The sequence below is a fragment of the Acidovorax sp. GBBC 1281 genome (assembly GCF_028473645.1).
Taxonomy (GTDB): domain Bacteria; phylum Pseudomonadota; class Gammaproteobacteria; order Burkholderiales; family Burkholderiaceae_C; genus Paracidovorax.
In genome coordinates this window covers 57,672-285,399 of record NZ_CP097269.1, presented here as the reverse complement: position 1 = coordinate 285,399, position 227,728 = coordinate 57,672, and the positions used below count along the sequence as shown (strand labels likewise).

Genomic DNA, 227,728 nt, shown 5'->3' with positions numbered 1-227,728 from the left:
GCGGGCAGGTCGGCGATGTGGGGCGTGTCGATCATGGGCTCAGCGGGCGCGGGGGCCGTCGTGGTCAATCGGAGGGGCGATGGCACGCGCCCGGCATCGGGGCGGTCCGGTCAGGCGGCGGGCGTGCACACCACCATCCACGGCACCCCGAACCGGTCGGCCACCATGCCGAACGCGGGCGAGAAGAAGGTGGGCGACAGCGGCACCTGCACCTGGCCGCCCTCGGACAGCGCGGCGAACAGGCGCCGGGCCTCGGCCTCGTCGGCCGGGCCGAGCGACAACGACATGCCCTGGAACACGGGCTGCCCACCGTTCATGCCGTCGGAAGCCATGAGCGTGGTCTCGCCGATGCGGAACGCGGCGTGCATGACCTTGTCGCCCGGCGGCGGGGCCGATCCCGCGCAACCGGACGCATCGGTCGGGGCGGGGCTGTCCGAAAAGCGCATCAGCGCGGTGACCTCCGCGCCCAGGGCCGTGCGATAGAACGCCAGCGCCTCTTCGCACCGGCCGTCGAAAAACAGGTAGGGTTCCACTTTCATGCGTCGTCTCCTGGCGGCCCGCGCCGGGGCCGGGTGCGGCGCCCATCACGATTGTGAACACCGTTCACAAACCATAGCCGGCCTGCCGGGCAGCGTCCACCGGGAATTCCCGGACGCGGGGCGGGAGCGGTCCCCAGGGCCAACGGTCAGGTCAGATATCGGCGGCGATGGCCGGCTCGCCATGGCCGAGCGCGTCCAGGCTGATCTGGATCTGCGGCACGTCGCTCAGGTCCGGGCTGCGGCCATCGGACAGGTCTTCGAGCGCGGTGAACTGCCCGTCCAGGTACAGGAAGGTGACGGTGCCGGCGATGTCCGCCAGCGCGTCCTCGGGGCTGGGAAACCCGTCGCGCGCCACCTGGTCGCCGCCGTCCAGCGCGTAGCCGTAGCGGCCCTGGGCCTCGGTCAGCCCGCCCAGGTCGATGAGCTTGTCGCGCACGTTGCTGGCGTACACGCGGCCACCGGCCGCATAGAGCGTGAAGGTCTGCGCGGCGCGCGCGGCCTGGGAGAGCGAGGAAGCGGTCATGGACTCATCCTTTCAGTTCCAACGAAACGGGAGCCACCCGGGGGCTTGCGCACAGGCCCCTGCGGTGCATGGCGCGTCAGGTCAAGGCTGCCGGCCGGTGCCGTCGCTGGCGGTCTCGCGCGTGGCCAGCCACCAGCCGCAGACCAGGCCCGCCACGCCGAGCGCGGCCACTGCGGCCAGCCGGCTGTCGCGATGATCGCGGTGGCCGCCGTCGATGGCGGTGCCGCGCGACGGCTCGAACAGGTTGCCTTCGGACACGGGCACTTCGCGCGCGCGCCGCAGCGCCGCATCGGTGAGCCAGCGCATCGCGCGGCCCACGCTGGCCGGCGCCAGCGCATGGGCCAGGCGGCCGGGCAGCGCGGGCGCGCCGAGCCAGGTCACGTCGCGCGGGCGGGTGGACAGGCCCACGATGGCCTCGGCCACGCGGCGCGGGTCCACCATGGGCAGCGGCGGCCGGATGCTGCGGCCCGTGTAGTTGGCGCCGTGCGAGAGGCCCGGCGAATCGACGAAGGTGGGGGCCACGTCGCACACGTGCACGTGGGGCAGGTCGGACACCTCGGCGCGCAGGCTTTCCGACAGCCCGCGCAGGCCGAACTTGCTCGCGGTGTAGGCGGCCGCATAGGGGGCGGGCACCCAGCCGCCCATCGAGATGAGGTTGACCAGCGTGCCGCGGCCGCGTTCGCGAAAGTGCGGCAGCACGACGTGCGCGCCGTGCAGGTGGCCCAGCAGGTTGGCCTCCAGCACGCGGCGGTGCGCGGCCACGGGCACGTCTTCGAAACGGCCCACGGCGCCCACGCCGACGCTGTTCACCCACACGTCGATGTGGCCGAAATGGCGCAGCGCCTTGGCCCGCAGGGCCTGCACGGCCTGGGGATCGGTCACGTCGGTGGGCACGCCGATGGCGGTGCCGCCTTCGGCCCGGCAGGCCAGCGCCACCGCCGACAGGGTGCCCGCATCGCGCGAGGCCAGCACGATGCACGCGCCGCGCCGGGCGAAGGCCAGCGCCGTGGCGTGCCCGATGCCGCTGGACGCGCCCGTGATGACGACGACGGTGCGCTCGGGCAGGGGCGCGGCCGGGGCCTGGTCGGCAGACGTTTCGGGATCGGGGGTCGGGGAGCGGGCAAAGAGCATGGGGCCGGAATTCCTTGGGGTCGTCGTTGCTGCGAACGGCGCGGGCGCCTGAATGCAGTGACCCACCCAGACGCGAAGGCGCCGCCTTCCAGTGGCCGTTGTAGCCCCCGATCGCGGGCCCGGGCGTAGGACGGTGCCGGAAAGGCGGCCGCACGGGCCACCTCACGGGGCAAGGCATGGCGACTCCCGGAGGCCGCCAGCACAATATCCACTAGGGCATATTGCTATTCATTTAATAGCATCCGACTGCCGCGCCGTGGCAGGCTTTCAGCGCCCCACCACGGACCAGCCGGCGCGCTGGTCGGTTTTGTCGTTCTCGTACTCCCACGCCGTGCCGCAGCGGTCGCACTGGTAGCGGGTGATGGTGACGAGGCCGTGGTCGCGCTCTTCCTTGCGGTTGCCGCGCTGCACCAGCTCGGCATGGCCGGGGGCGCGGCGCCAGTTGCGCTGGATGCCGGCGCAGCCATCGCACAGCTCCATCTTCTTCAATTCGCTCTGTCGAGCCGGGTCCTGGGTCATGGGGTTTTCTGCCGCGTTGGGGATCGAGGGCGCCCTGGGGGCGAGGGCCGCTACTTTAACCAACGGGGCGGCCAAGGGCCACGGCGCCCGGCCGCGCCGGCTCGCACCAACCGCGCCGGGCTCAGGCCGTCGCCGGCTGCTGCACGCGCAGAAAGCCCCCGGGCGGCGGCCCGCCCGCCGGCGCGGCCAGCTGCACCGTGCGCGCCGGCACGGCGAAGTCCACGCCCAGCGTGGCGAGTTCGCGCATCAGCGACAGGTTGATGCGCTGCTGCAGGTCCATGTACACGTTGTAGGCCGGGTCCAGCACGATGTAGACCACCTCGTACTGCAGCCCGTTCTCGACGAAGCCCTGAAGGTGCGCGCGGTCGAAGCGCGCCTGGCCTTCGGCCTCGATGATGCGGCGCACGGCCTGCGGCACCGCCTCGGCCTGCTCGGCCGTGGTGCCGTAGGGCACGCGGAACTGGAACACGATGCGCCGCTCCTGCAGGTAGCGGTAGTTGTTGATGGTCTGCTTGAGCAGGTCGGTGTTGCTCATCACCACCTGCTCGCCGCCCAGGCTGCGGATGCGCGTGGTCTTGAGGCCGATGCGCTGCACCGTGCCCGCGACGCCGCCCACCACGATGAAATCGCCCGCATCGAACGGCTTGTCCACCGCGATCGCCAGCGAGGCGAACAGATCGCCCAGGATGCTCTGCACCGCCAGCGCCACCGCGATGCCGCCCACCCCGAGGCTGGCCACGAACGCCGTGATGTTCACCCCCAGGTTGGACAGCATGGCCAGCAGCACCGTGGCCCACAGCAGCGTGCGCAGCCCCCAGGACAGCAGCGTGGCCGACGCGCTGAACGGCGCCGCGTCGCCCGCGGCGGCCAGGCCGTGGTGCATGCGGTAGCGCGCGATCCCCAGGGCCACCGCGCGTGTGCCCCACAGCCCCACCTGCAGCGCCAGCGCCAGGAACCACAGCTGCCCCACGCGCGTGGCCCAGCGGCCCGGCAGATCGAGCATGCCCACGCCCACCAGCACGGCCGCCACGAACACCAGCAGCCGGCTGGTGCCGGCCAGCAACTCGTACACCACGCCCGCCGTGCGGTGGCTGCCGCCCTGTGCTTCGGCCAGGCGCCGCGCACGCCGCACGGCCACGCCCAGCAGCAGCGACATGGCCAGGTACGCGCCCAGCGCGGCGGCCAGCGCCAGCGCCAGGCTGACCAGGGACAGGCCCCAGAGCGTTTCGGTCTGGAACCACGAGGTGAAGGATGGCGTGTTCATGGAGCTCCTTGAAAAGAAGGACCGGGCCGCGCGCGAGGCGCCGCCGGTGGCATGAAAGGAATGGGGCGGAAGGGGCCGGTGGCCCCTGGCGAGCGCGGCGGTGCCGTGCGCAACGGCGCTGCGTGGCCGCGCCGGAAAAAGCCCATCGTAAAAAACGCCGGGCCGGACCGGGGTAGGACCATGCCGCACCTGCCCTGCGGCACGCCGGGCCCGACGCTCAGAACCTCTCCAACGTGGGATGCAAGGCGCGGTGCGCCGCCAATGGCAGGGGGCTTGCGTGCAAACACGGTAACGCGCCAAACCGCCCGGAAAGGCACTGGCCTCGCGGATAGAAGAGCCATCCCCGAAAAATCGGTGAACACGTTCCTTTCTAAGGTGCGGCCTTGGGCTCGAAGCGCACGACCAGCCCCTTGTCCGTCACCGTGATGCTGCTCGGCTGCATGCCCAGGCCATCCGGCACGGCCAGGTCCTGCGGCCGCAGCTGGTGCAGCACCACCTCGCTCAGCGTCTGCTGGGCCAGCTGCGGGCCATAGATGTCGAGCATTTCCGCGGCCTGGGGCTGCAGCCCCTCCAGGCGCAGCGCGTTCACATGCAACTGGTGCGCGCGGATCGTGCGGTCCGACGGCTCGTAGCGCAGCGCGAAGTCCACATCGAAAGCGCCGGCGTAGCGGCGCTGCAGCAGCGGGCCCGAGGCGGTCACGTCCATGTCGGCGTTCAGCCGGTTCTGCTGCGGCAGCAGCCGCAGCCGGGGCGCCTGCACATCCAGGTTCATCAGGCCGCCCAGCGCATAGCGGCGCGGAAACTTCTCGGCCACGGCGCCCTGCATCTGCTCGGCGGAGATCGTGTAGCTCTGCGCCCAGGCCTGGGGCGCCACGGCGCAGGCCGCCAGGGCGAGCGCGGCGCAGACGGCCCGGAAAACGCTACGGAGTGCTGCGGAGTGCTTGGAGTGCGCGGGGTGCGGAATCGAACGGAAAGCAACCATCGTGGCGGACACCCTCATGTGCGGAAAAGAAAAGACCGGCAACGGCAGTGACTGACCCCGGGCAGGCCGATCAGTTCCCGGGCGGCGGCGCAGGCGGGCACCGGCCGGCCCCATGGCCCCGGCCCGCACGTCAGCCCCACCAGCGTTGCCACCAGGGCGACTGCGGGGCGAGGTCAGCCTCCGCAGCCCCGGCCAGCGGCGCCGGGGCGGACAGGGCCTGCGGCGCGCTTGCAGCCTGCGCGCCGGCATGCAGGCGAAGGGCCTGCACCGCATCGTGGCAACGCCATGCGGCGCGCTCACGGGCCAGGGCCAGGTGCTCCGCACAAAAATAGGCCAGACCGGGCGCCCGGCTTCCAGGCTCGGGCAGTGTGTGGTTGTCGTGGTCGGCAAAGGCGACCCAGTCGCCGTAGGCGCCCTCGGCCGCATCGTCCAGGGGCTGGCCGCAGATCGCGCAGGTGGCTGGGTTCATGGGTGCGGCTCCGGTGGTGTCATCGCCAAGGCACGGCAGGGCCGTGCGCGGGCTCGGCGGCGGCCCCCACGGCGGCGCGCGCCTGGGAGGTCCGGCCATTTCGCCCGGTCGACGATTTTGCAGGGCAACCCCCGTGCGCGTGCGCCTGTTTTGTGAAGGTTTGTGAGCCCCGCCCCGCGCGCGCCCTTGCCGCTACCCGCCCGCCATGCGCAGCCGGCGCGCCGCATCCTCGGCCCGCGCATCGTCGATCTCGCGCATCACCGCCTGCAGGTCCACATCCGCATGGCGGCGCTCGTAGCGGCCGGTGAGCGGGGTCTCGTTCGTGAGTTGGCCGCTCTGGTACAGGGTCCAGATCTCGGGGCCGTATTCGGTGGCCCGCAACTCGGGCGCGAACTGGCCGAAGAAATCGCGCAGGTTGGCCACGTCGCGCAGCAGCATGCGTGGCGCATGGTTGTTGCCCGCCGCATCCACGGCCTGGGGCAGGTCGATGATGACCGGGCCCTCGGCACCTTCGTCCGCACCGGCGCCAGGCAGGTGGGCGAGCAGGATGTTGAACTCGGACAAGTCCCCGTGCACCACGCCCGCGCACAGCATGCGCACCACCTCGGCGATCAGCGTGGCATGGTGCGCCCGGGCCTGCTCGGGCGTGAACGCCACGTCGTTCAGTCGCGGCGCCGCATCGCCGTGCGCGTCGGTCACCAGCTCCATGAGCAGCACGCCCTCGTGGAAGTTGAACGGCTGCGGCACCCGCACGCCGGCGGCCGCCAGGCGGTAGAGCGCATCGACCTCGGCGCTCTGCCACGCGGCCTCCTGCGCTTGCCGGCCGAACTTGCTGCCCTTGGCCATCGCACGGGCCGAGCGGGAGTTCTTGACCCGGCGGTTCTCGGTGTAGTCCACCGCCTGCCGGAAGCTGCGGTGCGTGGCCTCCTTGTAGATCTTGGCGCAGCGCGTTTCGTCGCCGCAGCGCACCACGTACACCATGGCTTCCTTGCCGCTCATGAGCTGGCGCACCACGGTGTCGATGAGGCCTTCCTCGATGAGGGACTGGAGTCTGGGGGGAGCTTTCATCGGGGCATTTTGCGCGCATGGGATGAATAGCTGCGAGCAAGCCTGAGCAGCTCACAGCATGCGTGCAGTGATGGCATCAGCACCACATACCTCCACATCTAGCGCAATACAGCCGCGTTAACGATTTTTCACGAAAACCATTTCACTTGCGCAGTACATTCCCTCCCCGATACGGGAGGATAAATGCTGAATGTGAATAACGAGGGAATTGTCATTGGCGATGGCTTTGTTGCACAAACCGAATCGAGCGCGTTATGACCCCAGCCCCAGGCGCACTCATGCCACAGCCGCCACCGCGACGGTTTCAGGCCGTCCAAGCTGGCTGAACCGGTTCAGCAGCGCAACTCGGACATGCAGCTCAACCACCTGACGCTCAAACGTTCGTGCCATGACCCGCTCGCCCAAGCGCTTGAAGCAGTGCATCTTGGTCTCCACCAGGCTGCGCCGGTGGTAGCCGCTCCAGCTCTTCCAGATACGCCAGCCCAGGCGCCTGCAGGCCCGTACGGCTTCGTTACGGCTGGCTGACCCGGGACTGGCCCGTTTCCAGAAACTGGCGTTCTTGCGTGGCGGGATCACGGCCTGTGCACCTCGTCTGGCAATGGTGTCCAGACAGGCCCGCGTGTCATAAGCTCCGTCAGCACTGACACTGACACTGGCGATGGGCTCATCGACCTCAATTTGCGCCAGCAACTGCGGCAGCATGGGCGCATCTCCAATGGCGTTGCTGGTGACCTCGATGGCCCGGATCTCCAGTGTCTGAGCATCGATGCCCAAATGAACCTTACGCCATTCGCGCCGGTATTCGGCCCCGTGCCTTTTGCGCTTGCATTCACCTTCTCCCAGGAACTTAATGCCTGTGCTGTCCACCAGCAGGTGCAGCGGTGAGCTCCTCGGCTGGTAGTTCAGTTGGACTTGCAGATCCTTTTGGCGCCGACAGACCGTGCTGAAGTCAGGGACCGGCCAGTTCACCCCAGCCAGCTTGAGCAGGCTTTGGACCATGCCAAGCGCTTGGCGAAGGGGCTGACCAAACAGGCACTTGATGCTCAGACAGAACTGGATCGCGGCATCCGAGAACGTTTGGTTGCGACCGCGTTTGCCTTTGGGCTCAGCCAGCCACTGCATCCCCCTATCCAGCCACATCGTCAGCGATCCACGGGCCTTCAATGCCGCGTTGTACTGTGCCCAGTTTGTCGTGCGGTAGCGGGTCCGCATCTTCTTGCCTTCACTCATCTGGTCAGACTACCAGCGAGCTGCATCGCTTTGTGCAACAAAGCCATTGGCGATGCAAAGATCATTGCCCACAGGGCCATCGGCATCGAGCGTGGCCGAATGGACAAGGTGAACGGCATCATTGTTCATCAGACCAACACCGATAACGAACGCGCTGTGTTCAATAGTTATCGGCAACCCAAAGCAAATGGAGCCCACTTTCTGATCGCTAAAACAGGTGTGATCTACCAGACTGCCTCGCTGCTGTTTGCCACCAACCACGTCGGTCGTTTGAAAGCACGGTGCATCGTGGAAAAAAATTGCGCACCCTCTGAAGTAAAGTTACTCAGCAGTCAGAACTACGAGGGTATCCACAAGACAGAGAAATCAAAGGCAGTACCTGCACGATTCCCTTCGAATACAGACAGCATTGGAATCGAAATTGTGGGCCGCGCTGTGCTGCCGGCAAACAAACCGCTTCCTCTCGGGTTGCCGCAGGAAAAGAGAGAGCGGTTCATTAACGATCACTCCATCTACGAAACGCTGACCGGTGCACAGCAGATCGCACTGCAATACCTCGTCGATGAATTGACCCAGACGCTCGTGATCCCTAAAACAGAAATTCATCGACATCCGGATGTGAGCTACAAAAACACCACGGAAGCTTCGACAGCGGTATGGCGATGACCAAAATCACCTTGACGCTGTTACTGGGTTTGAGCGGAGCAACTGTGTCGTGGGCCACCACGCCTGTCCCCGCCTCTGCCTATGCGTCCCAAGCCATTGGCCGCATTGCCAACATTCACATCACCAACGGCTCGGCCAAAAGCGTGCAAGGCGGGGATACGAACTGCGAAAACCTTTCCATCGACACCCGCCGGGTGGCCTATTTTTGGCAGCATGCCGTCCGAAGCGCCCGGTACAACTACCTCCAGAGTCTGGACCAGGGCGACTGCCAGGCCGAAGCGCAACTGCAACTGCCGAACCGGAAAAAAGGCCGGCTGTCGCTGGACAACGCGACGGGCTGGGGCGTGCTGCAGATCCACCAGACCACGTACTACCTCTACTGCGAGGCCTGTGAAGGGCTCATGGGCGCAGACTTCACCTTTCCTTCCGTCAAGTGAACAGGCCTCCAGCCTCTGTGCATTAGCTGCACCGCAAGGCGGGCCGTGTCAGCCCCCGGCGCCGGCCCACACCGGATTGAGCAAACGCTCCAGCCGCTGGTGCGAAGCCTCCACGCGCTGCAATGCCGCATCCACCAGAGCGGGCGTCATCACGATGCGCTTGCCATCGGCCTCGAACGGCTTGCCGCGCGAGATCGGCACCAGCGAGGCGCGAAACGCCTTGTCCTTGGCCAGCACGTCGTCGGGCGCCAGGTTGCGCGCCTTCAGCATGGCCAGCCGGTCCTTCAGGGCCGCCTCGTAGCGCGGATTCACCACGGGCTTGCGCTGCTTCATGCTGGCCTGGTAGCTCAGTGCCGTCGCGCGCTCGTACTCGATCGAATTGCGCATGGCCGCGGCCAGGCGGTCCTGCGCGGCCTCGTTGGCGGCAGCGTCGGAGACATCCACGCCCGCCCAGAAGTCGCGGTGCACCTGCTCGGTGAGCACGGCGTCTTCCTTGAACATGGACATCAGCAGCGCCTGCCGCTTGGCGCTCAGTTCGGCCGCCCAGGGGGAGCTGGCCAGCAGGCAGGCGAGGACCAGCGCGAAGCCGGCGCGGAGCCATCGGTGGGACGGAAAATTCATGGGCATGCCTTCGTGGTCGGGTTCGTTGGTTGAAGAAACAAGGGGAGACACTGGACCCGGCAGAACGCCGGCCTGGCGGGTGCGGTCGGCCCGCCAGTATCGCCGTGGCGTCCCGCACCCATGCCGCAGGGCCCGGCCGTGGCCGGCCGCTGCGGGTCTTAGCATCACGCCCATGCCCCACGACCTGCCCCTGACCCTTGCCGACATCGACTTCACCGCCCCAGCGCACGAGGTGGCACGCTGGCTCATCGGCGTGACGCTGCTGGTCGACGGCGTGGGCGGCCGCATCGTGGAAACCGAGGCCTACGACCAGACCGACCCGGCCTCGCACACCTTCGGTGGCCCCACGGCCCGCAACGCGGCCATGTTCGGCCCGCCGGGCTGCGCCTACGTGTACCGCTCCTACGGCCTGCACTGGTGCGTCAATACCGTGTGCCGCGAAGCGGGCCATGGCGCCGGCGTGCTGCTGCGGGCCATCGAGCCCACCCACGGACTGGACACCATGCGCGAACGGCGCGGCCTGCAGGACGCCCGGCTGCTGTGCGCCGGCCCCGGACGGCTGGCGCAGGCGCTGGGCATCGACGCACGCCTGGACGGCGAGTCCCTGCACCTGCCGCCGTTCGCGCTGCTGCAGCCTTCGCCGCGCGGCCCGGCGCCCGACGTGATCGCCGGGCCGCGCATTGGCATCTCCAAGGCGGTGGACGTGCCCTGGCGGTTCGGGGAGAAGGGTTCGCGGTTCTTGAGCCGGCCGTTCACGGCGGGGGTGAGAAACCAGGGCTGATGCGCCGGACAGCCCCAACCAGCCATCGCCAGGGCAAAAGCCCGATTCGAAACAGGAACGACCGATGACCATGAAAAACGCCCTGCGAACCATCCCCCTGCCATGGCTGGCGTGGGTTGCCCTGGCCCATTCGGGGCCAATGGACCCATCGCCACCACAGGGCTCGGCATCGAAGGCCGCAGCAGCAACTGAACAGGAGGAAGACCGCCGCCGAATGGAAGCCCGCGCCTACGCCATCGGCCCGGTGCGCCGCATCACGTTGTCCGGTGCGCGATTCTTCGATGCGGAAGGCAAGCCATGCACGGCCGATCCGCCGCCGGCCCGCGTCACTGAGCGGTATGTGCGCAACTTCCTGCGGCAGGCCATCCCCATCTCGCAGGTGGCGGTGATGAACTATTACGGATCCTTCGGGGAATGCACCAGCGATCCCGTGGACGTGCAATTCAAGGACGGCCGGCAGGTGCGCCTTTCGCTCGCGGCCGACAGCGGCGTGGGCTATCTGTCGCCGGTGGTCAAGGGCCGGGAGGAAGACGTTTACTTCTACTACTGCGAGGTTTGCAAGCGGTGAAGTGAAGGAGATGAAGCAGAGGGCCGTCTGGCTTTCAGAGTGCCAGAGCGCGCCGCCCAGCCCACCGCGTCCTATCCATCCAGCCGCGCAGCTCCTGGTGCCTCAGCGCCCGGCGCCGGCGTCCGAACGGCCCGCAACCGGCGGTGCGCCTCGCCGTCCATCTCCACCGGCAATTGGTGCTTGGCCTGCAGGTAGTGGTGGGTGAACACGTCGAGATAGGCCTCCAGTGTCTGCGCCGCATGCGACTCGCCCGCCAGTTCAAGGCAGATCGCCGCCACCTCGGAGGTGCAGAAATGCTCGTCGCGTTGGGACCGGCGCAGCCGGTAGCGCGACAGCTGCTCGGGCTGCAGGCTGAGCACCGGCAGGTGGTTCAGGTAAGGGCTCTTCCTGAACATCTTGCGCGCCTCGGTCCAGGTGGCGTCCAGCAGCACGAACAGCGGGCGTCGGGGCTGCGGCGGCGGCATGCCCTGCGCAGGAACCTCTGTTGGCTCCACCCGGGTCACCACCCGCGAAGGCTCCGCGAACTCGCCAGGAAACACCACATACGGCTGCCACTGCGGGTCGCGCAGCAGCGCCAGCAGGGCCGGGTCCACCACCGTGCGCGCCCAGCCGAAGGCGAAGGTGTCCGGCACGACGTCGGCGATCAGCCAGCCCGTGTTGCTGGGCTTGAGCGGCTCGATGTCGGCCATCAGCAGGCACATGCCGGCCTGGGTGGCGACCTGGGGCCGCACGGCGCACAGGCAGTGGCTGGGCACCAGCCGGCAGCCGGGGCAGCGCTCGCCGCGCGGGCCGCCCCGGGCGAGGAACGGCTTGGAGCTGCGCGCCAGGCGCTCGGTGCGCAGGCGGGAGACGGCGTGGGGAGCAAGGGAGTGGCCGGCCAAGCGGTCCACGGGATCGGTCAAGCCAGCTCTTCCAGCAAAGTGGCAACCGTGGCGATGAGGGCTGGCAACGAGTCCTGTGCCACGGTCCAGACCGTGTGCACCCGGATGGTGGCGTAGCCATGGATCAGCTGGTTGCGAAACGCCACGATCTGCGCCAGATCCGGTATGCGCGCAGCCAGTGCGGCGTCTGCCCTGGCCAATTGGCCGAGCGCCTCGCCGATGATCTCGAACTTGCGTTCCACGGCCGCCTGCGCCATTTCATTGGCGGCGTAAGCCTCGGCGTCCATGCCCTGAAGAAAATTCTGAATGGCCTTTGCCGCCGCCTGCACATCCCACAGAAAAGCGCGCGGATCACGCGGCAACATACACAGGCTCCCGATGGCGGTTGATGCTGGCCAGTACGTAGGGATTGCGCACCGCGCCCGGCTCGATCAAGTCCACCGGACGGCCGAGCAATTGCTCCAGCGCGGCTTTGGTGCCGAAAAACGAGTGCAGGCCGACCGGCGCGTTATCGGCGAACTCCACCAGAAAATCCACATCGCTGGTGCTCGGATCGAAATCGTGCGCACGGGCTGCGGAGCCGAATACCTCCAGCCGGCGCACGCCGAAGCGTTGGCAGATGGCCGCGATGCGCGGCAGGTGTTGGGCGATGGCGGAATGCATGCGGGAGATTCTAGGGGGGCACCTACTGCCCATCGGCCGGCCCTGCACCGCGCGCATGGCCCTGCCCATGACGAGGGCCCCAATCAACCGCCCACGTGCTCCAGCTCGAACAGCGGCACCTCGGCCTGGCGGCTCAGCCACAGGCCGCCGCCCAGCTCCAGCGCGCCCTCGCGCAGCCCGCGCCGGTACAGCGTGGCGGAGTGCCGGAAGATGCGCGCATCGGTCAGGTCTTCGTCGATGATGTCGCGCTCGTAGTCCTCGCGGGAAACGGCCTCGACATACAGCGCACCACGGCTCAACTGGCCCAGGTTGCGCAGGGCGGCCTTCAGATCGGGCGGGCTCAGGTAGGGCAGCACGCCCTGGCAGATGACCAGGTCGAACGGCTCGCTGGCCTGGTAGTCCACCACCGAGCCCTGCTGCCAGCCGTAGCGCTCGCACAGGTAGGGGCTGAACTCCACGCCCTGGTAGCTGGCCGCGGGAAAGTGCTGCGCCACGATGCCCTTCCACAGCCCGATGCCGCAGCCCACGTCCAGCACGCGCTGCACCGGCACCCGCAGGTACTTGAGGTAGCTGCACACGAAAGTGCCCAGGCGCTCCATGTGCTGCGGGTCCACCACGCTGGTCTTCTTGTCGTAGTAGAAGCGCTGGTAGTACGCCTCGTCGAAGGTGCTTGCGCTGGCTGATTTCAAAGAGGCGGTCCTTGCAGGGAAGTGGAAAAGAAGGAGGGACTGGGGGACGACGCGAAAACGGTGGCAGCGAGTATCCCGTATCGCCTCGGCCACGCGCACGCGCCCTCTGCATGCCTACCGCTGTGTGCGCCGCAGGGCAGGCCGGCGCCGTCCGGCGTCGGCGATACGGCACGGCATGGCACCGCTCCACCCGATTCGAATGGACGCGACACAATGGTCCGGCATGAGCGCAGCCCCCTCCTCCACGCCCCTTTCCGCACCACTTGGTCCCGCCCCGTCCGACCACTGGATCGCCACCGCGCACGGCCGCCTGTTCGCGCGGCGCTGGGCCGCCGGGCCCGCGCCCTGCCCCGACCCATCCGCGCCGCCGCCCATCGTCCTCTTCCACGACTCGCTGGGCTGCGTGGACCTGTGGCGCGAGTTTCCCGCCGTGCTGCGCCGCGCGACGGGCCGCGGGGTGATCGCGTACGACCGCCTGGGCTTCGGCCGCTCCGACGCGCGCACGGGCCTGCTGCCACGGGACTTCGTGGAAGACGAGGCGCGCACCAGCCTGCCGGCCCTGCGCGCGCACTTCAACGTGCAACGCTTCGTGGCGCTGGGGCACAGCGTGGGCGGCGGCATGGCCGCCCATTGCGCGGCAACGCGGGGCACGCCGGGTGACGGCCCCGGCGGCGCGGCGGGCAGCGACTGCGACGCGCTCATCACCATCGCCGCCCAGGCCTGCGTGGAAGAGCGCACGCTGCAGGGCATCCGCGAGGCGCGCGACCAGTTCACCCAACCCGGCGCCCTGGAGCGCCTGGCCCGCTACCACGGCGCCGACCAGGCGCGCTGGGTGCTGAGCGCGTGGGTAGACACCTGGCTGCACCCGGGTTTTGCCGATTGGTCGCTGGCCGAGGCCATGGCGCGCGTCACCTGCCCTGTGCTGGCCCTGCATGGGGACCGCGACGAATACGGCTCCACGGAGCAGCCCGAGCGCATCGCCCGCTGGGCCGCCGGGCCGGCACGTGTGGACATCCTGCCCGGCGTGGCGCACGTGCCCCACCGCGAACAGCCCGACGCGGTGGCCCAGCGGATCGCGGGGTTCCTGGCCGGCCTGCCCGCGGGCCCGGCGGACGGCACCGGCCATCCACCGCAGCAACCGCCCTCAACGCCGGGCTGACGCCTGCCGCGCTGAAAGCCGTCCCGCCCGAAGCGAGCGCCTCACGCCTTGGGCGGCCGATGCAGTGCGCAGAGCTTGTTGCCGTCCGGATCGCGCAGATACGCCAGGTACAGCGCGCCGCTCGGGCCCTCGCGAAAGCCCGGCGGGTCTTCGCAGGTGGTGCCACCGTGGGCGACGCCCGCGTCGTGGAACGCCTGCGCCTGTTCCGGCGACTGCACGGTGAACCCGATGGTGCTGCCGTTGCCGTGGCAGGCCGGCTCGCCGTTGATCGGCGTGGAGATCGCGAACGTGCCCGTGGGGCTGCGGTAGAAATAGCGGTTCTTGTGGGCGGACCCGGGGGCGATGCCCAACGTGCCGAGCACCGCGTCGTAGAACCGCTTGGACACTTCCAGATCGCTCACACCCAACATCACATGACTGAACATGGCTTTTGTCTCCGTGGCGCCCGTCGCCGGGCAAAAAAGGGATCGGACGATGGTAGCGGCCGCCTGCCCGCGCGCGGGTCGCCCGCGGGCGCTGCGCGCCGCCTTGGCGACATCCCGGAGGGGTTCGGGCCGGTGGGGGAAAACCCTCCGGGTCCGCGCTGATAAACCAAGCATCAAAATGGCCACCAGCGCAATTGACACTAGGGCATATTGCTATCAAAAACAGAGCGCCACGCATTGACCCAACGCCGACCGCTGTCTGCAACCCATTCCCATCTCATTCCGTCCCATCCCATCCACCCTACTGCCCCTCCTGCCATGCCACCCATTCACTTCACCCCCGTCCCGCTCGACAAGGCCTACCGCCTGCTCAACCACGGCCCGACCGTGCTCGTCTCCGCCCACCACGCCGGCACCGACAACGTGATGGCCGCCGCCTGGGCCTGCGCGCTGGACTTCAGCCCGCCGAAGGTCACCGTGGTGATCGACAAGGCCACGCGCACGCGCGAGTTGGTGGAAGCCAGCGGCCAGTTCGCGCTGCAGTTGCCGACCCAGGCCATGGCCGCACTCACCGTGGGTGTGGGCACCGACAGCGCCAAGGCGCGGCCCGACAAGCTGCAGCACCACGGCGTGGAGTTGTTCCAGGCGCCCGGCCACGCCACGCCCCTGGTGCAGGGCTGTGCGGCCTGGCTGATGTGCCGCGTGGTGCCCGAGCCGCACAACCAGCAGGCGTACGACCTGTTCATCGCCGAGGTGGTCGCCGCGTGGGCGGACGAGCGGGTGTTTCGGGAAGGGCACTGGCACTTCGGGGAAGCGCCGGGGGCGCTGCGCACGCTGCATTACGTGGCGGGTGGGCAGTTTTATGCGACGGGGGCGTCGGTGCGGGTGTAAGCGCAGAGGCGGGAAGGCTGCTCTTTTGGCTTGGCAAAGGCCCGAAGATGCTGTGGTTCTGCGATAAATTTCCGAGCCCATCTATAGCCATGCGACTCTGGAGGCGAGCAATTGCGTTCAGCCAGCATCCCAAGCTTTGCGGCGATTAGCCCCTTGATTCACCGCACAATGTGCGGCGAATAAGACGCACCCGTCGCGCGTCGGAAAATTTCATTTCAGCCAAACTGATCTCCAGGAAGCGTCCCTCAACTGGAGATCGCGCACCGCCCTTCATAAGCGGCCATGATGAACGGCTTGGCCGCCTCCAAATCGGCTTGCGTGCTCAGCGTAAGCTCCAAATTGCCAGTTCCCCAATGTCCGATGTTCGTCACATCCCAAGCGTTCGCCAACGCCGGCACGGCTGTGCCAGGGTCCAAATGCAAGTACAGCAAAAGGCAACTTTTCCGGTGCGGAACCACGGTGGCAAAGTTTTTCAGCCGTTTGAAGGCCACATACAAGCGCAGCTCTTTGCGCTGTACATCGTCACCCAACGAAAGCATGTAGCCGTCCAACGAGGCAAGCAGTAACTGCACAGGCGCAGCCATCTTGGCCAACACTTCGGCAACCGATTTATCTGGGCCGGTGCCCTTGACACCAAGGGAATCAGACACCAACGGCACGAAAACTGCGTCCGCTCCCGGCTTGCTCACGGGCGCTTTTGGCAACTTGACTGCTGTCGCTTTGCTGCCCGCATCACTGCCTGCATTCACCGACTCCAACAAGAGCAGGTCACCCCCGAACTGCCGGTAGCGAATCAGCTCGATGTTGCGGCCAATCTGCTGCACCGCGTGGCCGTCGTACTTGGTGAAGTCCGCCGCAATGCACACCACGCGGGGGGCGCTCCAGTCAATGGCGTCGGCAGCAGCGGCGCCCAGCTTGTCCAGCACCAGAAGCTTGAACTCTGCCTTTTGGTCCAGCAACCAGTCCAGGTAGAACAAACCCTGGTTGATGACGTTCTCGCCCACCGACCGCTTGTATTCCAGGATGACGGGGCAATTGTTTTCATCCAGGCCCAGCGAATCGATGCGCCCGCCGTGCGTCTTGCCTGTGGAATGCTCGCTGGCGATGAAGCGGATGTTGAGCAAAGGTTGCAGATTGGCTTCGATCAGCGTTTGCAGAGGCTTTTCCAGATCGGAGGCGCTGCCTTGCAGCTCGGTGGCGGTGCCGCTGGTAAGGCGGAAGAGTTTGATGTCGCTCATGGCAGATCACAACGCAACAAGCGTTCGGTGGATGGCGAGCCACGCAGCTCAAGGCGCAGCCAGGGCTGCTTCTGGAACTGTGCCGGTGGCTGCGTCGTGGTCGTGACGATGTATTGAAAAACGGAGTTTTCTTGGGCTTCCAACGTTGCGACCGTGCTGAAAAGGCGGTGGTACACGCTGAGCCCCAAATCAGCCTCACGGGGGCTGTCATGCACGAGGAATGCGGGCAGGTGGGTAGTGCCTTCCATGCTCATGCCCATCACGGCAATGTCGAACGCAATCACTTTGAGCGACTCAATGGCAGCGGTTGACCGCTCGCCCCCCAGTTGAACGGCTAGCTTCACGCCATTGCCGTCCAGCGAAACGCGCCCTGACGCCATGGGCCCCACCACAGTCCGAATCACCGCATCGAAGTAGTTCGACAAGCGATCAAAAACCAGCCCCTTCTGCTCACGGAACGCACCCATGCGGTCCCGGTTGTCCTCCATCTGTGCCACCAGCTTTGCAGCGGCAGAGATGGCTTGGTCCCAGTCGTCCCAATCACGCGCCAGGCGCTTGATGTCGTCCAGGCTTCGGGTCACCTTGAACCAACTGGTGGAACGGCCTTCGTTGAGCTTTTCAGCTTTGTTCAGTGCTTGCCGCAAGGAATCGCGTGCGGAGCGTGCCGGTGGTAGCTGCTGCTTGAGCAACGTGATCTCGACACGGACATCCCCGATGGCTTTCTTCGCCTCATCCATCTGCTTCACCAATGCGTCGTGACGCGCACGCAGGCCATCAAAGTCGGGCAGTTTGTGGGAGAGCTTGCACCCTTGGGCCAACACGCGGTCAATAGGCACTTCGCAGATTTGGCAGGCAGAGACTTCCGCACCCCGCACCCTGGCCGAGCTGGCGGGTAGCTCTGACTGGTATTGCCTGAGCAGCGCTTCGCGAATGGGCAAGCTGGCTTCCAGCACGGCCAACTGTTTCTCCAGCTCGCTCACACGCTGCTCGCTGTCGCGCCAGCGTTGCCTCAAGTCACCCAGGTTAGAGACATCCACCCCCGGGCTCACCCTGGATGCCTGCGCCAGCTTCTGGCTGGCGGCCTGGCGAAGCACGCCAATACACAACCGCCCCTCGGGCACATCGGTGGGTACCAAGTCCAGATTGCGGATGATCTCCAGGCGCAGCCGCTCGCAAGCCCACTGCCTGCGCCCCGCCTCCAAGGTCTTGGCCTTGTGGGCTTCGGTCTTGGAGGCAATCGCCTGCTGCAACTCGATCTCTTCGGGGGATATGGCTGCAATCAAGCCGCGCAAAGCCTCTTGCAAACGGCTGCGCGACATGGATCGGGTGGGCGATTCCGACGCAGATTCAGCCGCACGCCAATCCAGCACATGGTCGAACCGGAATTCCTGGTCACGCGTGAGCCATGCCAGGGCCACCCGCCAGGCATCGTGCGGATGATCCACCGGCATCAAGGCGGCCACTTGCGGCGTGAGGATTTGGGTCTCAATGGCGTTCAGCAGGGATTTCATCCCGGTCGGCTCGTTCTGCCGGTCAAACAGTTGTTCCGGCAAAACATTCGCCACCGCAAAATGCCCGCGCCCCACGCCCAGAGGTCGCAACACGCCCCAAGGGGTGCCGTTCAGCACCACCTCTGCCGAAACCCAACCGTTTAAAAACTCGGCGCTGATGCTCAGCCGTTGGTCCTCAGGCGCAAACTGGTCTTCGCCCAGGCAATAACGCAGCAGGCGGCAAAACAGCGTCTTTCCCGCTCCGTGCCCCAACGCGCCCGCATCGTTGCGGCCACCAAAATCCGCCGGGTCGGGCGACCACACAAAGTTCAGCCCTGGCCGAAGCTCCACCGTCCGCACCGGCACGTGCGGCTCTTTCCAGATGGTGAGCCGCCGCACCCACAGCGCAGGCTGCTTGGCACCCGCTGGCGGCGTTACCCACAAGGCAGGGCGTTCAAACAGTTCAGGCTGCTCTTGCATGCACAAACTCCACAGTCGATGTCTCCAGCAACGGCAAGATGGCCTCGGCACCATGGGCCCGCAGGTACGCCACCACCCAGCCCGCACGGCCCTCTGGCCAACCTGCCGTTTTAATCTGGCCCGCGCCAATCCCTAAAGCCCAGGTGGCCTGCGGCCCAGAGCCTTCTTCCACCAAGTCCCCACGCGCCCGCATGCCCAGCAGGGCTTTGCGCCAAGCACTGTCGGTAGCGGGCTGCAGGCGTGCCACCTGCGTGGGCAGCGGGTCCGCCGCCGGGCCCACCAGCCGTTGCCATTGCGCGGCTTGCTTTGCAGGCAGCGCCGCCGCCATCTGGCGGGGTTGCAGGCACAGCACGGCGGCAAGACGGGCCTGCATCTGCAGCATGGGGCCGCCCCAGGCCTTGAGCACAGCCACCAGCAGGGCCGTTACCGCATGCTCATCCACCACGTCAGGCGCTGCCCACATACCATCGGACAAACCAGTCGCATCGGGCTTCACCACTTCGGGCGTGGCAAAAAGCTCTTGCGTCTTGGTGCGTGGCCGCCCACGCGATGCCTTCGCTTTGGCGGGCTTGGTCGCGGCAAGGCGCTGCAGCAACACGCTAGCGGGCTCGTCTTGCGGGTCTTGCTGCACCAGCTCGCCTCGAAAGGCTTTGGCCAAGACCAAGGGGCTCAGGCATTGGGCTTGGTTTCGGGCTGCATTGGCGCGGGCTTCGATGCGGTCGGCCAGGGCGAATAGGGCTTCTACACGGCGGACGATTTTGGTCTGCACATCCAAAGGGGGCAGAGGAATCTCAAACTCCTTGACCTTGGACAGATTGAGGTTTGGCTGGTTGCCTCCCTCAGCAAGCTCGCGCATATTGAGGTAGTTCGCCTGCAGAGCCAACTTCACAAAAGCTGTCAGCGCTTTTGCGTTGTCAACACGGATTGCAGTGCAGGCTTGGTTGATGGTTGCATCTATTCCTAGTTCGGCAACTTGACCGCGTGTTTTTCCTTCCCCGTACATCGCTACCAGAAGAGTACCTTTTGGATAGATCTTGAGGCGGTGCGCAGAAATAGCGGCTGCCGTAACGAACTCACTGGCTCGTTGAATGATGGCCTCGGACGTCGCAGAACTGGTTATCCACGGAGTGCCGGTACTTGCAAAAAACTGGGCGTTAGAACGCAGGGGTGTTGACCCGGTCCCGACCGATGCAATCGACGATATACAGGCTCTTGGCGCTCCGCCCTCCACTGCGTTTTCACTGAAGGCACCATTCAAGGCCGCCTCCAACACCGCCTGCCGAAAACGCTTGAGCAAGGCAGGGATGGCGTCGAAGCGGTCGTTGCAGGACTGGATGCGGGTAAGCAGGGTGTCGAGTTGGTTGGCGATGCGAGTTTGCTCAGCGCGTGGCGGCAAAGCTACCAAAGTGCGTTCAAACACCCCCTTGGTCACATGACGCAATCCCACTCCACCATGGCTTTGTTGCACAAATCGCGATGCTGATGCCCGTAGACTGACTGCGTGACAGAGACGAAGAACAGGCAGCGGAGCAAGTACCGCACGACGAACTGGAAGGCGTACAACGCGGCGCTGAAAGCGCGAGGCTCGTTGACGATGTGGCTAGATGAGGGCATGCAGTGGTTTGGCACGCCGACCGGCAGGCGTGGACGCAGCCGAACCTTCTCGGACGCAGCAATCCAGTTCTGCCTGAGCATCAAGTGCCTGTTCGGCCAGCCCTTGCGACAGGCGCTGGGCATGGTGCAGAGCCTGCTGCGGCTGGCAAAGCTGGACTGGCCGGTACCTGACTTCAGCACTGTTTGCCGGCGCCAAAAGACCTTGCAGGTCGAACTGAGCTACCAGCGAACCAACTCGCCGCTGCAGTTGCTGGTGGACAGCACCGGCATCAAGTTCCTGGGCGAAGGAGAGTGGAAACGCAAGAAGCATGGTGCTGAATACCGGCGCGAATGGCGCAAGGTCCATCTGGGCATCGACGCGCAGACGCTGGAAATACGCGCCATCGAGGTGACCAGCAACGCCATTGGGGATGCGCCGATGTTGCCCGGGTTGCTGGCTCAGATTCCCACTGACGAATCCATCGAAAGCGTCAGTGCCGATGGCGCCTACGACACGCGCGCCTGCCTGGACGCCATTGCCGAGCGGCACGCGATGGCGGTGATCCCGCCCCGCAAGAACGCCAGCCATTGGAAGAAGTCGAGTCCGGGCTCGGCGCATCGTAATGAGGCCATTCGGGCGTGCCAGCGCCTGGGTCGCGGCATTTGGAAGAAGTGGAGCGGCTACCACCGGCGCAGCCTTGTGGAGACGAAGATGCACTGCTTCAAGCGACTGGGCGAACGGGTGATCGCGCGCACGTTCGACCGCCAGGTTGTGGAGCTGCATGTCCGCGTGGCCTTGCTCAATCGGTTCAGTCAGATCGGCCGTCCTCACACCGTGTCGGTGACTGCTGTGGCATAGGTCCGTCTGGGGTTGGGGTCATGCCGTCTGCAATTCGATTTGTGCAACAGCGCCCTCCACCATAGGCAACATCAATTAACTCGCCCAGCTTTTGGTTGATGGCCGAGCGAAAAAAACGCTTGTCCAATAACGTCTCATCAAAATCAACACGAAAAATGTGTTGATTTAGTACAGCGTCTCCATCGCGCCAAACGTGGGCACCGAAGGAAGTGCCAGGCGTTCCGGACCAAGCAAAGAGTAGCTCCCCACCGCGCAAGCGATTGCGCTCGTCCACTTCGCCCTGAAAGTAGTTGTAGGTGGAGGTAGGATTGTTGAGGTTTTGAATGCGGACAATTGGCAATCCACTGGATTGCCATTCGCTGGGTTTGAACGCTCTTCCATTCTTCAGCGAGCAGAGATTGCCAATTTCTGTCTCGATCCAGTTATTCGGCAACTCACTCATCCTCGCCCCCATCCAGCAAAACCCCCCGCCGCGCCAGCCGCTCACGCGCTTCCAGCAGGGCCTGGTGCAGGTGTTGTTCCAGCTCGGCCTTGGGTGGCAGCTCGGTCCAGTATTCGGCCACGGTGATGCCGTCTTTGTGCATTTGCAGCAACTCCACCTGTTCGCGGCTGGATTCGGCACACAGGATGAGGCCGATGGGCGCTTCCTCTCCCTGCTGGCGTTCATGCTGGTCCAGCCATTTCAAATACAGCTCCATCTGGCCTTTGTGCGCGGCCTTGAAGCGGCCCAGCTTCAGCTCGATGGCCACCAGGCGGCGCAGGCGACGGTGGTAGAAAAGCAGGTCCAGGTAAAAGTCCTCCCCGTCGATAACCATGCGCTTTTGCCGCTCTACAAACGCAAAACCCCGGCCTAGCTCCAGGATGAAGGCTTCTAGCTGGCGCAAGATGGCGGCTTCCAGGTCGGCCTCATCATGGCCCTGGCGCAGGCCCAAAAAGTCCAAAAAGTACGGGTCTTTGAAAACAGTGCCCACCGTCTGCCCCTGTGCTGGCACCAGCGCATCAACGGCAGGGATAACGGGGGCGCCAGCGTTGGCATGGGCAATGGCACTGCGCTCGAATGCTTTGCGGTCTATCTGCTGGGCCAGCTCGCGCACGCTCCAGCCGTCTTGTGCGGCTTGGCGAGCGTAGAACTGCTGCGCCTCGGGCGCTTTAAGGGCCACGATAGCCACCATGTGGCTCCAACTCAATTTTGTCGACAGTGTCGACACAATCTCTGCACTGGGGAAAGCCTGCGCAAACTTGACCATGCGGCGCAGGTTGCGGGCTTCAAAACCCCGGCCAAACTCTTGCGAGAGCTGTTGGCCCAGGTGCCCCAGCAGCTGGCTACCGTATTGGGCACGCTCGCTGCCCAGCACTTCGGTGGCCAAGCGTAGGCCCACCGCCCAGTACAGGCGGGTGAGTTCGGCATTCACTGCACCGGCCAGGCGCTGGCGGCTGCTGGCGATCAGTGTGCGCAGTTCGGTGTGCAGGGTCGTCGGCAGGTTGGTCGGCAGTCCGTCTGCCGCTGCGGAAACCTGCTGGCTCATGGCTGGGCCTCGTCTGCCGTAGTGCCGTCGTCAACCAGCAGGTCTTCCAGCGCAGCGTCCGGGTCTTCGCCCAGCGCTTCCAGCAGGCTGCGCAGGTCAGCCATGGCGCCGTTCAGCTCGCGCATCACTAAGCGGGCCACCAGTGCGGGTTCGTCGCGTTGGGCCTCTGCCCTTTCGGCGCTGTCGTCTTTGAGCCAGCTGATGTCCAGGTTGTCGCCACGGGCCTTGATTTGTTCGCGCGTGAACTTGCGCCAGCGCCCTGCCTCACCCGTGTCCACGCGCTGGGCCAGGGCTGTGGGGCCGCCGCAGGGGTCAGCGCCAAACACGTCTTCAAACTTGTCGCGGGGTACGCTGACGGGGGCATCAGGCTTGGTGCGGAAGTAGTCGCGGGTGAAGGGGGTGCGCTTGCCGAACTGGGGCATGTTGGCGCGCATGTCGTACACCCACACTTCTTTGGTGTTGCCCGTGTCTTTCTTGCCGCGCGTGAAAAACAGCACGTTGGTTTTGACGCCCTGGGCGTAGAAGATGCCAGTGGGCAGCCTTAGAACAGTGTGCAGGTTGCACTTGTCCATCAGGTCGCGGCGTATGTCCGCGCCCACATTGCTTTCGAACAGCACGTTGTCGGGCAGCACCACGGCAGCGCGGCCACCGGGGGCCAGGTTGCGGTAGATGTGCTGCAAGAAGCAAAACTGCTTGTTGGTGGTCGGGTAGGTGAAATCGGTGCGGGTGGGCAGGCCGCCGCCTTTTTTGGTGCCAAAGGGCGGGTTGCTTAAGGAGAGCGTGGCCTGCGGCAGACGGGTGCCCTCTTCGCCCAGGGTGTCGCCAAACTGTATGCCGCCTTCGATGCCGTGCAGCAGCATGTTCATGAGTGCCAGGCGATGGGTGTCTTGCACCAGCTCCATGCCGTAAAAGGTGCTGTGGCGGTATTTGCGCTGTTGCACTTCAGTGCGTTCGTCTGGCGGATACTTGGTGCGCAGGTAGTTGTTGGCGGCAATCAGGAAGCCACCGGTGCCCGAGGCGGGATCCTGGATCACATCGTCCAGCGTGGGCTGCATCACGGCAACGATGCTGTCGATCAAATCGCGGGGGGCGAAGTACTGGCCTGCGCCGCTTTTCTTTTCGCTGGCGTTGCGCTCCAGCAGGCCTTCGTACAGGTCGCCCAGGTCGTCGCGCTGCACGCTGTACCAGTCGAGCTTGTCGATCTCTACCACCAGCTTGGACAAGGTGGCGGGCTTGGTGATGAAGGTGCTGGCGTTGGCGTAAATCTGCTGCACGCTGCCACTGCCGTGCAGGCCGTAATCCAACAACAGTTCTTTATATGCGTCCAGCCGGTCGGGGGCCGACGCGGCCATGAGGTCGGCCCAACGGGTGCCGTCCATTCTTACTTTTGACTCGCCCTTCCTGGGCGCTTTGTCGATGACCAAGGTGCCTTCTCGGCCAGTCTCTTGCATCATGCGCAAGAAGAGCAGGTAGGTGAGCTCGCTCACATACTGGTGGTAGGTCACTCCGTCGTCGCGCAGCAGGTTGCATAGGTTCCAGAGCTTGGCGACGATGTCTGACGCCGCAGGGTTGATTGCAGTCATGTAGGGGGATGCGGGAAACGCGGTCAAGCGGACTTTTGGTCGCCCGCCCACAGTGCGTCGTTAAAGGCTTCCAGCACGGGCTGGAGCTGGCCGTTGAAGAGTTTGTCCAGGCGGGCAAAGCCCCCGCCGTCGCGCTTGAATATAAGGTCTGGGTCGTCCAGCGCTTCGCGGTCTACCAGCATATTGGCTTTGGTTTGCGCAGCAATGCGTTTGAGCCAGTCGCGCTGGGGTTGCGTCCAGGGTTTGCCTACCAAGGGCTTGGCCAGCAGGTCTTGCAGGGCATGGTCTACGCGCTCGGCATAGGGCAGCAGGGCGTCGCCCATAGCGGCCTGTCGGATGAAGCCAATGATGCGGGCGGCAATGTCCTGGTTGCTGAGCTCGCGCCAGGCGGTGGCCAGGCGGGTTTCGGTAAAGCCAGCCTGGTCCAGCGCCAGCACGAGCTCCTTAAGCTGCTTGCGCGTGAGGTCGCGCGGGCGGGTGAGCACGGTGATGAGTGCAGGCAACTCGTTGCCGTGGCTGGTGATGAAGTCTTTGAACGCTTTCAAATATCTTCAGGCTTGCTGGCGGCGCCGTAGCCACGCTCGATGCCTGCCAACGCGTCAGGGTGGTCGGAGATAAACAGGGGCTGTCCGCCACCATCGCGCTTGCGGTCGAGTATTTCGCCCAATCGAGGGTTTTGAATAAACCAGTTGGCGATTTCGTCCACCGACAGGGTGCGCAGCTTTTGGATGAAGGCTTCGGGCGTCATGCCGGCCTTGGTTTCAAAGTCTTGCGTAGCTTGGGCGTCGAGATGGCGTTTCTTGACTTGCAGCTTGGCCAGGAACTGCTGGCGCACTAGCTCCCGTGCGGCGGGGTCTTGCACGGCCACCATTTCTTGCTCCAGCTGCGCAAAGCAGATGCTGGGGTTGACCACAACGGGGCGCATGGCGGTCATGTTGCCAATGACTTCAAAAATGCGCACGGCGTCAAACACGCGAAAGCTGTCTTTGGGGTCGCCGTCAAAGTCGCACAGGCGAGTCGCCCGGCCCAGCATCTGATCGAACAAGATGCGGCTGTTGACCTGGCGCAGGAAGACGAGGTTGCAGATTTCTGGCACGTCCACACCGGTGGTGAGCAAGTCCACGGTCACGGCCACATTGGGCAGGCGCTCGTTTTTGAAGCGGCGAATCAGCTCCAGCGGCTTGTCGGCATTGCCGGTGATTTTGATGACGGCATCGTCCTCCACGCTGCCGTACCGGGCTTCAAAAGCGGATTTCAGCACGTCCACCACCAAATCGGCGTGATCGGTGTTGACGCAGAAGATGAGGGTTTTGTGCTTGCCCGTGGGGTCGATCTCTTGGGCCAGGTAATTGCACACCACTTCATTGAAGGAGCGGGTGATGACCTTGCGGTTGAAGTCTTCGACGTTGAGGGCTATGGCATCGGGTGCCTTGAAAAGATCGATCTGATTGCGCCGCGCGTCGTAGATCTTGACCTCCTCCCCCACCTTCCAGTGCATGCCCCCTTTCGACAGCTCGGTGTGGATCTGTATGGGCGGCTCGTAGTCCACCAGGTAGCCATCCACCACAGCTTCGCGGTAGCTGTAGGTGAATACCGGGGCACCAAATATCTCGGTCGTGTGCAGGGCCGGAGTGGCGGTCAGGCCGATCTTGACGGCATCGAAGTAGTCGAGCACCCGGCGGTACTTGGAGATGTAGTCGTCAAAGCCCCGGAAGCTGAGTTCGGTGTCTGACAGTTCGCGGTCCAGCGTGTAGCCGCGGTGGCATTCGTCGATCACCACGCAATCGTATTGGTCCACCGTGGGTGGGGCTAGGCCATCGGCAGAAAACAGCACGCGCCGCATCATGCCCTGCACGGTGGCAATGTGAACAGCGGTGTCGTCGTCTGGCGTCTGTGCGTCCAGCTCTTTGATGCCGAAGGCTTCGGCGAAGGTCTGCAGCCGCTCCATGCGGGTGTCCTTGAAGGAGTTGGCCGCTTGTTCGCCCAACGCCGACCGATCCACCAGAAACAAGATGCGTTTGAAGCGCTGCGCTTTGAGCAGGCGGTAGATCAAGGCAATACAGGTTTTGGTTTTGCCAGTGCCTGTTGCCATGGCCAACAAGATGTCGCGCTGGCCCTGGCCTATTCGTGCCTCGGTGGCACGGATGGCCTTTTGTTGATAGGGGCGCAGTGGAAAGCCGAAGTTGAACTCGGTGTTGTCCAGTTGCTGGTGTGCTTTGACCTCATCCGCAGCGAGCAGATGTTTGAGTCCATCAGGGCTGTACCAGCCATCCAGCGCCTGACTGCGGTTTTCGGGGTGGCGTAAGTCGCAGAACCAGATGCCGCTCTTGGTAGACAACTGCCGCAAGTAAGGGCGCCCATTGGCAGAGAAGACGAACGGGATGCGGTATTGAGACTGCGCGCCCCAGTTGCAATCATGCAGTTGAACCTCTGCGCCAGCGGTGAATGTGCGGCTGTAGCGTTTGGCTTGTTGCAGGGCGCCTGATACGTCAATGTTCTTTCGCTTGGCCTCGACCACGGCCATCGGCGTGAGCCCTTGAAAAATCACATAGTCGGCGGAACAGCCATCACAGGGCCATTCGGCGATGGCAATGTTGCGGCCGCGCACTGGGCGTGCCCCTTTGCTGTAACGCAAGCTTTCACTGTCGGCCTCCCAGCCGGCCTGCCGCAACTGGGCGTCGATGATGCGGCGGGTTTCCGCCTCGTCCAGCTGGACTTTCGTGGCGGCTGCGTTGGCGGACTGCAGCAAGGAAGCGTATTGCGTCGCAGGGGCTGCAACAGCCGCAGCTTGCAAGGCAGAAAGTTGGTCTGCCAAGCGCGCTTTGGCCGCATCGGCCTCTGTGGCCAACTGCTCCCAAACGGCACGCTCTTCACTTAATGACGAAAGCTGGGTTCTCGTGTGCGCAAGTTCTGCACCGGCTTGCTCATTTTGAGCTTGGTAGCTTGCTACCGCCTGCTGCAGCCGTGCCAGCTCGGCTTGCAGGTCCGCTGTTTCGTTGCTGGGTGGTTGAGGTGGAACAAAGGGGCCAGATCGATGGTTGGCATCTTTGAAGGTGCGATGGAACCACAGCGCCAGTTGCCAGCAAAGCTTGAGTGTGGACAACGCTCCCGCATGGTTCCCGGCCAGGGCGTGGTTTGCGGCATTGCCATTGATGCGGATTTGATCGAAGACCTGCTTTACCTCTCTCGGCAAGGCGCCCTCGTTCTGCAAGCGCCGTATGAGTTCGTATTGGGTTTCGGCGGGGTTCGTCAAAAAACCGACTCTGGCCGCCAGAGACTGCGCCAGAGTTTCTGAGAATTGCCTGAGCTTCAGCAGGCTAGTGTTCGGGTCCTCCGCGAAGTACCGCTCCGCCAATGCGCCCAACCGCCAAAGCTGCTCTTCGTAAGAGCGCAGCATGTCAAAGTTAGATTGAATCCCTTGAAGCATAGGTTTTTTGAGTGAGCGGCAGATTCACAACTGGCAGGCACCGTCTGATTCTGCCCGCGATATTCAGTGCTTATTTCTACCCAGCCCCGATGACCAATCGATGGGTCGCTCTTGTGCTCGCAACGTAAACCAAACGTGCGTCCAACTCCGGGGAGGCTTTCGCTGTGTTGGCTTTCCGACGTTCGTCCTCAGCAACCACCGCCACCACCGCCCACTCCAACCCCTTGCTCGCATGCATGGTCATGACCTTGATAGCATCCTCCTCCGGCCGGTAATCCCCTGACCTCTTGCGCATCCGGTGCGGCAGCCCTTTTCGCACCAACGCCGCCGAGCATTCCTCCATCTCGCTGTAATGCCGGCACAACACCGCCATATCGCCCCACGCATGCCCCTGCGCATGCTGGTCCGCCAGCAGCTCCGCCACCCGTGCCGCGCGCTCCGGCAGCGTGGGCAGGTCGATCACGATGGGCTCCGGTCCCTCTCGCCCGCAACTCATGGGTTGCAGCAGCGGGATGCCGTCTTCCCCGCCCACCGCGTCTTCGGGCTGGAGCAGCCTACCGGCCATGCGGTGGGCCAGTTGCAGGATCTGCCGCGTGTTGCGGTAGTTGATCTTCAGGATGGTGGTGCGGCCCTGGGCCTGGATGCCGACGCTTTTCAGGCTGAAGCTCTTCTTGTCGGCCCGGTCGTAGATGCTCTGCGCGTCGTCGTACAGCAGCAGCAGGCTGTTGGTGGCCGGGTCCACCATCTGGGTGACGAGCTTGAGCCATTCGGGCGCGAAGTCGTGGCCCTCGTCGATGAGGATGGCGTGGTACTGGCCGGCGGGAATGTGGCCCGCGTCCACGCCGTGGATCACGCGCTGCACGTACTCGGCCATCAGCTTGTCCACGGGCCAGCGCTGCGTGCCCTCGGGCAGCAGGTGGTAGGCCACCAGCTGGTCGCGGCACCACTTGTGGAAGTGGCGCACGTGCACGCGGTCTTGCAATCCCTTGGCCTGGAAGGTGGCCGCCAGCTTCACGCCCAGCGGCTCGTTGTAGCAGAGGATGAGGATGGGCTTGGCGCCCGCCGTTTGCGTCTGCGCCAGGTGTTCGGCGCGGTAGCCGAGGATCATGGTCTTGCCCGATCCCGCCACGCCGTGGATCACGCGGTGGCCGTCGCCCAGGCTGCGGGCGAGCTGCTCCTGCTGCAGGTCCATCACCCGCATGATGCCGGGCAGGCGGGCGTCTTCATCGTCGTCGCTGTCGCCCCCCTCTCTGCCCGTGCCCTGCCCGAACAGGCTTTGCTGCTGGGGCACACGCACCTCGGGGAACAGGATCCACCGCACGCGGTCGAGCTGCGGCAGGGTGATGGCGCTCTTGCGGCCGAAGGTGTGCGGGTACATGGCCCACAGGCGCTGCTGGAAGGCCTCGGCGTCCACGTCTTCGAACATCTCGTCCTTGCAGATGGCCAAGTGGGACGGAATCGCCTCGCCCAGGCCCGCGCCCTCGAATTGCTTGCGGGTGATATGGGTGAAGACCACGCCGTGGCCCCAGGGGAAGGCGAGCTTGCCTTGGTAGGGGCCTTCGCCCTGCACCAGCTGCGGGTCGCGCTCCAACGCATTGACGACCTGGATCGCGCAGTGGCGCGCCTGCTGCAGCGGGCTCATGACGACCTTGAGCTGGCCCTCGGGCGCGATCTCGAAGCGTTCGCGCGTGGCGTTGCGGATGGTGTCCAGGCGCCAGTCCTTGACTTCCAGGATGAGCGCGCCGCGGCGAGGGTGCAGCACCACGAAGTCGGGCCGCGTCTGCTTGGGGCCGATGGGCACGTCCCACCAGAGCAGGTAGTCGTCCTCCAGCTTCTGCTCCAGCCGCTCGGCCAGGCGGCGCTCACCCGAGGTCATGCGGCCCGCGCAGGCGCCCAGCGCCGGTATCAAGGTTGCCATTCCATCCCCCCAGCCCTCCCGATTTATGTATCTGTCTGTTGCAGCTTATAGCGGGAATGGCTGATTTCTAACTGACGGAAACCCCGGGATGGCGTTCGGGTAAAGCGTCATCGCGCAGATGGAGCCATGAGAAAAAATGGCCTCCAGCGCATATATTTCTAGGGCGTATAGCTATTGATTTAATAGCAATCCAAATACGACGCCAAGTGGGAAGAATTGGGCCAAAAACGCGATGGATCAGGCGTGTCGCGCTGATCTCGCAGGTCACGCTCAGCAAGTACTTGCAGGAGGGCTGGCGCCCGTGCGGAGTCCGCCGCACACGGGCGAGCCGGTCTTCGGCACCCAGGGCGGGTGCCATGCGGCCGGGCAAGCCACCGGCCGGCGCGCTGTCGGGCGGTCGCCTGCCAGAAGGCGACCAGCCGGCTGGCTTACTTGTTCACGAACGCATTGCGCGCCGCCACCGCCAGGTCCGGGTAGTTGGCGAACATGCCGTCCATGCCCATGTCCAGGTAGCTGCGGAACTCGGTGGCGGCCGTGGCGGCGTTGGCCTGGGCGAAGGTCCAGCCATGCACCTTGAGGCCGGCGGCGTGGGCCTGGTCGATGTAGTCCTTGGTAATGGGGTACGCGGCGGTGTTGATGACCACGCCGATGCCTTCGGTGAAGCCGGCCACTTCCTTGAACGTGAGCTGCGTGACGGTGCTGCCGGAGATGACGCCCATGCGCGGCGTGCCGTCGGCGGCCTTGGCGGCCACGCCCAGCAGGATGAGGGGCATCTTGCTGTTCTGCGCGGTCTGCTTGGTGCGCAGGCTGCGCAGCGTGGCGTCGCTGAACGACTGGATGTAGACCTTGCTGTCGGCGTTGTAGCCGTTGTCCTTCAGGGTTTTGAGGATGCCGTCTTCCATCACCGGGTCGGCCTGCTTGGCCTCTGGGTACAAGCCCACTTCGCGGCCCGCGGCGGTGGATTGCTTCTTGGCGAAGTCCACCACTTCCTGGAAGGTGGGCACCTGGAAGGGGTTGGCGGCGCTGGGCGCAAAGCCCGGGTAGCTGGTCTTGCCGGTGCCGGTGGGCACCACGGTCAGGGTGCGGATTTCCGCGAGGGTGAAGTCGGCCACCTTGTAGCCACCGTTGCGCTGCGCGAACAGCGTGGAAATGTTGGTGGTGCGGTTGAGCGTGTCGTCGTGGATGGCGACGAGGGCGCCGTCCTTGGTGATCTGCAGGTCGGGCTCGATGAAGTCGGCACCCATGCGGATGGCCAGCTCATAGCCGGCCAGGGTGTGCTCGGGCAAGTAGCCGCTGGCGCCGCGGTGGGCGATGACCTGGGGCTGGGCGGGCGGCGCGTCGTCGTTGCCGCCGCAAGCGGTGAGGGACAGGGCCGACAGGCACAGGGCCGAGGCCAGCAGGGAGAGTCGTTTCATGGGAGCGTCTTCTTTCTGGTGTCGACAACAGCGTCGATGAGCGAAGGCCGCACTCTAGAAGTGACACATGGCAAACCCGTGGCAAGTGCGTGACAGGCGGGCGACACGGCGCGCCGCGAGCCTGCGCTTACCCCCGGAGCGGGCCGCGGCGCCTTGCCCGGCGCGGGTTACCCGCGCTGCGGAATCTCCAGTCCGCGCGCCACGGCAGGCCGCGCCACGAAGGCGTCCAGCACGCGCTGCACCTGCGGGAAGTCGCCAAAGCCCACCAGTTCGCGCGCCTCGTAGAAGCCGATCAGATTGCGCACCCAGGGGAAGACGGCGATGTCGGCGATGGAGTAGTCGTCCCCCAGGATCCACGCGCGCCCGGCCAGGCGCTGCTCCAGCACGCCCAGCAGCCGCCTGGATTCGGCCACGTAGCGGTCGCGCGGGCGCTTGTCTTCGTAGTCCTTGCCGGCGAACTTGTGGAAGAACCCGAGCTGGCCGAACATGGGGCCGAGGCCGCCCATCTGCCACATGACCCACTGCAGGGCCTCGTAGCGCGCGGCGGGGTCCTGCGGCAGGAAGCGGCCGGTCTTCTCGGCCAGGTAGAACAGGATGGCGCCGGATTCGAACAGCGCCAGCGGGCGGCCGCCCGGGCCGTCGGGGTCGAGGATGGCGGGGATCTTGTTGTTGGGGTTGAGCGAGAGAAACTCGGGCGAGAGCTGGTCGTTGGTGTCGAAGCGCACCAGGTGCGGCTCGTACGGCAGGCCCAGTTCTTCCAGCAGGATGGAGACCTTCACGCCGTTGGGCGTGGGCAGTGAATACAACTGAAGGCGCTCGGGGTGGCGGGCGGGCCACTTGGCGGCGATGGGGTGGGTGATGGCAGGGGCGGGATTTTGCGCTGGGTTTTGCGTTGTCATGGTTTTTTGAAGGCCGCAGGGCGCACGGCCGGGGGAAGCGAAAGGGGTTTTGATTAAAACCCTGCGCACCGCGGGACGCAGACCGGCGGGCAGTAACCCCTGCGCAATTCGGCCCTTACCGCGCCGTGCGTTCATGCCGCGGCGTGTGCGGTTATGGCGCCGTCCGCAGCGCCATCTGTGCGCCGCCTATGCGTCGCCTATGCGCCGTTTTACGCCCTCAGCCCTTCACCAGGCCGCTGTCCACGATCAGGTTCTGCCCGGTCACCGCGCGCGACCAGGGCGACAGGAAGAACAGCACCGCGTCGGCGAACTCGGCCGGCGTGGTCACGCGGCGCAGCGGGGTCATGCCGGCGATGAGGTCGAACACGGCCTCGGGCGTGGCGCGGCTGGCGTCGGTGGTGCGCAGCAGGCCGCCCGACACCATGTTCACGGTGATGCCGTGCGGCCCCAGGTCGTTGGCCGCCGTGCGGGTGAGCGACAGCAGCGCGGCCTTGGCGGCGGTGTAGTCGTGGTAGGGCACCACGGGGTTCTGGAACAGGTTGGTGCCCACGTTCACGATGCGCCCGAAACCCTGCGCGCGCATCGCGGGCAGCGCGGCCTGCAGGGTGTTCAGCGCACCCTTCACGGCGCCGTCGATCTGCTGCTGAAAGCGCTCCCAGGCGATGTCGCCGATCTGCGGCCGGGCGTCGCCGTCGAAGCGGAACTGCGCGAGCGCGTTGTTGACCACCGCGCTGATGGGCCGGCCGGTGCGCTCTTGCGCCTGGGCGAAGAGGCGCTGCACGGCGGCGGCGTCGGTCACGTCGGCCTGCAGGGCGATGGCGCGCGGGCCCAACTCCTGGGCGAGTGCCTGCGCTGCGGTGTCGCTGGTGAGGTAGTTGATGACCACGCCGGCGCCTTCGCGCGCCAGCGCCCGGGTGATCGATTCGCCCAGGCCCCGGGCACCGCCGGTGACCAGGACCCATTGTTCGGACAGTTGCATGGTGGTGTCGCTCGCGTGGTGTGAAAAAAAGACCGGGGCCGGGGCGCGGTCAGGCCGACGCGGCATACCCCAGCGGTTGCAGAAAGGCGCCGGGCTGCGCGCGGTGACACAGCAGCGTGAGCTGCTGGCGCGCCCGGGTCATGCCGACGTAGAGGGTGTTCTTCTCCTGCGCATAGGGCGCCTGCGGCACGGGGAACACGCCTTGCTCCAGGAACGGGATCACCACGTGGTCGAACTCCAGGCCCTTGACGTCCTCGATGTTGGCCAGGACCAGGCTGGCGGTGCTGCGCAGCTCGCGCTGGCGCTGCTCGGCGCGGTTCAGGTGCAGGAAATAATCGCGCGCGCTGGCAAAGCCCTTCGCCGCCTCGCACAGGCCGGCCAGGTTGGCGAGCGCGTCCTCGCGCCGCTGGCGCGAGACGAACACCTCGCGGATCACGGTGTCGATCTGCAGGGCCTGCAGCAGGCGCGGCAGGGTGTCCTGGCCGCCCGCCTCGCGCGCCACCTCCAGGGCCTTGCGCAGGCGCCGCTGCATGGCGGGCTCGACGTTGGCCACGATCTGGTGGGTGAAGAAGCTCTGCAGGAACAGCGGGTTGTCGGTCACGCTGCGGATGGCGTCCTCCAGCAGGGCCTGCTGCGACTCGTGCTCGCGCCCGGCCACGACGATGCGCGCGCCACAGAAGAACACCAGCGCCCGCATGAGCTTGTCGCGCGTGCGCGGCTCGGAGACGCTGTCGAAGTTGTCGGTGGCCACGGCCAGCAGGCCGCGCACCAGCAGCACCTCGGGCCGCAGCAGGTAGCTGTCGAAGCCGCTCACGGTGTAGGGCACGTTGTCGGCCAGCAGCCGGTTCTCGATGCCCACCGACTGGTTGGAGTGGCGCAGCAGCACGGCAAAGCCCGCCATCCGGGCGCGGGGCCGGGCGCGCCACTGCTGGGCCGCCTGCGCAATCAGGTCCACGCACTGCGCGGCATCGTCGTAGGGCCGCAGTTCCACCGCGGTGTCGTGCCCGGCGAGCGAGTCGTAGGGCTTGGCCGCCAGCCGCCCGGCCTTGGCCGCGAGCTTCTTGCCGAAGCGGTGGCTGGGCGTGAGCCGCAGGCGCGCCACCGGGCGGCCGGTGTGCGCGGTGATGGCATCGCCCATGAAAGCGGCATCGGCCCCGTGGGCGCCGTAGATGACCTGGTCGCGGTCGCCCACGCCGCAGAAGGTGCACTGCGTGGTGTCCAGCAGCTCGCGCAGCACGCGGAACGCGGCCTCGTTCATGTCGTGCATCTCGTCGACCAGCACGGCCTGCACGCCGCGCGGCCAGCGCGGCAGGCTGGCCGCTGTGTCGCCGCCGTGCAGGCGCCGGGCCAGGTCGTAGGTGGCATCGAAGGGGCCGCGAAACAGCGGCTCGTCGGCCAGCTCGCGCCGGCGGATGCGCTCGTAGGCCAGGAACACCTTGAGCTGCGTGTAGCCCACGCCGATGGCGGCCGCGTGCTCGGGCGAGGCCGGGCCGCCCTCGCGCTCCAGCTCGTCCTTCATCGTGCCCTTGAGCCACACGCTGGTCGCCAGGAACTCCTCCACGAAGCCGGTGTCGCCCAGCGTGGGCAGCAGCAGCTCCTCGCGCCAGCGTTCGTGCTCGTTGTCTTCCACGCGCTGCACCGCCTGCCAGACGAAGGGGCGCAGTTCCTCCAGGTGCCGGTGGTGCGGCACGGGGGCCTCGTACTGGTCGGCCAGCATTTCGGCGCAGAAGGCATCGAACGTGGCGATGCGAAAGCGCTGCGCCACGGGCGCGGGCACGCCGACCTTGCGCAGCGCGGCCTGCAGCGCCTGGCAGGCGGTGGCGGTGTGCGTGAGGGCCAGGCAGCGCTCGGGCGCCACGCCGCGCGCCCAGGCCTGCCCCATGCGCAGGGCGAGCGTGGTGGTCTTGGCCGCGCCGGCGTTGGCCTCGATGACCAGCGTGCGCTCGGCGGACTGCTGGATCGCCAGCTGCTCGGCCGTGGGGTCGATCTGCTTGGCCTGGAAAAGGGGAACGGTGGGGGGGGTGGTCGCCAAGGGATTCTTTTCAGGCAGGGCCCCGGCGCGGGCGCAGGGCGCGAAGCGGCAAGGGCGCCAGGGGGGGCGAAGGCCTCAGCGCCGGCGCTCGGCGCTCACGTCGATTTCGCCGAAGACGGTGACACCGTTCGAGCCCTGCCCGCCGATGCCGTGCGTGCCGCGAGACGGCGCCTCGGACGGCGCACCGCCCGCGCAGCCGGCCAGCAGGCCCACGAAGGCCAGGGCCGCAAGGCAGCGAGCGAGCGCGTTCATGCCTCGCCCCCCAGGTGCTTTCCCAGGATGCCGGCCAGCTCGAACATGGTGACCTGGTCCTTGCCGAACACGGGGCGCAGCTTGGTGTCGGCGTTGATGGCGCGCTTGTTGGTGGCGTCCTGCAGGCCGTTGGCCTTGATGTAGTCCCACATCTTCTTCACGGCCTCGGGCCGGGCAACCGGTTCCGGCCCGATCACCGCCGCCAATGCGGCGCTCGGGGCCTTGCCGGCCGCGGGCTTGCGCGGCGCCTTGGGTGCGGCCGGGGCCTTCTTGGCGGCGGCTTTGGCAGCGGTCTTGGCGGCAGGCTTTGCAGCCTTCTTGGCCGCGGCCGACGTCTTGGCGGCCGCGCCTGCACCGGCCTTTGCAGCGAACGTCTTGCGCGGCGGGAATTTGCTCTCGCGCTGCTCGAACTCGAAGTTCACCTTGCCCGCCTCCTTGTCCCAGGCGAGGAACGCCTTGAACGCCCGGCGCGTGCGCATGCTCACGAACTTGTCGAGCAGGTCGGTCTTGCCGGTGGCCAGCAGCTTGCTCATCTGCGCGCGCTCCACGGGCTGCTGCAGGATGATCTTGCCGCTCTTGAAGGTGCAGCTGGGCGTGGGCTGCGCCGCCGTGGGCACGGCCTTGCTGCACACGTAGTTGCTGCCGTGCTCGTACACGGGCGCGCCGCACACGGGGCAGGCGCCCAGGCTTTCCTGCTCCGAGAAATCGACCAGCTCGCCCGATTCCTCGGCGTTCTTGTCGTCGCCGAAGTCGAACTCCAGCTTGTAGTTGTGCGCCTCGTCGTCATAGACGATGCCCACCTCGGCCGTGAAGGGCCAGCCGGCCTTGGAGCGAAAGCCCTCCAGCGGGCCGATCTTCTTGTCGCGCAGCAGCTGGTCGGCCTCGGCGGTCTCGAAGGTGCGGCCGGCCGGCGACTTGCCGAACGAGAAGCCGCAGGCGTCCGAGCCGTCGCCGGCCTTGCCCACGCAGGCGTAGCGGCGGTAGTTCTCCTTCACCACGCCACCGCAGTTGGGGCACGGCGCCGAGAGCGTGGCGTAGTCGCCGGGAATGGTGTCGCGGTCGTATTCCTTGGCCTTCTTGACCATGCGTTCGGTCATCCGGGCGATGTCGGCCATGAAGGCCTCGCGGCTGAGCAGGCCCTTTTCCATCTGCGAGAGCTTGAACTCCCAGTCGCCCGTGAGGTCGGCGCGGCACAGTTCCTCGACCTCCAGCCCGCGCAGCAAGGTCATGAGCTGGAAGGCCTTGGCCGTGGGAATCAGCTCGCGGCCCTCGCGCAGCATGTACTTTTCGGTCAGCAGCCCTTCGATGATGGCCGCGCGCGTGGCCGGGGTGCCCAGGCCTTTTTCCTGCATGGCCGAGCGCAGTTCCTCGTCGTCGATCTGCTTGCCTGCGCTTTCCATGGCGCCCAGCAGCGTGGCTTCGGAGTAGCGCGCGGGCGGCTTGGTCTTGAGGCCCTTGGGCTCCACGAAGTCGGTGCGCACCATCTCGCCGGGCTGCACGGGCACGAGGTTCTGGCCCTTGTCGCCTTCCTTGGCGCCCTCCACCTCGTCGGCGGCTTCCTTGCCGTAGATGGCCAGCCAGCCGGGCCGCACCAGCACCTTGCCCTCGGTCTTGAAATGGTGGTTGACCACTTGACTGATCCGCGTGGTGACCATGTATTCAGCACTCGGGAAGAACACCGCCATGAAGCGGCGCACCACCAGGTCGTACAGCTTCTGCTCGGCCTCGGACAGCCCGCTCGGGGCCTGCAGCGTGGGGATGATGGCGAAGTGATCGCTGACCTTGCTGTTGTCGAAGATGCGCTTGTTGGGCTTCACATAGTTGCCGTCCAGCGCCTGCTGGGCAAAGGGCGCCAGGTGGCGCATGCCGCTCGTGGCCAGCATGCCGAAGGTGTCGCGCGCCACGGGCAGGTAGTCCTCGGGCAGGGCGCGCGAGTCGGTCCGCGGGTAGGTCAGGGCCTTGTGGCGCTCGTACAGGCTTTGCGCCAGGGCCAGCGTGGTCTTGGCGCTGAAGCCGAACTTGCCGTTGGCCTCGCGCTGCAGGCTGGTCAGGTCGAACAGCAGGGGCGAGGACTGCGAGGTGGGCTTGGATTCCTCGGTGACGCTGGCCGCCTTGCCGCGCACCGCATCGGCGATGGCCACGGCGTCGGCATGGTTCCAGATCCGGTCGGCCTTCGCCTCGGGGTCTTCGCTCTTCTTCCACTGGGGGTTGAACCACTTGCCCAGGTACTCGCCCGCCTCGGCATGGAAGCCCGCGTGCACTTCCCAATAGTCGCGGCTCACGAACTTGCGGATCTTTTCCTCGCGCTCGACCACCAGCGACAGCGTGGGCGTCTGCACCCGGCCCACGGTGGTGAGGAAGAACCCGCCGTCGCGCGAGTTGAAGGCCGTCATGGCCCGCGTGCCGTTGATGCCCACCAGCCAGTCGGCCTCGGAGCGGCTGCGCGCGGCGTGGGCCAGGCCCTGCATCTGCTGCTCGGAGCGCAGTGCCTCGAAGCCGTCGCGGATGGCCTGCGGCGTCATCGACTGCAGCCACAGCCGCTTGACCGGCTTGCCCAGTCCCTTGCCGTCGGGCTTGGAGCCGCCGGCGTACTGCTCGATCAGCCGGAAGATCAGCTCGCCCTCGCGGCCCGCGTCGCAGGCGTTGATGAGCTGGGTGACGTCCTTGCGCTTGGCCTGCCGCACCACGGCCGACAGGCGGCTCTTGGTCTTGTCCACGGGCTTCAGGTCGAAATACGGCGGGATCACGGGCAGGTGGGCGAAGCTCCACTTGCCGCGCTTGACGTCGAATTCCTCGGGCGCCTGGATCTCCACCAGGTGGCCCACCGCGCTGGTGACCACGTAGCGGTCGTTCTCGAAATGGTCCTCGTGCTTGTCGAACTTGCCCGCCACGGGGGTGAGCGCGCGCACGATGTCCTGGGCCACCGAGGGTTTTTCTGCAATTACCAGTGTCTTGGTCATGTTGTGGGTTTCGCCGTTGAAAGGCGCTTCTACAATCCGCTTCTCACACGCGTACACGCGCACGCGCCTGTGTGCCTATTCAAACTAACAGAGTTTTGCCATGCCCCGCACCGCATCGCCCGCAGCCCCCCCGTCCGCACCGGGGCGCCGCCTCCAGACCCGGCGCTCGGGCGTGCATGGCAAGGGCGTCTTCGCCGTGCAGGATATCGCCGAAGGCGAAGTGCTCATCGAGTACACGGGCGAGGTCATCAGCTGGCAGGAGGCCCAGGACCGGCACCCGCACGATCCCGCGCAGCCCAACCATACCTTTTACTTCCACGTGGATGAAGACCACGTGATCGACGCAAAGTTCGGCGGCAATTCATCGCGCTGGATCAACCACAGCTGCGACCCCAACTGCTTCGCCGACGAACGGGACGGCCGGATCTTCATCACCGCCCTGCGCAACATCGCCGCGGGCGACGAGCTGAACTACGACTACGGCCTCATCATCGAAGAGCGCTACACCCCCAAGCTCAAGGCCGAATACCCCTGCTGGTGCGGCAGCGCCAACTGCCGGGGCACGCTGCTGGCGCCCAAGCGCGGCTGGGCGCCGCCAGGCATGGCGCCTGAAAAGCCGGCCAAGGCGAACAAGGCCGGCAAAGAAGCGAAGCGAGGCCAGGGCGCCCGCAAGGCCAAGGCACCGCCCGCCACAGAAACTGCCGCGCCGCCCCGACCGGGCCGCAAGGCGCGGAGCCCCCGCCGGTGACCGGCCGCGCCCCCGACGCCCCCATCCGCTGGCCCGCCGAGGCCATCTGGGAAGCCGTGGCCCCCGTGCTGCCGGGCTTCACCGTGGAGGTGCTGCCGAGCATCGACTCCACCAACACCCAACTCATGCGCCGCGCCCGCGCGGGCCTGGCCGAGCCCACGCTGCTCGTGGCCGAACTGCAGACCGCCGGCCGCGGGCGGCTGGGCCGGCCCTGGCGTGGCGCGGTGGGCGATGCGCTCATGTTCTCGCTGGGCATGCCGCTGGCGCCGGCCGACTGGTCGGGCCTGTCGCTCGCCGTGGGGGTGAGCGTGGCCGAGAGCCTGCAGCCTACGCCGCTGTCGGGTGCCGCGCGCATCGGCCTCAAATGGCCCAACGACCTGTGGCTGGACGGCGATCGCAAGCTGGCTGGCATCCTGGTGGAGACGGCGAGCCTCGTCGCGCCCGGCTGGGAAGCGCATGCTGCCCCCGCCACGCGCTACGTGGTGGCCGGCATCGGAATCAACGTGCAGCCGCCGCAGGCGGACGGCATGAACACCCCACCCGGCAGCCTGCAGGACGTGGAGCCCGGCCTGGATGCGCCCACGGCGCTGCAGCGCATCGCCGCGCCGCTGGTCGCCATGCTGCAATCCTTCGAGGCCTATGGCTTCGCGCCGGTGCAGGCCCGGTTCCACCACCGCGACGTGCTGAGCGGCCGCGCGGTGACGCTGAGCGATGGCACCACGGGCACGGCCCATGGCGTGGGCGAGGATGGCGCGCTGCTGGTGCACACCGCGCAGGGCATGCAGGCCGTGACCAGCTCCGAGATCAGCGTGCGGCCCGCCGGCCCGTCGGCGCCCCGCTGACCGACAAAGGCCCACCCATGCTGCGCGCCGCTGTCCTGGTTCTGCTGCTGGCCAATGCCGGCTACTACGCGTGGGCGCAGGGGCTGCTGCGCTCGTGGGGCTGGGCGCCGCCCGAGCAGTCCGAGCCCCAGCGCCTGGAGCAGCAGATCCAGCCCGAGAACCTGCGCCTGGGCCGCGCCAACGGAGCGGGCACCACCCCCAACGGAAACTCAAACGCGAACGGGGGCGAAACGCCTGCAGCCCCCGCCACCCCGCCCGCTCCCGCCTCCACTCCCGCACCCAGCACCAGCGAGGCCGCGCCCGCATCGGCCCCACCCGTGGCCGCCGCCGAGCCCGCGCCCTGCCTGCAGGCGGGCACGTTCGAGAAGGGGCAGCTCGATGCGCTGCGCACCGCAACGGCCGGCCTGCCGGCGGGCAGCTGGACGCTGGAGCCGATCTCGCTCACCGGCCGCTGGATGGTCTACATGGGCCGCTTCGCCGACGAGGACACGCTGGAGAAGAAACGCGCCGAGCTGCGCGCCCGCAAGGTGCCGTACGACCGGCCGGGCGCGGCGCTGGAGCCGGGCCTGTCGCTGGGTCGCTTTTCCACGGAAGAGGCCGCCGAGCGGGCCCTGGCCACGCTGGGCACGCAGGGCGTGCGCACCGCCCGCGTGGTGCAGGAACGCACCGATGCCACGGGCTACGTGCTGCGCCTGCCGGCCGCCACCGCGGCCCTGCGCACCCAGGCGGAGGGGCAGTTGCGCGGCCTGTTGGCCAGCCGGCCGTTCCGCGCCTGCGGCTGACTGGACGGCCACGCCGGCCTGGGCTCCCGGCTCAGGCCAGCAACCGCAGGCTGCCGGGGCACAGCGTCTGCACCAGCTCTTCCATGCCTTCGACCAGGGCGCTCACCAGGGCATTCGGGCCTTCGGAGGGCAGGTCTTCGGCGAACACGATGGCCTGGCTCAGCACCGACTCCTCCAGCACCACGGGCGGCAGGCCGTGCTGCTGCAGCGCCCAATCCATGGCCATGAGGGCGGCGGGGCCGTTGCCCTCGTCGAAGGGGCGCAGGCTGACCAGGGCCTGGTACAGGCGCGCGGCCCGCTCCACGGCCTCCAGGCGGGTCAGCGCGGGATAGACCGCATCGGCCGGCGAGATCCAGGCCGACAGCGTTTCCAGGTGACGCGTGAGCGAGGCCGCCATGGGATAGGCGCGCTGCTCGCCCGCACCCGGCGTGAGGAAGCGGGGGGCGAGCACGCCCGGGTCGCCGAAGACGGTGGAGCCCGACGTGCCGGCGGCCAGCCGCTGGAATTCGCGCGTGCGTGCCCGGGGTCCGCCGGCCGGGCAGCCGTTCAGGCGCCAACCGATCTCCAGCAGCCGCTCGGGCGTGATGGACTGGCCCGCATGCAGCCAGGTGCCCACGGCCTGGGCAGCGTCGGCCCAGGCGTCTTCCGTGCCCACGCCATCGGTGCGCAGCACCAGCGACAGGCCGCTGCGCCAGGCGTTCACCTCGGCGCGCAGCCCCGCGTTCTTGCGCAGCACGCCCAGGCATTCCTGCCAGCCGACGGCCACGCCGTCCAGCCGCGCGGCCAGGCGCGCCTGCTGCGGCGGGTTCCAGCGGGGGGCCTGCAGCAGGTTGGACAGCAGCGCCACGGGCGTGCCCGTCAGATCGACGGCGGGATGGTCCCGCACGGCGGCCGGCACGTTGTGCAGCTGCAGGTTGTGCGACAGGTCCAGCAACTGCAGCACGGGCATGCGGGCCATGGCCTCGGGCACGTTCTGCAGGCCGCAGTGCGTGAGGATCACGGTCGCCAGCCGCGGGGCCTGCGCCAGCGATTCGGGCAGCTCGCGCAGGCTGAAGTTGGCCGACAGGTCCAGCATTTCGAGGTGCTGCAGCCAGGCCAGGGCCTGCGGCACTTCGGTGACCACGCAGTTGCGCGCCGTAAGGGTGCGCAGACCCCGGCACAGCGCCAGGGTCTCGGGCAGGCGGTGAAAGCCCGTGTTGTCCGACACGTCCAGGTGCTTGAGATGACGCAGGCGGTCCAGCCCAGGCGGCAGGGAGGACAGGCGCAGCACGCGCAGGTCCAGTTGCCACCCTTCCTCGCCCAGGGCGTGGCAGGCCAGCACGCGCTTGACGGCCTCCTTGCGGCGTTCGGCGAACGTGGCGGCGGTTTCGCCGTCGTCGTCCAGGTCCGCTTCGGGGGTGCGCAGGCGGCCGAGCATGCGGGCCCACAGGCCCTGCTGGCGGGGCGGCGGCCGGTTGGGATCGGCATCGCACCACTCCTGCAGTTCGCGCATCCAGCGCTCCATTTCGGGGGTTTCGGTGCCAGCGCGGCCGGCGGCCCGGGCAGCGCCGTGCCCCTGGCCTGCATGGTGGCGGCGCAGGAAGCGGAAGGCCGATGCGCCCTCGCTGGTCGCGGCGCTGCCCTCGGCACCGGGGCTGTGGGGTACGCGGGCAAGGACGTCGGTGGTCGCGTTCATGGCATGGGCACGCGGGCAAACGCGTGGTGAAAGGTTGGTGATGGAACAAAACCCGTCCAATTGCGACGGGATGTATCCAATCTACGGATCCCGCCCCCCGCGCCATGGTGCGGATGCGATGCCTTGGCCGCGCATGCGAAATTTCAGCGCGGCAGCAGGGCGCGAAGGGCGTCCTCCATGCCCTGCATCACGGCGTCGAAAAGCGCATGAGGCACGCCGCCGGCTGGGGCCGAGGCGAAAACCGCCGCATCGGTCAACGCGCCGTCGGCCACCGTCACGTCCTTCGCCACCTGCCCGGTCATGGCTTCGGCGTCCAGCGCGACGGGCGGCAACCCATGCTGCTGCAGGGCCCAGTCCATCGCCATCAGCGCGGCCGGGCCATTGCCCGCCTCGAAGGGGCGCAGGCTCTCCACCGCCCGGTACAGCAGCGCGGCCCGCTCCGTGGCCGCCAGCGGAGAAGCCGGCGCGTCGTCCTGGGCCAGCCAGGTGTCCAGCGCCGCGAGATGGCCGGGCAGTGCGCGGACCGGGGGATAGTCGAGGTGGCTGGCGGTGAGGCCCTGCGCATCGGCCGGGATGCGCTGGAACTCCATCGCCCGCAGCTGCGCCCCGCCGGCGGGGCGGCCGTTCAGGCGCCAACCGATCTCCTGGAGGCGCTCGGTCGTGATCGGCAGGCCCTGGCTCAGCCAGCGCTGCACAGCCGCGTCCGCATCGGCCCAGGCGGCCTCGGTGCCCGCGCCGTCGATGCGCAACGACTGAGAGAGCGCATTGCGCGCCTTATCCATCGCCGCACGCGATGCGCTGCCGTCCTGCAGCAAGGGCTCACAAGCCCGCCAGGCGCTCGACAGTGGTCCCACGCGGGTTTCCAGCGCGGCGCGCTGCCCGGGGGACCACGGCACGGGCTGCAGCAAGCGGTCCGTGAGCGCCACCGGCGTGCCCTGCAGTGCGAGCGCAATGTGGCTCTCGCGCAGGCCGGGCGGCAGCGTGTGCAGGCCGCGGTTGTGCGACACATCCACGGTCTGCAGCGCAGGCATGTCCGCCATGCCCGGCGGCAGGTGGCTCACGTCGCAATGCGGCACGCGCAACTCCCGCAGGCGGGGGGCTTGCGCCATGGCCTGCGGCAATGCCTTGAGAAAAGGGTTGGCCGACAGATCGAGCGTTTCGAGGTTCGGCAACTGGAACAGGGAGGGCGGCACGTGGCTGACAAAGCCGTTGCAGGCCGTGAGGCTGCGCAGGTTGCGGCACCCGGCCAGCCCTTCGGGCAGGGATTGCAGGCCGGTGTTGTTCGACAGGTCCAGCGCCTCCAGGTGCGACAGCCGTTCCAGGCCCGGCGGCAGGCTGGAGAGTCCCAGCCCGCTCAGGTCGAGCGTGCGGCCATCGGCGCCTTGCGCATGGCAGGCGAGCAAGCGCTGCATCGCCACCTCCCGGCGCTCCGCGAGCAGGGGAAGGCCATCGTCCGCCTTCTCCGCCCTGGCCTTGCGCCCCAGCGCCCGCAGGCGCCCGAACAGCCCGTGGTGGCCCGAGACGGCCCGGTGCGGATCGGCGTCGCACCAGCGTTGCAGTTCCTGCTTCCACCGAACCGCGTCGAAGGACGCTGCGCGGGGCGGTATCGCCCCCGGTGCAGCGGCCACCGCGCGCGATCGCAGCGCCTGGGCGTGGGTGTCGGCAGAAGCCGGCGTGGAGCGCGAGGGGGGCGACGGCACCGCAGCGGGGGGCGGGGCTTCGGAGCGGTGCGTGAACGGCTCCTGTTTGAACAGGGTGGAAAGCGATGTCATGGCAGGGCGGACACGCGGCAAGCGCGTCGCGGGCAGGGGGTGGGCAGGCCCGCGGGACGGGCCAGTGGACCCGCAATCTACGAAGTCGGCCGGCTCCGCTCCGCCCGGAATGCGAATGCAATGCCCGCCATGCGAAGCGACCCGCGCGCAAGCCGCGCCACTTCCCCTTTTGCAAAAAAAGCGCAGCGCGCCCCTGCCGCTTTCAATGCCGCGTCAATGCCGCCTTACTGCCGCGGATCGGTCGCCAGCAGCCACTCCACCAGCGCGCGCAGATCGGACTGCAGCCGCGCGAAACCGGCCGGCTCGATGGCCAGCGTGCGCTCGTCCATGTAGAGCTTGCGGTTGATCTCCACCTGGATGCTGTGGCGGTGGGTCGCCGGGTGGCCGTAGCGGCGCACCAGCTCCACGCCCTTGTAGGGGTGGTTGTAGTCCACGCTGTAGCCGCGCTCGCGCAGAAAGGCGCAGATCGCCTGCGACAGCGCCGGGCTGGCGGTGGTGCCGTCGCGATCGCCGATCACGAAATCCGCATGGTGCAGCCCCGGGTGCAGCGTGGCATGGCTGGCGGCCACGGCGGGCATGGAGTGGCAGTTGATATGGATGCTGTAGCCGTGGCGGGCATGGGCCTCGTCGATCGCCCGGGCCACGGCCGCGTGGTAGGGGCGCCAGCAGCGGTCGATGCGTGCGCGCGCTTCTGCCACGGAGAGCAGCCGGTCGTAGATGGGCACGCCCTCGTCGGTGAACTTCCAGATCAGCCCCTTGCCCAGCCGCACCTTCTGCAGCACGACCGGATCGGTGGTGACGGGATCGGTCCACGCGGTGTCGAACCCGGCCTCGAACATGCTGGCATCGACCTCGGTGGTGTCGCGGTTGGCGTCCAGGTAGATGCGGGGAAAGTGCGCCTCCACCCAGGCCGCGCCCAGCGCGGGGGCGAAGGCGTAGAGTTTTTCGACGTGCGTGTCCTCGGCGCGGCGCAGCGTGGGCAGGTCGATGGCGGCGCGGAAGTCGTCGGGGTAGGTGGTGCCGCTGTGCGGCGAATCGAGCACCAGGGCCGTGCGGCCGGGCACGGCGGAGAACATGGCCGCTGGCGCTGCAGCCGCAGCGACGGCGGGCGCGCCCGCCGCCCCCGGCTCGGCGGCCTGCAGCCGGTGCCGGCGTTGGATCAGTTGCAGCGCTGCATGCATCGGCGCACTCCTGCGAGGTCAGTCGAGCTGGATCTTGGCATAGGCGGCCACTTTCTTCATCTTGTCGATCTCCCGCACGATCTGCTGCGAAAAGTCCGCGGGCGAGGTGCCCGAAGCATAGAGCCCCTGCCCGGCCAGGCGCTCGCGCACCGCCGGTTCCCGCAGGGCCGCGGCCACGGCCTGCTGCACGCGCAGCACGGCGGCGGCGGGGGTGGACGCCGGCGCTACCAAGCCGAACCACGAGGGCTCGTTGGCCTGGGGAAAGCCCAGCTGCGCATAGGTGGGCACCTCGGGCAGCACGTCCAGCCGCTCGGGCCAGGACACGGCCAGGGCCTTGAGCTTGCCGGACTTGACGTGCGGCAGCGACGAGGCCACCTGGTCGAAATACACCGGCACCTGCCCGCCCACCACGTCGTTGATCGCCGGACCGGCACCGCGGTAGGGAATGTGCGCCATCGAAGTGCCCGTGCTGCTCTTGAACAGCTCGCCCCACATGTGGCCGATGGTGCCGTTGCCCGGCGTGGCGTAGGACACCTTGCCAGGGTTGGCCTTGAGGTACTTCACCAGCTCGGCGAAGTCCTTGACCGGCAGGACCTTGGGGTTGACCACGATCACCCCGGGGGCCTTGACGATCTCGGTCACGCCGGCGAAGTCCTTGACGGGGTCGTAGGGCAGCTTGGAGAACACGGCCGGGTTCACGCCGTGGGTGGACAGCGTGGCCACGCCCAGCGTGAGCCCGTCGCCCGCGGCGCGCCCCACCTCGGCCATGCCGATGGAGCCGCCCGCGCCGGCGCGGTTCTCGATCACCACGGGCTGGCCCAGCAGGCGCTGCAGCGGCTCCTGCAGGGCGCGGCCGGCGATGTCGGTGGCGCCGCCGGGCGGGAACGGTACGATGATGCGCAGGGGCTTGTCCTGCGCGAAAGACATTCCAGGAAGGACAGTTGTGGCAGCCATAGCTGCGATCCATTGACGGCGTTGCATGGAGATTTTCCTCGGAAGATGGCAGAGATTACCGAACTCGGCGCCCATTGAAAAGCAATTGATGTGCCTGTTAATATTCCATTTGAGAATGTTTTAAGAACCTGAACGCCATGTCCTTGCGCCGCCTCAATCCCCCGCTGCACCTGCTGCGGGCCTTTTGCACGGTAGCGCGTTTCGGCGGCGTCTCCCGCGCGGCCGAGGCCCTGCACCTGACGCAGAGCGCGGTCAGCAAGCAGGTGCAGGAACTGGAGCGTTGGGTGGGCATCGCCCTGTTCGAGCGCAGCCGCAAGCGCCTGACCCTCACCCCCGCCGGCGAACGCTACGAAAAGGCGGTGCGCTCGCTGCTCGCCCGGCTGGAGGCGGCCACGCTGGAGCTCATCACCAGCAGCGACGGCGGCGGCGCACTGCACCTGTCCGCCCTGCCCACCTTCGCCGCCAAGTGGCTGATTCCGCGGCTGCCGCAGTTCCAGCAGCAGCACCCACAGATCACGCTGCATTTCGTGCCCTTCGTGCACGGCTACGACTTCGCCAACCCCGACCTGGACTGCTCCATCCTCTTCGGCGACGGCCACTGGCCCGGGGCGCGCGCGCACTACCTGGCCGGCAACGATGTCGCGCTGATCGCCCCCCCCGCCGGCGCGGGCGACGCCGCGCCCCTGCAGGCCCCGCGCGACGTGGTGCGCAGCGCCCTGCTGCGCCACGTGTCGGTGCCCGACGCGTGGGAGCGCTGGAGCGAGGTCCATGGCGTGCCCGGGCTCGATGCGCTGGCCGGCCCGCAATTCGACCAGTTCGAAAGCATGATCCGCGCCGTCTCGGTGGGCATGGGCGTCGCCCTGGTGCCGCGCTGCCTGGTGCACGACGAGATCGCCGCGGGCGTGGTGGCCGAGCCCCTGGCCCAGGGCGGCTACACCAGCGCGCTGGGCTACTGGTTCTGCTACCCCGAGGCCCGCGCGCAGCTGGCCACGCTGGACCGGTTCCGCCAATGGCTGCTGGATTCGGCGGCCGGCCCGCACGCCGCGCAGGCGGACTGAAACCGCCCACGCCTGGCATTCGAGCAAAAACGGCGGTATGCCCTAGTATTCATTGCCCTTGATGCTACATAAAACATAGCAAAATAACAGACCATCGCCACGGCACGGCGTTCGGCAGGCCGGCGCCGGGGCGACCGTGCACGGGCCGCACGGGCCCGTTTCGCACTTCACCCCCCGCGCACCTCGGCCACCATGCGTTCCAGCCGCGCGGCATCGACGACCACCAGCGCGCGGCCGTCCTTTTGCAGCACGCCGGCTTTGACCAGCACGCCCAGTTCGCGCGTGACCTGCTCGCGGTTGGTGCTGATCTGGCTGGCCAGTTCGGCGTGGGCAGGCGCGGGCTCGATGCGGGCCTGGTTGCCCTGCACGCCGGCCGCACGCGCCAGGCGCAGCAGCTCGGCATGCAGCCGGTTGTGCACGCCCAGGGTGCTCAGGTCGATCACGCGGTCGGACAACTGGCGCACCAGCGAGGCCAGGTAGTGCATCACCCGCTGCGCGACCAGGGGCTCGTCGCGCAGCAGGGCCAGGAACCCTTCGCGCGAGAGGCTGGCCACCAGGGTGGCGTCCAGCGTCACGACGTCGGCCGAGCGCGGGCCGCCGTCGATGGCCGCGATCACGCCGATGTGCTCGCCCGGTTCGCAGTCGCGGAAGGTGACCTGCCGGCCGCTGGCCGAATAGGTGGTGATGCGCAGGCGCCCCGCCACCAGGAAGAACACGTCGCCGCCCTCGGCCGCACGCGACAGCAGCGGCTTGCGCGCCGGCAGCTGGTGCCAGTCACACTGCTGCGCCAGCCGGTCCAGGCACGCATCGCCCAAACCCTCGAACAAGGGAATGCGGCGCAGGGCGAGGCTGGATCGGGCTGGGGGAGCGTTCATGCGGGCAAGGCCGTGGCCGGGAAAAAACAAGGAGGGCCTGGGCGGCGCCAGGGCATGCGGGAAGGCCGGCGGGCCCCACTGGGTGCCGCATTATGCTCAGCGCCGCCCCACTGATCGGCCGGGGCGGATTCCATCGACCCACCACACGCCTTCTTCCGTGCCCGCGCCCCTGCCCCACCTGACCCTGCCCTCCCCGCGCAACCTGCGCTGGGCCAGCGGCGTGGTCCTGTGGCTCTATGTGGCGCTGCACCTGGCCACGCACGCCACCTGGCTAGTGTCGCTGGCCGCGGCCGAAGCCACGCGGCGTGCCGTGCATGGCGCCTGGGCCACGCTGCCGGGCACCGTGCTGCTCTATGGCGCGGTGGCCGTCCACTTGGCCATGGCGGGCGCCGCCGTGTGGCAGCGCCGCAGCCTGCGCATGCCGGCCGTGGAGGCGCTGCGCCTGCTGCTCGGGCTGCTGCTGCCGCTGCTGCTGGCGGCGCATTTCTCGGGCACGCGCTACCTGGGCGAAATCGACGGGCTGGAGCCTTCCTACGTGCGCATCGTGCGGGCCATCTGGAGCCCGGAGGGGCTGTGGCTGCAGCTGGCGCTGCTGCTGGCGGCCTGGACGCACGGCTGCCTGGGCCTGCACCTGGCGCTGCGCATCCGCCCCCGGTGGCAGCGCCTGCAGCCGGTGCTGCTGGCCGCCGCCGTGCTGCTGCCCGTGCTGGCGGCGCTCGGCGTGGTGTCCATGGGCCGCGAGATCGCCTGGGCGGCGCTGGGCGCCCCCTCGCCGTCCGCGCCGGCCGCCCAGGCATCGCGCGCACTGACCGAGGGCCTGCGCACCGGCTGGATCGCGCTGGTGGCGGCGCTGCTGCTGGCGCGCTGGGCCTTCGGCGTACTGCGCGAGCGCGGGGGCCGGGGGCGCATCAGCCTGCGCTACCCCGACCGCACGGTGCAGGTGCCGCGCGGCTTCAGTGTGCTGGAGGCCAGCCGGGAGCACGGCATCGGCCACCTCTCGGTGTGCGGCGGCCGGGTGGGCGCCGCGGTGCGCGACAGCGGCGGCCTGGCCAACCAGTTCATCGGCGACAGCGTGATGGCGATCTTCGGGCTGGACACCGATCTGCCCACCGCCTGCGCCCAGGCGGTGCGCGCGGCCGCTCTCATCGAGCAGCGCATGGACGCCTGGGGCGGCTCGTTCACCGACCAGTTCGGGCAGCCGCTGGACTTCGGCATGGGTTTGCACGCCGGAACGGTGGCGGTGGGCGAGGTGGGCTTTCAGGACACGACCACGTTCACGGCCGTGGGCGAGGTCGTCAACACCGCCAGCCGCCTGCAGGACCATTCGAAGGTGGTGGCCGCCCGGCTCGTGCTGTCGCTGGAGGCCGCGCGCCTGGCGGGCGTGGCCGATGCGCTGGGCCCGCCCGAGCCCGTCACCGTGCGCGGCCGGTCCGCGCCGCTGCAGGTGCTGTACGTGGCCCATCCCGCTCGGCAATGGGGAGAGCCGCGCTTCGGCGGCGGTGCGCCATCACCTGCATCGGCGGGCCTGCGGCCCGATCCGCAGTGAACGTGAACGCTATGGGATTGGCGATTATTCGAAACAAGGCACGCAATCGGGAACCTCTCAAAACCCATCCGGTCCCTTGTTGATCGAGAATGCGTGCTCCATCCTTTGCCATGATCACTCCCCGTAGCGCCCTGAAGTTCGACCTGTTCGCTGAGGCCTCGCGCCAACACAAGAGAGATGAGGTGGGCGATCCGCTGCAGGTGATCGCGCGGCACAGGCGCTGTTGCACAAATCGAATTGCAGACGGCATGACCCCAACCCCAGACGGACCTATGCCACAGCAGTCACCGACACGGTGTGAGGACGGCCGATCTGACTGAACCGATTGAGCAAGGCCACGCGGACATGCAGCTCCACAACCTGGCGGTCGAACGTGCGCGCGATCACCCGTTCGCCCAGTCGCTTGAAGCAGTGCATCTTCGTCTCCACAAGGCTGCGCCGGTGGTAGCCGCTCCACTTCTTCCAAATGCCGCGACCCAGGCGCTGGCACGCCCGAATGGCCTCATTACGATGCGCCGAGCCCGGACTCGACTTCTTCCAATGGCTGGCGTTCTTGCGGGGCGGGATCACCGCCATCGCGTGCCGCTCGGCAATGGCGTCCAGGCAGGCGCGCGTGTCGTAGGCGCCATCGGCACTGACGCTTTCGATGGATTCGTCAGTGGGAATCTGAGCCAGCAACCCGGGCAACATCGGCGCATCCCCAATGGGAGCCTCTCACAACCCCATGTTTGACGAATCCGAATAGGGAGGAGTGGGCGCCAGTAGCCGTTTGAGCGTGATGAGGCCCAGCAACGGTCTGCGCCTGGGTGCATGAGGGGCCTTGCAGGCCCGGTGGCTCAGGCTTTCACCGTTTGCAGGCGCACTTGTGCCTTGCCAGTGGCGGGCTTGAAGAAAGCATCCACGCCCCGATGCAGGAACCAGGCCAGTCGCTTCATGTTGTAGCAGGCGGCCATCATCGTCATCCCCACCGTGGCGCGCGCCTGTCCGATGGTGCGCACGAACTTGCCCCCCAGGTGGCGGATACCGGCGAACACGTGCTCCACCTTGGCTCGTTTCTTTGCGATGCGCTGGTTGCGCCCCTTCTGGCATTCGCTCTGTGGTCGGCCCGCCTGCGCACGGCGCTGCATCGCATCCACGAATCCCAGCACTTTCAGCATCTGGCACCTTTGGCGGCTCGGGTAGGCTTTGTCCGCATGCACTGCCCGCCCGGTGTTGTGCATGTCCAGCACCTCATCGAAGTGGTGCCCGTCGTGCTCGCTGGCCGTGCCCGTGGCGAGGCGGCGGATGAAGCCGTGCTTGAGGTCCACGCTCACGCTGAGCTTGTAGCCGAAGTGGCTTTTGCCGTGCTTCTTCGTGTGCGTGGCCTCCACATCCTTTTGCCTGCGTCGCGCTTGGCTCCAGTCCGGCTGCCCGCCTTGTGCCAGCGTTCGCCGCTCCTGCTGGCCGATGTGCTGTCGGGGCGCGGGCACCAGCGTGGCATCAATGGCCTGCCCGCCCCGGGCGATGTAGCCGTGGCGCTGCAGTTGGGCATCCACCCCCTGGAACAAGGCCGTTGCCCCGCCCACGCCAAGGCGCTCGCCAAAGCGCCAGATCGTGTTGCGGTCCGGCACGTTCATCGCATCCTGCAACAGGCAAAACCGCTGGTAGCTCCCCCGGTCCAGCAACTGATACTCCATCTGCTCATCGGACAGGTTGTACAGCCGCTTCAACACCAGGATGCGCACCATCACCTCGGTGGGGTAGGCGGGCCGACCGCCCCGGCGGCCACCCCCGCGTTCGATCAAGGCATCCACCAGCCGGGCCAGTTCTGCGAAGTCGATGTGCCGCGCGATCACCTGCAGCGGATCGCCCACCTCATCTCTCTTGTGTTGGCGCGAGGCCTCAGCGAACAGGTCGAACTTCAGGGCGCTACGGGGAGTGATCATGGCAAAGGATGGAGCACGCATTCTCGATCAACAAGGGACCGGATGGGTTTTGAGAGGTTCCCTGAACACAATGAAGACGATAGGGAACCGGCTTTGTTGCACAAATCGCGATGCTGATGCCCGTAGACTGACTGCGTGACAGAGACGAAGAACAGGCAGCGGAGCAAGTACCGCACGACGAACTGGAAGGCGTACAACGCGGCGCTGAAAGCGCGAGGCTCGTTGACGATGTGGCTAGTGTCCTGTCCCGTTAATTCGCAGGCACGATAGCTGCATGGTTTCGGGCCATCCTTGAGGTGCCGCCATGCCCAATGCAACGACCCGAACAGAAATTGCGCTTAGTGAAGTGGAGCGCGCGGAACTGACGTCCATGGCGCGATCACGTTCGCTGCCAGCGGCGTTGTCGCTCAGGGCGCGCATCGTGCTGACTTGCGAAGGCACAGATAAAGCCAGCACCGCGGTTGCGCAGGCTCTGGGGATCAGTCGTAGCACTGTCACCAAGTGGCGCGGGCGCTATGCGCGCCATCGCATTGCAGGGCTTTACGACGAGTTGCGCCCGGGTCGCCCCCGCACGGTAGATGACGAGCGTGTTGCTGAGTTGATTACCAAGACGTTGCACACCAAGCCTGCTGATGGGGGTACCCACTGGAGCACCCGCACGCTGGCCGCCGATACGGGCATCAGCAAGAGCACGGTGGCGCGCTATCTGCAGACCTTCAACCTCAAGCCGCACCGGGCCGACAGCTTCAAGCTGTCGACCGATCCGCTGTTCATCGAGAAGCTGCGCGACGTTGTGGGGCTGTACCTGAACCCACCTGACAACGCGCTGGTGCTGTGCGTGGACGAGAAGAGCCAATGCCAAGCTTTGGAGCGTACGCAGCCGATGCTGCCAATGGGGTTTGGCTATGTCGAAGGTGTCACGCACGACTACGTGCGCCACGGCACCACCACCTTGTTCGCGGCCCTGAACGTGATGAATGGCCAAGTGATCGCGCAGTGCCGGCCCCGGCATCGTCATCAAGAGTTCCTTGCCTTCCTGCGCGCCATCGACAAGGCAGTGCCCGACGAACTGGATGTGCACTGCATAGCTGATAACTACGCCAGCCACAAGCATCCAAAGGTGCGCGCTTGGTTGGCCGAGCGGCCTCGCTGGCACATGCACTTCGTTCCGACCTATTCAAGCTGGCTCAATCAGGTCGAGCGCTTCTTCTCGATCATCACCACGCGGGCAATCCGCCGTGGCTCGTTCACCAGCGTGAAGGATCTGATCAACAAGATCGACACATTCATCGCGAATTACAACCAGTCCTGCCAGCCGTTTACTTGGACAGCTACAGCAGACTCCATCCTCGAAAAACTCGCCAGACTATGCGGGCGAATTAACGGGACAGGACACTAGATGAGGGCATGCAGTGGTTTGGCACGCCGACCGGCAGGCGTGGACGCAGCCGAACCTTCTCGGACGCAGCAATCCAGTTCTGCCTGAGCATCAAGTGCCTGTTCGGCCAGCCCTTGCGACAGGCGCTGGGCATGGTGCAGAGCCTGCTGCGGCTGGCAAAGCTGGACTGGCCGGTACCTGACTTCAGCACTGTTTGCCGGCGCCAAAAGACCTTGCAGGTCGAACTGAGCTACCAGCGAACCAACTCGCCGCTGCAGTTGCTGGTGGACAGCACCGGCATCAAGTTCCTGGGCGAAGGAGAGTGGAAACGCAAGAAGCATGGTGCTGAATACCGGCGCGAATGGCGCAAGGTCCATCTGGGCATCGACGCGCAGACGCTGGAAATACGCGCCATCGAGGTGACCAGCAACGCCATTGGGGATGCGCCGATGTTGCCCGGGTTGCTGGCTCAGATTCCCACTGACGAATCCATCGAAAGCGTCAGTGCCGATGGCGCCTACGACACGCGCGCCTGCCTGGACGCCATTGCCGAGCGGCACGCGATGGCGGTGATCCCGCCCCGCAAGAACGCCAGCCATTGGAAGAAGTCGAGTCCGGGCTCGGCGCATCGTAATGAGGCCATTCGGGCGTGCCAGCGCCTGGGTCGCGGCATTTGGAAGAAGTGGAGCGGCTACCACCGGCGCAGCCTTGTGGAGACGAAGATGCACTGCTTCAAGCGACTGGGCGAACGGGTGATCGCGCGCACGTTCGACCGCCAGGTTGTGGAGCTGCATGTCCGCGTGGCCTTGCTCAATCGGTTCAGTCAGATCGGCCGTCCTCACACCGTGTCGGTGACTGCTGTGGCATAGGTCCGTCTGGGGTTGGGGTCATGCCGTCTGCAATTCGATTTGTGCAACAGCGCCATCGCAAACCAGTGGTATATAGCACTGGACATTTTGTCTCACGGATAAGGGGCGGGCGTGCTGAATGGATGCGCGCTTGGGCACGCCGCGCCTCTTTGCGAGCCACCTTCCTACCCTCTCTCCCCTAGTGCCGCCTCGTCGCGCTCCCAGGCGTTTCAAGACGTTTTTCGGCGCATGGCGCCCGATCCAGCCACCCCCGTAACGCGATGTTGCAGTGCGGCATTTTTCCCTCGGAAGCGTGGCCCTGTCGGACGCGGCGGCGGCCCTGGGCGCACGGGCTGGTAGGCGACAGACCTACACAAAACTGTGCGTTTTCGCACAGACCTGGCGGGTCCGGCGGAGCAAACTGGCTTCCATGCAGACGCAATCCGGCGCTGCAGTCCAGTTGAATCGATCCCAAGGAAGGAATCACTACCATGAACCGCAAACACCTCATCGCCATCGCCGCCATCGCCTTTGCCGGTGCCGCATCCGCCGCCCCCGTGTCGCAGGAAGACCAGTTCGGCGCCCAGCCCGTCGAGCAAGGCCAGCCACTGACCCGCGCTGAAGTCGTGGCCGACCTGAACCTGTGGAACCGCGCCGGCCTGAACCAGTTCGAAGCCGCCGACCGCACGCCCGATGCCGATCCCGCCTACCAGATGCGTCTGGCCCAGTACCAGCGCGAACGCAGCGGCCCCGAGTACCTGGCCGAAGTCCAGCGCGTCGGCGGCGGCCACAACGTCGCCGGCATGGCCTCCAGCACCACGATGAACTGATGCCCCGCGCATCCCGGCGCGCCCACGGCGCGCCACACCCCCGAGCCCCCGTGCGCGAAGCACCGGGGCTTTTTTCATGGACGGCGCTTTTCATCCCGCGCTGGACCAATGCGTTCCCGCTGTGCGTTTACGCACATACCCGACCCGGCGAAACACCGAAACTGGCAGTCAGGCAGGCACCCCGCACTGCCCTTTGTCAACCCTGTTTTCAAGCCCAAGGAACGCATACCATGAACACCCAGCACCTGATCGCCATTGCCACCATCGCCTTCGCCGGCGCCACCGTGTCCGCCGCCCACGCCGCGCCATCGCAGGAAGACCGTTTCGGCGACGAGCCCGTGGCCACGCGGAGCACGCTCACCCGTGCCGCCGTGGGGGCCGACACCCGCCTGTGGCAGCGCGCCGGACTGGGCCAGGCCAATGAGGGCGACCGCTCCGAAGCGGTGGACGAAGCCAGCCCGCAGCGCCTGGCCGAATACCAGCGCCTGCGCAGCGGCAGCGCCTTCCAGGCCGAACTGCGCCGCGCCCAGGGCGCCCAGCCGGTGGCCGGCGCCGCGGCCAGCGAGACCAGCCACTGAACGGGCATTGCGCCACCGGCACGCCGCGGCGCGCGGCCGGTCAGGCCGCCGGTAGCGGCGGATGGGCCGGAAACTGCACGCTGAACCGGGCGCCCGGCGGCACCTGGCCGGGGTGCGCGTCTTCCAGCTGCACGGTGGCGCTGTGCTGGCGCGCGATCTCCAGCACGATCGGCAGGCCCAGGCCCGAGCCGTCCGCGTCGTTGCCCAGCACGCGGTAGAACGGGCGGAACACCAGCTCGCGCTCGGCCAGCGGCACGCCGGGGCCGGAATCTTCGACCTGCAGCAGCAGCACGTGGCCGAAAGTGTCGGCCAGCACCCGCGCGGTGATGACGCCCGGCGCCCCGGGCCCCGAGGGCGTGTAGTTGATCGCGTTGTCCAGCAGGTTGCGCGCCAGCTCCTTGAGCAGCGTGGGATTGCCCTCCATCCACACGCCGGGCGCACCGGGCTCGGCGCCCTCATACCCCAGGTCGATGTGCTTGTCCAGGGCGCGCGGCACACAGTCGCGCACCACCTCGATCACCAGCCGCGCCAGGTCCACCGGCTGGCGCGCCAGGGCCGTTCCGCTGCCTTCCGCGCGGGCCAGGGCCAGCAGCTGGTTCACCGTGTGCGTGGCGCGGATGCTGGAGCGGCCGATCTGCTGCAGCGATCGCTTCAATTCCTCGGTGCTGGTGCCTTCGCGCTGCGCCAAGTCGGCTTGCATGCGCAGCCCGGCCAGCGGCGTCTTGAGCTGGTGGGCCGCATCGGCCAGAAAGCGCTTTTGCGTAGCCAGCGAGTCGCTGAGCCGGCCCAGCAGGTCGTTCACCGAATCCACCAGCGGCGCCACCTCCAGCGGCACCGCCTTGTGGTCGAGCGGCGAAAGGTCGTCAGGCTTGCGGGCGCGGATACGCTCCTCCAGCAGGCTCAAGGGCTGGATGCCGCGCGCCAGGGCCAGCCACACCAGCAGCACGGCCAGCGGCAGAATCACGAACTGCGGCAGCATCACGCCCTTGATGATTTCCGTGGCCAGCACGCTGCGCTTTTCGCGCGTTTCGGCCACCTGCACCAGCGCGGCCGGCGCGCCGGGCAACGGCACCCGCACCCAGATGGACGCCACGCGGATCTCGATGCCGCGCAGCTCGGCATCGCGCAGGCGCACCTCGCCCGAGAGCGGGCGCTCGTCCTCGGGTGCGGGCGGGCGCGGCAGGTCGCGTTCGCCGGAAAGGAACTCGCCCGTGGGCGAGACCACCTGGTAGTAAACGATGTCGGATTCGTCGGCACGCAGGATTTCGCTGGCCGGCTGCGGCAGGTTGAACTGCGCCTTGTCGCCCTGCACCGTGACCAGTTGCGCCAGGGCGTGGGCGTTGTACTCCAGCGCGCGGTCGAAGGGCTTGTTGGCCAGGCCCTGCGCCACCAGCCAGGTAAGCGCCAGGCTCACGGGCCACAGCAGCAGGAGCGGCGTGAGCATCCAGTCCAGGATCTCGCCGAAGAGGGAGCGCTGCTCGCGCTGGAAGATTTTCAAGACGGGGCGCCGGTGGGGGAATTCAAGCCAAAAGGGCCGTCAGCGCAATCATCACTAGGGCATACCGCTATTAAATCAATAGCATTCAGGTGGCGATCTTCTCAAGGCAGTAGCCCAGGCCACGCACCGTGGCGATGCGGATCGGGCCGCGCTCGATCTTCTTGCGCAGGCGGTGGATGTACACCTCGATGGCGTTGTTGCTCACCTCTTCGCCCCACTCGCACAGGCGCTCGACCAGTTGCTCCTTGGACACCAGCCGGCCGGCGCGCTGCAGCAGCACCTCCAGCAGACCCAGTTCGCGCGCCGACAGCTCCACCAGCTTGCCGTCGATGGTGGCCATGCGGCCGGCCTGGTCGTACACCAGCGGGCCGTGGCGGATGGCGCTGGTGGTGCCGCCCATGCCGCGCCGCGTGAGGGCGCGCACGCGCGCTTCGAGTTCCTGCAGGCTGAAGGGCTTGGCCATGTAGTCGTCAGCCCCGAAATCCAGGCCCTTCACGCGCTCTTCCACGCTGTCCGCGGCAGTGAGGATCAGCACCGGCAGGGCCGAGCCCCGTCCGCGCAGGCGCTTGAGCACCTCCAGCCCGTGCACGCGCGGCAGGCCCAGGTCCAGGATCAGCAGGTCGAACGCGTGGTTGGTCATCAGGGCCGCATCGGCTTCGCTGCCGCTGGACACGTGATCGACCGCTGCGCCGGAGCCGCGCAGGGTGCGCAGCAGCCCGTCGGCCAGCACCTGGTCGTCTTCGGCAATGAGGATGCGCATGGGGGTTGTCTCCTGGGAGCGCGGCCGGTGGCGTGGCCGCTGCGTTGGAGACCGATTCTAGAGGCCCATTCCGCCAGGCGGCGGGGGGAGCGCGTGGGGGAAATCCCGCGCCGCGCCCTCCCCGCGCAGGTGGTTCTATGCCGGCAGGGGCAGCGTGCGGCCGTGGGCGGCGAGGCGCCCAGCCGGCTGCGGCACCGACCGCGCGCGGGCCGCTACCGAAGACGCGGCCGCCGTATGCGCCCCGTCGATCTTGAAGACCGACACCGCATCGACCAGTTGCTCGGCCTGCGACTTCAGGCTCGATGCCGCCGCCGCGCTTTCCTCGACCAGCGCGGCGTTCTGCTGCGTGACCTGGTCCATCTGCGCCACGGCCTCGCCCACCTGGCCGATGCCTTCGCTCTGCTCGCGCGTGGCGATGCTCATCTCCGCCACGATGGTGGCGACGCGCTGGATGGACTGCACCACTTCCTTCATCGTGTCGCCCGCGCGGTTGGCCTGCGCCGAGCCCTCGCCGACGCGCTCCACGCTCGTGGCGATCAGGCCCTTGATCTCCTTGGCCGCATCGGCGCTGCGCTGGGCCAGCGTGCGCACCTCGGAGGCCACCACCGCGAAGCCGCGGCCCTGTTCGCCGGCGCGGGCGGCTTCCACCGCTGCGTTGAGCGCCAGGATGTTGGTCTGGAACGCGATGCCGTCCACCACGCCGATGATGTCGGCGATGCGCTGGGAGGCGGCGTCGATGCTCTTCATCGTCTCCACCATCACCTCCACCGCGTCGCCGCTGCGCTGCGCCACCGTGGACGCGTCCGCCGCCAGCTGGCTGGCCTTTTGGGCGCCGTCGGCGTTCTGGCGCACGGTGGAGCTCAGCTCCTCCATGGACGCGGCGGTCTCTTCCAGGGCCGAGGCCTGTTGTTCGGTGCGGGCCGACAGGTCCTGGTTGCCCTGCTCGATCTGCGAGCTGGCCGTGGCCACGCCCTCGGCGCTGCCGTGGACGGCACCGACCACGCTAGCCAGGCTGGCGCGCATGTCGCTCAGGGCCTGCATCAGCTGCGCGGATTCGTCCTTGCCGTGCACGGGGATGTCCATCGTCAGGTCGCCAGCGGCCACGCCCCGCGCCACTCCGACGGCCGAGGCCAGCGGCCGCGTGATGTGCCGCGTGATCCACCAGGCCAGCACCGAGGCGATCGCCACCGCAGCGATCAGCAGGGCCAGCAGCGTGGCCTGCGCACGGTGGAACGTGGCCACCGCATCGTCGTGCGCAGAGTCACCGCCGCGGCGATTCACGCGGGCCAGTTCGCCCAGCGTGGCGGCCAGGGCATCGAAGCTCTTTTCCGAATCGGTGAAGAAGATCCGCAGGGTCTCGTCATGCGCCTGCAGTGGCTGGTCCAGCATGCGGCGCTGCACCGCGAGGTACTGGTCGCGCTGGGCCTGGTAGGCCTCGTAGCCCTTGCGCTCTTCGCCCGGATTGACCAGCGGTGCATACACGGCCTCGGCCTCCACCAGCTGCTGGCGCCGCACCTTGAGTTCTTCCTTGAGCTTGTTCAGGTTGCCCTGGTCCGTCGGCAGGAAGGCCTCGCTCTCTGTGCGCCGCAGCCGGTTGGCGGCGATGCGCACATTGGCGATGGCCTCGATGCTGGGAAGCCAGTTGGTGGCCAGGTCTTCGGCACTGGCGTTGATGCGAAGCATCTGGCCCCAGGCCATCCAGGCAAGGGCGACGGTGATCAGCGTGGTGATGCTGAAGGCGAGCGCCAGCTTGGCGCCGATGCGGAGGTTGTGCAAGTTCATGATAAGGACCACCTATTGCGTTTGGTATCTCGATTAACATTTAGACACCTTAGAACAGGCTTAAAAACCAGCTCCGCGACGCAAAAAATGACAAAAATGAGATGCCGCACGTATCATTTTTGCAGCTTTCAAGCCGACAGCCCGTCACCCCCCGCGTACGCTTCCAGCCCGATCGCAACCACCGTGGCGACCTCGTCACCCACCGCCATGCGGAACTCCGCCTCCGCCTGGGCCACCGCATCGCGGAACGCCTGCAGCCACGCCAGTCCCGCAGCGGTGAAGCACACGCGGCGCGCCCGGGCATCGCGTGGGTCCGGTTCCCGAACCACCAGGCCCCAGGCAGCGCACTGGTCCACCAGATCGGCCATGGACTGCTTCGTCATGCCGGCCCGCTGCGCCAGATCGGTCAGCCGGTCGCCATCCAGCGAAAGGTGGCGCGTGATGTGGACGTGCGCCGCGCTCACCTGATCGCGCGCGGCGAGGTTGGAAAGCGCCAGCGGCACTTCCACGTTGTGGGCCATGAGTTCGAGCACCCGGGCATCGAACCGGCGCATGGCATGCCCGAGCAGGCGGCCCAGGTGGGTCTGGCGCCAGCCGTCGTCGAGGGGTGGAAAGGGTGGGGTTTCGGCCATGGCACATTGTCAGGGAAACTGACTTAAAACACCGTTTACGCGCCGAGACAGCTCGCATAAACTACTGTTCAAGCATCCAGCCTGTGACTACCCACAGCCGGACAGAGACACCCCAACCCATTGTTTTTCAAGGACTTTCCATGGACTTCGCCGTCAAGGGGACCCACCCCGCCCAGCCCGTCAACACCGAAAAGGCCAAGGCCCTCCAGGCCGCGCTGGCCCAGATCGAGAAGCAGTTCGGCAAGGGCACGATCATGCGCCTGGGCGAAGGCGAGGTGATCGAGGACATCCAGGTCGTCTCCACCGGCTCGCTGGGCCTGGACATCGCGCTGGGCGTGGGCGGCCTGCCCCGCGGCCGCGTGGTCGAGATCTACGGCCCGGAATCGTCCGGCAAGACCACGCTCACGCTGCAGGTGATCGCCGAGATGCAAAAGCAGGGCGGCCAGTGCGCCTTCGTCGATGCCGAGCACGCGCTCGACGTGCAATACGCCCAAAAGCTCGGCGTGCAGCTGTCCGATCTGCTGATCAGCCAGCCCGACACCGGCGAGCAGGCCCTGGAGATCGTGGACAGCCTCGTGCGCTCGGGCGCCGTGGACCTGATCGTGATCGACTCGGTCGCCGCGCTCACCCCCAAGGCCGAAATCGAGGGCGAAATGGGCGATGCGCTGCCCGGCCTGCAGGCCCGCCTGATGAGCCAGGCGCTGCGCAAGCTCACCGCCACCATCAAGAAGACCAACTGCATGGTCATCTTCATCAACCAGATCCGCATGAAGATCGGCGTGATGTTCGGCAGCCCCGAAACCACCACGGGCGGCAACGCGCTCAAGTTCTACGCCTCGGTGCGCCTGGACATCCGCCGCACCGGCACGATCAAGAAGGGCGACGAGGCCGTGGGCAACGAGACCAAGGTCAAGGTCGTGAAGAACAAGGTCAGCCCGCCGTTCAAGACGGCCGAGTTCGACATCCTGTTCGGCGAAGGCATCAGCCGCGAGGGCGAGATCATCGACATGGGCGTGAACGCGAAGATCATCGAAAAGAGCGGCGCCTGGTACGCCTACAACGGCGAAAAGATCGGCCAGGGCCGCGACAACTCGCGGGAGTTCCTGCGCGAGAACGCCGACCTCGCCCGCGAGATCGAGAACAAGGTGCGCGAGAGCCTGGGCATCGCCCTGCTGCCCGCCAGCCTGGAAGCCCCCGCCGCAGCCCCCGCCAAGGAAGCGGCCGACAAGTAAGCCTTGGCCGATTGCAGGCCATGCCCGGCTCCAACGCTTGATTGACAGGCGCTGGATGCTTCCACTTTCATAGCACCATGGGATTTGCGACGCTTTCGCTCAAGGGCCGGGCGCTGCGCCTGCTGGCACAGCGCGAGCATTCCCGCGCCGAACTGGCCACCAAGCTCGCCCGCCACGTGCAGGAGGGCGACGACCTGAACGCCGTGCTCGACGACCTGCAGGCCAAGGATTTCATCAGCGCGCAGCGCGTGGCCGATTCGGTGGTGAACCGCCGCGCCGCCCGCCTGGGCACGCAGCGCCTGGTGCAGGAGCTGCGCGGCAAGGGGCTGGACGACGCCCTGGTGCGCGCCACCGCGGAGCGCCTTCGCGCCACCGAGCTGGAGCGCGCACAGGCCGTGTGGCGCCAGCGCTTCGGCGCCCCAGGCGAGACACCGCAGGAGCGCGCGCGCCAGATGCGCTTCATGGCCGCGCGGGGCTTTGCCGGCGACATCGTGCGCCGCGTGGTGCGGGGCGGCGGGGACGACGAAGGCGATTGACGGCTGTGATTCCGGCGGGCCCGCGAGGCCGGCCGGCTCAGTCCAGCAGCCGTTCCGGGTTGGCGTCGATCTTGGCCAGCGCGTCGCGCGTGGCCCGCATCGTGAGCGCTTCCTCTTCCTGCGCCACCAGCAGGCCGGACTGCAGGTAGGCGCCCAGGCGCTTGAGCTGCAGCAGGTAGCTGCTGCCATCGGGCGCGGCGAACAGGTGCAGCTGCTTGCGCTGGCTTTGCCACACGTACTGCACCTGGGCCGAGGCACCGTTGTGGTCCAGCGTGAACCAGGCGCCGGGCTGCAGCTCTTGCGCCCAGGCCACCATGCCCGGCTCCACGGGCGCGCCGTTGTCGGCGATCACGTGGATGGACGAGGCATCGATGCCCAGCATCAGTTCGATGTTGTCGGCGTTGAGCGGCATTTCGCCCAGCGTCGCATCGCTGATGTAGTCCTCCAGGTTGGCCAGGCGGCGCGCCATCGCATCGATGTGCGCCTGCGGGATGGAGGCCGTCTTGGACAGGAAGGCGTCGGCCAGCGTGTCGGTCAGCACCTTCACCTGCGCATCCTGCTCCGGCCCGTTCACGCCGAGCAGCGCCAGGCCCTGGCGCAGGTGCTGCAGCAGCGGCGGCAGGCTCTGGATGACCTTGGCGCGGTCCGCCCGGTGGGGCTTGGCGCTGGCGGCCCAGACCAGGTCGGCCGCGGTGCGCTTGAGCGCGACGGTGTCCGGGTGCTGCGCGCCGTCGCGCACCGCCGACATGGCCAGCACCTCGGCCCAGGTCTTGAAGAGGAAATCGCGGATCTCCTCGCGCACCGGCATGTCCCGCAGCATGGTGCGCAGCTCGATCGTGTACTGGATGGCCAGCGTTTCGCGCTGCTCGACCTGCTGCGCCACGCTGACGAGCTTGGAGGTGGCCTGCTTGGCCGTGAGGAACTTGGCCAGGAATTTCTCGAACTCGTCATAGACGAGCTGGAACACGCGCTGCCCGGTTTCGGGGTACTGCTCGATCACCTGCACCACGCGGCGGATCTCGCCCTCCAGCGCGCTGCCGTTGATGGCGGTGGCGTCGAACCCCATCACCACGCCGCCCAGGCGGTCGATCAGGCGGCGCGCCGGGTGGGCGACGTCGCTGAAGAATTCGGGCTCGGCCAGCGCCACGCGCAGCACCGGCACCTGCAGTCGCGCGAACCACACGCGCACGGCCGGCGGAATGCGGTCTTCGCTCAGGATGCTCTGGAACATCAGCGCCACCACCTCGATGATGGCCTTTTCGCCGGGGGTGGAGGCCTTGGCCTTGAGTTCGGTGGAGCGCTCGCGCACCGCGCCCACCAGCTGCACCACGGCGGCCGGGCTGTAGTCCTCGACCAGCGTGGCCACGCCGCTGTAGTACGTCTGCGCCTGCGCCCGGTGGGCCGACAGGGCCTGCGCCAGCGCGGCGGAGGCCGGCGGCGCGTTCACCATGTCGAAGCCCGTGGCGGGCTGCACCAGCAGGCGGCGCAACTGGCCCATCACGCCCTGGGCCCGCTGGCGAGCGCGCGCCAGCGGCGTCATGAACGCCTGCATGCCGGCACCGAAGGCCGTTCCCTGCGCGCCCATGCGCCCGGGCGCCGGCATGCCTCCCTGGGACGGCATGCCGTGCATGCTCGCCTGGGCGGACTCCCGGGCGAAGGCCTGGGCCGATTGCTGCAGGGCCTGCGACGCCAGGCCCGCGGGGGAGGACGAGCCTCCCGCCGTGCGGCGCACCTTGGAGCGCAGGTCGTTGTCGGGCTTCACGCCCTGCTCGGTGCAGAACGCGTTGACGGCCTGGTACTCGCGCAAGACCAGTTCGCCCAACTGGCGCTGCAGGGGGTCGATGGCGGTCTGCAGGTCGCCCCGCTCCATGCCGGCCTCCACCCACTGGTCGACGAACAGCAGACAGACCGTTTCGGGGCGCAGGATGTCGCGGCCGTCCAGCTCCTGGCCTTCCAGGTGCTGAATGAACTGCCGCAGGGTGTCGAAGGCGTTGCCCGTGTGCTCCATCACCGTGAGAGCCATGCGCGAGGCGATGATCTGGTTCTCGACGACGTCGTCGCTGAGCAGTTCGAACCCGCCCCCGGCAGGCAACGCCCCCCGGGTGGTGCTGACCAGGGGCAGCATGGCCTCGGACAGGGCGCGGGTGCAGCCGGCGATCCAGGCCTGGTGGCGCTGCTGGTAGCGCATCCACAGGTCGCGGCGCGTCTGCATCTCGCGCTGCGTGGCCGTCAGGCCCATGAGCTGGGTCAGGAAATCCTGCAGTTCGTTGTCGAGGCCGGGCAGCCCCGCCACCAGGCCCTCCACGAACCGCTGCCGGGCCAGGCGGGCCAGGCGCCGGGGCGCGGTGGGGGGGCGGAGTTCTTCCATACGCCGTCGATTATGGGGCGCCCCGGGGCGTCGCGGTCAGACCGCTGCGCCGGCGTTCGGATCGTTCGGGTCGCCGTCCTTCTTGGGCGGCGCCTTCACCAGGTCTTCGCGCTTGACGCCCAGCCACATGGCGATGGCGGCGGCCACGAACACCGACGAATAGATGCCGAACAGAATCCCGATGGTCAGCGCCAGCGCGAAGTAGTGCAGGCTGGGGCCGCCGAAGAAGAACATCGACAGCACCACGGCCTCCGTGGAGGCATGGGTGATGATCGTGCGGCTCATGGTGCTGGTGATCGCGTGGTCGATGACCTCGTGCGTGCTCATCTTGCGGTACTTGCGGAAGGCCTCGCGGATCCGGTCGAAGATCACGACCGACTCGTTCACCGAGTAGCCCAGCACGGCCAGCACCCCCGCCAGCACCGCCAGCGAGAACTCCCACTGGAAGAACGCGAAGAAGCCCAGGATGATCACCACGTCGTGCAGGTTGGCGATCACCGCCGCCACGCCGAACTTCCACTCGAAGCGGAACGCCAGGTAGATCACGATGCCGATCACCACCATGCCCAGCGCCATGAGGCCGCCGTGCACCAGTTCCTCGCCCACCTGCGGGCCCACGAACTCGGTGCGGCGCAGCGTGACGTCGGGGTCGGCCGCCTTGAGGGCGCCCAGGACCTGCTCGCTTTGCTGCGCGGAGGTCACGCCCTTTTGCACCGGCAGGCGGATCATCACGTCGCGCGCGGTGCCGAAGTTCTGCACGGTCACGTCGGAATAGCCCAGCCCGGACACGGTGCTGCGCACCTTGCCGATGTCGGCGCTCTGGGTGTAGGCCACTTCCATGACCGTGCCGCCGGTGAACTCCACCGACAGGTGCAGGCCCCGCGTGATGAGGAAGAACACGGCCAGCGCGAAGGTGATGAAAGAGATCGCGTTGAGAACCAACGCGTACTTCATGAACGGGATGTCTTTTCGGATGCGGAAGAATTCCATGGTCCCTCTCCTTCAGTTGGACTTGACCACGGCGGACGTGGTGCTGTCGGGTTCGGGCTTCCACACCTGTCCGATGGACACGCTCTTGAGCTTTTTCTTGCGGCCATACCAGAGGTTGACCAGGCCGCGCGAGAAGAACACGGCCGAGAACATGCTGGTCAGGATGCCGATGCAGTGCACCACGGCGAAGCCGCGCACCGGGCCGGAGCCGAAGGCCAGCAGCGCGAGACCTGCGATCAGCGTGGTCACGTTCGAGTCAAGGATCGTCGCCCAGGCGCGCTCGTAGCCCGCGTGGATGGCAGCCTGCGGCGACACGCCGGCGCGCAGTTCCTCGCGGATGCGCTCGTTGATCAGCACGTTGGAGTCGATGGCCACGCCCAGCGCCAGCGCCATGGCGGCGATGCCGGGCAGGGTCAGTGTGGCCTGCAGCATCGACAGAATGGCCAGCAGCATCAGCACGTTCACCGACAGCGCGATGGACGAGATCACGCCGAACAGCGCGTAGTAGATGCACATGAAGACCGAGATCGCCACGAAGCCCCACACCACGCTGTGGATGCCGCGCTCGATGTTGTCGGCGCCCAGGCTCGGGCCGATGGTGTATTCCTCGATGATGTCCATGGGCGCGGCCAGCGAGCCGGCGCGCAGCAGCAGCGAGGTGTCGTTGGCCTCGGCCGTGGTCATGCGTCCGGAGATCTGTACCCGGCCGCCGCTGATCTCGCTGCGGATCACGGGGGCCGTGACCACTTCGCCCTTGCCCTTTTCGAACAGGACGATGGCCATGCGCTTGCCCACGTTCTCGCGGGTGATGTCCTTGAAGATGCGGGCGCCCTTGGCGTCGAGCGTGAGGTTGACCGTAGGCTCCTGCGTCTGGCCGTCGAAGCCGGGCTGCGCGTCGGTGAGGTTCTCGCCCGTGAGGATGACCTGCTTCTTGACGATGATGGACTGGCCGTTGCGGTCCAGGTACTTTTCGTCGCCGAAGGGCACGGGGCCGGAGCCCAGTTCGGCCGAACGCGCCTCGGCGCTTTCGTCGACCATGCGCACTTCCAGCGTGGCCGTGCGGCCCAGGATGTCCTTGGCCTTGGCGGTGTCCTGCACGCCGGGCAGCTGCACCACGATGCGGTCCAGGCCCTGCTGCTGGATCACGGGCTCGGCCACGCCGAGTTCGTTGATCCGGTTGTGCAGCGTGGTCATGTTCTGCTTGAGCGCCTGGTCCTGCACCTTGCGCAGCGCCTCGGGCTTGATGGTGGCGCGCACGCGCACGCCCTGGCCGTCGGGGCTGCTGGTGGCCACCAGGTCGGGGAACTGGTCGGTGATCACGTTGCGCGTGGCCGTGGCGGTCGCCTCGTCGCGCAGGCGGATGTCCACCGCCTGGCCGTCGCGGCTGATGCCGCCGTGGCGGATGTTCTTGTCGCGCAGCGTGGTGCGCAGGTCGCCGGCGAGCGATTCGGCCTTCTTGGTGAGGGCCGCCTGCATGTCCACCTGCAGCATGAAGTGCACGCCGCCGCGCAGGTCCAGCCCCAGGTACATGGGGCGCGCATGCAGCGCGCTGAGCCAGTCGGGGGAGCGCGAGACGAGGTTCAGCGCGACGATGTACGGCGGGTCGGCCGGATCGGGCACCAGGGCCTTCTGGATCGCGTCCTTGGCCTTGAGCTGGCTGTCGGGCGAGTCGAAGCGCGCGCGCACCGAATTGCCATCGAAGCTCACGGCATCGGGCACGACGCCCGCGGCCTTCAGGGCCTCTTCGACGCGGCGCTGCACGGCGGCATCGACCTTCAGCGTCGCCTTGGCCGACGACACCTGCACGGCAGGGGCCTCGCCAAAGAAATTGGGCAGGGTGTACAGGGCCCCCACCAGCAGCGCGATCACGAGGATCGCGTACTTCCAGACCGGGTAACGGTTCATGATCGCGCTCTTAACTCTCAGGTCGCGGCGCAGGCCCGCAGGGCCGGCCGCCAGATCGGAACGGCTCGCGCCATCGCTTGGACTTACTTGACCGTGCCCTTGGGCAGGACCTGCGCCACGGCGCTGCGCTGGATCTGCACTTCCACGCCGGAGGCGATCTCGATGTGCAGGAAGCCTTCGGACAGGCGCGTGACCTTGCCGACGATGCCGCCGGCGGTGGCCACCTCATCGCCCTTGGCTATGGCCTCGATCATGTTGCGATGCTCTTTCTGGCGCTTCATCTGGGGGCGGATCATGACGAAGTACAGGACCACGAACATCAGCACCAGCGGGAGCATGCCCGTCAGGGAGGACATGATGTCGCTGCCACCGGCGGCGGCGGCAGGGGCGGTCTGGGCGAAAGCGGAAGAGATAAACACGGCAACAGGCTCCATTCAAATGGATGGTCGTTTCAGACACCCGCCCACGGCGCGACGCAGCGCCAGCCGGGAGGGCAACAGGCGATTGTATGCGGCGCCCCCTGGCAAAGCCCATGCCAAAACCCGCGTCCGCGGGGGTCTTGGCGTGGCAAGGCCGGCCCAAGGGCCGGCCTTCGATGGGGCATGAAAACGCCGCCCAGCACAATAACCACTATGGCATATTGCTATATTTTCAATAGCACCTTATTTCCCCCTCACATGCCGGGGAAAGGGGCTTTCGCCCCCTCAGGCCGTCTGGCGCAGCACCTCCTGCGGGTGGCGCCACTGGTTCATCAGCACCGCCCACTTGGCGCGGGCAGCCTTCAGGTGGCGCTCCTTCACGTGGCCGTAGCCCCGGATGTCCTCGGGAATGCGGGCGATGTCGGCGGCCAGCGGCAGGTTGTCGGCGGTCAGGCCAGCCAGCAGCTCGTCGATGCAGGCGCGGTACTCGGCGATCAGGGCGCGCTCGGTGCGGCGCTCCTCGGTGCGGCCGAACGGATCGAGTGCCGTGCCGCGCAGGCCCTTGAGCCTGGCGAGCACGCCGAAGGCCTTGCGCATCCACGGGCCGAAGGGCTGCTTGAGCAGTTCGCCCTTGTCGTTTTTCTTCGCGGTCAGCGGGGGCGCCAAGTGGTGCACCAGCTTGTAGTCGCCTTCGAACATGCCCTCGATCTTCGCGGTGAATGCGGCGTCGGTGTGCAGGCGCGCGACCTCGTACTCGTCCTTGTACGCCATGAGCTTGAACAGGTAGCGGGCCACGGCCTCGGACAAGCGCGTGCCCTTGCCGCCGGTGCGCGCCTCGGCGGCCTGCACCTTCTCCACGAAGGCCTTGTACTCGGCCGCATAGGCCGCGTTCTGGTAGCCCGTGAGGAACTGCTCGCGCTTGGCCACCACTTCCGCCAGGCCCGGCTTCTTGACGAACTGGATCACCTGCGCGGCCTTGAACAGGGCCTGCACGGCGGCCAGGTCATGGGCGCAGCGGCGGCCCCATTCGAAGGCGGCCTTGTTGTTGTCCACCTGCACGCCGTTCAGCTCCATGGCGCGCATGAGCGCGGCATGCGACAGCGGCACGCGGCCCTTTTGCCAGGTGTAGCCCAGCATCAGGGGGTTGGTGTAGATGCTGTCGCCCAGCATCTGCATGGCGACTTCCTCGGCATCGAAGCTGGCCAGCAGTTCCTCGCCCACGGCGGAGGCGATAGCCGTGTCGCAGTGGGTGCCCGGAAACTGCCAGTCGGGGTTGTGCACGAACGACGCGGTGGGCGAGCCGTGGGTGTTGAGCGCCACGAAGGTGCGCCCCAGCTGCATCGCGGCCATGGTGGTCTTGTGCGAAGCGACGATGGAGTCGCAGCCGATGATGAGGTCGGCCTTGGCCGTGTCCACCTTGGTGGTGTAGATGGCGTCCGGCCGGTTGGCGATCTGGATGTGGCTCCAGGTCGCACCGCCCTTTTGCGCCAGGCCCGCCGCGTCCTGCGTGATGACGCCCTTGCCTTCCAGGTGCGCCGCCATGCCCAGCAGCGAGCCGATGGTGATCACGCCCGTGCCGCCCACGCCGGCCACGACGATGCCCCAGGCGCTCTCGGCCACGGGCAGCACCGGCTCGGGAATGGGGGGCAGCGCGGAGAGGTCGCCCTTCTTTTCCTTCCTGGGTTTTTTCAGCGTGCCGCCCTCGACGGTGACGAAGCTCGGGCAAAAGCCCTTCACGCACGAGTAATCCTTGTTGCAGGTGCTCTGGTTGATGCGGCGCTTGCGGCCGAACTCGGTCTCCAGCGGTTCGACCGACAGGCAGTTCGATTGCACCGAGCAGTCGCCGCAACCCTCGCACACCAGCTCGTTGATGACCACGGTCTTGTTGGGCGTGGCCATCGTGCCGCGCTTTCGGCGGCGGCGCTTTTCGGTCGCGCAGGTCTGGTCGTAGATGATGGCTGTGCAGCCTGCGATCTCGCGGAACTCGCGCTGGATGCGGTCCAGCTCGTCGCGGTGGTGCACCGTCACGCCCTCGGCCAGCGCCACCCCGTCGTACTTGGCGGGCTCGTCGGTCACGATCACCAGCTTGGCGATGCCCTCGGCCTTCAGGCTGGCCATGATCTGCAGCACCGAGTGGCCTTCCGGCCGCTCGCCCACCTGCTGGCCGCCGGTCATGGCGACGGCGTCGTTGTACAGCACCTTGTAGGTGATGTTGGTGCCCGCCGCGATGCTCTGGCGGATGGCCAGCAGCCCGCTGTGGAAGTAGGTGCCGTCGCCCAGGTTGGCGAAGACGTGCTTTTCCGTGGTGAAGGGCTGCTGGCCCACCCAGGTCACGCCCTCGCCGCCCATCTGCGTGAAGGTGGAGGTGTTGCGGTCGGGCATCCAGTTGACCATGTAGTGGCAGCCGATGCCGGCCACCGCGCGCGAGCCTTCGGGCACGCGGGTGCTGGTGTTGTGCGGGCAGCCGCTGCAGAACCACGGCGTGCGGTCGCCCGTGTCCACCTTGGATTCGGCCAGGCCGCGCTCGCGCGTATCGATCACCGACAGACGCGCGTCCATGCGGGCCACGATGTCGGCCGGCACGCCCAGCTTCTTCAGGCGCTTGGCGATGGCGCGCGCGATGATGGCGGGCGTCAAGTCCGCCTTGGGGCGCAGCAGCCAGTTCTGGCTCGGGTTGGGCATGCTCCACTCGCCGCCCCCACCGCCGAAGGGCCCCTGCGGGTCCGTGTCGCCCGCCCCCTCGTCGAACTTGCCCAGCACGTTGGGGCGCACATCGGCGCGCCAGTTGTAGAGTTCTTCCTTGATCTGGTATTCGATGACCTGGCGCTTTTCCTCCACCACCAGGATCTCCTGCAGACCTTGCGCGAAGTCGCGGGTGATGGTGGCCTCCAGCGGCCACACCACGTTCACCTTGTGCAGGCGGATGCCCAGCTGGCGGCAGACGTCGTCCTCCAGCCCCAGGTCGATGAGCGCCTGGCGCGTGTCGTTGTACGCCTTGCCGCTCGCGATGATGCCGAAGCGGTCCCCCGCTCCCCCGTGCGGGCCCTGGATCACGTTGTAGTTCAGCCGGTTGGCGCGGATGTACGCCAGCGCCGCATACCACTTGTAGTCCATGAGGCGCGCCTCCTGGGCCAAAGGCGCGTCGGGCCAGCGGATGTGCAGGCCGCCGGGCGGCATGGCGAAGTCCTCGGGCATGACGATCTTCACCCGGTCCGGGTCCACCGAGATGCTGCTGGAGGACTCCACCACCTCCTGGATGGTCTTCATGCCCGACCACACGCCCGAAAAGCGGCTCATGGCGAAGGCGTGCAGGCCCATGTCCAGGATGTCCTGCACGCTGCTCGGGAAGAACACCGGCAGGCCGCAGGCCTTGAAGATGTGGTCGCTCTGGTGGGGCGCCGTGCTGCTCTTGCTGATGTGGTCGTCGCCCGCGATGGCGATCACGCCGCCGTGCCTGGAGGTGCCGGCCATGTTGGCGTGCTTGAACACGTCCGAGCACCGGTCCACGCCCGGGCCCTTGCCGTACCAGATGCCGAACACGCCGTCGTATTTCTTCGTCGTGGGGTACAGGTCGAGCTGCTGCGTGCCCCACACGGCGGTGGCGCCCAGCTCTTCGTTCACGCCGGGCTGGAACACGATGTGGTTCTTGGCCAGATGCTTCTTGGCCGACCACAGCGCCTGGTCGTAGGTGCCCAACGGGCTGCCGCGGTAGCCGCTGATGAAGCCCGCGGTGTTCAGGCCCGCGATCGCATCGCGCTGGCGCTGCAGCATGGGCAGGCGCACCAGGGCCTGTACGCCGCTCATGAAGGCACGGCCGTGGTCGAGGGCGTATTTGTCTTCGAGCGTGACCGTTTCAATGGCGCGGCGGATGTGCTCGGGCAGGGGGGCGTTCATCGGGGGAATCTCCAGTGGGGTCGTTGGCCGTCGCCTCGTGAGCGCGGTTTTCAGCGGGGCGCCCTGGGCTCGGACGCACCGCCTTGTCAGGGCAGTGTAGGCAGGACGGCCGGATATGTCCTTTCGTTTTCATGCCGTGTTTACCCTCGTTTTAGAAAGGATCTTTCGCAAAATAATCCAGGGATGAACACTCTGGACAAATTCGACCTGGCGATCCTCGGCGAGCTGCAGGCCGATGCCCGGCTGACCAATGCCGAGCTGGCCCAGCGGGTGGGCCTGTCGGCCGCACCCTGCTGGCGCCGCGTGCGCGCGCTGGAGGAGGCGGGCTTCATCAAGGGCTACCACGCCGAGATCGACCGCCACAAGATAGGCCTGGGCGTGCTGGCCTTCGTGCGGCTGGATGCCGACCGCAGCACCGGGGGCCTCACGCGCGAGATGGAGGCCGCCATCGCCCAGATCCCCGAGGTGGTGGCCTGCCACTACATTAGCGGCACCGGCACCTTCGAGCTGCAGGTGGTGGCGCGCGACCTGGACAGCTTCTCGCACTTCGCCCGCAACGTGCTGCTGAACCTGCCGAACGTGAAGGACATGCACACCAGCTTCTCGTTGGGCGAGGTCAAGGCCAGCGGCGCCCTGCCGCTGGCGCACCTCGCGCCTGCGGGCAGTAAGCTACAAAAACAATAGCAATATGCCTTAGTACCGATTGTGCTGGGGGCCTTTTTGGCTTCCAGCCCGTCTGCTCGCTTTTCCGCGCCGCCATCCGGGACGTCGGCGCCCCGCCCGGCACGCACCGCCCGCACTGCGCACAATCGACACCATCTATGCCCCCTTTGCCGTCCCACGAGAGCCCGTCCCGTCCCACCCCGTCAGCGCCCCTGGACGACAGTCCCCCGGCCACCGCCGCCGCGGGCCAGGCGCACGCCGCCGAAGCCGCTGCGGCGGCCCGGCTGGACCAGGACGCCGCCCGGCGCGCCAGCCTCTCGCCATTCGCGCCGCTTCAGGTGCCCGTGTTCCGCATGCTCTGGCTCACCTGGCTGGCCGCCAACACCTGCATGTGGATGAACGACGTGGCGGCCGCATGGCTCATGACCACGCTCACCACCTCGCCCGTGCTGGTGGCGCTGGTGCAGACGGCCTCCACCCTGCCCGTGTTCCTGCTGGGGCTGCCCAGCGGCGCGCTGGCCGACATCCTGGACCGGCGGCGCTACTTCATCGCCACGCAGTTCTGGGTGGCCGTGGTGGCGCTGGTGCTGTGCGTGGCCATCCTGATGGGCGGCATGACGGCGCCGCTGCTGCTCGCGCTGACCTTCGCCAACGGCATCGGCCTGTCCATGCGCTGGCCGGTGTTCGCGGCCATCGTGCCGGAACTGGTCAGCCGCCAGCAGCTGCCGGCGGCCCTGGCGCTCAACGGCGTGGCCATGAACGCCTCGCGCATCATCGGGCCGCTGCTGGCCGGCGCCATCATCGCGGGCGCGGGCAGCGCCTGGGTGTTCGTGCTCAACGCGCTGCTGTCGGTGGTGGCGGGCTTCACCATCATGCGTTGGCGCCGCACGCACGTGCCCAGCCCGCTGGGGCGCGAGCGGCTCACCAGCGCCATGCGGGTCGGCGTGCAGTTCGTGCGCGAGTCGCCCCGCATGCGCGCCGTGCTGTGGCGCATCTCGGTCTTCTTCCTGCACGCCACCGCGCTGCTGGCGCTGCTGCCCCTGGCCCGCGACCTGGAGGGCGGCGGCGCCGGCACCTTCACCCTGCTGCTGGCCTCCATGGGCGCCGGGGCCATCGCGGCGGCGCTGTTCCTGCCCCGCCTGCGCCAGGCCATGTCGCGCGACACGCTGGTCTCGCGCGGGGCGCTGCTGCAGGCTGCCTCCACGGCCGTGATCGCCATCGCGCCCAACGTATCCGTGGCGGTGCCGGCAATGGTGCTGGGCGGCATGGCGTGGATCACCACGGCCAACTCGCTCAGCGTGTCGGCCCAGCTCGCGCTGCCCAATTGGGTGCGCGCGCGCGGCATGTCGATCTACCAGATGGCCATCATGGGCGCCACTGCGGCGGGCGCGGCCCTGTGGGGCCAGGTGGCCTCGCTCACCACCGTCCACATGAGCCTGGCGCTGGCCGCGCTCACCGGCACCGCCGCCATGGCCCTGGTGCAGCGCTGGGTGGTGGACCGCACCATGGAGGAAGACCTGAGCCCCTCGACCGCCTTCAAGCTGCCGGTGGCACCCACCACGCCCGAACGCGGCCACGTAGTGGTCACCATCGAATACCACATCGACCCCGCGCGGGCGGCGGAATTCCGGGCGCTGATGCAGGAAAGCCGCCGCAGCCGCCTGCGCCAGGGCGCGCTCGACTGGCAGCTGCAGCACGACATCGCCGACCCGTCTCGCTATGTGGAGCGCATCGTGGACGAATCGTGGACCGAGCATTTGCGCCGCTTCGACCGCGTGACGGCCTCCGACGTGGCGCTGCGCGACCGCAAGCTGGCCTTCCACACTGCCGAGGCGCCGCCGGTGGTGTCGCGCTACCTGGTCGAGCTGGAGCGCTGAAGCGGATCGGTTCGCGACCCCTTGAAAGGCTTCGGCTGGCACAGCTCCGCTTCCTGAGGCTCTCTTTATCCTGGCTTCACATCCAAATTGCCGCTCCACTGTGGATGGCGGTTCGCCACGGGAAGAATCCATGAAGTTAAGCCATCTGCTCCCTACCAAGAGTCCCCGAGGGGCGACCACTCCGGAAGAACCCACCCCCAACGCGTCGCAGCGCGGCTCGTCGTCCATAGGGAATACATCCCACGCCCTGGCAGGCGGGAGCCCGCGCCATCCGAACTCCGGTAGCGGCATCCGCCCCCGCAGCGATACCCTGCCGTCCAAGCCCTCTTCGGCATCGCACTCCTCCGCGCTCAGGACCATGCGGGGATTCATGGGTTGGGGTTCGTCAAGCAAAGCGCATGCGTCGGTCCCAGAGCCTGAGCCCAGGGCCTGGATCGACGGCAACATCTCCGAGGCCAAAGCCGCCAGGAGACGCTTGCTCGACGGCGCGACCCCATTGCTCAAGCAAATAGATAGCGCGTCCCCCCTTTCAGCAAAACCTCACCAGCTCGATACCTACATCACGTTCGATAATGTCCAGAACACCGTCTTGGTTCCAGCAAAGGAACTGCTCCCGGGGCTGTTGCGCTCCGACCAATTCATCGAGCTTTCATCTGACCGGTTGCACCAAGTCAACGCACTCTCCACAACACATCCTGGCGTCAAAACACAGATGCCGGACACAGCATCCCGCTTACGCGTGATCTCGCCCGCCGTGGCCGCCAACCTGGCATCGGCACGGGAAGTGATCGATTTGGTGAAGGCGCTTCTCCCGGGGGGTGCCGGCAACCAAATGAAGGACGTTGCAGCGACGGGAGGGGACAGCTTTCTTCGTTCCTCGCTGTCGTTTACCTACGGCGGCAGCCCAGCGGCCCGTGCGTCAGTCGCAATCCAATGGCAGGGCGGCTACTGCGATGCCCACGCGAGCCTGACTTATCAACTTCTTTCCCAGAACCCGACGCTCAAGGATTCCAGGATCGATTTGATCGGCGGCGGCCCAGAAAGTCACGTGTTCGTCGTTATCCGAGGCCATACCCCCGAGCAAGACATCGTGGTGGACCCATGGGCCCCTTTCGCCTCGCCGACTCTTGTTCAAGACGCACTTCCCATGCACCGGGAATTACTTGGCGCCGCAGGCGGCAGTGTCAAGCACACCAAACCCGCTGGCACAGTTTCGGAAGCACTGGATATCCAAGACGCGCTGAGGCGGCAGGCGCTTACCCAAGAGGAATCCATCCAAAAGCGGTTCATTGAGCAAAAATTTCGCTACCCCGAAGATGACATCGCGAGCCAACTGAAGGACCCTAGAGACCGCTGGGATGTGCCGTTCAGCGGCAACCCCAACGTCCGCTACGAGGTCCAGGATGAATCCGGCCAAAAGCTGACTGATTTTCCGCTGCGATTCGACATGCAGCGCACGGGACTGGGCCAACAGTTGGGGCGCTGAGGGCGGGCCGGCTCAGCGCCCCTTCAAGGCGCTCACCGGCGCGAGAGCCGCAGGCCGAACCATCCGCCCTCGGCGTCGTAGAGCAGGTCGAACTGCCGCAACAGGTGGCGCCCGGTGTTCACGAAGGCGGGGCGGCCCGGCGCGTTCACGAGCACGGACTGGGGCGCGTCCGCATCCCCCACGCGGAAGTCGTACTGCGCCACGGGCGCCTGCGCGTCGGGGAACATCACCTGCACCCGCGTGCCGTCCTTCAGGCCCGTCACCGGCTGGCCCCGACGGCTGGGATTGGGGATCTGCGCCGTGGGCAGGGCCGACGGATCGGCGGCCGTGAGGTACATCTGCGCGATGCCGGTGTCCACCAGCACGGGACCGGTTTGGGGCGCGCCGCCATCCACCGACACAGCCATGGTGGTCTGCTGCCAGTCGCGGGGATCGTTGGAGGCCGGCTGGCCATTCGCGAGTCGGCTGCCGGGTTGCAGCTTCACTGACTGAAAGCCCCTGACATTGTCGGGCGCGAGGCCCACATAGATGCCGTACTTCGTCACGATGTAGCCTCCGTGCACCGCGCCCCGGGCGACCGGGTTTCCGCCAATCTCGGCGATGTTGAGGAGTGGATTCTTGTCGGGCATGCCCTGCGGCTGGCCATCGTGCTCGCGCCCGAAGCCCACGCCCATGTAGGCGATGCCGCCCGGGCTTTCCGTGGTGTACGTGGGATTTTCGCACTCGGGCCGGTTGGCCTTCTGGTCCCAGCGCGGGCAGATGATTTCCTTTTCGACCGCGAGCACGGGCACCCGGGCAATCACTTCGTTCCAGCCGCTGTTGAGCACCACGTCGCGCACCACCCAGTGGCCGATCAACAGTTGCCGGCTGCTGGAGCGGTATTCCCAGCCTTCGTTGGCCTGGCGCGCTTCCTCGTTGCGCGAATAACCGGGTAGATCGACCGCGGAAATCACCACGCCGGTGGAGCCCGTGTCCAGGGTGACGATGAAGGGCCGGGGGGACGCGAGCACGCCGGTGTCCGTCGGCATGCGGACTTCGAACCGCAGCCGCGGCGCGTCCGTCATGGGGGAGGACCAGCCCTCTCCCGGCGGGGAATGGAGGCGGATGAAGCGCGATTCGGTGCCCAGGCGCAGCGAGGGGCCGGCGGTGGCCGCGGCGGCGGTGGGCAACGGCGCCTGCGCGGGCACGGCACCGCAGGCGAGCAGCGCGGCGGCACAGGCGATCGCTGCGCGAAGCGGAATGGGCATGGGGTCTCCTTGCCTGGCGAGTGTTTGATGGGAAATGCAGGCTACACGATCCTTCGGGCCGTGCCGCACCCCGCAGGCCACTGCAGCCTGGGCGAATCGGTTCGCACGCCCTTGCAATGCTTCGGTGGGCACGGCTTCGTGTTCTGGCGCCCGCTTTATCCTGGCCTCACCTGCAAACTGCCGCCTGACGGTGGGTGGCAGGATCGCCAAAGCAAGAGATCCATGAAGCTCAACCAGCTGTCCCACACACAAAGCCCCCGAGGCGCCACGGCGGAGGAAGAGGCCCCACCCAACACGTCGCAGCGCGGCGCGTCGTCCAGCGGGAATGCACCCCACGCCCTGGCAGGCGGGAGCCCGCGCCATCCCAGTTCCGGTGAAGTACGCTGACGACCGCTGGGATGTGCCATTCAGCGGCAATCCCAACGTCCGCTACGAGGTCCGGGATGCATCAGGCCACCAACTGAACTACTTTCCGCTGCGATTCGACATGCAGCGTGTCGCCACTGGCACCGGTCCGCGCCAGGCTTGAACCCGGCATCGCGGAGTCACTCGCTGCGGCGAAGCCCGAACCAGCCGCCATCGGCATCGAACAGCACGTCATGCTGGCGCAGCAGGTGCCGGCCGGTGTTGACGAACGCCTGCTCCGAGGGACGAGTGACGATCACCGCCGTGGGGGCCTGGAGCGTTCCCACCTGGAAGGTGTACTGCGCCACGGGCGCGGCATCGTCGGGGAACGACACCTGCACCGACGTGCCGGCCACCAGCCCCGTGGCCATGGCGCCCTTGCGGCTCGGGTTGGGAATGGCCGTGGTCGGCAGTGCCGACGGGTTGGCCACCGTGAGGTACATCTGCGCGATGCCGGTATCGACCAGCACCGCGCCCGTCTGCGAGGCCGCGCCGTTCACCGACACGGCCATGCTCGCCTGGGGCCAGTCGCGCGGGTCGCTGGAGGCCGGCTGGCCCGCGGCGTTCAGGCTGCGGCCCTGGAGCTTCACGTAAGAAAAGCCCGCGCTGTTGGCGCGCGTGAGGCCCACGTGCACGCCCTTGGCCGTCACGATGAAACCGCTGCGCATGCTGCCGGGCGCCACGGGCTGGCCGTCGATGGAAACGATGTTCAGCAGCGGGTTCTTGTCCGGCGTGCCTTGCGGCTGGCCGTCGTGCTCGCGCCCGAAGCCCACGCCCATGTAGGCGATGCCGCGCGGCTGGGCGGTGGTCTTCTCGGGCTTTTCGCAGGTGGGCACGTTGGCCTTTTCGCTCCAGCCGGGGCAGATGATCTCTTCCTGCACCGCCAGCACGGGCACGCGTGCCACCACCTCGCCCCCAGCGGGATCGCGAAAGACCAGTTCCCGCGGCACCCAGCGGCCGATCCACAGCCGCTTGCTGCTGGACAGGAACTCCCATCCCTTCACGCCCGACTCGGCCTCCTGCGCGGAGAAACCGGGCAGGTCGGTGGCCGAGACGACGACGCCGGTCGAGCCGGTGTCCATCGTCATGGTGAACGGCGCCGCGGCGGACGTGCCGGGCACCCGCACGCCGAAGGCCAGCGCGGGGGCGTCGGTCATCGCGGGTTCCGGGTTCCTGGCCGGGGCGAAGGCAAGGAAGCGGGCGGCGGTGTCGGCGCGCAGGTCCGGCCCCGCGGGGGCCTGCGCGTGCGTCGTGCCCAGGGGCGCACAGGCGCCCAGCAGAGCGGCCAGCAAAGGAAGGGTGCCATGCGCGGCAGTGCGCAGCCATCGGTCAGCGGTCATGCGGTTCTCCTTGGGAGTTGGGTAAGGTGAGGCCACCATCCTGGCCAGGCCACGAAGGGCCTGTCACGCCCCATTGTGGAGGGCCTTCCCGGCCGGCCGCGGGGGGGCCGGCTGAAACGTGCTGAAACGTCGTGAACGCGCGGGTGTCAGCGCGGCCACAGCGCCCAGAGCCGCAGGCCCTGCTTGAGCCGCCCCGCCAGTTCGCCCGCCTCCGGGCCCCAGCCCGCGAAATAATCGGCCCGCACCGCGCCCACGATGGCCGAGCCCGTGTCCTGCGCCATCACCAGGCGCTGCAACTGCACCTGCGGGCCGGTGGAGGTTAGCCACACCGGCGTGCCGTAGGGAATGCTCTGGCGGTCCACCGCGATCGAGCGGCCGGGCGTGAGGGCCACGCCCTGCGCGCCCTTCGGCCCGAAGCCGGCATCCATGGCGTTGAGCGGCTCCTCGCGGAAGAACACGTAGCGCGGATTGGCCCACAGCATCTCCTGCACGCGCTGCGGGTTCTGCAGCGTCCAGGCGCGGATGCCGGGCCAGGTCGCATCGCGCACCAGGCCCTGGTCCAGCAGCCACCGGCCCACGCTCTGGTAGGGCTGGTCGTTGGTGCCGGCGAACGCCACGCGCAGCAGCGTCACCGTGCCATCGGCCTCCTGCACCCGCAGCCGGCCCGAGCCCTGGATGTGCACCACCAGCGCCTCGACCGGATCGCGCACCCACGCGATGACCCGGCCGGCCAGCGCCGCCTGCGCTTCGGGCAGCGTGTCGATCTGCTGGCGCGTGTACCAGGGCTTGCGCGCGCCGTACCCCGCGGGCAGCCGGTACAGCGGCACGTTGAAGCCGTTGCCGGGCTGGCGCGCCGCATCCAGATAGGGCTCGTAGTAGCCGGTGAGCATGCCGTCCACCGCGCCGTCGGCGGCCTCGATGCGGTAGGGCTGCAGCCGCGCCACCATCCAGGCGCGCTGCTCGTCGGCGCTGGTGATGGACAGGCGGCGCACCTCGCCGCACAGCGGCGCGAAGGCCGGCGCGGGACGCTCGCAGTTCTTGATCCAGGCGTTCCAGGCTTCGTGCAGGGAATCTTCGGCAAAACCGGGCAACTCCGCCCAATGCACCGGTATCCAGCGGCTTTTCGGCTGCGCCATGGGGGGCGGTAGCGGCCCGGGCGGTTCGGGCGGCAGGGGGGCGCCCGGCACGCCGGGCAGCGAGGCACCGGGAGGCAAAGGCGTGGAAGGCGGCAGGGGCGTGGTGGAGCAGGCCACCAGGGTTCCTACAATCAGCGCCGTTGTCACAAGGCGCAGGAGACGGAATTTCATGGGGCTGATTTTGCTTGAAGCATTGCTGGCGCTGGTCGTTCTCGTCGCCATTGTGTGGTGGACGATGTTCTCGGGGCGCAAGGGGGGGGAGCCGCCGCCCGCGCCGCCACCGCCGGCTTCGGAACCAGAAGACGCGGACACCAAAAAATAGCATCCACCCGCCTCGGCGCGCGGCAGGAATGCAAAACAAGAATATTCAAAAAGGGAGTCAGAAAATGAGTGAACCAGCGGTTCTCCGATCCACCGTGGGACCTGGCCAGAAAAACCACCCGCAAGACATGCGGCTGCTGCGCCGGCATCTGAATGCGTTCATCCGGAAGGGGTACCTGCCCCAGAAGGCCGAATTACCCGAAGAAGGCGGATGGGACCAGCCCTTCGCCACCGCCTTGCAGAGCATCGAAAACACCTTCTTCTACGGCGAAGCGGACCCGGACAACCAACTGAACAATGCAGATACCCTGTTCCAGTTCCTGGTTCAGGCCCAGTTGGAAGAAAAGAAACTGGTCGCGTCGCTGTCGAACGAGGTGTACGTGCTGGCGTCCACCATGGTGCCGGGAGGGGTCGACCGGATCAAGCGCACCACCCTCAAGACCCGGGAAATGGTCAATGGCAAGCCCGTCGTCAAAAAGACCATCCAGGAAACAAAAATCACCGGGAACATCCGGAACTACCTGCCCGAGATTCTCGGCGCGATGACGAAGCGTTCGCTGAACGACACGGAAATGCTCATGATGGCGCTGGCCACCATCCGCGCCGAGAGCGCGAGCTTTCAGCCGGTCGACGAAGGAATATCCCGATACAACACCAGCCCCGTGGGCACCAAGGGCCGACACCCTTTCGATCGATACGATTTCCGGCCGGACAGCCTGGGAAACAACCAGTTGGGCGATGGCGCGCTGTACAAGGGCCGTGGATTTGTCCAGCTGACCGGCCGAGCCAACTACGAGCAGATGGGCAAGCAATTGGGATTGAACTTGCTGGACAACCCGGACCAGGCCAACGAAGGCCCCGCCGCCGCAGCCATCCTGGCCCAATTCATCAAGAACAAGGAAGGCGGCATTCGGGCCGCGCTGAAGACCAACAACCTGGTCCATGCCCGCAAACTGGTGAACGGCGGCACCCATGGCCTCAAGGAATTCACGGACGCGTTCGCCGCTGGCCGGAAATACCTGGGAATGGCCATTCCGAAGAAGGCCAAAACGGCCGCCAAAGCGAAGCCATAAGGAATCGCCATGCAATCGCGTCCTCCTGGCGCTTCAAGGTGGCTGCCCCTGCTGGGCCTGCTGCTGTGCACCGGCTCGATGTCCCAGGTGCCCGCACCGGCACCGTCCAAAGACCGGGGCCTGTGCCTGCCGGAAGAAGACGTCATCTTCGCCTGCAGACTTCAATCCAGGCGCGTGGTTTCCGCCTGCGCCTCCCCATCGCTGGATACCAGCCAGGGCCATCTGCAATACCGCTTCGGAAAGCCAGGAAAAGTGGAAATGGCGCTCCCACGCGCCAAGGACGATCCCGCATGGCGGCAGACCGTCGTGGCCAAAAGGCTTTGGTACTCCGCAGGCGGGGGCAATTACCTGCGGTTCAATCAACCGCCTTTTTCCTATGTGGTGTACCGCGCCTTCGGTGCGCGCTGGGGGGAAAAAGCCGGGGTCATGGTGTGGAAGAACGGCGAGATGGTCGGCCAGCACCCCTGCACCGGAGCGCCTTTCTCCCAGATGGGGCCTGCGTTTCAAAGCCGGGCAGGCCTGGCCGAAGACCCTGACGAATTGGTCCTACCCTGATCCTGCGCCATCCGTGCCAAGAATAGGGGCCTCTCAATTTCGTTCGGAGCCGCCGGCCGGGCCTGAACCCAAAGGGACCTCCCCTTCAAGCACGACTGGCTGGCAGTCCATCACCTGGAAAAGGAAGATCCCATGCGCAACAAGATTCTCATCGGCGCCACTGCCGCCGTTCTGCTCGTGAGCGGCTGTGCCAACATGGACGATACCCAGCGGCGCACCGCGACGGGCGCCGGCGTCGGCGCGGTGGCCGGCGCGGTCATCGGCTCCGCCACCGGCGGCCGGGCGGGCACCGGGGCCGTCGTCGGGGCGGGTGTTGGGGCCCTGGGCACCTACATCTGGTCGCAGCACATGGAGCGGCAAAAGCGCGAGATGCAGCAGGTCACCCAGGGCACGGGCGTGGTGGTGACGCAGACCGCCGACAACCAGCTCAAGCTCGACATTCCGAGCGACATCTCGTTCGCCACGAACCGCTCGGACATCCAGTCCAACTTCGCCCCCGTGCTGGAGCGCTTCGCCGAGGGACTTCGCAACAACCCCAACACCGAAGTGCGCATCGTGGGCCACACGGACTCCACCGGCACCGATGCCATCAACAACCCGCTGTCGATGGACCGCGCGGCCAGCACCCGCAACTTCCTGACGACGCGGGGCGTGAACGGCGGGCGCATCCAGGTCGAGGGCCGCGGCTCGCACCAGCCGATCGCCACCAACGACACGAACGACGGCCGCGCGCGCAATCGCCGGGTGGAAATCTTCGTGGGCGAACGCCAGCCGGGCTGACCGCCGGCCGGCCCACTGCCGCCCCGCCCGCGCACCGCGGCGGGAGTGGCTTTCACAGGGCGCTTCGGCGCCCTGTGGCGTTCATTCAGTGCGCGGCGCGCAGCAGGTTGGCCAGTTCCACGGCCGACTTGACCTGCATCTTGTCGAACACGCGCGCGCGGTGCACTTCCACCGTGCGCACGCTGATGTCCAGCTGGTCGGCGATGAGCTTGTTGGGCAGCCCCTCGACCACCAGCCGCATCACGTCGCGCTCGCGCTCCGTCAACTCCGACAGCCGCACCTGCAGATCGCTGTGCTGGCGCACCTGCTCCATGTGCTGCGCGGACTGGGCCAGGGCCTGCTCGATGCGGTCCACCAGCAGGTTGTCGGAAAACGGCTTCTCGCAGAAGTCGAAGGCCCCGCGCTTGACGGTGGCCACGGCGGTGGGCACGTCCGCGTGGCCGGTGAGGAAGATCACCGGCATCGCATCGATCAGGCGGCGCTCGGCCAGCCGGTCGAACAACGCCAGGCCGCTCATGCCCGGCATGCGCACGTCCAGCAGCAGGCAGCACGGCTGGCGCGCGGGCGGGCGCTCGTCGAGCATGGCTTCGAAGGCTTCGGCGCTGTCGAAGGACTCGCTGGGCAGGCGGCGCGATCGCAGCAGCCAGGCGAGCGCTTCGCGCACGCCCGAGTCGTCGTCGACGATGTAAACGGTGGCGTTGGAGACGGGTTCCATCAGGGGTGGCTGCTGTCCGCGCTGGCAGCAGGCAGGGTGAAAGTGAATACCGTACCACGCGGCTCGTTGGGCGCGTGGCCCAGGAAGCCGCCGTGCTGCTCGACCACGGTGCGGCACAGGCTCAGGCCGAGGCCCATGCCCTCGGGCCGTGTGGTGAAGAAGGGAGTGAAGAGTTTCTCGCCCACGTCCTGCGCGATGCCGCAGCCCCGGTCGATGACCATGAACTCCAGCCAGGCATTGCGCGCATTCGATGCGGCGCGGCGCACGCGCAGCTCCAGGATGCGCTGGGGCGTGGCGGGGTCGTCCATGGCCTGCATGGAGTTGCGCGCCAGGTTGAGCAGCACCTGCTCGACCATGGTGCGGTCGCACAGCACCGGGGGCAGGTCGGCGTCCACCGAGATCTTCACGAAGACTTCGAGCTTGCGCGCCTGCAGGCGGATCAGCGGCATCACGGCCTCCAGCAGGTCGTGCACCGAGACCACCTCGCGCGACTGGTCGCGCCGCCGTACGAAGTCGTGCACGCTGCGGATCACGCGGCCCGCGCGTTCGGCCTGCTGCGCGATGCGCTGCAGCGCCACGTGCACGTCGTGCAGCGGCTCCTTCGGTGGCCCGCCGCCCGGCGGCAGCAGGTTGAGCGAGCCCGAGGCGTAGCTGGAGATGGCGGCCAGCGGCTGGTTCAGCTCATGGCTCAGCAGCGATGCCATCTCGCCCACGGTGGCCAGCCGCGCGGTGGCCTGCAGGCGCTCCTGCGAGGCGCGGGACATTTCCTCTACGCGGCGCTGCTCGCTCACGTCCAGGAACGCGCTCATCCAGCCGGTGTGCAGGCCCTGCGCGTTGATGAGCGGCGCCTCGAAGATGAGCACCGGAAACCGCACGCCGTCCTTGCGCATGAAGGTCGATTCGTAGCCTTCGCGCGGCGGCGGGTGCAGGCTGGACAGGCGGATCGCCTGGCGCTGGCGGTATTCGTCGGCGAACTCGGGCGGCCAGTAGGGCACCGGGGCGCTCTGGCCCAGCAGCTCCTGCGCGGTGAACCCCACCATCTCGCAGAAGGCCGGGTTCACATAGGTGATGCGCCCCTGCAAGTCGCGCGCGCGCAGCCCGGTCACCAGCGAGTCCTCCATGGCCTTGCGGAACGCCAGCGCATCGCCCAGGTCGCGCTCGGCGCGCAGCCGGCGCCGGTTGTCGCGCACCAGCACGACCAGCACGGTGACGAGGGCGATCGACATGGCGGTCACCAGCGCGGTGAGCACATTGGGGAACACGCTGGGCGCGCTGTGCCAGCTGTCCATGCGCAGGACCAGCGTGGCGCCCGGCAGGTCGAACAGCTGCTGCGAGCTGAACAGGCGCGTGCCGCGCCGGCTGGCGCCCACCATGGCCAGGCGGGTGCCATCGGCTTCGGTGAACGACACCTCCTGCCCGCGCTTGAGGCTGGGCACCACCAGGTCGATCAGCACGTTGTGCAGCGAGTAGGTGGCCACCACGAAGCCTTCGTTGCGGCCATCCTGCATGAGGGGCAGGCACAGCTCCATCATCTCGGAGCCGCGGCCGTCGCCCTGGGGCTGGAAGTAGCTGCCGGAGTACGACGGCCCCGACACGCGGCGCGCGTTGGCGCACGCCAGCGCGATGTTGGAATGCATGCCGCTGCGCATCTCGGCGTCCCACTGCACCGGGCGGTAGGGGGTCTCGACATGGGCCCGCACTTCCAGCGTGGGGCTGCGCCATTCCAGCCGCACGAGTTCGCGGCGCACGCTCAGCAAGGCCGCCGCGCGCGACTCCCAGCTCGCCAGGTCCGGCGTGCCCACGTGCAGCGCCTGCAGGTTCTGCAGGTTGTGGGCGAAGCCCTGGCGGATGTCGGCCACGGCATCGGCGGCGTCGCGGTCCAGGCGGTTCTGCACCTCGCTCGCCTCGTAGCGGCCGGCCAGCCACACCTGGGTGACCAGCATGCCGGCCACCAGCAACACGAGCAGGGCCCACAGCGACCAGCGCTTCCATGCGCTGCGCCAGCGGTGCCAGGGCCACAGGAACGGCTCGCCGTCGGTCACAGGATGCAGTGGTCCAGCGCCGGCAGCTGCTGGCGCACCTGCTGCAGCCGCGCCGCATCGAGCACACCCAGGGCCACGCCCGGGCCTTCGGCCACCTGCGCCTGCACGGCGCCCCACGGATCGACCACCATGCTGTGGCCCCAGGTGCGGCGGCCGTTCTCGTGCAGGCCGCCCTGCGCCGGCGCCAGCACATAGGCGAGGTTCTCCACCGCGCGGGCGCGCAGCAGCAACTCCCAATGGGCCTCGCCCGTGGTGTGGGTGAAGGCGCTGGGCACCAGCAGCAGGTCGGCCCCGGCCCGTGCATGCTGGCGGTACAGCTCGGGAAAGCGCAGGTCGTAGCAGACGGACAGGCCCACGCGCCAAAGGGTGCCGTCGCGCGCGGTCAGCTCGAAGCGCACGGGTGTGTTGCCCGCCTCGATCACCGCGGCCTCGTCGAAGCGCTCGCGCCCGTTGTCGAAGCGAAACAGGTGGATCTTGTCGTAGCGGGCCACGCACTCGCCCTGCGGCGAGAACACCAGCGAGGTGTTGCGCACCTGGTGCGCGCTCTCGCACTGCAGCGGCAGCGTACCGCCCACCACCCACAGGCCCAGCTCCCGGGCCGCCTGGGCCAGAAAGCGCTGAATGGGGCCTTCGCCGTAGGGCTCGCGCAGCGCGAGTTTGTCGGTGTCGCGCGCGCCCATGGCGCAAAAATACTCGGGCAGCACGGCCAGCTCGGCGCCTTCGGCGGCGGCCTGCTCCAGCAGGTGGCGGGCCTGTTCGAGATTGCCGGGCACGTGCAGGCCCGACACCATTTGCAATGCGGCGGCTTTCATCATGATTTGTCTCCGGTGGGTGACTCGGCCGTGGGCGGCCGGGCGGCGGGGTCGGCGCTGCCCAGCTTTCGCCGGGGCACGCGCTCGATGCGCGGATCGGTCCAGGTGCCGTCGATGCGGAACTCCTGCGTGGCCGCCTGGATGAGCGGCCCGCGCAGAAAGACCTGCGCGAGGAAGCTGCCCAGGCCGACCACCGGGTTGATGGCCGTGGCCACGAGGGAGGCCGTCATGGCATTGATCTCGGGCACCACGACCACGTGCAGGTCCTGCGTTTCGCGGTCCAGGTCGGCGCTGCCCTCCATCAGCACGGCGGCGTTCACGCCCTTCATCTGCAGGTTGTTGGTGGTGGCCACGCCCTGCTCCATGCGCACGTCGCCGCGCACGAAGTCGAACGCGAAGCCTTCGCTGAACACGTCGCGGAAATCGAGCGTGAGCCGGCGCGGCAGCGACTGCAGGCTGAGCACGCCCAGCAGCTTGGCCAGCCCCGGATCGGCCTTGAGGAACTGGCCCGATTCGACGTTGACGTTCATCTGGCCCGACATGGTGCGGTAGTCCGGCGTGAGCGGCGAGCCCATCCAGGCGACCTGCCCCTCCATGCGGCCCTTGCCGCGGCGCACCACGTCGGCCATGCCGAAGCGCGCGAGCAGATCGCCCGAGTCGCGGATGTCGAGCTTGAAGTTCATCACCGTGCGGCGGCGCGCATCGGCGGCGCCGTCGCTGCCCAGCAGCGCCCAGTTGCCGTTGGCCGTGAGCGTGGCCTCGGGCGCGACGATGTTGAACTTGGACAGCCGCCATTCGCGCGGGGCGCCGTCGCCGCCGCGGTTCTGCGCCTCGATCTCGATGCGGCCCAGGCGGCGCCCGCGCAGCACGAAATCGTCCACCACGATGTCCAGCGACGGCAGCGTGCCGGCGCCGGCGGCCGGTTCTTCGGCCAGCAGTTCATCCACCTCCTTGGCATCGCTCTGCGGGACGGCCAGGCGCGACAGGCGGGCGAACACCCGGCCGGAGCCCGCATCGGGCCCGCTGCCCGCGCCCTGGCGAAACTCCACGTAGCCGTTCAGCTCCTGGGCGTCCACGTTGGTGCGCCAGGTGCTGCCCTCGCGCGAGCCGCCCATGACCACGCCGTGCAGCGTGCGGCCCTGGAAGTCCACCTGACGGGCCCGCACGGCCAGCTGCGTGGGCAGGTAGTCCTGCATGGGAGAGACGGAAGGCACGGGAGCGGTGCCCGTCCCGTTGCCCGCCACGGCAGCGGGCGCGGCACTCGCCGGCGTGCTGGCCGCCGATGCGGCCTCGGCAGCCGGTGGCGCCACCAGCAGGGGCGAGCGCGCGGGGTCGTTGCCCATCAGCGCCGCCTGCCAGGCATCGACGTCCAGCTCGCCGATCTGCACATTGGCCACCACGCCGCGTTCGGGCAGGGGCGCCGCCTCGCCGGGCGCCAGGCCCAGCGCGATGGCGCCGCGCAGCACCCGGGGCTGGGCGGCGTTGGCAATGTCGCGCACATAGGTCACCGATCCGAGCGCGCCCAGGTCCAGCGCCATGTGTTCGTGCAGGGGCGCCGCACCGGTGCCATTGCCACCGCCGCTGCCGTTGCCGCTCCCTGCCGCGGCCGCCAGCGATTCGCGCGTGAGCTGCGTCTCGAACCGCACGGGCATCAGGGCCTCGGCGGTCTTGCCCAGCGGCGCCGGCAGGTCCAGCGCCATGCCCTGCAAGGTGGTGGTCACTTGCACCTCCGGCGTGCCCCGGCGCACGCCCAGCACCAGGGTGTAGGGCGTGCTGCCGCTCGCGCGCTGGGCCAGTTGCGCCAGACCCGGCCATTGCGACGCCTGGCGCAGCCCCTCGGCCGTGGCCACGCCCTGGCCGCGCACCTGCACGGAGGACTCCACCGGCAACGCCCCCGCGGGCAGGGATCGCATGCCACCCTCCAGCCGCAGGTCGCCCCCCAGCGCGCGGCCCTGCACGCCCGCCAGGGTGAAGCCGGTGTCGGTGAACTGCACGGTGCCGCGCGCGCGGCCGATGGGCGGCGCCTCCGGTGCGATGCGCACGTCGTTGCCCGCCAGGGTCACGCTGCCCTGTACCTTGGACTGGTCGATGTGGCTGACGGGCAGCGACAGGGCCAGCTGCAGGTCGGCCGTGCCGTTGGCCGTGGTCTTGTCCAGCGCATTGCCGGTCAGGCGCGCCAGCGGCGAGGTGGTGACGAACGACAGCATGTCCGCCAGCGGGCCGCGCGCATCGGCGTTCACCGCGACCACCGTGTGGGCCAGGTCCGGAATGCGCGCCTCCACCTTGTTCACGCGCAGCTTCGGCGTGCCGGCGAAGCTGCCGCTGGCGCCCTTCACGGCCATGGTGGATCGGTCGAAGATCAGGTCGCCGGTGAGTTCGGTGAGGGCGGGCCAGGGCGCCTCGTTGGCATGCTGCAGGCGCGGCGGCACATAGGCATAGGTCACGTCCTTCACGCGCGCGGCGATGTGGAAGTCGCCCTGCCCGGGCGTGTTGAAGGGAATGTCGTGCAGGTCGCCCTTGACGCGGAACTGCACGTTGCTGGCCGTGCCCGTGGTGACCGCGTCGCGCACGTAGTGGCGCGTCTCCTGCGGGATGGACAGCGGCAGGTAGCGGTGCACGCGGGTGCCGTCCGCGCGGCTCAGGCTGCCGGACAGGTCCAGCACGCCGGGAAACCGCGGCCGGGCACCGCCACGATCGGCATCGCCGGTGTGCCAGTTCAGCCGGGCCTCGCCCTGCGCATCGGCGTTGGAAAACTGCAGTTCGCTGGCCTGCACCGCGATGCGCTCGCCCTCGATCTGCCAGCGCACGTTCGCCGACAGCTGGTCCACCGGCACCGTGCCTTCCTCGAATACGTGGGGCAGCACCAGGGCGCCGTCCGCCAGGGCCAGCGTGGCCTTGCCGCCGGCCTGCGACACGTCGAACTCCACGCTCGCGCCGCGCAGGCCGGGCACGTGCGATGCCGAGCCTTCGGCGCGCGGCTGGTCGGCCACCGCCAGCCCGGTCACCTTGCCGCGCGCCTGGTATTGCTGCAACTGCTGCAGGGGGCCGCGCCAGGTGGCCTTGACCTCCTCCACCAGCCCGCGCGGCGTGTAGTCGGCCAGGGCGGAATGCACGGCGGCATCCAGCGGCAGCCGGCTGGCGATCTGCGCCAGCGCGGCCAGGTCGAGGCGGTCGGCGCGCAGTTCGCCCTGCTCGCGGCCGCTTTGCACGCCAGTGTGCCGCACCGTGAGGTTGCCGCCCGGCCAGCGCAATGCGTCCTGCGTGGTGAACTGCAGGCCCTCGGTGGAGAACTCGAACCCGTCGGACAGGCGCCGCCCGCCCACCCGGCCGGCGACGGACTGCAGCGCGAGCGGCTCCAGCCCCTCGCCCAGGCGGGCGTTCACCCCGGCCAGGGCGAGGTCGGCCGTGCCGCCGACGAACTGCCCGCGCTGGAAATCGACCCACGCGCGCAGCGCGCCGCGGCCCTCGGCCACCTGCACGCCGTCGATGTGGACATGGTGGCGCAGCCGGGACACGTCCACGCGCGAGAAATCGGCGAACAGCTGCCCCGTCCACTGCTGCCACGCCCCGCCGTGCGTCGTCAGGAACGGCTGGCGGAACTGCCCGGTGAGCTTGAACCGGTCGCCCCACTCCGGCGGCGGCGTGGCCTCGATCCGCATGCCGTGGCGCCAGCCCCGGTTGCGCAGCAGCAGGTCCACCTGCCCCAGGGCCAGGGGCGGCTCCCGGCTTTGCTCGTCGGTCAGCCGCACGGTGCCGCCGCGCAGCACGACCTCGCTCTGCGAGAACAGCCAGTCGGCCCCGGCGCTGTCGCCGCCCGCGCTCTGGCGAAACGCCAGCCCCGCGATGAAGATGCGGCCGTCCGCCATGCGGCGCACGTCGAGTTCAGGGCGTTCGATGTACAGCTGCTCGAACCCCATGCGCAGCACCGAGCGCGGCGACAGCGACCCCACCACGCGCGGCAGCTTCAGGGCCTCGCGGCCCTGGGGGTCCAGCAGGGCGACGTCGTTAAGCTCGATGGTGGGCACCAGCCCTTCGGAGCGGGCCGACAGCGCACCGATTCGCACCGGTACCCCCAGCGCCCGTGTGGCATGGGCTTCCAGCTGCGGACGGAAGTCGCCGATACGCGGCACAATCCAGCCGTGAAGCACCCCCCAGGCGGCGGCCACCAGCAGCCAGAAGGCGATGAGCAGGCCCAGGGACCACCGCGCAAGACCTGCCAGGCATCGGAGCAGGCGTGAGGGGTTCGGTGGCTGTTCAATCATTGGTGGGTAAGGATGCGAAGGGAATTATGACCCGCGCCCGCTGTGCGGGTTCAGCATCAAACGGTGTCGTTATGTACGGTTTTCAGGCCCCGGGCCCTTGCTATGCCGCTGTCTTGCACTGACGTTCCAGAGATCCCCAGCGCCGCCGGCGACGGCCCGCTGGCGAGCCACTCCCGCTTCCACCAGCGGCTGCACCGGCGCTATGCCGACGCGTTCGCCGTGCTGCCGCCCGGCGCCCCCACGCGGGCCACCATGGCCGAGGCGCTGGCCGCCCTGCGGGCCCGCGGGCACGACACCGGCACGGCCCTGCGCATCCTGCGGCAGGTGGTGATGGAGCGGCTGGTGCGCCTCGATTGCGAACAGGGCGCGCCGCTGGCCGACATCACGCGGGCCACCACCGAGCTGGCCGAACTGGCCCTGGACCAGGCCTGCGTGCAGGCCCGCGAAGCGCTCGATGCCCGCCACGGCGCCCCGCGCGGCCCCGAGGGCCAGCCGGTCGAGCTGTGGATCATCGGCATGGGCAAGCTGGGCGCACGCGAGCTGAACGTGTCCAGCGACATCGACCTGATCTACGTGTACGAACACGACGGAGAGACCGCCGGCAACGCCGAGGGCCGCAACCGCATCTCCAACCACGAGTACTTCGGCCACGCCGTCAAGGCCATCTACGGCCTGATCGGCGACACCACCGAGCACGGCTTCGTCTTCCGGGTGGACCTGGCGCTGCGGCCCAACGGCAACTCCGGCCCGGCGGCCGTGTCGCTGGCCGCGCTGGAGGAATACCTGCAGGTGCAGGGCCGCGAATGGGAGCGTTTCGCCTGGCTCAAGAGCCGCGTGGTCGCGCCGCGCAGCAGCGTCATCGGCGAGCCGGTGCAGGCCCTGCGCGGGGTGGTGCTGCCCTTCGTCTTCCGGCGCTACCTGGACTACAGCGTGTTCGACGCGCTGCGCTCGCTGCACCGGCAGATCCGCGACCACGCCGCCAAGCGCAGCGCCGGCCACCCCGAGCGCGCCAACGACGTGAAGCTCTCGCGCGGCGGCATCCGCGAGATCGAATTCACCGTGCAGCTGCTGCAGGTGGTGCGCGGCGGGCAGTTCCCCGAGCTGCGCTGCCGCCCCACGCTGGAGGCGCTGCAGCGCATCGCGCGCGCCGGCCTCATGCCGCAGGAGACCGCCGAGGCGCTGGCCGTGGCCTACACCTTCCTGCGCCAGGTGGAGCACCGCATCCAGTACCTGGACGACCAGCAGACCCACGTGCTGCCCACGCGCGACGACGACCTCGCCTGGATCGCCCAGACCCTGGGCCTGGGCACCTGCGCCTTCCTGCACCAGCTCGATGCGCACCGCGAACTGGTGGCGCAGGAGTTCGACACGCTGCTGGGCGGCGCCGGCAAGAAGCAGTGCACCAAGGGCGGCTGCGGCGGCCCGCGCGCCGGCGCGCCCGCCGCGCCCGAGCTGGAAGCGGTGCTGGAGCAGTTGCCGCCCACCGTGCGTGCGCGCGTCGCCGAATGGCGCACGCACCCGCGCGTGCAGTCCCTGAGCGACGAGTCGCGCGAGCGGCTGCTGCGGCTGGTGCAGCGCACCGCGCGCTGGCTGGCCGAGGGCCAGGTCAACGAAGACGCCGTGGTGCGGCTGATCGGCTGGCTCGAATCGCTGCTGCGCCGCGACATCTACCTGGCGCTGCTGCTGGAGCGCCCCTCGGTCTACGAGCACCTGCTGCACCTGCTGGGCGCCGCGCAGTGGCCCGCCCGCTACATGCTGCAGCACCCCGGCGTGATCGACGAGCTGGCGGGCGACGCGCTGCTGGCCGAACGCTTCGTGCCGCAGGACTTCGAGCACGAACTGGGGCTGCGCATCGCCTCGCTGCAATCGACCGGCGAGGACGACGACGAGACCCTGCTGAACCTGCTGCGCCGCGCCCACCATGCCGAGACCTTCCGCACGCTGGCGCGCGACGTGGAGCGCCGCATCACCGTGGAGCAGGTGGCCGACGACCTCTCGGCCCTGGCCGACAGCGTGCTGCGCGTGACCGCGCAGTGGTGCTGGAGCCGCCTGAAGAACCGCCACCGCGAGGTGCCGCAGTTCGCCATCATCGGCTACGGCAAGCTGGGCGGAAAGGAGCTGGGCTACGGCAGCGACCTGGACATCGTCTTCGTGTTCGACGACGACGACGACCGCGCGCCCGAGGTGTATTCGGCCTTCGTGCGCAAGCTCATCAACTGGCTCACGGTGAAGACCGCCGAGGGCGACCTCTTCGAGATCGACACCGCCCTGCGGCCCAACGGCAATTCGGGCCTGCTGGTGACCAGCTTCACCGCGTACGCCAACTACCAGCAACGGCGCGGCAGCAACACCGCCTGGACCTGGGAGCACCAGGCCATGACGCGGGCGCGCTTCCTGCTGGGCACCGAAGACCTGGCCCCGGCCGGCCCGCTCGCGCCCCTGCCTGAAGGCAGCGAGGCGCCCGCGGGCAGCGGCCGCAACCTGCGCGAGCGCTTCGACGCGGTGCGCGAGGCCGTCATCACCGCCCCGCGCGACCCCGCCGCGCTGCGCGAGGAGATCGTCACCATGCGCGAGCGCGTGCGCGCCGCCCACCCGGTGCCGGCCGGGCAGTTCGACGTCAAGCACAGCGTGGGCGGCATGGTGGACGTCGAATTCGCCCTGCAGTACCTGGTGCTGTCGCAGTCCGCCACCCACCCCGGCCTGCGCGAGAACCGCGGCAACATCACCCTGCTGCAGCGCGCCGAGGCCGCGGGCTTCCTGCCCGACGGCGTGGGCACCGCCGCCGCCACGGCCTACCGCACGCTGCGCCAGGTGCAGCACCGCGCCCGTCTGAACGAGCAGCCCACGCGCGTGGACCCCGCCACACTGCAGGCCGAGCGCGACGCGGTGCTGGCGCTGTGGCGGGCGGTGTTCACCGGCTGATCCCCCACTCGCGTTCGGGGTCTTTTCGCCCCGATGCCCTAGTGGAACATGTCCTGATTGCTATATAAATAATAGCAAACGACCCCGGCGGCGCGACAGGCACGCGCCGCCCGGCCAGCCGGCCCCCTGCCCCGCGCGCCTGCGCCCGGGCCAGCACCGCAGCAGCAAACTGCGCAATTTGCCGCTGGGCGGGCAGGCGGGCCCGGCACGCGGTGCGGCCGCCACGTGGCGCCGCCGCCCCGCGCATCGGCCCGGGTTTCCGGGTTTTCCCTTGCCAATCAACCACTTGCCGGCACGCACGGATTCCGCATAAGCATGCGCCGATTCCTTTGCAGCGCCGGAGCGCCGCTGGGTCTTCAATCCATTCCATCCCCCGCCGCAATGGTCGCGCCGGGCAAACCAGGAAGGTTCGATCCCATGACGCGCAAATTCAAGGTAGTGGCGGTTTCCGGCAATGTGCAGCGCCCCTCGCGCACGCTGGTGCTGGTGGAAGAGTTGATCGCCGCGCTCAGCGAGGCGCTGCCCATCGGGGCGCACACCATCGAGCTGGGGCCGCTGGCCCCGCAGATCGGCGGCGCGCTCTACCGCAGCCAGTTGCCGGCCGCCGTCGAGGCGGAGCTGGCCGCCATCGAATCGGCCGACCTGCTGATCGTGGCCAGCCCGGTCTATCGCGGCTCGTACACGGGCCTGTTCAAGCACCTGTTCGATTTCGTGCACCACGAGGCGCTGATCGACGTGCCCGTGCTGCTGGCCGCCACCGGCGGCAGCGACCGCCATGCACTGGTGATCGACCACCAGTTGCGCCCGCTGTTCAGCTTCTTCCAGGCGCGCACGCTGCCGCTGGGCGTGTATGCGTCGGAGCAGGACTTCCAGGGCTACGAGATCGCCAGCGCCGCCCTGCGCGAGCGCATCGTGCTGGCGGTGCAGCGCGCGGCGCCCCTGGTCGGCATCGCGCCGCAGGCCGCGCCCGCGCTGCGCCTGGCGCAGGCGGCCTGAACCCCGCCGGCCACCCCATTCCCCCTCCCTCTGTCCAGGAGCATCGCCATGAGCCACGACACGACTTCCGCTTCTTCTTCCTCCACCGCCGGCATCCGCTTCGCCTACTGGGTGCCCAACGTCAGCGGCGGGCTGGTGGTCAGCACCATCGCCCAGCGCACCGACTGGAGCCTGGAATACAACCAGCGCCTGGCGCAGGCGGCCGAGAAGGCGGGTTTCGACTACGCGTTGAGCCAGATTCGCTTCACCGCCGGCTACGGCGCCGAATACCAGCACGAGTCGGTGTCGTTCAGCCAGGCGCTACTACACGCCACCACCAAGCTCAAGGTGCTGGCCGCCATCCTGCCCGGGCCGTGGAGCCCGGCCGTGGTGGCCAAGCAGATCGCCACCATCGACCACATTTCCGCGGGGCGCATCGCCATCAACGTGGTGAGCGGCTGGTTCAAGGGCGAGTTCCAGGCCATCGGCGAGCCCTGGCTGGAGCATGACGAGCGCTACCGCCGCTCCGAGGAATTCATCCGCGCGCTCAAGGGCATCTGGACGGAAGACAACTTCACCTTCAAGGGCGACTTCTACCGCTTCAACCACTACACGCTCAGCCCCAAGCCCGTGCAAAAGCCCCACCCGGAGATCTTTCAGGGCGGCAGCTCGCGCGCCGCGCGCGACATGGCCTCGCGCGTGTCGGACTGGTACTTCACCAACGGCAACACGCCAGAGGGCGTGAAAAAGCAGATCGACGACATCCAGGCCAAGGCCGCCGAGACGGGCCACCGCGTGCGCATCGGCATCAACGCCTTCGTCATCGCCCGCGACACCGAGGAAGAGGCCCGCGCCGTGCTCAAGGACATCATCGACCACGCCCACGTGGAGGCGGTGCACGCCTTCGGCGACGCGGCCAGGCAGGCCGGCCAGGCCTCGCCCGAGGGCGAGGGCAACTGGGCCAAATCCACCTTCGAAGACCTGGTGCAATACAACGACGGCTTTCGCACCAACCTCATCGGCACGCCGCGCCAGATCGCCGAGCGCATCGTGGCGCTCAAGGCCGTGGGCGTGGACCTGATCCTGGCGGGCTTCCTGCACTTCATCGAAGAGGTCGAGTACTTCGGCGAAAAGGTGCTGCCGCTGGTGCGCGAGCTGGAAGCACAGGGGCTGGGCGCGCCCGCCGGTGCCGCCATCGGCGAGCCCGCCGAGGCCGTGGCCGCCTGACCACCGCGCCGGCACAACGCCCCACCCGCCGCCGCCCACCCTCCACTGGCGCCCCCGCCCTCCCGCCGCTCGCCTGCGCGACGCGACGCCGGGCGCAGCCTGGCCCGGAAAGCCCTGCACCACCATGTCCAGCACCCTGTTCGACGGCACCCTGGCCCCGCCCGCCACGGCACCCGCTGCACCGCGCCGCAGCGCCGAGCGCGCCGGCACGGCCACGGGCGGCACCCCGCCACCGGCCGCCCCGCCCGCGCTCGAACTGCAGGGCATCGATCTGTCGTTCGGCGGCGTGCACGCGCTGCGCGGCATCGACCTGCGCGTGGCCCCGGGCGAGCTGCGCGCCATCATCGGGCCCAACGGCGCGGGCAAGAGCTCGCTGGTCAACATCATCAGCGGGCTGTACCGGCCCGACGCCGGCCGCGTGCGCATCGGCGGCGATTCATTCGCCCAGGTGCCCACGCCCCGGCTGGCGCACCTGGGCGTGGCGCGCACCTTCCAGAACCTGGCGCTGTTCAAGGGCCTCTCCGTGCGCGACAACATCGCCCTGGGCCGCGTGCATGCGGCGCACGCCAGCTTTGCCGAGCAGGTGCTGGGCTGGGGCCGGGCGCGGCGCGAATGGCGCGATGCACGCGAGCAGGCGCGCGAGGCCATCGACTTCCTGGGCTTAGGGCACGTGCAGGACCGGCTGGCCGGTGGCCTGCCCTACGGCCTGCAAAAGCGCGTGGAGCTGGCGCGCGCGCTGGTGGCACGCCCGCGCCTCTTGCTGCTGGACGAGCCCCTGGCCGGCACCACCGCGGGCGAGAAGAGCGAGATGGCCGCGCTGATCCGCGCCGCGCGCGACCGGCACGGCGCGGCGGTGGTGCTGATCGAGCACGACATCGGCATCGTGCTGGGCCTGTCGGACCGCGTGGCGGTGCTGGACTACGGCCGCAAGATCGCCGACGGCACGCCCGCCGAGGTGCGCGAGGACCCGGCCGTGATCGACGCCTACCTGGGCGTGGCGCACGATGAGGAAGCCTCCACACCGCCAGCGGAGGCGCGGTGATGGAAGGCTTCGACTTCGCCTTCCTCGCAGAAGTGCTGATCGGCGGGCTGCTGTCCGGCGTGATGTATTCGCTGGTGGCCATCGGCTTCGTGCTGATCTACAAGACCTCGGGCGTGCTCAACTTCGCGCAGGGCGCGCAGCTGCTGTTCGCGGCGCTGACCTTCGTGAGCCTGGTCGAGCGCGGCCTGCCGTTCGCGCTCGCACTGGCCATCACCTTCGCGCTGATGGTGGCGCTGGGCCTGGCCATCGAACGCGTGGTGCTGCGCCCGCTGGTCAACCAGCCGCCCATCACGCTGTTCATGGCCACGCTGGGGTTGTCATACGTGATCGAGGGCGTGGCCCAGTTGGTGTGGGGCACGCAGGTGCATTCGCTGGAACTGGGCGTTTCCGATGCGCCCATCGAGATCGCGGGCGTGCTGGTCTCCACCTTCGACCTGTTCGCGGCCGGCGTGGCGGCGGTCATGGTGGCGGTGCTGTCGGCGTTCTTTCGCTACACCCGCGTGGGCTTGGCGTTTCACGCGGTGGCCGACGACACCTTCGCCGCCCTGGCCGTGGGCCTGCGCCTGCCGGTGATCTGGGCCACCGTGTGGTCCGCCGCCGGCGTGATCGCGCTGGTGGCCGGGCTGCTGTGGGGCGCGCGGCTGGGCGTGCAGTTCTCGCTGTCGCTGGTGGTGCTGAAAGCGTTGCCGGTGCTGGTGCTGGGCGGCTTCGACTCCATCCTGGGCGCCATCGTGGGCGGCCTGCTCATCGGTGCGCTGGAAAAGCTGGCCGAGGTGTACCTGGGCGCCTCCGTGGGCGGCGGCATCGAAAGCTGGTTCGCCTACGCCGCCGCGCTGCTGTTCCTGCTGGTGCGGCCCGGCGGCCTGTTCGGACAGCGGCCGGTGGAAAGGGCCTGACGCCATGGCACGCCACTTTCAACCCGCACGTTGGCCCCTCTGGGCGACGCCTGCCATCGCGCTGGTGCTGGCCTACGGCCTGGTGCCGCTGCTGGCCACCGACTACGTGTTCGACGCGCTGCTCATCCCCTTCCTCGCCCTGTCGCTGGCCGCCGTGGGGCTGAACCTGCTCACGGGCTACGCGGGCCAGCTCTCGCTGGGCTCGGCCGCCTTCATGGCCGTGGGCGCCTATGCGGCCTACAACTTCCAGTTGCGCGTCGAGGGCCTGCCGCTGCCGGCGGCCATGGCGCTGGGCGGCGTGGCCGCCACGGTGGTGGGCGTGGTGTTCGGCCTGCCCAGCCTGCGGCTGCGCGGCTTCTACCTGGCCGTATCGACCCTGGCGGCGCAGTTCTTCGTGCAGTGGGCGCTGACGAAGTTCAGCTGGTTCAGCAACCACAACCCCTCGGGCGTGATCGACGCACCGCCCATCGCCGTGGCGGGCCTGGCCTTCGACACGCCCACGGGCCGCTACCTGTTCGCGCTGACCGTGGTGGCCGCGCTGACCGCACTGGTCTGGCGCGTGACGCGCACGCCCACCGGCCACCACTTCATCGCCGTGCGCGACAACGAGCTGGCCGCCCGCGTGATCGGCGTGCCGGTGCTGCGCGCCAAGCTGCTGGCCTTTGCGCTGTCGTCGTTCGTGATCGGCGTGGCGGGCGTGCTGTGGGGCTTCGTCTACCTGCGCACGGTGGAGCCGGCGGGCTTCAACCTCGACCGCTCGTTCCAGATCCTTTTCATCGTCATCATCGGCGGCCTGGCCACGCTGCGCGGCGCCTTCCTGGGCGCGGCCCTGATCGTCGTGTTCCCGCTGCTGCTCTCGCGCCTGGGCAGCCTGCTGCTGGGCCAGTGGTTCGACTCCGGCGTGCTGGAGCTGTGCCAGCGCATCGCCCTGGGCGCGCTCATCGTGGGCTTTCTCATCGCCGAGCCGCGCGGCCTGGCGGCGCTGTGGGAACGGGCAGTCGCCCGGCTGCAGCGCACGCGGCCGCCGCCCCCGCAGGGCGCTTGACCAGCCCCTTTCCCGCACCCCGCCATTCCCCTCTTCCTTTCTCTCCACAGGAGCGCATCGCATGTCCCTCGTCCGTCCTCTGAAAACCGCCTTGCTGGCCGCCGCGCTGGCGCTCGCCGGACTGCAGGCCGCCCAGGCCCAGGCCGCCAAACCCCAGGAACAGTTCTTCCCTCTGCAAAGCTACCGCGTCGGCCCCTACGCGGCCGGCGGCACGGGATTTTTCGGCGGCTTCATCGACTACCTGAACCTCGTCAACACGCGCGACGGCGGCGTGGGCGGCGTCAAGCTGACCTGGGAGGAAGGCGAGACGCAGTACGAGGTGGAGCGCGGCGTGGAGGTGTACGAGCGCCTCAAGACGCGCCCCGGCATCGCCGCGTGGAACCCGCTGTCGGTGGGCATCGCCTACGCGCTGATCGACCGCGTGACGGCCGACAAGGTGCCGCTGCTCACCATCAACCACGGCCGCACCGACACCACCGACGGGCGCGTGTTCAAGTACATCTTCCCGCTGCTGGTCAATCCGTACAGCGAGACCTCCGGCATCGTGAACTACCTGGGCACGAAGGCGGGCGGCACGGAGAAGCTCAAGGGCAAGAAGATCGTGGTGCTGTACCACGGCTCGCCCTACGGCAAGGAGACCATTCCGATCTACGAGCTGCTGGCCAAGCAGTACGGCTTCACGGTGCAGCAGATCGAGGTGCCGCACCCCGGCAACGAACAGCAGTCGCAGTGGCTGACCATCCGCCGCGCCAAGCCCGACTTCGTGGTGCTGCGCGGCTGGGGCGTGATGAACCCGGTAGCGCTCAAGACCGCGCAGAAGACCGGCTTTCCGGCCGACCGCATCGTGGGCAACATCTGGTCCAACTCCGAGGAAGACGTGATCCCCGCGGGCGACGCCGCCAAGGGCTATGTCGCCATCACTTCGGTGGCGCCCGGCACGCAATACCCCGTGCTGCAGGACATCGCGAAGACCGTCTACGACGCGGGCAAGGGCAACCTGCAGGACAAGAAGCGCATCGGCAGCGTCTATCACAACCTGGGCGTGCTCAACGGCATCCTGAACGTCGAGGCGATCCGCATCGCACAGGCGAAATTCGGCAAGCGCACCCTCACCGGCGACGAGGTGCGCTGGGGCCTGGAGAACCTGAAGATCGACGAAGCCCGCGCCGCCGCCCTGGGCGCCAAGGGCCTGTTCCATTCCATCCACGTGACCTGGGACAACCACGAAGGCGACGGCCGCGTGGCCTTCCAGCAGTGGGACGGCACGCAGTGGAAGGTCGTTTCCGACTGGATCGCGCCGGACTGGAAGCTGCTGCGCCCGATCATCGAAAAGTCGTCCCTGGCCTATGCCAAGGAAAAGAACGTGAAGGTGCGCACGGGCATCGACGACTAACCCGCCCCCTTCTTCACCCCACCCGGAGCGACGCCATGACCGACCTCTATCGCACCCCTTCCATCCTCGGCCCCGACTACGAAGCCATTGCCGAAAAATACCGCCCCATCTTCGCGCGCATCCAGGCCACGGCACTGCAGCGCGAGCAGCAGCGCCAGCTGGGCCACGACGCCATCCAGTGGCTCAAGGACGCACGCTTCGGCGCCCTGCGCGTGCCCGTGGAGCACGGCGGCGACGGCGCCACGCTGCCGCAGCTCTTCCAGCTGCTGGTGGAGCTGGCCGAGGCCGACTCCAATATCGTGCAGGCGCTGCGCGGGCATTTCGCCTTCGTCGAAGACCGCCTCAACGCCCCGCGCGACGCGGCCAATGCCGTGTGGCTGCAGCGCTTTGCAGATGGCGACCTGGCCGGCAACGCGTGGACCGAAGTAGGCAACGTGGCCATCGGCGACGTCATCACGCGCGTGACGCCAAAGGCGGACGGGCGCTGGGTGGTCAACGGCCGCAAGTTCTACAGCACCGGCAGCATCTTCGCGGACTGGATCGACCTGTACGCCCGCCGCGACGGCCCGGGGGACGGCGACGGCCTGGACGTGATCGCCGCCGTGCGCGCGCGCCAGCCCGGCGTGACGCACCACGACGACTGGGACGGCTTCGGCCAGCGCACCACGGGCAGCGGCACCTCGGTGTACGAGAACGCCGAGGTGGATGCAGAAAACATCTTTCTCTTCACCGACCGCTTCAAGTACCAGACGGCCTTCTACCAGCTGTTCCACCTGGCCACGCTGGCCGGCATCGCCCGCGCCATCACCCGCGACGCGGCCGCCCAGGTGCGCGGGCGAAAGCGCATCTTCAGCACCGGCAACGCGCCCAGCGTGGCGCAGGACGTGCAGGTGCAGCAGGTGGTGGGCGAGGTCTCGGCCATCGCCTATGCGGCCGAAGCCACCGCCGTGCGCGCCGCCTTCGCCGCCCAGCGCGCCTACGATGCGCACTGGCACGGCACGCCCGAGCAGGAAAAGCAGGCCAACATCGAGGCCGAGCTGGAATCCGCGCAGGGCCAGGTGGCGCTCACCGACCTGGTGCTGCGCGCCGCCAGCCAGTTCTTCAACGGGCTGGGCGCCTCGGCCGCCAGCAGCGCGCAGTCGCTGGACCGGCACTGGCGCAACGCGCGCACCGTGGCGTCGCACAACCCGGTGATCTACAAGGCGCGCATCGTCGGCGACTGGCACATCAACGGCACCGAGCCGCCCTATGTGTGGCAGATCGGCGCCGGCCCCGGCCGGCCCGCGGCGGTGGCGCCCGTACCGGCCGCCGATGCCGGCGCGGCCAATGCAGCCCAGGCGCGGCCCCTAGCCCGCGCGGCCTGAGTGGGTGAGTGAACGCCATGGCAAGCCCAGCCCCCGCGCTGCTCACGGTCGATGCGGTGCAGGCCGTCTACCAGGGCGCCATCGCCGCGCTGCACGGCGTGGGCTTCGAGGTACGCGCCGGCGAGATCCACGCGCTGCTGGGCGCCAACGGCGCCGGCAAGTCCACCACGCTCAAGGCCGTGTCGCACCTGCTGCCGGCCGAGCGCGGGCAGGTCACCGCCGGATGCATCACCTACGACGGGCAGGACGTGGCACACGCCAGCCCGGCCACCCTGGTGCGCGCCGGGCTGGTGCCGGTGCTGGAAGGCCGGCACTGCTTTCCCAGCCTGTCGGTGGAAGACAACCTGGTCACCGGCGCCTTGGGCCGCAGCGCCCGGCGCGGGGAGATCGCGCACGACCTGGAGCGGGTGTACGCCCTCTTCCCGCGCCTGCGCGACAAGCGCCGCACGCCCGCGGGCCTGGCATCGGGCGGCGAGCAGCAGATGACCGCCATCGGCCGCGCACTGATGTCGCGCCCGCGCCTGCTGGTGCTGGTGCTGGACGAGCCCTCGATGGGCCTGGCACCGCGTGTGGTGCAGGAGATCTTTGCGCAGCTCAAACGCTTGAACCGCGAGGAAGGTTTGACGCTGCTGGTGGCGGAGCAGAACTCTGCGGTGGCGTTGCAGTATGCGGGTCGGGCTATGGTGCTGGATGCTGGGAGGGCAGTGCTGTCAGGGCCGGCCGACGCGCTGCGGGAGCGGGACGACATTCGGCACTTCTACTTCGGGCAAAGTACGCAGGCGATTGCAGCCTGAGCTGGGCATCACACGGGCCTGCGCTACCACGGCGACCGGAGCCACCTGGAGCCGGCGGCTGACCGAATCGGTCAACGTGAAATTACTGACGTGGAGGTGAACTGGAGCGGCGTGTCCGGCTGCATGGACAGATCCATCAAGGCCACCTAGTTCACCTCGAAGTCTGCTGAAGGCTGGAAGGGGAAGTTCAATCGAGCTCCTTCGAATGACTGCTGACAGCATTGGCGGACATCTAATGCCCTGCAAGAAGCGAGCATCATCGCCCCCACTTTTCGGAGGCCAGCGGCAATTCGTTGAGTTCCTGCCGAGCTTCGCGCCACTGCGGCCAATGCTCGGACAGGATCGTCACGAAGCGATCGTTGTGACTCGCCTCCAGCAGGTGAACCATCTCGTGGACGATCACGTATTCCAGCAAGTCCTTTGGCTTCTTTACCAGTTCGGTATTGAGCCGGATGTGCCCCACCGCAGGGTTGCAACCGCCCCATTTGGTCTTCATCTTTTGAAGGAAGTAGCGCTCGACCTTGACGCCGAGCCGCTCTTCCCACTTGCGCAGCAGCGGTGGCACGGCCTGATGCATCAGTGACTTGTGCCACTCGTGTATCACCGCGGCGCGCTGACTCTCCTCATTGCCCGGGCGAACGGTCAAACGAATGCGCTTGTGGTCCAGCGTCACGGTGGGCTTTGCGTCTTGAAAGTTGACGCTCAGCAGATACCGGCGACCCCACAGGTAGTGGCTCTCGCGCCCGACGAAACGCCGAGGCACCTCCCGGGCCTGCGCCTTGAGCGTCGATTGCTGAGCCCTGATCCAACCCAGCTTCGAGATCGCATAGGCCCGGGCCACTTCGAGCCGTGTGGCAACGGGTGCCGTGAGCGTCACCCGCCCATTCGGCGGATGCACCGTCAGGTGGACGTTCTTGACGTCCTTGCGGGTGACCCAAATCGACACATCACCCAGGCGGATGGTCTCGGTCATTGGTAGCCCGGCTGGTTCTTGACGATCTCGAATACCGCCTCGGTGGCCGTGCGGTCGCGCTCCAGGATGGGGAACAGCGCGTTCACCACCTGCGCCTCGCGGGCGTCGTCGCCATGCCAACCCGCCGGGGCGTTCTCGCGCACGGTCAGGTCGATCCGAAGGGCCAGTGCCGCTTTGTCGTCGTCGGCCTTAGGGTACTTAAAGGTGGACGATGGCAACGAGCCGAGGTTGTTGTAGATCACCGCCGCCTCATGCCGGCCGTGCAAGGCCGCCGGCACGCCGTCTTCCCCGCGCTTCGCGCCCAGCTGCCGCATCAGGGCCTCGGCCTTGCGCAGGAACTCTTCGTAGGCGGCCGCATCGGCCCGGCTCTGCCGGATCAGATCGTCCAGCAGCTTCGACATCTGCTCGTAGAAGCGCGGGTCGGTCAGCTGGTCTCGGATGATCGTCTTGCGGACGTTGTTGATGATGCCTTCGGCAATCGCGTTCTTCGACAGCTTGCCCTTCGCGTTGAGCTTTCTCGCGATCGCATCGTGGATGCCTGTCTCGATGATCAGCTCGGTGAGCGACATCTCGCCCAGTTCACCCAGGTCTTCGGCCGCATCGGCCTGGATGTAGGTGTTGATGAGGTGGCGCATGTCCGCCTCGTAGGGCTTGATGTCCAGCTCTTCGCCCGAGTGGCGTTTGATGCTCGCCCGCGTGAAGGTGTAGAAGTCCAGCTCACGCTGCAGCGTGGCGGCTTCGGCTTCCGAGTAACCCGCTTCGCCCAGGTGCTGCGCCAGTGCGGCAAAGGCGCGCACGAAGACTGCTACGGCCTTGTAGAACGAGATGCGCAGCGCCTCGGTCTTGAGCAAGGCATCGGGTTCGGCCGCATCGCCGCAGAAATAGTGCAGGAACTGCTCCACCTCGCGCGGCAGCGGCACGGGCTCGCACAGGTAGTGCAGCGCCTCGCGGGCCTGGTCGAGCTGGTGCCGCCCTTCGGCCAGCCAGTCCTTCAAGTGCACGTTGTTCTCGCCCCCGCCGCCTTCGTCGATGTCCAGCTCGTCGGAACTGTAGACCGCGATGGCCTGCTGCACGTCGCCGAACAGCTCCTTGAAGTCGACGATGTGGCCGTAGTCCTTGTCGTCGCCATCCAGCCGGTTGGTGCGGCAGATGGCCTGGAAGAGGTTGTGGTCGCGAAGCTCGTTGTCGAGGTAGATGTAGCTGCAGCTCGGTGCGTCGAAACCGGTGAGCAGCTTGCTCACCACGATCAGCAGTTTCAGGTTGGCCGGTTCCTCCTTGAAGCGGCGCTTCACCTCGTCTTCGTACTGCTTCGTCGTCTGGCCCTTGCCGAGCACGTGCTTGGTGTACGTGTCGAACTTGTAGCGCTCGTCGCTGTCTTTCGGCTCGCGCGAGATCGCGTTGTGGTTCGGCTCGTATGACGTGACGATGCCGCAGTAGGGGCCGAAGGGCTTGGCCTGGAAGATGCGGTAGTAGTGGCAGGCGTCGTAGATGCTGGCGGCCACCAGGATGGCCGTGCCGCGGTCGTTGTTGAGCCGCGGCTTCACGGCGAAGTCGTGGATGATGCTGGCCGCGATGCGCGCCTTGCGCTCTTCGGCGCTCATCAGTTCTTCCATCGTGGCCCAGCGCCGCCGCAGCACCGATTTTTGGAAGTTGTTGAGCCCGCGCGTCTTCTGCTCGAACCACTGGTCGATGGCGCGCTGCGAGGTCAGCCGCTGCGGCACGTCGCGGGCTTCGTACTTCAGGTCGAGCACCACTTTGTCGGCCACCGCCTGGTGGAACTTGTAGGTGTGGATATAGGTGCCGAACACGTCGCGCGTCATCAGCTTGTCTTTGCGCAGCAGTGGCGTGCCGGTGAAGCCGATGAAGATGGCGCTGGCCAGCCAGCGCTTCATCTGCTTGTTCATGTCGCCGCCCTGCGTGCGGTGGCATTCGTCCACGAACACGTAGAAGCGGCCCTGCACGGCGGGTGGCTGGCCCTTCAGGTCGGCCGCGTGGAACTTGTGGATCAGCGCGCACAGCAGGCGCGGATTGGCCGAACCCAGCTTCTGCACGAAATCGGCGCGCGAGGTGATGCGGGGCGAGGGCGCGTCAGTGCCGATCACCCCGGCGTTCTTCATCACGCCTTCGATCTGCTTGTCCAACTCGTCGCGGTCGGTGACGACGAGAACGCGTGCCTGCGCATCATGCTCCAGCAGCCACTTGGCGAGCAGCACCATCAGGATGCTTTTGCCGCTGCCCTGGGTGTGCCAGATCACACCGCCTTCCTGCCGTTCGGTGCGCGCCTGGGCGGCCTTCACGCCGAAGTACTGGTGCTGGCGCGGCACCTTCTTCTGCCCACCATCGAAGATCACGAAGTGGCGCATCAGGTCGAGCAGCCGCGCCTTGTGGCACAACTGGGTCAAGGGCCGGTCGAGCAACGCGCCTTCCACGGCCGTGGCACCGGCTTCGGCGGGCGACTCGTCCTTCCACTCCACGAAGAACTGCTCCGGCGTGCCGGTGGTGCCGTAGCGCAGCCCTTGCGAGTCGCTGCCCGCCAGTACCAGTTGCACGGTGCTGAAGAAGCCCTTGTTGAAGATCTCTTCCTGGTTGGTGATGAGCTGGCGCACGCCGTCGGCCACCTCCACCGAGCTGCGTTTCAGCTCGATCACCGCGACGGCCAGGCCGTTGAGGTAGAGCACGATGTCAGGCCGCCGTTCGTGGCCGCCCTTCAGCGTCACCTCTTCGGCAAGCGCGAAGTCGTTGCGCTCGGGGTGCGCCCAGTCGATCAGGTGCACCGTCTCGTTCGGTTTGCCGGGCGACACCTGCACCGGCACGCCGTAGCGCAGCAACTGGTAGGTGCGCAGGTTGGCCTGGTAGAGCGTGATGCCGGTGCTGTCGGCGGCGGTTTCCAGCTTCTGCAGCGCGGCGGCGATGTGAGCGGGCGAGTAGCCGCGGGCCGTGAGGTTGTCGCGCAGCAGCGCCGCTTCGATGGGGCGGTTGCGCGTGATCGCGTCTGGGCGCTTGCTCCAGTCGCCGAGGTGGCGGTAGCCGAGGCCGTCTGGCCGCGCCGGATCGGTGAACAACGCAACGACGCGGTTCTGCGTGCGGCGTTCGGAACGCGGCGATGGAGGCGGCACGGTGGGCATCACGCTTCTCCTGGGGTTGTTGTTCAATTCCGGGTCGCTCAGATCAATCGGATGCGGCCCGTGAGTAGCTCTTGCATCATGGCTTGCTTGAGAGCTTGGGTCTTGTCGCGGCGAGTTTCCAGGCCCAGGATCTCCGCGTCCATGTCGGACAAGGCAGCAGCAATCGCGGATTGTTCTGCTAGCGGCGGCACGGGCAACACGACTCCCGACAGGAGCCGGCCGTTCGTCAGCGCCCGAGTGGTGTAGCTCGCCTTCGAGACAATCTGCGAACGGACGAAAGACGACCTGAAGCAGTAGGCCTTGAACTCGTCGCAGAGCACTCCGCTTCGAGGGCGGCCACGCAGAAGGAAGCCGCTGAACACCGTCTCGTTCGGCTCATCGCCGACCACAGAGGCCATGCCGACTTCTTCAGGTGTTTCTGACGTTCGCGTGAAAAGTACATCCCCCCTGCGAACATCGAAATTGCTGAGTTCCTGCTTCGACAGCGAGACCCGGCCTGTAAGTCGCGTGCACAAGATCTTCCCGTTCGAGAAGACGTCCATGTAATTCACGATGGGCGTGCCGAAGCCGAAGAAGTGCTTGGCCTTGTTCAAACCGTTCTTGAAGGTGAAAAGTTCGCCAAACGTCGCTCGGCCCCATTCAGCGTGGAACCCCTTGAGCCGAGTCTGGCCGGTGAGGAGTTGCTGCATGGCGGCCTGTTTGAGGTCGCGCTTCTTGGCGATGAGCCGATCCAGCCCGGCCAGCAGGGCATCCACATCGCCCAACGCTTCCGCAATCGCGTGTTGCTCATCGGGGTTCTTCGGCGCAGCCAACACAAACTCTCGAATGTCGCGTGGGCTGATGTGAGGAATTGCTGTATGGGTCTTTACGAGATCAATGTGCCGAACAAAATGATCGCTGCCGATCCACGCACTCAACAAGCCTTGATCAAGCGACTTTGAGCGAAGTCTCGCAACGCGCTGAACGAGCAGAGAAGGAAGATCAGCTTTAGAGATGGTCGCGAAACTACGGCCTACCAACGCGCCGTCCATTGCGATAACGAGGTCACCTTCTCGGAGTTCGTACTGTTTTGTCTTCCCACTGACTGCAGGCCAATGCTTCGTAATTGGCTCCGACCAGTCTATTTCTCCCCGCTTAACATTTGAGCCTCGCAGCAATCGCACTCCAAAGTCGACGAAGCCCAGACTTGAGAACGGGAACCCCGTTAGGAGGTCTGATTCAGCGCCTAGAGTGGTATGAATCCAGCCTTCCGGAATGGCCTCACCCTCTGGTTGCGCGGACACCGACCGTACCTCGTTGTTTGGTGACGTCAATGCCCCGCCTCCCGCAACGTCACTTCCAACTCCCGCCGCAGCGCCTCCCGATCCGGCAGATACAGCTGGTACTTCTGCACGAACAGCTGGCTGCTCATGCCATAGGTCGCGTACTCCACCAGCAGCTCGTCCTTCTGCCGGCTAAGGATAATGCCGACCGGCGGGTTGTCGCCTTCCACGTTTTCTTCGTTGGCGAAGTAGCCCAGGTACAGATTCATCTGCCCGATGTCGTGGTGCTGCACCTCGCCCAGCTTCAGGTCGATGAGCACGAAGCAGCGCAGGATGCGGTGGTAGAAGACCAGGTCCACCCGGTGGTGCGTGCCGTTGATCGTGACGCGGTACTGCCGGCCGACGAAGGTGAAGCCCTTGCCCAGCTCCAGCAGGAAGGGCTGCAGGTGGTCGCACAGCAGGGTTTCGAGCTGCGTTTCCGACACCTGGTAGGGCTCAGGGATCTTCAGGAACTCGAAGACGTAGGGCTCGCGCAGCAGGTCGGCCGGTTGTTCGACCACCTGGCCTTGGGCTGCGAGTTGCAGGATGCCGGCCTTGTCTTGGCTGGCGGCCAGGCGCAGGAAGAGCGCGCTGTCTTTCTGGCGCACCAGCTCGCGCACCGACCAGCGCTCGCGCAGCGCCTGCTGCTCGTAGAAGCCACGTTCCAGTGGGTCGTCGATCTTCAGCAGCTCGACGATGTGCGACCAGGTCAATTGGTGCGACAGCGTCGCACTTTTCTCGGCCAGGCCCGGGTAGGCCAAGTAGAACTGGCGGAAGCGGATCAGGTTGCTGCGGCTGAAACCCTTGCCGTGGCGCAGCCCCAGATCGGCCGCCAGGGTGTCGATGAGCGCCTTGCCGTACTCGGCGCGCACCTGCCCCGCCTGCTCGAACTCCACGATGTGGCGGCCCACCTGCCAGTAGGTCTGCACGAGCTGGGCATTGACGGCCTGCACCGCCTGCACCCGGCCCTGCGTGTAGGTGTCGGAAATCTGCTTCACCAACTGGCGGTAGCCGTCGCTGGTGTTCAGGGGGGCGCTCAGGTCCATGCGAAGCCCATCTTCTTCAGATGCTCGTCAACGCGGCGGGCCAGGGCTTCGACCTCGTCGGTGAGTTGCGGCAGCGGGGTGGCGTAGCGCTCGGCCAGCTCGCGGATGCGGCCGGTCAGCGTTTGCGAGATGCGGTCCAGCTCGCCCTGCACGTCGGCGTGCAGGCAGGCCAGCCACTTGTTGTCGATCACCAGGGCCTTGACCTCGGCCTCTTTCAGCTTCGGGTACTTCTGGAAAGCCAGTGTGTCGAGCGCGGCCTCGGCCTCGCGCAGCTGCTTCTTCAGCGCAGCCACCTTGTCGGCGTGCCGCTGCCATTGCTTCAGAACCGCCAACTCGACGGCGTCGTCACCATCGCCGCCTTCGCTGAGCTCCCGGATGCGATCTTTCACTGCCGCGGCGGTGATGCCGTCGAAGCCGGAGAACACGGCGTCCTCGCCGCTGTGCTCTTCTTCCAGCTCGGTGAGCTGCGCTTGCAGTGCTTCCAGTTCGGCGCGGGTGGCGTCGATGGCGGTCTGCTCCTTGGCGAAATAGCGGGCCACGAGCAGGGCCTTGGGGATCAGGTCGGACTTGAAGCGCCGCTTGCCCTGCAGGTAGTCGTGCGCTTCGGGCCAGACGAGCTTGTTGTCCTTGTTGGGCAGCTTGACGATCTCGCGCGGCTGTGCGCCCTTCACCCAGCCGTCGGCGGCCACGAGGTAGGCGTCGTCCTGCATGGTCCCGGCCCAGTAGTCCATCAGGTGCTGGTACACGTCATACGCGTCCAGCAGCGGGGCGGCCTGGAAGGCGGCGAGCAGGGTTTCGGACACGGTGTCGATCAAGGCCTTGGGGTGGTCGCCCTGGTCAAAACCCATCAGGCGTGGCGTGATGGCCTGCTGCCACTTGTCCAACAAGGTGTTCACTTTCCTCGTGAACGCGGCGAACTCCGAATGGCCGAGCACGGTGGACTTCACTTCGGTCAGCGGCAGCTTCAGGCGGGCGTAGCCGGGGCGGCCGGCAGACTCGAACAGGGCTTGCCGCACACCGGGCAGCACCTGCCAATCGGCAGCGAAGGCATCGAGGTCGCGCTCGGGGATGCCTCCACGCAGGTGGCCGTCGATGTCTTGCAGGTCTTCGGGTTCGCTGCTGTCGATGTAGCGCGGCAGGTTGAGGTTGAAGTCGTTCTTCGGGTCGGCAATCTCGGCCAGTGGCACCATGCGGGCGTAGCGCGCGATGTCGACCTGCCGAGTGAAGGTGTCGACGATGCGGTGGATGTCCTGCTCGCGAAGGCGGTTCTTGTTCCCGTCCTTGATGTAGCCCTTGGAGGCATCGATCACGAACACGCCCTTGCGGGCCAAGGCGTTCTGCTTGTCGAGCACCACGATGCAGGCCGGAATGCCGGTGCCGTAGAACAGGTTGGCCGGCAGGCCGATGATGCCTTTGAGGATGCCGGAGCGAACCAGTTGCTCGCGGATCACCGCCTCGGCGTTGCCCCGGAAGAGCACCCCGTGGGGCAGGATGCAGGCGCCTTTGCCCGTGCTCTTCATCGACCGGATGATGTGCAGCAGATAGGCATAGTCGCCCTGCTTGGCCGGTGGGTCGCCCCAGCTGAAGCGCTTGTAGGGGTCGTTCTCTTTGAGCGGCGTCACCAGGCCGGTGCTCCAGGCCTTGTCGGAAAATGGCGGGTTCGCCACCACATAGTCGTAGGTGCGCAGTTGTTCGCCGTCTTTGAACTTCGGCGCAGCCAGGGTGTTGCCCGAGAGGATGTTGGCTGTGGGAAAGTCGTGCAGGATCATGTTCATTCGGGCAAGACCCGCGGTGGTCACGTCCTTCTCTTGCCCTTCGAGCGTGATGCGCTTGCCTGCCTGGGCGGCCACCTTCAAAAGCAGCGAGCCCGAGCCGCATGTCGGGTCGTACGCAGTCGTCGAGGCTTTCGCGTTCTCGGGCGAGATGCCGATCACCTGCGCGATGACGCGGCTGACCTCCGACGGGGTATAGAACTGCCCTTTCGACTTGCCCGACTCGGTGGCGAAGTGCCGCATCAGAAACTCGTAGGCATCACCGAGGATGTCGTCGTGCTCGGCGCGGTTGTTCGAGAAGTCGAGTTCAGGCTTTTGGAAGATGCCGATCAGGTTGGACAGCGTGTCCACCATGTCCTTGCCTTCGCCGAGCTTGTTGGGGTCGTTGAAGTCGGGGAAGTCGGTACGGGCCAGGCGGGTGTTGGCGTCGACCAGCGGCTGGATGATGTCGGTGTTGATCCGGTCCCCGATGTCACTCTTGCCCTTGAGCGTCACCATGGCTCTGAAGCTGGCACCTTGCGGGATGACGATGGCAGGGCGGAGGTCTTGGCTGTCGGCGTACTTGTCTGAAACGTACTTGATGAACAGCATGAACAGGACATAGTCCTTGTACTGGCTGGCATCCATGCCGCCGCGCAGGGCATCGCAGGAGGCCCACAGAGAGGAATAGAGGTCGGATTTTTTGATGGCCATGGGCGAGGGAACCGGGTCAGGTAAGCACCCGAAGTGCTCTATTCTGCCCAAGGAATCGGTGGTGTTCCGCGCGGCAGGGTGAGGTCAAGGGTCGGCGATGCGTCGCAAAGCTGTCCCTGATCTTCGGCCATCGACCGGCCGCAACCGCTGCATAGCAGGCATAGGCAATAACTTTTCAAACGACGACATCCAGTACATAACGTCCACCGGCCTACAGCAGCCCATCCGCAGGCAACAGTCCGGCAGGCCCCGAAATAGCGCTGAAGCAGCGTTCCTTGAAAGGACGCACCACCACGAACGTGGCCCAAAGCCCATCGGCGGCAACCCGTTCGACGCGCGCCCCCGCAGCGGGTCCCCCCAACGAATCCCGCATATCGATGCGCCGATTCCTTCGCACCACGCAGCCGCCTCTCGCCCTCCAATCGGGGCATGACTGCAAGACCGGCACTGCAACAACAATCACCCGAGATTCCCACCGACGTGGCGCGGATCGCCACCGATGCGCAAGCCATCGCCGCCGCACACCAACTGGCGGCTGAATTCGCCCCCGGCGCCTCCGAGCGCGACCGCGATCGCCGCCTGCCCTGGGATGAACTCACACGCTGGTCCGCCAGCGGGCTGGGCGCCATCACCGTGCCGCGCGCCTACGGCGGCCCACAGGTGTCCTACGCCACGCTGGCCGAGGTGTTCGTGATCCTGAACGCGGCCGATCCGTCCATCGGGCAGATTCCGCAGAACCATTTCGGCGTGCTGGGCGTGCTGCGCGAGATCGGCACCGAGGCGCAAAAGCAGCGCTTCTACGGCGAGGTGCTGGCCGGCCGGCGGCTGGGCAATGCCGGGCCCGAGCGCAAGGTGGACGGCGCGACCACCATCCTGCAAAGCGGCACGCGCCTGCGCACCACGCCAGACGGCCTGCGCCTGACGGGCAAGCGCTTTTATTCCACGGGCGCGCTATTCGCGCACCGCATTCCCGTGCGTGCCATCGACGACGCGGGCCGCGCCGTGCAGGCCTGGGTGCCGCGCGATGCGCCGGGCGTTGCGTTGGTGGACGACTGGGACGCCTTCGGCCAGCGCACCACCGCCAGCGGCACGGTGGTGTTCGACGACGTGCCGGTGGATGCCGACGATGTGCTGCCCCTGTGGCAGCTGGCCGACCGGCCGGGCCTCTACGGCCCCTCGTCGCAACTGCTGCAGGCGGCCATCGACCAGGGCATTGCCGAAGCGGCCGTGGCCGATGCGCAGCGCTTCGTGCGCGAGCGCGCCCGGCCCTGGGTGGATTCGGGCGTGCAGCACGCGCACGACGACCCCTACGTGATCGCCGACGTGGGGCGCCTGCAGATCGACCTGCATGCCGCACGCGAGGTGCTGCGCGAGACCGGCGCGTTGTTCGACGCCCTGGCCGCGCAGGACACCCTCAGCGCGGAGGACAGCGCACGCGCCTCGGTGGCCGTGGCCGAAGCCAAGGTGCTGACCACGCGCATCGCGCTGGAGGCGAGCGAAAAGCTGTTCGAACTGGCCGGCTCGGCCGCCACGCGCGCCGCGCCCAACCTGGGCCGCCACTGGCGCAACGCCCGCGTGCACACGCTGCACGACCCCGTGCGCTGGAAGCTGCACCTGATCGGCAACCACCGCCTGAACGGCGCCCTGCCCGCGCGGCATTCCTGGAACTGAGAGCGAACCCATGGCCTTGTTGCAATCCATTGAACCGCTCGCAGCCGCATCCACGCCCGCCGAGCCAGCCCCGGCCTTGCCCGCGGCCCGGCCGCCGCATCGCATCGCCACCGACACCGAGGCCCTTGCCGCCGCGCAGCGCTATGCCGCGCGCATCGCCCCCGGCGCGGCCCAGCGCGACCGCGAGCGCCTGCTGCCCTGGGACGCGCTGGACGACTTCGTCGCCACCGGCCTGTGGGCGATCACCGTTCCGCGCGAGTACGGCGGCCCGGGCGTATCGGCCGGCACGCTGGCCGAGGTCACGGCGCTGGTCAGCGCGGCCGATGGCTCCATCGGCCAGATTCCGCAGAACCACTTCTACGCGCTGGAGGTGCTGCGCGTGGGCGGCACCGACGCGCAAAAGCGCTTCTTCTACGGCCGCGTGCTGGCGGGCGATCGCTTCGGCAATGCGTTGGCGGAGATCGGCCACCAGGACTTTCAGCGCCGCACCCGCCTGGTGCCGGATGGCGACGGCTTTCGGGTGCAGGGGCGCAAGTTCTATTGCACCGGGGCGCTCTATGCGCACTGGATCCCCACGCTGGTCGTGGCCAGGGAAGACGGGCGCGACGTGACCTACCTCGCGTTCGTTCCACGCACCGACGAGGGCGTGCGCGTCACCGACGACTGGGACGGCTTCGGCCAGCGCGTGACGGGCAGCGGCTCCGTGCAGTTCGATGACGTGCGCGTGGAGGCCGAATGGGTCGTGCCGTTTCTGGCCTCGTTCGAGCGGCCCACCACCATCGGCCCGCTGGCGCAGATCCTGCACGCGGCCATCGACCTGGGGCTGGCGCGGGGGGGCCTCGCGGCCACGCTGCCGTTCGTGCGCGAGCATGCCCGGCCCTGGATCGATGCGCGCGTGGAGCGCGCCGCCGACGACCCGCTGCTGATCCAGCAGGTGGGCGACACCGCCGTGCGGCTGCGCGCGGCCGAGGCCCTGGTGCGCCGCGCTGGCCGCTTCGTCGATGCGGCCCAGGCCGACCCGACCGAACAGCGCGTGGCCGAGGCCTCCATTGCCGTGGCCGAGGCGCGTGCGCTCACCACCACGGCGTCGCTGGATGCCGGCACGCGCCTTTTCGAGCTGGGCGGCACCTCGGCCACCACGGGCCAGAAGGGCCTGGACCGCTTCTGGCGCAACGCGCGCACCCACACGCTGCACGACCCGGTGCGCTGGAAGTACCACGCCATCGGCAACTTCCATCTCAACGGCCGCATTCCGCCGCGCCACGGCGCGATCTGATTTTTTTCTCTTCAAAGACCCAGCGACGACCATGAAGCCACGCCGTTTTCTGCAAGCTCTTTTCACGTTCTCCACGTTCATCGGCACGGCCCTGTTCGCCGGCAACGCCTTGGCTGCGCCGCTCAAGATCGGCGTGGTGCCGGGCATCTTTGCCGACTCGGTCGAGGTGGCCGCCAAGGAGGCCAAGGCCCAGGGACTGGACATTCAGGTGGTGGAGTTCACCGACTGGACGACTCCCAATGTGGCGCTGGAGTCGGGCGACATCGACCTGAACTACTACCAGAACAGCAACTACCTGGCGAACGCCGTGCGCAGCAAGGGCTTCAACTTCGTCAGCGTGCAGCCCGGCATCCTGTCGTACCTGGGGCTTTACTCCACCCGGCACCAATCGCTGGCGGATGTGCCCAACGGCGCCAAGGTCGCCATCGCCAGCGACCCCGTCAACATCGGCCGCGCCCTGCGCCTGCTGCAGCACGCCGGGCTGATCACGCTGCGCCCAGACACCGGGCTGCTGGGCACGCAGGCCGACATCCGCTCCAACCCGAAGAACCTGCAGTTCATCGAGATCGAAGGCCCGCAACTGGTGCGCGCCACGCAGGACGTGGATCTGGCGCAGGGCTTTCCTTATTTCATCATTCCGTCGAAGGCGTTCGATGCGACCAAAGGCCTGGCCTACACCAGCTATGAGGACGACTCCTGGGCCATCCAGTTCGTGGCGCGCAAGGACAAGGCGGCGGACCCGCGCATCGCGCAGTTCCTGACCATCTACCAAAACTCCGACGCTGTGCGCAAGGCGATCCACGCCTTCTACCTGAACGACCCCAAGCTCTACCGCCTGACCTGGCTGAAGCGCTGAGCCCGGCACAAGGACCGACCGTGACACAAGCGAAGCGCCACATCCTGCTCAACGCGTTCAACATGAACTGCGTGGGCCACATCAACCACGGCCTGTGGACGCACCCGCGCGACCGCAGCACCGACTACCGCACGCTGGCCTACTGGACCGATCTGGCCCGCACGCTGGAGCGCGGCCTGTTCGACGGCCTGTTCCTGGCTGACATCGTGGGCACCTACGACGTGTACCAGGGCAACGTGGACGTGCCGCTGCGCGAATCCATCCAATTGCCGGTGAACGACCCGCTGCTGCTGGTGCCGGCCATGGCCGCCGCCACGCAGCACCTGGGCTTCGGCGTGACGGTGAACCTGTCGTACGAAGCGCCCTACCTGCTGGCGCGGCGCTTTTCCACGCTGGACCATTTGACAAACGGGCGCATCGGCTGGAACGTGGTGACCGGCTACCTGGACAGCGCCGCGCGCGCCATGGGCCAGCCGCAGCAACTGCCGCACGACGAGCGCTACGAGCGCGCCGACGAGTACCTGGAGGTGCTCTACCAGCTGTGGGAGGGCAGTTGGGAAGACGGCGCGGTGCGCCGCGACAAGGCGGCGCGCGTGTTCGCCGACCCGGCGCGCGTGCACCCAGTGCAGCACCAAGGCCGGTACTTCGATGTGGAGGGCTACCACCTGAGCGAGCCCTCGCCGCAGCGCACGCCAGTGCTGTTCCAGGCCGGCAGCTCGGGCCGGGGCCAGCAGTTCGCGGCGCGCCATGCCGAGTGCGTGTTCATCTCGCCCCCCAACAAAGAGGCTGCACGCAAGACCGTGCAGGCCCTGCGCAAGCAACTGGTGCGGGCCGGCCGCCGGCCCGATGACGTGAAGGTCTTCGTGGGCGCGGCGGTGGTGGTGGGCCACACCGAGGCCGAGGCGCGCGAGAAGCACGCGGACTACCTGCGCTACGCCAGCCGCGAGGCGGGCCTGGCGCATTTCGCGGCCAGCACGGGCATCGACTTCGCGCAGTACGACCTGGACGCGCCGGTGGACTACTCGCCCGGCAACGCCATCGAATCGGCCAGCCGCACGGCCCAGCAGCACGGCTGGACGCGCCGCAAGCTGCTCGAACTCTTCTCGCTGGGCGGCCGCTACCCGGCCATCGTGGGCGATGCGCAGCAGGTGGCCGACGAACTGCAATCGTGGGTGGCCGAGACCGGCGTGGACGGCTTCAACCTGAGCCGCACCGTGGTGCCCGAAAGCTACGAGGACTTCATCGACCTGGTGGTGCCCGAGCTGCAAAGCCGGGGCGTCTACAAGACCGAATACGCCGAAGGCACGCTGCGCAGCCGCCTGTTCGGCGAGGGCGACCGACTGCCGGCCCGGCATGCCGCCCATTCCTTCCGGCGCCAGCCCCCCAGCGCCGCCGCCCACCGGCCGCCCCAAACCCATCCCGCCCTGGAAGCTCAGCCATGAAACGCCTGGCCCAACGCCTTCTTTCCTGGCTCGCGGCCTTCGCTGCCGCGGCGGCAACCGCGCAAACGCCCGCGCCACCGCTGCGCATCGGCGTCACGCCGGGTTCGCTGGCCGATTCCGTGCAGGTCGCCGCGCAGGAGGCACGCCAGCAGGGGCTGGACGTGAAGGTCATCGAGTTCACCGACTGGACCGCGCCCAACACCGCGCTGGCCGCGGGCGACATCGACCTCAATTACTTCCAGCACCAGGCCTTCCTGGACAACGCCATCCGCGAACGCGGCTATGCCTTCGTCAGCGTGGCCACGGGGCTGCTGCCCAACATCGGCCTGTATTCGCTCAAGGTGCAGCGCTTTGCCGACCTGAAGGACGGCGCCCGCGTGGGCGTGGCCAACGACCCGGTGAACCAGGGCCGCGGCCTGCTGCTGCTGGAAAAGGCGGGCCTCATCCAGCTCAAACCCGGCGTGGGCGCGCGCGGCAGCGTGAACGACATCGTGGCCAACCCGAAGAAGCTGCGCTTTGCCGAGATCGAAGGCCCGCAGCTGGTGCGCGCCCTCGACGATCTGGACCTGGCGCAGGGCTACCCGGCGCACTACGTCAATGCCGGCAAGCCCCAGGTGGCGGGCAGCGCGCTGCTGTATTCGGGCATCGACGATCTGGCCTACGCCATCCGCTTCGTCGCGCGCCAGGACAACGCGCAGGACCCGCGCATCCAGCGCTTCGTGAAGGTCTACCAAGACTCGCCCGCCGTGCGCGCGCAGATCGGCAAATCCTTCGCCGGCAACGACAGGCTCTACAGCCTGCCGTGGCTCGCCAAGGCCGCGCATTGACGCATCCCTGGACTCGCCCCCCACGCCCCCCCGACGCCTTCCTCACCTTCGATTCCTCCCACCCCAACGACCGCCTTTCGCGGCCCCTGACATGCCACTCCATCGCCTCTTTCTCGCCCCCCTCCTCGCCCTCTCCGTGCTGGGCGCCCTGCCCGCCCATGCGGCCGACAAGCTGCGCATCGGCGTGCTGCCGGGCGTCTATGCCGACGCCATCGCGGCGGCCGCCAAGGACGCCAAGGCGCAGGGCATCGACGTCACGGTGACCGAGTTCACCGACTGGACCACGCCCAACGTGGCGGTGGACTCGGGCGACCTGGACATCAACTTCTTCCAGCACCAGCCGTTCCTCGATAACGCGATCCAGAAGAACGGCTTCAAGCTGGCCAGCGCGGGCACGAGCTTCCTGGCCAACATCGGCCTGTATTCGCTCAAGCACAAGACCATCAACGAGGTGCCGGTGGGCGGCAAGGTCGGCCTGGCCAACGACCCGGTGAACCAGGGCCGCGGCCTGTTGCTGCTGCAAAAGGCGGGGCTCATCCAGCTCAAACCCGGCGTGGGCTTCGTCGGCACGGTGGACGACATCGTGCAGAACCCCAGGAAGCTGAAATTCGTCGAGGTGGAAGGCCCGCAGCTGGTGCGCATCACCGGCGATGTGGACATCGCCCAGGGCTACCCGCACTTCATCGTGGCGTCGAAGGCATTCGATCCGTCCAGCGGCCTCGCGTACTCGGGCGTGGAGGACGCGCGCTTCGCCATCCAGTTCGTGGTCAAGGCCAGCCGCACGCAGGACCCGGTGATCCAGAAGTTCGTGAAGGTATTCCAGAACTCCGACGCGGTGAAGGCCGCCATCGACCGCGCCTTCGCGGGCGACAAGCGCCTGTACGTGCTGACCTGGACGCAGCAATGATGCGCGCGCCCCGCTTCTTCCCCTTCAAGGCCGCCGCCCTGGGCTGGCTGCTGGCTGCCTCCGCCCTCACCGCGCATGCGGCCGACGTGATCCGCATCGGCTCCACGCCCGGCGTCACCTCCGACGCGGTCGAGGCCGTGGTGGCCGAGGCCAAGGCCCAGGGCCTGGAGGTGAGGCTGGTCGAGTTCACCGACTGGACGCTGCCCAACGAGGCCGTGAACAACGGCGACATCGACCTGAACTTCTTCCAGCACCAGGCGTTTTTGAACAACGCCATCAAGGAACGTGGCTACCAGCTGCAGTTGGTGGGCCTGGGCCTGCTGCAGAACATCGGCATCTACTCCAACCGCATCCAGCGGCTGCAGGACGTGCCCGAGGGCGCCAAGGTGTCGGTGGCGAACGACCCGGTGAACCAGGGGCGCGGGCTGCTCCTGCTGCAGAAGGCCGGCCTCATCAAGCTGCGCCAGGGCAATGCCGTGGGCGCCAGCGTGAACGATGTGGTCGAGAACCCGAAGAAGCTGCGCTTCTACGAGATCGAAGGCCCGCAGCTCATCCACTCGCTGCAGGACGTGGACCTGGCCGTGGTGTGGCCCAGCTACTTCGTCAACGCCGGCAAGAAGGAGCAGGCCAGCCGCGCGCTGCTGTATTCGGGCATCGACGACTCTTTCTACGCCATGGGCTTCGTCGCGCGCAAGGACAAGGTGCAGGACCCGAAGATCGCCCGCTTCGTGCAGCTGTTCCAGCAGTCGTCCAAGGTGCGCGAGGTGGTGTCCGCGCGCTTCAACAACGACCCCAAGCTGTACACGCTGCCCTGGAAGACGCCATGAGCCTGACCGCCGCCTCCCCATCACCCGTCTGGCGCAGCGCTGCCGGCACGGCCCCCTCCCCCGCCACGGCACCTGCCGGGGCACCGCAGCCCCGCGCGGGGGCGGCACCGCCGCCCGCACCATCGGCGGAGGCCAGCGCACCTTCGGGCTCCGTGGTCTTCGAGCAGCTTGGCAAGGTGTACGCGTCGTCCGCCGGGCCGGTGGCGGCGCTGGAGGACATCAGCCTCCAGATCCCCGCCGGCAGCATCTTCGGCATCATCGGGCGCAGCGGCGCGGGCAAATCGAGCCTGCTGCGCACCATCAACCGGCTGGAGTCGCCCACCGCGGGCCGCGTGCGGGTGGATGGCGCCGACATCGCCACGCTGGACGACGACGGCCTGGTGGCGCTGCGCCGGCGCATCGGCATGATCTTCCAGCACTTCAACCTGCTGGCCGCCAAGACGGTGTACGACAACGTGGCCCTGCCGCTGCGCGTGGCCGGCTGGCGGCCCGCCGCCATCCACCAGCGGGTCGAGGAGCTGCTGGCCCTGGTGGGCCTCTCGGACAAGCACCGCACCTATCCCGCGCGCCTGTCGGGCGGGCAAAAGCAGCGCGTGGGCATCGCCCGGGCGCTGGCCACGGCGCCGGAGATCCTGCTGTGCGACGAGGCCACCTCGGCGCTGGACCCGGAGACCACGCATGCCATCCTGCAGCTGCTGCGCGACATCAACCGGCGTCTGGGCATCACCGTCATCCTCATCACGCACGAGATGAGCGTGATCCGCGAGATCGCCGACCAGGTGCTGGTGCTGGAGCAGGGCCGCATCGCCGAGCAGGGCGAGGTGTGGAAGGTGTTCGGCGCGCCGCAGCACGATGCCACGCGCGCGCTGCTGGCGCCGCTGCAGCACGGCCTGCCCGACGACCTGCAGGGGCGGCTGCAGGCCGAGCCGCCGGCGCAGGGCGCCTACCAGCGCATCCTGCGCCTGGGCTACACCGGCGAGGGCGGGCTGGAGCCCGACTTCGCGCGCATCGCCCAGGCCCTGCACAGCCCCGTCAGGCTGGTGCACGGCGGCGTGGACCGCATTCGCGGCCATGCGCAGGGCCGGCTCATCGTGTCGCTGCCCGGCACGGTGACGCTGCCTGATTTCGTCCATCTGGTGCAAGGCCCTGGCGCCATTGCCCATTCCATCGAGGTGATCGGCCATGTCGCTGACGTTGAGCATTCCCTTTGAGCGCTACACCCAGGCGTTTCTCGACACGCTGACCATGGTGGGCACGTCGGCCGCCATCGCCTTCGTGGCGGGCATTCCGCTGGCGGTGCTGCTGATCGTGACCGCGCCCGGGGGCTTTCTCGCCTCGCCGCGCATCCACCGCGGGGTGGGCAGCGTGGTCAACGGCTTTCGGGCCACGCCCTTCATCGTGCTGCTGGTGGCGCTGATCCCGTTCACGCGGCTGGTCACCGGCACCACCATCGGCGTGTGGGCGGCCATCGTGCCGCTGGCCATCAGTGCCACGCCGTTCTTCGCGCGCATCGCCGAGGTGAGCCTGCGCGAGGTGGACCCGGGCCTGATCGAGGCCGCGCAGGCCATGGGCTGCCGCAAGTGGCACATCGTCTGGCACGTGTACCTGCCCGAGGCGCTGCCCGGCATCGTCGGCGGCTTCACCATCACGCTGGTGGCGCTGATCAGCTCGTCCGCCATGGCGGGCGCGGTGGGCGCGGGCGGCCTGGGCGACCTGGCGATCCGCTACGGCTACCAGCGCTTCGACACGCAGGTGATGCTGATCGTCATCGCCGTGCTGATCGCGCTGGTGTCGCTGGTGCAGTTCAGCGGCGACCGGTGGGTGCGCTGGCTGCGCAGCCGGTAGACAGTGGTGGGTGACCGGTGGAGCCGCCGTGGCGCTGGCTGCGCCCCTGGGGAAACGGGATGCGCGTCAGCAGCCCGTCTTCCAGAGGGTTTACAAGCCAAATCGGCCTCCAGCGCATGATCCACTAGGGCATGTTGCTATCAAAAATATAGTGCCAGGGTGTGCCGCCGCGCCCCGGCCCGCCCGTCAGAACGCGTGGGCGTGCCGCAGCGCGTCCAGCACCCGCACGCGCAGGGCACCCAGCGATTCGTCTTCGCGCCGGCGCGGGCGGGGCAGCGGGTTGTCGATGACCTTCAGCTCGGCACCGGCGCGCGCCTCCAGCACCACCACGCGGTCGCTCAGGAGGAGCGCCTCGTCCACGTCGTGCGTGACCAGCAGCAGCGCCAGGCCGTGGCGGCGCGCCACCTCGGCCAGCAGCTGCTGCAGCCGCGCGCGGGTGAAGGCATCGACGGCGGAAAAGGGCTCGTCCAGCAGCAGCAGGCGCGGCCGCGTGAACAGGCCCCGGGCGATGGCCACGCGCTGCGCCTGGCCGCCGGACAGCTGCTTCGGTAAGCGATCTTCGAAGCCCGCCAGACCCACTTCGGCCAGCAGCTCGCGCACTTGGGGGTGGCCCCGCCCGGCGCGCCCCAGATCGAACGCCACGTTCTCCGCCACGGTGAGCCAGGGAAAGAGCCGCGGCTCCTGGAAGATGAAGCCGATGTCCTGCGTGATGCCCTGCTGCGGCTCGCCGGCCAGCCGCACGTGGCCGTCGTATTGCGTGTCCAGCCCCGCGACGATGCGCAGCAGCGTGCTCTTGCCGCAGCCACTGGCGCCCACGAGGCTGACCACCTCGCCGGGGGCGATGTCCAACTGCACGTTCTGCAGCACGGGCCTGTCGCCGTAGGCCTTGCGGCGCACGCGGGCCTGCAGCAGCGGGCCGACCTTCGCGCCCTTGGCCTGCAGCAGCAGGCCGCCCTTCGCGTCCTGGGCCTGCAACAGCGGGCCGTCCGTCGTGGTGGTGGCTGCATGGGCCGTGGCGTCTTGCAATGCCGTCATCGTCGTCTCAATCACGCGCTGTGGTGTCGTAGGTGTCGCGCCAGGACAGCCACCGGCGTTCGAGCCAGGCCATGCCCGTGTCGGTGACCTTGCCCAGCAGCGCCAGCAGCACGATGGCCGCCAGCACGATGTCGGCGCGGCCCATCTCGCGGCCGTCGGTCAGCAGGTAGCCCAGGCCGCGCGTGGCGGCGATGAGTTCGGCCGCCACCATGAACATCCACGCCAGGCTCAGGCCGTTGCGCAGCCCGGTCAGCACGGCCGGCAGGGCGGCCGGCAGCAGCACGCGGCGCACCATGGCCACAGAACCCAGCCGGTGCATGCGGGCGGCCTCCACCAGCTTGCGGTCCACGTCGCGAAAGCCCGAGGCCACGCCCATGTAGACCGGGAAGAACGCGCCGATGGCAATCAAGGCGATCTTGGACGCCTCGTCGATGCCCAGCCACAGCAGCAGCAGCGGCACCCAGGCCAGCGACGGGATGGCGCGCAGCGCCTGGAAGGTCGGGTCCAGCAGCCCTTCGGCGCGGCGCGACAGCCCGACCAGCGCGCCGATGGCGATCGCCAGCACGGTGCCGATGGCAAAGCCCGCCGCCACGCGCGCGCTGCTGGCCAGCACATGGCCGGCCAGGCCCTGCCCGCCGAAACTGATGAGGGTCTGGACGATCTCGGTGGGCGCGGGCAGCATGTGCGGGCTGACCCAGCCGGCGCGCACGGCGCCTTCCCACACGGCCAACACTGCGGCCGGCAGGATCCAGCCCGTGCCCAGCGCGCTCCAGCCCCGGCGGCGCGGTGCGGTGCGGGCGGGCTCCACAGCCGGGCCGATGCCGGACCATTCCTGCGGGTGGGCGGACATGGCGCGGTCAGGCCGGCGAGGCCGCCGACGCGCTCGTCACGCTGCGCGCGAACTGCGTGTCCACCAGGTCGGTGACCACCTTGTTCAACGCCGTGCCGGGCCGCACCAGGGCTTCGGACAGGAGCAGCGGGGCGGCGCCCTGCAGCGCGGCGATGTGTTCCTGCGATGGCTGCGGGTTGGACAGGTCGGTGCGCAGTTTGAGCTGCAGCAGCGCCACCTCCAGGCTGACCTTGGCCTCCTCCGACAGGATTTTGGCCGCCTCGGTGGTGTGGGCCAGGATCCATTGGCGGGCCCGCTCATAGCCGGCCAGCACACGGCGCGTCTCGGCGGCGCGCTGGGCCAGGAACTCTTCGCGCACATTCAAAAAGCCGTAGGTGTTGAACGCCACATTGCGGTAGATGAGGCGCGAGCCCGCATCCAGCTCGCTGGCGGCCATCAGCGGGTCCAGGCCCGCCCAGGCGTCCACGCGGCCCTGTTCCAGCGCAGTGCGGCCGTCGGCGTGCTGCAGCGCGACGATCTCCACGTCGTTGCGCTTCAAACCGGCCACCTGCAGCGCACGCAGCAAGAAGAGGTACGGGTCGGTGCCCTTGGTGGCGGCGACCTTCTTGCCCTTGAGTTCCTTCACCGACTGGATGGGCGAATCCTTGCGCACCACCAGCGCCGTCCATTCGGGGCGCGAGAAGATGTACGGTGCCCGGATCGGGTTGCCGTTGGCCTTGGACAGCAGTGCCGCCAGCCCGGCCGACGAGCCGATGTCGATGCTGCCCGCGTTCAGGTATTCCAGCGCCCGGTTGCTGCCCGCGCTGAACACCCACTTCACCGCCGTGCCCTCCTGCTTGAACGACTCCTCCAGCCAGCCGAAGCGGCGCAGCACCAGGCTGGACGGGGAATAGGTGGCGTAGTCCAGGCGCAGTTCCTTCAGCGGCTGCGCGGCGTGCGCGGTGTGCGAGGCCAGGGGCCAAGCCAGCGCTGCGGCGCCGGCCGACAGCAGGGTGCGTCGTTGCATGGTGGTGGGTTCCCGGTGAATGCGGTGAGGGTGCGGCGCAGTATCGGGCGCGGTTTGCCGCACGGCCAAGAACGTTATTCGTCTATTTTTATGAGAAACCTGCCGCCCCTGACGCGCCCCTGAAAAGCCGGCCGGCTGGCCTGCACCAGCCGCCGCAGAGAAGCAGCAAATTGCGCACGAATCACGCAGCAGGCCGCTGCGCGCATGGCGCGGTGGGCCGGTGCAGCCCACGGCGACGCAGGGCGCACCGCGCCCCATGCCCGCCCGGCAGGCCGCGGCGCGCGCATCGGCCAAAAACCGCATAAGCACGCGCGAATTCCGCATGTGGCGAGCCCGCTTGCCTGCGCACACTGGACCCACTCGCGGCGGCGGGCGCCCCCGGCCCGACCGCCCCCACCCCTTTGCCGGCGCCCCACCCATGTCCTCACGCGACCCCCAATTGCACCCGCCCGAAGCCCCGTCCACCGCGCCCGCCTCGCCCCTGCCCACCGCCCAGGCGCTGGCCGACCGGTTCGCCGCTACCGCTGCCGAGCGCGATGCCCGCGGCGGCACGCCGAAGGCCGAGCGCGATGCGCTGCGCGCCAGCGGCCTGCTGTCGCTTTCCATCCCCACCGCGCAGGGCGGCCAGGGCGCCGACTGGGCGACCACGCTGCAGACCGTGCGCACCCTCGCGCAGGCCGACAGTTCGCTGGCCCACGTCTACGGCTTTCACCACCTGCTGCTGGCCACCGTGCGCCTGTTCGCCCGGCCCGAGCAGTGGGTGCCGTGGCTGGAGCAGACGGCGCGCAAGCAATGGTTCTGGGGCAACGCGCTCAACCCGCTGGACACGCGCACCGCCGTGCGCCGCATCGGCGACTGGTACGACTTCTCGGGCAAGAAGAGCTTTTGTTCCGGCGCGCTGGATTCCGAGATGCTTGTCGCCTCGGGCATCGACGAACACACCGGCCAGCTGCTGATCGCCGCCATTCCCACGGCCCGCGCGGGCATCACCCTGAACGGCGACTGGAACAGCTTCGGCCAGCGCCAGACCGACAGCGGCAGCGCCCTGTTCGAGAACGTGCGCGTGGAGGGCAGCGAGCTGCTGCGCGACCCCGGCCCGCTGACCACGCCGCGCTCGTCGCTGCGGCCGCTGCTGGCGCAGCTGGTGTTCGTGCATGTGTTCCTGGGCCTGGCCGAGGGCGCGTTCGCGCAGGCGCGGCACTACACGCTGAACGAATCGCGCCCCTGGTTCCGCTCGCCCGCCGAGCGCGCCAGCGAAGACCCGTACATCCAGTCGCACTACGGCGAATTCTTCGTCGGGCTGGAGAGCGTGCGCCTGCTGGCCGCGCAGGCCGCCGCCACGTTCGATGCGGCCTGGGCGCAAGGCGACGCGCTGGACGCCGAAGGCCGGGGCCGCGTGGCCGTGGCCGTGGCGACGGCCAAGGTGGCCTCCACCCGCGTGGGGCTGGACGTGACCAGCCGGCTTTTCGAGACCACCGGCGCGCGCGCCACCCACGGCGCGCTGCGGCTGGACCGCTTCTGGCGCAACCTGCGCACGCAGACGCTGCACGACCCGGTGGACTACAAGCTGCAGGAACTGGGCGACTGGGCGCTGCACGCCAGGGTACCGGCACCGTCGTTCTATTCGTGATCGCCAGGCACGACCGCGCGCACCCCCCACGCTGACGACCCATGGCGACCCTCCCCGCATGGCCCGCCGCACCGGCCCGCACCGCCACCGCCACGCCCGCCGCCCTTGAGGCCGGCCTGGCGTGGATCTTCGAAGACCCGCGCTCCAAGGCGCTGCTGGCCGAGGTGGAGCAGGTGGCGCCCAGCGACGCCGGCGTGCTCATCACCGGCGAGAGCGGCACCGGCAAGGAGCTGATCGCGCGCTACCTGCACAGCCGCAGCCCGCGCAGCGCAGCGCCCTTCGTGGCCGTGGGCTGCGGCGCGTTCTCCGAAGCGCTGGTCGATTCGGAGCTGTTCGGCCATGAAAGCGGCGCCTTTCCCGGCGCCTTCGGGGCGCAGCCCGGCTGGTTCGAGGAAGCCCACGGCGGCACCATCTTCCTGGACGAGGTGAACGACCTGCCGCTGGCCGTGCAGAACAAGCTGCTGCGCGTGCTGCAGCAGCGCGAGGTGGTGCGCGTGGGCGGGCGCCAGCCCATTCCCATCGACGTGCGCATCGTGGCCGCCGCATCGGTGGACCTGCAGGCGCTGGTGCTGCAGCAGCGCTTTCGCAAGGACCTGTACTACCGCCTGAACGTGGTGAGCCTGGAGGTGCACACGCTGCGCGAGCGCCCGGGCGACATCGTGCCGCTGGCGCGCCATTTCATCGACGCCTACAGCCGGCGCCTGGGTTACCCGCGCCCGCAGCTCACGCCCGCCGCCGAACGCGCGCTGCAGCAGGCGCCCTGGCCCGGCAACGTGCGCGAGCTGGAAAACACCATCCACCGCACGCTGCTGCTGGGCGACGGCCGCACGCTGGACGCGCCCGACCTGCGGCTGTCCGGCGCTGCGCGCGCGGGCACCGAGCCCGAAACCCCGGCGGCAGCGGCGCCGCCGCAGGCCCCCAGCCCCTCGCCCCCCGGCCTGCCGCTGCTGCGCCAGGCCGTGCGCCAGCTGTGCGAAGCGCATGTGCCCGCGCTCTACCAGACGGTGGAAGACGCTGTGCTGCTGGAAGTCTTCCGCTGGTGCCACTACAGCCAGAGCGAGGCCGCGCGCGTGCTGGGCCTGAGCCGCAACGTGGTGCGCGCACGGCTGATCCGCCTGGGCGAGGTCGGCGCGCCGCGCCGGGCCGGCGCCGATGCGGGCGCGCCACCCGCCGAATTCCCAACCGACACCGATTCCGAAAGCCCTTCCCCATGAGTCCGACCCCCGACATCTTCTGGTTCCTGCCCACCTCGGGCGACACGCGCTACCTGGGCACCTCCGACTTCGGCCGCGCGCCCACCAATGCCTACCTGCGCCAGATCGCGGTGACTTCCGAGCAGCTGGGCTACGACGGCCTGCTGATTCCCACCGGCAGCTCGTGCCTGGACCCGTGGGTGACCGCCGCCAGCCTGGTGCCCGTCACCCAGCGCATCAAGCTGCTGGTGGCATTGCGCACCTCGCTGGGCAACCCCACCGCGTCGGCGCGGCAGGCGGCATCGCTCGATCAGGCCCTGGGCCCCGGCCGCCTGCTGCTGAACGTGGTGCCCGGCGGCGACGCCACCGAGCTGGCGGCCGACGGCGTGTTCTACAGCCATGACGAGCGCTACGCCGCCAGCGACGAGTTCCTGACCCTCTGGCGCCGCCTGCTGCTGGGCGAGAAGGTCGATTTCGAAGGCCGGCACCTGAAGGTGCAGGGCGCGCAGAACTTCTTCACGCCCGCCACGCAGCCCTACCCGCCGCTGTACTTCGGCGGCTCGTCGCCCGCCGCGCACGCGCTGGCCGCGCGCCATGTCGATGCCTACCTGACCTGGGGCGAGCCGCCCGCCGCGGTGGCCGAAAAGATCGCCGATGTGCGCGCGCACGCCGGCGCCGCAGGCCGCGATCTCGACCGGCACCCGCTGCGCTTCGGCGTGCGCCTGCACGTCATCGTGCGCGAGACCAGCGAAGAGGCCTGGGCCGATGCCGACCGCCTCATCAGCCGGCTGACCGACGACGACATCGCCCGGGCGCAGCAGAACTACGCGCGCATGGATTCCGAGGGCCAGCGCCGCATGGCCGCGCTGCACGGCGGCCGGCGCGACCGGCTGGTGGTGGGCCCCAACCTGTGGGCCGGCGTGGGCCTGGTGCGCGGCGGCGCGGGCACCTCGCTGGTGGGCAATGCGCAGGAGGTGGCCGAGCGGCTGCAGGAATACGTGGACGTGGGCGTGGACCGCTTCGTGCTGTCGGGCTACCCGCACCTGGAAGAAGCCATCCGCTTCGCGGAGCTGGTGTTTCCGCTGCTGCCCGGCCGGCAGGCGGTGACGCTGCGCGACCAGTCGCTGACCGGCGGCGCGTTCGACATCCGGGCCAGCCGGCCAGAGGCGGAATCAGCGGCAGCGCCTGTGCCGGAGACCGCTCTATAAACCGCTGGAAAAAGCCATTTCTGCTATTTAATTAATAGCAAACACCAAGATCCGATGACGATTCACGGAACGGCCACGCCTCTTTCGCAAGCGAGACCAACGCGTGTCGGCGACCATTACTGTCGGCGAAGGTACGTTGACCAAATCCAATGCGCACCCCATGCGAAAGCCGCGCAGATGAGCATGTACGGCACCAGCGCGGCGTAAAAACCGACGGGATCTGAAGACTGAAAAATGGTGCGCCCAGCACCCGCTTTTGAAAGCGCCTGCACTTTTCCCGAACTCAAGCGGTTGGCAATGCCCATCGAACATGCCAAAGCAAAACCCGCGAGGATCAGCACGCATGTCCAGTAGCCCAGTCGTTCGTACTTGGAGGATTTCATCCGTTTCCTGGCATTGCACCCACGGCCCGCTTGCGCTGACAGCCCCCCGCTTCGGCACCCAAAGCATGCACGGAGGGTGCTAGTGGTGTGAACCGGAAGTTCGTATGCAGAACTCTGCAACGGACTGAAGGATTTGATCGGCCGTCTTGGTCCAGACGAAGGGCTTGGGATTGACGTTGTTGGTAGCCACGTAGGCGCGGATGGCGTTCTCCAGGGCGCGGGTCGAGGGGAATCTCCCGCGCTTGAGCCGACGCGCCGTGAGGATCGAGAACCAGCATTCCACCAGGTTGATCCAAGAGGCCGAGGTGGGCGTAAAGTGCAGGTGCACACGCGTATGCCTGAGCAGCCAGCGCTGGATGATCGGGCTCTTGTGGGTGCTGGCATTGTCGAGCACGAGATGCAGTTCGAACTCCGCGGGCGTGGCACGTTCGACGGTCTGCAGGAAGTGACGGAACTCCACGCTGCGATGACGTCGGTGGACCTCGGCGATGACCGTGCCGGCCTTGACATCGAGGGCGGCAAAGAGGTCTGTCGTGCCGTGTCTCAGGTAGTCATGCGTGTGGCGCTCCGGCTGGCCCGGTTGCATGGGTATGGCCGGAGCGGTATCACTGTGGGCCTGGATGGAGGGCTTCTCGTCCACGCACAGCACCAGAGCGCGCTCGGGTGGATGCAAGTACAACCCCACGATGTCACGCACCTTGTCGACGAAGTACGGGTCGGTGGAGAGCTTGAAGCCTTCGGTGCGATGCGGCGCCAATGCAAAGGCACGCCAGATGCGCGAGATGGTGGTCTGGCTCAGTCCCAGATGAGCGGCGAGCGTACGGGTGGACCAATGGGTGGCATTCTCTGGCACGGTCTCCAGCGTCGTGGTGATCACGGCCTCGACCTGCTCGTCCAGGATCGTGCGCGGAGCGCCTGAGCGGGGTGCATCGTCGAGGCCGGCAATGCCATGCTGGGCAAAGCGCCGACGCCACTTCGACACCGTCATCAGGCTCAAACCCATGGCTTCGGCAATCGCCGTGTTGGTCGCTGCTGAATCGGCACAGGCCAGCACGATGCGTGCTCGCAGCGCCAAGGCCTGGGCGGTCTTGCGACGGCGTGACCAACCGAGCAACACAGCTCGGTCGGCTTCGCTCAACTCGATAGCAACGGCATGCGGTCGGGCCATGATGTGCTCCCGGGCTGCAAAAAACAGCCGCCAGAAACACATCATAGAAGTTCATGCGAATCTCTGGTGCACACCACTAGAGCGTCCTAGAAGGTTTCCCAGTCGTCGTCCGACCGCGATGACGGCGCGGGCGCCGGGCGCGGCGCAGCGGCCCGGGGGGCGGCAGGTGCCGGTGCCGGCGTGGCAGGCGCCTTGGGCTTGGCGTCCGGGGCGGACAGCGCGGGCGCGCTTGCGGCAGGTTTGGCAGTGGAGGGAGCCGCGGATTTCGCAGCCGGCTTCGGTGCCGGCGATGCTGCCGCAGCGGGCGAAGGCGTGGCCGAGACGGCCGGGCGCGCCGGCGCCGGGCGGGCCACCACGCGGGCGGGTGCCGCGACCGGGGCCGCACTGCGTGGCGCGGCAGCGGGTGCTGGCGCCGCCAGCGGCACCGCGCTCGCATCCACGCGGAACTGCGAGACAGCCTCGCGCAGGCGCTTGGCCTGCTCTTCCAGCGACGAGGCCGCCGCCGCAGACTCTTCCACCAGCGCCGCGTTCTGCTGCGTGGCCTGGTCCATCTGCACCACGGCCTGGTTCACCTGGTCGATGCCCGAGGACTGCTCGGTGGAGGCGGCCGAGATCTCGCCCATGATGTCCGTCACGCGCTGCACCGAGGCCACGATCTCCTGCATGGTCGCGCCCGCGCGCTCCACCTGGGCCGAGCCCGCGCCCACCTTGCCCACCGACTCGTCGATCAGGCCCTTGATCTCCTTGGCGGCGGTGGCGCTGCGCTGGGCCAGGGCCCGCACCTCGCTGGCCACCACGGCGAAGCCCCGGCCCTGCTCGCCGGCACGCGCCGCTTCCACGGCCGCATTCAGCGCGAGGATGTTGGTCTGGAAGGCGATGCCGTCGATCACCGCGACGATGTCCGCGATGCGGCGCGAGCTGCCCGCGATCTCCTGCATCGTGGCCACCACCTCGCCGACCGCCGCGCCGCCGCGCTGGGCCACCGCCATGCTGCTGGCGGCCAGCTGGTTGGCCTGGCGCGCGCTGTCGGCGTTCTGCTTCACGGTGGACGACAGCTGCTCCATGCTGGCGGCAGTTTCCTCCAGCGACGCAGCCTGTTGCTCGGTGCGCCCGCTCAGGTCGCCGTTGCCCAGTGCGATCTCGCGCGAGCCGGTGTGGATCTCTTCCACGCCCTGGCGCACCTGCGTGACCATGCGCGCCAGGCCCTCCTGCATGGTGCGCGCGGCGCCCATCAGGCGGCCGATCTCGTTGGACGAGCGCACCTCGATGCGCGTGGTGAGGTCGCCCTGGGCGACCTTTTCCAGCAGTGCGCCGGCATCATCCAGCGGCGCCAGCACGTTGCGGCGGATGAACACCCAGCACAGGACCGCCAGCACCACGCCCACCACCACCAGCACGCCGGCCGCGATCTCGGCGATGTACAGCAGCCGCACCGACTGCGCCTGCAGGGCATTGCCGCGCTGGCCTTCGGCATCGAAGAGCTGCTTCATCAGCCCCTCCATGTCCGCCAGCAGCTTGTTGCGCTGGGCGACGATCTCCTTGCCGCTGTATTCGGCCTCGTTGCCGCCGGCCAGGCCCACGGCGCCGCGCTGCACCAGGGCGGCGTAGGCGTCGAAGGCGGTGATCATCGACGTGGCGAGCTGGCGCTCCTGCGCCCAGTCGGCGGGCAGGCCCTGCGCGACGGACTGCAGGATGGGTCGCGCCTCCTGCATGGATTTCTCGGCGCGCGTGGTCTGCGACCGCACACTGTCGGGCGGGTCACCGCGCAGCACGTTGCGGTGGCCCACGGCCAGGGCGACGCGGTTGTCCCACATGCGGATCTCGGCCTGCTTGAGCGCGAGCATGTCGCGGGTCGTGCGGTCCTGCACTTCGCCGGCCATCACGCCGGCGCGGGTGCCCACCCAGCCCACCCCCACCGAGACCAGCAGCGCGCCGGTGAAGAACAGCAGCACCAGCAGCAGCGCCACCCGGATGGAAAGATTCCTGAACATGCCAACCCCTTGATCGAACCGGTCCACGGCGGACCACAACCCCACACCGTTTGCAACAAAAAGTTTGCCAGAAAAATCCGACAAAACATGTCGGCTACCCGGTTGATTTCGGCCAGTGTGTCGGCTCAGCCACGCCCGCCGCCCACGGCGGCGCCGGGGTTTAAAACAAACGTTTGATTTATCGTGGTCTAATCCGCCGCGATGTCTCCCACCAGCCCTCCCGCCGCCCCGGCCGACGCCGCCGCCGGCACCCCCACGGCCCGCCTGCGGCTGCTGCATGCGGCGCTGCGGCTGTTCGCCGAGCACGGCTACGCCAAGACGTCGATCCGCGCCATCGCGCAGGCCGCCCAGGCCAACGTGGCGGCCGTGAGCTACTACTTCGGCGACAAGGCGGCGCTGTATGGCGCGCTGTTTTCCGAGCCGTTCGGCGACATGCCTTCGCTGGTGGCGGACTTCACCCGCGACGGGCTCGACCTGCGCGAGGCGATGCAGCGCTACTTCCGCGGCGTGCTGGCCCCGCTGCAGCACGGCGAGATGGCGCGCCAGTTCATGCGGCTGCACATCCGCGAGATGCTGGAGCCCACCGGCCAGTGGGAAAAGGAGCTGGAGCAGGACGTGCGCCAGCCCCACGACGCCATGGTGCGGCTGCTGGGCCGGCACCTGGGCGTGGCCCGCCCCGACGACGACCTGCACCGGCTGGTGCTGGCCATCACCGGCCTGGCCTTCCAGATCTGGTGCCAGCAGGAAGTGCTGGCCGCGATGGAGCCGCAACTGCTGGCCACCCCCGAAGCCGTGGACGCCTGGACCGGCCGGCTCACCGAATACGCGCTCGCCATGGTGGCGGCCGAGCAGGCGCTGCGCGCGCCGGCCGCGGCCCCCCGCTAGCGCCATGCCTTTTTCTGGTTGCCCATGAAAACACCCCCAACGCACCGCCCCCCCCGCGCCCTGCTGGCCCTCGCCCTGCCCCTGTGGCTGGCCGCCTGCGCCGTCCCCAGCCCCGCCCCTCGCGTGGAGGCGCCCACGCCCGCCGGCTGGCAGGCGCCGCTGCCCCACCAGGGCAGCGTGGCCGACCTGTCCCGCTGGTGGGAGCGCGCCGGCGACCCGCTGCTGGCCGAGTTGATCGCCTCGGCGCAGGACATCAGCCCGAGCGTGGCGCAGGCCCGGGCGCGCCTGGCACAGGCCCGCGCGGCCCGGGTGAGCGCGCGCGCCGCGCTGCTGCCCTCGCTGGACGGGCAGGCCAGCGCCAGCCGCGGCGTGAACGAGCAGGTGGGCGGCCTGGCCAGCACGGCCCAGGCCGCGCTGCAGGCCAGCTGGGAGGTGGACCTGTTCGGCGGCAACGCCGCCGCCAACCAGGCCGCACTGCAGCGGCTGGCCGGCGCCCAGGCGCAGTGGCACGAGGCCCGCGTTTCCGTCGCGGCCGAGGTCGCCACGCAGTACAGCAGCTGGCGCCAGTGCCTGGCGCTGGCGGACGTGGCCGCCTCCGATGCCGCCTCGCGCGGGCAGACCGCGCAGCTGTCGCGCCTGAGCGAGCGGGCCGGCTTCACCGCGCCCGCCACGCTCGCCCTGGCGCAGGCCAGCGAGGCCGAAGGCCACGTGCGCGCCGAGCAGCAGCGCATGGCCTGCGAGATCGATCTCAAGACCCTGGTGGCCCTCACCGGCCAGGACGAATCCGCGCTGCGCGCCCGTGCTGCCGCCGCGCCGCTGGCGCCGGCGCCCGACGCGCTCTTCGCCATCGAGGCCCTGCCGGCGGGCGTGCTGGCCCAACGGCCCGACGTGTACGCGGCCGAGCGCGAGGTGGCGGCCACCAGCGCCGACGTGGGCAGCGCCCGCGCCCAGCAGTTGCCGCGCCTCACGCTCAGCGGCTCGGTGGGCCGCGGCTGGGTGCGCACGGGTGGGGCCAGCATCACCTCCAACACCTGGTCCATCGGGCCGGTGGGGCTGTCGCTGCCGATCTTCGATGCGGGCCGACGCGCGGCGCAGGTCGATTCCGCCGAGGCACAGTACGACGCGGCCGTGCAGCAGTACCGCGGCACGGTGCGCCAAGCCGTGAGCGAGGTCGAGCAGGCGCTGGTGCGCCTGGCCAGCACCGCCGCGCGCAGCACCGATGCGCAGCGCGCCGCGGACGGCTACCGCGCCTCGTTCACCGCCACCGAGGCGCGCTGGCGCGGCGGGCTGGCGAGCCTGGTCGAGCTGGAGGATTCGCGCCGCACGGCGCTGGCCTCCGAGACCGCGCTCATCACCTTGCGGCAGGAGCGCATGGCGGCCTGGATCGGCCTGTACCGCGCGGCGGGCGGCGGCTGGGAGGCCGAGGCCACGCCGCAGGCCGCCTCGACCCTGGCGCCTTCCGCCATGCCCGCCCGGTGAGCCGCCATGCACCGCCGCACCGCTCGCAATCGTCTCCCGCTTTGTCTTCAGTCGTCGTCGTTGACCGCATGAATGGAACCCCCATGCAGCGCTTGAAATTCACCCCCTCCTCCCTTCCCGCGGCGCTGGCCGTGCTGGCCGTGTGCGTGCTCGCCGCCGCCGGCGCGCTGATGGCCGCCGGCCCCTCGCGCGCGGCGGACGACGCCAAGAGCGCCAAGGCCGGCGAGCCAAGGCCCGCGCTCACCGTCACCACCACGCAGCCCACGCGCACCTCGCTGGCGCAGCGCCTGCCCGCCAACGGCAACGTCGCCGCGTGGCAGGAGGCCAGCATCGGCACCGAAAGCAGCGGCCTGCGCCTGACCGACGTGCGCGTGAACGTGGGCGACACGGTGCGCGCCGGCCAGGTGCTGGCCACCTTCGCGCCCGAGACGCTGCAGGCCGACGTGGCCCAGGCCCGCGCGAGCCTGCTGGAGGCCCGCGCGAGCGCCGCCGAGGCCGCCGCCAACGCCGAGCGCGCCCGCACGCTGCAGGCCAGCGGCGCCCTGAGCCAGCAGCAGATCCAGCAGTACGCGACCGCCGGCGAGACCGCCCAGGCCCGCGTGGAGGCGGCGCAGGCGGCCCTCAACGCGCAGCAGCTGCGGCTCAAGCATGCCCAGGTGCTGGCGCCGGACAGCGGCGTCATCTCCTCGCGCACGGCCACCGTTGGCGCGGTGCTGGGCGCGGGCACCGAACTCTTTCGCATGGTGCGCAAGGGCCGCCTGGAATGGCGTGCCGAGGTCACCTCCAACGACCTGCCGCGCATCCGCCCCGGCAGCCAGGTGATCGTCACGGCCGCCAGCGGCGCGCAGGTGCCGGGCACCGTGCGCATGATCGCCCCCACCGTCGATCCGCAGACGCGCAACGGCCTGGTCTATGTGGACCTGCCACTGCACCCCGACGTGCGTGCGGGGATGTTTGCGCGCGGCGATTTTCTGCTGGGCCAGCGCGATGCGCTCAGCGTGCCGCAGTCGTCCGTGGTGGTACGCGACGGCTTCAGCAGCGTGTTCGAGATCGGCGAGGGCAGCCGCGTGGTGATGCGCCGCGTGCAGACCGGCCAGCGCACGGGCGACCGGGTGGAGATCGTCTCGGGCCTGCAGCCGGGCGTGACGGTGGTCGAGCGCGGCGGCGCGTTCCTGAACGACGGCGACCTGGTGCGCGTGCAGGCCGCAGCGCCCGCAGCAGCGGCGTCCGCGCCGGCGCCCCGGCCCGCGGCATCTGCACCAAAAGTACCTGCAGCACAATGAATACTAGGGCATCATGCTATTAAATAAGGAGCAAAACATGCTTTTGCCCAGTTGCCACCGCGGCCCTGCTGCCGCCCGCAAGGACCTGCCATGAACCTCTCCGCCTGGTCCATCCGAAACCCGATTCCGGCCGCGATGCTGTTCGTGCTGCTCTCCTTCGCGGGGATGCTGTCGTTCCACGCGATGAAGGTGCAGAACTTTCCCGACATGGACCTGCCCGTGGTCATGGTCACCGCGTCGCTGCCGGGCGCGGCGCCGGGGCAGCTGGAAACCGACGTGGCGCGCAAGATCGAGAACGCCATCGCCACCACGCAGGGCCTCAAGCACATCACCTCGACCCTGGTGGACGGCACGGCCACCATCGCAGCCGAGTTCCAGCTCGAAAAGCCGGTGCAGGAAGCGGTGGACGACGTGCGCTCGGCCGTGAGCCGCGTGCGCGCCGACCTGCCGGCCGACCTGCGCGACCCCATCGTCGCCAAGCTCGAACTGTCGTCCCAGCCCATCCTGGCGTTCGCCATCGCGTCCGACCGCCTGGACGACGAGGCGCTGTCGTGGTTCGTGGACGACACCCTCACCCGCCGCCTGCTGGCCGTGCCGGGCGTGGGCGCGGTGAACCGCGTGGGCGGCGTATCGCGCGAGGTGCGCGTGTCGCTCGACCCGCTGCGCCTGCAGGCCCTGCGGGCCACGGCCGCGGACGTGTCGCGCCAGCTGCGCCAGGTGCAGATCGAGAGCGCGGGTGGCCGCGCCGACCTCGGCGGCGCGGAGCAGCCCGTGCGCACCATCGCCACCGTGCAGACGGCGCAGGAGATCGGCGCCATGGACATCCCGCTCACCGACGGCCGCCACATCCGGCTCGACCAGGTGGCCACCATCAGCGACACGGTGGCCGAGCAGCGCACCGCCGCGCTGCTGGACGGCAAGCCGGTGATCGGCTTCGAGGTTTCGCGCAGCCGCGGCGCCAGCGAGGTCGAGGTGGGCGCGGGCGTGCAGCGGGCGCTGGACAAGCTCCAGGCCGAGCGGCCCGACCTGCACCTCACGCGCACGGTCGATTTCGTGGACATCGCCAGCGACGAGTACGACAGCTCCATGCGCCTGCTGTACGAGGGCGCCATCCTGGCCGTGGTCGTGGTGTGGCTCTTCCTGCGCGACTGGCGCGCGACCATCGTCTCGGCCGTGGCGCTGCCACTGTCGGTCATCCCGGCCTTCATCGGCATGCACCTGCTGGGCTTTTCCATCAACATCATCACGCTGCTGGCACTGTCGCTGGTGGTGGGCATCCTGGTGGACGACGCCATCGTGGAGGTGGAGAACATCGTGCGCCACCTGCGCATGGGCAAGTCGCCCTACCAGGCGGCGATGGAGGCGGCAGACGAGATCGGCCTGGCGGTGATCGCCACCACCTTCACGCTGATCGCGGTGTTCCTGCCCACCGCGTTCATGAGCGGCATCGCCGGGCGCTTTTTCAAGCAGTTCGGCTGGACGGCGGCGCTGGCGGTGTTCGCCTCGCTGGTGGTGGCACGGCTGCTCACGCCCATGATGGCCGCCTACATCATGAAACCCATGGTGGCGCAGGAAAAGGAGCCGCGCTGGCTGGGCACCTACATGCGCGCCTCGGCCTGGTGCCTGCGCCACCGCGTGATCACGCTGCTGGGCGCGCTGCTGTTCTTCGCCGGCTCGATCGCGCTGATCCCGCTGCTGCCCTCGGGTTTCATCCCGGCCGACGACAACGCGCAGACCCAGGTCAACCTGGAGCTGCCGCCCGGCAGCCTGCTGGCCGATGCCCGCGTGGCGGTGGCGCAGGCCACCGAACGCGTGCAGCGCGTGGGCCACGTGGCGAGCATCTACACCACCATCGGCGGCGGCTCGGCCGGCTCCGACCCGTTCGCCGGGGCGGGCGTGGGCGACCCGCGCAAGGCCACGCTCACCCTGCGCATGGACCCGCGCGGCGAGCGCCCGCGCAAGCAGGTCATCGAGCAGCAGCTGCGCGCCGCGCTGGAGGACCTGCCCGGCGTGCGCGTGAAGATCGGCCTGGGCGGCTCCAACGACAAGTACGTGCTGGCCCTGGCCAGCGAAGACCCGCAGGCCCTGGCCACGGCCGCGCAGGCGGTCGAGCGCGGCATCCGCACCATCCCGGGCATCGGCGGCGTGAGTTCCACCGCCAGCCTGGTGCGCCCCGAGATCGCCGTGCGCCCGGACTTCGCGCGCGCCGCCGACCTGGGCGTGACCAGCAGCGCCATCGCCGAGACCCTGCGCGTGGCCACGGTGGGCGACTACGACCAGTATTTGCCGAAGCTGAACCTGGCGCAGCGGCAGGTACCCATCGTCGTGCGCCTGGACAACGCGGCGCGCGAGGACCTGTCGGTGCTGGAGCGCCTCACGGTGCCCGGCGCCCGCGGGCCGGTGCGGCTGGGCGAGGTCGCCACGCTGGAGGTGGCGGGCGGGCCGGCCGTCATCAGCCGCTACGACCGCTCGCGCAACGTCAACTTCGAGATCGAGCTGGGCGCGCGCGGCCTGGGCGAGGTGACCGAGGCCGTCAAGCAACTGCCCGCCGTCGCCCAGTTGCCCGCAAGCGTGCGCCTGATCGACGTGGGCGATGCCGAGATGATGGGCGAGCTGTTCGCCAGCTTCGGCCTGGCGATGCTCACGGGCGTGATCTGCATCTACCTCGTGCTGGTGCTGCTGTTCAAGGACTTCCTGCAGCCGGTGACCATCCTGGCGGCGCTGCCGCTGTCGCTGGGCGGGGCGTTCGTGGCGCTGCTGGTGGCGGGCAAGAGCTTTTCGATGCCCTCGCTCATCGGGCTCATCATGCTGATGGGCATCGCCACCAAGAACTCCATCCTGCTGGTGGAGTACGCCATCGTGGCGCGCCGCGACCAGGGCATGAGCCGCTGGGACGCGCTGCTGGACGCCTGCCACAAGCGCGCGCGGCCCATCATCATGACCACGCTCGCCATGGGCGCCGGCATGATGCCCATCGCCCTGGCGCTGGGCAGCGCCGACATGAGCTTTCGCTCGCCCATGGCGGTGGCGGTGATCGGCGGGCTCATCACCTCGACCGTGCTCAGCCTGCTGGTGGTGCCGGCGGTGTTCACGTACGTGGACGACTTCGCGCAGTGGTTCCAGCGCCGGGTGATGCGGCGGCCCCCACCAGCCCCCCAGGCACCCCGCGCGCCCGAAGCGCCGCACCCGCTGTGAGTGGCGGCGCGGCGGCGCCCTGCCATCGGTGCCGCCCGCCCCTCTAGCACAGGGTTTGCGCTGCTGCGCCCAAGGCGCGGCGGCCTTTTCGCGTGCAGATGCACGGCTTCGCATCACCGGGAAGGCTGCCAGGACTTGTATACAACCATGGGATTCCAGAAGAATTCCAGGGAGACAAGACCATGCGTGCCACCAGTTCAGGGGAAATCCAGCCGGCCGGACGGCCTCCGTCCACGCCTGCACGGCCTGCGTCCCCGGTCCCGGACGCCCCGGAGCGCAGCGCCAGCCTGAAGGGGCCGGAGGGGCTCGCTGCGCGCGGCAAGAGCGGATCGGCGGCGGTCTACACCACCGCCAACATGGCGCAGCGCTCGGACCGGACCGTCCTGTCCAAGCTCAAAAGCCTCTGGAAGGGCGGCAAGACCACGGCCAACGCCAGCCTGGGCCCGCTGGCGGTGGGCACGCAGACCCAGCACCCGGTGGTGCGGCACAACCAGGTGCAGGCGCCGCGGTTCGAGGCGGACGGACGGGTGCCACTGCCCAACGCCACCAAGACCGGGCTGGCGCAGGCCGTGCAGGAGGCACTGCACCAGGTGGAGACCGGCCAGTCGCCCGGTACCGAAGGATCGGGCCGGGAAGGCGGCATCGCGGGCACGGCGGCGTACTGGGCCCAGCAGGCGCTGTCCGTGCTGTCGCTGGGCAAGGGCCCTGCCAGCGTGCCCAGCGATGCACTGGAGATGTTCTATGAAGCCGGTGGCCTCAAGGCCGGAGGCCAGAGCAGCCAGGGCAGCGCCACGGCGGAAACGAAGTCCATCGTGCTGGGCCATCTGGAAGGCCTGGTCCATGCCGAGAAGGCCAAGGCGACCATCCACCTGGCCACCCAGGCCGCATTGCCCGATGGCGCGCGCGTGAACACGGAAGGCGCACTGCAACAGCTGACCGACGCCGCCAAGGCCGCCGAGCAGCGCTCCAAGGATGCGGCGACCGCCGCCAACGCCAGGATGGTCGCCGAACTGCTCTCGGGCGTGCCCGAGCCCCTGCAGCCCCGGCTGCAGGCGGCCACCGACACGCTGGTCGCGGCACTGAACCACGGTACCAAGGTGCCCGACGTGCTGGCCGTCGAGCTGCTGATCAACACCGCCCGCGACACCTTTGCCGGTGATCCCGAGGGACTGGCGACGGCCATGGAAAACCTGTCGCACAGCTCGCCGGCCCGGCTGGTCGGCCTGGTGCACGACGCCCTGCAGCCTTCCCCACCGGACCGCGAAACCCGCGCCGACCTGCAGCCGCTGTCGCGCCTGGCGTGCGCCATCGCCAGGCCGGCAGGCGGCATGCGCCTGCTGGCCAGGATGACAGACCCTCCCGCCGCCGGGACCCGGCAGGATGCCTTGCAGGTGGCCATGTCGGCGATGCTGCATCTGCAGTCGTCCCGGCAGCAGGAGGGCCCCGGGTCGGCCGAGGCCCCGGCGGACATGGCGTTGCTGCGCGACGCAGTGGCGCATGCGGTCGAGCTGGCCCAGCCACGGCACCACCCGGTGCCCGAATCCGAGCGGACGGTGGCGCAGCGCACCGCGTTCCATTGCCTGCAGAACGGGTTCACGACCAAGGCGCCGGGATCCAGCTACGACCGCGTGCGCCAGCGGCTGCTGCAGTTCAGCGACGGGGCGCTCGACCAGACCAGCCAGCGCAACGCGCGGGCGGCGTCGGGGCGGCTGGGGCGCTTGCGTAACTGGCTGACAGGCGGGCTGCCCAAGGCCATCGTCAAGAACTCGGCGGGCATGGAAGGGCTGCTGGCGCCTGCGCTGCCCGCCATCGCGTCCTGGCTGCCCGGCGCGCAGCCGACGATGTGGCGCAAGTCGGTCATGCGCAAGATGACCGCCGCCGCCGGCGAGAACGGCATGCTGCCGCGCCGCGACGAGGCGGTGGCATCGCTGCACCGCACGGCCACCGACCTGCGCATCGATCTGCAGTCGCGCGCAGGGGCCGGCGCGTCGCCGGCCGAAACCCTGATGCTCGGGGTGCTGACGGAGCTGGGGCTGGGCGGAGACACGCCGGCCCCCTCGCAGAGCACGCTCAAGCACCTGGGCAAGGACCTGTTCCAGAAAGTGGAGGCCCACCTGGGGGCCGAGGGCATGGCCGGGCTGCCCCCCGGCCTGGCCGCGGACTGGCAAGCGCTGCGCGGCAGCCGCCCCAATGTCGGGCACATCCTGCGGGTGCTGAGCGAGCACACCGATCTGCGGGCCCTGGCCGATGGCACGCTGTCCCCCACGGTGGGCCCCAGCCAGGTCGCCCGGGGCCTGCGTACCGATGCCATCGCCCACGAAGCCATCGGCGGCTTTCATGAGATTGCCGAAGCGGCCAGGGCCGCGGCCGGCGCGGAGGCGCCGCAGACCCGGGCACTGGCCGACCTGATGGTGGTATCGGCCGACCTGCTGGCCAAGGTGAAGCCCGCGGCCGCCTTGCGGTCCCTGCGCATCGACACCTTCGAGGCCATCGAGAGCAAGCTCACCCAGGACTGGCTCAAGACCCTGCCCGAGGGCGAGCGCCCGTCCCGGGAAGAGGCCCTCGACCAGGTGCAGAACGCCTGGCCCGACTCGGTGCGCCGCGCCTGGTCCCAGATGAAGGAATCGGGCGACGATGCGGGCCGGCTGATGCGCACCCTGGTCGATGCGGCCCTGTCCGTGCCCTGGAGCCCGCCCACGGCCAGCACCGGCGCGGCGTCCGGCAGCACCCCGCCCCGCACGGTGGCCGATACCGTGAAAACGGCGGCGCCCGCGCTGCAGGCCCTGCAGCGGGACGTGCACGTGAACCGCTTCGAGCTGTGCGTGTCCGACACCATCACGCTGTTCAACGACCTGCGCGGCCCGGCCGATGCGGCCGAAGTGATGAAGTCGCTGTCGCAGCGCATCAGCCTGGGCGAGAAGATCAAGAGCAGCGATGCACGGCTGGCCCGGCTGGAGCTGGGCAAGGCCGTGTCGGTGACCACCGCCACGCCGGAACTCGTCACGCCGATCGCGGGCATCGGCCTGGGGCACGAGCGCTCGATGGACCTCAACATGGTCGGCGCGGCCATGCAGATGCAGATCGCCACGGCGGACTCCAAGAACGCCAACGTGGGGCTCAGCGTGGGCCTGCGGCGCGAGCTGGGGAACCAGGACCACGAGTTCAACCTGGGCGATGACGAAGCGGGCATCGCGCTGCGCTTCGACATGCGCCTGGAGGCCGGCGGCGAGACCTCGCGCACCGAAGGCGTGAGCCTGCGCATGCAGCGCACCGCCTCCCATGAAGACACCTTGCGGCGGCACTTCGCCGATGCGCTCATTGCCATGGCCCACGGCGGCGGCGCATCGACGGAAGGGGCTCTGGAGATGGACCCGTTGGCCCACCTGCTGGAGCATTTTCCCGCCCTGGCCGTGGCCGAACTGTCCAACACCAAGCGCAGCCGCACGTCCGAGATGGCCATCGGCGCCAACGCCATGGTGCGTGCCCGCGGGCCCCGGGACCGCGACGAGCACGACCGCAAGGCCACGCGGCGCGCCATCGGCGTGGGCGTGCAGGCGGGGGTCGCCAGCAGCAACCAGCGGTCGCGCTCGGTGCAGACGGAAAGCCGTTCGGGGCTGAACGTGGAGGAATACAAGCTGTCGGCACAGCACCGGGCCGATGTCCACGCGAGCGCCAACGCCAGCCTGGGGCTGGTGCCGGCGTCCAAACACGATCCGGAAAAGGCCGCCCAGGCGCGCGGGGCCGGGCTGGACTTTCGCAAGCAACTGGCCAACAGCGGGGTCGATACCACGCTGCGCATGACGACCCGCCATGGCGAAACCTGGGCCGACCAGACCCAGATGATCCGCGAGTTCGAAGACCTGGATGATTTTCTGGCCGAACTCGAACCCCGGATGCACGAGTTCGTTTCGGTCATGGCCGCCCGCGACGGCGTGCCGCATGCCTCGGCGGAAGAAAAGACCGGCCGCGCCTGGCTGCGCCTGCAGGACACCCTGGTCCAGGCCGCGCAGGCCAGCGCGCCCGGCATGACGTTTTCCGTGGTGACCAAGCTGCGCCCCCAGGCGGCCGAGGCCTACGACAAGCTGCAGGGCCTGGCACAGCAGGCCACCGGAACGGGCCAGAAAGCCGCCGCCGCAGCGCAGCAGGCGACCCAGGCCGCCCGGCGAGCCACCATGGAAAGCCAACAGGCCCAGGCCGCCATCCGGCGGGCCGCCGCCGCAGGCCAGCCCGCCGTGGCACTGGCCCAGCAAGAGGCCGCGGCACGATTGCGGGACTTGGCGGCCACCCAGCAGGCCGAGGCAGCGCGTCAGCAGGCCATCGCACAGGCACAGCAGGCCAAGGCCGACGGCTATCGGGCCAAGGTGCGCACCCTGCTGGACAGCCACGACGCCTGGACCGCCAACAACCTGCAATTCAAGACGAAGGCCAAGGACGAGGCATCGCAGAGCGCCGCACTCGGCATGCTGCAGGGCAAGGCGGCGTCGGAGTCCACCCGGCTGCACGAATTCCTGCCGGCAGGCTCCCAGCAGGTGGGCCGCACCCCGCAGCAGCACGCCGCGGCCCCAGATGACCACTCGGCCCGATGGGCGCCGAAATTCTCCCCGGTGGCACAGAACCCCGAGCCCAGGCCCGATCCTGAAACAGAAGTCGAAATCGAACGGGAGCCGGCGGCCGCCGCCGATCCCCAGGCGGTCTGGCGCGCACGCGCCGAAGCCCAGGCCACCAAGCTCGCGGCCCAGGCACAACAGCAAGCGCAGGGTCTCTTCACCCGGGCCAACGACGGCGTGAACAAGGCGCAGGAGCCCGAGGAGCCGGACCTGCAGACGCCCCAGGCCCCGGACGTGGAACCCCCACCAACGCGGCAACGACGCCCGACGCTGGGCCAGTTGTTCAAGGAGCCGTTCAACGACCAGCACCCCCTTCACCCGCTCCCCAGGCCGCCGGTCATCGCCAGCCCCTCCTTGCAGGACTGGGTGCCCGAAGACGATGGCGTGGACGGCGAGCCGTCCGAGAGCCATCCCCTTCCGCTGCCACCCGAGGGGACCACCCCGCCCACTAGCGCAGCGGGACGCCGGGCCACGCCCGCAGGCGCACGTTGGGCCCCCACGACCCCGCAGCCCATGCCCCTGCCCACGCCGGAGTCCGTCGGGGCTGCGGGCCGCTCGGTACCGCGGCCCGTGCCCCCCAACTTCGACCCGCGGCGGCCCCCCGTCACCCCGCAGCCCCTTCCGCTGCCCACGCCACCGACCGGCCGCAGCGCCGGATCCGGCGCGGACGCGTCCCAGCCCACGCCCTGACGGCGGGCCGTGCGCGGCGCCGGCGGACCCGCGCGGGCGCTGGCTGAATGAACGGGGCGGCCACACGCCACCGCCCCGTGACACCACCAGGAACCGGCGAACAACGGTGGGTTCCCGCCATTGCGCCGGCTTTCACGGTGCACCCGTGCGCCCATAATGCGGCGACTCACCATGAACCTCGTTGCGCTGAACATCGAATCGATCCAGCTCGGCTCCCCGCTTCCCTTCATCCTGCGCGGGGCCGATGGCGTGCTGCTGGCGCAAAAAGGCTACGTGATCCGCACGCGCAACGAGCTGGACGTCCTGCTGTCGCGCGGCCTGCAGCTGTGCGTGGACACCGACGAATCGGGCGACAGCCACCGCGCCTATCTGGCGCAGCTGCAGCAGATGCTGATGTCCGACACCTCGCTCGGCCAGATCGCCTCCATGAAGATCAGCGCCGGGGCCCAGTCCTCGCGCGACCGCGCCGAAGGCGGCCCGCCCGATTGGCCGGGGCTGCAGCTGCGGGCCACGCAGTTGCTGCGCGCGCCGCAGGCGCATGACTTTCCCGACCGCTTCGATGCGCTGCACCGCGAACTCGCCCTGCACTGCCGCCAGAGCCCCGACGCGGTCCTGCTCGCCCTCATCTACCTGTCCGGCCACGAAACCCGGCAGTACAGCGGCACCCACGCCATGCTCGTGGCCTGCGTGTGCATGCTGGTCGCCGTCGAGCAACTGCGCTGGCCGGTGGAGCGCGTGATGCAGACCGGGCGTGCGGCGCTGTCCATGAACATCGCCATGACCGCGCTGCAGGACCAGCTGGCCGTGCAGGCCCAGCCGCTCACCTCGGACCAGATCGCCGCGGTGGAAAGCCATGCCGCCCGATCCGAGACCCTGCTGCGCCAGCTGGGCGTGCACGACCCGGTGTGGCTGGAAGCCGTGCGCTGCCACCACCACCGCTCGCCGGGCCCGCTGGCCGACAAGAGCGAAGGCGAGCAGATCGCCCGGCTGATCCAGCGCGCGGACGTGTTCGGCGCCCGCCTGGCCCCCCGCGCCTCGCGCGCGCCGATGCCCGTCACCGCAGCGATGCAGGCGAGCTACTACGACGAATCGCACCAGGTGGATGAAGCCGGTTCGGCCTTGGTGAAAACCCTGGGCGTGTACCCGCCGGGCGCGTTCGTGCGGCTGGTGAGCCAGGAGATCGCCGTCACCCTGCGCCGCGGCGGCAGCGCCACCACGCCGCGCGTGGCCGTGGTGCTCAACCGCAACGGCATGCCCACCGGAGAGCTCATTCCGCGCGACACCGCCCAGCCGGCCTGGAAGGTGACCGGCGCCATCGCCCAGCGCGATGTGCGCGTGCAGCTGCAGTTGAACCGCTTGCTGAGCCTGGTCTGAGACCGTTTTTCAGGGCCTCTCCTGTCAGCGGCGGCCTCATGGAGCGCGCGGGGGTGGGACTTTTCCGCCGATTTGCGCCAAACTCGTTCGTGAGCCGCTGCCACTCGTGATCCAGCCACAGTCCGTGGCGCCCCTTCATCAGGAGACCTCCATGCTGCGCCGAGTCCTTTGCCTTGCCCTGGCGGCTGCGCCGCTCGCCCTGTCCGGCCTTCCCGCGCGGGCCGCGGGCCCGGCGTCCGCGACGGAAGACGGTACCTGCCCGCCCCTGCTGCGCCACACCCCCCTGCGCCTGCAGGACGAACTGCCCCAGCCGCTGTGCCAGTACCGCAACAAGGTGCTGCTGGTCGTCAACACGGCCAGCTACTGCGGCTTCACGGGACAGTACCAGGGGCTGGAGGCCCTGTACGCGCGCTACAAGGACCGGGGGCTGGTGGTGCTGGGGTTTCCTTCCAACGATTTCTCCCAGGAGGGCGGCAGCAATGCGCAGATCGCCGACTTCTGCGAGAGCACCTTCGGCGTCAAGTTTCCGATGTTCGCCAAGAGCCGGGTCGTCGGGGCCGATGCCTCGCCGCTGTACAGGGAACTGAAAGCCCAGGCCGGCGAGGCGCCCCGCTGGAACTTCCACAAGTACCTGGTGGGCCGGGACGGCAAGGTGGCCGGCAGTTTCGCCAGCGTGGTGGAGCCTAGCGACCCGCGGCTGGTGCGTGCGATCGAGCAGCAACTGGACGCCGGGCGACCGAAACCGTCACCGTTCTGAAACGGTTCCGTGATATGGAAATGGTTACATTTTCTGATGCTTTTAACCACCAGACCCCTGGAACTTCACGGGATCGTCACTACTCTAGTAACCAGTGCAGGCGGTGACGCCCGCTCCCCGATCAACCCCTTTACTGTTGCGAAGCCTTTTGAACCCTGGTGGTTCGACTGAAACCCTGAAGCGCTTCTCCTCCCTCCCTCTCTAAATTCGTTTCGGGACGCTTCGCAACTTTTTTATTCCGCCAAAAACAAAGCGCGCAACCTTCGCAGGTTGCGCGCTTTTGGCTTTGTGGGCGCCGCTTTTGTCAGTCAGCGCGCCGGGGCGATCGATCAGGCAGGCCGTGTGTCGGCGAAGCTCACGCGCTGCTCCAGCTTGTCCAGCAAGCGGGCGAGGTTGGCATGCTCGGCACGCCATTCGATTTCAGGAAAGCGAAAGCCGATCCAGCCCAGCGCGCAGCCCACGGCGATGTCGGACAGGCTCATGTGGATGCCGCTGCAGTAGGGCTTCTCGCCCAGGCCCTGGGCCATGGCCTTGATGCCCGCCTCGACCTTGCCGAGCTGCCGGTCGATCCACGCCTGGCTGCGTTCGCCCTCCTGGCGGCCGGCCCAGCGCGACTCGAGCCGGGCGAGCACGCCAGCGTCCATCACGCCGTCGGCCAGGGCCTCCCAGGTCTTGACCTCGGCGCGCTCCCGCCCTTGCGTGGGAATCAGCCGGCCCACGGGCGAGAGGGTGTCCAGGTATTCGACGATCACGCGCGAATCGAACACGGCCTCTCCGCCTTCCATCACCAGGCACGGCACCTTGCCCAGCGGGTTGGAGGTGGCGATGGTGGTGTCCTCGGCCCAGACGTCTTCCTCGATGAAGCGGTAGTCCAGCTTCTTCTCGGCCATCACGATGCGCACCTTACGCACATAGGGGCTGGCTGAGGATCCGATCAATTTCATGGTGTTCTTCCGGGCACGGCAGGGGACTGGGACAAGGCCGCTGATTTTATGGGCAGTCTTGCCTTCGATAGCTTACAGGCAGCGCCACCTACAATCCCCGCCCATGAGCCTGTCCACCATCACCGCCCTCTCGCCCCTCGACGGCCGCTACGCCGCCAAACTCTCCGCCCTGCGCCCGATCATGAGCGAGCACGGCTACATGCACCGCCGGGTGCAGGTGGAAGTGGCCTGGTTCATCGCGCTGTCGGATGCGGGCTTCGCCGAGTTCAAGCCCCTGACCACCGGCGCACGCGCCTACCTGCTGGGGCTGGTGAAGAATTTTTCCGAAACCGATTCGGCCGCCATCAAGGACATCGAGAAGACCACCAACCACGACGTGAAGGCCGTGGAATATTGGCTCAAGGGCAAGTTCGAGGCCCGCCCCGAGCTGGAGAAGGCGGCCGAGTTCGTGCACTTCGCCTGCACCAGCGAAGACATCAACAACACCAGCCACGCCCTGCAGTTGCGCTCCGGCCGCGATCAGGTCGTGCTGCCGGGCCTGGACCGCATCGTGCTCAAGCTGCGCGAGATGGCCCACATGTACGCCGCCGTGCCCATGCTGAGCCGCACGCACGGCCAGACCGCCAGCCCCACCACGGTGGGCAAGGAACTGGCCAACGTGGTCGTGCGGCTGCAGACCGCCTGCGAGCGCGTGGCCTCGGTCAAGATGCTGGGCAAGATGAACGGCGCCGTGGGCAACTACAACGCCCACCTGTCCGCCTGGCCCGACTTCGACTGGGAAGCCTTCAGCAAGCGCGTGGTGGAAACGCCCGAGCCCCTGGGCCTGGGCCTGACCTTCCAGCCCTACAGCATCCAGATCGAGCCGCACGACTACATGGCCGAACTGTTCGACGCCGTGGCGCGCGCCAACACCATCCTCATCGACCTGTCGCGCGACATCTGGGGCTATGTGAGCCTGGGCTACTTCAAGCAAAAGCTCAAGGCCGGCGAGATCGGCTCCTCCACCATGCCGCACAAGGTCAACCCGATCGACTTCGAGAACGCCGAAGGCAACCTGGGCCTGGCCAACGCGCTGCTCAAGCACCTGTCCGAGAAGCTGCCCGTGAGCCGCTGGCAGCGCGACCTGACCGACAGCACCGTGCTGCGCAACATCGGCGTGGCCTTGGGCTACGCGGCCCTGGCGTACACCTCGCTCATGACCGGCCTGAACAAGCTGGAACTGAACGAAGAAGCGCTGTCGGACGACCTGAACGCCTCCTGGGAAGTGCTGGCCGAGCCGATCCAGACGGTGATGCGCCGCTTCGGCGTGCCGGGGGCCTACGAAAAGCTCAAGGAAGTCACCCGCGGAAAGACCGTGACGGCCGAGGCCCTGCACGGGCTGATCCGCAGCCTGGAGATTCCCGAGGCCGAAAAAGAGCGCCTGCTCGCCATGACGCCCGGCAGCTACATCGGCAAGGCCGCCGAGCTGGCGCGCCGCGTCTGACCGCCCACCGCCCGGGTTGAAGCCCTTTTGCCGGTCCGCGCCCCACCATCGGGCGCGGACTGCTATATTTTTATGAGCACCAGCCCATGGCCATCAAGTCCACCATCTTCAAGGCGAACCTGCAGATCGCCGACATCGACAACAGCTACTACGCCGACCATTCGCTCACGCTGGCCCGCCACCCGAGCGAAACCGACGAACGCATGATGGTGCGGCTGGCGGCGCTGGCCCTCAACGCCCACCAGCTGCAGGCCGTGTGCCAGGGCGACGGCACCCTGGCCTTCGGCGCGGGGCTGTCCGACCCGGACGACCCGGACGTCTCCCTGACCGACTTCACCGGCCGCAAGCGCCTGTGGATCGAGGTCGGCCAGCCCGAGGACAAGCCGCTCACCAAGGCCTGCAGCAAGTCGGACGCCGTGATCGTGTATTGCTTCCACCATGCCGCCGAGGTGTGGTGGAAAGGCATCCAGACCAAACTGTCGCGCCTGGACAAGCTGCAGGTGTGGCGCCTGCCCGCCGAGGCCTCGCAGGCCCTGGCCGCGCTCGCGGAGCGCAGCATGCAGCTGCAGGCCACGGTGCAGGAGGGCACGCTCACCCTGAGCAGCAACCTGGGCAGCGTGCACGTGGAGCCCCAGCGCTGGAAGTGACGCGGCATCGGGTTGTGCCGGGTCGGCAGGGTTTGAAGCCTGATGGGCCTCCAGCGCATGATCGACTAGGGCATGTTGCTATCAATAAGTGAGCATCAAAGCGTGCGGCCAGCCACACGCCGCGCCGGCCCGCCCGATGGCATGCGGCGCTATCTGAGCTCAAGCCGGCTGCGGCATCAGCGCGCCGCACTGCCAGCACTGCTCGAACCCGCCCTCCACCATTTCGCCGCACCCGCACAGCCAGCGGCGCTGGGGCAGGTTCTGCAACGCCTTCAGCAGTTGCCGCGCGCGGGCGGCGTGCTCGTCATGCTCCAGCCAGATCTCGGGCAGGCACTGGTCGGGCGGCAGGTGCCCGGCGGCGGCCCCCAGGTATTGCCGCTGCACCGACGCCGGGGCATGCCGCCCTCGCGCAGCAGGTCGGCCCACAGGGTGGCGATCGCGATGTTGGGGGCCTGGGTCAGACGGAGCATGAACCCACCATAGCCGCTGTCCCGCGGCCCGTAAAGGGCGGGAAAGCCATGGCGCTGCCCATCCCCCCGCACCGGGGGCCGAAACGCCCACCGACGCCGTTCAGGCAGGCGCCTTGGCCTCGGCCGGCGTGCTGCCTTCCGCCGCGCGTTCGGCGTAGCGGTTGAAACGCCACGCCGAGCTCTCCAGCGTGATGCGGCGCCACACCGTGCGCTTTTCGACCGGCGTCATCGCCAGCCAGTGCTGCACCTCGGCGAAGCTGCGGCCGCAGCCCTTGCACTGCTCGTCGCCCTGGCTGGTGGAGCAGATGGCGATGCACGGGGTGTCGGGCGTGGTCTCGTACCAGGCGCGCCAGGCTGCCATCGCCGCGGGGGGAAAGCCCGCCTCGTCGGCTTCGTCCTCGTGCCAGTACACCATCAGCGCGTAGACCTCGGCCAGCGCCACCAGCTCGGGCACCAGCGTCACGCCGTCGGGCGACGGTGACCGGGCGCGCCAATGGTTGATGGCGGCTTCGATGTCGGTGATGTGCAGGACGGCCATGGGTGTGCGAAAGGGGGCCGCGATCATACCGCTGCCCGGGTGCGCTCCAGTGGCGCCCGCAGGCCTGCGAGCTGCCCCGCAGAACACTCACGAATTGATAGCAACAAAGGCAATCAAAACGCCGGTGTGGGGCCTGTTTGGCTCAAAGCCGTCCCGGCGCGCGAGACGCGTTCGCTTGCACGGCCGCTCGCCCCTGTGTTCCAATGCCGGCTTCGAAGGGGAGTAGCTTCCAACCCAGCAGACATCCGGCAGGCACACCGCCCGGGGCGGCTGGGCTTGTCGGTCCTGTCGTCAGTACGAAGCGCAAGCTTCCGGCAGGCCGGGTCCATCCATGCAAGGCATGGCGGACCGAGCGAGACCTTTGATGGGCCCTGCGCGGGCTGATCAAGGCCGTCCCTATCGAACAACGCTCCGCGCAACGCGGGCGTGCCTCAGGTCACCTCCGCAGTCAGCCCCCGTTCCCGGAGGGGCCCGGCGCTACAGGGGTAGCGGGCTCCTCCTCCCGGCCATTGCTTTTGAGGAATTTATGGACTTCTTGACTTCACCCGAGTTCTGGGTCGCGTTGGGGCAGATCATCATCATCGACATCCTGCTGGGTGGCGACAATGCGGTCGTCATCGCGCTGGCTTGCCGCAAGCTGCCACCCGCCCAACGAACCAAGGGCATCATCTGGGGCACCGCGGGCGCCATCATCCTGCGTGTCATCCTGATCGCGTTCGCCATGACGCTGCTGGCGTTGCCGTTCCTCAAGTTCGTGGGCGCGCTGCTGCTGGTGTGGATCGGCATCAAGCTGCTGGCACCCGACGAGGACGGCCACGGCGACGTGGCGGGCAGCGACAAGCTGTTCGCGGCCATCAAGACCATCATCGTGGCCGACCTGGTGATGAGCGTGGACAACGTGATCGCCATCGCCGGCGCCGCCCAGAATGCCGGCGAGCACTCGATGCTGCTCGTGGTCCTGGGCCTGCTGATCTCGATCCCGATCATCGTCTGGGGCAGCCAGCTGGTCATCAAGCTCATGGAGCGCTTCCCCATCATCATCACCATCGGCGGCATGCTGCTGGGCTGGATCGCCGGCGGCATGCTGGTCACCGACCCGATCTTCGTCAACACCGAGCGCTGGAGCTGGGCACCGAAGCTGGGCACGCTCGACGCGCAAGGCCTGGCCGTGATCTCCGACACCCTGTACTGGGCCGCGCACATCGCCGGCGCCCTGCTGGTGCTGGTGGTCGGCAAGGTCATCGTCTCGCGCCGCGCCGCAGCGGCTCCGGCCGCCCACGGCTGAGCAAGCAGGTCTTGACGACGAACGGTGGGCAAAACGGCACGGGCGCCGCCAGGCGTCCGGCCATTTCGCCCAGCCCTTTCCCCATTGCTAACGGCACCACCCCTGCCAGGTCACAAGGAAGCCTCATGAACAAAGTCATCGTGTACGTGGACGACGCCGAGCAGGCCCGGCAGGTCCTGGCGCCCCTGTCTCACCGCGCCTCGGCCGAGAAAACGGAATGGGTGCTGGTGGCCTGCGCCCCGCGCATGACCCACCGCATCAGCAAGTGGGTCAGCCACAGCGCCCGCGAGAACTGGCGCACCAAGTGGGCCGACAAGCTGTTCGGCCAGATCGTCCCCTGGCTGCAGGCCGAAGGGGTGCAGGCCAGCACCGTGCTGGCCAAGGGCCCGCTGGCCGATCTGCTCACCCAGCTGCAGGCCGAACACGGCGCTGTGCCCGTGATCGACGCACGCCGCCCCAAGCAGGACGAGATGGCCGCACCGGCGCCCGTCCAGGCGGTGGCCGCCCCCGTCAACATCACGCGCAAGCCATCGCCACGCCGCTGGTCCCTGCCGGGCACGCTGGCCGGCCTGGGCGCGATGTTCATGTTCGTGGCGGAGTGATCCTCCCCCACGGCCCTGCTGCCCAGCAGGTACGCGTAAAGCCTGTCCTGCACGCATGACGTAGTTGTGCTGGTTGACGACCTGTTGCGTCCGATGCGTCACGGAGCTTCCGGGTACCCGCGACAACCGAGGATCTTGCTGCAGCGAGGCACTTCGCGAAAAGAGACTGGACTTCGCGATCTCTCGGTTATTTTTGGCACGGCGATGCGATGGTGGAGGTTTTTTACTCGCCTCCAGTCTCGAGATTACCCATGCAGATTGCTCCCTTGGTCTCCACCTCCGTCGCCTCTACCTCTTCCGTGCCCGAGCAGCCGGCGAGTCAGCCTTCATCGCGTCCCGGCTCGCCCCGTCCGTCCACCATGGAGCCCGGATCTCCGATTCGGCCCAAAGGTCCGTCGCTGCACTCCACGAGCAGCCTGGGCCCTCGCATTGAAGCGGATCGGCTTGCCGATCTGCAATCCAACAGCCGTCCCGGCCCGTCTTATCAGGGCACTGTTCGCGTGGAGGGAAACCAACTCACGTCCAAAAACCCGGTGACCCAGAAACTGCTGGAGTCCCTGGCGATCGATCCTGCCGAAGTGCCCGGCCTAAAATTCATGGCCCTGGCTGGCAAGGAGCCGACGCTATCGCTTCGCCTGGGCGCCAACGGTGGAAACACATTGGACAGCCTCAAGGCGGCGCTTGGCGAAGACCTCAGCGCCCCGATGGAGCACGCCACCATCCCGCTGCTACTCGGCGTGATTGCTCGCGGTGAGCAGGCGATCGGCGATGACCTTCGCGGCCGGATCATCCCGCTGCTGCGGGAGGCACGTCCGAGGATGGAATCGTCTTTGCCCGCACTGAAATCCTTGATCGAGGACCGGCTTGCCGCACGGCCGGACCTGTCGCTGAAGATGGCTGCCACAGGACTGCTGCAGCTTGCTACGGCCAAGAGCATCGACCTCAAGCTGCTTGGCTCGAGCCTGGCCGTCAGCTCGGGGCTGGGCTCCCTGTGGGAGCTCGTGGCGGCACCAAAGGCCAAGCTCGCGCTGCTGGGTTCTGGCTTCGCATCCGTGGCGTGGGGCCTGCCGGCGTCCGTGATCGACGCGGCGCCCATGGTCGCGATCGAGGCGGCGGACACGATGACGGTCAAGAAGCGCATGGCCAATGACCGTGGCGATCCCTTCCCATTCATGCAAAAGCTCGGCGAGGCGCTCACTGCCGGGGTCGTGTCGGCCATCGGCGCGTTGCCGAACAACTTGCTCGAGTACAACGCCGCTCGTCTACCGAGAGCTGTCGCTGCGCTGATCGGCGTGGGGACGACCGAGGTCGCCATCCTCTCGGCGGCGGCGGGCGTGCCTGGAGAGATTGCTGAGATCCGTGAGTCGGTCAAGGAGGCCGTCGAGCACGCGGTCCACAGCGGCGTGATGAAGCTGCCCGAGGGCGTCGCACAAGACGAAGCCATCCATCTGGCCACCGAACTGGCACTCAAGATGGAGCCCAGTACGGTGATCGGCAAGAAGTCGATGGGCGTCGCACTCGCGGTGGGGCTCGTGCCCTTCCTCCTCGGTGGCATGGTCACCGGTGCGCTTCCAGAAGCGGCGCTGCGCATCCTGCGCAGCACCGCTTTTGCACCGATCGAGATGATTGGCATGAATGTCATTGCCGCCATCTCTCAGACCGGCGTCCCGGGTATCGTGTCCAGCGATCACCAGCGCTTCGCGAATGTGATCGGGGACTTGCTCCAACACTCTGCTGCAAACATCGGTGACCTCGAGAGCGGAGCGGGTGAGACTAGCGGCCTGCAACCGACCATCGACGAGGAGGCCATCGTCGCGAGGCTCGCGCCTCACAACGAATTGCTGCGTCACGTCGGAGGCGCGGCCCTCACCGCCATGGCGGGGGTGCTCGACAGCGTGGGCTTCGTCGGACAGGTCGCTGCCTCAAGCGCCTCGTCTGCCATGAGTTCGCTGACGCGTCCATTCCGGGCGGTCGCCCAGGAAAGCCAAGCCAGGGAACCGTTGCTAACGTCATCCGCAACGCATGGCTGAAGCGGGGAACAGGCTGACGGACAGCAAGCCTCACCCGAAGAACCCACGAAGCCATCGCTTCGCTGGTGCCTGAACGCAGCGGTTGAGCGCATTCGCGGGCCGGGGACAGACCAGCGAATCCGCCGAGCCATGGCATGCGGGTGCTATGCTCCCGCGCCATGATGAAACTCATCCTCAAGTGGTTGCTCAGCGCTGCGGCGCTGCTGTTCGTGGCCTATGTGTACAGCGGCGTGGAGGTGAAAAGCTTCACCAGCGCGCTCATTGCCGCCTTCGTCATCGGCCTGTTCAATGTCGTGCTGCGGCCCGTGCTAGTGGTGCTGACGCTGCCGGTCACCGTCCTCACCATCGGGCTATTTCTCTTCGTCATCAACGCGCTCATGTTCTGGGCCGCCGCCACGGTACTGGGCGACGGCTTCCAGGTGCGGGGCTTCGCGGCGGCGCTGATCGGCTCGCTGATCTATTCGGTGCTGGGCGTGCTCATCGAATCAGCGCTCGGCGGCCTGTTTCTTAAGAAGTGAATCCACGGCCCGCAGGCGCGTCTCGATGATCGACGCGTCGATGTAGTCGGCCGCATCGCCTCCTCGGCTGCCGCTCTTGCGCGCCAGGTCCTGGCCCGCCTTGAACCGGTCCACCGCCGCTTGGTAGTCGTAGCGCGCCGCATGCGCCTCGGCCTCGGCCCGCACCGCGCGCAGCGGGTGGTTCTGCTGCTGCCACACCGCCGCCAGCAAATGCCATGCGGTGGCATCGTGCGGATGCGTCGCCACCCGCGTCTGCAGCGGGCCGGTCATTTCCTGGGCATTGCCCGTGCGCAGCAGGGCCTGCGTGCGCAGCAGCATCTCCGGCCGCCCCGTCGGCGCAGCGGCCTGGGCGGGCGGGTGTGCCGAAGAAGCCAGGGTCGCCTGCGCCGGCAACTGCTGCAGTGCGGCCTGGAAGTCCCCGGCCGCGAATTCGATTTCCGCACTGAGCAATTTCGCCTGCCGCAGCGCCGGCGCATCGCCGCGCACCGCCTCCATCAAGCCCCGCAGTGCGGTGCGCGCCGCCGGCACGTCCTGCAGCTGGCTGGCGCTCAGCGCCGCCGCGTACCAGGCCGCCACCCGGCGGGGCAACGGCTGGGCCGCGAAACCGGTGCCCAGCGGTTCAGTCGTCCACTGCCGCCAGACATCCACGCCCGGACGGGACAGCACGCGGGCGCGCGCGGCCATCATCGCGTGTTCCAGCGTGGGCGTGGCCGGTGCGGCGGCGGCTCCCCCTCCTGGCGGCAGCCGCGAATGCATGTCGGCAATGCGCTGCGTGGTCAGCGGGTGGCTGCGCAGGTAGGGCCAGCTACCGTTGTCGTTGATGCGGTTGGCCTGCTGCAGCTTGTCGAACATGGCCACGAACCCCTGCGGCGCAAAGCCGGCCGGCGCCATCAGCCCATAGCCGATGCGGTCGGCCTCGCGCTCCATGTCGCGCGAGAAGTTCAGCTGGTTCTGCACCGCCACCGCCTGCCCGCCGATCATCAGCGCCTGGGCCGCATTGGGGCTCTTGCTGGCGGCCAGCGCGCCCAGCACCAGGGCCCCGAGCATCAACGGCGTCTGCCGGTTCTGCTGCGTGATCAGGCGCGAGATGTGGCGCTGCGTGACGTGGCTCAGTTCGTGCGCCAGCACCGACGCCAGCTCGTCGCGCGTGGACACCACGCCGATCAATCCCAGGTGCACGCCGAAATAGCCGCCCGGCAGCGCGAAGGCATTCACCGTGCGGTCCCGGCCCAGCAGGATTTCCCACGCGAAGCGCTCGTCCAGTTCGGGGGAGAGCTCCCCGCGCTCGCGCGCCGCCTTCACCAGGGGTTGGAAGATGCTGTCCACGTACTCGTTGAGCACGGCGTCGTCGATGTAATCCGGATCGCGGTACAGCTCGCGGATGATGCGGTCGCCGAGCTGGCGCTCCTGGGCGGTGGTGAGGTCGGAGCTGTCGCCGAGGGTGGGCAGGCCCGCTTGCGCATGCACGGCGGTCGTGCCGCACACACCGCTCAGGATGAAAAGGGAAGCGGCCACCGCCTGACGCACAAGCACCAGAGGCCGTTTTCGATCAAATGGCACGCAAAGTCTCCTGCACTGATTCGGCCACGCCACCCCGGCCCTGGCCGCTACACATGACCGTATGATGCCCTGGCCCCCGAATGTTCCCTGCCAGCGCATGACCCGCGTGCAATCCCCAGTACTTGTATGAGCGACACCCCCACTCCCTCCAGCCTGACCCACTTCGACGCCCTGGGCCAGGCCCACATGGTCGATGTGGGCGCCAAGCCGGCCACGCACCGCGTTGCCGTCGCCACCGGCTGCATCGAGATGCAGCCAGAAACGCTGGCCATCATCCAGTCCGGCACCGCCGCGAAGGGTGACGTGCTGGGCATCGCCCGCATCGCGGGCATTCAGGCGGCGAAAAAGACCAGCGATCTGATTCCGCTGTGCCATCCCTTGGCGCTGACGCGCATCGCCGTGACGTTTGCGACCGCATCCGAGGGGGTCGGCATCGAATGCACGGCGACCGTGGAAACCGTGGGGCCGACGGGCGTGGAGATGGAGGCGTTGATGGCCACCCAGGTCGCCTTGCTCACGGTGTACGACATGTGCAAGGCGGTGGACAAGCACATGGAGATCAGCGGCGTGAGGGTGTCCAAGAAACTCGGCGGCAAATCCGACTGGAATACCTCTCCTACTTTGGCCACGCCACCTTAGCCATCTCCGGATAGACCGCGGCCTGCTCATCCCATTGGCGGCGCAACTCAGCGACCAGATTCTGGCTGGGCTGGTTCAAGCGGGTCATCACCACAACCCAATATTCCGCCTCCTGGGTTTTGCCGGCCGCACCGTACATCGCGGCAAGCTTGTAGAGGGTGATGGTGCTGGGCAGGAGTTTCGTGGTCCGTGAAGCGCGGACCAGATCCTGCTCTGAGTGCGCCTTGCCGGGGTTCACCCGGATAAGCCACATCAAGCCCTGCAACTGGGTCAGAGATACCACTTCCGGGGCCAGGCGATCGGAGGGGGCGGCCAATTGCTGGCGTTCGAAGCGGAGAGAGAAGAAATCGTCTTCGATTCGCAGGTAGTCGTGGATGGTGATGGCCAATCCCACGCCAGCCGCTCCCATCATGATGGCGATCGGCCAACGCCCCGTCTGCCCGACGGGCTTGAACCGCAGTGCCTCGTTCAACGCGCCCAACATGAGGCCGCATGGCAGCAAGAAGTAGGCGTAGTAAAGGGGATATTCCAGCATGGCGTGCACACCCAGCGCAGCCACGAACAGGAACATCCAGAGGTGCTCTGGCTGGGCCATCCGACGGATCGCATGAACGGTCCACAAGACCAGCACTGCGCACAAAGCCAAACCCAGCGGAATCCCTGTGAAAACCAGCAGATCCATCAGCAGGTTGTGGGCATGCCGGTGCGTTCCCGCCGTGACCATGTCGTAGGGGTTCGGAACGAACTGCGCAAAACTAGTTTGCATCCAGCCAAAACCGAACCAGGGGCGGCTCCATACGGCTTCCCACAGATGCATCCAGACGTCCAGGCGCAGTTCCAGGTTCGAGATGCTCCGCACGGGTCGCAGCTGGGACGCCCGCCCCAGCCACACATCGACATGGGGCAGCGCAACAAGGAAAACCGCGAACATGCCGGTCCAGGTGAACGCGCCCACCATGACGCCCCGCGTGATGGCCAAGCGCTTGCGGAACAGGGCCAGCATCGCCAAGGACAACAACACGACCAGCCAGGTCGTGCGCGACTCCGCCAGCGCCAGTCCGACAGCCAGCAAAACGGCCAGGAACCAAGCCACAAGGCCAGGCAATCGGCTGCGTTGATGCAGCCACGCGCAAGCGAGCACGCCCAGGCAGAGCAAACTGGCCAATTGGTTCGGCTGCCCCAGGTTGGCATGAAAGCGCTCGGGAGGGGCAGGAATGAAGAGCCAGAACGCGCTGCCGGGGTCGATTTGCAGCCACTGCTGGAACTGGATCAGCAGCGATCCCAACGCCCCCACCAGCGCCGCCATGAACAGAAAATCGGCACCGTGCGAAGGCCGCCACCGCTCCAGCGCGGCCCCCACCAGCATGGTCAGGGCCAACCCTATCAAATACAGGGAACTGGTCCACGCCACCCCCAAAGCCTCCACCAGACCGGCTGCGTATTGCGCCCATACGATCACGCAGCACGCCAGAACCGCCAGGGGAAGGACGTGCCAAGCCACCTGCTGCGTTTTCTTGATCCGCCAGAGCACCACAGCGCCGAGCCCCCACATCGCACAGGCTGCCCACGCATCGGAATAGAAGTCCACCCAGGGCTCGTGGTGGTTAGGCAGTAGCCAGCACAAGGCGAAAACCAATGCACCCAATAGAGCCAACGGTATCGAACGGGTGGAAGAAGTGGGAGCCATAAATCTTTAAGGGCCAAGAAAAAAAGGGGGCTGAAGCCCCCTTTTTTTGAATAAAAACGTCAAGCGTTCGGTGATTACTTGCAAGAACCGGGTGCATAACGCAGAGCAACGCCGGTGCTCTTGCAGATCCACTCATAGACTTGCAGGCCTTGACCGCCGGTGTTGGCCGTACCCAGTGCAAAGTTGTTACCAGTACTGTCCTTCTTGGGCGTGAGCGTGATGGTGTCGTTGTTGCCCATCGTCACACCCAGATTGGATGCATGGGGCACGACAGTGATAATTCCAGTGTCGAAAGCGGTGGTGATCGAGGCCACCATCTTGGTGGGACCCGTTGCATCGCAACCGAAGGCATTCGTACCCGACAGCGTCGCATCGGTGCGCATGCTTTGGATGGTTTCGCTGATGGTCGTACGGCATTGGGAAGCGGCCAGAACCACTTCAGACATGCGCGCCTTGATGGTGTAGTCCTTGTAGGCCGGCAGGGCCACGGCAGCCAGAATACCGATAATCGCCACCACGATCATCAATTCAATCAGGGTGAAACCCTTTTGCAGATTGCGCTTCATAAATCTCTCCTAGGAGGTCGATTGCAAATAAAAACCTGCAGAAGAATTCTCCAGGTCCGCCATCAACTCAGCAGGTTCCATGCCAACGCGGCTCATCCGGCAAAACAGAGAAGCCCCCAAGGGAACAGGCCAGGGAACCCCCCGTCTGAATCGTTCCCCTCATGGCATTTGTGACAAATTTGTCCGCCACCCATGTCACAAGCAGATGCGTGAGTTACGAATCTCGGCGCATCGCAAGCCGACTGATACCAACCCATCAGCCCTGGACGAACTCCATCTCCGTCCCTGCCAGCGCCAAGCGGTCCCCGCTCTTCAACAACACTGGTTCATCCGCCATCACGGCACCATTCAACTGAGGCCGCTGCGCGCCTTCCACATGCGACAGCACAAATCCATGGTGCCGCTTGGTGATCGACGCAACCGCCACACCCGGCTTGCCGATGGTGGTCACCACCTTGACCAGCGCCACCTCGCGCCCTGCAGCCGCCCCTGAGCAGACCCGGATGGACGCGCTCAAGACCGGAGCGGGCGTCGACCCGGCGGCGGACAGCGGGGCGGAACGGGAGGTCAATGGCCGCGGCGGCACCATGCCGGGCTTGAACACCATGGTCTTTTCGAAGTTTTCGCCTTCGTTTTCCTGCAGGAAGCGGATCTTGTACTTGCCCACTTCCACCGTATCCCCGTTGCGCAGCGGCTGGCGCTTGACGGGTTGCCCATTCAAGTAGGTGCCGTTGGTGCTGCCGAGGTCCTCGATCTCCACCTCGTCGGACGATACATGGAGTACGGCGTGTTCGCCACTGACGGCCAGGTTGTCGATGACGATGTCGTTATAGGGGCGACGGCCGAGGGTCGTCCGCTCCTTCGTCAATTGGACTTCCTTGATGACGACTCCGTCGATCGACACGATCATTTTCGGCATGATCAATTCCTCATTCTTTCATTGCGATGGTCGGCCAGGTGGCTGATTCAACTTCAATCGGCACGCAAAAATCGCGACATCAAGCCGCGCTTCCTCTCAATGGATCCCGCCTGCACCAGCAGCACGCTGATGTTGTCGCGGCCGCCCCGGGCATTGGCGGCTTCGATCAGATGGGCGGCTTTGTCCTCCAGGGGTTCCTGTACCATGGCCAGCGTTTGAATCTGATCGTCTTCGACCATGTCGGTCAAGCCATCCGAGCACATCACGAACAGATCCTGCGGCTCCACGGGAAACTCATTGATTTCGACCAGTACAGCACTTTCCACGCCAAGGGCGCGGGTGACCAGGTTGCGCTGGCCCGATATCGCCGCTTCTTGCGGCGTGAGGATGCCGGCATCCACCTGTTCCTGCAGCCAGGAGTGATCGCGCGTGATCTGCCTGAGCACGCCGCCGCGCAGGCAATAGCACCGTGAATCGCCGATGTGCCCGAGGATCAGGCGATCGCCCAGAAAAACGCCGACCACCACCGTGGTACCCATCCCCGAATACTGCGGATGGGAGAGCGACGCATCGAAGATGGCGTGGTTGGTGCGCTCGACGCAGTCTTCCAGCGCCCGGCGCACTTCCGTCGACGCGGCACGGGGGCCGGCTTGCGCCAGCCACTGGGTCATTTCGTCGTGAATGAGGCTGGTGGCCATGCCGCTTGCGATTTCGCCCGCGTTGTACCCGCCCATGCCATCGGCGAGCACCGCCAGCTGCGCGCTGGCGTCCGCGATCACGGCGTCTTCATTGTTCGAGCGCACCCGGCCTTGGTCGGTGCGGGCGCAAAACTGATAGTTCAGCTTGATACCCAAGGTCATGCTTCACCCGGCGCAGGGAGAAGCAAAGCTGCGCCAGCGGTGTGCGCAGTCCCTGTTGCAGTTTTTTGAAAATCCCCCATGTCGTGCCCTGTTGCGTCGCGTTCCGCATCATAGACGACGGACTCGCCGCCGAGAGGGCCTCGGGGTCGGCCGACCCCAAGTTTTCATCGGGCTACCGGAGGCACAACCGCATCAACCGGCCGCCGCCGAGTTTTGCTGCGCCCGCGCCTGCAGGAATTTCCCGGCGCCCACAACGAACAGGGCGCCCAGAGCGGCCGCCACATAGTGCAAGGAAGGATGGGCCAGGACGACATCGTGCAGCGATGCATCGCTGGCGATGGTTTCGCCACCCACCCAGCCGATCAGGCCAGCGCCGAACAGGACGATGATGGGAAAGCGCTCCATGAGCTTGATCATGAGCGTGCTGCCAAAAATGACGAGCGGAATGCTGATGGCCAAGCCGAGGATCAACAGGACGATGTTGCCGTGGGCCGCGGCGGCCACGGCGATCACGTTGTCCAGGCTCATCACCAGATCGGCAATCAGGATGGTGCGGACGGCCGCCATGAGGCCGCCGCCGGACTGGGAGCCTTCGCCGTCTTCGTCGCTGTCGGTCATCAACTGCAGGCCGATCCACAGCAGCAGGCAGCCGCCGATGATCTGCAGGAAGGACAGCTCAAGCAGCTTGGCAGCCACCACGGTCAGCACGATGCGCAGCACCACGGCGGCGCCGGAGCCCCAGAAAATGGCTTTCTTCTGCTGGTGTGGGGGAAGCGAGCGCGCGGCCAGTGCGATGACCACGGCGTTGTCGCCGGACAGGATGATGTTGATCCAGACGATCTTGACGAGGCCGATCCAGAAGTCGGCCGTGTGCAGGAATTCCATGCGAGGTATCTCCGTGTTATGAATGAAAGAGGCGCCCGAAACCAGGGTTTCGGGCGCCTCTTCTTTTATGGGAGAGCGCAGTTTATCGGGGCTGCAAACCCCTTTCGTCCGTAGTTTTGCTTACGGATTACTTCAGCTGCGCCTTGAGCAGCTTGCCGAGCTCGGAAGGATTGCGGGTGATGATGAAGCCCGACTCTTCCATGATGGCGAGCTTGGCATCGGCCGTGTCGGCACCGCCGGAGATCAGCGCGCCTGCGTGGCCCATGCGCTTGCCGGGAGGGGCGGTCACGCCGGCGATGAAGCCCACGATCGGCTTCTTCATGTTGGCCTTGCACCATTGGGCGGCTTCCGCTTCGTCCGGGCCACCGATTTCGCCGATCATGATGACGGCATCGGTGTCTGGATCGTCGTTGAAAGCCTTCATCACGTCGATGTGCTTGAGGCCGTTGATGGGGTCGCCACCAATGCCCACGGCGCTCGACTGGCCCAGGCCCACTTCCGTCAGCATGGCCACGGCTTCGTACGTCAGCGTGCCGGAACGGCTCACCACGCCGATGCGGCCCTTGCGGTGGATGTGGCCGGGCATGATGCCGATCTTGATTTCGTCGGGCGTGATCAGGCCGGGGCAGTTGGGGCCCAGCAGCAGCGTCTTCTTGCCGCCGGCGGCTTCCTTGGCCTTCATCTTGTTGCGCACTTCGAGCATGTCGCGCACCGGAATGCCTTCGGTGATGCAGATGGCCAGGTCCAGATCGGCTTCCACGGCTTCCCAGATGGCAGCGGCGGCGCCTGCGGGCGGCACGTAGATCACCGACACGGTGGCGCCGGTCTGCGATGCGGCTTCCTTGACGGAGGCGTAGATCGGAATGTTGAAGATGGACTCGCCGGCCTTCTTGGGGTTCACGCCTGCCACGAAGGCGTTCTTGCCGTTCGCGTATTCCTGGCACTTTTCGGTGTGGAACTGGCCGGTCTTGCCCGTGATGCCCTGGGTGATGACCTTGGTGTCTTTGTTGATGTAGATCGACATGTGTGTTCTCCGGGCTTACTTGACGGCAGCAACGATCTTGGTCGCAGCTTCGGCCATGGTGTCTGCGGCGATGATGGGCAGGCCGGATTCGGCCAGCATCTTCTTGCCCAGCTCTTCATTGGTGCCCTTCATGCGCACGACCAGCGGCACGTTCAGGTTCACGGCCTTGCAGGCGGTGATGACGCCGGTGGCGATGGTGTCGCACTTCATGATGCCGCCGAAGATGTTGACCAGAATGCCTTCGACCTTGGGGTTCTTCAGCATGATCTTGAAGGCTTCGGTGACCTTCTCGGGGGTGGCACCGCCGCCCACGTCCAGGAAGTTGGCCGGCTCGCCGCCGAACAGCTTGATGGTGTCCATGGTGGCCATGGCCAGGCCCGCGCCGTTCACCAGGCAGCCGATGTTGCCGTCCAGGCTGATGTAGGCCAGGTCGAACTTGGAGGCTTCCACTTCGGCCGGATCTTCTTCGTCCAGATCGCGGTAGGCCACGATTTCAGGATGGCGGAACAGCGCGTTGGCGTCGAAGTTGAACTTGGCGTCCAGCGCCATCAGGTTGCCCTTGGAGTCGCAGTTCAGCGGGTTGATTTCCACCAGCGAAGCGTCCGTCTCCATGTAGCACTTGTAGATCTTGGCGAAGATGTCCACGGCCTGGTCGATGGAAGCGCCGGTCAGGCCGATGGCTGCAGCCACCTTCTTGCTCTGCTCGGCGGTGATGCCGGTCAGGGGATCGATCATCTCGGTGATGATCTTCTCGGGCGTGGAGTGCGCCACTTCCTCGATGTCCATGCCGCCTTCGCTGGAAGCGATCAAGGCCACCTTCTGCGTGCCGCGGTCGGTCACCAGCGAGACATACAGTTCGTTCTTGATGTCGGCGCCGTCTTCGATGTACAGGCGGCGGACCTTCTGGCCTTCGGGGCCGGTCTGGTGCGTCTTGAGCTGCATGCCCAGGATTTCGCCCGAGATGCGCTTGACATCGTCGATGGTCTTGGCGACCTTCACGCCGCCGCCCTTGCCACGGCCACCGGCGTGGATCTGGGCCTTGACCACCCACACGGGGCCGCCGAGCTTCTGGGCAGCCTCCACGGCTTCCTGCACCGTGAAAGCAGGAATGCCGCGCGGAACGGGCACACCAAAATTGCGCAAGATTTCCTTGCCTTGGTATTCGTGAATCTTCATGAGGTCTCTCTCAGGGAAGGATGTTGGTAACCCGTTTGCCATGAGCAGATGTCTGGCCGCGGGCGGGTGACATGGCAACCGGCGACTGTATCATGCTGCGATGCACCATCCCTTGCGGATGTCACGTACCACGGCGGGCCGCCAAGGCCATCTTTTGCAGGAGCATTCCATGTCCAAAGTCTTCATCGACGGCGAAGCCGGCACCACGGGCCTGCAGATCCGCGAGCGCCTGCAGGCGATGCCGCAGGTGCAGGTGGTCAGCATCGCGCCCGAGCGGCGCAAGGACCCGGCCGCCAAGCGCGAACTGATCGCCGGCGTGGACCTGGTGATCCTGTGCCTGCACGACGATGCCGCCCGCGAGACCGTGGCGATGGTGGACGAGATCGAAAAGGCCAGTGGCCGCCGCATCAAGGTGATCGATGCCAGCACGGCGCACCGCACGATGGCGGGCTGGGTGTTCGGCTTTCCCGAACTGGCCGCGGGCCAGAGCGATGCCGTGGCATCGGCCACGCGGGTGGCCAACCCCGGTTGCTATGCCACCGGGGCGATCGCGCTGCTGCGCCCGCTGGTGGAGGCCGGCCTGGTGCCGGTCGATTTCCCGCTGGCCCTGCCTTCGGTGAGCGGTTACTCGGGCGGCGGCCGCACGATGATCGAGGCCTACGAGCAAAACGCCGCCCCGGCCTTCGAGCTGTATGCCCTGGGCCTGTCGCACAAGCACCTGCCCGAGATCATGAAGTACACCGGCCTGACCCGCCGGCCGATCTTCGTGCCGGCCGTGGGCAACTTCCAGCAGGGCATGCTGGTGCAGTTGCCGTTGCACCTGGACCTGCTGCCCGGCGCGCCCAAAGCAGCCGACCTGCACGACGCCCTGGTCGCGCACTACGCCAAAAGCAACACACCGGACCAATGGGTCAAGGTGTTGCCGCCGACGGAAGACGGCAAGCTCGACGCCCTGGCGCTCAACGACACCAACCAGCTCGAACTGCGCGTGTTCGCCAATGAAAACTACCGCCACGCGGTGCTGGTGGCCCGTCTGGACAATCTCGGCAAGGGTGCCAGCGGCGCGGCGGTGCAGAACCTGAAGCTGATGCTGGGCCTGTGATGGGCCGTTGCGGCTGATGGGCGGGGGCGGCGCCGCGATGCCGTACGCCCGGCCTCAGGCCCGCCCCACGCGCTGAAAGAGCCCGCCGGGCAGGCGGGCGACCTGCCCGTCCAGTTCCAGTTCGAGCAGGGCGACCTGCAGCGACGCGGCATCCATGCCGGTGCGCGCCACCAGCGCATCGAGGCCGGTCGGGTCGAACCCCAGCGCCTGCAGCAGTGCCGCGTGCTCTCCCGCCGGCAACGCCTCGCTGCTTTCGCCATCGCTGCGCGGCGAGGGCGCCTGCGATGCGGGTGCAGCCCGCGGTGCCTCGGAAGGCGCCAAGCGCAATTCTTCCAGCACGTCCTGCGCGGACTCGACCAGTTTGGCCCCTTGCCGGATCAGCGCATGGCAGCCCCGGGACTGCGGCGCGTGGATGGAGCCGGGAATGGCGAACACCTCCCGCCCCTGTTCGGCCGCCAGCCGGGCGGTGATCAGCGAGCCCGAGGCCAGCGCCGCCTCCACCACCAGCGTGCCTTGCGACAGCCCGGCGATGATGCGGTTGCGCTTGGGGAAATTGCCCGCCAGCGGCGGCGTGCCCAGCGGGTACTCGCTCACCAGCACGCCGTTTTGCGCGATGCGGTGGGCGAGGTCCAGGTTCTTGCGCGGGTAGACGCGGTCCAGCCCGGTGCCCACCACCGCGAGGGTCGCGGGCAGGTCGTCGGCACCGTCCACCCCGCCGTCCAGCGCCCCTTCGTGCGCCGCGGCATCCACGCCCAGCGCCAGGCCGGAGACGATGCACAAACGGGCGCTGCGCAGCGCCCGCGCGAACTGCCGTGCATGGTCGGCGCCCTGCGCCGTGGGATTGCGGCTGCCCACGATGGCGATGCAACGCTCGGTCGTCCAGGGTGTCGTCTGCGCCAGGAACCGGAGTGCCCCCATGAGGTAGAGCATGAGGGGCGGGTCTTCGGTGGCCAGCAGGCCCGGCGGATAGGCCGGATCGCCCAGCGTGACGATCTGGCGGGCGGGCTGGCCCGGCGCCGCACCGTTCAGCCACTGCCAAGTGGTCTCGACCAACGCCTCGAGCGTGGGCGGCACGGTGCCCAGGGCCCGCGCCTGGGCGGGCGTGGCACAGGCCTGCAGCGCCGCTGGCGATGCGGTGAACAGGTTCTGTGGCAGGCCGAATGCGGCCAGCAGCCGGCGCGCGGCCCCATTGCCGACGCCGGGTGTGAGCGCCAGCCGCAGCCAGGCGGCCAATTCGTCCCGATCCATGGAGGTCAAAGCAGGCATCCCGAGGCCAAGGGGCGCCCGCCAAGGCGCCCCTGGAGAGAGCCGCAGGGCTTACTGCGGATTGACGAGGCGGTCGCCGACCCGCACGCCCTGCTGCACCTGCAGCAGCAGCACGTAGGAGACGCGATCGAACGTGCGGAACACCATGCCCACGCCGTTGGCCTCGCTCGGCAGCTTGATCATGGCCTTGTTCTCGTCGGTCTTGTCCTTGATGCGCTCGCCCTTGGTGAGCAGGGTGAGGACATGGCCGGCCTCGATGCCGTCGCGGGTGCCGCGGTTGATGGCGATCACTTGGTTCTGCGCGGCATAGGCCACGGCCGAGCTGCCGTACAGCGACACGACGCGCGCATCCACCGGGGCCTGCGGCGCACGCGGCGTGTAGCTGGCGTAGCCGCGCGCGGGGGCGGGCAGCAGGCGGTCACCGGCGCGCATTTCTTCCTTGGCGCTGCTCAGGTCCACGGTGGCGGGCACCACGTCGAGCGTGACTTCGCCCTTGGGGTCGCGCGTTTCCTCGGTGGTCTCGCCGCGCACCAGTTCGGCCTTGCCGACGTACTGGGCTTCGTAGCCCAGGATCTCGCCGGACTCGGGGTCCTTCATGGGGATGGCATTGCGGAACACGCGGTACTGGCGCGGCACGCCGGGCCCCAGGCGCAGCGGATTGCCGGTGGCGCCGCGCACATAGGCACGGTCGCCGCTGGCCATGAGCACGCGTTCATCGACCGTGGCGACGATGCGCGGGGCCTGCTGCAGCGTGAGTTCGTCCACCACCAGCGGCTCGACGAGGAAGGGCTCGATCAGGTGAGGCTGCAGCGTGGGCAGCGCGGTGCCGGCCAGGCTGTCGGTGCGGGTGCGGGGCGAGACGCGCACCGTGTCATTGGGCACCTGGCCCGACGGGCTCGTGCGCAGGCGGGCATAGCCGTCCACCTTTTCCAGGTACAGCGTCTGGCCGGGGAAGATGAGGTGCGGATTGGGGATGGCCTGCAGGTTCATGCCCCAGAGTTCGGGCCAGCGCCAGGCGCGCTGCAGGTACATGCCCGAGATGCCCCAGAGGGTGTCGCCGCGCTTGACCACATAGGTGTCCGGCGCGTTGGCGGCCAGCTCCGACATCGGCACGCCCCGGGAGGCCACCTGCTGGGCGGTGGCCCGCTGATCGGTGGTGACAGGGTAGTTCTGGGCATGCGCGGGGCCGGTCAGCAGGGCTGCGGCCAGAAAAGCCAGCGCTCCCAGCGCCGTGGGCCGCAAGCCTGTGGATGCCGTCATGTTGTTCCTCTTGTCATGCATTGCGAAACGCCCCTCGCTGGCGCCAGCGCGTGTTTGTCGGTTACAAAACCCGCCGGTTGATACGTTACAAATCTTCTCGGATTCTCAGCCCAAGCCCTTGATTGGGCAACGATTATTGCGGCGGCCGGCGGCCGCCCTCATCAAAAGTGGCGAAAATAGCGACATCTTTCCGGGTTCGCCATGGCCATTCTTCCTATTCTCTGTTACCCCGATCCCCGCCTGCACACGGTGGCCAAGCCGGTCCAGGCCGTGGACGACCGCGTGCGCGCCCTGCTGGACGACATGGCGGCCACGATGTACGACGCCAACGGCATCGGCCTGGCGGCCACACAGGTGGACGTGCACGAGCGCATCGTGGTCATCGACGTCTCCGAGGACCACGACCAGCCCCAGGTCTTCATCAATCCCGAGATCCTCTGGGCCAGCGAGGAAAAGACCGTGGGCGAGGAAGGCTGCCTGTCGGTCCCCGGCATCTACGACGGCGTGGCGCGCTCCACCGCGGTCCACGTGCGGGCGCTGGACGCCCAGGGCCAGTCCCGCGTGGTCGAGGCCGAGGGCCTGCTGGCGGTGTGCATCCAGCACGAGATGGACCATCTGCTGGGCAAGGTGTTCGTCGAGTACCTCTCTCCCCTCAAACGCAACCGCATCAAGACCAAGATGCTCAAGCAGCAACGTGAGGCACGATCATGATCGCCTGGCGCTCCCTTTCCTTTTCCTCCGTGGCACGCGGCATGGCCGCCATCGGCTTGGCGGCCGTGCTCACCGCGTGCGCTTCGCCCGACTTCGTCAAGCCCGGTGCCTCGCGCGCCGAGGTGCTGCAGAACCTGGGCCCGCCGGTGTCCGTCACGCCGTTGCCCGGTGGCGGCGAGCGGCTGCTGTACACCACCCAGCCCGCGGGCCGGCAGGTGTACCACATGGACTTCGATGCCGGCGGCCGCCTCGTGCGCACCGACCAGGTGCTCACCTTCAACAACCTGGCCGGCATTCCGGCCGGCTGGACGGTGGACGACGTGCGCCGCACCTTCGGCCCGCCGATGCGCGTGGAACAGGTGGCGCGCTTCGACGGCGACATCTGGACCTACCGCTTCCGCGACGACCTGGGCACCCGGCGCTTCGGCCATGTGCACATCGACCCGCGCGGCGTGGTGGTGAAGGTGATGTTCACGGACGAGCCCGATCCCCGCGACCTGCTGGGATTCTGACGCCGCGACCGCCTTCATGAAGATCGTCTTTGCCGGCACGCCCGACTTCGCCCGCGTCGCCCTCCAGCGCCTGCTGGACGCCGGCTTCACCGTCCCCCTCGTCCTGACCCAGCCCGACCGGCCCGCCGGCCGGGGCATGAAGCTGCAGGCCTCGCCCGTCAAGCAGTGCGCGCTGGAGCACGGCATCGCCGTGGCGCAGCCGCGCAGCCTGCGCCTGGACGGCAAGTACCCCGAGGACGCCGCCGCGGCGCGCGATGCGCTGGTCGCCGCCGGGGCCGATGCCATGGTGGTGGCCGCCTACGGGCTGATCCTGCCGCAGTGGGTGCTGGACCTGCCGGCCAGGGGTTGCCTGAACATCCACGCCAGCCTGCTGCCGCGCTGGCGCGGCGCCGCGCCCATCCACCGCGCGATCGAGGCGGGCGATGCCGAGACGGGCGTGACCATCATGCAGATGGATGCCGGCCTGGACACGGGCGACATGCTGCTCATCGAAAAGACCGCCATCGGCCCGCGCGACACCACGGCCACGCTGCACGACCGGCTGGCCGACCTGGGCGGCCGCATGGTCGTCCAGGCGCTGCAGCGCGCCGCCCGCGGCGGCCTGGCCGCCACGCCCCAGCCCGCCGAGGGCGTGACCTACGCGCACAAGATCGAGAAGGCCGAGAGCGCCATCGACTGGGCCCTGCCCGCCGAGTCGATCGGCCGGCGCATCCGCGCCTTCGACCCGTTCCCCGGCGCATCGACCACGCTGGACGGCGAGGCGATCAAGGTGTGGAGCTATGAAATCGATAGCACGATGCCGGCGAATTCCATGCCGTGCGGGCAGATTCTGTCCGTGAACGATGCCGGCGTGACGGTGGCCTGCGGCCACGGCGCGCTGCGCCTGACCACGCTGCAGCGCGCGGGCGGCAAGCGCCTGCCGGTGGCCGACTTCCTGCGCGGCTTCGCGCTCGCGCCCGGCATGGTGCTGGGGGGCGGCGCGCCGGCCGGGGCGCGGGAATGAGCGCCCGGGGACTGGGCGCGCTCGTCCGGCATCCCGCCTACCGCCAGGGCGTGCTGGACATGTTCGGCACCAGCGTGGGCGTGGGCGCCTGGGGGCTGGTGACCGGCGTGGCCATGGTCAAGAGCGGCATGTCGGTGCCGATGGCGATCTTCATGTCGCTCGCGGTGTACGCGGGCAGCGCGCAGCTCACGGTGATCCCGCTGATGGCCGTCGGCGCGCCGCTGTGGGTGGTGTGGCTCACGGCCTCGTGCGTGAACCTGCGCTTCGTCATCTTCAGCAGCCTATGGCGCAGCTACTTCGCGCACCTGCCGCTGCGCCGGCGCCTGGCGGTGGGGTATTTCAGCGGCGACGTGATCTTCGTCGCGTTCATGAAGCGCTACCCCCAGCCCACGCCGCAGCCCGAGCAGGTGCCGTACTTCTGGGGTGCCGCGTCGATCAACTGGCTGTCCTGGCAGGTGCCGTCGATCACGGGCATTTTGCTGGCCAACGTGGTGCCGCTGTCGTGGGGCCTGGGCTTCGCCGGCGTCCTGGCGCTGCTGGGCGTGATGCTGTCCATGCTGTTCGACCGCGCCACCTGGCTGGCCACGGGCGTGGCCATGACGGCGGCCATCGCGGCGTTCGCGCTGCCGCTCAAGCTGAACATCCTGGTGGCCATCGCGGCGGCCGTGGCCGTGGGCCTGATCATCGAGACGGTGGACCGCCACCTGCGAAAGCCCGAGGTGCTGCTGGTGCCGGCCGAGAGCGTGCTGCCCCCCGAGGAGAAAAAGCACGTGCAGGACGGCGACGTGGTGCCGCTGCGCGAGGAACGCCACCCATGAGCTGGTCCTGGGTCGAACCCACCATCGCCATCCTGGGGCTGGCCGCCATCACGGTGGTGTCGCGCGCGTTCTTCATGATTCCCGAGCGCGAACTGCCCCTGCCGGGCTGGCTCAAGCGCGGCCTCAAGTACGCGCCGCTGGCCGCGCTGGCCTCGGTGATCGCGCCGGAGATCTTCATGGCGCAGGGCGAGCTGATCGGCACGCTGCAGGACGCGCGCCTGCCGTCCGTGCTGTGCGCCGCCGGCTACTACTTCTGGCGCCGCGGCATCCTGGGCACCATCGTCGTGGGCATGGTGGTGTACCTGCCGTTGCACATCGGCCTGGGCTGGTAGCCCACGGGCGGCGCCGGCCGACACGGCCGCGCACGGGGCCGCACCTACAATGCGGCGCAGTTTTCCACCCTCCCCGCGCCGCCCGCCGGCCCCACCGATCCATGCACATCCTTCGCTTTTCCGACCTCTGCGCCCAAGGCCAGGCCCGTGGCCAGCGCGTGTTCATCCGCGCCGACCTGAACGTGCCGCAGGACGACGCCGGCCACATCACCGAGGACACGCGCATCCGCGCCTCGGTGCCCTGCATCCAGATGGCGCTGGACGCCGGCGCCGCCGTCATGGTGACGAGCCACCTGGGCCGCCCGACCGAGGGCACGCTGCAGCCCGCCGACTCGCTCGCCCCCATCGCGAAGCGCCTGGGCGAACTGCTGGGCCGCGAGGTTCCGCTGGTGGCCGACTGGGTGGACGGCGTGGCCGTGCAGCCCGGCCAGGTCGTGCTGCTGGAGAACTGCCGCGTGAACCCCGGCGAGAAGAAGAACGACCCCGCTCTGGCGAAGAAGATGGCCGCGCTCTGCGACATCTACGTGAACGACGCCTTCGGCACCGCGCACCGGGCCGAGGGCACGACCTACGGCATCGCCGAATACGCCAAGACCGCCTGCGCCGGCCCGCTGCTGTCGGCCGAGATCGACGCCATCACCAAGGCCCTGGCGCACCCCGCACGGCCGCTGGCGGCCATCGTGGCGGGCAGCAAGGTCTCGACCAAGCTCACCATCCTCAAGAGCCTGGCCGACAAGGTGGACCAGCTCATCGTGGGCGGCGGCATCGCCAACACCTTCATGCTGGCCGCCGGCCTTTCGATCGGCAAGAGCCTGGCCGAGCCCGACCTGCTGGACCAGGCCCGCGCCGTGATCGACGCCATGAAGGCGCGCGGCGCCGAGGTGCCGATCCCCACCGACGTGGTGGTGGCCAAGACCTTCTCGGCCGATGCGCCCGCCACGGTGAAGGCCCCCGCCGACGTGGCCGACGACGACCTGATCCTGGACATCGGCCCCGAGACCGCGAAGAAGCTGGCCGCGCAACTCAAGCAGGCCGGCACCATCGTGTGGAACGGGCCCGTGGGCGTGTTCGAGTTCGCCGCGTTCGAGAACGGCACCAAGGCCATCGCCCAGGCGATCGCCGAATCGAGCGCGTTCAGCATCGCGGGCGGCGGCGACACGCTGGCGGCCATCGCCAAGTACGGCATCGAGAAGGACGTGGGCTACATCTCCACCGGCGGCGGCGCCTTCCTGGAAGTGCTGGAAGGCAAGACGCTGCCGGCCTTCGAGATCCTGCAAAAGCGCGCGCAGGGCTGAGCCGGCGGCGGGTTCACGCCCGCCGCTTGTTTGCTATTAAATTAATAGCTATATGCCCTAGTGGTTATTGTGCCGGAGGCACTTTTCATGCCGCACCCGCTGTGGCCGCAGGGCGCTGCGGCCACAGCACCGACGCGATCGCCAGCACCATCAGCGCCACGGCCGCCCAGTCCTGCCAGTGCAGGCGCTCGCCCAGCCAGACCGCGCCGCTGAACACGCCCAGCACCGGAATCATCATCACGCTCAAGGTGGACGCCACGGGCGGCAAGCCCCGCACCAGGAAGAACCACGCCGGCTGCGCGAAGCCGAGCACCAACACCGCGTTGAAGGCGATGGCACCCCAGCCCACGGCGGACGGGGCCTGCCAGCGGTCGTGCTCCAGCAGCAGCGACAGCAGGCTCAGCACCACGGTGCTCTGCACCGTCATCCAGAACGACAGGGTCAGCACTGGCAGCGGCAGGGTGCTGCGCCGCAGCAGTTGCGTGCCCAGCGCCCAGCAGGCGGCGGCGGTGAGCATCAGCCCCACGCCGACGGGCCGGCCGCCGAGCTGGCTCAGCTCGTGCCACAGCAGCAGCAGCACGCCCCCGGCCGCCGCCGCCACGCCCGCCCAGGCGCGCGGCGCCAGGCGGTGGCCGAAGCACAGCGCGCCCAGCACGGCCGAGAAAATCGGCATGGTGTAGCCCAGGATGGCCGCGCGCCCGCTGGACAGCGACGGAATGGCCGTGATGCTGAAGGCGTGCCACAGCACCATGTTGACCAGCCCCAAGCCCGCCAGCGGCAGCCAGTACGCGCGCGGCACGGCGAACGGGGCCTTGAGCAGCACCAGCGCCAGGGCCAGCACCGGCAGGCCGAGCCACAGCGAGATCGCGCGGAACGCCAGCGGCGGAAAGCCCGCCACGCCGAGCTTCATGACCGGCCAGTTGAAGCCCCAGATGAGGGTGACGAGGATCAGGGCGACGAGCTGGCGGGGGGACAGGGCGGGCATGCGCGGCATTGTGCCGGGACGGGCACGGCGGCGCTCGCGGCGCCACCGGCGGCCCCGCCCCCTAAAATCGCGCCCCATGACCTTCATCGACATGCTGCAGGGCGCGGCCGCGCAGAACGACTCCATGCTGTGCGTGGGCCTGGACCCCGAACCCGACCGGTTTCCCGCAGCGATGCGTGGCGACGCCCGCAAGATCTACGACTTCTGCGCCGCCATCGTCGATGCCACCGCCGACCTGGCCTGCGCCTTCAAGCCGCAGATCGCCTATTTCGCCGCGCACCGCGCCGAAGACCAGCTCGAACGCCTCATGGCCCACATGCGCGCCACCGCGCCGCACGTGCCGGTGGTGCTGGACGCCAAGCGCGGCGACATCGGCTCCACCGCCGGGCAGTACGCCCGCGAGGCCTTCGAGCGCTACGGCGCCGATGCGGTGACGCTCTCGCCCTTCATGGGCTTCGATTCCATCGAGCCCTACCTGGCCTACCACGGCAAGGGCGCCTTTTTGCTGTGCCGCACCTCCAACCCGGGCGGCGACGACCTGCAGAACCAGCGGCTGGCCAGCGTGGACGGGCAGCCGCTGCTGTACGAGCACGTCGCGCGGCTGGCGCAGGGCCCGTGGAACACCAACGGCCAGCTGGGCCTGGTGGTGGGTGCCACCTACCCGGCCGAGATCGAGCGCGTGCGCGCCCTGGCGCCCACGTTGCCGCTCTTGATTCCCGGCGTGGGCGCGCAGGGCGGCGATGCGGCGGCCACGGTGCGGGCCGGGCGGCGCGAGGGCGGCCCGATCCTCGTGAACTCGTCCCGCGCCATCCTGTACGCGGCCGATGGCGAGGGCTTCGCCACAGCCGCGCGCGCCGTGGCCTTGGCCACGCGGGACACGTTGAACGCCGCCCGCGCCTGAGCGCCGCGCGCCCTGCCACCCCTTCGCTCAACCACCGCCGGCCATGCAGCTCAAGTGGCTGGAAGACTTCATCGTGCTGGCGCAGGAGCGCAGCTACACCCGCGCGGCCGAGCTGCGCCACGTGACGCACCCGGCCTTCGGGCGCCGCATCCGCGCGCTGGAGGCCTGGGCCGGCACGCCGCTGGTCGAGCCCGGCAGCGGCCCCGTTCGGCTGACGGCGGCGGGCCAGGTCTTTCTGGACACGGCCGAGCAGATGGCGCGCAACCTCGCGCAGTCGCACGAGGAGCTGCGCGCGGTGGCCGGGCGCCAGGCGCGCACCGTCACGCTCACCACGGGCCGCACGTTGGCCCGCACCGTGGTGGCCGACCTGCTGGTGCGGCTGCGCCCGGTGATGAAGGACTGCGAGCTGTGCATCCTGACCCGCGCGCTGGCCGACACCGTGGCCCTGCTGGAGCGCGGCGAGGCGGACTTCTCCATCGCCTACCACCACCCGGCGCTGGCCATCCGGCTGGATGCGCGCCAGTTCTCGCACATCACGCTGGCCTCGGACCGGCTGGTGCCGGTGTCGCGCGCCACGGCGCAGGGCGCGGCGCTGCACCCGCTGGCGGGCGCCGGCCCCATTCCCTACCTGGCCTACGCGCGCACGCTGGCGCTGGGCCGGCTGGTGGAGGACCAGCTGGCGCACCACCCGGTCACGCAGCGCCTGCAGCGCACGGTGGAGTGCGACTCGGCCGATGCGCAATACGAATACGTGCACAAGGGCCTGGGCGTGGCCTGGCTGCCGTGGTCCATGGTGCATGCCGATTGCAAGGCCGGCCGGCTGGCCAAGGCGGGCGACCGCAGCATGGAGGCGAAGTTCGACGTGCGGCTGTACCGGCCCAAGCGCCGGCTGAGCACGCAGGCCGAGGCGATCTGGCACGCCATCGCCACGCGGTGACGGCCCGCGCCGTCATCGGGTTCGCCCCCTTGGCGCCCGCGTGCCGAAACAGCACCATGGCGTGCCGACTCGGCACCCCCGCGCCCCGCCTGCCTTCGCACAATCGGCCCACACCCCACCAGGAGATTCCGATGCATGCCCACCCCGCCTTCCGCCGCACGCTGTTGCTGTGCGGCCTCGCCCTGCTGGCCGCCGGCCCCGCCGCCGCGCAGGACAGCTACCCAAGCAAGCCCATCACCATCGTCGTCGGCTACCCGCCCGGCGGCAGCACCGACCTCACCGGGCGCACGGTGGCGCAGGAACTGGGCGCGCGCCTGGGCGTGCCGGTGGTGATCGAAAACGTGGGTGGCGCCGGCGGCGCCATCGGCGCGCAGAAGGTGGCCAGCGCCGCGCCGGACGGCTACACGCTGCTCGTGGGCGCGAGCAACGAGATCGCCATCAACAAGCTGGTGACCAAGAAGGTCAAGTACGACGTGAAGGACTTCACCGCCATCGGCGTGATCGCATCGCAGCCGCTGGTGCTGGTGGCCTCCACCGGCTCGGGTGTGAAGAACGCGACCGAGTTCACGCAGCGCGTGTCCAAGAACCCCGGCAAGTACAGCTACGGCAGCTCGGGCGTGGGCACCTCGCTCCACCTGGCGGGCGAGATGGTCAAGGAGCAGGGCAAGCTGTTCATGACGCACATCCCCTACCGCGGCGTGGCCCCGCTCACCAACGACCTGCTGGGCAACAACCTGGAGTTCGGCGTGTTCGTGCTCTCCAGCGGCCTGCCCCACATCAAGAGCGGCAAGGTCGTCGCGCTGGGCACGACCGAGGCCAAGCGCTCGGCCATCACGCCCGACATTCCCGCGCTGGCCGAGCTGCCGCAGTACAAGAACGTGGACATCGGCGTGTGGTTCGCCCTGATGGGCCCGGCCAAGCTGCCCAAGCCCGTGCACGACAAGCTCAAGAAGGCGCTGAACGAGGCGCTGCAGTCGCCCGACTTCCGCAAGAAAATGGAAGCCTCCGGCTCGACCGTGGCCTCCACCAGCCTGAACGCCGACCAGTTCATCGCCTCGGAAGTGGCCAAGTACCAGAAGATCGTCGAATTCGCCAAGATCGAGGAGTGACCTTGATGCCCCGGACCTTCGCACTCCCCGCCCCCGACCTCACGCCCTGGCGCGCCGGCAACACCGGCACCGAAGGCGTGTGGCACTTCGACTCCGGCCTGCCCGGCCGCCATGCCCTCATCAGCGCCCTGGTGCACGGCAACGAGCTTTGCGGCGCCTGGGCGCTGCAGGGCCTGCTGGCGGCGGGGCTGCGCCCCCAGCAGGGATCGCTCACGCTGGCGTTCTGCAACCTGGAGGCCTTCGACCGCTTCGATCCGGCCGACCACGACGCCTCGCGCTTCACCGACCAGGACATGAACCGCCAGTGGTCCGACGAGCGCATGGATGCGGGCGACACGCGCGAGCGCCGCCGCGCCGCCGCGCTGCGGCCCTTCGTGGCGCGCGCCGACTGGCTGCTCGACCTGCATTCGATGCACGAGCCCGGGGCGCCGCTCCTGCTCACCGGCCTGCACCCGCGCAACCTGGAGCTGGCCCGCCGCATGGGCGCGCCCGAGCACATCGTGGCCGATGCGGGCCACCAGGACGGCGTGCGCATGCGCGACTACGGGCACTTCGGCCTGCCCGACGCGCAGGCCGGCGACCGGCGCTCGCTGCTGGTGGAATGCGGCTTCCATGGCGCGCTGTCCAGCCGCACCGTGGCCTACGACCAGTGCGCGCGCTTCCTCGCGGCGGCGCAGGTGCTCAGCCCCGAGGCGCTGGCCGCGCTGCTGCCCGGCTGGCGCCAGCCCGATGCGCCACGCCAGTGGGTGCTGGAGGTGACCGGCCCGGTGGTCGCCAAGAGCAGCGCCTTCCGCTTCACGCAGCCGTTCACCGGCCTGGAAGTGATCCCCAAGGCCGGCACGGTGATCGGCGACAACGACGGCGAACCCGTCACCACGCCGTACGACGACTGCGTGCTCGTCATGCCCTCCACGCGCCAGGCGCGCGCAGGGGTGACGGTGGTGCGCTACGCCCGCCGCCGGCCGCTGTAGCGCGTTGAACGGGTGCCGATTGGGCGACCGCGCCCGGTCAGCGCCGCTCCCAGCGCGGCCCGAGCACCACGCACCCCAGCGCCAGCACCACGCAGGCCACGCCGGCCCACTGCCAGGCGGTGACGACCTCGCCCAGCACCAGCAGCCCGGCGGCCAGCCCCACCACGGGCACGCCCAGGCTGAAGGGCGCCACGCGGTTGGCCGGGTAGCGGGTGAGCAGCCCCGTCCACAGGCCGTAGCCGACGATGGTGGCCACCCAGCCCAGGTAGGCGATCGAGCCCCAGGCGACCGGAGGCAGCGCGGCCCAGGCGTCCCAGTGCAGCCAGCGGCCCGCGTCCGCATCGGTCAGGGCCGACAGCGCCGCGAACGGCAGCACCGGCACCAGGCTGCTCCACACCACGAACGACAGCGGCTTGTAGCCCGGCGATGCCCGCTGCGCCATGCGCGAGACAATGTTGGACACCGCCCAGGACGCGGCCGCGCACAGCGTGAGGCAGATGCCCACCATCGTCGCCCCGCCCACGCCCGTGCCGGTGGCCCCCGGCCCGATGAAGTTCATGGCGAAGCACGCCAGGCCCACCGCCGCGATCGCCATGCCTACCACCAGCGGCCGCCCGGGCCGCTCGCGCAGGATGCCGAACGCGAACAGCGCGGTGAAGAACACCTGCGTCTGCATGAGCACGCTGGCCAGCGCCGCCGTCATGCCCAGCTTCAGGGCGAAGAAGCCAAAGCCGAACTGCCCCACGCCCTGGAACAGCCCGAACAGCAGCACCCAGCGCCAGTGCATGCGCGGCGGCTTGAGAAAGAACACCAGCGGCAGCGCGGCGAACAGGTAGCGCACGGCCCCGAGCTGGAACGGCGTGAAGTAGCGCAGGCCCCACTTCATCGCCACGAAATTGACCCCCCAGATGACCACCACCGCCATCGCGGCCAGCACATCGCGCGTGGCCATGGCATCGCCGCCCGGCGCGCGGGCCGCCGCGCTCATGCGGCCCCCCTGCGGCCCGGCAGGCAGGGCAAGCGGAGTCGTCCAGGGCGCGGCAGCGCGGCGAAGGCGAAAGGAAGCACGGGACAGGGCATGCGGCGGTTCGCCGGCAGGCCGGCGCGGAAAAAAGGGGGCTGGGGGAAGGGGGGCGCGAGAAGATCGATTATTCAGCACGGCCCCGGTTTCCGTGTGGCCGCGCGGGACAGCGTGCCGTGTGCGGCCCCGCCCCCGCCCCGCCGACCGCTCAGAGGCTGCGCTGGTTCACGCGCTGCGACAGGGCCTGCGCGCTTTCCCGGCGCTCGCTGTAGCGGTCCACCAGGTAGGCGGCGCCGTCGCGCGTCAGCAGGGTGAATTTCACCAGCTCTTCCATCACATCCACCACGCGCTCGTAGTAGCTCGACGGCTTCATGCGGCCGGCCTCGTCGAATTCGAGGAACGCCTTCGCCACGGAGGACTGGTTGGGGATGGTGACCATGCGCATCCAGCGGCCCAGCACCCGCATCTGGTTGACGGCATTGAAGGACTGCGAGCCGCCCGAGACCTCCATCACCGCCAGCGTCTTGCCCTGGGTGGGTCGCACCGCGCCGACCGACAGCGGAATCCAGTCGATCTGCATCTTGAGGATGCCGGTCATCGCGCCATGGCGCTCGGGGGAGGTCCAGACCATGCCTTCCGCCCATTGGGCGAGCGTGCGCAGCTCGGCCACCTTGGGGTGGTCGTCGGGCGCCGCGTCCGGCATCGGCAGGCCGCGCGGATCGAAGATGCGCGCCTCGGCGCCCAAGGCCCGCAGCAGCCGCGCCGCCTCTTCGGTCAGCAGCCGGCTATAAGACCGCTCGCGCACCGAGCCGTACAGCAGCAGGATGCGCGGGGCATGGGTGGCGCGCCGCGCAGGGAACAGCCGCTCGGGATCGACGGGGGGCAGCAGCGCGGCGTCGAGGTTCGGAAGGTCAGGATTCATACGCGTGTCGGCTTCGCCCTGTCCTCAATCGCAGGCCAGCTGGCGGACGCTGGCTTGCAGCACGGCGGGGTCCAGCCGGTCCGGCGGCAGGGCGACCAGCCGCTCCAGTTGCCGCTTCATGGCGTGCAGCGTGTTGCGGAACGCGCCCAGCTTCTCGGCATCGGTGCCGCCGCCTTCGCTGGGGTCGGCATGGCGCCAGTGGGCGGTGGCCGGGTGCCCCGGCCAGATCGGGCACACCTCGCCGGCCGCGCTGTCGCAGACGGTGATGACCAGGTCCATGGCGGGCGCCCCCGGCGCGGCGAATTCGTCCCAGCTTTTGCTGCGCAGGCCGTCGGTCGCAATGCCTGCGCTGCGCAGCACCTGGATGCCCAACGGATTGGGCCGCTGGTGAGCGCGCGGGTGGCTGCCGGCGGAATGGGCATGGAAGCGGCCCCGGCCCAGGTCGTTGAGCAGGGCCTCGGCCAGGATGCTGCGGGCCGCGTTGTGGGTACAGAGAAAGAGGACGTTCAGGGCGAGTGGGGTGTCGCTCATGGAGGGCTCCGGAGGGCCGGCAGTGCGATGGGGCGAAAGAGCCCGGAGTGGCTGAAGCCCACGCGTGGCTGGCATGGCTAGCACTGGCATGCGTTGGCGGCGGCGGGAAGGCACGGCGCGCCCTGGCAGCAGTTCTCGGTGAGATAGGCCAGCAGGGCGGTCATGGCCGGGTAGGCGGCGCGGTAGATCAGGTTGCGGCCCTGGCGCTCCTGGCTGACGAGGCCTGCGTGCGTCAGTTCCTTGAGGTGGAACGACAGGGTGTTGGGCGCGATCTCCAGGCGCTCGGCCAGGGCGCCGGGCGTGAGGCCCTCCTCGCCCGCCACCACCAGCGCCCGAAAGACACGCAGGCGCACGGCCTGCGCCAGGGCAGCCAGGGCTTGGACCACATCGGATTCATTCATTATTCGACTATACAACAATCATTGAATTATTAAGATGAAAGCGGGAGACAAGGGGCAAAGGCACATGTCTTGCTAGACCCCAGAACCAAACATTTGTTTACACAAAATGCCCATCCTCCACCGCCTCACCCTGCTTCAGAAATTCCTGATCCTCGGCGTGATCGCCGTGCTGATGTCCGCGCTGCCCACCGGGCTGTACGTGCGCGGCGCGCTGCAGGAGATCGGCGATGCGCGCCACGAGAGCGCGGGCGCGCCGGCCATCATCGCGGTCAACCAGGCCGCGCAGTGGCTGCAGGTGCACCGGGGCCTGTCGGCCGCCATGCTCAACGGGGACGAGGTGCTGGGCGCGCGCCGGCCCGCCGTGCGCGATGCGATGAACAAGGCCCTGGCCGAGGCCGACCGGCAGATGGCGGCTGCCGCGGCCCCCGCGGCGCAGGTCAAGGCCTGGGCCGACGCGGCGCAGGCCTGGCGCGCGCTGGAGCAGGCCGTGGCGGCCCGCGCGCTGCCCGCCGCGCAGGCCCTGGCGCAGCACACGCAGCTGGTGGCCGACCTGCTGCGGGTGAGCGAGGAGCTGCTGCACGCCTACGGCTTCCAGACCGATCCCGACACCGCCACGCAGGACCTGATCCAGGCCTCGCTGGTCCACGCCCCGCTGCTGGGCGAAAAAATCGGCCTGCTGCGCGGCCAAGGCGCCGGGTACCTCGCGCGCGCCAGCCTGCCGCCCGAGGGCAAGGGCTCGCTGCAGGCGCTGCAGCAGCGCGTGGGCGAGTTGGAGGAAAGCACCTTCCGCAATTTCGACCGCGCCATGGCCGGCGATGCCAGCCTGCAGCAGGCGCTGGGCGCCCAGGTGTCGGCCGTGCGCCAGCGCGTGGCCGCATCGCGCGGCCTGGCCGACCGGGGGCTGCTCAAGGCCACCGAGATCACCCTGCCCGCCAAGGACTACTTCGACGACCTCTCGGCAACCATCGAGGCGCTGAGCGCCCTGAACGCCACCGCCATGGCCAGCCTGGAGGCCGCGCTGCAGCAGCGCGTGGCCCGCCACCAGCGTGCCCTGGGTGTCGCCGCGCTGGCCATGGCGCTGGCGCTGGCCCTCGCGGGCGGGCTGGCGGCGGTCTTCGTGCGCTCCATCACCCGGCCGCTGGCGCAGGCCGTGGACCTGGCCAGCGCCGTGGCCGCGGGCGACCTGAGCGGCGAGGACACCGCCCACGGCAGCAACGAGGTGGGCCGGCTCATCGCCGCGCAGCAGCAGATGCGCGCGCGCCTCAAGCCCATGGTGGCGCAGGTGCGCAGCGGCTCCGAGGGCGTGGCCACCGCCAGCGCCCAGATCGCCCAGGGCAACATGGACCTGTCGGCCCGCACCGAGGCCCAGGCCCAGCGCACTGGAGGAAACCGCCGCCTCCATGGAGGAGATGACCGCCACCGTGCGCCAGAACGCCGACAGCGCGCGGCAGGCAAACCAGCTCGCCGAACACGCCAGCACCGTGGCCGTGCAGGGCGGCGCCGTGGTCACGCGCGTGGTGGAGACCATGCAGGGGATCCACGCCGCCTCGCGCAAGATCGGCGACATCATCGGCGTGATCGACGGCATCGCCTTCCAGACCAACATCCTGGCGCTGAACGCCGCGGTGGAAGCCGCCCGCGCGGGCGAGCAGGGCCGCAGCTTCGCCGTCGTGGCCGGCGAGGTGCGCAGCCTGGCCGGCCGCAGCGCCGAGGCGGCCAAGGAGATCAAGGCGCTGATCGGCGCCAGCGTGGAACGGGTGGCGCAGGGCAGCGCCCTGGCCGACCAGGCGGGCAGCACCATGACCGACGTGGTCACCGCCATCCGCCGCGTGACGGACATCATGGGCGAGATCAGCGCGGCCAGCCACGAGCAGTCGCTGGGCGTCTCCCAGGTGGGCGAGGCCGTCACCGAGATGGACCAGGCCACCCAGCAGAACGCCGCGCTGGTGGAGGAGATGGCCGCCGCGGCGAACAGCCTGCGGGCGCAGGCGGAAGAGCTGGTTCGGGCGGCGGGGGTGTTTCGGCTGGGGGCTGGGGATGCGGTGGTGCAGCCAGGCGATACGCTACAAATTCGATAGCAATATGCCCTAGTACTGATTGCGCTGGTGGCATTTTTCGCGGCCCTTTCCTGCCCTCCCTGCCGACCCCGGCGGCAGCGCGGACCGGTCAGGGCGCCTCGCCGGCCCGGCAGGGCGCGGCCGCCAGCAGGCGGGCAGCGTACAGGAACGCCTTCGGACCGACCCAGCTGACGCTCCAGTCGCCCGCCACCGGCACCTGGCGCTTGTGCGCGATCACTATCTGCCGTTTCGGCACCACCAGGATGTACTGGCCGTGCACGCCCCAGGCCATGTAGGCGCCTGCCAGGGGCGAGTCCGGCGGCTCCTGCAGCAGCCACCACAGATAGCCGTACCCGAAGCCGCGCCGCGCGGTGTGCGCCGGGTGCATCTCCGAGGCCGGCGTCGTGGGCCGCGTGGTCTGCACCACCCAATCCGCCGGAATGATCTGCCGCCCGCGCCAGCGGCCCTGCTGCAGCATCAGATGGCCCAGCCGAGCCATGTCGCGCGTGGACAGGAAGAAGGGATAGGCCAGGTGCTCCGACCGCCGGGCATCGCCGCTGCGCACATGCCGCGCCGGGTCGAAGTCCTGCAGCTGCAGCGGCGCGGCCAGATCGTCCGCGAAGGCCTGGTAGATGCTGCGCCCCGTCATGCGCTCGAAGGCCGTGCCGGCCGCGTTGAAGTCCCAGTTGTTGTAGAGGAAATAGCGGCCCGGCACCTGAGAGCCGCGCGCCGGCGCGGCCGCCGCGTCGTCGCCCCCATTGGCGGCCGCATGGTAGACGCCCGAACGCGCCGTGAGCAGGTCACGCAATGTCGCCTGCCGCTCGATCGGCAGCAGCCCGCCCGTGTCGTCGATGCCCAGGTCCGCCAGCGTGCGGTCGAGGTCGATGGTGCCGTCCGCCACGGGCGGGCCGTACCCGAACAGCACCCGGCCGTCCTGCACCGCCATCAGGGCGGTCGTGTCCAGGGTGCGAAGGTAGTCGCCGGCGACTGCGAGACCGCGGCGGCAGGCCGGCCCCTGCTCCGCGACGGGCTGGGGCTCCCACGATGCGCCGGGAAAGGCGGCGGGCACGGGCGCCGTCGAAGCCGGTGGGACGGACGTACACGCGCTGGCGAGCAGCAGCAGGGCCGCGCCGCACAGGGTTCGCAAAAGCATCGGCATGGAATGGAAGGGGCAGCGTGGTGGGGCGCGGAATGGGTTCAGCGGTCCGGCCCCCTGCTGCCGGAGCCAGGAACCGAAACCGCCGGGCCGGTGCAGATCGGCCCGGGAAATGCCATCAATTAAATAGCAATATGCCCTAGTCCTGATTGCGCTGGCGCCCTATTTTGCGCTAATCCTTTTCCAGTCTGCCAGCGCCGTTCTCCCGCGGCAGCACGATGCGCGCCCGCAGCCCCTGCCCGGGCGCGGCATGCAGTTCCAGCGTGCCCCCGTGCGCCCGCGCCACGCGCTCCACGATCGCCAGGCCCAGCCCCGCCCCCGGCGACCCCGAGCGCGCCGCGCCGCCGCGCGCGAACGGCTCGCGCACGCGGGCGAGGTCCTGCGGCGCGATGCCCGGGCCGCCGTCCTGCACCTCGATCCACGCGGCCGCCCCCTGCGCGGCCCCGCCAGTGCGCAGCACCACGGGGGCGGCGCCGTGGCGCCAGGCGTTTTCCACCAGGTTGTCCACGGCGCGGCGCAGGGCTTGGGGGCGCAGGGGCAGCGGCGGGGCGCCGCCCGGCTCCACGCGCACGGTGCGGCCATGATCCGCCTGGGCCTGGGCGACGGCGTCGGCCAGGGCGTCGAGCGATTCGCGCACCGGGGCCTCGGCCTCGCCCACCCGGGCGAAGTCGAGGAACTGACCGACGATGGCATCCATCTCGTCGATGCTGCGCGCCATGCTGGCGGCCAGGTCGCCGTCCAGCCGGGGCTGCGCGATCTCCACGCCCAGGCGCAGCTTGGTGAGCGGCGTGCGCAGGTCGTGCGACACGCCGGCCAGCATCAGTGCGCGGTCATGGTCGGCACGGGCCAGGGCGAGCGCCATGGCGTTGATGCTGCGGCTGACGGTGGCGAGTTCCTCGGGCCCCTCCTCGGGCAGGAGCGGCGGCGGCTGGCCGCGCGCGATGCGCCGGGCCGCAGCCACCACGCGCGCCAGCGGCCGGTGCAGGTGCCGCTGCAGCCACCAGGCCGCGGCCAGCGCCAGCAGCATGCCGGCCACCGTGGCCATCAGCCAGGCGCCCGTGGCCTCCCGCGTGGGGAACAGGCCGGGCAGGCCGAGCCAGTGGTCCGCGCCGTCGAAGGACACGCGCAGCACGAGCCCGCCGGCCTCGTCGCGCCGCCAGCGGGGGGCGGTGGCGGCGCCAGCGCGGTCGGGATCGGCCGCCAGGCGGCGCTCCACGGCCTGCATGAAGGTGCGCTCCACGGGCGAGGTCCGTGCGCCGGGCGCGGCGCCAGCGGCCGTGCCGGCCAGTTGCCGGGCGCGGCGGTTGAAGGCGTCGGTGAACGCCGCCCGCTGCGCGGGCGGCAGCGCGGCCAAGCCGGCGCGCAGCGCATCGACATGGCGGGCCACGCCCTCGGCCACCTGCTCGGCGCGGGGGCGCAGGACCATCTGCCGTGCCACCCAGGCCGCGCACAGCTGGCCCAGCACCACCAGGGCCGCCACCAGCAGCCACTGCCGCCCGAGCAGGCTGCGCGGCCAGCGCGCGCGGCGCGCCCCGGTCGCGGACCCGGCCGGGGCGCTCATGGGGCGGCCTCCGCGCCATCGGCGGGCGGCGGCGCCGTGGCATCCGGCACGAACACGTAGCCCACGCCCCACACGGTGCGGATGTGGCGCGGCCGGGCCGGGTCCGCCTCGATCAGCTTGCGCAGGCGCATGACCTGCACGTCGATGCTGCGGTCGGTGGCGGCATGCGCCGGCCCGTGGGCGAGCGCGATGAGCCGGTCGCGCCCCAGCGGGCGGTGCGGGTGGCCGGCCAGCACGCGCAGCAGCGCGAATTCGGCGGTGGTGATGGGCAGGTCCTGCCCCGCGCGCTCGAGCCGGCGCTCGTCCAGCCACAGCGTGAAATCGCCGAACGCCACGCGCCCGGCCGAGGGCGCGGAGCCGGCGTGCGCACCCAGCATGCGCTGGCGCCGCACCATGGCCTGGATGCGCGCGAGCAGTTCGCGCGGCTGAAAGGGTTTCGGCAGGTAGTCGTCGGCGCCCATCTCCAGGCCGACGATGCGGTCCACCGGGTCGCCGCGCGCGGTCAGCATGAGGATGGGAATGGTCTCGCCCTGCGCGCGCAGGCGGCGGCAGATGGCCAGGCCGTCCTCGCCCGGCATCATCACGTCCAGCACCAGCACGTCGAAGCGCTCGCGCGCCAGCAGCCGGTCGAGCGGGCCGGCGCCGTCGACCGTGCGCACGGCGTAGCCGTGGTCGCCCAGGTAGCGCTCCAGCAGCGCCCGCAGGTCGGGTTCGTCATCGGCCACCAGAATCCGGGCCAGCGCATCGGTCATGGAAAAACCCCTGTGATTGCCCACGATGGTAGGGCCGGCCCGCGGCGCCATCGGCATGCCCGTGTCAGGCCATGACAGGACCTGGCGCAGCGGTCATGGTTTGTCATCACTTGGAATGCGCGGGCCATCGTTTTGGAACGGTGGCGCGGCACAGTGGCGGCGAGGGCGCAGCGATCCGCGCACGGCGCCCCACCCAACCGCCACTGCCCTCCCAGGAGCCCGATGCCATGACCGCCCACGCCCCCGCCCACACCGCCACCCACTCGCCGTCCCACCGCCTTGCGCCCCCTCGGCTGCGCCACACGCTCGTGGCCGCGCTGCTGCTGGCCGGCGCCGCATGGGCCTTGCCGGCGCAGGCCCAGGGGCCCTGGCAGGGGCGCTGGGCCGGGGGCGGGGGCCTGAAGACCGTCGGGTGGATGGGAGAGCAGAGCCCCCGCAGCATTTCGCGGCTGCCCGAGGGCGTGCAGCGCCTCTTCGACGTGCCCTACGGCAACGACCCGCTGCAGCGCATGGACGTGTACCTGCCGCCCGCCTCCGCGCGGCCGGCCGCCGGGCCACGGGCGCCGATCCTCTTCATGGTCCACGGCGGCGCGTGGCGCACGGGCGACAAGGCCATGGAGCGCGTGGTGCAGGAGAAGGTGGCGCGCTGGGTGCCGCTCGGTTTCGTGCTGGTGTCGGTCAACTACCGGCTGCTGCCGGACACGGGCGTGGCGCTGCAGGCGCACGACGTGGCCACGGCCCTCGCCACGGTCCAGCAGCGGGCGGCGCAGTGGGGGGCCGACGGCACCCGGACCGTGCTCATGGGCCATTCGGCGGGCGCGCACCTGGTGGCGCTGCTGAACGCCCAGCCGGCGCTGGCGCAGCGCGCGGGCGCGGCGCCCTGGCTGGGCGCGGTGTCGCTGGACAGCGCGGTGCTGGACCTGCCCGCCCTCATGGGGGCGCCCCACGCCCCGCTCTACGACGAGGCCTTCGGCGACGACCCGGCCTATTGGGCGGCGCTGTCGCCCTACGACCAGCTGGTGCCGGGCGCGGCGCCGTTCCAGTTCGTGTGCTCGACCGTGCGCCCGGACCACCCATGCCAGCAGGCCGTGCACATGGCCCGCCGCGTGCGCGAGGCCGGCGGCCGCGCCGAGGTGCTGCCGCAGGCGCTCTCGCATGGCGACATCAACGGTACCCTGGGGCTGGACAGCGACTACACGCGGGCCGTGGAAACGTTCATGGCCTCGCTCGACGGCGAAGTGGCGCGGCGGCTGGGACGCTGACGGCGCAGCCGGGCATGGCGGCCGAGGGAGCGGACCGGCGCGCCCCGCTGCCGCGGTAACAACCGGACACAGACCGGATGTAACAGCTGCATCGGCCTGTCATCGGAATGGGCGGGCACGCCGTTCCCAAAAATTCCTGCCCCTCCTCGCGCGCCGCCGTCGCCCCGACGCCCCGGCGATGCCCGTGTCCCCATCCGCCACGCTCCCGTTTGCCCGGGACAGACGCCCATGATGCTGACCCCCGCGGCACCCGCCCTCGGCGCCGACCACCCTGCGCCCCACTCGCCAAGCCCATCGCCGGCCCCGCAGCCCACCCCGCCCCTCGCCCCCTCGCTGCCTTCCAGCGCCCCGGCCGCCGGCGCCGCCGCGCTGACGGCCGCCCTGCTGGCCGCCTGCGGCGGCGGTGGGGGTGGCAGCGAAGACAGCGGCACCAGCCCGCCGCCCCCCGCGGGCACCCCCGCCCCCAGCCCGGCGCCCTCGGGCGGCGGCACGGGGGCCGTGAACGCCCCAGCCACCGACGAGGAGGCCGCGCGGTTTCTGCTGCAGGCGCAGTTCTCGGCCACCGACGAATCCATCGCCGAGGTGCGCGCCCGGGGCTATGCCGCCTGGCTGGCCGACCAGTTCGCCCAGCCCATCGGCACCACGGGCACCGACTGGCTCACCCAGCGCGGCTACGGCGTGGCCAATGCCGACACGCGCCTGTACAACGCGGCCTACCCCGCCGACTTCATGCTGTGGAACCAGCTGTTCACCGCGGGCGATGCGGTGCGCAAGCGCGTGGCGCTGGCCCTGTCGGAGATCATGGTGGTCTCGGTCAACGGCCTGGACCAGACCTGGAACGCCTTCCTGGCCGCCGGCTACTGGGACGTGCTCAACACGCACGCGCTCGGCAACTTCCGCGCGCTGCTGGAGGCCGTGACGCTGAACCCGGCCATGGGCGTGTACCTGAACACGCGCGGCAACCAGAAGGAAGACGCCCGCACCGGCCGTCAGCCCGACGAGAACTACGCCCGCGAGGTCATGCAGCTGTTCACGCTGGGCCTGTACCAGCTCAATGCCGACGGCACCGAGCAGCGCGACGGCAGCGGCAACCGGCTGGAGAGCTATACCGCCGCCGACGTGAGCAACCTGGCGCGCGTGTTCACCGGCTACGACTACGACCGCAGCCAGAACCAGCCCACCACCGTGGGCACCAGCACCGTGCCCAGCCCGCAGCAGGCCCGGCTGCCGATGGTGCTCACCGCCAGCCGGCATTCCACGCTGGCCGCCACGTTCCTGGGCACCACCGTCGGGGCCGGCACGCCTGGCGAGGCGGCGCTCAAGACGGCGCTGGACACCCTCTTCAACCACCCCAACGTCGGTCCCTTCATCGGCCGCCAGCTCATCCAGCGCCTGGTGACCAGCAACCCCAGCCCCGCCTACGTGGCGCGCGTGGCGGCGGCGTTCGCCAACAACGGCAGCGGCACCCGGGGCGACCTGCGCGCGGTGGTGGCCGCCGTGCTGCTCGATACCGAAGCGCGCAGCGCCACGGGGCTGGCGAATCCGCAGTTCGGCCGCCTGCGCGAGCCCATGGTGCGCTTCGTGCAATGGGGCCGCACCTTCGGGCTGCGCTCCGCACAGGGCAGCTGGAAGATCGGCGACCTGAGCGACCCCGCCACGCGCCTGGGGCAAAGCCCGATGCGCGCGGGGTCGGTGTTCAACTTCTTTCGGCCCGGCTACGTGCCGCCCTCCACCGCCATGGCCGCCAACGGCCAGGTCGCGCCGGAGTTCCAGATCGTCAACGAAACCAGCGTGAGCGGCTACCTGAACTTCATGCAGAACGCCATCCGCAACGGCATCTTCGTGAACGCGCCCGACCTGCCGCAAAACGCCAGCAACGCGAGCAACGGCTTCGACATCGCCTGCACCTATGCCAACCTGCTGCCGCTGGTGGCCGACGCCACGGCCCTGGTGCGCAAGGCGGCGCTACTGCTGTCGGCCGGCCAGGTGTCAGCCGCCACGCAGGGCCGCATCGCCGCCGCGCTGAACACCACGCCCGTCACGGCGAGCAGCACCACCGCCGTGCAGCTCAACCGCGTCGCCGCGGCCGTGCTGCTGGTGATGGCCAGCCCCGAATACCTCGTGCAGAAGTGACCGCCCCTGCCCCACGGACACGCCCACGGAACACGCCCATGCCCACGAACCCGTCCACCCCCTTCATCGACCCGGCCCGCCACACGCGCCGCGCCTTCCTGCGGCGCTCGGCCCAGTTGGCCGCCACCGGCACCGCGCTGCCGTTCGCCCTCAACCTCGCCGCGCTGGGCGAGGCCGCGGCGTTCGAAGCCAACGACTACAAGGCGCTGGTGTGCGTCTTCCTGTACGGCGGCAACGACTACGCCAACACCGTCGTGCCCTACGACAGCGCGCGCTACGCCCAGTACGCCACCATCCGCGGCGGCGGCGCGGACGGTGCCGCGGGCGGCATCGCGCTCGGGCGCAGTGCGCTGGGCGGCACCGTGCTGCAGCCGGCCAGCGCCCTCGCGGGCGGCCTGCAGTACGCGCTGCACCCCGCCATGACCGGCATGGCCGGCCTCTTCAACAGCGGGCGCGCGGCGGTGCAGCTCAACGTGGGCCCGCTGGTGGTGCCACTTACTCGGGCGCAGTACGCCAGTGCCGACCGCCGCACCTACCCGCTGCCCCCGAAGCTCTTTTCGCACAACGACCAGCAGTCGGTGTGGCAAGCGCAGGGCGCCGAAGGCTCCACCGTGGGTTGGGGCGGCAACCTGGGCGACCTCGCCCTGTCGGCCAACACCAATTCGCTGTTCACCTGCATCTCGGCCAGCGGCAACGCGGTGTTCCTCTCGGGCGACCAGGCGCTGCAGTACCAGATCAGCACCAGCGGCGCCGTGCCCATCAACGGGGTCAAGAACAACGTCTATGGATCGAGCGCCGTGCGCGGCGTGCTGAGCGAGCTGGTGCAGGCCGCCAGCGCCCACGCGATGGAGGCCGAATACGCGCGCGTGACGCAGCGCTCCATCGGCTCGGAAGGGCAGATCTCCGCTGCGCTCGCGGGCGCGGGCGTGTCCACCGCGTTCCCGACGGGCAACCCCCTGGCCGACCAGCTCAAGGTGGTGGCACGGCTGATCGCGGCGCGCGGCGCGCTGGGCACGCGGCGGCAGGTGTTCTTCGTGTCGATGGGCGGGTTCGACCTGCACGACAACCTGGTCTCGGGCCAGGCCGTGCTGATGGACCGCGTGAGCAGCGCCATGACCGCTTTCTACAACGCCACCGTGGAGCTGGGCGTGGCCGACAAGGTGACCGCCTTCACCGCATCGGACTTCGGGCGCACGCTCACCTCGAACGGCGACGGCTCCGACCACGGCTGGGGCAGCCACCACTTCGTGGTCGGCGGCGCCGTGCGCGGCGCGGCCTTCTACGGCACGCCGCCGCCCATCAGCGTGGGCAACGGCAGCGGCAGCGAAGACCAGTGGCACGTGGGCCAGGGCCGCCTGCTGCCCAGCACCGCCGTGGACCAGTACGCGGCCACGATGGCGCGGTGGTTCGGGGTGGCGAATACGGAGATGGCGGGGGTGTTGCCACGCATCGCCAACTTCGGCGGAACGCAATATCCAGTCGATCTCGGCTTCATGGGTTGATCATCCTTGAGCAGGGGGGATGCCTGCGCAGGCACGAAGGCCACTTCCAGTTCGGCTCGTTGGATGTTTTTTCGTCCGCACGCGATGCGCCTGCAGGTAAAAAACCTAGATTCTGGAAAATTCTTTTCAGGACGCTTTCATCATGTTCAAAGGTATCTTCAAGGGCGGAGGCTCTTCGTCTTCCGGTAGCTGGAATGCTTTGTCGTCAGGCCATCAAGCCGATACCGTCGAAGTGCATCAAAACGTCGCCAGTGGGGCACTGGGCCTGCCTGATGGCTATGCACACCGTACGGTATCCGTTCCATCCGAGGTCTTCGAGAATCTCAAGGCCGCAGGTCGAGCCAACCGAACAACGAGAGCAGTGCTTCATGCTGGCGCCTCCAACCAGGCATCGGACATTCGCGCCAGCGAGGGCGAAAGCTGGGCCCGCGATGCGATATCACGCAGGGACACTAGTGTCCTGTCCCGTTAATTCGCCCGCATAGTCTGGCGAGTTTTTCGAGGATGGAGTCTGCTGTAGCTGTCCAAGTAAACGGCTGGCAGGACTGGTTGTAATTCGCGATGAATGTGTCGATCTTGTTGATCAGATCCTTCACGCTGGTGAACGAGCCACGGCGGATTGCCCGCGTGGTGATGATCGAGAAGAAGCGCTCGACCTGATTGAGCCAGCTTGAATAGGTCGGAACGAAGTGCATGTGCCAGCGAGGCCGCTCGGCCAACCAAGCGCGCACCTTTGGATGCTTGTGGCTGGCGTAGTTATCAGCTATGCAGTGCACATCCAGTTCGTCGGGCACTGCCTTGTCGATGGCGCGCAGGAAGGCAAGGAACTCTTGATGACGATGCCGGGGCCGGCACTGCGCGATCACTTGGCCATTCATCACGTTCAGGGCCGCGAACAAGGTGGTGGTGCCGTGGCGCACGTAGTCGTGCGTGACACCTTCGACATAGCCAAACCCCATTGGCAGCATCGGCTGCGTACGCTCCAAAGCTTGGCATTGGCTCTTCTCGTCCACGCACAGCACCAGCGCGTTGTCAGGTGGGTTCAGGTACAGCCCCACAACGTCGCGCAGCTTCTCGATGAACAGCGGATCGGTCGACAGCTTGAAGCTGTCGGCCCGGTGCGGCTTGAGGTTGAAGGTCTGCAGATAGCGCGCCACCGTGCTCTTGCTGATGCCCGTATCGGCGGCCAGCGTGCGGGTGCTCCAGTGGGTACCCCCATCAGCAGGCTTGGTGTGCAACGTCTTGGTAATCAACTCAGCAACACGCTCGTCATCTACCGTGCGGGGGCGACCCGGGCGCAACTCGTCGTAAAGCCCTGCAATGCGATGGCGCGCATAGCGCCCGCGCCACTTGGTGACAGTGCTACGACTGATCCCCAGAGCCTGCGCAACCGCGGTGCTGGCTTTATCTGTGCCTTCGCAAGTCAGCACGATGCGCGCCCTGAGCGACAACGCCGCTGGCAGCGAACGTGATCGCGCCATGGACGTCAGTTCCGCGCGCTCCACTTCACTAAGCGCAATTTCTGTTCGGGTCGTTGCATTGGGCATGGCGGCACCTCAAGGATGGCCCGAAACCATGCAGCTATCGTGCCTGCGAATTAACGGGACAGGACACTAGCCACATCGTCAACGAGCCTCGCGCTTTCAGCGCCGCGTTGTACGCCTTCCAGTTCGTCGTGCGGTACTTGCTCCGCTGCCTGTTCTTCGTCTCTGTCACGCAGTCAGTCTACGGGCATCAGCATCGCGATTTGTGCAACAAAGCCAGCCGCTGGACCGCATCGACGGCCCGCTTAAGACCAGCGGGCAGGCGCGATACGCCTACGAGCAGCACGACGTCGTGGCGCGCAGGCGTATGGCTACATCGTGGGATCGTCCATCGCCAAGGGGCGGATCGCCTCGATGGACCTGTCCGCCGCGCGCGCCGCGCCGGGCGTTCTGACCATCGTCAATGCCCAGAACGCCGGCAAGCTCGGCAAGGGCAAGATGAACGTCGCCCGCCTGCTGGGCGGCAGCGGCATCGAGCACTACCACCAGGCCGTCGCGCTGGTCGTGGCCGAGACCTTCGAGCAGGCCCGCGCCGCGGCGCATCTGCTGAAGATCGATTACGTCAGCACGCCTGGCGCGTTCGACCTGGCGGCCGAGCGCGGTTCTGCCACCGTGCCCAAGTCCTCCAAGCCCGAGAGCGCGTTCGGCAACTTCGCCGGCCGCTATCCCGAGGCCCCGGTGCGGCTGGATGTCACCTACACCACGCCCGACCACACCCACGCGATGATGGAGCCCTTCGCCTCGCTGGCGGCCTGGGAGGGCGACCACCTCACGGTGTGGCTGTCCAACCAGATGATCGCCTGGACCGCGGGCGACCTGGCCAAGACGCTGGGCCTGGCGCCGGACAAGGTGCGGCTGGTGTCGCCCTACATCGGCGGCGGCTTCGGCGGCAAGCTCTTCCTGCGGGCCGACACCGTGCTGGCCGCGCTGGGCGCGCGCGCGGCAGGCCGGCCGGTCAAGGTGGCGATGCAGCGCCCGCTCATGGCCAACAACGGCACGCACCGGCCCGCGACCATCCAGCGCATCCGCATCGGCGCGGGCCAGGACGGGCGCATCACCGCCATCGGCCATGAAAGCTGGTCCGGCAACCTGCCCGGCGGCGATCCCGAGGACGCCATCGCGCAGACACGGTTGCTGTATGCCGGCGCTCACCGCTACACGGCGCTGCGCATCTCGCAGCTGGACCTGCCCGAGGGCAATGCCATGCGCGCGCCCGGCGAGGCGCCCGGGCTGATGGCGCTGGAGATCGCCATGGACGAAATGGCCGAACGGCTCGGCATCGACCCCATCGAATTCCGCGTCCTCAACGACACCCAGACCGACCCTGAAAAGCCGGGCCGCAAGTTCTCGCAGCGCCAGCTGGTCGAATGCCTGCGCCTGGGCGCGGAGCGCTTCGGCTGGAGCCAGCGCAGCGCGGCACCGGGCCAGCGGCGCGAGGGCCGGTGGCTGGTGGGCATGGGCGTGGCCGCGGGTTTTCGCAACAACCTGCTGATGAAATCGGCCGCGCGCGTGCGCCTGGACCGCACGGGGCGCGTGACCGTGGAAAGCGACATGACCGACATCGGCACCGGCAGCTACACCATCATGGGCCAGACGGCCGCCGAGGTGATGGGCGTCGCGCTCCAGCAGGTGGACGTGCGCCTGGGCGATTCCGCCTTTCCGGCCTCGGCCGGCTCGGGCGGGCAGTGGGGCGCCAACAACGCGACGGCCGGCGTGTACGCGGCCTGCATGAAGCTGCGCGAGACGATCGCGCGCAAGCTCGGCGTGGCGCCGGCCGATGCCGTGTTCGCCGATGGCATGGTGCGCGCTGCGGGGCGTTCGGTGCCCCTGGGCGAGGCGGCGGGCGAGGCCGGCCTGGTGGCCGAGGACGCCATCGAATACGGCGACCTCGACAAGCAGTACCAGCAGTCCACCTTCGCCGGGCATTTCGTCGAGGTGGGCGTGGCGGTGGACACGGGCGAAGTGCGGGTGCGCCGCATGCTGGCCGTGTGCGCGGCGGGCCGCATCCTCAACCCCAAGACCGCCCGCAGCCAGGTCATCGGCGCGATGACCATGGGCGTGGGCTCGGCGCTCATGGAAGAGCTGGCCGTGGACAAGCGCCGGGGCTTCTTCGTCAACCACGACCTGGCCGGCTATGAAGTGCCGGTGCATGCCGACATTCCGCACCAGGAGGTCATCTTCCTGCCGGAGACCGACCCCATCTCCTCGCCCATGAAAGCCAAGGGCGTGGGCGAACTGGGCCTTTGCGGCGTCGGCGCCGCCGTGGCCAACGCGGTCTACAACGCCACGGGTGCGCGGGTGCGCGACTACCCCATCACCCTGGACAAGCTGCTGCCGCACCTGCCGCACCTGCCCGCCCAGGCCTGACGCCGGAGGGAACGCGCCGTGGACAACCTCGATTTCCGGGTGCTGCACACCCTGCTCGACTGGCGCCGCGCGGGGGTGCACGGCTGGCTCGTCACCGTGGTGCGGACGTGGGGCTCGTCGCCCCGGCCCGTGGGCTCCATCCTCGCGCTGTCGGACCGCGGCGCGGTCGTGGGCTCCGTCAGTGGCGGCTGCATCGAGGACGACCTGATCGCACGGTGCTGCACGCCCGGCCGGGACGACGCCCTGCCCCGGGACCCGGCGAAGCCGGTGCTCCTGAAGTACGGGGTATCCGCCGACGAGGCGCACCGATTCGGACTGCCCTGCGGCGGCACGCTGGAGCTGCTGGTGGAACGCGATCCGGCACTCGACTCGCTGCAGGCCCTGGTCGAGTCGCTGGCCGAGGGCTGCCTGGTGCGCCGCAGCGTGCGGCTCTCCGATGGGGCGGTCACCCTGTCCGAGGCCCGCGGCGCGCAGGCCTTCCATGCGGATGCGCAGACGGTGGCCAGCACCTTCGGCCCGCAGTTCCGCATGCTGCTGATCGGCGCGGGGCAATTGGCCGAATACCTGGCAACCATGGCCGGCTTCAACGGCTTCGCGGTGACGGTGTGCGACCCGCGGGCGGAGTACCGCGGTGCGTGGTCGGTGCCCGGCGCCGCTCTGGCCGACGGCATGCCCGACGACGTGGTGCTGGCCTTCCGGCCCGACCGGCGCAGCGCCGTGATCGCGCTGACGCACGACCCCAAGCTGGACGACCTTGCCCTGCTGGAGGCGCTGAAGACCGATGCGTTCTATGTCGGCGCCATCGGCAGCCGGCGCAACAATGCAGCGCGGCGCCAGCGGCTGGCCGAGCACTTCGACCTGGACGCACCGGCGCTGGCGCGGTTGAAGGGGCCCATCGGCCTGTTCATCGGCAGCAAGACGCCGGCGGAGATCGCCGTGAGCGTCATGGCCGAGGTGCTAAGTGTCCGCAACGGGGTGGCGATCCCGCCGCAGATGCAGGTGGCGCCGGCCAAGGCCTTGCTCGCAGGGTGAGGCGGCGGCCGCCCGAGGGCGCCGCCGTGTCCCACCGTGCGCGGGCTCACTGGCTGTCCGCTGCCTGCTGTTTGCGGACTTCCGCCGGGAATGCCTCGCTCTGGCGAAGGCGCAGGTACTCCTGCTGGGCCGCGTCGTAGGCCTGCGTCTCCAGGCCGTACGAACGCGACAGCCCTTCGTACCGGTCGGCGCCCGCGCGGCGCCACAGGGCGAGGTCGGCGATCACCTCGGCACGGGACAGCGTGGGCTGTTGCTGCGGCGTCGCGGTGCGCTCCTGTGCCTGGGCGGGCATCGCGAAGGCACTCGCCAGCGCCAGTGCCGCGGCCACCGTGGCCCGAAGGCGTACCGGGGCGGGGGGCGAAGCAGGCAATGGGGTCTTGATCGACAGCGAGGAATTCAAGGTGAAATAGGGCATTGGGATGGTTTCCATGGGTGGACTGGCAGAGGTCCGCATGTTAGTATCGATTTAATAGTTATTCAATACCGAAACGATATGAACGCTGAAAAATCGGGCGACAGCCCCTGCCCCATCGCGCGCAGCCTGCAGGTTCTGGGCGATGCCTGGACCATGCTGATCCTTCGGGATGCGCATGCCGGCCTCACGCGCTTCGATCAGTTCAAGAAGAGCCTCGGGATCGCGCCCACCATGCTGACCAAGCGGCTGGCCGCCATGACCGAGGAAAAGCTGCTCGAAAAGCGCCAGTACTCCGAACGCCCGCCGCGCGAGGAATACGTCCTGACCCAGGCGGGGCGCGACTACCTGCCGGTGCTTTTCATGATCGGCGCGTGGGGGCGAAAGCACCGGGGCACCGGCCCGCTGGTGCGCTTTCAGGACGCCGAGCGGGGGACCGACATCCAGCCCATCGCGATCGATGCGGTGACGGGCGCGGAGATCGGAACGCGCGCCATCAAGCTGGTGAATCCGGAGTGACGGTGGCTGCGCGCTGCAGCGGCTCACACCCCTGACAGCCGGCACGCCACGCCGAGCAATCCGCAGAGCGCCAGCACCGGAATCACACCCCATCGGAGCCGGAACAGGGCCACCGCGGCCAGCACGCCGATGGCGGCCGACGCGGCGTCGAAGCGGCCTCCCAGGCCCTGTGGCCACAGCACGTGATAGGCGAAGAACACCGCCAGGTTGGCGATCACGCCGACCACGGCGGCGGTGATGCCGGTCAGCGGCGCGGTGAACTTCAGGTTGCCGTGGGTGGACTCGATGAACGGACCGCCCAGCAGGATGAATACGAACGAGGGCAGGAAGGTGAAGAACGCCACTGCGGTGGCGGCCACGGCGCCTGCCAGGAACAGCGATCCGGGCCCGAAGAGGGCATGGGTCCATCCCCCGACGAAGGCCACGAACGACACCACCATGATGAGCGGCCCGGGCGTGGTCTCGCCCAGCGCCAGACCGTCGATCATCTGCGTGGCGCTCAGCCAGTGGTGGTGGTCGACCGCGCCCTGGTAGACGTAGGGGAGCACGGCGTAGGCGCCACCGAAGGTCATCAGCGCGGCCTTGGTGAAGAACCACCCCATCTGGGTCAGCACCCCATGCCATCCGAACAGCGCCCAGAGCCCTCCCAGCGCCAGGACCCACAGCCCCCCGCCCACCAGCAGCACCTTGGTAAACCGCGTCCACGAAAACAAGGCGTGGGGCGGCGCGGGCGTGTCGTCGTCGATCAGCGCTCGCCCGGCCGATTCCGCTGCCGCGCCATGGGCGCCGCCGGCGGAAAACGCCTGTGGCGACACCCGGCCGCCCACATGGCCAGCACACGCCGCGAGCAGCACGATCGCGGGAAACGGCACCTGCAGCGCGAAGATGGCCCCGAACGCGGCCACCGCGATGCCCCACAGCCAGCGGTTCTTCAGCGTTCTGCCACCGATCCGCCAGGCGGCCTGCACCACCAGCGCCGTGACGGCCGGCTTGATGCCGTAGAACACCCCGGCGATCACCGGCATGTCCCCATGCGCCATGTAGAGCCAGGACAGCCCGATGAGGAGGCACAGCGACGGCAGCACGAACAGCGTGCCGGCGAGGATGCCGCCCCAGGTCCGGTGCAGCAGCCAGCCGAGGTAGGTGGCCAGCTGCTGGGCCTCGGGCCCGGGCAGCAGCATGCAGTAGTTCAGGGCGTGGAGAAAGCGCTTTTCCGAGATCCACCGGCGGCGCTCCACCAGTTCCGCATGCATGAGGGCGATCTGCCCGGCCGGGCCGCCGAAGCTGATGAAGCCGAGCTTCAGCCAGAAAAGCAGGGCCACGGAGAGTGGCAGCGGGTGGGGGCGTGCCGATGCGGCGTCGTCGGGCAAGGCGGTGTCCATGATCGATTCCATGAGAGCTGCCAGCACTTGGACGGGACACCGTCTACCCGGGGCGGGACGGGAGGCTGTGTTCCCGGTGCGCGGATCATAGGGCCGCCGCCGTGGCCGTGGAAGGGCCCGGACGGATCACGGCGCGCGCATGAGCCCGCCGTCCACCCGCAGGCTCTGCCCCGTGATGTAGGCCGCCCCGTCGGAGGCCAGGAAGGCGACCGTGGCGGCGACTTCCTCCACGGTGCCGTAGCGCTGCAGCGGCACGGCGGTGCGCCGCTCTTCCCACACGGGCAGGCTGTCGATCCAGCCGGGCAGCACGTTGTTCATCCGCACGTTTTCGGCTGAGAAGCTGTCGACGAAGATGCGCGTGAACGAGGCCAGCCCGGCGCGCATGACGGACGACGCCGGGAACAGCGCGCTGGGCTCCAGTGCCCAGGCCGAGGAGATGTTGACGATTGTCCCGCCGCCCTGCCTTTGCATGAGGGGCGCCACCAGGCGGGTGGGCCGGATCACGTTCAGCAGGTAGGTGTTCATGCCCTCGAGCCACTGTTCGTCGGACAGGTCCAGCAATGGCGCCCGAGGCCCATGGCCGGCGCTGTTGACCAGCACGTCGATGCGGCCCCAGCGCCTGTGGGCCAGGTCCACCAGCTGCCCGATGTCCTCCACCGACTGGTTGGAGCCGGTGACCCCCACGCCCCCCAGCGCCTCGGCGAGCGCCTGCCCTTTCCCGGAGGAGGAAAGGATGCCGATGCGAAAGCCATCGGCGGCCAGCCGGCGTGCGGCCGCCGCCCCCATGCCACTGCCGCCGGCGGTGATGAGCGCCACTTTTTCTACTGCCATTTGTCGGTCCTTGCGTGCCGCCAGTGGCACCTGGAGATTGTTCGACACCTCAGGCGTTTCGGGGGCATGGAGCCTGGCAGATCGCCTGTCTCGAATCAGTAGAAAATCTGCACCCATGACGGAACCCCTCGGGCGCATGCCCTCGCTCAATGCCCTGCGTGCCTTCGAGGCCACGAGCCGCCACCTCAACTTCCGGCTGGCCGGGCTGGAACTGGGGGTGACGCAAGGCGCCGTGGCGCAGCAGGTGCGGGCCCTGGAGGCGGAACTGGGCCTGAAGCTCTTCGAGCGCCTGCCCCGCGCGCTGGCGCTCACGTCCAACGGCCAGCGCTACATCGTCGGCGTGCGGCGGGCCTTCGAACTGTTGGTCCAGGCCACGGAGAGCCTGGTCCCCCAGCCCCTGCGACTGACCGTGAGCGTGACGCCCACCTTCGCCACCAAATGGCTCATCCCGCGGCTCGACGGCTACACGCGCCGGCACCCAGGCGTCGATCTGCGCATCCTGGCCACGGAGCGGCTGGCGCACTTCCACAACGAAGCGGTGGACCTGGCCGTGCGCTATGGCCGGCTCCCGTTCGGTCCCGGGTTGTCCGCCGATCTGCTGTTCGAGGAATGCCTGGTCGCCGTCTGCAGCCCGCGGTGGCGAGAACCGAGCGCGCAGGCCGGGCGGGCCGGCGATGGCATCGCGCAGGTGCTGCTGCACGATGCGCAGTCGCCATGGGAGACCTACTTCGAGCAGTGCGCGCCGCAGGCCAGGGCGCCTGCGGCGCGCGCCCTGCATTTCAACCAGACCACGCTCGCCATCGATGCCGCCGCCATGGGGCAGGGCCTGGCGCTGGCCCAGCAGGAATTCGTGGCGTCCGATCTGGCGGCCGGGCGGCTGGTGCTGGCCTTTCCCGAGGCCCTGCGCACCGGCGCGGGCTACTACCTCGTGCACCCCCGCAAGCAGCGGCACCCCGAATCGGTCGCACAGGTGCGGCGCTGGCTGCTGGACGGCGCGGGCGGACCGCCGGCCGCCCCACCCTCGCTGCCGGGCTAACGTCCAGGTTTCGCCACTGGCGTCGGCCGCAGCACCAGCCACAGCGCCGCGGCGATCAGCCCGCCACCGGCCGCGTGCGCGGCGGTGGCGGCCTCGCCCAGCACCAGCCAGCCCCAGGCCACGCCGAACAGCGGCACCAGGAAGGTCACCGACAGCGCCTTGAGCGGCCCCACGTCGGCGATGAGCCGGAAATACAGCACATAGGCCAGGGCCGTGCACAGCAGCCCCATGGCGAGCATGGCGGCCCACACCACGGGCGGCGCGGCCATCCAGGTGGCGGGCAGGCCGGGCTGGCGCCACACCTCCCAGGCCGCGAACGGCGCCAGCACCAGCACGGCGCCCCACTGGCTGCCCACCGCCACCAGGCGGCTGTCGAGCCCGCCGCGCGCGGTGATCCAGCGGCGCGTGAGAAAGCCCGCCGCGCCGTAGCAGGCCGTGGCCACCAGGCAGGCGCCCATGCCTGCCAGCACCTGCGGTGACAGGGCCACGGGGCCCGTCTGCGCCAGCACGGCCACCCCGGCCATGCCCAGCAGCACGCCGGCCGTGCGCGCGGCGGTGATCCGCTCGCCGAAGGCCGCGGCGCCGATCAGCACGCCCATGAGCGGCGTGGTGGCGTTCAGGATGGCGCTGTAGCCCGCCGGCAGCGTGCGGGCCGCGAGCGCGAACATCAGGAACGGCACCCCCGAATTGACCACGCCCAGCACCAGCGCCGCGCCCAGCTTGCCGTGAAAGGCCGGCCGCAGCCGCGCGAACGCCAGCAACGCCATCAGCCCGGCCGCCGCCAGCGCCACGCGCCCGAAGGCCGTGGGCACCGCGCCCAGCACCGGCACGGCGATGCGCATGAACAGAAAACTGCCGCCCCACAGGGCGGCGAGGGCGAACAGGCGGATCAGGCTGGCGAGGGTCATGGGTGGCGCCGGCGGGGCGCGGACCCCGCCGAATCGGCAAAACGAAACGACGAAACCGAAGGCTTTCGCCAAGCCCTGGCGGGCCCGGGCCGCCCCCGGCGCTGGAGGCCCATTCTTCGAAATCCGGTGGGTTCCCGCAAACCATTTATGCTGCGCGACTGTTTATTTTGACTGAACGGTCATGCGCCTGCCTCCCCTCATCGCCGTGCGATTTTTCGAAGCCACTGCGCGCCATCTGAGCGTGCGCCGCGCCGCCGCCGAGCTGCACGTCACGCCGGGCGCGGTGTCGCAGCAGGTGCGCAAGCTGGAGGAGTTCCTGGGCTGCACGCTGTTCGAGCGCCTGCCGCGCGGCCTGGCGCTCACGCGGGCGGGTGCCGAATACCAGTCGGCCTGCAGCGATGCGCTTGCGGTCATCGGCCACGCCACCTCACGGGTGGCCGCCGGCGCACGGCGTGTGGTGCTGGTCAGCTGCACGCCTGGCTTCGCCGTGCAGTGGCTGGTGCCGCGCCTGCAGGACTTTCAGCAGCACGCAGCCGGCCTGGACGTGCACGTGAGCACCACCAACCGCACGGTCGATCTGGCCGGCGAGGGCGTGCATTTCGCGGTGCGCCACGGCATGGGAAAGTACCCGGGCCTGCGGGCGGAAGCGCTGCTGGCCGACGATCTCGTGCCTGTGTGCAGCCCCCGCCTCATCGCGCCGCGGCGCATCGCGCGCGCCCGCGACATCGACGGCCCCCGCCTGCTGCACGACGAACACCGGGGCGACTGGCGGCTGTGGTGCGAGGCGCACCGTATGCTTCGGATAAACACCGAACAGGGCGTGGTATTCGCTGATTCCAACGGCGCCATCGAAGCCGCCGTGGCCGGCCGGGGCTTCGCGCTGGTGCGCCGCGCGCTCATCGGGCGCGAGCTGGCCACGCGCGCCTTGATCGGCGTGCAGGCGGGTGCGCTGGCCACACCGCTGGCGTACCACCTGGTCTATGCGGCACCCGCGCTCATCGATCCGGAGCTGCGGCGTTTCCGCGACTGGATCGTCGCGCAGGCCGGGCAGGAGCGCGGCGGCGGCGCTTGAGTGATGTGGCCGGCGCCGGGCTTCACGCCCCCGGCAATGCCCGCACCATGTACACCGCGCCCTCGCCGTAGGTGGCCAGCCGTGCGCGCTGCGCAGCGTCCTGCAGCGGTGCGGGGGCGTAGCCGTGCCGTGCCCAGTAGCCCTGCGAGCCCTGCACCGAGACCAGCGCGCTGTGGCGCAGCCCTTCGCTGCGTGCCGTGGCCCAGGCCTCGGCCAGCAGCACCTGCGCCAGGCCCTGTCCCGCCAGCGCGGGCGCCACGGCCATGTCGTGCAGGTACAGCGTGTCGGGGGCCTCGGCGGCCTCGAAGTCGCCGTGCAGCGGCGTGACCTTGCCCCGCAGCGAGCGGTAGGCCGCGAGGTAGGCGCCCAGGTGGCCGTCCCGCTCCAGGGCCAGCGAGCACTGCGCCGGGCTCGCCAGGCGGCGCAGGAACACCGCATGGCTTTCCTCGAACCCCTCGCCATAGCAGGCGCGCTGCACCTGCAGCAGGCCGGGCAGATCGGCCGCAGCCAGCGGGCGCGCCCGGGGCGGTGCGGATGGCAGGGGGTGGGATCGGGCGTGGGCGGGCATGGCGTGGGTGGTGTGAAGGAGCGTTGCGAGGGGGCGGCACGGGGAACGGAGGCCACCATCCTACGGCCGGTGCCCGCCGGCCCGTGCAGGCGCATTTCTTGCACCCTTTCGTTGCCAATTTCCCGAAAACCGTCGCCATTTGGCCCATCCGTTCGCGGCCGGAGCGCCCTGATCGGATGCAGGTGAGAGAATTTCCACACCGCTGCCCTGCCGTACTGATGCCAGACCACCATGTCTTTAAGCCGATTCCTTCGCCTTTTCGGGGCCCTCGTGGTGTTGGCCACGATGCTGCTGGTCGGCCGCATCGCCACGACGGAGTACCAGTCGGTGCGCGCGTCGGCGGCCAGCGTGGAGGCCATCGACCAGCTGCGCGCGGGGCTGCTCGCCGCCGAGATGGTGTCGCGCGAGCGCGGCCCCACCAACGGGGCGCTGGGTGGCCCGTCGCCCCTGCCGCCGGAGCTGCAGCAGCCGCTGGCGCAGGCCCGCGCCCGCACCGACCGCGCCTTCGATGCGCTGCATGGGGTACTGGCAGCGCGCAATGGCGATCCCACGCTGGCCGACGGCGCGCGGCGCGTGCTCGCCGCCAAGATGGCGCTGGCCACGGCCCGTGCGGCGGTGGACCAGGTGGTGGCACAGCCGCGCGAGGCGCGGGCGCCGGAGTCGATCCGTTCGGCCGTCTACGGCATGGTGGCGATCGTGCCGCTGCTGGCCCCGGTCACGAGCAGCCTGGCCAATGCCGCTCGGCAGCACTACCCGGCCCTGGCCGATGACGTGCAGGTCGCGCGCCTCACGGCCGAACTGCGGGAGTTCGCGGGGCTGCTGGGTTCGCATTTCACGGCGGCGCTGGCGCGCCAGCAGCCGTTCACGGCCGAGGAGCGCCGGGCCATCGAGCAAACGCGCGGGCGCATCGCGCAGCTGCGCTTCCTGATCGAACTGCGGCTTTCGGTCCCCGAGCAGCCGCGCCCCATCGCCCAGGCGTGGCAGACGGTGCAGCAGCGCTACTTCCGGGACACCGGGCCGCTCATCGACCGCATGATCGCCGCCGGCGAAGGCAACGGCCGCTACGGGCTGGACGCCGCGGGCTTCGCGGCGCTCTACGTGCCCGACATGAACACCATCTTCGACGTGCGCGACACGCTGCTCAACCAGCTGCGCGAGCGCGCCAGCGCCGAATACACCCGGGCCGTGCGCATGCTCGGCCTGGTGGCTGCGGGCTCGGTGGTGCTGCTGGCAATGCTGCTGGTGGCGCTGTCGATGGTGGACCGCCGCGTCCTGCGCCCGCTGGTGCAGACCGCGCGGGCGCTGAAGGCGTTGGCCAACAACGACCTGGATGCGCCCCTGCCCCAGCCCGCCGCCAACGACGAGATGGCCGCGGTGATCCGCGCCGCGCGCGAGCTGCAGCTGCAGACCCGCCAGCGCGAGGCCCTGGAGCGCGAGCGCAACAGCCTGATCGCGCAGCTGCGCGAGCAATCCAACACCGACTTCCTCACCGGCCTGCCCAACCGGCGCGCCTTCTTCGACGCCGCGGAAAGCGTGCTCGCGCAGGCCCGGCGCCACGGCTTCGGCGTGGTCATCGTCATCCTGGACGTGGACCGCTTCAAGATGCTCAACGACCAGTGGGGCCATGCGGTGGGCGACCAGGCGCTCGTGTCGGTGGCGCGCGCGCTGCGGGCCGAACTGCGGCTGGGCGATCTGGTGGGCCGCTTCGGCGGCGAGGAGTTCGTGGTGCTGCTGAGCCACTGCGACCCCGCGCACGGCGTGCGGCTGGCCGAGCGCCTGCGCGAGGTGGTGGCGAACCTGCAGCTGCTGCTGCCAGCATCGCCCGAGCCGCTGCGCGTGACGGCGAGCTTCGGCGTGGCCGATTCCGGCCGCCACGGCCTGGTGCTGGACCAATTGCTGTCGGAGGCCGACGCGGCGATGTACCGCGCCAAGGAAACGGGCCGCAACCGCGTGGTGCTGGCCGAGCCCCGGGCGGACACGGGCGCCGGGGAGCTGGTCATCCTTTGACGTGCCCAGACGTTTGCTATTGAATTAATAGCGATACGCCCTAGTGGAATCTGTGCTGGAGCCCGTTTTGATGCCGGGCTGCCGCACCCGGAGCCCGGCGGCCCTTCAGCGCGGCAGCACGGGCGGCTGCACGAAGTCTTCGAGCGACAGGCCCTTGTCGCGCAGCAGCGCCTCCAGCACCGGCTGCAGGGCCCCCAGGCTTTCCTGCACCGCCTCGCGCACGGTGTCCACCACCACCTGCGTGCTGCGCTCGATCTCGATGTTGAGGCGGTCGCCCGCCTGCTTGTGCTCGAACACCGTGGCGCGGCGCGTCTCGGGGATCAGCCACACCTCGAACCAGCCCTCTGCGCGGTTCACCTCGGAGACCGTCAGGCTCGCGCCGTGGATGGCGATGTAGCCCTTGGCGAAGACGTACTTGCGGAAGGCGGGCGGGATGTCCACGCGCCACACGCGGTTGTTGTCCGACTCGCGCACCGACTGCAGCGTGGTGGCGAAGTCGATGTGGCCCGACAGCGGGTGCCCGCCGATCTCGGCGCCGTCCCTGGCCGCGCGCTCCACGTTCACGCGGTCGCCCATGGCGTAGCTGCCCAGGGTGGTCACGTTCAGGCTCTGCAGCACCACGTCGAACGCCGCCGCGTTGGGCGGCAGCAGCTCGGTCACCGTGAGGCACACGCCGTCCACCGCCACGCTCGCGCCCACGGCGAGGTCCTGGCAGAAGCCGGGCGGGAAATCGATGATGAAGGTCCGCAGGCCTTCGCGGTCATGGATGGCGGCGAGGGCCGCCGTGGCTTGGACGATGCCAGTGAACATGCGTGTGGATTCCCGGTGCGTGGAAAAAGGCCGCCGGGGGCAGCGCCGCGCAACCGGCGGCCCCGAGGGTGCGGCAATTTTGCCACCCGGGTCGGGGCCCGCCGCCTGCAGGGTTTCAGCGCGCGCGCAGCAGCTCGCCCACTTCCAGCAGCACCAGCTCGTTGTCGTCGGCCCGGTTGGGCTCGCGGCTGGAGCTGAACGGCAGGTTGTTGTCGTTGCCCACCACGATGTGCGTGGCGTCCACCACGTCCACGTTCTCGATGGTGAAGAACGGGAAGGTGAGCACGCCGTTGTTCAGAGGCTTCTTTGCCAGGCGCTGCGGGTCCTGGATGTTCAGCAGGTCGATGTAGCCCACCTTGCGCAGCTCGGTGCCGGCGTTGGCATCGGTCAACTCCACCTTGTACACGCGCTTGAACTTCGCCAGGTCGTGGAAGCAGTCGGTGCGCTTCTGGCCCTCGGGGCAGGCCTTGTCGGCCGTGCCTTCGCCGTTGTCGCGCTCGATGATCAAGCCTGTGGTCTCGTCGATCATGTTGAAGTCGCCGATGGCGTGGTGGTTGGCCTCCAGCACGTACTTCCAGTGGCGGCCCGTCCACTTTTCCTGCTTCACGTCGAACTCCAGCACGCGCAGGTATTGTTTGCCGCCTTCCACCGCTTCGTAGGCCTTGGCCGATTCGTTCCACACCGGGCCTTCCAGCAGCGCGTAGAGCTTGCTGCCGTCCCTGGACGACGCCATGCCCTCGAAGCCCTTGGAGCGCTTGATCTCGAACGCCGGCGCCTTGGCATCGGGCGCGCCCGCGGCGGTGATGGCCGGGTGGTCGGGCGAGCGCACGACCTTGCCGTCCACCTGCGTCTCGAACACGGCCAGCACGCGGCCGGACAGATCGGCCTTGATGAGGTAGGGGCCGAACTCCTCGCCGATCCACAGCGCGCCGCCGGCGAACTGGAAGCTCTCGGGATCGAAGTCCGAGCCGGTCAGGTAGCGTTCCTTCGTGCCCTCTTCGGCGATGCGAAACGGTACCTTCTTGTCCGGGTCGTGCAGGAACACCGTCTTCTGGCGCTTGAACTGGCCGCTTTGGAAGTCCACCGTGTAGTGGTTCAGGTACAGCATGAAGTCCGGCGAGTTGGCCTTGGCCCCCGCCCCGTTGTCGGTCAGGATCCAGAAAGACCCGTCAGCCATGCGCTTGATGCCCGAATGGCCCTGCGCGGGCTGGCCCTTGAACGGCAGCGACACGCCCGTGGGTCGGCCGGCGGAGGTGCCTTCCACGCTGCCCAGCTGGTCCACGCGCTGCGGCGTGGTGAACTTGCCGCTGGTCTGCAGATCGGCCGGGGCATCCTTGGGCGCGGGAATAAAGGTCTGCGCCGGCAGCACCGCATGGCCGGCGAGCGTGGCGGGAAAAGCCTGCTGGGCGTGGGCGGGCAGCAGGGCGGCAGCGCAGGCCAGCAGGGCGAAGGGGGCGAGGCGGAAAGAGGGCAGCATGCGATGGCTTGTGGCGAACGAAAACCGCAACGATGCCGGCGCGCCGTTACAGGGCCATGACGGCGCTTTCCAGCGCTACTTCTGCGGCAGGGCCGCTTCCAGCCGCTGCATCTCTTCCTCCAGCGTGCCGCGGCTGCGAAAGTGGCGCTGGGCCTGGTCGTACCAGTATTCGGCGTCTTCCAGGTCGCCTTCCTGCAGATGCACGATGCCGTGCAGCCAGGCGCCCAGCGGCGTCGCATCGTCCTGCACCTGCTGGTGGGCCTCGTTCCAGCGCCCTGCGCGCAGGTGCGCCAGGATGTCGCGAAGGTCGGTCATCGGAAAGCTCCTTGTGGGGGTCGGCGGCGCCACGGCGGCTCGGGCGGGCGCGTTGTCTGCCGGAGTATCGCCGTGCAGTGTCGCGGTGCAATGGGAGCTTCGAGCCGGTGATCAGCCCGAGCGCTGGCGCGCGAGCGTCCACCACGCCGCCCCCACGATCAGCGCCCCGCCCAGCCATTGCACCGGGCCCAGACTCTCCTCCAGCCACAGCACGGCGAACAACGCGCCCCAGGCCGGCTCGGTGCCCATCAGCAGGCCCACGCGGCTGGGGGCGGTGTGTTTCAGCGCCCAGTTCTGCGCGATGAAGGCAAACACCGTGCAGCCCAGCACCAGGTACAGGCTCGCGGCCCAGAAGGCGCCCTCGGCCGGCAGGGCGGGCAGCCCGCCCGGCAGCGACACGGCCACTACCAGGCACCCCAGCCCCACCACGGCGGACTGCACGGCGGTGAGCAGCAGCATGGGCGCCTGGGCATGCCGCCGGGTGAGGCGGCTGGTGGCGCACACGGTCACGGCGCGCAGCGCGGCGGCGGCCAGCATCAGTCCGTCGCCCAGGCCCCATCGAATCTGCAGGCCGCCGCCCGCCAGCAGCGCCGCGCCCAGCAGCGAAACGGCCGCAAAGCCGAACACGGCGCCGGCCGGCCGCCGGCCCAGCATCCACCATTCGGCGAACGGGGTGAACACCACGCACAGGCTGATGAGGAACGCCGCCTGGCTGGCCTGCGTGTGCGCCACGCCATAGGTCTCGCACACGAAGATCGCCATCAGCAGCGCGCCCAGCGGCAGGCCGGCGCGCAGGGCGCCCTGCCATTGCGCCCGCGTCGCCCGCAGGCACGCCGGGGCCAGCAGCGCCGCCGTGAGCAAAAACCGCACGGCCAGGAAACCCAGCACCGGGTAGAACGCCAGCGCCCCCTTGGCCACGCCGTAGCTGGTGCCCCAGACCACGGCCACCAGCAGCAGGACGAGGTCGGCGCTGCGCAGCAGCGTGGCGGGGCGGGCGAGGGGCAGCGTGGTCATGCGGCGATCGTAGATTCATGCCGCGCCATCGATAATGGCCGGTCAGAGAACAACATTGGTTCCCCATGCGCACAAATGACGCCCTGGACTGCCTGCCCGACATGGCGGTGTTCGCCCGCGTGGCGGCGGCGGGCAGCTTTTCCGCGGCGGCGCGCGAACTGGGCCTGACCCCGTCGGCCGTGAGCCGCCAAGTGGCGCGGCTGGAAGGCGTGCTGCGCGTGCGGCTGCTGGAGCGCACCACCCGGCGCCTGCGCCTGACCGAGGCGGGCCACGCGGCGTTCGCGCGCTGCCAGGGGCTGGAATCGTGCGCGCGCGAGGTGCTGGCGCTGGCCGGCCACCATGCCGACGTGCCCAGCGGCCTGGTGTGCATGAGCGCGCCCAAGGCCTATGGACGCCAGCGGCTGCACCCGCTGGTGCCGTCCTTCCTGGCCGCGCATCCGCAGGTGGACGTGCAGCTGGTCATCACCGACCGCACCGTGGACCTGTTCACCGAGCACATCGACGTGGCGGTGCGCATCACCGACGCGCCGCCCCCGGGCCTGGCGGGCCGGCCGCTGGAGCCGGTGGAACACGTGGTGTGCGCCAGCCCGGCCTACCTGGCGCAGCGCGGCCTGCCGGAGCACCCGCGCGATCTGGCGCAGCACGACTGCCTGCCCCTGGGCGAGGACGAGCGCGACCGGCACTGGCGCTTCGAGCGGCCGGGTGGCGCAGCGGAATCCGCCGTGGTGAAGGTGCGCGGCCGCTACGTGGCCAACCACAGCGAGGTGCGGTGCGAGGCCGCCCTGGGCGGCCTGGGCATCGCCTCGCTGCCGGGCTTCACGGCGCAGGCGGCCCTGGCGGCCGGCACGCTGGTGCGCGTGCTGCCCGGCTGGCGCCACACCACGGCGTACTCCGGCATGGCCTGGCTGCTGTACCCGCCCAACCGCTTTCTGCCGGCGCGGGTGCGGGCCTGGGTCGACCATGTGGCGCAGGGGCTGGCCGCGCGGCTCGCATGAGGGGCCCGCGCGGCGCCTGCCGGTCCCTGCCGGTCAGTCCTCGTGCGTGTCGTGCGTGGCGGCGCTGCCCCGGCGCCAGTAGCCCGAGGCCTTGACCCACTTGGGGTAGGCGCCGCGCTCGCCCACCAGGTGCGCGCGCAAGGCCTTGGCCACGGCCGATTCGCAGGCCACCCAGGCGTGGAAGTCGCCCGCGGGCAGGGTCTGCGCGCGCAGCGCCTGCAGCAGGGGCTCGGCGGTGCCGGCCTCGGCGCCCTGGCGGTGCATCCAGACGATGCGGGCATCGGCGGCGGTGGGCAGGGGCTGCTCGTCGGCCGGGCCGTCCACCTCGGCCAGCACCAGCACGGGCGCGCCGGCGGGCAGTTCGGCGAGGCGGCGGGCGATGGCGGGCAGGGCCGTGTCGTCGCCGATCAGCACGTAGCCGTCGAAGGCGGTGGGAATGACCATGGAGCCGCGCGGGCCTCCCACGCCGATGGTCTGCCCGGGGGCGGCCTGCAGCGCCCATTGCGTGGCCGGGCCCGCGTCGTGCAGCGCGAAGTCGATGGTGAGGGTGCGCGCGGCGATGTCGTGGTGGCGCGGCGTGTAGTCGCGCATGGTGGGCCGGGGCGAGTCGGGCGCGAGGCCCCCGGTTTCTGCCGGCACGGCAAAGTCGATCCGGCCCGTGCCGGGGTCGGGCAGGATGAGCTTCACGTGGTCGTCGAAGCCCGCGCTGTCGAAGCCCTCCAGGTCGGGGCCGGTCAGGGTGATGCGGATGCAGTGTGGTGTGACGCGCTCGGCGCTTTGCACGGTGAGGGTGCGCCGGCGCAGCTCATGGCGCATGCGTTGGGGCGCGCGCGCCGCCAGCAGTTCGGGGGAAGGCTGCGCTGCGGCGGCGGCAGAGGTGGCTGGGGTGGTGGTCGAAGCGGACAGTGCGGTCATTTCAGGCTTTCTGCCGGGGCGATGCTGGCGTTGCGGAGGGAGGCCAGGGCGTCGTGGGGGCGCACTCCGGGCAACGGGGGAGCCGGGGCGGTCGCTCTGGGGCGTCCTGCAGGCCGGCGGGGAACAGGTTCTAAAGGCGTTCGATCTGCCGTGCCGCGGCGTCCAGCGCATCGGCGATGGCATGGATCTGCGCCTCGGCCAGCGGCTCGCGCGCCAGGCGAAGGTGCAGTGCATGGCGCAGGTTGTGCACGGCGCGCTCGATGGGCGCCGGGCGCTCGCCGTGACCGCCGCCGCGCATCGGCAGGCCGCTGGCCATGCGGGCCAGCAGCGCATCCACCTCGGTGCGGTGTTCGGCCAGGTGGTCGCGCCCCGCATCGGTCAGCGTGTGCAGCTTGCGGCCGCCATCGGCGGTGACGGTGACATGGCCCATCTCTTCCAGCAGGGTGAGCGTGGGGTAGATCACGCCGGGGCTGGGGCTGTAGGCACCGTTCAGCCGGTCCTCGATGGCCTTGATGAGCTCGTAGCCGTGGCGCGGCTTGTCGGCGATGAGCTGCAGCAGCACGAGGCGCAGGCCACCGTGGCCGAACACGCGGCCGCCACCGCCACCGCGCCGCCCGCCGGCGCCGTGCAGCTGGGAAATGTCGAGGTCTTTCATTGTGCTTCCGATATATCTTTTTCAATAAGATATATCGAAATACGATGCGCAATCCAACGGCTGCGCAATGCCCCCCAGCCGCAAAAGGGTCAGGCGAACGCCGCCGCGTGCCCGCGCGTGAAAGCCTCTTCGAACACCGAATAGCCCGACCAGTCCGCATGCGCGAACGCCAGCCGCGCGGTGCCGGGCGTGGGCGGCACGGGCACGCGCTCTCCATTCGATAGCGCATAGCGCTTGCCAGACGGGCGCTGGGGCGCGATTTTGCTGAGAAACGCCTGGGTGCCCGGCACCGGGATCGACATGGCGTGGCCGTAGCGCGTGATCTCCATGCGCCGCGCATGCTTGGCCAGGTCGGGGTGCGGCGCGGCCAGCCCGGCGAGGATGGCGTCGCGCCAGTGCGCCCAGGGTTGCTCCGCCAACTGCCGGCGGCCATCGGCCACGTCGCCCAGCGCCTGGTAGTAGGTGAGCACGGTGGCGGCCGGGCGCGGGTCCAGCCGCTGGTGGCCGGCGTTCACGTAGCCCAGGCCGCCGGGCGTGGGGTCGGCGTAGAGCACGTTGTCCCAGGCGGGGGCTGCGCCTTCGCGGTCGGCCAGCGGGGCGTCGATGTGGATGTTGGCCACCAGCCAGGGCGCCCACGACAGGCGCTGCGCCGCCTGCTGCAGGAAGCCGGGCGGGTTGCGCACCACGCGCGCCGCGATGAAGACCGGCAGCGCCACGATGCAGCGGCGTGCCTGCCAGCGCTCCACGCTTTCGCTCGCGTGATGGAACACGTCCACCTCCACGCCCTGGCGGGTTTCCTCGATGCGCAGCACCGAGCTGCCGGTGCGCAGCTGCCCGCCGGCCTGCAGCGGCGCGGCCAGGCGCTGGGTGAGCCAGCCGTTGCCCTCGGGCCAGGTGAGCACGCCCTCGCGGTCTTCGGTGGCCGCATCGCCGGGAGCATGGAAGCCGTGGCGGCTGGCGAAGTAGTGGATGCCCGCCCAGGCCGACACGCGCGCCGTGCCGGCGCCGTAGTCGTCGCGGCAGCAGTAGTCCAGGTACCAGCGCAGGTGCGTGTCGTCGAAACCCTCCTGCTCCAGCCATGCTATGAAAGTAATAGCGTCAAGCCCTAGATGAATCTGTGCTAGGGGCTGATTGGGCTTCCATCCTTTGACCACCGGCATGGTGAAGGGCGCCGCGCGGCCCAGTTCGGCCACGCGGGTGGAAAAGCGCCGGTACTGCGCCAGCGTTTCGGCGCCCACGCCCTGCACGGGCAGCAACCCGTCCTGCCACTGGCCCTGGAAGAACAGGCGCTCCTGCGGGCTGTGGCACAGGTGGCGCTCGTCGTAGCGCCAGCGCCCGGCCACGCGCTGGCGCAGGCCCAGTTCTTCCAGCAGGTCCTGCACCTCGCGCGCGCTGTCGCCCGGCACGGGCAGGTAGTGCGCGCCCAGCGGGCAGGCCAGGCCGGCCACGCTGCCGGCGCGGCTGTTGCCGCCGGCGGTGTCCTCCAGCTCCAGCACCACGAAGTCGTCGGTACCGGCCAGCCGCAGCGAGCGCGCGGCGGCCAGGCCGGCCACGCCCCCGCCCGCGATCACCACCTGGGTGCGCCGGACGATGTCGGGCTCGATCGGCCCGCCCTTCTGGAGCCGGTCGTGCAGCGCGTGGCCGCGCGCCATGTCGATGCCGGCAAAGCCACCCTCCAGTTCGGGCGGGGCGCCGCACCCGGCAAGGGCGGCGGCAGCGGCCGAGGTGGCCGAGGCGGCGAGGAATTGGCGGCGTTGCATGTGGGCGGTGCGGCCGGGCGGCCAGCGCGGTCAGTGGGCCGCCACCTTACCCCACTCCTGCTCGTAGGTGTGCACCAGCACCTGGTTGGACAGGCGGTTGACCTCGGCGGGCACGCGCGCCATGTCGCGCGGAAAGTCGAACAGCAGCGCCAGCGTGGGCACTGACAGGAATCGCAGCCCCTCGGGCAGCGCCTGCGGCAGGTGCCAGGGCCGGCGGCTGGCGATCACGAAGCCCCATTCGCCGAAGCTGGGCACATGGGCGTGGTACGGGGCGGTGCGCAGGCCCAGCGATTCGATGGTCTGCACCACCGTCCAGAAGCTCTGGCGCGCCACCAGGGGCGAGGTGGTCTGCACCACGGCGTAGCCGCTGGCGGACAGGCGCTTGTCCAGCAGGGCATAGAAGCTGTTGGTGTAGAGCTTGCCGATGGCGAAGTTGGTCGGGTCGGGAAAGTCCACCACGATCACGTCGAAAAAGTCTTGTGCCCCCACGCTCCCCGCTGCGCGTGGTTCGCTGCCCCCCGAGGGGGCCCCCGCGCCTTGGGGCGGCCCGGCGGCGCTGGAGTCTTGCGCCCCCACGCTCCCCTGCTGCAGCCACTGGAACGCGTCGGTGTTCACGACATGCACCTTGGGGTTGGACAGCGCCCCACCGTTCAGCCGCGCGAGCGTGGGGTCGTCGGTGAACAGTCGCGTCATCGCCGGGTCCAGCTCGACCAGCGTGACCGACTCGACCGAGGGGTACTTGAGGATCTCGCGCACCGCCATGCCGTCGCCGCCGCCCAGCACCGCCACGCGCCGCGGCCCGGCGCCGCCCGAGGCGAACGCCGCCATCGCCGGGTGCACCAGGGCCTCGTGGTAGCGGTACTCGTCGCGCTCGGCGAACTGCAGGTTGCCGTTGAGGTACAGCCGGTGCCCCGCCTTGCCCTCGGTGACCACGATGCGCTGGTAGGGCGTCGCGCGGCTCACCACGATGCGGTCCTGGTAGAACTTGTCTTCGGCAAAGCGCGTGATGTGCTCCGCGCCCACCAGCCCCGCCAGCAGCACGCCCACCACCGCCACGCAGGCCAGCACGTGCGCGCGCAGGCGCCGCAGTTCGTGGCGGAACAGCCAGACCGCCCACAGCGCCACCGCCGCGTTCATCAGGCCGAACAGCAGCCCCGTGCGGATCAGCCCCAGGTGCGGCACCAGCAGCAGCGGGAACGCGAGCGACACCGCCAGCGCCCCGAGGTAGTCGAACGTCAGCACCTGCGAGACCAGGTCCTTCAGCACCGCGTTGCGCTTGAGGATGCGCATCACCAGCGGAATCTCCAGCCCCACCAGCGTGCCCACCAGCAGCACCATGCCGTACAGCAGCACGCGGAACGCGCCCGGCGCGTAGGCGTTGGCCAGGAACAGCGTGGCCGGCAGCGCGCCGCCCACCAGGGCCACCAGCAGTTCGATGCGCAGGAAGTGCGCGGGCAATTGCCGTTCGAAGTAGCGCGACAGCCACGATCCCACGCCCATGGCGAAGAGGTAGGTGCCGATGATGGTGGAGAACTGCAGCACCGAATCGCCCAGCACGTACGAGGCGAGCGCGCCGGCCGCGAGTTCGTAGAGCAGGCCGCAGGCGGCGACGACGAAGACGCTGGCGAGCAGGGCGATGTCGATGGGGCGCGGCGCGGGCGCCGCGCTGGCTGTGGTGGTGGGCAACGAAGCGTCCGGCATCAGTGCTCCCATGCTTCGCCCAGCGCTTCGGCTTGCTGCAGCACCAGTTCGACGGCGCTGTCGGCTTTGTCGGGCGGGTATTTGTACTTGCGCAGGATGCGTTTGACCATCAGCCGTAGGCTGGCGCGAACGCTTTCGCGTCGGCTCCAATCCACCGTGATGTTCTTGCGAAGGTTCTCCGTTAACTCATGGGCAATTTTTTTGAGCGTTTCATCGCTCAGTTCGCGCACGGCGGCCTCGTTTTCGGTCAGCGCGGTGTAAAAGCGCACCTCGTCTTCGGTCAGTCCGAGCTTCGTGGCCAAGCCGTGGGCCTCGCGAAATTGGCGGGCCATGTCCAGCAGTTCCTCCATCACCTGTGCCGTTTCAATGCTGCGGTTCTGGTAACGGGCAATCACCCCACTCAGCAATTCTGAAAACTTCTTGCTCTGCACCAAGTTGCTGGCAAAACGGCTTTTGATTTCGCCCTCCAGCAGGCGCTCCAGCAGTTCCACCGCCAGATTGCGTTCGGGCAGCGCCTTCACCTGGGCCAGAAAGCTTTCGCCCAGCAGGCCGATGTTGGGCTTTTCCAGCCCTACGGCGTCAAAAATATCGACGACGCGCTCGGATACCACCGCGTGGCCGATGATCTGGCGCACGGCCAATTCGCGCTGTTCGTCGGTGCGTTTTCGGGCCGTGATGTCGCGCTTGGTCAGAATCACCCTCACCGCCTGCATGAAAGCCACCTCCTCGCGCACGGCTTTGGCCTCGTCCAGAGTGCAGCTCAACGTGAAGGCGTGGCTCAGTGCCAGGGCCATGTCGGCGAAGCGCTTCTTGCCGTCTTGCCCTGCCTGGCGCGGCAGGCCCAGCACATGGTTGGCCGCGCCCGCCAGCACGCGGTGGCCGCCGATCAAAAAGCTGCCGTAGTCAAACCCGTGCAGCAACGCCCGCAGCGCATCGAGCTTTTCCAGCACCACGCTGAAGGCTTCGTGCGCGTCCACCGTGGGACGGCCCCGGCCGTTGGCTGCGGTGTATTCCTTCATGGCGGCTTTCAGCTCGTTGCCGATACCGATGTAGTCCACCACCAACCCGCCTTGCTTGTCCTTGAACACCCGGTTCACGCGTGCAATGGCCTGCATCAGGTTGTGGCCCTTCATGGGCTTGTCCACATACAGCGTGTGCATGCAGGGTGCATCGAAGCCGGTGAGCCACATGTCGCGCACGATCACGATGCGCAGCGGGTCGGCCGGGTCCTTGAATCGCTTTTCCAGCCGCTTCTTCACCAGTGCGCTGTAAATGTGGGGGCGCAGAAGCGGTTTGTCGGAGGCGGCACCGGTCATCACGACCTTGATGGCGCCTTTTGCGGGGTCGGCGTCGTGCCAGCAGGGCCGCAGGCGCACGATTTCGTCATACAGGTGCACACAGATGTCGCGGCTCATGCCCACCACCATGGCCTTGCCAAATTGAGCATGGTTTCGTTCTTCGAAATGCGCCACCAGGTCTTGCGCCACACGGGCCACACGGGGCTCGGCGCCGACTATTTGTTCCAGCGCGGCCCAGCGGCTCTTCAGGCGCGATTGCACGCTTTCTTCCTCGTCCTCGGTCAGCTCGTCCACCTCTGCGTCGATGTCGGGCAGTTCCTCGGCCTTCAGGCCGAGCTTCACCAAGCGGCTTTCGTAAAAAATGGCCACGGTGGCACCGTCTTCCTTGGCCTGCTGCATGTCGTACACATGGATGTAGTCACCGAACACTGCGCGGGTGTTGCGGTCGGTGCCGCTCACCGGCGTGCCCGTGAACGCAACGAACGTAGCGTGCGGCAGGGCATCGCGCAAGTGCTGGGCGTAGCCCACTTGGTAGCGGCCCGGCAGATCGTTGCCATGGATGGGAGGCGTGAATTCGACGCCGTGCGGTGGTGCGATGCCATCGCCAGTCACTATGGGTTTTGTAGCTGTCTGCGCCGGATACGGGTGCGCTGAAGCTGTTTTCTTTACCTTGAACCTGGCCTCGAATCCATACTGCGTGCGGTGGGCCTCGTCGGCAATCACCACAATGTTGTGGCGGTCCGACAGCATGGGATAGCTGTCCTCGTCTTCGCCGGGCATGAACTTCTGGATGGTGGCAAATACGATGCCGCCGGAGGGACGATTGGTCAGCAGCGTGCGTAACTCCTGCCGGGTGCGGGCCTGCACCGGCTGCTCGCGCAACAGGTCTTGCGCCAAGCCGAACACGCCCAGCAACTGGCCGTCCAGGTCGTTGCGGTCGGTGATCACCACGATGGTAGGGTTGTGCAGTGCGGGTTCCTGCATCACGCGGGCGGCAAAGCAGGTCATGGTGATGCTCTTGCCGCTGCCCTGCGTGTGCCACACCACACCGCCTTTTCCCTTGATGCTCGGATCTGCGCCACGGCCCGGCGTGGCAGCGGCCACCACTTGCGCAATCGCGGCGCGCACCGCATGGAACTGGTGGTAGCCCGCTATCTTCTTTACCAACTCGCCATCGTCCTCGAACAGCACGAAAAAACGCAGGTAATCGAGCAGGTAGTGCGGCGCCAGCAGGCCGCGCACCAGCGTCTGCAGCTCGTTGAACTGGCCTAGCGGGTCCAGTTGCACGCCGTCAATCGTGCGCCATGCCATGAAGCGCTCGGCGCTTGCGCTCAGCGATCCCAGCAGGGCCTCGGAGCCGTCCGAGATCACCAGCACCTCGTTGGTATGGAAGAGGTCAGGGATCTGCTCCTTGTACGTCTGGATCTGGTCGTACGCCTTCCACACGCTGGCGGCCTGGTCAGCGGGATTCTTCAATTCCAGCAGCACCAGCGGCAGCCCGTTCACGAACAGCACCACATCGGGTCGGCGCGTGTGGCGGGGCCCGCGCACGCTGAACTGGCTCACGGCCAGCCAGTCGTTGTTCTCTGGCGCGTCCCAATCCATCAGGCGCACGAAGTCGCCCATCGACTCGCCGCCCCATTGGTACTGCAAGGGTACGCCCGCCACCAGCAGCCGATGAAAGCGCCGGTTGGCCGCCAGCAGCGCGGGTACGCCCAGGTCCTGCATCTGCGCCAGCGCGTCTTCGATGGCAGTGGCCGGCACGCCGGGGTTCAACCGCACCAGGGCAGTCCGCAGACGGCGTTTCAGCAACACCTGGCGGTAATCGTTGCGCTCGGGCGCTGGGCCGTCAGGGGCGATGTCGGGACCGGCAACGTGGACGTAGCCCACATCCTGTAGCCAGGCCAAGGTTTCGCGTTCGAGCTGGTCTTCGGTCATGGCAGGGTCTCGGTCTGGCCAACAGGAGGATCGGCTTGCTGCGTTGTCATGAGCCATCGGCCCCATGGTCCGCGCTATCTGCAGTTCGGTAGGACTGCATTTCATGGGTAGGAGTCCCTGGAAATGCCCTGCGGATGCGATGGTCCTTGACCAAAGTGTCCAGATACCCTTTTCGCAACCCATCTGCATCGCGGTTCAGCAGTTCAGCCAGAACGCTCAAACGGACGTAGCGCCCTTTGCATACGGAGAGGATCACCGCAGCCATGCTGTCCCGATCCAGCCGGGCTTTGGCTCTTGGCAAAGCGGCACGCTGCAGTAAATCGTCGCGCAACGCGGGTGACAACGCCTCCAAGGCATCCACCACGGGCGCATCCAGCAGGGGAGAAAGCAGGCATCCATGCCCGTCCCGAGGCGCCTGCTCGGTCCCTTCACTCAAAACCCTGCTGCTGGCGCCTGCCAATGTTCCGGCGCTATTACCGGAGCTATCTTCGTTACTACCGGAGCTGGCAGCGTTACTACCGGAGCTGTGATCGTTATTACCGGAGCTACCCCCCACCGCAAAAACCTGCTCCGGGGAAACTGGGGCCGAGCCGGGCAAGTGGTACACCTTGCCCCGGGACTGCCCTTGCGACAGCAGCATGCCGTCTCGCTCCAACCTGGCCAGCGCCTGGCTCAGATCGTGCGGATGATCGGTGCAAATCTCGGTCATGCGCGCGTGGTTGACCACGCCCTCGATCATTGCAGTGGCCAAAATGACCCGTCCCAAGGAATTGACGCGTTCGAAGGCTGTACCGAAGCGGGCCTTCAGGGTGTCCAGCACCGGCCCAGGCAGCAGATCCAGCATGTGCAATTCCAGCAAGGTCTGTTCCGGCACGTCCTTTTCCCGCAACAGTGGCTGACGCCAATGCCGGCTTTGCCACCCGCTGAAAATCTTGGGCATGCCAGAGCCACCCCGCTCTCCCAGGCCGATCAACAGGAACATCTGGTGCAGGATGCGATTGCGGCAATCACTCTCGCCGCCCCGGATCACCTGCTCCAGGGGCAAGCGCAGACCGCCGGGATTGCGAAAGCCGAACATGTCTGGCCGCTTCACCACCAGCACCGATACCCGCCCGGTGTAGTCGGCATGCACCAGCGTATTGACCAGCGCTTCGCGCAAGGCCACATGCACTGGGGTGTCGTCTTGCCGCTGCCCGCCCTTCAGACCGAAGGGCACCTTCAGGTCCACTACCAGCTTGCGGTAAACGCGGCGGTAAAACTCGAACAGGTTGCCGGACCAGGTGCCGTCGGGCACCAGACGGTCCACCCAGCGCAGTTCCGTCTTGGCTTCCGGGCGCTCCTGATAATCCACGAAATAGTGCGGCACGGCCTCCTGAATGGCCGACCACCGGCCAAACATCAGCAGCCCTGCGAGCGTCAGCCCCTCCACGCCCGTGGCACGGTCGCGGCGCCACCCTCGCAGGCTTTGCAAGAAGGCGAAATCGTCCTGTTCCAGATAAGGATGGCCGGGCTTTTCATCCTTGAGCATCTGGCGGTAGATGCGCAGGCTTTCCATGTCGATGTCCTCCATGCCGAAGTGCGACAGGATGCGGGCGTCGCGCTCGTCCTCCACCTGCTCTGCCAGCATGCGCTTGACCGTCTCTTCATCGCACAGCCGGTCGCCGTCGTTGAGCCTTTTGTAGGTATGGCCGAGCGGCTGGCCGTTGAGGAATACGGGCCTTTGCTTGCGCGTGGCCTGCGGAATGCGCACCAGCAAGATCGTCTGGCCCTGCAGCGCCATCTCCTGCACATCGGCATCCGCCAGCAGGTTGGCGCTGACCTTGCCCGGGTTGTTCAGGTTGTTGAACAGGTCTGCCCGCACCTTGGCCGGGTTGGCAATGCCTGCGATGGAGAACACCCCCTCCTTCTCGCGCACCCCCAGCAGCACCACGCCCCCATGGGCGTTGGCCATGGCCGAATAGGTGGACCAGAAATCCTTGGGCACCTCTCCCTGGCCGCTTTGCCCCTGGGCCAGCTTGCATTCCAGTTCCACCGTCTCGCGCAGCAAGGAGAGGTCTTCCATGGAGTGGATGGAGAACATCACGCGGTTTCCTTGAGCAGGGCCTGCGCGTCGGGCAAGCGCAACTGGCCGGAGATCAGGCGGGGGAGCAGGGTGTCGCGGAGGGTGGAGAGGGTTTGGGCTTGCTTTTCGTTCTTGACCAGCCTGTTAAACAAAGCGCCTGCAACCTCTGCAAATGCATTCACGATCTGATCGGGTGGAATCAGCGCAGGAATGGGTCGAAACGCTTTCTTGCTGATTTCCATGAAGGTTGATCCGTTGGCTCGCGCCTTGATGGATTCCATGTTTTGGCGGCACCAGAACAGCATGTACAGCGGCGGGAGCAAACCTCCGGGTGGGATGGCGATATAGCCTTGGTTGATAGCCAAGGGAACATGAGCAACAGCGAGGTAGCCAATGGGTGCCCGAGATGACAAAAGCAACGTGCCTACCGGCAGCAAGCCCGAGCCGATCTTGGACAAACCTTGGTCACTGAGCTTGCGTTCGGTATCCAGCAGCACTGGCGCAGCCACACCCGAAAGATCTTTGGGCGTGGTCCAGCAGTGAACTGCCGGGGTCCAAAACGCCGGGTTCTTGGTGTCTGGTGTGGCGCCCCCCGTTGCTTCAACGGCATCACCAATCGGCAACACACGCCACCCCTTCGGCACCCACCCCAACTCCGACTTCTCCAGCGCATCGGGAAACAGCGCGGCGGTGGCTTCGTCCATGCCTTCGGGGGCGCGGCCTTCCATCTTGGCGCGCACGGGGTCGAAATCGACAAACCACGACTTGAACAGGGCCTGGGCAATAGCTTCGAGCGTGGCGTTGGTTTCGCGCAGAAGGGTGATGCGGTCGTCGAGCGCCCCGAGAACCGCGGCAATTTGCCGCTGCGCCGCTAATGAAGGAATGCGAAGCGGAGTTTTCTTCAGGATGCCGAGGTTGGTATGCGGCACTCCGGTTTGAATCGCCGTGTTTTTGATGTACTCAAGTTGCTCAGGAGACTGGAATGCGTAGTAGAGGAAGTTGACATCAGCCTTTGTTGAATCAAGCGTTACCTTCATCTGACTCTGCGAAATGATGTATTCCGAGTAGGGAGACCCCGGAACGATTGCCACTTGACCGAGGGTACCGCGCTGAGTAAAAACCAAGTCACCGGGGCGCGCTTTGTTTGGGCTCAGCGAGTCGGCTTTCACCGAAGAGACGAATACGAACTCACCACCTACCCAGCGACCTCCCATGTTTTGTCCACGAATAACTGGAATGCCTTCAGGAGCGTAGTCTTTTGAGACAAGGTTCGACCCAAACGGACCGCCAACTACAGCGTTCTTGGTTGGTGCTGCAAGTTCTTCAAGAAACAGTTCATCAAAATTCATACCCCAGCCCCCCCAGCTTCGCCCGAATCACCGCATCCAGCTCCGCGCCCTTGGCCATCTGCTCGCCCAGCTTCTCCGTCAGCTTGACTATCTTGTCGGCAAAGGCCTCGTCGTCGTCCTCCACCGCCTCGGCGCCCACGTAGCGGCCGGGGGTGAGTACGTGGCCGTGCTGGGCGATCTCTGCCAGGGGCACGCTGCGGCAAAACCCGGGGTGGTCTTCGTAAATGGTGATGCTGGCACCGGTCTGCGGCCCGCCGCGCCAGGCGGCCACGGTGGTGGCGATGCGGTCGATGACCTCATCGGTCAACTCGCCCTGCACGCGGCTGATCATGGTGGCGAGCTTGCGGGCGTCGATGAACAGCACTTCGCCCTTGCGCTTTTTACTCTTGGCCAAAAACCACAGGCACGCCGGGATTTGCGTGTTGAAGAACAGCTGGCCGGGCAGGGCGATCATCACCTCCACCACGTCGGCATCGACCATGGCGGCGCGGATCTGGCCCTCGTTGTTCTGGCTGCTGCTCATGCTGCCATTGGCCAGCACAATGCCTGCGCGGCCGGTGGGCTTCAAGTGGTGCAGCATGTGCTGTAGCCAGGCGGTGTTGGCGTTGCCGTGGGGCGGGTCGCCATACACCCAGCGGGCGTCGCCCTCCAGGCTGGGGTGCCACCAGTCGCTGATGTTGAAGGGCGGGTTGGCCAGGATGAAGTCGGCGCGCAGGTCGGGGTGCTGGTTGCGCACAAAGGTGTCGGCAGGTTCACGCCCCAGGTTGAAGTCGATCCCGCGAATGGCCAGGTTCATGGCAGCCAGGCGCCAGGTGGTGGGATTGCTCTCCTGCCCATAGATGGACACGTCGTCCTTCTTTCCGCCGTGGGATTCGATGAATTTTTTAGATTGCACGAACATACCGCCGCTGCCGCAGCAGGGGTCGTACACCTTGCCGGTGTGCGGATCGAGCACGGCCACCAGGGTCTTGACGATGCTGGCGGGGGTGTAGAACTGCCCGCCGCGCTTGCCCTCGGCGTTGGCGAACATGCCGAGGAAGTATTCATACACCTGGCCGAGCATGTCGCTGGCGGCATCGGGGGTGTCGCCGAAGCCGATGGTGGACACCAGATCCACCAGCTCGCCCAGCTTGCCGTCGGGCAGTTGGGTGCGGGCGTAGCGTTTGTCGAGAATGCCCTTGAGCTTGGGGTTCTCGCTTTCGATGAGCGCCAGCGAGTCGTCGATGTGCTTGCCGATGTCGGGCCGCTTGGCCAGGTTGCGCAGGGTTTCCCAGCGTGCGCCCTGCGGCACCCAGAAGACGTTGGCCTCGCGGTAGTAGTCGCGGTCGTCCAGTTCGGCGGCCAGGTCTTCCGGGCCGGCTTCGCCGTAGTAATAGCCGTCGTTCGGATCAGTGAGGCGGGCGGCCACCTCGGCGCGGCGCGCGGCGAAGGTGTCGCTGACGTACTTGAGGAAGATGAGGCCGAGCACCAGGTGCTTGTATTCGGCCGCGTCCATGTTGGCGCGCAGTTTGTCGGCGGTGGCCCAGAGGGTTTTCTTGAAATCGGCGTTCATGCGGGCAGTGGGCAATCGTTGGCAGCCGGCAGGGGCCCCGGCCGCGCGGCACGCAAAGCCCGCTATTGTGCCGCCTCACCCCCCGTGCATCGCCGCCGCCACGATGATGCTGATCCCCAGGCACATGGCCGCCACCACCATGGCGAGGGCCTTGTTCTGCTTCTCGACGATCTCGGCCCACAGGTCGTAGGGGGTGAGCTTGTCGATGATGATGAAGCTCACCCAGAACACCAGCACGCCGATGAGCGCGAACAGGATGGAGCCGAAAAACGCGGCGGGCCGCAGCCATTCAAGAGCCATGATGATGACCTCCGTCAGATGAAAAGGGGTTGCAACAAGGGAGCGCAGGGGCGTCGCCGTTTCGTCATTTGTGCCCGCCCCCGCTGGAATACCCGCCGAAGGAGCCGCCCGAGCTGCGGTAGCCGCCGCCGGACGATCCCGAGCAGTTGCTCATCAGCAGCAGGATGATGATGAGGATGACCGCGATGACGATGATGGTCATGCAGCCCATGCTGGTGGCGCTGGCCATCGGTGCGGCGTCCGCGCGCTTGAACAGGTCTTTTTGCCCATCCAGCTTGAAGGCCTGCGCCACCACCGCGCTGTCGATCTTGCTGCCGCTGGACCAGGTGATCTCGCGCGGGGTCTGCTCCATCGACAGCAGGCCGCGGCCGGTGCTGCTGGCGAAGTCGCGGTTGGCGCTTTTCTGGCCGCGCTCCACGGGCCAGTAGAACTCGCCGGCCACGTAGGTGGTCTCGGCGTCGTACTGGCTGGACAGGCGGTAGGTGGTGCCCAGGTAGGTCGCGCTCTGGCCGCCGCCGGTCAGCTGCGGCGCGCCCGTAGTGGGTCGCACCAGGCTCCAGCCGTCGGTCGCGTCCACCAGGAAGGCGAAGCCACGCTTTTGGTGGTAGAGCAGGTATTCGTCCCAGCCGAAATGCTCGTCGTCGCCCGGCTCCACGCCCATGCGGTGCTGAAAGCCCACCACCTGCCAGTGCACGCCCTCCAGCTGCCCGTTCTGGCCCAGCGGGATGAGCGGGTTCACCGGCTCGTCCTGCATGGCGTGGCGCAGTTCGGCGCCCAGGCCGCTGGACAGGTCGATGAGGCTGTGGCACGACGGGCAGGTCAGGCTCTTGGTGGTGCCCAGCTTCACGGGCACCGGGGCGCCGCAGTTGGGGCAGTTGAACTGGCGGCCTGTCTCGTCCTTGGTGGAGGCGTCTTTCAGGCCCTGCAGCTTCAGATCGTCGAGCTGCACGGCCCGGCCGCGATCCACCTTCGGGGGCGTGCTGCCGTAGTCGATCGACAGCACCTCGCCGTCGGCGCTGCGCAGCTCCACCATGCTGAACGGGTAGCCCAGCGGCGGCAGCTTGGGCAGTTCGCCCTGGGCGGAGATGAGCTGCGCCTGCACGTTGGCGGCCACGCTGTAGGGCTTGCCGGCCACCGCCGTGGTCATGCCGACGCGGAACTGCTCGGCCGCGGGCAGCTCGCGCCCCGCCGCGGCCAGCCGCGTGAATACGTAGGCGCCGTTGTCCTCGCCCAGCGTGGCGGTGCTGCCGTCTTCGAGGAAAGCGTTCCACTCGGTCCAGGTGCCGGCGTCGCCCTTGTATTGCAGGCGCCCGATCAGCGTGAAGGGCAGGTCCAGCCCGTCCAGCACGATGCGGCCGCTGGCCATGAGCTGCAGGGGGCTGTGGTCGTCGAAGACCTCGGCCATCTTGCCCACGCGCGTGAGCACCTCGCCGCTGCGCACCACCGTGCTCTGGCAGTAGGGGCAGACGGCGTGGGTGGACTGCGCGCTCTTGAATTCGACCGGCGCGCCACAGCCGGGGCAGGGCGCGCGGTAGGTACGCTGGGTGCCGCTCTCGGCCATGTTTTTTGAGTGTTTTGGCCTCCTGCCCTAGTATCGATTGGGCAGGACGCTATTCAATTGATAGCGAAATCTAGACCAGCTTCTTGAGCAGTTCGGCCTTCTTGGCGTCGAACTCCTCCTGCGTGAGGATGCCCTTGGCCTTGAGCTCGCCCAGCTTCTCCAGCGTGGCCATCACGTCCTCGGGCTTGACGCCCGCCACAGGCGCGGCCGCCACCGCGGCGGCGGCCTGCTGGGCTGCGCCGGGGTTCTGGCCCTGAAGGCCCTGCTGCAGGTTTTGCGCCAGCACCTGGCCCAGCGCCACGCCGGCGCCCAGGCCCATGGCGTCGCCGGCAATGCCGCCCCCACCGTTGCCCGAGCCTTCGGCGAATTTCGGGATCGCCTGCGCCGTCTGGTACTGCATGAACTTGCCCATGTCGTTGCCGACCATGCCCATGCCGATCTTCTGGTCCAGGATCTTCTGCAGCTCTTCGGGCAGCGAGACGTTCTGGACCGTCATGCCCTCCAGCAGCAGGCCGATCTTTGCGAACGCGGGCTGCAGCTCCTTGGCCAGGGCCTCGGCGAACATCACCTGGTTGGCCGCCAGGTCGAGGAACGGCAGGCCGCTGCCCGCGATGGCGTTGCTGATGTTCTGCAACACCAGGCCGCGCAGCTGGCCGTCGATTTCGGAGACGGTGTACTCGGCGCGCGTGCCCGAGATCTCGGTGTGGAACAGCTTGGGGTCGGCCACGCGGAAGGCGTAGTTGCCGAAGGCGCGCAGGCGCACGGCGCCGAAATCCTTGTCGCGGATGGTGATGGGCTGTGGCGTGCCCCACTTCTGGTCCACCTGCTGGCGCGTGCTGAAGAAGTACACGTCGCTCTTGAACGGGGACTCGAAGAGCTTGTCCCAGTTCTTCAGGTAGGTGAGCACCGGCAGCGTCTGCGTGGTCAGCTTGTAGGTGCCGGGGCCGAACACGTCGGCCACCTGGCCTTCGTTCACGAAGACCGCCATCTGCGACTCGCGCACTACAAGCGTGCCGCCGTTCTGGATTTCCATGTCCCGCATCGGGAAGCGCCAGGCCAGCGTGCCGTCGCTGTCCTCGGTCCACTGGATGATGTCGATGAACTGTTTCTTGATGAAGTCCATGAGGGCCATGCGGTGCTCCCGTTCAAGGTGTGCGGAGGGGTTGGAAAGTGCGGCCATCATAGCGGCGCCCCGGGGCTTGGCTATCGCGGCGTTGGACACGATCAATTGGCGCTCGCCAATGCGAATCACTAGCATTCGTGCAGTCGTCTGTTCCCTATCCGAGTTCGCCCCACAGGAGTCCGCCATGTCCCGCATCCGCCAAGCCACGCTCCGCAACCTGCCCACCCTCATGAAGACGGGCAGCTACTACCTCATCCACATCTGTGTGGCGGCCCTGGTGGCCTACGCGGTCACCGGCAACCTGATCGCCTCGATCACGCTGAGCCTGCTGGAGCCCACGGTGCAGGCGGTGGCGTTCTTCTTCCACGAAAAGGCCTGGGAGCGGGCGGCCCGCCGCCGCGCGGCAGCGGCCGGCGATGCGCCCCTGGCGGCTTGAGGCACGGCCATGAGTACCACCTCGGATTCACGCCCCCGGCAGGCGGGCGGGCCGTTTCATCACTGGCTGATCGAGCGGCTGGCCGGCCTGGCCGGCGCGCTGTGATGGTCTGAGAGAAGGGGGAAAAGGAAAGAGGGCCGCCAGGCTGCCGTCGGCCCAGGCTGGCTCAGCGGACGGGTAAGAGGCGTATCCGCGGTTCAGGCCCGGGTGTCGAGCAGTGAGCCCATCATGCGGTCTTCGGTGCGCAACACCTGCAGATTGGCCTTGAACGCATAGGTGGCCGAGATCTGGTCGACCGCATCGGCCTCGAGCGAGGCGCCTTCCTGCGCCGCACGGCCCACATTGGTGGTGGCCACGCCGCCTTGCGAGGCCACGGCCTCTTGGTCCACCGTCTGGCGCTTGAACCCGGGCGTGTTCATGTTGGCGACGTTGTTGGCGGAGACATCCATGCGCACCTGGGCGGCGCGCAGGCCGGAGGCGGCGATCGAGGAAACAGAGGCCATGGGAGTGCTCCGGTGGAGGGCGAGGAAGTGCATGGATTATCCGCCGCAGGTGAAGGAATGACCAGTCCGGCCGTGCAAACGGCTTGGAACGATCGCAGGCCCCTGCGCTGGCGTCGGCATGGCCGGGCGTTGGTTTTTTCACCACGGCACGAAGGGCCTGGCGTGGCGCGAAACGTAAAAGCGTACACAAGTGTTTCGAAATGAAATGGCGTTGGCCGCACGGCCGGCTCGGCGTTCGGCTGCGCGCCGCAGCGCGCGCCGGGCGCGGTATCGAGACAGGCGCCCCGCCAACACCCGGGCGGCGTCGTGGTCGAACCACTCCTAAAACTGAACAAGTTTGTACACATATTGAAATCATCGGCGCGACCGGTGATTCCAAGATGCCTCCAGGCGCTGGCGTGGCGTGCGGCATCGGTTCTGGCCGCGCACCCCGCCAGCGCTACCCGGCCTCGCCGTTTCAACATTCCCATCGCCTTCGGAGGTTTCCATGCAGTCCACCTTGTTTCTTCCCGACGTCCACCCGTCCTCCCCCGCGCGCCGCCGCCTGCTGGCCGGTGGCGCGGCTTCCGCCACCCTGGTGCTGTTCGGTTGCGGTGGAGGGGGCGGCGGTGGCGATGTCTCCGGCGTCGGCAGCACGGCCGATGCGTCGTTCTCCAGCGGCCCCATCAGCGGCTTCGGCTCCATCATCGTCAACAACCTGCGCTACGACGACACCGCCGCGCGCATCCTGGACGATGCCGGCCAGGCCGTCACCACCGCCGCCCTGCGGCTGGGCATGGTGGTGGAGGTGAACGGCTCGGGCATCGCGGTGGACGCCAGCGGGCTGCGCCGCTCCGTGGCCTCGACCATCAGCCTGCGCAGCGAGATCGAGGGGCCCATCACCGCCATCGACACCGCCGCCCGCACCTTCGCCGTGCTGGGCCAGACCGTGCAGTGGGCCGATGCCACGCTCTACAGCGACAACCTGCCCAATGGCGCGGCCAGCCTGGCGGTGGGCCAAGTGGTGCAGGTGTTCGGCCTGCGCAACCCCGACGGGCTGTACAGCGCCACGCTGGTGGTGCGCGACGAGCCCGTGCCCACCCGCTACAAGCTGCGCGGCGTGGTCGCCGCGCTGGACGGCACTGCGCAGACCTTCCGCATCGGCGGCGCGGTGATCGCCTACGGCGCCGTCGCGTCGCAGGCTCCCGGTATCGCCAACGGGCAGTACGCCCGCGTGGAGCTGCAGACGGCGCCCGACGCATCCGGCCGCTGGGTGGCCTCGGCCCTGCGCACCACCGCCAGCAGCGTGACGCTGCCCAGCGGCAACAACGTGGCGGTCGAACTCAAGGGCTACGTCACCGCGTTCACCAGCAACACGGCCTTCAGCGTGAACGGCGTGCCGGTCAACGCCAGCGGCGTGGCCAACCCGCCTGCGGGCCTGGCGTTGGGCCGGCGCGTGGACGTGAAGGGCGTGTTCGTGAGCGGCCAGTTCAACGCGAGCGAGATCGCGCTGGAAGAGGCCGGCAGCCTGGCCAGCCGCAGCTTCGACGTGAAGGGATCGATCCAGCGCGTGATCCCGGCGGCCTCGGTGATCGTGGTGCGCGGCGTGCCGGTCCACTACGCCAGCGCCCGCTTCGAGGGCGGCACCGCGTCCGACCTGGCCGAGAACCGCTCCGTGGAGATCCAGGCGCAGGTGGCCGCCGGCACCTTCGGCCTGGTGGCGCAGACCATCCGGTTCGTCGCTTGAGCGTTTGCTATAAATTAAATAGCAATATGCCTTAGTACTCATTGGTTTGAAGGCCGATCCGGCTGGCACCGGGGCCAGCGCCGCACGGCATGCCTCAGTCGGCGTGCACGTAGTCCGGGTGGCGGGCGCAGATCTCGTCCACCTGGTTGAGCGTGCCCGACAGATGCGTGCGCAGCGCCTCCTGGGCGCCGGGTGCGTCCCCGCGCGCGATGGCCTCGGCGATGCGGCGGTGATCGGCCAGCACCGACTCCGCCTTGCCCGCGCTGGGCAGGTGCAGGTGGCGCAGCCGGTCCACGTGGCCGGAGTGGCTGCGCACCAGCTCCCACAGGCGCGGCACCTCGGCGGCCTCGTACATCAGGCGGTGGAACGCCAGGTCGGCCTGCGAGAACGCCTCGGGCTCCAGGGGCTCGGCCGCGGCCTGCATCACGCCGATCTGGGCCTGCAGGCGCCGGGCGATGGCCTCGCCGCCCTGCAGCGCCAGCGTGCGCACCACCTCAAGCTCGATGGACCGGCGCAGGTAGTGCGCCTGCCGCGCGGCGGCCACGTCGATACGGCTCACCACCGTGGCGTGCTGCGGAAAGATGTCCACCAGCCCTTCCTCGCCCAGGCGCATCAACGCATCGCGCACGGGCGTCTGGCTGATGCCGAAGCGATCGGCCAACTCTGCGCGGGCCAGCACGGTGCCCGGGGTGAGGTCCAGCGACACGATGGCCGCGCGCAGTTTTTCGAAGATCTGCGGCGCCGCATGGCGCGACCGGTCGAGGCGGACTTTGTCTCTCACGTTCATAAGCGGCGGATTGTCGCACCGCGCGATTTTGACGTACTAATATATTAGTGCTTTAATGCACCGAAACCTGTGATGGAGCCTATGACGACGACCCGCCGCCCCCCCGAGTCCCTGCGCAGCGCCCGCTGGTTCGCCCCCGACGACCTGCGCTCCTTCGGCCACCGCTCCCGCATCATGCAGATGGGCTATGCGCCCGAAGACTGGGTGGGCAAGCCCATCATTGCCATCGTCAACACGTGGTCGGACATCAACCCCTGCCACGGCCACTTCAAGCAGCGGGTGGAAGACGTCAAGCGCGGCGTGCTGCAGGCGGGCGGCTTTCCCATCGAACTGCCCGCCATCTCGCTGGCCGAGGCCTTCGTCAAGCCCACCACCATGCTCTACCGCAACCTGCTGGCCATGGAGACCGAGGAGCTGCTGCGCAGCCACCCGGTCGATGGCGCGGTGCTGATGGGCGGCTGCGACAAGACCGGCCCGGGCCTGCTGATGGGCGCCATCAGCATGGGCCTGCCCTGCGTCTTCGTGCCCGCCGGCCCCATGCTGCGCGGCAACTACAACGGGCAGGTGCTGGGCTCGGGCTCGGACGCGTGGAAGCTCTGGGACGAGCG

189 protein-coding genes and 7 pseudogenes (2 of these 196 only partly in view) are annotated in these 227,728 nt (G+C 68.4%); 86 read left to right on the top strand and 110 right to left on the bottom strand.

Annotation, left to right across the window (positions count from 1 at the left end):
• The 10 genes from M5C96_RS01255 to M5C96_RS01210 form a co-directional block, all read right to left on the bottom strand.
• Positions 1–35 carry the beginning of a GyrI-like domain-containing protein gene (locus M5C96_RS01255; protein WP_272566676.1) on the bottom strand. It extends 430 nt beyond the left edge of the window, so only the first 35 of its 465 coding nucleotides appear in the window; it begins with the start codon at positions 33–35; its stop codon lies beyond the left edge, outside the window.
• A 75-nt stretch (positions 36–110) separates the two neighbouring features.
• Complete coding sequence (locus M5C96_RS01250; RefSeq protein ID WP_272566675.1) at positions 111–539, bottom strand: VOC family protein; 429 nt, start codon at positions 537–539, stop codon at positions 111–113.
• Between the two features lie 151 nt (positions 540–690).
• A complete protein-coding gene (locus tag M5C96_RS01245) occupies positions 691–1,062 on the bottom strand; it encodes a hypothetical protein (RefSeq protein ID WP_272566674.1) in 372 nt (123 codons plus the stop codon).
• An 81-nt stretch (positions 1,063–1,143) separates the two neighbouring features.
• Positions 1,144–2,193 (bottom strand): SDR family oxidoreductase, encoded by a 1,050-nt coding sequence (locus M5C96_RS01240; protein WP_272566673.1) that lies wholly within the window; start codon positions 2,191–2,193, stop codon positions 1,144–1,146.
• Positions 2,194–2,460: 267 nt separating this feature from the next.
• Positions 2,461–2,712, bottom strand: coding sequence for a hypothetical protein (locus M5C96_RS01235; RefSeq protein ID WP_272566672.1), 252 nt, complete (start codon positions 2,710–2,712; stop codon positions 2,461–2,463).
• 121 nt (positions 2,713–2,833) lie between these two features.
• Positions 2,834–3,976, bottom strand: coding sequence for a mechanosensitive ion channel family protein (locus tag M5C96_RS01230; RefSeq protein WP_272566670.1), 1,143 nt, complete (start codon positions 3,974–3,976; stop codon positions 2,834–2,836).
• Positions 3,977–4,346: 370 nt separating this feature from the next.
• Positions 4,347–4,958: a DUF1439 domain-containing protein gene (locus tag M5C96_RS01225; RefSeq protein ID WP_272566668.1), complete on the bottom strand. Its 612-nt coding sequence runs from the start codon at positions 4,956–4,958 to the stop codon at positions 4,347–4,349.
• A gap of 130 nt (positions 4,959–5,088) precedes the next feature.
• Positions 5,089–5,427, bottom strand: a complete 339-nt coding sequence (locus tag M5C96_RS01220; protein ID WP_272566667.1) for a hypothetical protein — start codon at positions 5,425–5,427, stop codon at positions 5,089–5,091.
• A gap of 192 nt (positions 5,428–5,619) precedes the next feature.
• Complete coding sequence (locus tag M5C96_RS01215; protein ID WP_272566665.1) at positions 5,620–6,495, bottom strand: PA4780 family RIO1-like protein kinase; 876 nt, start codon at positions 6,493–6,495, stop codon at positions 5,620–5,622.
• Positions 6,496–6,771: 276 nt separating this feature from the next.
• Positions 6,772–7,725 carry an IS5 family transposase gene (locus M5C96_RS01210; protein WP_272563677.1) on the bottom strand — a complete coding sequence of 318 codons (954 nt, stop codon included), beginning with the start codon at positions 7,723–7,725 and terminating at the stop codon, positions 6,772–6,774.
• 30 nt (positions 7,726–7,755) lie between these two features.
• Here M5C96_RS01210 and M5C96_RS01205 point away from each other — a divergent pair, with 30 nt between their 5' ends.
• Complete coding sequence (locus tag M5C96_RS01205) at positions 7,756–8,391, top strand: peptidoglycan recognition protein family protein (RefSeq protein WP_272566663.1); 636 nt, start codon at positions 7,756–7,758, stop codon at positions 8,389–8,391.
• Positions 8,388–8,828, top strand: a complete 441-nt coding sequence (locus M5C96_RS01200) for a hypothetical protein (protein ID WP_272566662.1) — start codon at positions 8,388–8,390, stop codon at positions 8,826–8,828. The genes M5C96_RS01205 and M5C96_RS01200 overlap by 4 nt, the downstream gene beginning before the upstream one ends.
• A 48-nt stretch (positions 8,829–8,876) precedes the next feature.
• On the opposite strand, the gene M5C96_RS01195 is transcribed toward M5C96_RS01200, so the two are convergent.
• A complete protein-coding gene (locus tag M5C96_RS01195; RefSeq protein WP_272566661.1) occupies positions 8,877–9,449 on the bottom strand; it encodes a hypothetical protein in 573 nt (190 codons plus the stop codon).
• 172 nt (positions 9,450–9,621) lie between these two features.
• On the opposite strand from M5C96_RS01195, the gene M5C96_RS01190 reads away from it, so the two are divergent.
• Positions 9,622–10,230 carry a DNA-3-methyladenine glycosylase gene (locus M5C96_RS01190; RefSeq protein ID WP_272566660.1) on the top strand — a complete coding sequence of 203 codons (609 nt, stop codon included), beginning with the start codon at positions 9,622–9,624 and terminating at the stop codon, positions 10,228–10,230.
• Positions 10,231–10,300: 70 nt separating this feature from the next.
• Positions 10,301–10,798 carry a hypothetical protein gene (locus tag M5C96_RS01185; protein ID WP_272566659.1) on the top strand — a complete coding sequence of 166 codons (498 nt, stop codon included), beginning with the start codon at positions 10,301–10,303 and terminating at the stop codon, positions 10,796–10,798.
• A gap of 71 nt (positions 10,799–10,869) precedes the next feature.
• Here the strand turns inward: M5C96_RS01185 and M5C96_RS01180 are convergent, their stop codons facing one another.
• From M5C96_RS01180 to M5C96_RS01165, 4 genes are all read right to left on the bottom strand, one after another.
• Positions 10,870–11,700, bottom strand: a complete 831-nt coding sequence (locus M5C96_RS01180) for a tRNA-uridine aminocarboxypropyltransferase (RefSeq protein WP_272566658.1) — start codon at positions 11,698–11,700, stop codon at positions 10,870–10,872.
• Positions 11,697–12,044, bottom strand: coding sequence for a HepT-like ribonuclease domain-containing protein (locus M5C96_RS01175; RefSeq protein ID WP_272566656.1), 348 nt, complete (start codon positions 12,042–12,044; stop codon positions 11,697–11,699). The genes M5C96_RS01180 and M5C96_RS01175 overlap by 4 nt, the downstream gene beginning before the upstream one ends.
• Positions 12,031–12,342 (bottom strand): nucleotidyltransferase family protein, encoded by a 312-nt coding sequence (locus tag M5C96_RS01170; protein ID WP_272566654.1) that lies wholly within the window; start codon positions 12,340–12,342, stop codon positions 12,031–12,033. Before M5C96_RS01170 ends, M5C96_RS01175 begins: the two co-directional genes overlap by 14 nt.
• 83 nt (positions 12,343–12,425) lie before the next feature.
• Entirely contained in the window at positions 12,426–13,031 is a 606-nt protein-coding gene (locus M5C96_RS01165) for a class I SAM-dependent methyltransferase (RefSeq protein ID WP_272566652.1), read from the bottom strand.
• 223 nt (positions 13,032–13,254) lie between these two features.
• On the opposite strand from M5C96_RS01165, the gene M5C96_RS01160 reads away from it, so the two are divergent.
• The gene (locus M5C96_RS01160; RefSeq protein ID WP_272566651.1) at positions 13,255–14,190 is read left to right on the top strand and encodes an alpha/beta fold hydrolase; all 936 of its coding nucleotides are present in this window, start codon (positions 13,255–13,257) and stop codon (positions 14,188–14,190) included.
• A 41-nt stretch (positions 14,191–14,231) separates the two neighbouring features.
• On the opposite strand, the gene M5C96_RS01155 is transcribed toward M5C96_RS01160, so the two are convergent.
• Positions 14,232–14,615: a VOC family protein gene (locus M5C96_RS01155; protein WP_272566650.1), complete on the bottom strand. Its 384-nt coding sequence runs from the start codon at positions 14,613–14,615 to the stop codon at positions 14,232–14,234.
• Between the two features lie 318 nt (positions 14,616–14,933).
• Between M5C96_RS01155 and M5C96_RS01150 the strand changes: the two genes are divergently transcribed.
• Positions 14,934–15,506 carry a flavin reductase family protein gene (locus tag M5C96_RS01150; RefSeq protein WP_272566648.1) on the top strand — a complete coding sequence of 191 codons (573 nt, stop codon included), beginning with the start codon at positions 14,934–14,936 and terminating at the stop codon, positions 15,504–15,506.
• A gap of 245 nt (positions 15,507–15,751) precedes the next feature.
• On the opposite strand, the gene M5C96_RS01145 is transcribed toward M5C96_RS01150, so the two are convergent.
• Genes M5C96_RS01145 through M5C96_RS01135 form a run of 3 tightly spaced genes read right to left on the bottom strand, consistent with a single transcriptional unit; the run spans position 15,752 to position 20,182 of the window.
• Positions 15,752–16,744 carry a DUF5655 domain-containing protein gene (locus M5C96_RS01145; protein ID WP_272566647.1) on the bottom strand — a complete coding sequence of 331 codons (993 nt, stop codon included), beginning with the start codon at positions 16,742–16,744 and terminating at the stop codon, positions 15,752–15,754.
• Positions 16,741–18,714, bottom strand: coding sequence for a chromosome segregation protein SMC (locus M5C96_RS01140; RefSeq protein ID WP_272566646.1), 1,974 nt, complete (start codon positions 18,712–18,714; stop codon positions 16,741–16,743). The genes M5C96_RS01145 and M5C96_RS01140 overlap by 4 nt, the downstream gene beginning before the upstream one ends.
• The gene (locus tag M5C96_RS01135; RefSeq protein WP_272566645.1) at positions 18,698–20,182 is read right to left on the bottom strand and encodes a restriction endonuclease subunit S; all 1,485 of its coding nucleotides are present in this window, start codon (positions 20,180–20,182) and stop codon (positions 18,698–18,700) included. Before M5C96_RS01135 ends, M5C96_RS01140 begins: the two co-directional genes overlap by 17 nt.
• Before the next feature lie 33 nt (positions 20,183–20,215).
• Here M5C96_RS01135 and M5C96_RS01130 point away from each other — a divergent pair, with 33 nt between their 5' ends.
• Positions 20,216–21,166: an IS5 family transposase gene (locus M5C96_RS01130; protein WP_272563652.1), complete on the top strand. Its 951-nt coding sequence runs from the start codon at positions 20,216–20,218 to the stop codon at positions 21,164–21,166.
• On the opposite strand, the gene M5C96_RS01125 is transcribed toward M5C96_RS01130, so the two are convergent.
• The 12 genes from M5C96_RS01125 to M5C96_RS01070 all read right to left on the bottom strand — a co-directional run bounded on the left by M5C96_RS01125 (position 21,117) and on the right by M5C96_RS01070 (position 38,157).
• On the bottom strand, positions 21,117–21,608 hold the full coding sequence (locus M5C96_RS01125) for a restriction endonuclease subunit S (RefSeq protein ID WP_272566643.1): 492 nt from the start codon (positions 21,606–21,608) through the stop codon (positions 21,117–21,119). The genes M5C96_RS01130 and M5C96_RS01125 overlap by 50 nt on opposite strands.
• Positions 21,601–22,692: a PDDEXK nuclease domain-containing protein gene (locus M5C96_RS01120; RefSeq protein ID WP_272566641.1), complete on the bottom strand. Its 1,092-nt coding sequence runs from the start codon at positions 22,690–22,692 to the stop codon at positions 21,601–21,603. Before M5C96_RS01120 ends, M5C96_RS01125 begins: the two co-directional genes overlap by 8 nt.
• Entirely contained in the window at positions 22,689–24,275 is a 1,587-nt protein-coding gene (locus M5C96_RS01115) for a class I SAM-dependent DNA methyltransferase (RefSeq protein WP_272566640.1), read from the bottom strand. Before M5C96_RS01115 ends, M5C96_RS01120 begins: the two co-directional genes overlap by 4 nt.
• 23 nt (positions 24,276–24,298) lie before the next feature.
• Positions 24,299–24,820, bottom strand: coding sequence for a type I restriction-modification enzyme R subunit C-terminal domain-containing protein (locus M5C96_RS01110; RefSeq protein WP_272566639.1), 522 nt, complete (start codon positions 24,818–24,820; stop codon positions 24,299–24,301).
• On the bottom strand, positions 24,817–27,672 hold the full coding sequence (hsdR, locus tag M5C96_RS01105; RefSeq protein WP_272566638.1) for a type I restriction-modification system endonuclease: 2,856 nt from the start codon (positions 27,670–27,672) through the stop codon (positions 24,817–24,819). Before hsdR ends, M5C96_RS01110 begins: the two co-directional genes overlap by 4 nt.
• 106 nt (positions 27,673–27,778) lie before the next feature.
• Positions 27,779–29,620 (bottom strand): DEAD/DEAH box helicase, encoded by a 1,842-nt coding sequence (locus M5C96_RS01100; protein WP_272566637.1) that lies wholly within the window; start codon positions 29,618–29,620, stop codon positions 27,779–27,781.
• A 428-nt stretch (positions 29,621–30,048) separates the two neighbouring features.
• The gene (locus tag M5C96_RS01095) at positions 30,049–31,035 is read right to left on the bottom strand and encodes a glycerophosphodiester phosphodiesterase family protein (RefSeq protein ID WP_272566635.1); all 987 of its coding nucleotides are present in this window, start codon (positions 31,033–31,035) and stop codon (positions 30,049–30,051) included.
• Between the two features lie 167 nt (positions 31,036–31,202).
• Entirely contained in the window at positions 31,203–31,934 is a 732-nt protein-coding gene (locus tag M5C96_RS01090) for a glutathione S-transferase N-terminal domain-containing protein (RefSeq protein WP_272566633.1), read from the bottom strand.
• Positions 31,935–32,151: 217 nt separating this feature from the next.
• Positions 32,152–32,913, bottom strand: a complete 762-nt coding sequence (locus M5C96_RS01085) for a 3-oxoacyl-ACP reductase (RefSeq protein WP_272566632.1) — start codon at positions 32,911–32,913, stop codon at positions 32,152–32,154.
• A gap of 49 nt (positions 32,914–32,962) precedes the next feature.
• Complete coding sequence (locus M5C96_RS01080) at positions 32,963–34,945, bottom strand: UvrD-helicase domain-containing protein (protein ID WP_272566630.1); 1,983 nt, start codon at positions 34,943–34,945, stop codon at positions 32,963–32,965.
• 75 nt (positions 34,946–35,020) lie between these two features.
• Positions 35,021–35,197, bottom strand: coding sequence for a hypothetical protein (locus tag M5C96_RS01075; RefSeq protein ID WP_272566628.1), 177 nt, complete (start codon positions 35,195–35,197; stop codon positions 35,021–35,023).
• Positions 35,194–38,157, bottom strand: a complete 2,964-nt coding sequence (locus M5C96_RS01070; protein ID WP_272566627.1) for a DNA topoisomerase III — start codon at positions 38,155–38,157, stop codon at positions 35,194–35,196. The genes M5C96_RS01075 and M5C96_RS01070 overlap by 4 nt, the downstream gene beginning before the upstream one ends.
• 100 nt (positions 38,158–38,257) lie before the next feature.
• Here M5C96_RS01070 and M5C96_RS01065 point away from each other — a divergent pair, with 100 nt between their 5' ends.
• Genes M5C96_RS01065 through M5C96_RS01055 form a run of 3 tightly spaced genes read left to right on the top strand, consistent with a single transcriptional unit; the run spans position 38,258 to position 40,529 of the window.
• A complete protein-coding gene (locus M5C96_RS01065) occupies positions 38,258–38,905 on the top strand; it encodes an SET domain-containing protein (RefSeq protein WP_272566625.1) in 648 nt (215 codons plus the stop codon).
• Entirely contained in the window at positions 38,902–39,747 is an 846-nt protein-coding gene (locus M5C96_RS01060) for a biotin--[acetyl-CoA-carboxylase] ligase (RefSeq protein WP_272566624.1), read from the top strand. The genes M5C96_RS01065 and M5C96_RS01060 overlap by 4 nt, the downstream gene beginning before the upstream one ends.
• Before the next feature lie 17 nt (positions 39,748–39,764).
• A complete protein-coding gene (locus M5C96_RS01055) occupies positions 39,765–40,529 on the top strand; it encodes an SPOR domain-containing protein (RefSeq protein ID WP_272566623.1) in 765 nt (254 codons plus the stop codon).
• Between the two features lie 31 nt (positions 40,530–40,560).
• On the opposite strand, the gene xopAC (M5C96_RS01050) is transcribed toward M5C96_RS01055, so the two are convergent.
• From xopAC (M5C96_RS01050) to M5C96_RS01035, 4 genes are all read right to left on the bottom strand, one after another.
• The gene (gene xopAC, locus M5C96_RS01050) at positions 40,561–42,204 is read right to left on the bottom strand and encodes a XopAC/AvrAC family type III secretion system effector (RefSeq protein WP_272566622.1); all 1,644 of its coding nucleotides are present in this window, start codon (positions 42,202–42,204) and stop codon (positions 40,561–40,563) included.
• 143 nt (positions 42,205–42,347) lie between these two features.
• Positions 42,348–43,976: a XopAC/AvrAC family type III secretion system effector gene (gene xopAC / locus M5C96_RS01045; protein WP_272566620.1), complete on the bottom strand. Its 1,629-nt coding sequence runs from the start codon at positions 43,974–43,976 to the stop codon at positions 42,348–42,350.
• A gap of 224 nt (positions 43,977–44,200) precedes the next feature.
• Entirely contained in the window at positions 44,201–45,157 is a 957-nt protein-coding gene (locus M5C96_RS01040) for an N-formylglutamate amidohydrolase (protein ID WP_272566618.1), read from the bottom strand.
• 18 nt (positions 45,158–45,175) lie between these two features.
• Positions 45,176–46,138 (bottom strand): tripartite tricarboxylate transporter substrate binding protein BugE, encoded by a 963-nt coding sequence (locus tag M5C96_RS01035; RefSeq protein WP_272566616.1) that lies wholly within the window; start codon positions 46,136–46,138, stop codon positions 45,176–45,178.
• Between the two features lie 110 nt (positions 46,139–46,248).
• Between M5C96_RS01035 and M5C96_RS01030 the strand changes: the two genes are divergently transcribed.
• On the top strand, positions 46,249–47,169 hold the full coding sequence (locus M5C96_RS01030; RefSeq protein WP_272566615.1) for a LysR substrate-binding domain-containing protein: 921 nt from the start codon (positions 46,249–46,251) through the stop codon (positions 47,167–47,169).
• A gap of 167 nt (positions 47,170–47,336) precedes the next feature.
• Here the strand turns inward: M5C96_RS01030 and M5C96_RS01025 are convergent, their stop codons facing one another.
• On the bottom strand, positions 47,337–48,044 hold the full coding sequence (locus M5C96_RS01025; RefSeq protein WP_272566613.1) for a Crp/Fnr family transcriptional regulator: 708 nt from the start codon (positions 48,042–48,044) through the stop codon (positions 47,337–47,339).
• A 157-nt stretch (positions 48,045–48,201) separates the two neighbouring features.
• On the opposite strand from M5C96_RS01025, the gene M5C96_RS01020 reads away from it, so the two are divergent.
• The gene (locus M5C96_RS01020) at positions 48,202–49,590 is read left to right on the top strand and encodes an adenylate/guanylate cyclase domain-containing protein (RefSeq protein ID WP_272566611.1); all 1,389 of its coding nucleotides are present in this window, start codon (positions 48,202–48,204) and stop codon (positions 49,588–49,590) included.
• Positions 49,591–49,860: 270 nt separating this feature from the next.
• Here the strand turns inward: M5C96_RS01020 and M5C96_RS01015 are convergent.
• Positions 49,861–50,295, bottom strand: a pseudogene (locus tag M5C96_RS01015) (IS5 family transposase); the annotation flags it as partial.
• Between the two features lie 131 nt (positions 50,296–50,426).
• Complete coding sequence (locus M5C96_RS01010) at positions 50,427–51,512, bottom strand: IS5 family transposase (protein ID WP_272569564.1); 1,086 nt, start codon at positions 51,510–51,512, stop codon at positions 50,427–50,429.
• A gap of 138 nt (positions 51,513–51,650) precedes the next feature.
• Between M5C96_RS01010 and M5C96_RS01005 the strand changes: the two are divergent.
• From M5C96_RS01005 to M5C96_RS00985, 5 genes and pseudogenes are all read left to right on the top strand, one after another.
• A pseudogene (locus tag M5C96_RS01005) lies at positions 51,651–51,752 on the top strand (IS5/IS1182 family transposase); the annotation flags it as partial.
• A 67-nt stretch (positions 51,753–51,819) separates the two neighbouring features.
• A complete protein-coding gene (locus M5C96_RS01000; RefSeq protein ID WP_272563777.1) occupies positions 51,820–52,914 on the top strand; it encodes an IS630 family transposase in 1,095 nt (364 codons plus the stop codon).
• A pseudogene (locus M5C96_RS00995) lies at positions 52,911–53,762 on the top strand (IS5 family transposase); the annotation flags it as partial. The gene M5C96_RS01000 and the pseudogene M5C96_RS00995, both read left to right, overlap by 4 nt.
• A gap of 470 nt (positions 53,763–54,232) precedes the next feature.
• Complete coding sequence (locus M5C96_RS00990) at positions 54,233–54,571, top strand: DUF4148 domain-containing protein (protein ID WP_272566610.1); 339 nt, start codon at positions 54,233–54,235, stop codon at positions 54,569–54,571.
• A 230-nt stretch (positions 54,572–54,801) separates the two neighbouring features.
• Positions 54,802–55,149: a DUF4148 domain-containing protein gene (locus M5C96_RS00985; protein ID WP_272566609.1), complete on the top strand. Its 348-nt coding sequence runs from the start codon at positions 54,802–54,804 to the stop codon at positions 55,147–55,149.
• Positions 55,150–55,189: 40 nt separating this feature from the next.
• On the opposite strand, the gene M5C96_RS00980 is transcribed toward M5C96_RS00985, so the two are convergent.
• From M5C96_RS00980 to M5C96_RS00965, 4 genes are all read right to left on the bottom strand, one after another.
• Complete coding sequence (locus M5C96_RS00980) at positions 55,190–56,647, bottom strand: sensor histidine kinase (RefSeq protein ID WP_272566608.1); 1,458 nt, start codon at positions 56,645–56,647, stop codon at positions 55,190–55,192.
• Between the two features lie 85 nt (positions 56,648–56,732).
• Entirely contained in the window at positions 56,733–57,407 is a 675-nt protein-coding gene (locus M5C96_RS00975) for a response regulator (protein WP_272566607.1), read from the bottom strand.
• Between the two features lie 135 nt (positions 57,408–57,542).
• Positions 57,543–59,189, bottom strand: coding sequence for a methyl-accepting chemotaxis protein (locus tag M5C96_RS00970; RefSeq protein WP_272566606.1), 1,647 nt, complete (start codon positions 59,187–59,189; stop codon positions 57,543–57,545).
• Between the two features lie 128 nt (positions 59,190–59,317).
• Positions 59,318–59,821 carry a MarR family winged helix-turn-helix transcriptional regulator gene (locus M5C96_RS00965; protein WP_272566605.1) on the bottom strand — a complete coding sequence of 168 codons (504 nt, stop codon included), beginning with the start codon at positions 59,819–59,821 and terminating at the stop codon, positions 59,318–59,320.
• Positions 59,822–59,961: 140 nt separating this feature from the next.
• On the opposite strand from M5C96_RS00965, the gene recA reads away from it, so the two are divergent.
• Positions 59,962–61,053, top strand: a complete 1,092-nt coding sequence (recA, locus tag M5C96_RS00960) for a recombinase RecA (RefSeq protein ID WP_272566604.1) — start codon at positions 59,962–59,964, stop codon at positions 61,051–61,053.
• 77 nt (positions 61,054–61,130) lie between these two features.
• Positions 61,131–61,589, top strand: coding sequence for a recombination regulator RecX (gene recX, locus M5C96_RS00955; RefSeq protein WP_272566602.1), 459 nt, complete (start codon positions 61,131–61,133; stop codon positions 61,587–61,589).
• Between the two features lie 37 nt (positions 61,590–61,626).
• Here the strand turns inward: recX and M5C96_RS00950 are convergent, their stop codons facing one another.
• From M5C96_RS00950 to M5C96_RS00930, 5 genes are all read right to left on the bottom strand, one after another.
• On the bottom strand, positions 61,627–63,957 hold the full coding sequence (locus M5C96_RS00950) for a DUF1631 family protein (RefSeq protein WP_272566601.1): 2,331 nt from the start codon (positions 63,955–63,957) through the stop codon (positions 61,627–61,629).
• Positions 63,958–63,993: 36 nt separating this feature from the next.
• Positions 63,994–64,947 (bottom strand): protein translocase subunit SecF, encoded by a 954-nt coding sequence (gene secF / locus M5C96_RS00945; RefSeq protein ID WP_272566599.1) that lies wholly within the window; start codon positions 64,945–64,947, stop codon positions 63,994–63,996.
• A 12-nt stretch (positions 64,948–64,959) separates the two neighbouring features.
• Complete coding sequence (gene secD / locus M5C96_RS00940; RefSeq protein ID WP_272566597.1) at positions 64,960–66,852, bottom strand: protein translocase subunit SecD; 1,893 nt, start codon at positions 66,850–66,852, stop codon at positions 64,960–64,962.
• An 83-nt stretch (positions 66,853–66,935) separates the two neighbouring features.
• Entirely contained in the window at positions 66,936–67,271 is a 336-nt protein-coding gene (gene yajC, locus M5C96_RS00935; RefSeq protein WP_272566596.1) for a preprotein translocase subunit YajC, read from the bottom strand.
• Positions 67,272–67,556: 285 nt separating this feature from the next.
• Positions 67,557–71,165 (bottom strand): indolepyruvate ferredoxin oxidoreductase family protein, encoded by a 3,609-nt coding sequence (locus M5C96_RS00930; RefSeq protein WP_272566595.1) that lies wholly within the window; start codon positions 71,163–71,165, stop codon positions 67,557–67,559.
• 183 nt (positions 71,166–71,348) lie between these two features.
• Between M5C96_RS00930 and M5C96_RS00925 the strand changes: the two genes are divergently transcribed.
• The 3 genes from M5C96_RS00925 to M5C96_RS00915 all read left to right on the top strand — a co-directional run bounded on the left by M5C96_RS00925 (position 71,349) and on the right by M5C96_RS00915 (position 75,191).
• Positions 71,349–71,849, top strand: coding sequence for an Lrp/AsnC family transcriptional regulator (locus M5C96_RS00925; RefSeq protein ID WP_272566594.1), 501 nt, complete (start codon positions 71,349–71,351; stop codon positions 71,847–71,849).
• Positions 71,850–71,986: 137 nt separating this feature from the next.
• The gene (locus M5C96_RS00920; RefSeq protein ID WP_272566593.1) at positions 71,987–73,705 is read left to right on the top strand and encodes an MFS transporter; all 1,719 of its coding nucleotides are present in this window, start codon (positions 71,987–71,989) and stop codon (positions 73,703–73,705) included.
• Positions 73,706–74,180: 475 nt separating this feature from the next.
• Positions 74,181–75,191 carry a hypothetical protein gene (locus tag M5C96_RS00915; RefSeq protein WP_272566591.1) on the top strand — a complete coding sequence of 337 codons (1,011 nt, stop codon included), beginning with the start codon at positions 74,181–74,183 and terminating at the stop codon, positions 75,189–75,191.
• A 32-nt stretch (positions 75,192–75,223) separates the two neighbouring features.
• Here M5C96_RS00915 and M5C96_RS00910 read toward each other — a convergent pair whose 3' ends face one another.
• From M5C96_RS00910 to mltA, 3 genes are all read right to left on the bottom strand, one after another.
• A complete protein-coding gene (locus M5C96_RS00910; protein WP_272566589.1) occupies positions 75,224–76,438 on the bottom strand; it encodes a hypothetical protein in 1,215 nt (404 codons plus the stop codon).
• Between the two features lie 545 nt (positions 76,439–76,983).
• Complete coding sequence (locus M5C96_RS00905) at positions 76,984–78,183, bottom strand: hypothetical protein (protein WP_272566587.1); 1,200 nt, start codon at positions 78,181–78,183, stop codon at positions 76,984–76,986.
• Positions 78,184–78,329: 146 nt separating this feature from the next.
• Positions 78,330–79,490 carry a murein transglycosylase A gene (gene mltA, locus M5C96_RS00900; RefSeq protein ID WP_442867349.1) on the bottom strand — a complete coding sequence of 387 codons (1,161 nt, stop codon included), beginning with the start codon at positions 79,488–79,490 and terminating at the stop codon, positions 78,330–78,332.
• Here mltA and M5C96_RS00895 point away from each other — a divergent pair.
• The 4 genes from M5C96_RS00895 to M5C96_RS00880 all read left to right on the top strand — a co-directional run bounded on the left by M5C96_RS00895 (position 79,489) and on the right by M5C96_RS00880 (position 82,048).
• Positions 79,489–79,641: a hypothetical protein gene (locus M5C96_RS00895; RefSeq protein ID WP_272566586.1), complete on the top strand. Its 153-nt coding sequence runs from the start codon at positions 79,489–79,491 to the stop codon at positions 79,639–79,641. The two genes, mltA and M5C96_RS00895, sit on opposite strands and share 2 nt — an antisense overlap.
• 127 nt (positions 79,642–79,768) lie before the next feature.
• Entirely contained in the window at positions 79,769–80,713 is a 945-nt protein-coding gene (locus M5C96_RS00890) for a glycoside hydrolase family 19 protein (protein WP_272566584.1), read from the top strand.
• A 9-nt stretch (positions 80,714–80,722) separates the two neighbouring features.
• Complete coding sequence (locus M5C96_RS00885) at positions 80,723–81,268, top strand: hypothetical protein (protein ID WP_272566583.1); 546 nt, start codon at positions 80,723–80,725, stop codon at positions 81,266–81,268.
• Between the two features lie 132 nt (positions 81,269–81,400).
• Complete coding sequence (locus M5C96_RS00880; protein ID WP_272566581.1) at positions 81,401–82,048, top strand: OmpA family protein; 648 nt, start codon at positions 81,401–81,403, stop codon at positions 82,046–82,048.
• A gap of 85 nt (positions 82,049–82,133) precedes the next feature.
• Here the strand turns inward: M5C96_RS00880 and M5C96_RS00875 are convergent, their stop codons facing one another.
• From M5C96_RS00875 to M5C96_RS00860, 4 genes are read right to left on the bottom strand one after another with little or no spacing between them, the layout of a single operon-like run.
• Positions 82,134–82,763 (bottom strand): response regulator transcription factor, encoded by a 630-nt coding sequence (locus M5C96_RS00875; protein WP_272566580.1) that lies wholly within the window; start codon positions 82,761–82,763, stop codon positions 82,134–82,136.
• Entirely contained in the window at positions 82,763–84,805 is a 2,043-nt protein-coding gene (locus M5C96_RS00870; RefSeq protein WP_272566579.1) for a two-component system sensor histidine kinase NtrB, read from the bottom strand. Before M5C96_RS00870 ends, M5C96_RS00875 begins: the two co-directional genes overlap by 1 nt.
• A complete protein-coding gene (locus M5C96_RS00865) occupies positions 84,802–85,617 on the bottom strand; it encodes a carbon-nitrogen hydrolase family protein (protein WP_272569870.1) in 816 nt (271 codons plus the stop codon). The genes M5C96_RS00870 and M5C96_RS00865 overlap by 4 nt, the downstream gene beginning before the upstream one ends.
• Complete coding sequence (locus M5C96_RS00860) at positions 85,617–89,879, bottom strand: YhdP family protein (protein ID WP_272566578.1); 4,263 nt, start codon at positions 89,877–89,879, stop codon at positions 85,617–85,619. The genes M5C96_RS00865 and M5C96_RS00860 overlap by 1 nt, the downstream gene beginning before the upstream one ends.
• A 102-nt stretch (positions 89,880–89,981) precedes the next feature.
• On the opposite strand from M5C96_RS00860, the gene glnE reads away from it, so the two are divergent.
• The 9 genes from glnE (at position 89,982) to M5C96_RS00815 (ending at position 101,537) form a co-directional block, all read left to right on the top strand.
• The gene (glnE, locus tag M5C96_RS00855) at positions 89,982–92,801 is read left to right on the top strand and encodes a bifunctional [glutamate--ammonia ligase]-adenylyl-L-tyrosine phosphorylase/[glutamate--ammonia-ligase] adenylyltransferase (protein ID WP_272566577.1); all 2,820 of its coding nucleotides are present in this window, start codon (positions 89,982–89,984) and stop codon (positions 92,799–92,801) included.
• Between the two features lie 417 nt (positions 92,802–93,218).
• Positions 93,219–93,797: an FMN reductase gene (gene msuE, locus M5C96_RS00850; RefSeq protein WP_272566576.1), complete on the top strand. Its 579-nt coding sequence runs from the start codon at positions 93,219–93,221 to the stop codon at positions 93,795–93,797.
• Between the two features lie 48 nt (positions 93,798–93,845).
• The gene (gene sfnG, locus M5C96_RS00845; protein ID WP_272566575.1) at positions 93,846–95,003 is read left to right on the top strand and encodes a dimethylsulfone monooxygenase SfnG; all 1,158 of its coding nucleotides are present in this window, start codon (positions 93,846–93,848) and stop codon (positions 95,001–95,003) included.
• Positions 95,004–95,127: 124 nt separating this feature from the next.
• Positions 95,128–96,045, top strand: a complete 918-nt coding sequence (locus tag M5C96_RS00840) for an ABC transporter ATP-binding protein (RefSeq protein WP_272566573.1) — start codon at positions 95,128–95,130, stop codon at positions 96,043–96,045.
• On the top strand, positions 96,045–96,941 hold the full coding sequence (locus tag M5C96_RS00835) for a branched-chain amino acid ABC transporter permease (protein ID WP_272566572.1): 897 nt from the start codon (positions 96,045–96,047) through the stop codon (positions 96,939–96,941). The genes M5C96_RS00840 and M5C96_RS00835 overlap by 1 nt, the downstream gene beginning before the upstream one ends.
• A gap of 4 nt (positions 96,942–96,945) precedes the next feature.
• Positions 96,946–97,986, top strand: coding sequence for a branched-chain amino acid ABC transporter permease (locus tag M5C96_RS00830; RefSeq protein ID WP_272566571.1), 1,041 nt, complete (start codon positions 96,946–96,948; stop codon positions 97,984–97,986).
• A gap of 61 nt (positions 97,987–98,047) precedes the next feature.
• Entirely contained in the window at positions 98,048–99,379 is a 1,332-nt protein-coding gene (locus M5C96_RS00825; RefSeq protein ID WP_272566570.1) for an ABC transporter substrate-binding protein, read from the top strand.
• 35 nt (positions 99,380–99,414) lie between these two features.
• Entirely contained in the window at positions 99,415–100,743 is a 1,329-nt protein-coding gene (locus M5C96_RS00820; RefSeq protein WP_272566569.1) for an acyl-CoA dehydrogenase family protein, read from the top strand.
• Between the two features lie 17 nt (positions 100,744–100,760).
• Entirely contained in the window at positions 100,761–101,537 is a 777-nt protein-coding gene (locus M5C96_RS00815; RefSeq protein WP_272566568.1) for an ABC transporter ATP-binding protein, read from the top strand.
• Between the two features lie 256 nt (positions 101,538–101,793).
• Here the strand turns inward: M5C96_RS00815 and M5C96_RS00810 are convergent, their stop codons facing one another.
• From M5C96_RS00810 to M5C96_RS00790, 5 genes are all read right to left on the bottom strand, one after another.
• Positions 101,794–102,510, bottom strand: coding sequence for a M48 family metallopeptidase (locus tag M5C96_RS00810; RefSeq protein WP_272566567.1), 717 nt, complete (start codon positions 102,508–102,510; stop codon positions 101,794–101,796).
• Positions 102,507–105,635 (bottom strand): type I restriction endonuclease subunit R, encoded by a 3,129-nt coding sequence (locus tag M5C96_RS00805; RefSeq protein ID WP_272566566.1) that lies wholly within the window; start codon positions 105,633–105,635, stop codon positions 102,507–102,509. The genes M5C96_RS00810 and M5C96_RS00805 overlap by 4 nt, the downstream gene beginning before the upstream one ends.
• Positions 105,636–105,673: 38 nt before the next feature.
• Positions 105,674–106,666 (bottom strand): restriction endonuclease subunit S, encoded by a 993-nt coding sequence (locus M5C96_RS00800; protein ID WP_272566565.1) that lies wholly within the window; start codon positions 106,664–106,666, stop codon positions 105,674–105,676.
• Positions 106,667–106,944: 278 nt separating this feature from the next.
• On the bottom strand, positions 106,945–107,982 hold the full coding sequence (locus tag M5C96_RS00795; RefSeq protein ID WP_272566564.1) for a PDDEXK nuclease domain-containing protein: 1,038 nt from the start codon (positions 107,980–107,982) through the stop codon (positions 106,945–106,947).
• Positions 107,973–110,447 (bottom strand): type I restriction-modification system subunit M, encoded by a 2,475-nt coding sequence (locus tag M5C96_RS00790; protein WP_272566563.1) that lies wholly within the window; start codon positions 110,445–110,447, stop codon positions 107,973–107,975. Before M5C96_RS00790 ends, M5C96_RS00795 begins: the two co-directional genes overlap by 10 nt.
• Before the next feature lie 429 nt (positions 110,448–110,876).
• Here M5C96_RS00790 and M5C96_RS00785 point away from each other — a divergent pair, with 429 nt between their 5' ends.
• From M5C96_RS00785 to M5C96_RS00745, 9 genes are all read left to right on the top strand, one after another.
• Positions 110,877–112,118, top strand: a complete 1,242-nt coding sequence (locus tag M5C96_RS00785; protein ID WP_272566562.1) for an SfnB family sulfur acquisition oxidoreductase — start codon at positions 110,877–110,879, stop codon at positions 112,116–112,118.
• Positions 112,119–112,128: 10 nt separating this feature from the next.
• A complete protein-coding gene (locus M5C96_RS00780; protein ID WP_272566561.1) occupies positions 112,129–113,394 on the top strand; it encodes an SfnB family sulfur acquisition oxidoreductase in 1,266 nt (421 codons plus the stop codon).
• Positions 113,395–113,425: 31 nt separating this feature from the next.
• Positions 113,426–114,250 carry a MetQ/NlpA family ABC transporter substrate-binding protein gene (locus M5C96_RS00775; protein ID WP_272566560.1) on the top strand — a complete coding sequence of 275 codons (825 nt, stop codon included), beginning with the start codon at positions 113,426–113,428 and terminating at the stop codon, positions 114,248–114,250.
• Positions 114,251–114,312: 62 nt separating this feature from the next.
• Positions 114,313–115,692 carry an LLM class flavin-dependent oxidoreductase gene (locus M5C96_RS00770; RefSeq protein ID WP_272569869.1) on the top strand — a complete coding sequence of 460 codons (1,380 nt, stop codon included), beginning with the start codon at positions 114,313–114,315 and terminating at the stop codon, positions 115,690–115,692.
• Complete coding sequence (locus M5C96_RS00765) at positions 115,689–116,519, top strand: MetQ/NlpA family ABC transporter substrate-binding protein (RefSeq protein WP_272566558.1); 831 nt, start codon at positions 115,689–115,691, stop codon at positions 116,517–116,519. The genes M5C96_RS00770 and M5C96_RS00765 overlap by 4 nt, the downstream gene beginning before the upstream one ends.
• 91 nt (positions 116,520–116,610) lie before the next feature.
• Positions 116,611–117,426 carry a MetQ/NlpA family ABC transporter substrate-binding protein gene (locus M5C96_RS00760; RefSeq protein ID WP_272566556.1) on the top strand — a complete coding sequence of 272 codons (816 nt, stop codon included), beginning with the start codon at positions 116,611–116,613 and terminating at the stop codon, positions 117,424–117,426.
• A complete protein-coding gene (locus M5C96_RS00755; RefSeq protein ID WP_272566555.1) occupies positions 117,423–118,253 on the top strand; it encodes a MetQ/NlpA family ABC transporter substrate-binding protein in 831 nt (276 codons plus the stop codon). Before M5C96_RS00760 ends, M5C96_RS00755 begins: the two co-directional genes overlap by 4 nt.
• Positions 118,250–119,464, top strand: a complete 1,215-nt coding sequence (locus M5C96_RS00750; RefSeq protein WP_272566554.1) for a methionine ABC transporter ATP-binding protein — start codon at positions 118,250–118,252, stop codon at positions 119,462–119,464. Before M5C96_RS00755 ends, M5C96_RS00750 begins: the two co-directional genes overlap by 4 nt.
• The gene (locus tag M5C96_RS00745) at positions 119,436–120,098 is read left to right on the top strand and encodes a methionine ABC transporter permease (RefSeq protein WP_272566552.1); all 663 of its coding nucleotides are present in this window, start codon (positions 119,436–119,438) and stop codon (positions 120,096–120,098) included. Before M5C96_RS00750 ends, M5C96_RS00745 begins: the two co-directional genes overlap by 29 nt.
• Before the next feature lie 186 nt (positions 120,099–120,284).
• Here the strand turns inward: M5C96_RS00745 and M5C96_RS00740 are convergent, their stop codons facing one another.
• Genes M5C96_RS00740 through M5C96_RS00730 form a run of 3 tightly spaced genes read right to left on the bottom strand, consistent with a single transcriptional unit; the run spans position 120,285 to position 122,989 of the window.
• Positions 120,285–121,133, bottom strand: coding sequence for an ABC transporter ATP-binding protein (locus tag M5C96_RS00740; RefSeq protein WP_272566551.1), 849 nt, complete (start codon positions 121,131–121,133; stop codon positions 120,285–120,287).
• A 7-nt stretch (positions 121,134–121,140) separates the two neighbouring features.
• Positions 121,141–121,983 carry an ABC transporter permease gene (locus tag M5C96_RS00735; RefSeq protein ID WP_272566550.1) on the bottom strand — a complete coding sequence of 281 codons (843 nt, stop codon included), beginning with the start codon at positions 121,981–121,983 and terminating at the stop codon, positions 121,141–121,143.
• Between the two features lie 7 nt (positions 121,984–121,990).
• The gene (locus tag M5C96_RS00730; protein WP_272566549.1) at positions 121,991–122,989 is read right to left on the bottom strand and encodes an aliphatic sulfonate ABC transporter substrate-binding protein; all 999 of its coding nucleotides are present in this window, start codon (positions 122,987–122,989) and stop codon (positions 121,991–121,993) included.
• A gap of 418 nt (positions 122,990–123,407) precedes the next feature.
• Here M5C96_RS00730 and M5C96_RS00725 point away from each other — a divergent pair, with 418 nt between their 5' ends.
• Genes M5C96_RS00725 through ssuD form a run of 3 tightly spaced genes read left to right on the top strand, consistent with a single transcriptional unit; the run spans position 123,408 to position 127,020 of the window.
• Positions 123,408–124,619 (top strand): acyl-CoA dehydrogenase family protein, encoded by a 1,212-nt coding sequence (locus M5C96_RS00725; RefSeq protein ID WP_272566547.1) that lies wholly within the window; start codon positions 123,408–123,410, stop codon positions 124,617–124,619.
• A gap of 41 nt (positions 124,620–124,660) precedes the next feature.
• Positions 124,661–125,833: a sigma-54 interaction domain-containing protein gene (locus tag M5C96_RS00720; RefSeq protein WP_272566545.1), complete on the top strand. Its 1,173-nt coding sequence runs from the start codon at positions 124,661–124,663 to the stop codon at positions 125,831–125,833.
• A complete protein-coding gene (gene ssuD / locus M5C96_RS00715) occupies positions 125,830–127,020 on the top strand; it encodes an FMNH2-dependent alkanesulfonate monooxygenase (protein WP_272566544.1) in 1,191 nt (396 codons plus the stop codon). Before M5C96_RS00720 ends, ssuD begins: the two co-directional genes overlap by 4 nt.
• Before the next feature lie 116 nt (positions 127,021–127,136).
• Here the strand turns inward: ssuD and M5C96_RS00710 are convergent, their stop codons facing one another.
• The 3 genes from M5C96_RS00710 to M5C96_RS00700 all read right to left on the bottom strand — a co-directional run bounded on the left by M5C96_RS00710 (position 127,137) and on the right by M5C96_RS00700 (position 130,562).
• Complete coding sequence (locus tag M5C96_RS00710; RefSeq protein ID WP_272566543.1) at positions 127,137–127,403, bottom strand: hypothetical protein; 267 nt, start codon at positions 127,401–127,403, stop codon at positions 127,137–127,139.
• 79 nt (positions 127,404–127,482) lie between these two features.
• A complete protein-coding gene (locus M5C96_RS00705) occupies positions 127,483–128,571 on the bottom strand; it encodes an IS630 family transposase (RefSeq protein WP_272564207.1) in 1,089 nt (362 codons plus the stop codon).
• Between the two features lie 86 nt (positions 128,572–128,657).
• A complete protein-coding gene (locus M5C96_RS00700; RefSeq protein WP_272566542.1) occupies positions 128,658–130,562 on the bottom strand; it encodes a methyl-accepting chemotaxis protein in 1,905 nt (634 codons plus the stop codon).
• A gap of 201 nt (positions 130,563–130,763) precedes the next feature.
• Here M5C96_RS00700 and M5C96_RS00695 point away from each other — a divergent pair, with 201 nt between their 5' ends.
• From M5C96_RS00695 to M5C96_RS00665, 7 genes are all read left to right on the top strand, one after another.
• On the top strand, positions 130,764–131,447 hold the full coding sequence (locus M5C96_RS00695; protein ID WP_272566540.1) for a CerR family C-terminal domain-containing protein: 684 nt from the start codon (positions 130,764–130,766) through the stop codon (positions 131,445–131,447).
• Positions 131,448–131,471: 24 nt separating this feature from the next.
• The gene (locus M5C96_RS00690; protein WP_272566539.1) at positions 131,472–132,926 is read left to right on the top strand and encodes an efflux transporter outer membrane subunit; all 1,455 of its coding nucleotides are present in this window, start codon (positions 131,472–131,474) and stop codon (positions 132,924–132,926) included.
• Positions 132,927–133,009: 83 nt separating this feature from the next.
• Complete coding sequence (locus M5C96_RS00685; protein WP_272566538.1) at positions 133,010–134,209, top strand: efflux RND transporter periplasmic adaptor subunit; 1,200 nt, start codon at positions 133,010–133,012, stop codon at positions 134,207–134,209.
• Positions 134,210–134,299: 90 nt separating this feature from the next.
• The gene (locus M5C96_RS00680; protein ID WP_272566536.1) at positions 134,300–137,404 is read left to right on the top strand and encodes an efflux RND transporter permease subunit; all 3,105 of its coding nucleotides are present in this window, start codon (positions 134,300–134,302) and stop codon (positions 137,402–137,404) included.
• 182 nt (positions 137,405–137,586) lie between these two features.
• A complete protein-coding gene (locus M5C96_RS00675; protein ID WP_272566535.1) occupies positions 137,587–142,701 on the top strand; it encodes a hypothetical protein in 5,115 nt (1,704 codons plus the stop codon).
• Between the two features lie 171 nt (positions 142,702–142,872).
• The gene (locus tag M5C96_RS00670; RefSeq protein WP_272566534.1) at positions 142,873–144,075 is read left to right on the top strand and encodes an HD-GYP domain-containing protein; all 1,203 of its coding nucleotides are present in this window, start codon (positions 142,873–142,875) and stop codon (positions 144,073–144,075) included.
• A 151-nt stretch (positions 144,076–144,226) separates the two neighbouring features.
• Positions 144,227–144,832 carry a glutathione peroxidase gene (locus tag M5C96_RS00665; protein ID WP_272566532.1) on the top strand — a complete coding sequence of 202 codons (606 nt, stop codon included), beginning with the start codon at positions 144,227–144,229 and terminating at the stop codon, positions 144,830–144,832.
• A 329-nt stretch (positions 144,833–145,161) separates the two neighbouring features.
• Here M5C96_RS00665 and M5C96_RS00660 read toward each other — a convergent pair whose 3' ends face one another.
• Positions 145,162–145,776, bottom strand: a complete 615-nt coding sequence (locus tag M5C96_RS00660; protein WP_272566531.1) for a glutathione S-transferase family protein — start codon at positions 145,774–145,776, stop codon at positions 145,162–145,164.
• Between the two features lie 103 nt (positions 145,777–145,879).
• Between M5C96_RS00660 and purB the strand changes: the two genes are divergently transcribed.
• Entirely contained in the window at positions 145,880–147,259 is a 1,380-nt protein-coding gene (purB, locus tag M5C96_RS00655) for an adenylosuccinate lyase (RefSeq protein WP_272566529.1), read from the top strand.
• Between the two features lie 86 nt (positions 147,260–147,345).
• On the top strand, positions 147,346–147,906 hold the full coding sequence (locus M5C96_RS00650) for a YaeQ family protein (protein WP_272566528.1): 561 nt from the start codon (positions 147,346–147,348) through the stop codon (positions 147,904–147,906).
• Between the two features lie 159 nt (positions 147,907–148,065).
• Here M5C96_RS00650 and M5C96_RS00645 read toward each other — a convergent pair.
• Together M5C96_RS00645 and M5C96_RS00640 are read right to left on the bottom strand one after the other, a co-directional pair.
• A pseudogene (locus tag M5C96_RS00645) lies at positions 148,066–148,376 on the bottom strand (putative signal transducing protein).
• A gap of 100 nt (positions 148,377–148,476) precedes the next feature.
• The gene (locus M5C96_RS00640) at positions 148,477–148,914 is read right to left on the bottom strand and encodes a DUF3717 domain-containing protein (protein WP_272566527.1); all 438 of its coding nucleotides are present in this window, start codon (positions 148,912–148,914) and stop codon (positions 148,477–148,479) included.
• 526 nt (positions 148,915–149,440) lie between these two features.
• Here M5C96_RS00640 and M5C96_RS00635 point away from each other — a divergent pair.
• The 4 genes from M5C96_RS00635 to M5C96_RS00620 all read left to right on the top strand — a co-directional run bounded on the left by M5C96_RS00635 (position 149,441) and on the right by M5C96_RS00620 (position 153,349).
• Positions 149,441–150,199: a TerC family protein gene (locus tag M5C96_RS00635; RefSeq protein WP_272566526.1), complete on the top strand. Its 759-nt coding sequence runs from the start codon at positions 149,441–149,443 to the stop codon at positions 150,197–150,199.
• 125 nt (positions 150,200–150,324) lie between these two features.
• The gene (locus M5C96_RS00630; RefSeq protein WP_272566525.1) at positions 150,325–150,801 is read left to right on the top strand and encodes a hypothetical protein; all 477 of its coding nucleotides are present in this window, start codon (positions 150,325–150,327) and stop codon (positions 150,799–150,801) included.
• A gap of 533 nt (positions 150,802–151,334) precedes the next feature.
• Complete coding sequence (locus M5C96_RS00625; RefSeq protein WP_272566524.1) at positions 151,335–152,831, top strand: hypothetical protein; 1,497 nt, start codon at positions 151,335–151,337, stop codon at positions 152,829–152,831.
• A gap of 161 nt (positions 152,832–152,992) precedes the next feature.
• Entirely contained in the window at positions 152,993–153,349 is a 357-nt protein-coding gene (locus M5C96_RS00620; protein ID WP_272569868.1) for a phage holin family protein, read from the top strand.
• Here the strand turns inward: M5C96_RS00620 and M5C96_RS00615 are convergent.
• Positions 153,317–154,864: a M48 family metalloprotease gene (locus M5C96_RS00615; protein WP_442867348.1), complete on the bottom strand. Its 1,548-nt coding sequence runs from the start codon at positions 154,862–154,864 to the stop codon at positions 153,317–153,319. The two genes, M5C96_RS00620 and M5C96_RS00615, sit on opposite strands and share 33 nt — an antisense overlap.
• A gap of 171 nt (positions 154,865–155,035) precedes the next feature.
• Here M5C96_RS00615 and moaC point away from each other — a divergent pair, with 171 nt between their 5' ends.
• Positions 155,036–155,548 (top strand): cyclic pyranopterin monophosphate synthase MoaC, encoded by a 513-nt coding sequence (gene moaC, locus M5C96_RS00610; RefSeq protein WP_272566523.1) that lies wholly within the window; start codon positions 155,036–155,038, stop codon positions 155,546–155,548.
• On the opposite strand, the gene M5C96_RS00605 is transcribed toward moaC, so the two are convergent.
• The 7 genes from M5C96_RS00605 to sucC all read right to left on the bottom strand — a co-directional run bounded on the left by M5C96_RS00605 (position 155,526) and on the right by sucC (position 162,665).
• A complete protein-coding gene (locus tag M5C96_RS00605) occupies positions 155,526–157,136 on the bottom strand; it encodes a PglL family O-oligosaccharyltransferase (RefSeq protein WP_272566522.1) in 1,611 nt (536 codons plus the stop codon). The two genes, moaC and M5C96_RS00605, sit on opposite strands and share 23 nt — an antisense overlap.
• A 173-nt stretch (positions 157,137–157,309) precedes the next feature.
• Positions 157,310–157,801 carry a pilin gene (locus M5C96_RS00600; protein WP_272566520.1) on the bottom strand — a complete coding sequence of 164 codons (492 nt, stop codon included), beginning with the start codon at positions 157,799–157,801 and terminating at the stop codon, positions 157,310–157,312.
• Positions 157,802–158,057: 256 nt separating this feature from the next.
• Positions 158,058–158,720, bottom strand: coding sequence for an FHA domain-containing protein (locus M5C96_RS00595; RefSeq protein ID WP_272566519.1), 663 nt, complete (start codon positions 158,718–158,720; stop codon positions 158,058–158,060).
• A 53-nt stretch (positions 158,721–158,773) separates the two neighbouring features.
• Positions 158,774–159,580, bottom strand: a complete 807-nt coding sequence (locus tag M5C96_RS00590) for a Stp1/IreP family PP2C-type Ser/Thr phosphatase (RefSeq protein ID WP_272566518.1) — start codon at positions 159,578–159,580, stop codon at positions 158,774–158,776.
• Between the two features lie 192 nt (positions 159,581–159,772).
• The gene (locus M5C96_RS00585; RefSeq protein ID WP_272566516.1) at positions 159,773–160,465 is read right to left on the bottom strand and encodes a TerC family protein; all 693 of its coding nucleotides are present in this window, start codon (positions 160,463–160,465) and stop codon (positions 159,773–159,775) included.
• A 127-nt stretch (positions 160,466–160,592) separates the two neighbouring features.
• Positions 160,593–161,489 carry a succinate--CoA ligase subunit alpha gene (gene sucD, locus M5C96_RS00580; RefSeq protein ID WP_092742583.1) on the bottom strand — a complete coding sequence of 299 codons (897 nt, stop codon included), beginning with the start codon at positions 161,487–161,489 and terminating at the stop codon, positions 160,593–160,595.
• Between the two features lie 15 nt (positions 161,490–161,504).
• The gene (sucC, locus tag M5C96_RS00575; RefSeq protein ID WP_272566514.1) at positions 161,505–162,665 is read right to left on the bottom strand and encodes an ADP-forming succinate--CoA ligase subunit beta; all 1,161 of its coding nucleotides are present in this window, start codon (positions 162,663–162,665) and stop codon (positions 161,505–161,507) included.
• A 169-nt stretch (positions 162,666–162,834) separates the two neighbouring features.
• Here sucC and argC point away from each other — a divergent pair, with 169 nt between their 5' ends.
• Positions 162,835–163,767 carry an N-acetyl-gamma-glutamyl-phosphate reductase gene (gene argC, locus M5C96_RS00570; RefSeq protein WP_272566513.1) on the top strand — a complete coding sequence of 311 codons (933 nt, stop codon included), beginning with the start codon at positions 162,835–162,837 and terminating at the stop codon, positions 163,765–163,767.
• Positions 163,768–163,821: 54 nt separating this feature from the next.
• Here argC and dprA read toward each other — a convergent pair whose 3' ends face one another.
• A complete protein-coding gene (gene dprA, locus M5C96_RS00565; RefSeq protein ID WP_272566512.1) occupies positions 163,822–165,015 on the bottom strand; it encodes a DNA-processing protein DprA in 1,194 nt (397 codons plus the stop codon).
• Positions 165,016–165,084: 69 nt separating this feature from the next.
• Positions 165,085–166,293 carry a LysM peptidoglycan-binding domain-containing protein gene (locus M5C96_RS00560; RefSeq protein ID WP_272566511.1) on the bottom strand — a complete coding sequence of 403 codons (1,209 nt, stop codon included), beginning with the start codon at positions 166,291–166,293 and terminating at the stop codon, positions 165,085–165,087.
• Positions 166,294–166,494: 201 nt separating this feature from the next.
• On the opposite strand from M5C96_RS00560, the gene def reads away from it, so the two are divergent.
• From def to M5C96_RS00530, 6 genes are all read left to right on the top strand, one after another.
• Complete coding sequence (gene def, locus M5C96_RS00555) at positions 166,495–167,004, top strand: peptide deformylase (protein WP_272566510.1); 510 nt, start codon at positions 166,495–166,497, stop codon at positions 167,002–167,004.
• Positions 167,001–167,516, top strand: coding sequence for a hypothetical protein (locus M5C96_RS00550; protein ID WP_272566508.1), 516 nt, complete (start codon positions 167,001–167,003; stop codon positions 167,514–167,516). Before def ends, M5C96_RS00550 begins: the two co-directional genes overlap by 4 nt.
• A 16-nt stretch (positions 167,517–167,532) precedes the next feature.
• Positions 167,533–168,519, top strand: coding sequence for a methionyl-tRNA formyltransferase (fmt, locus tag M5C96_RS00545; RefSeq protein WP_272566506.1), 987 nt, complete (start codon positions 167,533–167,535; stop codon positions 168,517–168,519).
• Entirely contained in the window at positions 168,516–169,337 is an 822-nt protein-coding gene (locus tag M5C96_RS00540; protein WP_272566504.1) for an AzlC family ABC transporter permease, read from the top strand. Before fmt ends, M5C96_RS00540 begins: the two co-directional genes overlap by 4 nt.
• The gene (locus M5C96_RS00535; RefSeq protein ID WP_272566502.1) at positions 169,334–169,669 is read left to right on the top strand and encodes an AzlD domain-containing protein; all 336 of its coding nucleotides are present in this window, start codon (positions 169,334–169,336) and stop codon (positions 169,667–169,669) included. The genes M5C96_RS00540 and M5C96_RS00535 overlap by 4 nt, the downstream gene beginning before the upstream one ends.
• A gap of 101 nt (positions 169,670–169,770) precedes the next feature.
• The gene (locus M5C96_RS00530; RefSeq protein WP_272566501.1) at positions 169,771–170,964 is read left to right on the top strand and encodes a phosphoglycerate kinase; all 1,194 of its coding nucleotides are present in this window, start codon (positions 169,771–169,773) and stop codon (positions 170,962–170,964) included.
• A gap of 85 nt (positions 170,965–171,049) precedes the next feature.
• Here the strand turns inward: M5C96_RS00530 and M5C96_RS00525 are convergent, their stop codons facing one another.
• Positions 171,050–171,949, bottom strand: coding sequence for a DMT family transporter (locus M5C96_RS00525; protein WP_272566500.1), 900 nt, complete (start codon positions 171,947–171,949; stop codon positions 171,050–171,052).
• A gap of 76 nt (positions 171,950–172,025) precedes the next feature.
• On the opposite strand from M5C96_RS00525, the gene pyrF reads away from it, so the two are divergent.
• From pyrF to M5C96_RS00505, 4 genes are all read left to right on the top strand, one after another.
• On the top strand, positions 172,026–172,850 hold the full coding sequence (pyrF, locus tag M5C96_RS00520) for an orotidine-5'-phosphate decarboxylase (RefSeq protein ID WP_272566499.1): 825 nt from the start codon (positions 172,026–172,028) through the stop codon (positions 172,848–172,850).
• A 43-nt stretch (positions 172,851–172,893) separates the two neighbouring features.
• Positions 172,894–173,787 (top strand): LysR family transcriptional regulator, encoded by an 894-nt coding sequence (locus tag M5C96_RS00515; RefSeq protein WP_272550340.1) that lies wholly within the window; start codon positions 172,894–172,896, stop codon positions 173,785–173,787.
• Positions 173,788–173,918: 131 nt separating this feature from the next.
• On the top strand, positions 173,919–174,896 hold the full coding sequence (locus tag M5C96_RS00510; protein ID WP_272566498.1) for a Bug family tripartite tricarboxylate transporter substrate binding protein: 978 nt from the start codon (positions 173,919–173,921) through the stop codon (positions 174,894–174,896).
• 5 nt (positions 174,897–174,901) lie between these two features.
• Positions 174,902–175,867, top strand: a complete 966-nt coding sequence (locus tag M5C96_RS00505) for a succinylglutamate desuccinylase/aspartoacylase domain-containing protein (protein WP_272566496.1) — start codon at positions 174,902–174,904, stop codon at positions 175,865–175,867.
• Between the two features lie 37 nt (positions 175,868–175,904).
• Here M5C96_RS00505 and M5C96_RS00500 read toward each other — a convergent pair whose 3' ends face one another.
• From M5C96_RS00500 to M5C96_RS00485, 4 genes are all read right to left on the bottom strand, one after another.
• Positions 175,905–176,855: an EamA family transporter gene (locus tag M5C96_RS00500; protein ID WP_272566494.1), complete on the bottom strand. Its 951-nt coding sequence runs from the start codon at positions 176,853–176,855 to the stop codon at positions 175,905–175,907.
• Positions 176,856–177,096: 241 nt separating this feature from the next.
• Positions 177,097–177,810: an arsenical resistance protein ArsH gene (arsH, locus tag M5C96_RS00495; RefSeq protein WP_272566493.1), complete on the bottom strand. Its 714-nt coding sequence runs from the start codon at positions 177,808–177,810 to the stop codon at positions 177,097–177,099.
• Positions 177,811–177,834: 24 nt separating this feature from the next.
• On the bottom strand, positions 177,835–178,341 hold the full coding sequence (locus M5C96_RS00490) for an arsenate reductase ArsC (protein ID WP_272566492.1): 507 nt from the start codon (positions 178,339–178,341) through the stop codon (positions 177,835–177,837).
• A 77-nt stretch (positions 178,342–178,418) separates the two neighbouring features.
• Positions 178,419–178,742, bottom strand: coding sequence for an ArsR/SmtB family transcription factor (locus tag M5C96_RS00485; RefSeq protein WP_272566491.1), 324 nt, complete (start codon positions 178,740–178,742; stop codon positions 178,419–178,421).
• Between the two features lie 106 nt (positions 178,743–178,848).
• Here M5C96_RS00485 and M5C96_RS00480 point away from each other — a divergent pair.
• A pseudogene (locus M5C96_RS00480) lies at positions 178,849–180,820 on the top strand (methyl-accepting chemotaxis protein).
• Between the two features lie 88 nt (positions 180,821–180,908).
• On the opposite strand, the gene M5C96_RS00475 reads toward M5C96_RS00480, so the two are convergent.
• From M5C96_RS00475 to M5C96_RS00465, 3 genes are all read right to left on the bottom strand, one after another.
• Entirely contained in the window at positions 180,909–181,952 is a 1,044-nt protein-coding gene (locus tag M5C96_RS00475; protein ID WP_272566489.1) for a serine hydrolase domain-containing protein, read from the bottom strand.
• A 175-nt stretch (positions 181,953–182,127) separates the two neighbouring features.
• Positions 182,128–183,516, bottom strand: a complete 1,389-nt coding sequence (locus tag M5C96_RS00470; RefSeq protein WP_272566488.1) for an ATP-binding protein — start codon at positions 183,514–183,516, stop codon at positions 182,128–182,130.
• Positions 183,513–184,268 (bottom strand): response regulator, encoded by a 756-nt coding sequence (locus M5C96_RS00465; RefSeq protein WP_272566487.1) that lies wholly within the window; start codon positions 184,266–184,268, stop codon positions 183,513–183,515. The genes M5C96_RS00470 and M5C96_RS00465 overlap by 4 nt, the downstream gene beginning before the upstream one ends.
• A 227-nt stretch (positions 184,269–184,495) precedes the next feature.
• On the opposite strand from M5C96_RS00465, the gene M5C96_RS00460 reads away from it, so the two are divergent.
• The 3 genes from M5C96_RS00460 (at position 184,496) to M5C96_RS00450 (ending at position 189,165) form a co-directional block, all read left to right on the top strand.
• Positions 184,496–185,530 (top strand): alpha/beta hydrolase, encoded by a 1,035-nt coding sequence (locus M5C96_RS00460; protein WP_272566486.1) that lies wholly within the window; start codon positions 184,496–184,498, stop codon positions 185,528–185,530.
• 228 nt (positions 185,531–185,758) lie between these two features.
• Entirely contained in the window at positions 185,759–187,663 is a 1,905-nt protein-coding gene (locus tag M5C96_RS00455) for a DUF1800 domain-containing protein (RefSeq protein ID WP_272566485.1), read from the top strand.
• A 38-nt stretch (positions 187,664–187,701) separates the two neighbouring features.
• The gene (locus tag M5C96_RS00450; protein ID WP_272566484.1) at positions 187,702–189,165 is read left to right on the top strand and encodes a DUF1501 domain-containing protein; all 1,464 of its coding nucleotides are present in this window, start codon (positions 187,702–187,704) and stop codon (positions 189,163–189,165) included.
• Positions 189,166–189,617: 452 nt separating this feature from the next.
• On the opposite strand, the gene M5C96_RS00445 is transcribed toward M5C96_RS00450, so the two are convergent.
• Positions 189,618–190,712: an IS630 family transposase gene (locus M5C96_RS00445; protein ID WP_272563777.1), complete on the bottom strand. Its 1,095-nt coding sequence runs from the start codon at positions 190,710–190,712 to the stop codon at positions 189,618–189,620.
• 67 nt (positions 190,713–190,779) lie between these two features.
• A pseudogene (locus M5C96_RS00440) lies at positions 190,780–190,881 on the bottom strand (IS5/IS1182 family transposase); the annotation flags it as partial.
• 33 nt (positions 190,882–190,914) lie between these two features.
• Between M5C96_RS00440 and paoC the strand changes: the two are divergent.
• A pseudogene (paoC, locus tag M5C96_RS00435) lies at positions 190,915–193,076 on the top strand (aldehyde oxidoreductase molybdenum-binding subunit PaoC).
• A gap of 18 nt (positions 193,077–193,094) precedes the next feature.
• Positions 193,095–194,108 carry an XdhC family protein gene (locus M5C96_RS00430; protein ID WP_272566483.1) on the top strand — a complete coding sequence of 338 codons (1,014 nt, stop codon included), beginning with the start codon at positions 193,095–193,097 and terminating at the stop codon, positions 194,106–194,108.
• 46 nt (positions 194,109–194,154) lie between these two features.
• On the opposite strand, the gene M5C96_RS00425 is transcribed toward M5C96_RS00430, so the two are convergent.
• Complete coding sequence (locus M5C96_RS00425; RefSeq protein ID WP_272566481.1) at positions 194,155–194,538, bottom strand: DUF4148 domain-containing protein; 384 nt, start codon at positions 194,536–194,538, stop codon at positions 194,155–194,157.
• A gap of 63 nt (positions 194,539–194,601) precedes the next feature.
• Between M5C96_RS00425 and M5C96_RS00420 the strand changes: the two genes are divergently transcribed.
• Entirely contained in the window at positions 194,602–195,039 is a 438-nt protein-coding gene (locus M5C96_RS00420) for a winged helix-turn-helix transcriptional regulator (protein ID WP_272566480.1), read from the top strand.
• Positions 195,040–195,062: 23 nt separating this feature from the next.
• Here M5C96_RS00420 and chrA read toward each other — a convergent pair whose 3' ends face one another.
• Together chrA and M5C96_RS00410 are read right to left on the bottom strand one after the other, a co-directional pair.
• The gene (gene chrA / locus M5C96_RS00415) at positions 195,063–196,421 is read right to left on the bottom strand and encodes a chromate efflux transporter (RefSeq protein ID WP_272566478.1); all 1,359 of its coding nucleotides are present in this window, start codon (positions 196,419–196,421) and stop codon (positions 195,063–195,065) included.
• A 126-nt stretch (positions 196,422–196,547) separates the two neighbouring features.
• Complete coding sequence (locus M5C96_RS00410; protein ID WP_272566477.1) at positions 196,548–197,252, bottom strand: SDR family oxidoreductase; 705 nt, start codon at positions 197,250–197,252, stop codon at positions 196,548–196,550.
• A gap of 115 nt (positions 197,253–197,367) precedes the next feature.
• On the opposite strand from M5C96_RS00410, the gene M5C96_RS00405 reads away from it, so the two are divergent.
• The gene (locus tag M5C96_RS00405) at positions 197,368–198,288 is read left to right on the top strand and encodes a LysR substrate-binding domain-containing protein (protein ID WP_272566475.1); all 921 of its coding nucleotides are present in this window, start codon (positions 197,368–197,370) and stop codon (positions 198,286–198,288) included.
• On the opposite strand, the gene M5C96_RS00400 is transcribed toward M5C96_RS00405, so the two are convergent.
• Positions 198,285–199,196 carry a DMT family transporter gene (locus M5C96_RS00400; protein WP_272566473.1) on the bottom strand — a complete coding sequence of 304 codons (912 nt, stop codon included), beginning with the start codon at positions 199,194–199,196 and terminating at the stop codon, positions 198,285–198,287. The genes M5C96_RS00405 and M5C96_RS00400 overlap by 4 nt on opposite strands.
• A 181-nt stretch (positions 199,197–199,377) precedes the next feature.
• On the opposite strand from M5C96_RS00400, the gene M5C96_RS00395 reads away from it, so the two are divergent.
• Positions 199,378–200,268 (top strand): LysR substrate-binding domain-containing protein, encoded by an 891-nt coding sequence (locus M5C96_RS00395; RefSeq protein WP_272566472.1) that lies wholly within the window; start codon positions 199,378–199,380, stop codon positions 200,266–200,268.
• Between the two features lie 22 nt (positions 200,269–200,290).
• Here the strand turns inward: M5C96_RS00395 and M5C96_RS00390 are convergent, their stop codons facing one another.
• Positions 200,291–200,836 (bottom strand): GNAT family N-acetyltransferase, encoded by a 546-nt coding sequence (locus tag M5C96_RS00390; RefSeq protein ID WP_272566471.1) that lies wholly within the window; start codon positions 200,834–200,836, stop codon positions 200,291–200,293.
• Positions 200,837–201,067: 231 nt separating this feature from the next.
• On the opposite strand from M5C96_RS00390, the gene M5C96_RS00385 reads away from it, so the two are divergent.
• Entirely contained in the window at positions 201,068–202,843 is a 1,776-nt protein-coding gene (locus M5C96_RS00385; protein ID WP_272566470.1) for a diguanylate cyclase, read from the top strand.
• 105 nt (positions 202,844–202,948) lie between these two features.
• On the opposite strand, the gene M5C96_RS00380 is transcribed toward M5C96_RS00385, so the two are convergent.
• The 4 genes from M5C96_RS00380 to M5C96_RS00365 all read right to left on the bottom strand — a co-directional run bounded on the left by M5C96_RS00380 (position 202,949) and on the right by M5C96_RS00365 (position 206,459).
• The gene (locus M5C96_RS00380; protein ID WP_272566469.1) at positions 202,949–203,653 is read right to left on the bottom strand and encodes a riboflavin synthase subunit alpha; all 705 of its coding nucleotides are present in this window, start codon (positions 203,651–203,653) and stop codon (positions 202,949–202,951) included.
• 115 nt (positions 203,654–203,768) lie between these two features.
• Complete coding sequence (locus tag M5C96_RS00375) at positions 203,769–205,130, bottom strand: esterase-like activity of phytase family protein (protein ID WP_272566467.1); 1,362 nt, start codon at positions 205,128–205,130, stop codon at positions 203,769–203,771.
• A gap of 75 nt (positions 205,131–205,205) precedes the next feature.
• Positions 205,206–205,445 (bottom strand): hypothetical protein, encoded by a 240-nt coding sequence (locus M5C96_RS00370; RefSeq protein WP_272566466.1) that lies wholly within the window; start codon positions 205,443–205,445, stop codon positions 205,206–205,208.
• Positions 205,446–205,556: 111 nt separating this feature from the next.
• On the bottom strand, positions 205,557–206,459 hold the full coding sequence (locus M5C96_RS00365; protein WP_272566465.1) for a DMT family transporter: 903 nt from the start codon (positions 206,457–206,459) through the stop codon (positions 205,557–205,559).
• Between the two features lie 65 nt (positions 206,460–206,524).
• On the opposite strand from M5C96_RS00365, the gene M5C96_RS00360 reads away from it, so the two are divergent.
• A complete protein-coding gene (locus tag M5C96_RS00360) occupies positions 206,525–207,454 on the top strand; it encodes a LysR family transcriptional regulator (protein WP_272566464.1) in 930 nt (309 codons plus the stop codon).
• A gap of 33 nt (positions 207,455–207,487) precedes the next feature.
• Here M5C96_RS00360 and M5C96_RS00355 read toward each other — a convergent pair whose 3' ends face one another.
• The 11 genes from M5C96_RS00355 to M5C96_RS00305 form a co-directional block, all read right to left on the bottom strand.
• A complete protein-coding gene (locus M5C96_RS00355) occupies positions 207,488–208,369 on the bottom strand; it encodes a siderophore-interacting protein (protein ID WP_442867347.1) in 882 nt (293 codons plus the stop codon).
• A gap of 130 nt (positions 208,370–208,499) precedes the next feature.
• Positions 208,500–209,024, bottom strand: a complete 525-nt coding sequence (locus tag M5C96_RS00350) for a PadR family transcriptional regulator (protein WP_272566463.1) — start codon at positions 209,022–209,024, stop codon at positions 208,500–208,502.
• A gap of 89 nt (positions 209,025–209,113) precedes the next feature.
• Complete coding sequence (locus M5C96_RS00345) at positions 209,114–210,784, bottom strand: FAD-dependent oxidoreductase (protein WP_272566462.1); 1,671 nt, start codon at positions 210,782–210,784, stop codon at positions 209,114–209,116.
• A 30-nt stretch (positions 210,785–210,814) separates the two neighbouring features.
• Positions 210,815–212,485 carry a polyamine aminopropyltransferase gene (locus M5C96_RS00340; RefSeq protein WP_272566460.1) on the bottom strand — a complete coding sequence of 557 codons (1,671 nt, stop codon included), beginning with the start codon at positions 212,483–212,485 and terminating at the stop codon, positions 210,815–210,817.
• Complete coding sequence (locus M5C96_RS00335) at positions 212,485–215,721, bottom strand: type I restriction endonuclease subunit R (RefSeq protein WP_272566459.1); 3,237 nt, start codon at positions 215,719–215,721, stop codon at positions 212,485–212,487. Before M5C96_RS00335 ends, M5C96_RS00340 begins: the two co-directional genes overlap by 1 nt.
• Before the next feature lie 46 nt (positions 215,722–215,767).
• Positions 215,768–217,801: an RNA-binding domain-containing protein gene (locus tag M5C96_RS00330; protein ID WP_272569864.1), complete on the bottom strand. Its 2,034-nt coding sequence runs from the start codon at positions 217,799–217,801 to the stop codon at positions 215,768–215,770.
• The gene (locus M5C96_RS00325) at positions 217,801–219,132 is read right to left on the bottom strand and encodes a restriction endonuclease subunit S (RefSeq protein WP_272566458.1); all 1,332 of its coding nucleotides are present in this window, start codon (positions 219,130–219,132) and stop codon (positions 217,801–217,803) included. The genes M5C96_RS00330 and M5C96_RS00325 overlap by 1 nt, the downstream gene beginning before the upstream one ends.
• Positions 219,122–220,684, bottom strand: a complete 1,563-nt coding sequence (locus M5C96_RS00320) for a class I SAM-dependent DNA methyltransferase (protein WP_272566457.1) — start codon at positions 220,682–220,684, stop codon at positions 219,122–219,124. The genes M5C96_RS00325 and M5C96_RS00320 overlap by 11 nt, the downstream gene beginning before the upstream one ends.
• A 75-nt stretch (positions 220,685–220,759) precedes the next feature.
• The gene (locus tag M5C96_RS00315) at positions 220,760–220,984 is read right to left on the bottom strand and encodes a DUF350 domain-containing protein (protein ID WP_272566455.1); all 225 of its coding nucleotides are present in this window, start codon (positions 220,982–220,984) and stop codon (positions 220,760–220,762) included.
• Between the two features lie 64 nt (positions 220,985–221,048).
• On the bottom strand, positions 221,049–222,545 hold the full coding sequence (locus M5C96_RS00310) for a DUF4178 domain-containing protein (protein ID WP_272566453.1): 1,497 nt from the start codon (positions 222,543–222,545) through the stop codon (positions 221,049–221,051).
• 70 nt (positions 222,546–222,615) lie between these two features.
• Entirely contained in the window at positions 222,616–223,677 is a 1,062-nt protein-coding gene (locus tag M5C96_RS00305; protein WP_272566452.1) for an SPFH domain-containing protein, read from the bottom strand.
• Between the two features lie 175 nt (positions 223,678–223,852).
• Here M5C96_RS00305 and M5C96_RS00300 point away from each other — a divergent pair, with 175 nt between their 5' ends.
• Complete coding sequence (locus tag M5C96_RS00300) at positions 223,853–224,104, top strand: DUF2061 domain-containing protein (RefSeq protein WP_272566451.1); 252 nt, start codon at positions 223,853–223,855, stop codon at positions 224,102–224,104.
• A 197-nt stretch (positions 224,105–224,301) separates the two neighbouring features.
• On the opposite strand, the gene M5C96_RS00295 is transcribed toward M5C96_RS00300, so the two are convergent.
• Positions 224,302–224,607, bottom strand: a complete 306-nt coding sequence (locus tag M5C96_RS00295) for a flagellar basal body rod protein FlgC (RefSeq protein ID WP_272566450.1) — start codon at positions 224,605–224,607, stop codon at positions 224,302–224,304.
• Positions 224,608–225,094: 487 nt separating this feature from the next.
• Between M5C96_RS00295 and M5C96_RS00290 the strand changes: the two genes are divergently transcribed.
• Positions 225,095–226,333 carry a DUF5666 domain-containing protein gene (locus tag M5C96_RS00290; protein ID WP_272566449.1) on the top strand — a complete coding sequence of 413 codons (1,239 nt, stop codon included), beginning with the start codon at positions 225,095–225,097 and terminating at the stop codon, positions 226,331–226,333.
• A gap of 94 nt (positions 226,334–226,427) precedes the next feature.
• Here M5C96_RS00290 and M5C96_RS00285 read toward each other — a convergent pair whose 3' ends face one another.
• Positions 226,428–227,120, bottom strand: coding sequence for a GntR family transcriptional regulator (locus tag M5C96_RS00285; RefSeq protein WP_272566448.1), 693 nt, complete (start codon positions 227,118–227,120; stop codon positions 226,428–226,430).
• 81 nt (positions 227,121–227,201) lie between these two features.
• Between M5C96_RS00285 and araD the strand changes: the two genes are divergently transcribed.
• Positions 227,202–227,728 carry the 5' end (the start) of an L-arabinonate dehydratase gene (gene araD, locus M5C96_RS00280; RefSeq protein WP_272566447.1) on the top strand. It continues 1,219 nt past the right edge of the window, so 527 of the gene's 1,746 nt are visible here — the first part of the coding sequence; the start codon lies at positions 227,202–227,204; its stop codon lies off the right edge, out of view.

Bases quoted from the DNA above. Each gene is read 5' to 3' on its own strand.
- M5C96_RS01250 (WP_272566675.1), bottom strand. From the start codon at position 539: ATGAAAGTGGAACCCTACCTGTTTTTCGACGGCCGGTGCGAAGAGGCG.
- M5C96_RS01245 (WP_272566674.1), bottom strand. From the start codon at position 1,062: ATGACCGCTTCCTCGCTCTCCCAGGCCGCGCGCGCCGCGCAGACCTTC.
- M5C96_RS01240 (WP_272566673.1), bottom strand. From the start codon at position 2,193: ATGCTCTTTGCCCGCTCCCCGACCCCCGATCCCGAAACGTCTGCCGAC.
- M5C96_RS01235 (WP_272566672.1), bottom strand. From the start codon at position 2,712: ATGACCCAGGACCCGGCTCGACAGAGCGAATTGAAGAAGATGGAGCTG.
- M5C96_RS01230 (WP_272566670.1), bottom strand. From the start codon at position 3,976: ATGAACACGCCATCCTTCACCTCGTGGTTCCAGACCGAAACGCTCTGG.
- M5C96_RS01225 (WP_272566668.1), bottom strand. From the start codon at position 4,958: ATGGTTGCTTTCCGTTCGATTCCGCACCCCGCGCACTCCAAGCACTCC.
- M5C96_RS01220 (WP_272566667.1), bottom strand. From the start codon at position 5,427: ATGAACCCAGCCACCTGCGCGATCTGCGGCCAGCCCCTGGACGATGCG.
- M5C96_RS01215 (WP_272566665.1), bottom strand. From the start codon at position 6,495: ATGAAAGCTCCCCCCAGACTCCAGTCCCTCATCGAGGAAGGCCTCATC.
- M5C96_RS01210 (WP_272563677.1), bottom strand. From the start codon at position 7,725: ATGAGTGAAGGCAAGAAGATGCGGACCCGCTACCGCACGACAAACTGG.
- M5C96_RS01200 (WP_272566662.1), top strand. From the start codon at position 8,388: ATGACCAAAATCACCTTGACGCTGTTACTGGGTTTGAGCGGAGCAACT.
- M5C96_RS01195 (WP_272566661.1), bottom strand. From the start codon at position 9,449: ATGAATTTTCCGTCCCACCGATGGCTCCGCGCCGGCTTCGCGCTGGTC.
- M5C96_RS01190 (WP_272566660.1), top strand. From the start codon at position 9,622: ATGCCCCACGACCTGCCCCTGACCCTTGCCGACATCGACTTCACCGCC.
- M5C96_RS01185 (WP_272566659.1), top strand. From the start codon at position 10,301: ATGAAAAACGCCCTGCGAACCATCCCCCTGCCATGGCTGGCGTGGGTT.
- M5C96_RS01175 (WP_272566656.1), bottom strand. From the start codon at position 12,044: ATGTTGCCGCGTGATCCGCGCGCTTTTCTGTGGGATGTGCAGGCGGCG.
- M5C96_RS01170 (WP_272566654.1), bottom strand. From the start codon at position 12,342: ATGCATTCCGCCATCGCCCAACACCTGCCGCGCATCGCGGCCATCTGC.
- M5C96_RS01160 (WP_272566651.1), top strand. From the start codon at position 13,255: ATGAGCGCAGCCCCCTCCTCCACGCCCCTTTCCGCACCACTTGGTCCC.
- M5C96_RS01155 (WP_272566650.1), bottom strand. From the start codon at position 14,615: ATGTTCAGTCATGTGATGTTGGGTGTGAGCGATCTGGAAGTGTCCAAG.
- M5C96_RS01150 (WP_272566648.1), top strand. From the start codon at position 14,934: ATGCCACCCATTCACTTCACCCCCGTCCCGCTCGACAAGGCCTACCGC.
- M5C96_RS01145 (WP_272566647.1), bottom strand. From the start codon at position 16,744: ATGAGCGACATCAAACTCTTCCGCCTTACCAGCGGCACCGCCACCGAG.
- M5C96_RS01140 (WP_272566646.1), bottom strand. From the start codon at position 18,714: ATGCAAGAGCAGCCTGAACTGTTTGAACGCCCTGCCTTGTGGGTAACG.
- M5C96_RS01125 (WP_272566643.1), bottom strand. From the start codon at position 21,608: ATGAGTGAGTTGCCGAATAACTGGATCGAGACAGAAATTGGCAATCTC.
- M5C96_RS01120 (WP_272566641.1), bottom strand. From the start codon at position 22,692: ATGAGCCAGCAGGTTTCCGCAGCGGCAGACGGACTGCCGACCAACCTG.
- M5C96_RS01115 (WP_272566640.1), bottom strand. From the start codon at position 24,275: ATGACTGCAATCAACCCTGCGGCGTCAGACATCGTCGCCAAGCTCTGG.
- hsdR (WP_272566638.1), bottom strand. From the start codon at position 27,672: ATGCTGCGCTCTTACGAAGAGCAGCTTTGGCGGTTGGGCGCATTGGCG.
- M5C96_RS01100 (WP_272566637.1), bottom strand. From the start codon at position 29,620: ATGGCAACCTTGATACCGGCGCTGGGCGCCTGCGCGGGCCGCATGACC.
- M5C96_RS01095 (WP_272566635.1), bottom strand. From the start codon at position 31,035: ATGAAACGACTCTCCCTGCTGGCCTCGGCCCTGTGCCTGTCGGCCCTG.
- M5C96_RS01090 (WP_272566633.1), bottom strand. From the start codon at position 31,934: ATGACAACGCAAAACCCAGCGCAAAATCCCGCCCCTGCCATCACCCAC.
- M5C96_RS01085 (WP_272566632.1), bottom strand. From the start codon at position 32,913: ATGCAACTGTCCGAACAATGGGTCCTGGTCACCGGCGGTGCCCGGGGC.
- M5C96_RS01075 (WP_272566628.1), bottom strand. From the start codon at position 35,197: ATGAACGCGCTCGCTCGCTGCCTTGCGGCCCTGGCCTTCGTGGGCCTG.
- M5C96_RS01070 (WP_272566627.1), bottom strand. From the start codon at position 38,157: ATGACCAAGACACTGGTAATTGCAGAAAAACCCTCGGTGGCCCAGGAC.
- M5C96_RS01065 (WP_272566625.1), top strand. From the start codon at position 38,258: ATGCCCCGCACCGCATCGCCCGCAGCCCCCCCGTCCGCACCGGGGCGC.
- M5C96_RS01055 (WP_272566623.1), top strand. From the start codon at position 39,765: ATGCTGCGCGCCGCTGTCCTGGTTCTGCTGCTGGCCAATGCCGGCTAC.
- xopAC (WP_272566622.1), bottom strand. From the start codon at position 42,204: ATGAACGCGACCACCGACGTCCTTGCCCGCGTACCCCACAGCCCCGGT.
- xopAC (WP_272566620.1), bottom strand. From the start codon at position 43,976: ATGACATCGCTTTCCACCCTGTTCAAACAGGAGCCGTTCACGCACCGC.
- M5C96_RS01040 (WP_272566618.1), bottom strand. From the start codon at position 45,157: ATGCATGCAGCGCTGCAACTGATCCAACGCCGGCACCGGCTGCAGGCC.
- M5C96_RS01035 (WP_272566616.1), bottom strand. From the start codon at position 46,138: ATGCAACGCCGTCAATGGATCGCAGCTATGGCTGCCACAACTGTCCTT.
- M5C96_RS01030 (WP_272566615.1), top strand. From the start codon at position 46,249: ATGTCCTTGCGCCGCCTCAATCCCCCGCTGCACCTGCTGCGGGCCTTT.
- M5C96_RS01025 (WP_272566613.1), bottom strand. From the start codon at position 48,044: ATGAACGCTCCCCCAGCCCGATCCAGCCTCGCCCTGCGCCGCATTCCC.
- M5C96_RS01000 (WP_272563777.1), top strand. From the start codon at position 51,820: ATGCCCAATGCAACGACCCGAACAGAAATTGCGCTTAGTGAAGTGGAG.
- M5C96_RS00990 (WP_272566610.1), top strand. From the start codon at position 54,233: ATGAACCGCAAACACCTCATCGCCATCGCCGCCATCGCCTTTGCCGGT.
- M5C96_RS00985 (WP_272566609.1), top strand. From the start codon at position 54,802: ATGAACACCCAGCACCTGATCGCCATTGCCACCATCGCCTTCGCCGGC.
- M5C96_RS00975 (WP_272566607.1), bottom strand. From the start codon at position 57,407: ATGCGCATCCTCATTGCCGAAGACGACCAGGTGCTGGCCGACGGGCTG.
- M5C96_RS00970 (WP_272566606.1), bottom strand. From the start codon at position 59,189: ATGAACTTGCACAACCTCCGCATCGGCGCCAAGCTGGCGCTCGCCTTC.
- M5C96_RS00965 (WP_272566605.1), bottom strand. From the start codon at position 59,821: ATGGCCGAAACCCCACCCTTTCCACCCCTCGACGACGGCTGGCGCCAG.
- recA (WP_272566604.1), top strand. From the start codon at position 59,962: ATGGACTTCGCCGTCAAGGGGACCCACCCCGCCCAGCCCGTCAACACC.
- recX (WP_272566602.1), top strand. From the start codon at position 61,131: ATGGGATTTGCGACGCTTTCGCTCAAGGGCCGGGCGCTGCGCCTGCTG.
- M5C96_RS00950 (WP_272566601.1), bottom strand. From the start codon at position 63,957: ATGGAAGAACTCCGCCCCCCCACCGCGCCCCGGCGCCTGGCCCGCCTG.
- secF (WP_272566599.1), bottom strand. From the start codon at position 64,947: ATGGAATTCTTCCGCATCCGAAAAGACATCCCGTTCATGAAGTACGCG.
- secD (WP_272566597.1), bottom strand. From the start codon at position 66,852: ATGAACCGTTACCCGGTCTGGAAGTACGCGATCCTCGTGATCGCGCTG.
- M5C96_RS00930 (WP_272566595.1), bottom strand. From the start codon at position 71,165: ATGAACGCCCCCCTGCCCGAGCACATCCGCCGCGCCATTGAAACGGTC.
- M5C96_RS00925 (WP_272566594.1), top strand. From the start codon at position 71,349: ATGAACACTCTGGACAAATTCGACCTGGCGATCCTCGGCGAGCTGCAG.
- M5C96_RS00920 (WP_272566593.1), top strand. From the start codon at position 71,987: ATGCCCCCTTTGCCGTCCCACGAGAGCCCGTCCCGTCCCACCCCGTCA.
- M5C96_RS00910 (WP_272566589.1), bottom strand. From the start codon at position 76,438: ATGCCCATTCCGCTTCGCGCAGCGATCGCCTGTGCCGCCGCGCTGCTC.
- M5C96_RS00905 (WP_272566587.1), bottom strand. From the start codon at position 78,183: ATGACCGCTGACCGATGGCTGCGCACTGCCGCGCATGGCACCCTTCCT.
- M5C96_RS00895 (WP_272566586.1), top strand. From the start codon at position 79,489: ATGGGGCTGATTTTGCTTGAAGCATTGCTGGCGCTGGTCGTTCTCGTC.
- mltA (WP_442867349.1), bottom strand. From the start codon at position 79,490: ATGAAATTCCGTCTCCTGCGCCTTGTGACAACGGCGCTGATTGTAGGA.
- M5C96_RS00890 (WP_272566584.1), top strand. From the start codon at position 79,769: ATGCGGCTGCTGCGCCGGCATCTGAATGCGTTCATCCGGAAGGGGTAC.
- M5C96_RS00885 (WP_272566583.1), top strand. From the start codon at position 80,723: ATGCAATCGCGTCCTCCTGGCGCTTCAAGGTGGCTGCCCCTGCTGGGC.
- M5C96_RS00880 (WP_272566581.1), top strand. From the start codon at position 81,401: ATGCGCAACAAGATTCTCATCGGCGCCACTGCCGCCGTTCTGCTCGTG.
- M5C96_RS00875 (WP_272566580.1), bottom strand. From the start codon at position 82,763: ATGGAACCCGTCTCCAACGCCACCGTTTACATCGTCGACGACGACTCG.
- M5C96_RS00865 (WP_272569870.1), bottom strand. From the start codon at position 85,617: ATGAAAGCCGCCGCATTGCAAATGGTGTCGGGCCTGCACGTGCCCGGC.
- M5C96_RS00860 (WP_272566578.1), bottom strand. From the start codon at position 89,879: ATGATTGAACAGCCACCGAACCCCTCACGCCTGCTCCGATGCCTGGCA.
- glnE (WP_272566577.1), top strand. From the start codon at position 89,982: ATGCCGCTGTCTTGCACTGACGTTCCAGAGATCCCCAGCGCCGCCGGC.
- msuE (WP_272566576.1), top strand. From the start codon at position 93,219: ATGACGCGCAAATTCAAGGTAGTGGCGGTTTCCGGCAATGTGCAGCGC.
- sfnG (WP_272566575.1), top strand. From the start codon at position 93,846: ATGAGCCACGACACGACTTCCGCTTCTTCTTCCTCCACCGCCGGCATC.
- M5C96_RS00840 (WP_272566573.1), top strand. From the start codon at position 95,128: ATGTCCAGCACCCTGTTCGACGGCACCCTGGCCCCGCCCGCCACGGCA.
- M5C96_RS00835 (WP_272566572.1), top strand. From the start codon at position 96,045: ATGGAAGGCTTCGACTTCGCCTTCCTCGCAGAAGTGCTGATCGGCGGG.
- M5C96_RS00830 (WP_272566571.1), top strand. From the start codon at position 96,946: ATGGCACGCCACTTTCAACCCGCACGTTGGCCCCTCTGGGCGACGCCT.
- M5C96_RS00825 (WP_272566570.1), top strand. From the start codon at position 98,048: ATGTCCCTCGTCCGTCCTCTGAAAACCGCCTTGCTGGCCGCCGCGCTG.
- M5C96_RS00820 (WP_272566569.1), top strand. From the start codon at position 99,415: ATGACCGACCTCTATCGCACCCCTTCCATCCTCGGCCCCGACTACGAA.
- M5C96_RS00815 (WP_272566568.1), top strand. From the start codon at position 100,761: ATGGCAAGCCCAGCCCCCGCGCTGCTCACGGTCGATGCGGTGCAGGCC.
- M5C96_RS00810 (WP_272566567.1), bottom strand. From the start codon at position 102,510: ATGACCGAGACCATCCGCCTGGGTGATGTGTCGATTTGGGTCACCCGC.
- M5C96_RS00805 (WP_272566566.1), bottom strand. From the start codon at position 105,635: ATGCCCACCGTGCCGCCTCCATCGCCGCGTTCCGAACGCCGCACGCAG.
- M5C96_RS00800 (WP_272566565.1), bottom strand. From the start codon at position 106,666: ATGGACGGCGCGTTGGTAGGCCGTAGTTTCGCGACCATCTCTAAAGCT.
- M5C96_RS00795 (WP_272566564.1), bottom strand. From the start codon at position 107,982: ATGGACCTGAGCGCCCCCCTGAACACCAGCGACGGCTACCGCCAGTTG.
- M5C96_RS00790 (WP_272566563.1), bottom strand. From the start codon at position 110,447: ATGGCCATCAAAAAATCCGACCTCTATTCCTCTCTGTGGGCCTCCTGC.
- M5C96_RS00785 (WP_272566562.1), top strand. From the start codon at position 110,877: ATGACTGCAAGACCGGCACTGCAACAACAATCACCCGAGATTCCCACC.
- M5C96_RS00780 (WP_272566561.1), top strand. From the start codon at position 112,129: ATGGCCTTGTTGCAATCCATTGAACCGCTCGCAGCCGCATCCACGCCC.
- M5C96_RS00775 (WP_272566560.1), top strand. From the start codon at position 113,426: ATGAAGCCACGCCGTTTTCTGCAAGCTCTTTTCACGTTCTCCACGTTC.
- M5C96_RS00770 (WP_272569869.1), top strand. From the start codon at position 114,313: ATGAACTGCGTGGGCCACATCAACCACGGCCTGTGGACGCACCCGCGC.
- M5C96_RS00765 (WP_272566558.1), top strand. From the start codon at position 115,689: ATGAAACGCCTGGCCCAACGCCTTCTTTCCTGGCTCGCGGCCTTCGCT.
- M5C96_RS00760 (WP_272566556.1), top strand. From the start codon at position 116,611: ATGCCACTCCATCGCCTCTTTCTCGCCCCCCTCCTCGCCCTCTCCGTG.
- M5C96_RS00755 (WP_272566555.1), top strand. From the start codon at position 117,423: ATGATGCGCGCGCCCCGCTTCTTCCCCTTCAAGGCCGCCGCCCTGGGC.
- M5C96_RS00750 (WP_272566554.1), top strand. From the start codon at position 118,250: ATGAGCCTGACCGCCGCCTCCCCATCACCCGTCTGGCGCAGCGCTGCC.
- M5C96_RS00745 (WP_272566552.1), top strand. From the start codon at position 119,436: ATGTCGCTGACGTTGAGCATTCCCTTTGAGCGCTACACCCAGGCGTTT.
- M5C96_RS00740 (WP_272566551.1), bottom strand. From the start codon at position 121,133: ATGACGGCATTGCAAGACGCCACGGCCCATGCAGCCACCACCACGACG.
- M5C96_RS00735 (WP_272566550.1), bottom strand. From the start codon at position 121,983: ATGTCCGCCCACCCGCAGGAATGGTCCGGCATCGGCCCGGCTGTGGAG.
- M5C96_RS00730 (WP_272566549.1), bottom strand. From the start codon at position 122,989: ATGCAACGACGCACCCTGCTGTCGGCCGGCGCCGCAGCGCTGGCTTGG.
- M5C96_RS00725 (WP_272566547.1), top strand. From the start codon at position 123,408: ATGTCCTCACGCGACCCCCAATTGCACCCGCCCGAAGCCCCGTCCACC.
- M5C96_RS00720 (WP_272566545.1), top strand. From the start codon at position 124,661: ATGGCGACCCTCCCCGCATGGCCCGCCGCACCGGCCCGCACCGCCACC.
- ssuD (WP_272566544.1), top strand. From the start codon at position 125,830: ATGAGTCCGACCCCCGACATCTTCTGGTTCCTGCCCACCTCGGGCGAC.
- M5C96_RS00710 (WP_272566543.1), bottom strand. From the start codon at position 127,403: ATGAAATCCTCCAAGTACGAACGACTGGGCTACTGGACATGCGTGCTG.
- M5C96_RS00705 (WP_272564207.1), bottom strand. From the start codon at position 128,571: ATGGCCCGACCGCATGCCGTTGCTATCGAGTTGAGCGAAGCCGACCGA.
- M5C96_RS00700 (WP_272566542.1), bottom strand. From the start codon at position 130,562: ATGTTCAGGAATCTTTCCATCCGGGTGGCGCTGCTGCTGGTGCTGCTG.
- M5C96_RS00695 (WP_272566540.1), top strand. From the start codon at position 130,764: ATGTCTCCCACCAGCCCTCCCGCCGCCCCGGCCGACGCCGCCGCCGGC.
- M5C96_RS00690 (WP_272566539.1), top strand. From the start codon at position 131,472: ATGAAAACACCCCCAACGCACCGCCCCCCCCGCGCCCTGCTGGCCCTC.
- M5C96_RS00685 (WP_272566538.1), top strand. From the start codon at position 133,010: ATGCAGCGCTTGAAATTCACCCCCTCCTCCCTTCCCGCGGCGCTGGCC.
- M5C96_RS00680 (WP_272566536.1), top strand. From the start codon at position 134,300: ATGAACCTCTCCGCCTGGTCCATCCGAAACCCGATTCCGGCCGCGATG.
- M5C96_RS00675 (WP_272566535.1), top strand. From the start codon at position 137,587: ATGCGTGCCACCAGTTCAGGGGAAATCCAGCCGGCCGGACGGCCTCCG.
- M5C96_RS00670 (WP_272566534.1), top strand. From the start codon at position 142,873: ATGAACCTCGTTGCGCTGAACATCGAATCGATCCAGCTCGGCTCCCCG.
- M5C96_RS00665 (WP_272566532.1), top strand. From the start codon at position 144,227: ATGCTGCGCCGAGTCCTTTGCCTTGCCCTGGCGGCTGCGCCGCTCGCC.
- M5C96_RS00660 (WP_272566531.1), bottom strand. From the start codon at position 145,776: ATGAAATTGATCGGATCCTCAGCCAGCCCCTATGTGCGTAAGGTGCGC.
- purB (WP_272566529.1), top strand. From the start codon at position 145,880: ATGAGCCTGTCCACCATCACCGCCCTCTCGCCCCTCGACGGCCGCTAC.
- M5C96_RS00650 (WP_272566528.1), top strand. From the start codon at position 147,346: ATGGCCATCAAGTCCACCATCTTCAAGGCGAACCTGCAGATCGCCGAC.
- M5C96_RS00640 (WP_272566527.1), bottom strand. From the start codon at position 148,914: ATGGCCGTCCTGCACATCACCGACATCGAAGCCGCCATCAACCATTGG.
- M5C96_RS00635 (WP_272566526.1), top strand. From the start codon at position 149,441: ATGGACTTCTTGACTTCACCCGAGTTCTGGGTCGCGTTGGGGCAGATC.
- M5C96_RS00630 (WP_272566525.1), top strand. From the start codon at position 150,325: ATGAACAAAGTCATCGTGTACGTGGACGACGCCGAGCAGGCCCGGCAG.
- M5C96_RS00620 (WP_272569868.1), top strand. From the start codon at position 152,993: ATGAAACTCATCCTCAAGTGGTTGCTCAGCGCTGCGGCGCTGCTGTTC.
- moaC (WP_272566523.1), top strand. From the start codon at position 155,036: ATGAGCGACACCCCCACTCCCTCCAGCCTGACCCACTTCGACGCCCTG.
- M5C96_RS00600 (WP_272566520.1), bottom strand. From the start codon at position 157,801: ATGAAGCGCAATCTGCAAAAGGGTTTCACCCTGATTGAATTGATGATC.
- M5C96_RS00595 (WP_272566519.1), bottom strand. From the start codon at position 158,720: ATGCCGAAAATGATCGTGTCGATCGACGGAGTCGTCATCAAGGAAGTC.
- M5C96_RS00590 (WP_272566518.1), bottom strand. From the start codon at position 159,580: ATGACCTTGGGTATCAAGCTGAACTATCAGTTTTGCGCCCGCACCGAC.
- M5C96_RS00585 (WP_272566516.1), bottom strand. From the start codon at position 160,465: ATGGAATTCCTGCACACGGCCGACTTCTGGATCGGCCTCGTCAAGATC.
- sucD (WP_092742583.1), bottom strand. From the start codon at position 161,489: ATGTCGATCTACATCAACAAAGACACCAAGGTCATCACCCAGGGCATC.
- sucC (WP_272566514.1), bottom strand. From the start codon at position 162,665: ATGAAGATTCACGAATACCAAGGCAAGGAAATCTTGCGCAATTTTGGT.
- argC (WP_272566513.1), top strand. From the start codon at position 162,835: ATGTCCAAAGTCTTCATCGACGGCGAAGCCGGCACCACGGGCCTGCAG.
- dprA (WP_272566512.1), bottom strand. From the start codon at position 165,015: ATGGATCGGGACGAATTGGCCGCCTGGCTGCGGCTGGCGCTCACACCC.
- M5C96_RS00560 (WP_272566511.1), bottom strand. From the start codon at position 166,293: ATGACGGCATCCACAGGCTTGCGGCCCACGGCGCTGGGAGCGCTGGCT.
- def (WP_272566510.1), top strand. From the start codon at position 166,495: ATGGCCATTCTTCCTATTCTCTGTTACCCCGATCCCCGCCTGCACACG.
- M5C96_RS00550 (WP_272566508.1), top strand. From the start codon at position 167,001: ATGATCGCCTGGCGCTCCCTTTCCTTTTCCTCCGTGGCACGCGGCATG.
- fmt (WP_272566506.1), top strand. From the start codon at position 167,533: ATGAAGATCGTCTTTGCCGGCACGCCCGACTTCGCCCGCGTCGCCCTC.
- M5C96_RS00540 (WP_272566504.1), top strand. From the start codon at position 168,516: ATGAGCGCCCGGGGACTGGGCGCGCTCGTCCGGCATCCCGCCTACCGC.
- M5C96_RS00535 (WP_272566502.1), top strand. From the start codon at position 169,334: ATGAGCTGGTCCTGGGTCGAACCCACCATCGCCATCCTGGGGCTGGCC.
- M5C96_RS00530 (WP_272566501.1), top strand. From the start codon at position 169,771: ATGCACATCCTTCGCTTTTCCGACCTCTGCGCCCAAGGCCAGGCCCGT.
- M5C96_RS00525 (WP_272566500.1), bottom strand. From the start codon at position 171,949: ATGCCCGCCCTGTCCCCCCGCCAGCTCGTCGCCCTGATCCTCGTCACC.
- pyrF (WP_272566499.1), top strand. From the start codon at position 172,026: ATGACCTTCATCGACATGCTGCAGGGCGCGGCCGCGCAGAACGACTCC.
- M5C96_RS00515 (WP_272550340.1), top strand. From the start codon at position 172,894: ATGCAGCTCAAGTGGCTGGAAGACTTCATCGTGCTGGCGCAGGAGCGC.
- M5C96_RS00510 (WP_272566498.1), top strand. From the start codon at position 173,919: ATGCATGCCCACCCCGCCTTCCGCCGCACGCTGTTGCTGTGCGGCCTC.
- M5C96_RS00505 (WP_272566496.1), top strand. From the start codon at position 174,902: ATGCCCCGGACCTTCGCACTCCCCGCCCCCGACCTCACGCCCTGGCGC.
- M5C96_RS00500 (WP_272566494.1), bottom strand. From the start codon at position 176,855: ATGAGCGCGGCGGCCCGCGCGCCGGGCGGCGATGCCATGGCCACGCGC.
- arsH (WP_272566493.1), bottom strand. From the start codon at position 177,810: ATGAATCCTGACCTTCCGAACCTCGACGCCGCGCTGCTGCCCCCCGTC.
- M5C96_RS00490 (WP_272566492.1), bottom strand. From the start codon at position 178,341: ATGAGCGACACCCCACTCGCCCTGAACGTCCTCTTTCTCTGTACCCAC.
- M5C96_RS00485 (WP_272566491.1), bottom strand. From the start codon at position 178,742: ATGAATGAATCCGATGTGGTCCAAGCCCTGGCTGCCCTGGCGCAGGCC.
- M5C96_RS00475 (WP_272566489.1), bottom strand. From the start codon at position 181,952: ATGCTTTTGCGAACCCTGTGCGGCGCGGCCCTGCTGCTGCTCGCCAGC.
- M5C96_RS00470 (WP_272566488.1), bottom strand. From the start codon at position 183,516: ATGAGCGCCCCGGCCGGGTCCGCGACCGGGGCGCGCCGCGCGCGCTGG.
- M5C96_RS00465 (WP_272566487.1), bottom strand. From the start codon at position 184,268: ATGACCGATGCGCTGGCCCGGATTCTGGTGGCCGATGACGAACCCGAC.
- M5C96_RS00460 (WP_272566486.1), top strand. From the start codon at position 184,496: ATGACCGCCCACGCCCCCGCCCACACCGCCACCCACTCGCCGTCCCAC.
- M5C96_RS00455 (WP_272566485.1), top strand. From the start codon at position 185,759: ATGATGCTGACCCCCGCGGCACCCGCCCTCGGCGCCGACCACCCTGCG.
- M5C96_RS00450 (WP_272566484.1), top strand. From the start codon at position 187,702: ATGCCCACGAACCCGTCCACCCCCTTCATCGACCCGGCCCGCCACACG.
- M5C96_RS00445 (WP_272563777.1), bottom strand. From the start codon at position 190,712: ATGCCCAATGCAACGACCCGAACAGAAATTGCGCTTAGTGAAGTGGAG.
- M5C96_RS00425 (WP_272566481.1), bottom strand. From the start codon at position 194,538: ATGGAAACCATCCCAATGCCCTATTTCACCTTGAATTCCTCGCTGTCG.
- M5C96_RS00420 (WP_272566480.1), top strand. From the start codon at position 194,602: ATGAACGCTGAAAAATCGGGCGACAGCCCCTGCCCCATCGCGCGCAGC.
- chrA (WP_272566478.1), bottom strand. From the start codon at position 196,421: ATGGACACCGCCTTGCCCGACGACGCCGCATCGGCACGCCCCCACCCG.
- M5C96_RS00410 (WP_272566477.1), bottom strand. From the start codon at position 197,252: ATGGCAGTAGAAAAAGTGGCGCTCATCACCGCCGGCGGCAGTGGCATG.
- M5C96_RS00405 (WP_272566475.1), top strand. From the start codon at position 197,368: ATGACGGAACCCCTCGGGCGCATGCCCTCGCTCAATGCCCTGCGTGCC.
- M5C96_RS00400 (WP_272566473.1), bottom strand. From the start codon at position 199,196: ATGACCCTCGCCAGCCTGATCCGCCTGTTCGCCCTCGCCGCCCTGTGG.
- M5C96_RS00395 (WP_272566472.1), top strand. From the start codon at position 199,378: ATGCGCCTGCCTCCCCTCATCGCCGTGCGATTTTTCGAAGCCACTGCG.
- M5C96_RS00390 (WP_272566471.1), bottom strand. From the start codon at position 200,836: ATGCCCGCCCACGCCCGATCCCACCCCCTGCCATCCGCACCGCCCCGG.
- M5C96_RS00385 (WP_272566470.1), top strand. From the start codon at position 201,068: ATGTCTTTAAGCCGATTCCTTCGCCTTTTCGGGGCCCTCGTGGTGTTG.
- M5C96_RS00380 (WP_272566469.1), bottom strand. From the start codon at position 203,653: ATGTTCACTGGCATCGTCCAAGCCACGGCGGCCCTCGCCGCCATCCAT.
- M5C96_RS00375 (WP_272566467.1), bottom strand. From the start codon at position 205,130: ATGCTGCCCTCTTTCCGCCTCGCCCCCTTCGCCCTGCTGGCCTGCGCT.
- M5C96_RS00370 (WP_272566466.1), bottom strand. From the start codon at position 205,445: ATGACCGACCTTCGCGACATCCTGGCGCACCTGCGCGCAGGGCGCTGG.
- M5C96_RS00365 (WP_272566465.1), bottom strand. From the start codon at position 206,459: ATGACCACGCTGCCCCTCGCCCGCCCCGCCACGCTGCTGCGCAGCGCC.
- M5C96_RS00360 (WP_272566464.1), top strand. From the start codon at position 206,525: ATGCGCACAAATGACGCCCTGGACTGCCTGCCCGACATGGCGGTGTTC.
- M5C96_RS00355 (WP_442867347.1), bottom strand. From the start codon at position 208,369: ATGACCGCACTGTCCGCTTCGACCACCACCCCAGCCACCTCTGCCGCC.
- M5C96_RS00350 (WP_272566463.1), bottom strand. From the start codon at position 209,024: ATGAAAGACCTCGACATTTCCCAGCTGCACGGCGCCGGCGGGCGGCGC.
- M5C96_RS00345 (WP_272566462.1), bottom strand. From the start codon at position 210,784: ATGCAACGCCGCCAATTCCTCGCCGCCTCGGCCACCTCGGCCGCTGCC.
- M5C96_RS00340 (WP_272566460.1), bottom strand. From the start codon at position 212,485: ATGCCGGACGCTTCGTTGCCCACCACCACAGCCAGCGCGGCGCCCGCG.
- M5C96_RS00335 (WP_272566459.1), bottom strand. From the start codon at position 215,721: ATGACCGAAGACCAGCTCGAACGCGAAACCTTGGCCTGGCTACAGGAT.
- M5C96_RS00330 (WP_272569864.1), bottom strand. From the start codon at position 217,801: ATGTTCTCCATCCACTCCATGGAAGACCTCTCCTTGCTGCGCGAGACG.
- M5C96_RS00325 (WP_272566458.1), bottom strand. From the start codon at position 219,132: ATGAATTTTGATGAACTGTTTCTTGAAGAACTTGCAGCACCAACCAAG.
- M5C96_RS00320 (WP_272566457.1), bottom strand. From the start codon at position 220,684: ATGAACGCCGATTTCAAGAAAACCCTCTGGGCCACCGCCGACAAACTG.
- M5C96_RS00315 (WP_272566455.1), bottom strand. From the start codon at position 220,984: ATGGCTCTTGAATGGCTGCGGCCCGCCGCGTTTTTCGGCTCCATCCTG.
- M5C96_RS00310 (WP_272566453.1), bottom strand. From the start codon at position 222,545: ATGGCCGAGAGCGGCACCCAGCGTACCTACCGCGCGCCCTGCCCCGGC.
- M5C96_RS00305 (WP_272566452.1), bottom strand. From the start codon at position 223,677: ATGGCCCTCATGGACTTCATCAAGAAACAGTTCATCGACATCATCCAG.
- M5C96_RS00300 (WP_272566451.1), top strand. From the start codon at position 223,853: ATGTCCCGCATCCGCCAAGCCACGCTCCGCAACCTGCCCACCCTCATG.
- M5C96_RS00295 (WP_272566450.1), bottom strand. From the start codon at position 224,607: ATGGCCTCTGTTTCCTCGATCGCCGCCTCCGGCCTGCGCGCCGCCCAG.
- M5C96_RS00290 (WP_272566449.1), top strand. From the start codon at position 225,095: ATGCAGTCCACCTTGTTTCTTCCCGACGTCCACCCGTCCTCCCCCGCG.
- M5C96_RS00285 (WP_272566448.1), bottom strand. From the start codon at position 227,120: ATGAACGTGAGAGACAAAGTCCGCCTCGACCGGTCGCGCCATGCGGCG.